This window comes from Ruegeria sp. YTSA105, from assembly GCF_059610225.1.
The window spans coordinates 1-223,101 of record NZ_JBXWNE010000005.1 but is presented as its reverse complement, the minus strand read 5'-3'; the positions used below and the strand labels follow the sequence as shown (position 1 = coordinate 223,101).

General features: G+C 57.5%; 228 protein-coding genes, 4 tRNA genes, 1 other RNA gene and 1 pseudogene (1 of these 234 only partly in view). 107 read left to right on the top strand and 127 right to left on the bottom strand.

Going from position 1 to position 223,101, the window contains the following annotated elements:
- A protein-coding gene (locus AC2FH2_RS09395; RefSeq protein ID WP_496823381.1) for a pyruvate carboxylase crosses the window boundary here: on the top strand, positions 1-3,401 show its 3' portion. The gene continues 37 nt to the left of window position 1, outside the view; only the last 3,401 of its 3,438 coding nucleotides appear in the window; the start codon falls outside the window, past its left edge; it ends in the stop codon at positions 3,399-3,401.
- 53 nt (positions 3,402-3,454) lie between these two features.
- On the opposite strand, the gene AC2FH2_RS09390 is transcribed toward AC2FH2_RS09395, so the two are convergent.
- Positions 3,455-4,384 (bottom strand): hypothetical protein, encoded by a 930-nt coding sequence (locus AC2FH2_RS09390; RefSeq protein WP_496712841.1) that lies wholly within the window; start codon positions 4,382-4,384, stop codon positions 3,455-3,457.
- A gap of 134 nt (positions 4,385-4,518) precedes the next feature.
- Positions 4,519-4,902 carry an MAPEG family protein gene (locus tag AC2FH2_RS09385; RefSeq protein WP_142636882.1) on the bottom strand — a complete coding sequence of 128 codons (384 nt, stop codon included), beginning with the start codon at positions 4,900-4,902 and terminating at the stop codon, positions 4,519-4,521.
- Positions 4,903-5,103: 201 nt separating this feature from the next.
- On the opposite strand from AC2FH2_RS09385, the gene AC2FH2_RS09380 reads away from it, so the two are divergent.
- The 3 genes from AC2FH2_RS09380 (at position 5,104) to AC2FH2_RS09370 (ending at position 5,498) form a co-directional block, all read left to right on the top strand.
- Positions 5,104-5,178, top strand: a tRNA-Gly gene (locus tag AC2FH2_RS09380).
- A 33-nt stretch (positions 5,179-5,211) separates the two neighbouring features.
- Positions 5,212-5,286, top strand: a tRNA-Gly gene (locus AC2FH2_RS09375).
- A gap of 56 nt (positions 5,287-5,342) precedes the next feature.
- Entirely contained in the window at positions 5,343-5,498 is a 156-nt protein-coding gene (locus tag AC2FH2_RS09370) for a hypothetical protein (protein ID WP_185956685.1), read from the top strand.
- Here AC2FH2_RS09370 and AC2FH2_RS09365 read toward each other — a convergent pair.
- Positions 5,495-5,734 (bottom strand): Lrp/AsnC family transcriptional regulator, encoded by a 240-nt coding sequence (locus AC2FH2_RS09365; RefSeq protein ID WP_142636899.1) that lies wholly within the window; start codon positions 5,732-5,734, stop codon positions 5,495-5,497. The two genes, AC2FH2_RS09370 and AC2FH2_RS09365, sit on opposite strands and share 4 nt — an antisense overlap.
- 154 nt (positions 5,735-5,888) lie before the next feature.
- Between AC2FH2_RS09365 and hisB the strand changes: the two genes are divergently transcribed.
- Complete coding sequence (gene hisB, locus AC2FH2_RS09360; protein WP_496823380.1) at positions 5,889-6,476, top strand: imidazoleglycerol-phosphate dehydratase HisB; 588 nt, start codon at positions 5,889-5,891, stop codon at positions 6,474-6,476.
- Positions 6,477-7,115 carry an imidazole glycerol phosphate synthase subunit HisH gene (hisH, locus tag AC2FH2_RS09355; RefSeq protein ID WP_271949515.1) on the top strand — a complete coding sequence of 213 codons (639 nt, stop codon included), beginning with the start codon at positions 6,477-6,479 and terminating at the stop codon, positions 7,113-7,115.
- A gap of 4 nt (positions 7,116-7,119) precedes the next feature.
- On the opposite strand, the gene AC2FH2_RS09350 is transcribed toward hisH, so the two are convergent.
- The gene (locus tag AC2FH2_RS09350) at positions 7,120-7,527 is read right to left on the bottom strand and encodes a DUF2147 domain-containing protein (protein ID WP_271949514.1); all 408 of its coding nucleotides are present in this window, start codon (positions 7,525-7,527) and stop codon (positions 7,120-7,122) included.
- Positions 7,528-7,661: 134 nt separating this feature from the next.
- Here AC2FH2_RS09350 and hisA point away from each other — a divergent pair, with 134 nt between their 5' ends.
- Positions 7,662-8,381 carry a 1-(5-phosphoribosyl)-5-[(5-phosphoribosylamino)methylideneamino]imidazole-4-carboxamide isomerase gene (gene hisA / locus AC2FH2_RS09345; RefSeq protein WP_496823379.1) on the top strand — a complete coding sequence of 240 codons (720 nt, stop codon included), beginning with the start codon at positions 7,662-7,664 and terminating at the stop codon, positions 8,379-8,381.
- Position 8,382: 1 nt separating this feature from the next.
- Here the strand turns inward: hisA and AC2FH2_RS09340 are convergent, their stop codons facing one another.
- Complete coding sequence (locus tag AC2FH2_RS09340) at positions 8,383-8,775, bottom strand: DUF302 domain-containing protein (protein ID WP_271949511.1); 393 nt, start codon at positions 8,773-8,775, stop codon at positions 8,383-8,385.
- Positions 8,776-8,945: 170 nt separating this feature from the next.
- Here AC2FH2_RS09340 and hisF point away from each other — a divergent pair, with 170 nt between their 5' ends.
- The 3 genes from hisF (at position 8,946) to AC2FH2_RS09325 (ending at position 10,649) form a co-directional block, all read left to right on the top strand.
- Positions 8,946-9,707: an imidazole glycerol phosphate synthase subunit HisF gene (gene hisF, locus AC2FH2_RS09335; protein WP_281994914.1), complete on the top strand. Its 762-nt coding sequence runs from the start codon at positions 8,946-8,948 to the stop codon at positions 9,705-9,707.
- Entirely contained in the window at positions 9,704-10,021 is a 318-nt protein-coding gene (locus AC2FH2_RS09330) for a phosphoribosyl-ATP diphosphatase (RefSeq protein WP_496823378.1), read from the top strand. Before hisF ends, AC2FH2_RS09330 begins: the two co-directional genes overlap by 4 nt.
- Positions 10,022-10,082: 61 nt before the next feature.
- Positions 10,083-10,649: a hypothetical protein gene (locus tag AC2FH2_RS09325; RefSeq protein WP_142636866.1), complete on the top strand. Its 567-nt coding sequence runs from the start codon at positions 10,083-10,085 to the stop codon at positions 10,647-10,649.
- 4 nt (positions 10,650-10,653) lie between these two features.
- On the opposite strand, the gene AC2FH2_RS09320 is transcribed toward AC2FH2_RS09325, so the two are convergent.
- The 4 genes from AC2FH2_RS09320 to rlmB form a co-directional block, all read right to left on the bottom strand.
- The gene (locus tag AC2FH2_RS09320; RefSeq protein ID WP_496823377.1) at positions 10,654-11,124 is read right to left on the bottom strand and encodes a CoA-binding protein; all 471 of its coding nucleotides are present in this window, start codon (positions 11,122-11,124) and stop codon (positions 10,654-10,656) included.
- Between the two features lie 201 nt (positions 11,125-11,325).
- The gene (locus AC2FH2_RS09315; RefSeq protein ID WP_271949503.1) at positions 11,326-11,772 is read right to left on the bottom strand and encodes a YHS domain-containing (seleno)protein; all 447 of its coding nucleotides are present in this window, start codon (positions 11,770-11,772) and stop codon (positions 11,326-11,328) included.
- 108 nt (positions 11,773-11,880) lie between these two features.
- The gene (locus tag AC2FH2_RS09310) at positions 11,881-12,159 is read right to left on the bottom strand and encodes a hypothetical protein (protein ID WP_496823383.1); all 279 of its coding nucleotides are present in this window, start codon (positions 12,157-12,159) and stop codon (positions 11,881-11,883) included.
- Between the two features lie 15 nt (positions 12,160-12,174).
- Entirely contained in the window at positions 12,175-12,948 is a 774-nt protein-coding gene (gene rlmB / locus AC2FH2_RS09305) for a 23S rRNA (guanosine(2251)-2'-O)-methyltransferase RlmB (protein ID WP_496823376.1), read from the bottom strand.
- Between the two features lie 116 nt (positions 12,949-13,064).
- Between rlmB and AC2FH2_RS09300 the strand changes: the two genes are divergently transcribed.
- A tRNA-Tyr gene (locus tag AC2FH2_RS09300) sits at positions 13,065-13,148 on the top strand.
- A gap of 110 nt (positions 13,149-13,258) precedes the next feature.
- Here the strand turns inward: AC2FH2_RS09300 and AC2FH2_RS09295 are convergent.
- The 5 genes from AC2FH2_RS09295 to AC2FH2_RS09275 all read right to left on the bottom strand — a co-directional run bounded on the left by AC2FH2_RS09295 (position 13,259) and on the right by AC2FH2_RS09275 (position 18,692).
- The gene (locus AC2FH2_RS09295) at positions 13,259-13,780 is read right to left on the bottom strand and encodes a DUF2478 domain-containing protein (RefSeq protein ID WP_271949499.1); all 522 of its coding nucleotides are present in this window, start codon (positions 13,778-13,780) and stop codon (positions 13,259-13,261) included.
- Between the two features lie 70 nt (positions 13,781-13,850).
- Positions 13,851-14,516: an NnrU family protein gene (locus tag AC2FH2_RS09290; RefSeq protein ID WP_496823375.1), complete on the bottom strand. Its 666-nt coding sequence runs from the start codon at positions 14,514-14,516 to the stop codon at positions 13,851-13,853.
- A 105-nt stretch (positions 14,517-14,621) separates the two neighbouring features.
- A complete protein-coding gene (locus tag AC2FH2_RS09285) occupies positions 14,622-16,685 on the bottom strand; it encodes an ABC transporter permease (RefSeq protein ID WP_496793247.1) in 2,064 nt (687 codons plus the stop codon).
- Positions 16,682-17,731 carry a quaternary amine ABC transporter ATP-binding protein gene (locus AC2FH2_RS09280; protein ID WP_496823374.1) on the bottom strand — a complete coding sequence of 350 codons (1,050 nt, stop codon included), beginning with the start codon at positions 17,729-17,731 and terminating at the stop codon, positions 16,682-16,684. The genes AC2FH2_RS09285 and AC2FH2_RS09280 overlap by 4 nt, the downstream gene beginning before the upstream one ends.
- Positions 17,732-17,741: 10 nt before the next feature.
- Positions 17,742-18,692 (bottom strand): ABC transporter substrate-binding protein, encoded by a 951-nt coding sequence (locus AC2FH2_RS09275; protein ID WP_142636848.1) that lies wholly within the window; start codon positions 18,690-18,692, stop codon positions 17,742-17,744.
- Between the two features lie 386 nt (positions 18,693-19,078).
- Here AC2FH2_RS09275 and AC2FH2_RS09270 point away from each other — a divergent pair, with 386 nt between their 5' ends.
- Positions 19,079-19,741, top strand: coding sequence for a DNA-3-methyladenine glycosylase I (locus AC2FH2_RS09270; protein WP_496823373.1), 663 nt, complete (start codon positions 19,079-19,081; stop codon positions 19,739-19,741).
- 44 nt (positions 19,742-19,785) lie between these two features.
- On the top strand, positions 19,786-20,472 hold the full coding sequence (locus tag AC2FH2_RS09265) for a hypothetical protein (protein WP_496823372.1): 687 nt from the start codon (positions 19,786-19,788) through the stop codon (positions 20,470-20,472).
- A gap of 3 nt (positions 20,473-20,475) precedes the next feature.
- Here the strand turns inward: AC2FH2_RS09265 and AC2FH2_RS09260 are convergent, their stop codons facing one another.
- Positions 20,476-20,880: a c-type cytochrome gene (locus AC2FH2_RS09260; RefSeq protein ID WP_496706570.1), complete on the bottom strand. Its 405-nt coding sequence runs from the start codon at positions 20,878-20,880 to the stop codon at positions 20,476-20,478.
- A 91-nt stretch (positions 20,881-20,971) separates the two neighbouring features.
- Here AC2FH2_RS09260 and AC2FH2_RS09255 point away from each other — a divergent pair, with 91 nt between their 5' ends.
- On the top strand, positions 20,972-21,409 hold the full coding sequence (locus AC2FH2_RS09255; protein WP_496823371.1) for a DMT family transporter: 438 nt from the start codon (positions 20,972-20,974) through the stop codon (positions 21,407-21,409).
- Here the strand turns inward: AC2FH2_RS09255 and AC2FH2_RS09250 are convergent.
- The 3 genes from AC2FH2_RS09250 to AC2FH2_RS09240 all read right to left on the bottom strand — a co-directional run bounded on the left by AC2FH2_RS09250 (position 21,393) and on the right by AC2FH2_RS09240 (position 24,513).
- Positions 21,393-22,079, bottom strand: coding sequence for an ABC transporter ATP-binding protein (locus AC2FH2_RS09250; RefSeq protein ID WP_496823370.1), 687 nt, complete (start codon positions 22,077-22,079; stop codon positions 21,393-21,395). The two genes, AC2FH2_RS09255 and AC2FH2_RS09250, sit on opposite strands and share 17 nt — an antisense overlap.
- Positions 22,072-23,367 (bottom strand): lipoprotein-releasing ABC transporter permease subunit, encoded by a 1,296-nt coding sequence (locus AC2FH2_RS09245; RefSeq protein WP_142636836.1) that lies wholly within the window; start codon positions 23,365-23,367, stop codon positions 22,072-22,074. Before AC2FH2_RS09245 ends, AC2FH2_RS09250 begins: the two co-directional genes overlap by 8 nt.
- A gap of 63 nt (positions 23,368-23,430) precedes the next feature.
- The gene (locus AC2FH2_RS09240; RefSeq protein WP_281972746.1) at positions 23,431-24,513 is read right to left on the bottom strand and encodes a DUF6492 family protein; all 1,083 of its coding nucleotides are present in this window, start codon (positions 24,511-24,513) and stop codon (positions 23,431-23,433) included.
- Positions 24,514-24,760: 247 nt separating this feature from the next.
- On the opposite strand from AC2FH2_RS09240, the gene AC2FH2_RS09235 reads away from it, so the two are divergent.
- On the top strand, positions 24,761-25,120 hold the full coding sequence (locus AC2FH2_RS09235) for a hypothetical protein (RefSeq protein ID WP_496712824.1): 360 nt from the start codon (positions 24,761-24,763) through the stop codon (positions 25,118-25,120).
- Here AC2FH2_RS09235 and AC2FH2_RS09230 read toward each other — a convergent pair.
- Together AC2FH2_RS09230 and proS are read right to left on the bottom strand one after the other, a co-directional pair.
- Entirely contained in the window at positions 25,117-26,007 is an 891-nt protein-coding gene (locus tag AC2FH2_RS09230; RefSeq protein WP_496823369.1) for a glycosyltransferase family 2 protein, read from the bottom strand. The two genes, AC2FH2_RS09235 and AC2FH2_RS09230, sit on opposite strands and share 4 nt — an antisense overlap.
- The gene (gene proS, locus AC2FH2_RS09225; RefSeq protein ID WP_271949474.1) at positions 25,991-27,331 is read right to left on the bottom strand and encodes a proline--tRNA ligase; all 1,341 of its coding nucleotides are present in this window, start codon (positions 27,329-27,331) and stop codon (positions 25,991-25,993) included. Before proS ends, AC2FH2_RS09230 begins: the two co-directional genes overlap by 17 nt.
- A 167-nt stretch (positions 27,332-27,498) precedes the next feature.
- Between proS and AC2FH2_RS09220 the strand changes: the two genes are divergently transcribed.
- The 5 genes from AC2FH2_RS09220 to AC2FH2_RS09200 all read left to right on the top strand — a co-directional run bounded on the left by AC2FH2_RS09220 (position 27,499) and on the right by AC2FH2_RS09200 (position 33,286).
- A complete protein-coding gene (locus AC2FH2_RS09220; RefSeq protein WP_496823368.1) occupies positions 27,499-28,863 on the top strand; it encodes an FAD-dependent oxidoreductase in 1,365 nt (454 codons plus the stop codon).
- Positions 28,863-29,837, top strand: a complete 975-nt coding sequence (locus AC2FH2_RS09215; protein WP_496823367.1) for an isopenicillin N synthase family dioxygenase — start codon at positions 28,863-28,865, stop codon at positions 29,835-29,837. The genes AC2FH2_RS09220 and AC2FH2_RS09215 overlap by 1 nt, the downstream gene beginning before the upstream one ends.
- 91 nt (positions 29,838-29,928) lie before the next feature.
- Complete coding sequence (locus AC2FH2_RS09210) at positions 29,929-31,002, top strand: AI-2E family transporter (protein WP_142636822.1); 1,074 nt, start codon at positions 29,929-29,931, stop codon at positions 31,000-31,002.
- Positions 31,003-31,692 (top strand): P-loop NTPase family protein, encoded by a 690-nt coding sequence (locus AC2FH2_RS09205; RefSeq protein WP_271949468.1) that lies wholly within the window; start codon positions 31,003-31,005, stop codon positions 31,690-31,692. It abuts the gene before it with no gap.
- 49 nt (positions 31,693-31,741) lie between these two features.
- Positions 31,742-33,286 (top strand): Ppx/GppA family phosphatase, encoded by a 1,545-nt coding sequence (locus tag AC2FH2_RS09200; protein WP_496693826.1) that lies wholly within the window; start codon positions 31,742-31,744, stop codon positions 33,284-33,286.
- 3 nt (positions 33,287-33,289) lie between these two features.
- Here AC2FH2_RS09200 and AC2FH2_RS09195 read toward each other — a convergent pair whose 3' ends face one another.
- The 6 genes from AC2FH2_RS09195 to scpA all read right to left on the bottom strand — a co-directional run bounded on the left by AC2FH2_RS09195 (position 33,290) and on the right by scpA (position 38,755).
- Positions 33,290-33,661 carry a hypothetical protein gene (locus tag AC2FH2_RS09195; protein WP_496823366.1) on the bottom strand — a complete coding sequence of 124 codons (372 nt, stop codon included), beginning with the start codon at positions 33,659-33,661 and terminating at the stop codon, positions 33,290-33,292.
- 37 nt (positions 33,662-33,698) lie between these two features.
- A complete protein-coding gene (locus AC2FH2_RS09190) occupies positions 33,699-34,703 on the bottom strand; it encodes an endonuclease/exonuclease/phosphatase family protein (protein ID WP_496823365.1) in 1,005 nt (334 codons plus the stop codon).
- 4 nt (positions 34,704-34,707) lie between these two features.
- The gene (locus AC2FH2_RS09185; RefSeq protein ID WP_142636813.1) at positions 34,708-35,388 is read right to left on the bottom strand and encodes a molecular chaperone DjiA; all 681 of its coding nucleotides are present in this window, start codon (positions 35,386-35,388) and stop codon (positions 34,708-34,710) included.
- Between the two features lie 45 nt (positions 35,389-35,433).
- Positions 35,434-35,922, bottom strand: a complete 489-nt coding sequence (locus AC2FH2_RS09180; RefSeq protein ID WP_271949461.1) for a GNAT family N-acetyltransferase — start codon at positions 35,920-35,922, stop codon at positions 35,434-35,436.
- Positions 35,919-36,521, bottom strand: a complete 603-nt coding sequence (locus AC2FH2_RS09175; RefSeq protein WP_281972738.1) for a VOC family protein — start codon at positions 36,519-36,521, stop codon at positions 35,919-35,921. Before AC2FH2_RS09175 ends, AC2FH2_RS09180 begins: the two co-directional genes overlap by 4 nt.
- 107 nt (positions 36,522-36,628) lie before the next feature.
- Positions 36,629-38,755: a methylmalonyl-CoA mutase gene (gene scpA / locus AC2FH2_RS09170; protein WP_496712814.1), complete on the bottom strand. Its 2,127-nt coding sequence runs from the start codon at positions 38,753-38,755 to the stop codon at positions 36,629-36,631.
- Between the two features lie 168 nt (positions 38,756-38,923).
- On the opposite strand from scpA, the gene AC2FH2_RS09165 reads away from it, so the two are divergent.
- Positions 38,924-39,370: a DUF4174 domain-containing protein gene (locus AC2FH2_RS09165; protein WP_271949456.1), complete on the top strand. Its 447-nt coding sequence runs from the start codon at positions 38,924-38,926 to the stop codon at positions 39,368-39,370.
- A 76-nt stretch (positions 39,371-39,446) separates the two neighbouring features.
- Here AC2FH2_RS09165 and AC2FH2_RS09160 read toward each other — a convergent pair whose 3' ends face one another.
- The 5 genes from AC2FH2_RS09160 to AC2FH2_RS09140 all read right to left on the bottom strand — a co-directional run bounded on the left by AC2FH2_RS09160 (position 39,447) and on the right by AC2FH2_RS09140 (position 45,059).
- Positions 39,447-41,492: an ATP-binding protein gene (locus AC2FH2_RS09160; protein WP_496823364.1), complete on the bottom strand. Its 2,046-nt coding sequence runs from the start codon at positions 41,490-41,492 to the stop codon at positions 39,447-39,449.
- A 114-nt stretch (positions 41,493-41,606) separates the two neighbouring features.
- Positions 41,607-41,810 (bottom strand): hypothetical protein, encoded by a 204-nt coding sequence (locus tag AC2FH2_RS09155; RefSeq protein WP_142636801.1) that lies wholly within the window; start codon positions 41,808-41,810, stop codon positions 41,607-41,609.
- 706 nt (positions 41,811-42,516) lie between these two features.
- Positions 42,517-42,870 (bottom strand): hypothetical protein, encoded by a 354-nt coding sequence (locus tag AC2FH2_RS09150; protein WP_142636799.1) that lies wholly within the window; start codon positions 42,868-42,870, stop codon positions 42,517-42,519.
- 73 nt (positions 42,871-42,943) lie between these two features.
- Entirely contained in the window at positions 42,944-43,270 is a 327-nt protein-coding gene (locus AC2FH2_RS09145) for a DUF6497 family protein (RefSeq protein ID WP_496689677.1), read from the bottom strand.
- 256 nt (positions 43,271-43,526) lie between these two features.
- The gene (locus AC2FH2_RS09140) at positions 43,527-45,059 is read right to left on the bottom strand and encodes an acyl-CoA carboxylase subunit beta (RefSeq protein WP_142636795.1); all 1,533 of its coding nucleotides are present in this window, start codon (positions 45,057-45,059) and stop codon (positions 43,527-43,529) included.
- Between the two features lie 183 nt (positions 45,060-45,242).
- Here AC2FH2_RS09140 and AC2FH2_RS09135 point away from each other — a divergent pair, with 183 nt between their 5' ends.
- Entirely contained in the window at positions 45,243-46,448 is a 1,206-nt protein-coding gene (locus tag AC2FH2_RS09135; protein ID WP_142636794.1) for a multidrug effflux MFS transporter, read from the top strand.
- 65 nt (positions 46,449-46,513) lie between these two features.
- Entirely contained in the window at positions 46,514-47,914 is a 1,401-nt protein-coding gene (locus AC2FH2_RS09130) for a helix-turn-helix domain-containing protein (protein ID WP_142636792.1), read from the top strand.
- 59 nt (positions 47,915-47,973) lie between these two features.
- Here AC2FH2_RS09130 and AC2FH2_RS09125 read toward each other — a convergent pair whose 3' ends face one another.
- From AC2FH2_RS09125 to AC2FH2_RS09100, 6 genes are all read right to left on the bottom strand, one after another.
- Positions 47,974-48,213 (bottom strand): HP1242/YdcH family protein, encoded by a 240-nt coding sequence (locus tag AC2FH2_RS09125; RefSeq protein ID WP_142636790.1) that lies wholly within the window; start codon positions 48,211-48,213, stop codon positions 47,974-47,976.
- Between the two features lie 78 nt (positions 48,214-48,291).
- Positions 48,292-49,950 carry a choline dehydrogenase gene (gene betA / locus AC2FH2_RS09120; protein ID WP_496823363.1) on the bottom strand — a complete coding sequence of 553 codons (1,659 nt, stop codon included), beginning with the start codon at positions 49,948-49,950 and terminating at the stop codon, positions 48,292-48,294.
- 86 nt (positions 49,951-50,036) lie between these two features.
- Positions 50,037-51,545 carry a choline-sulfatase gene (gene betC, locus AC2FH2_RS09115; protein ID WP_281994927.1) on the bottom strand — a complete coding sequence of 503 codons (1,509 nt, stop codon included), beginning with the start codon at positions 51,543-51,545 and terminating at the stop codon, positions 50,037-50,039.
- Positions 51,542-52,114: a choline-binding transcriptional repressor BetI gene (gene betI, locus AC2FH2_RS09110; RefSeq protein ID WP_271949443.1), complete on the bottom strand. Its 573-nt coding sequence runs from the start codon at positions 52,112-52,114 to the stop codon at positions 51,542-51,544. The genes betC and betI overlap by 4 nt, the downstream gene beginning before the upstream one ends.
- Before the next feature lie 87 nt (positions 52,115-52,201).
- Complete coding sequence (locus tag AC2FH2_RS09105; protein WP_496823362.1) at positions 52,202-53,110, bottom strand: DMT family transporter; 909 nt, start codon at positions 53,108-53,110, stop codon at positions 52,202-52,204.
- A gap of 40 nt (positions 53,111-53,150) precedes the next feature.
- A complete protein-coding gene (locus AC2FH2_RS09100; protein ID WP_142636781.1) occupies positions 53,151-53,750 on the bottom strand; it encodes a LysE/ArgO family amino acid transporter in 600 nt (199 codons plus the stop codon).
- A gap of 86 nt (positions 53,751-53,836) precedes the next feature.
- Between AC2FH2_RS09100 and AC2FH2_RS09095 the strand changes: the two genes are divergently transcribed.
- Positions 53,837-54,721, top strand: coding sequence for a LysR family transcriptional regulator ArgP (locus AC2FH2_RS09095; protein WP_496823361.1), 885 nt, complete (start codon positions 53,837-53,839; stop codon positions 54,719-54,721).
- A gap of 14 nt (positions 54,722-54,735) precedes the next feature.
- Here AC2FH2_RS09095 and AC2FH2_RS09090 read toward each other — a convergent pair whose 3' ends face one another.
- Both AC2FH2_RS09090 and AC2FH2_RS09085 read right to left on the bottom strand, forming a co-directional pair.
- Positions 54,736-56,007 (bottom strand): permease, encoded by a 1,272-nt coding sequence (locus AC2FH2_RS09090; RefSeq protein ID WP_496823360.1) that lies wholly within the window; start codon positions 56,005-56,007, stop codon positions 54,736-54,738.
- A 136-nt stretch (positions 56,008-56,143) separates the two neighbouring features.
- Positions 56,144-56,884 (bottom strand): YebC/PmpR family DNA-binding transcriptional regulator, encoded by a 741-nt coding sequence (locus AC2FH2_RS09085; protein ID WP_142636775.1) that lies wholly within the window; start codon positions 56,882-56,884, stop codon positions 56,144-56,146.
- A gap of 110 nt (positions 56,885-56,994) precedes the next feature.
- Between AC2FH2_RS09085 and AC2FH2_RS09080 the strand changes: the two genes are divergently transcribed.
- The 4 genes from AC2FH2_RS09080 to AC2FH2_RS09065 all read left to right on the top strand — a co-directional run bounded on the left by AC2FH2_RS09080 (position 56,995) and on the right by AC2FH2_RS09065 (position 62,122).
- The gene (locus AC2FH2_RS09080) at positions 56,995-58,767 is read left to right on the top strand and encodes an SLC13 family permease (RefSeq protein WP_271949431.1); all 1,773 of its coding nucleotides are present in this window, start codon (positions 56,995-56,997) and stop codon (positions 58,765-58,767) included.
- A 17-nt stretch (positions 58,768-58,784) separates the two neighbouring features.
- Positions 58,785-59,519: a glutamine amidotransferase gene (locus tag AC2FH2_RS09075; protein ID WP_496823359.1), complete on the top strand. Its 735-nt coding sequence runs from the start codon at positions 58,785-58,787 to the stop codon at positions 59,517-59,519.
- Positions 59,520-59,591: 72 nt separating this feature from the next.
- Entirely contained in the window at positions 59,592-60,449 is an 858-nt protein-coding gene (locus tag AC2FH2_RS09070; protein ID WP_496823358.1) for a bile acid:sodium symporter family protein, read from the top strand.
- A gap of 11 nt (positions 60,450-60,460) precedes the next feature.
- The gene (locus tag AC2FH2_RS09065; RefSeq protein ID WP_281994930.1) at positions 60,461-62,122 is read left to right on the top strand and encodes an FAD-binding dehydrogenase; all 1,662 of its coding nucleotides are present in this window, start codon (positions 60,461-60,463) and stop codon (positions 62,120-62,122) included.
- Here the strand turns inward: AC2FH2_RS09065 and AC2FH2_RS09060 are convergent, their stop codons facing one another.
- From AC2FH2_RS09060 to AC2FH2_RS09050, 3 genes are all read right to left on the bottom strand, one after another.
- Positions 62,123-62,869 (bottom strand): YbaY family lipoprotein, encoded by a 747-nt coding sequence (locus AC2FH2_RS09060; RefSeq protein ID WP_496823357.1) that lies wholly within the window; start codon positions 62,867-62,869, stop codon positions 62,123-62,125. It lies immediately after the preceding gene.
- A 96-nt stretch (positions 62,870-62,965) separates the two neighbouring features.
- Complete coding sequence (locus AC2FH2_RS09055) at positions 62,966-64,744, bottom strand: SLC13 family permease (RefSeq protein WP_496823356.1); 1,779 nt, start codon at positions 64,742-64,744, stop codon at positions 62,966-62,968.
- Positions 64,745-64,834: 90 nt separating this feature from the next.
- Positions 64,835-65,650, bottom strand: coding sequence for a TIGR00282 family metallophosphoesterase (locus AC2FH2_RS09050; protein WP_142636761.1), 816 nt, complete (start codon positions 65,648-65,650; stop codon positions 64,835-64,837).
- A gap of 87 nt (positions 65,651-65,737) precedes the next feature.
- Between AC2FH2_RS09050 and AC2FH2_RS09045 the strand changes: the two genes are divergently transcribed.
- On the top strand, positions 65,738-65,971 hold the full coding sequence (locus AC2FH2_RS09045; RefSeq protein ID WP_142636759.1) for a putative hemolysin: 234 nt from the start codon (positions 65,738-65,740) through the stop codon (positions 65,969-65,971).
- An 8-nt stretch (positions 65,972-65,979) separates the two neighbouring features.
- Here AC2FH2_RS09045 and AC2FH2_RS09040 read toward each other — a convergent pair whose 3' ends face one another.
- Positions 65,980-66,537, bottom strand: a complete 558-nt coding sequence (locus tag AC2FH2_RS09040; protein WP_142636757.1) for a 5-formyltetrahydrofolate cyclo-ligase — start codon at positions 66,535-66,537, stop codon at positions 65,980-65,982.
- A complete protein-coding gene (mgtE, locus tag AC2FH2_RS09035; RefSeq protein WP_496823355.1) occupies positions 66,534-67,928 on the bottom strand; it encodes a magnesium transporter in 1,395 nt (464 codons plus the stop codon). Before mgtE ends, AC2FH2_RS09040 begins: the two co-directional genes overlap by 4 nt.
- Before the next feature lie 140 nt (positions 67,929-68,068).
- Here mgtE and guaD point away from each other — a divergent pair, with 140 nt between their 5' ends.
- A complete protein-coding gene (gene guaD / locus AC2FH2_RS09030; RefSeq protein ID WP_496712847.1) occupies positions 68,069-69,358 on the top strand; it encodes a guanine deaminase in 1,290 nt (429 codons plus the stop codon).
- Here the strand turns inward: guaD and AC2FH2_RS09025 are convergent.
- From AC2FH2_RS09025 to AC2FH2_RS09015, 3 genes are all read right to left on the bottom strand, one after another.
- Positions 69,355-70,689: an 8-oxoguanine deaminase gene (locus tag AC2FH2_RS09025; protein ID WP_142636753.1), complete on the bottom strand. Its 1,335-nt coding sequence runs from the start codon at positions 70,687-70,689 to the stop codon at positions 69,355-69,357. The two genes, guaD and AC2FH2_RS09025, sit on opposite strands and share 4 nt — an antisense overlap.
- A gap of 114 nt (positions 70,690-70,803) precedes the next feature.
- A complete protein-coding gene (hisN, locus tag AC2FH2_RS09020) occupies positions 70,804-71,595 on the bottom strand; it encodes a histidinol-phosphatase (protein ID WP_496823354.1) in 792 nt (263 codons plus the stop codon).
- A 44-nt stretch (positions 71,596-71,639) separates the two neighbouring features.
- Positions 71,640-72,011, bottom strand: a complete 372-nt coding sequence (locus tag AC2FH2_RS09015; protein WP_142636749.1) for a helix-turn-helix domain-containing protein — start codon at positions 72,009-72,011, stop codon at positions 71,640-71,642.
- Between the two features lie 339 nt (positions 72,012-72,350).
- Between AC2FH2_RS09015 and AC2FH2_RS09010 the strand changes: the two genes are divergently transcribed.
- Entirely contained in the window at positions 72,351-73,307 is a 957-nt protein-coding gene (locus AC2FH2_RS09010; RefSeq protein ID WP_496823353.1) for an NADPH:quinone oxidoreductase family protein, read from the top strand.
- Between the two features lie 7 nt (positions 73,308-73,314).
- On the opposite strand, the gene AC2FH2_RS09005 is transcribed toward AC2FH2_RS09010, so the two are convergent.
- A complete protein-coding gene (locus AC2FH2_RS09005) occupies positions 73,315-74,196 on the bottom strand; it encodes a LysR family transcriptional regulator (protein ID WP_142636745.1) in 882 nt (293 codons plus the stop codon).
- Between the two features lie 125 nt (positions 74,197-74,321).
- Between AC2FH2_RS09005 and AC2FH2_RS09000 the strand changes: the two genes are divergently transcribed.
- The gene (locus tag AC2FH2_RS09000; RefSeq protein WP_496823352.1) at positions 74,322-74,531 is read left to right on the top strand and encodes a DUF1127 domain-containing protein; all 210 of its coding nucleotides are present in this window, start codon (positions 74,322-74,324) and stop codon (positions 74,529-74,531) included.
- 181 nt (positions 74,532-74,712) lie between these two features.
- Entirely contained in the window at positions 74,713-75,492 is a 780-nt protein-coding gene (locus AC2FH2_RS08995; RefSeq protein WP_142636741.1) for a Bax inhibitor-1/YccA family protein, read from the top strand.
- A 166-nt stretch (positions 75,493-75,658) separates the two neighbouring features.
- On the opposite strand, the gene AC2FH2_RS08990 is transcribed toward AC2FH2_RS08995, so the two are convergent.
- From AC2FH2_RS08990 to gatC, 7 genes are all read right to left on the bottom strand, one after another.
- On the bottom strand, positions 75,659-76,165 hold the full coding sequence (locus tag AC2FH2_RS08990; RefSeq protein ID WP_185956682.1) for a hypothetical protein: 507 nt from the start codon (positions 76,163-76,165) through the stop codon (positions 75,659-75,661).
- A gap of 228 nt (positions 76,166-76,393) precedes the next feature.
- Positions 76,394-76,561: a 50S ribosomal protein L33 gene (rpmG, locus tag AC2FH2_RS08985; RefSeq protein ID WP_007799108.1), complete on the bottom strand. Its 168-nt coding sequence runs from the start codon at positions 76,559-76,561 to the stop codon at positions 76,394-76,396.
- A 281-nt stretch (positions 76,562-76,842) separates the two neighbouring features.
- An RNA gene (gene rnpB, locus AC2FH2_RS08980) (RNase P RNA component class A) lies at positions 76,843-77,258 on the bottom strand.
- Between the two features lie 124 nt (positions 77,259-77,382).
- Positions 77,383-78,099, bottom strand: coding sequence for an N-acetylmuramoyl-L-alanine amidase (locus AC2FH2_RS08975; RefSeq protein ID WP_496823382.1), 717 nt, complete (start codon positions 78,097-78,099; stop codon positions 77,383-77,385).
- The gene (locus AC2FH2_RS08970; protein WP_496823351.1) at positions 78,050-78,742 is read right to left on the bottom strand and encodes a hypothetical protein; all 693 of its coding nucleotides are present in this window, start codon (positions 78,740-78,742) and stop codon (positions 78,050-78,052) included. The genes AC2FH2_RS08975 and AC2FH2_RS08970 overlap by 50 nt, the downstream gene beginning before the upstream one ends.
- Positions 78,743-78,781: 39 nt before the next feature.
- A complete protein-coding gene (gene gatA / locus AC2FH2_RS08965; RefSeq protein WP_496823350.1) occupies positions 78,782-80,269 on the bottom strand; it encodes an Asp-tRNA(Asn)/Glu-tRNA(Gln) amidotransferase subunit GatA in 1,488 nt (495 codons plus the stop codon).
- Between the two features lie 3 nt (positions 80,270-80,272).
- A complete protein-coding gene (gene gatC, locus AC2FH2_RS08960) occupies positions 80,273-80,560 on the bottom strand; it encodes an Asp-tRNA(Asn)/Glu-tRNA(Gln) amidotransferase subunit GatC (RefSeq protein ID WP_039536649.1) in 288 nt (95 codons plus the stop codon).
- Positions 80,561-80,787: 227 nt separating this feature from the next.
- Between gatC and AC2FH2_RS08955 the strand changes: the two genes are divergently transcribed.
- Complete coding sequence (locus tag AC2FH2_RS08955) at positions 80,788-80,946, top strand: hypothetical protein (protein ID WP_496823349.1); 159 nt, start codon at positions 80,788-80,790, stop codon at positions 80,944-80,946.
- Positions 80,947-81,082: 136 nt separating this feature from the next.
- A complete protein-coding gene (locus AC2FH2_RS08950) occupies positions 81,083-81,646 on the top strand; it encodes a DUF4202 domain-containing protein (protein WP_496823348.1) in 564 nt (187 codons plus the stop codon).
- Here AC2FH2_RS08950 and AC2FH2_RS08945 read toward each other — a convergent pair.
- Complete coding sequence (locus AC2FH2_RS08945; RefSeq protein WP_496823347.1) at positions 81,637-82,293, bottom strand: ceramidase domain-containing protein; 657 nt, start codon at positions 82,291-82,293, stop codon at positions 81,637-81,639. The genes AC2FH2_RS08950 and AC2FH2_RS08945 overlap by 10 nt on opposite strands.
- A 58-nt stretch (positions 82,294-82,351) precedes the next feature.
- On the opposite strand from AC2FH2_RS08945, the gene AC2FH2_RS08940 reads away from it, so the two are divergent.
- Together AC2FH2_RS08940 and AC2FH2_RS08935 are read left to right on the top strand one after the other, a co-directional pair.
- A complete protein-coding gene (locus AC2FH2_RS08940; protein ID WP_496823346.1) occupies positions 82,352-83,044 on the top strand; it encodes a metal-dependent hydrolase in 693 nt (230 codons plus the stop codon).
- A gap of 7 nt (positions 83,045-83,051) precedes the next feature.
- Entirely contained in the window at positions 83,052-84,029 is a 978-nt protein-coding gene (locus AC2FH2_RS08935; RefSeq protein ID WP_496823345.1) for a nuclear transport factor 2 family protein, read from the top strand.
- 25 nt (positions 84,030-84,054) lie between these two features.
- Here AC2FH2_RS08935 and AC2FH2_RS08930 read toward each other — a convergent pair whose 3' ends face one another.
- Positions 84,055-84,510 (bottom strand): nucleoside deaminase, encoded by a 456-nt coding sequence (locus AC2FH2_RS08930; RefSeq protein ID WP_496823344.1) that lies wholly within the window; start codon positions 84,508-84,510, stop codon positions 84,055-84,057.
- A gap of 61 nt (positions 84,511-84,571) precedes the next feature.
- On the opposite strand from AC2FH2_RS08930, the pseudogene AC2FH2_RS08925 reads away from it, so the two are divergent.
- From AC2FH2_RS08925 to AC2FH2_RS08850, 16 genes and pseudogenes are all read left to right on the top strand, one after another.
- Positions 84,572-85,378 (top strand): annotated as a pseudogene (locus AC2FH2_RS08925) (pseudouridine synthase); the annotation flags it as partial.
- Between the two features lie 177 nt (positions 85,379-85,555).
- Positions 85,556-86,470: a 5-bromo-4-chloroindolyl phosphate hydrolysis family protein gene (locus AC2FH2_RS08920; RefSeq protein WP_271949379.1), complete on the top strand. Its 915-nt coding sequence runs from the start codon at positions 85,556-85,558 to the stop codon at positions 86,468-86,470.
- Between the two features lie 31 nt (positions 86,471-86,501).
- Positions 86,502-87,692, top strand: a complete 1,191-nt coding sequence (locus AC2FH2_RS08915; RefSeq protein WP_271949377.1) for a toxic anion resistance protein — start codon at positions 86,502-86,504, stop codon at positions 87,690-87,692.
- The gene (locus tag AC2FH2_RS08910; protein ID WP_271949375.1) at positions 87,661-88,665 is read left to right on the top strand and encodes a DUF2927 domain-containing protein; all 1,005 of its coding nucleotides are present in this window, start codon (positions 87,661-87,663) and stop codon (positions 88,663-88,665) included. The genes AC2FH2_RS08915 and AC2FH2_RS08910 overlap by 32 nt, the downstream gene beginning before the upstream one ends.
- 22 nt (positions 88,666-88,687) lie before the next feature.
- Entirely contained in the window at positions 88,688-89,836 is a 1,149-nt protein-coding gene (locus tag AC2FH2_RS08905) for an SPFH domain-containing protein (protein WP_496823343.1), read from the top strand.
- A 65-nt stretch (positions 89,837-89,901) separates the two neighbouring features.
- Complete coding sequence (locus AC2FH2_RS08900) at positions 89,902-90,393, top strand: cytochrome b (RefSeq protein ID WP_496823342.1); 492 nt, start codon at positions 89,902-89,904, stop codon at positions 90,391-90,393.
- 18 nt (positions 90,394-90,411) lie between these two features.
- Positions 90,412-91,521: a TFIIB-type zinc finger domain-containing protein gene (locus AC2FH2_RS08895; protein ID WP_496823341.1), complete on the top strand. Its 1,110-nt coding sequence runs from the start codon at positions 90,412-90,414 to the stop codon at positions 91,519-91,521.
- An 85-nt stretch (positions 91,522-91,606) separates the two neighbouring features.
- Positions 91,607-92,275: a nitroreductase gene (locus AC2FH2_RS08890; protein ID WP_496823340.1), complete on the top strand. Its 669-nt coding sequence runs from the start codon at positions 91,607-91,609 to the stop codon at positions 92,273-92,275.
- Between the two features lie 20 nt (positions 92,276-92,295).
- Complete coding sequence (gene dtd / locus AC2FH2_RS08885) at positions 92,296-92,733, top strand: D-aminoacyl-tRNA deacylase (protein WP_271949362.1); 438 nt, start codon at positions 92,296-92,298, stop codon at positions 92,731-92,733.
- Positions 92,733-93,836, top strand: a complete 1,104-nt coding sequence (locus tag AC2FH2_RS08880) for a DUF4147 domain-containing protein (protein ID WP_496689652.1) — start codon at positions 92,733-92,735, stop codon at positions 93,834-93,836. The genes dtd and AC2FH2_RS08880 overlap by 1 nt, the downstream gene beginning before the upstream one ends.
- Before the next feature lie 51 nt (positions 93,837-93,887).
- Positions 93,888-95,879 carry a CocE/NonD family hydrolase gene (locus AC2FH2_RS08875; RefSeq protein ID WP_496823339.1) on the top strand — a complete coding sequence of 664 codons (1,992 nt, stop codon included), beginning with the start codon at positions 93,888-93,890 and terminating at the stop codon, positions 95,877-95,879.
- 125 nt (positions 95,880-96,004) lie between these two features.
- Positions 96,005-97,588, top strand: a complete 1,584-nt coding sequence (locus tag AC2FH2_RS08870) for an ABC transporter substrate-binding protein (protein ID WP_142636703.1) — start codon at positions 96,005-96,007, stop codon at positions 97,586-97,588.
- Positions 97,589-97,603: 15 nt separating this feature from the next.
- Positions 97,604-98,560, top strand: a complete 957-nt coding sequence (locus AC2FH2_RS08865; protein WP_142636701.1) for an ABC transporter permease — start codon at positions 97,604-97,606, stop codon at positions 98,558-98,560.
- The gene (locus AC2FH2_RS08860; protein ID WP_142636698.1) at positions 98,560-99,375 is read left to right on the top strand and encodes an ABC transporter permease; all 816 of its coding nucleotides are present in this window, start codon (positions 98,560-98,562) and stop codon (positions 99,373-99,375) included. Before AC2FH2_RS08865 ends, AC2FH2_RS08860 begins: the two co-directional genes overlap by 1 nt.
- Positions 99,372-101,009 carry an ABC transporter ATP-binding protein gene (locus AC2FH2_RS08855; RefSeq protein ID WP_142636696.1) on the top strand — a complete coding sequence of 546 codons (1,638 nt, stop codon included), beginning with the start codon at positions 99,372-99,374 and terminating at the stop codon, positions 101,007-101,009. The genes AC2FH2_RS08860 and AC2FH2_RS08855 overlap by 4 nt, the downstream gene beginning before the upstream one ends.
- Positions 101,010-101,152: 143 nt before the next feature.
- Positions 101,153-101,989 (top strand): alkaline phosphatase family protein, encoded by an 837-nt coding sequence (locus AC2FH2_RS08850; RefSeq protein ID WP_142636694.1) that lies wholly within the window; start codon positions 101,153-101,155, stop codon positions 101,987-101,989.
- A gap of 4 nt (positions 101,990-101,993) precedes the next feature.
- Here the strand turns inward: AC2FH2_RS08850 and AC2FH2_RS08845 are convergent, their stop codons facing one another.
- From AC2FH2_RS08845 to AC2FH2_RS08810, 8 genes are all read right to left on the bottom strand, one after another.
- A complete protein-coding gene (locus tag AC2FH2_RS08845; RefSeq protein ID WP_496823338.1) occupies positions 101,994-102,917 on the bottom strand; it encodes an alpha/beta hydrolase in 924 nt (307 codons plus the stop codon).
- Positions 102,918-102,930: 13 nt separating this feature from the next.
- Positions 102,931-104,820, bottom strand: a complete 1,890-nt coding sequence (locus tag AC2FH2_RS08840; RefSeq protein WP_496823337.1) for an acyl-CoA synthetase — start codon at positions 104,818-104,820, stop codon at positions 102,931-102,933.
- Between the two features lie 151 nt (positions 104,821-104,971).
- Positions 104,972-106,792 carry an ABC transporter transmembrane domain-containing protein gene (locus AC2FH2_RS08835; protein WP_271949350.1) on the bottom strand — a complete coding sequence of 607 codons (1,821 nt, stop codon included), beginning with the start codon at positions 106,790-106,792 and terminating at the stop codon, positions 104,972-104,974.
- 127 nt (positions 106,793-106,919) lie between these two features.
- A tRNA-Gly gene (locus tag AC2FH2_RS08830) sits at positions 106,920-106,994 on the bottom strand.
- Between the two features lie 138 nt (positions 106,995-107,132).
- Positions 107,133-108,269: an N-acetylglucosamine-6-phosphate deacetylase gene (nagA, locus tag AC2FH2_RS08825; RefSeq protein ID WP_496823336.1), complete on the bottom strand. Its 1,137-nt coding sequence runs from the start codon at positions 108,267-108,269 to the stop codon at positions 107,133-107,135.
- Positions 108,266-109,294: an SIS domain-containing protein gene (locus AC2FH2_RS08820; RefSeq protein ID WP_281972699.1), complete on the bottom strand. Its 1,029-nt coding sequence runs from the start codon at positions 109,292-109,294 to the stop codon at positions 108,266-108,268. The genes nagA and AC2FH2_RS08820 overlap by 4 nt, the downstream gene beginning before the upstream one ends.
- Before the next feature lie 19 nt (positions 109,295-109,313).
- A complete protein-coding gene (locus AC2FH2_RS08815) occupies positions 109,314-110,063 on the bottom strand; it encodes a GntR family transcriptional regulator (RefSeq protein WP_281972698.1) in 750 nt (249 codons plus the stop codon).
- On the bottom strand, positions 110,050-110,925 hold the full coding sequence (locus AC2FH2_RS08810; RefSeq protein WP_281972697.1) for a glucosamine kinase nucleotide-binding domain-containing protein: 876 nt from the start codon (positions 110,923-110,925) through the stop codon (positions 110,050-110,052). The genes AC2FH2_RS08815 and AC2FH2_RS08810 overlap by 14 nt, the downstream gene beginning before the upstream one ends.
- Before the next feature lie 171 nt (positions 110,926-111,096).
- Here AC2FH2_RS08810 and AC2FH2_RS08805 point away from each other — a divergent pair, with 171 nt between their 5' ends.
- From AC2FH2_RS08805 to AC2FH2_RS08775, 7 genes are all read left to right on the top strand, one after another.
- Entirely contained in the window at positions 111,097-111,981 is an 885-nt protein-coding gene (locus tag AC2FH2_RS08805; RefSeq protein WP_496823335.1) for an N-acetylmuramic acid 6-phosphate etherase, read from the top strand.
- A gap of 24 nt (positions 111,982-112,005) precedes the next feature.
- Positions 112,006-113,259, top strand: coding sequence for an ABC transporter substrate-binding protein (locus tag AC2FH2_RS08800; protein ID WP_281994953.1), 1,254 nt, complete (start codon positions 112,006-112,008; stop codon positions 113,257-113,259).
- 65 nt (positions 113,260-113,324) lie between these two features.
- Entirely contained in the window at positions 113,325-114,239 is a 915-nt protein-coding gene (locus tag AC2FH2_RS08795) for a carbohydrate ABC transporter permease (RefSeq protein ID WP_142636674.1), read from the top strand.
- Between the two features lie 10 nt (positions 114,240-114,249).
- Entirely contained in the window at positions 114,250-115,089 is an 840-nt protein-coding gene (locus tag AC2FH2_RS08790) for a carbohydrate ABC transporter permease (protein WP_271949335.1), read from the top strand.
- On the top strand, positions 115,086-116,120 hold the full coding sequence (locus tag AC2FH2_RS08785; protein ID WP_496823334.1) for a Gfo/Idh/MocA family protein: 1,035 nt from the start codon (positions 115,086-115,088) through the stop codon (positions 116,118-116,120). The genes AC2FH2_RS08790 and AC2FH2_RS08785 overlap by 4 nt, the downstream gene beginning before the upstream one ends.
- Positions 116,117-117,112, top strand: a complete 996-nt coding sequence (locus AC2FH2_RS08780) for an ABC transporter ATP-binding protein (protein ID WP_281972695.1) — start codon at positions 116,117-116,119, stop codon at positions 117,110-117,112. The genes AC2FH2_RS08785 and AC2FH2_RS08780 overlap by 4 nt, the downstream gene beginning before the upstream one ends.
- 206 nt (positions 117,113-117,318) lie before the next feature.
- The gene (locus AC2FH2_RS08775; protein ID WP_496823333.1) at positions 117,319-119,208 is read left to right on the top strand and encodes a PhoX family protein; all 1,890 of its coding nucleotides are present in this window, start codon (positions 117,319-117,321) and stop codon (positions 119,206-119,208) included.
- 47 nt (positions 119,209-119,255) lie between these two features.
- Here AC2FH2_RS08775 and AC2FH2_RS08770 read toward each other — a convergent pair whose 3' ends face one another.
- Positions 119,256-119,822, bottom strand: a complete 567-nt coding sequence (locus tag AC2FH2_RS08770; RefSeq protein WP_496690981.1) for a tetratricopeptide repeat protein — start codon at positions 119,820-119,822, stop codon at positions 119,256-119,258.
- A gap of 30 nt (positions 119,823-119,852) precedes the next feature.
- Positions 119,853-120,335 carry an Lrp/AsnC family transcriptional regulator gene (locus tag AC2FH2_RS08765; RefSeq protein ID WP_496691044.1) on the bottom strand — a complete coding sequence of 161 codons (483 nt, stop codon included), beginning with the start codon at positions 120,333-120,335 and terminating at the stop codon, positions 119,853-119,855.
- A gap of 108 nt (positions 120,336-120,443) precedes the next feature.
- Here AC2FH2_RS08765 and putA point away from each other — a divergent pair, with 108 nt between their 5' ends.
- Positions 120,444-123,845 (top strand): bifunctional proline dehydrogenase/L-glutamate gamma-semialdehyde dehydrogenase PutA, encoded by a 3,402-nt coding sequence (gene putA / locus AC2FH2_RS08760; RefSeq protein ID WP_496823332.1) that lies wholly within the window; start codon positions 120,444-120,446, stop codon positions 123,843-123,845.
- 42 nt (positions 123,846-123,887) lie between these two features.
- Complete coding sequence (locus tag AC2FH2_RS08755) at positions 123,888-124,631, top strand: rhomboid family intramembrane serine protease (protein WP_496823331.1); 744 nt, start codon at positions 123,888-123,890, stop codon at positions 124,629-124,631.
- Here the strand turns inward: AC2FH2_RS08755 and AC2FH2_RS08750 are convergent.
- A complete protein-coding gene (locus tag AC2FH2_RS08750; protein ID WP_281972691.1) occupies positions 124,596-125,438 on the bottom strand; it encodes an IclR family transcriptional regulator in 843 nt (280 codons plus the stop codon). The two genes, AC2FH2_RS08755 and AC2FH2_RS08750, sit on opposite strands and share 36 nt — an antisense overlap.
- 189 nt (positions 125,439-125,627) lie before the next feature.
- On the opposite strand from AC2FH2_RS08750, the gene bhcA reads away from it, so the two are divergent.
- The 4 genes from bhcA to bhcD are packed head-to-tail and all read left to right on the top strand — an operon-like array spanning position 125,628 to position 129,970.
- Entirely contained in the window at positions 125,628-126,818 is a 1,191-nt protein-coding gene (gene bhcA / locus AC2FH2_RS08745; protein WP_496823330.1) for an L-aspartate--glyoxylate aminotransferase BhcA, read from the top strand.
- Positions 126,819-126,829: 11 nt separating this feature from the next.
- Positions 126,830-127,801 carry a beta-hydroxyaspartate dehydratase BhcB gene (gene bhcB / locus AC2FH2_RS08740; protein WP_496701949.1) on the top strand — a complete coding sequence of 324 codons (972 nt, stop codon included), beginning with the start codon at positions 126,830-126,832 and terminating at the stop codon, positions 127,799-127,801.
- An 11-nt stretch (positions 127,802-127,812) separates the two neighbouring features.
- Positions 127,813-128,976, top strand: coding sequence for a 3-hydroxy-D-aspartate aldolase BhcC (gene bhcC / locus AC2FH2_RS08735; protein WP_281994958.1), 1,164 nt, complete (start codon positions 127,813-127,815; stop codon positions 128,974-128,976).
- A 13-nt stretch (positions 128,977-128,989) separates the two neighbouring features.
- Positions 128,990-129,970: an iminosuccinate reductase BhcD gene (gene bhcD, locus AC2FH2_RS08730; protein ID WP_496743175.1), complete on the top strand. Its 981-nt coding sequence runs from the start codon at positions 128,990-128,992 to the stop codon at positions 129,968-129,970.
- Positions 129,971-130,024: 54 nt separating this feature from the next.
- Here the strand turns inward: bhcD and AC2FH2_RS08725 are convergent, their stop codons facing one another.
- Together AC2FH2_RS08725 and AC2FH2_RS08720 are read right to left on the bottom strand one after the other, a co-directional pair.
- Positions 130,025-130,810, bottom strand: coding sequence for an inositol monophosphatase family protein (locus tag AC2FH2_RS08725; protein WP_142636646.1), 786 nt, complete (start codon positions 130,808-130,810; stop codon positions 130,025-130,027).
- A 96-nt stretch (positions 130,811-130,906) separates the two neighbouring features.
- Positions 130,907-131,812, bottom strand: coding sequence for a LysR family transcriptional regulator (locus AC2FH2_RS08720; protein ID WP_142636644.1), 906 nt, complete (start codon positions 131,810-131,812; stop codon positions 130,907-130,909).
- Between the two features lie 93 nt (positions 131,813-131,905).
- Between AC2FH2_RS08720 and metF the strand changes: the two genes are divergently transcribed.
- Positions 131,906-132,772 (top strand): methylenetetrahydrofolate reductase [NAD(P)H], encoded by an 867-nt coding sequence (gene metF / locus AC2FH2_RS08715; RefSeq protein WP_496694733.1) that lies wholly within the window; start codon positions 131,906-131,908, stop codon positions 132,770-132,772.
- 213 nt (positions 132,773-132,985) lie between these two features.
- Positions 132,986-133,648: a J domain-containing protein gene (locus tag AC2FH2_RS08710; protein ID WP_496823329.1), complete on the top strand. Its 663-nt coding sequence runs from the start codon at positions 132,986-132,988 to the stop codon at positions 133,646-133,648.
- Between the two features lie 53 nt (positions 133,649-133,701).
- Here AC2FH2_RS08710 and AC2FH2_RS08705 read toward each other — a convergent pair whose 3' ends face one another.
- Positions 133,702-134,220, bottom strand: a complete 519-nt coding sequence (locus AC2FH2_RS08705) for a YHS domain-containing (seleno)protein (RefSeq protein ID WP_496689615.1) — start codon at positions 134,218-134,220, stop codon at positions 133,702-133,704.
- A 246-nt stretch (positions 134,221-134,466) separates the two neighbouring features.
- Between AC2FH2_RS08705 and yghU the strand changes: the two genes are divergently transcribed.
- Positions 134,467-135,345 (top strand): glutathione-dependent disulfide-bond oxidoreductase, encoded by an 879-nt coding sequence (gene yghU / locus AC2FH2_RS08700; protein WP_496823328.1) that lies wholly within the window; start codon positions 134,467-134,469, stop codon positions 135,343-135,345.
- A 45-nt stretch (positions 135,346-135,390) separates the two neighbouring features.
- On the opposite strand, the gene AC2FH2_RS08695 is transcribed toward yghU, so the two are convergent.
- Positions 135,391-136,179 (bottom strand): SseB family protein, encoded by a 789-nt coding sequence (locus AC2FH2_RS08695; protein WP_496823327.1) that lies wholly within the window; start codon positions 136,177-136,179, stop codon positions 135,391-135,393.
- Positions 136,172-136,759: a uracil-DNA glycosylase family protein gene (locus tag AC2FH2_RS08690; RefSeq protein ID WP_496823326.1), complete on the bottom strand. Its 588-nt coding sequence runs from the start codon at positions 136,757-136,759 to the stop codon at positions 136,172-136,174. Before AC2FH2_RS08690 ends, AC2FH2_RS08695 begins: the two co-directional genes overlap by 8 nt.
- Positions 136,760-136,987: 228 nt before the next feature.
- Here AC2FH2_RS08690 and AC2FH2_RS08685 point away from each other — a divergent pair, with 228 nt between their 5' ends.
- From AC2FH2_RS08685 to AC2FH2_RS08670, 4 genes are read left to right on the top strand one after another with little or no spacing between them, the layout of a single operon-like run.
- Complete coding sequence (locus AC2FH2_RS08685) at positions 136,988-137,647, top strand: ABC transporter ATP-binding protein (RefSeq protein WP_142636630.1); 660 nt, start codon at positions 136,988-136,990, stop codon at positions 137,645-137,647.
- Positions 137,625-139,199 (top strand): KpsE/RkpR family capsule polysaccharide export protein, encoded by a 1,575-nt coding sequence (locus AC2FH2_RS08680; RefSeq protein WP_271949292.1) that lies wholly within the window; start codon positions 137,625-137,627, stop codon positions 139,197-139,199. Before AC2FH2_RS08685 ends, AC2FH2_RS08680 begins: the two co-directional genes overlap by 23 nt.
- A 5-nt stretch (positions 139,200-139,204) precedes the next feature.
- Complete coding sequence (kdsA, locus tag AC2FH2_RS08675; RefSeq protein ID WP_142636626.1) at positions 139,205-140,038, top strand: 3-deoxy-8-phosphooctulonate synthase; 834 nt, start codon at positions 139,205-139,207, stop codon at positions 140,036-140,038.
- Between the two features lie 14 nt (positions 140,039-140,052).
- Entirely contained in the window at positions 140,053-141,549 is a 1,497-nt protein-coding gene (locus AC2FH2_RS08670) for a phosphomannomutase/phosphoglucomutase (RefSeq protein ID WP_496823325.1), read from the top strand.
- 31 nt (positions 141,550-141,580) lie between these two features.
- Here AC2FH2_RS08670 and AC2FH2_RS08665 read toward each other — a convergent pair whose 3' ends face one another.
- The gene (locus AC2FH2_RS08665; protein WP_496823324.1) at positions 141,581-143,539 is read right to left on the bottom strand and encodes an AsmA family protein; all 1,959 of its coding nucleotides are present in this window, start codon (positions 143,537-143,539) and stop codon (positions 141,581-141,583) included.
- 96 nt (positions 143,540-143,635) lie between these two features.
- Here AC2FH2_RS08665 and rimO point away from each other — a divergent pair, with 96 nt between their 5' ends.
- A complete protein-coding gene (gene rimO / locus AC2FH2_RS08660; RefSeq protein ID WP_496823323.1) occupies positions 143,636-145,024 on the top strand; it encodes a 30S ribosomal protein S12 methylthiotransferase RimO in 1,389 nt (462 codons plus the stop codon).
- 34 nt (positions 145,025-145,058) lie between these two features.
- On the opposite strand, the gene AC2FH2_RS08655 is transcribed toward rimO, so the two are convergent.
- Entirely contained in the window at positions 145,059-145,415 is a 357-nt protein-coding gene (locus tag AC2FH2_RS08655) for a diacylglycerol kinase (RefSeq protein WP_496823322.1), read from the bottom strand.
- A gap of 131 nt (positions 145,416-145,546) precedes the next feature.
- Positions 145,547-145,735 (bottom strand): hypothetical protein, encoded by a 189-nt coding sequence (locus AC2FH2_RS08650; RefSeq protein ID WP_142636616.1) that lies wholly within the window; start codon positions 145,733-145,735, stop codon positions 145,547-145,549.
- A 226-nt stretch (positions 145,736-145,961) separates the two neighbouring features.
- Here AC2FH2_RS08650 and AC2FH2_RS08645 point away from each other — a divergent pair, with 226 nt between their 5' ends.
- The gene (locus AC2FH2_RS08645) at positions 145,962-146,204 is read left to right on the top strand and encodes a CDGSH iron-sulfur domain-containing protein (protein ID WP_142636614.1); all 243 of its coding nucleotides are present in this window, start codon (positions 145,962-145,964) and stop codon (positions 146,202-146,204) included.
- Here the strand turns inward: AC2FH2_RS08645 and AC2FH2_RS08640 are convergent, their stop codons facing one another.
- The 5 genes from AC2FH2_RS08640 to AC2FH2_RS08620 all read right to left on the bottom strand — a co-directional run bounded on the left by AC2FH2_RS08640 (position 146,205) and on the right by AC2FH2_RS08620 (position 148,136).
- Positions 146,205-146,462, bottom strand: coding sequence for a DUF6455 family protein (locus AC2FH2_RS08640; protein ID WP_271949278.1), 258 nt, complete (start codon positions 146,460-146,462; stop codon positions 146,205-146,207).
- Positions 146,459-146,731, bottom strand: a complete 273-nt coding sequence (locus AC2FH2_RS08635) for a DUF6455 family protein (protein WP_271949276.1) — start codon at positions 146,729-146,731, stop codon at positions 146,459-146,461. The genes AC2FH2_RS08640 and AC2FH2_RS08635 overlap by 4 nt, the downstream gene beginning before the upstream one ends.
- Before the next feature lie 10 nt (positions 146,732-146,741).
- On the bottom strand, positions 146,742-146,945 hold the full coding sequence (locus tag AC2FH2_RS08630) for a DUF6455 family protein (RefSeq protein WP_246097229.1): 204 nt from the start codon (positions 146,943-146,945) through the stop codon (positions 146,742-146,744).
- A gap of 118 nt (positions 146,946-147,063) precedes the next feature.
- A complete protein-coding gene (locus AC2FH2_RS08625) occupies positions 147,064-147,432 on the bottom strand; it encodes a YigZ family protein (protein ID WP_496823321.1) in 369 nt (122 codons plus the stop codon).
- Positions 147,429-148,136 carry a M48 family metallopeptidase gene (locus AC2FH2_RS08620; protein ID WP_496823320.1) on the bottom strand — a complete coding sequence of 236 codons (708 nt, stop codon included), beginning with the start codon at positions 148,134-148,136 and terminating at the stop codon, positions 147,429-147,431. Before AC2FH2_RS08620 ends, AC2FH2_RS08625 begins: the two co-directional genes overlap by 4 nt.
- A 122-nt stretch (positions 148,137-148,258) precedes the next feature.
- Here AC2FH2_RS08620 and AC2FH2_RS08615 point away from each other — a divergent pair, with 122 nt between their 5' ends.
- A complete protein-coding gene (locus tag AC2FH2_RS08615) occupies positions 148,259-148,504 on the top strand; it encodes a DUF8831 family protein (RefSeq protein WP_271949269.1) in 246 nt (81 codons plus the stop codon).
- On the opposite strand, the gene AC2FH2_RS08610 is transcribed toward AC2FH2_RS08615, so the two are convergent.
- Positions 148,495-148,770 carry a DUF167 domain-containing protein gene (locus tag AC2FH2_RS08610; protein WP_281994966.1) on the bottom strand — a complete coding sequence of 92 codons (276 nt, stop codon included), beginning with the start codon at positions 148,768-148,770 and terminating at the stop codon, positions 148,495-148,497. The two genes, AC2FH2_RS08615 and AC2FH2_RS08610, sit on opposite strands and share 10 nt — an antisense overlap.
- 136 nt (positions 148,771-148,906) lie before the next feature.
- On the opposite strand from AC2FH2_RS08610, the gene AC2FH2_RS08605 reads away from it, so the two are divergent.
- Both AC2FH2_RS08605 and AC2FH2_RS08600 read left to right on the top strand, forming a co-directional pair.
- On the top strand, positions 148,907-149,485 hold the full coding sequence (locus tag AC2FH2_RS08605) for a nitroreductase family protein (protein ID WP_281972678.1): 579 nt from the start codon (positions 148,907-148,909) through the stop codon (positions 149,483-149,485).
- Positions 149,482-150,180: an EI24 domain-containing protein gene (locus AC2FH2_RS08600; protein ID WP_496823319.1), complete on the top strand. Its 699-nt coding sequence runs from the start codon at positions 149,482-149,484 to the stop codon at positions 150,178-150,180. Before AC2FH2_RS08605 ends, AC2FH2_RS08600 begins: the two co-directional genes overlap by 4 nt.
- Before the next feature lie 3 nt (positions 150,181-150,183).
- On the opposite strand, the gene AC2FH2_RS08595 is transcribed toward AC2FH2_RS08600, so the two are convergent.
- Positions 150,184-150,459 carry a DUF1467 family protein gene (locus AC2FH2_RS08595; RefSeq protein ID WP_142636598.1) on the bottom strand — a complete coding sequence of 92 codons (276 nt, stop codon included), beginning with the start codon at positions 150,457-150,459 and terminating at the stop codon, positions 150,184-150,186.
- A gap of 17 nt (positions 150,460-150,476) precedes the next feature.
- A complete protein-coding gene (gene mce / locus AC2FH2_RS08590; RefSeq protein WP_142636596.1) occupies positions 150,477-150,881 on the bottom strand; it encodes a methylmalonyl-CoA epimerase in 405 nt (134 codons plus the stop codon).
- Between the two features lie 134 nt (positions 150,882-151,015).
- Here mce and AC2FH2_RS08585 point away from each other — a divergent pair, with 134 nt between their 5' ends.
- On the top strand, positions 151,016-151,732 hold the full coding sequence (locus AC2FH2_RS08585; RefSeq protein WP_281972676.1) for a response regulator: 717 nt from the start codon (positions 151,016-151,018) through the stop codon (positions 151,730-151,732).
- Between the two features lie 194 nt (positions 151,733-151,926).
- Here AC2FH2_RS08585 and aspS read toward each other — a convergent pair whose 3' ends face one another.
- From aspS to AC2FH2_RS08565, 4 genes are all read right to left on the bottom strand, one after another.
- A complete protein-coding gene (aspS, locus tag AC2FH2_RS08580; protein ID WP_496823318.1) occupies positions 151,927-153,702 on the bottom strand; it encodes an aspartate--tRNA ligase in 1,776 nt (591 codons plus the stop codon).
- 79 nt (positions 153,703-153,781) lie between these two features.
- Positions 153,782-154,453 carry a CPBP family intramembrane glutamic endopeptidase gene (locus AC2FH2_RS08575; protein WP_496823317.1) on the bottom strand — a complete coding sequence of 224 codons (672 nt, stop codon included), beginning with the start codon at positions 154,451-154,453 and terminating at the stop codon, positions 153,782-153,784.
- Entirely contained in the window at positions 154,450-155,097 is a 648-nt protein-coding gene (locus AC2FH2_RS08570; RefSeq protein WP_496821918.1) for an aminotransferase class IV family protein, read from the bottom strand. The genes AC2FH2_RS08575 and AC2FH2_RS08570 overlap by 4 nt, the downstream gene beginning before the upstream one ends.
- Positions 155,052-156,179, bottom strand: coding sequence for an aminodeoxychorismate synthase component I (locus tag AC2FH2_RS08565; RefSeq protein WP_496823316.1), 1,128 nt, complete (start codon positions 156,177-156,179; stop codon positions 155,052-155,054). Before AC2FH2_RS08565 ends, AC2FH2_RS08570 begins: the two co-directional genes overlap by 46 nt.
- A gap of 177 nt (positions 156,180-156,356) precedes the next feature.
- Here AC2FH2_RS08565 and carB point away from each other — a divergent pair, with 177 nt between their 5' ends.
- Positions 156,357-159,701 carry a carbamoyl-phosphate synthase large subunit gene (gene carB / locus AC2FH2_RS08560; protein ID WP_496823315.1) on the top strand — a complete coding sequence of 1,115 codons (3,345 nt, stop codon included), beginning with the start codon at positions 156,357-156,359 and terminating at the stop codon, positions 159,699-159,701.
- Positions 159,702-159,761: 60 nt separating this feature from the next.
- Here the strand turns inward: carB and AC2FH2_RS08555 are convergent, their stop codons facing one another.
- From AC2FH2_RS08555 to AC2FH2_RS08545, 3 genes are read right to left on the bottom strand one after another with little or no spacing between them, the layout of a single operon-like run.
- Positions 159,762-162,812, bottom strand: a complete 3,051-nt coding sequence (locus AC2FH2_RS08555) for an efflux RND transporter permease subunit (protein WP_142636582.1) — start codon at positions 162,810-162,812, stop codon at positions 159,762-159,764.
- 11 nt (positions 162,813-162,823) lie between these two features.
- Entirely contained in the window at positions 162,824-163,861 is a 1,038-nt protein-coding gene (locus tag AC2FH2_RS08550) for an efflux RND transporter periplasmic adaptor subunit (protein ID WP_496823314.1), read from the bottom strand.
- Complete coding sequence (locus AC2FH2_RS08545; RefSeq protein WP_185956678.1) at positions 163,858-164,325, bottom strand: MarR family winged helix-turn-helix transcriptional regulator; 468 nt, start codon at positions 164,323-164,325, stop codon at positions 163,858-163,860. The genes AC2FH2_RS08550 and AC2FH2_RS08545 overlap by 4 nt, the downstream gene beginning before the upstream one ends.
- A 166-nt stretch (positions 164,326-164,491) precedes the next feature.
- Between AC2FH2_RS08545 and AC2FH2_RS08540 the strand changes: the two genes are divergently transcribed.
- A complete protein-coding gene (locus AC2FH2_RS08540; protein ID WP_496823313.1) occupies positions 164,492-165,616 on the top strand; it encodes a beta-ketoacyl-ACP synthase III in 1,125 nt (374 codons plus the stop codon).
- A 220-nt stretch (positions 165,617-165,836) separates the two neighbouring features.
- On the opposite strand, the gene AC2FH2_RS08535 is transcribed toward AC2FH2_RS08540, so the two are convergent.
- The gene (locus tag AC2FH2_RS08535) at positions 165,837-166,298 is read right to left on the bottom strand and encodes a hypothetical protein (RefSeq protein WP_142636888.1); all 462 of its coding nucleotides are present in this window, start codon (positions 166,296-166,298) and stop codon (positions 165,837-165,839) included.
- A gap of 353 nt (positions 166,299-166,651) precedes the next feature.
- Between AC2FH2_RS08535 and AC2FH2_RS08530 the strand changes: the two genes are divergently transcribed.
- Positions 166,652-167,230: a thymidine kinase gene (locus tag AC2FH2_RS08530; RefSeq protein ID WP_142636576.1), complete on the top strand. Its 579-nt coding sequence runs from the start codon at positions 166,652-166,654 to the stop codon at positions 167,228-167,230.
- On the opposite strand, the gene AC2FH2_RS08525 is transcribed toward AC2FH2_RS08530, so the two are convergent.
- The 5 genes from AC2FH2_RS08525 to AC2FH2_RS08505 all read right to left on the bottom strand — a co-directional run bounded on the left by AC2FH2_RS08525 (position 167,227) and on the right by AC2FH2_RS08505 (position 170,414).
- The gene (locus tag AC2FH2_RS08525) at positions 167,227-168,177 is read right to left on the bottom strand and encodes a 2-hydroxyacid dehydrogenase (protein WP_271949234.1); all 951 of its coding nucleotides are present in this window, start codon (positions 168,175-168,177) and stop codon (positions 167,227-167,229) included. The genes AC2FH2_RS08530 and AC2FH2_RS08525 overlap by 4 nt on opposite strands.
- Positions 168,177-168,515 carry a tRNA-binding protein gene (locus AC2FH2_RS08520; protein WP_271949232.1) on the bottom strand — a complete coding sequence of 113 codons (339 nt, stop codon included), beginning with the start codon at positions 168,513-168,515 and terminating at the stop codon, positions 168,177-168,179. The genes AC2FH2_RS08525 and AC2FH2_RS08520 overlap by 1 nt, the downstream gene beginning before the upstream one ends.
- On the bottom strand, positions 168,508-169,323 hold the full coding sequence (gene proC, locus AC2FH2_RS08515; protein ID WP_496823312.1) for a pyrroline-5-carboxylate reductase: 816 nt from the start codon (positions 169,321-169,323) through the stop codon (positions 168,508-168,510). The genes AC2FH2_RS08520 and proC overlap by 8 nt, the downstream gene beginning before the upstream one ends.
- Positions 169,324-169,357: 34 nt before the next feature.
- Positions 169,358-169,858, bottom strand: a complete 501-nt coding sequence (locus AC2FH2_RS08510) for a type III secretion system chaperone family protein (protein ID WP_299659238.1) — start codon at positions 169,856-169,858, stop codon at positions 169,358-169,360.
- A gap of 307 nt (positions 169,859-170,165) precedes the next feature.
- Positions 170,166-170,414, bottom strand: a complete 249-nt coding sequence (locus tag AC2FH2_RS08505; RefSeq protein WP_142636566.1) for an accessory factor UbiK family protein — start codon at positions 170,412-170,414, stop codon at positions 170,166-170,168.
- Positions 170,415-170,511: 97 nt separating this feature from the next.
- Between AC2FH2_RS08505 and lgt the strand changes: the two genes are divergently transcribed.
- From lgt to AC2FH2_RS08485, 4 genes are all read left to right on the top strand, one after another.
- On the top strand, positions 170,512-171,393 hold the full coding sequence (gene lgt / locus AC2FH2_RS08500) for a prolipoprotein diacylglyceryl transferase (RefSeq protein ID WP_496823311.1): 882 nt from the start codon (positions 170,512-170,514) through the stop codon (positions 171,391-171,393).
- On the top strand, positions 171,393-172,460 hold the full coding sequence (locus AC2FH2_RS08495) for a class I SAM-dependent methyltransferase (protein ID WP_496823310.1): 1,068 nt from the start codon (positions 171,393-171,395) through the stop codon (positions 172,458-172,460). The genes lgt and AC2FH2_RS08495 overlap by 1 nt, the downstream gene beginning before the upstream one ends.
- Positions 172,457-173,215, top strand: coding sequence for a peptidoglycan editing factor PgeF (gene pgeF / locus AC2FH2_RS08490; RefSeq protein WP_496823309.1), 759 nt, complete (start codon positions 172,457-172,459; stop codon positions 173,213-173,215). The genes AC2FH2_RS08495 and pgeF overlap by 4 nt, the downstream gene beginning before the upstream one ends.
- A 726-nt stretch (positions 173,216-173,941) precedes the next feature.
- Positions 173,942-174,724, top strand: a complete 783-nt coding sequence (locus tag AC2FH2_RS08485; protein WP_271949219.1) for a Hint domain-containing protein — start codon at positions 173,942-173,944, stop codon at positions 174,722-174,724.
- Between the two features lie 116 nt (positions 174,725-174,840).
- Here AC2FH2_RS08485 and AC2FH2_RS08480 read toward each other — a convergent pair whose 3' ends face one another.
- A complete protein-coding gene (locus tag AC2FH2_RS08480; RefSeq protein WP_142636556.1) occupies positions 174,841-175,341 on the bottom strand; it encodes an Lrp/AsnC family transcriptional regulator in 501 nt (166 codons plus the stop codon).
- Between the two features lie 225 nt (positions 175,342-175,566).
- On the opposite strand from AC2FH2_RS08480, the gene trxB reads away from it, so the two are divergent.
- From trxB to AC2FH2_RS08460, 4 genes are all read left to right on the top strand, one after another.
- Positions 175,567-176,508, top strand: a complete 942-nt coding sequence (gene trxB / locus AC2FH2_RS08475; protein ID WP_282021515.1) for a thioredoxin-disulfide reductase — start codon at positions 175,567-175,569, stop codon at positions 176,506-176,508.
- A gap of 4 nt (positions 176,509-176,512) precedes the next feature.
- On the top strand, positions 176,513-176,980 hold the full coding sequence (locus AC2FH2_RS08470; protein WP_496823308.1) for an RES family NAD+ phosphorylase: 468 nt from the start codon (positions 176,513-176,515) through the stop codon (positions 176,978-176,980).
- A 108-nt stretch (positions 176,981-177,088) separates the two neighbouring features.
- Positions 177,089-178,711, top strand: a complete 1,623-nt coding sequence (locus AC2FH2_RS08465; protein ID WP_496823307.1) for an adenylate/guanylate cyclase domain-containing protein — start codon at positions 177,089-177,091, stop codon at positions 178,709-178,711.
- 217 nt (positions 178,712-178,928) lie between these two features.
- Positions 178,929-180,647, top strand: coding sequence for a bifunctional sulfate adenylyltransferase/adenylylsulfate kinase (locus AC2FH2_RS08460; protein WP_282021518.1), 1,719 nt, complete (start codon positions 178,929-178,931; stop codon positions 180,645-180,647).
- A 57-nt stretch (positions 180,648-180,704) separates the two neighbouring features.
- Here the strand turns inward: AC2FH2_RS08460 and AC2FH2_RS08455 are convergent, their stop codons facing one another.
- From AC2FH2_RS08455 to AC2FH2_RS08440, 4 genes are all read right to left on the bottom strand, one after another.
- Positions 180,705-181,565 (bottom strand): hypothetical protein, encoded by an 861-nt coding sequence (locus AC2FH2_RS08455; protein WP_496823306.1) that lies wholly within the window; start codon positions 181,563-181,565, stop codon positions 180,705-180,707.
- Positions 181,565-182,449, bottom strand: a complete 885-nt coding sequence (locus AC2FH2_RS08450; protein WP_142636545.1) for a PhzF family phenazine biosynthesis protein — start codon at positions 182,447-182,449, stop codon at positions 181,565-181,567. The genes AC2FH2_RS08455 and AC2FH2_RS08450 overlap by 1 nt, the downstream gene beginning before the upstream one ends.
- A 92-nt stretch (positions 182,450-182,541) precedes the next feature.
- Positions 182,542-182,766 carry a DUF1150 family protein gene (locus AC2FH2_RS08445; protein WP_142636543.1) on the bottom strand — a complete coding sequence of 75 codons (225 nt, stop codon included), beginning with the start codon at positions 182,764-182,766 and terminating at the stop codon, positions 182,542-182,544.
- A 5-nt stretch (positions 182,767-182,771) separates the two neighbouring features.
- Complete coding sequence (locus AC2FH2_RS08440; RefSeq protein WP_142636541.1) at positions 182,772-183,185, bottom strand: Hsp20 family protein; 414 nt, start codon at positions 183,183-183,185, stop codon at positions 182,772-182,774.
- A 163-nt stretch (positions 183,186-183,348) separates the two neighbouring features.
- Here AC2FH2_RS08440 and AC2FH2_RS08435 point away from each other — a divergent pair, with 163 nt between their 5' ends.
- From AC2FH2_RS08435 to AC2FH2_RS08420, 4 genes are all read left to right on the top strand, one after another.
- The gene (locus AC2FH2_RS08435; RefSeq protein ID WP_037308505.1) at positions 183,349-183,573 is read left to right on the top strand and encodes a YdcH family protein; all 225 of its coding nucleotides are present in this window, start codon (positions 183,349-183,351) and stop codon (positions 183,571-183,573) included.
- Between the two features lie 76 nt (positions 183,574-183,649).
- Complete coding sequence (gene purE / locus AC2FH2_RS08430; protein WP_271949196.1) at positions 183,650-184,135, top strand: 5-(carboxyamino)imidazole ribonucleotide mutase; 486 nt, start codon at positions 183,650-183,652, stop codon at positions 184,133-184,135.
- Complete coding sequence (locus tag AC2FH2_RS08425; RefSeq protein WP_496677633.1) at positions 184,132-184,887, top strand: NAD(P)-binding domain-containing protein; 756 nt, start codon at positions 184,132-184,134, stop codon at positions 184,885-184,887. The genes purE and AC2FH2_RS08425 overlap by 4 nt, the downstream gene beginning before the upstream one ends.
- Positions 184,888-184,889: 2 nt before the next feature.
- A complete protein-coding gene (locus AC2FH2_RS08420; protein ID WP_271949191.1) occupies positions 184,890-185,957 on the top strand; it encodes a 5-(carboxyamino)imidazole ribonucleotide synthase in 1,068 nt (355 codons plus the stop codon).
- Between the two features lies 1 nt (position 185,958).
- On the opposite strand, the gene AC2FH2_RS08415 is transcribed toward AC2FH2_RS08420, so the two are convergent.
- From AC2FH2_RS08415 to AC2FH2_RS08390, 6 genes are all read right to left on the bottom strand, one after another.
- A complete protein-coding gene (locus AC2FH2_RS08415; protein ID WP_496823305.1) occupies positions 185,959-187,110 on the bottom strand; it encodes an alpha-D-ribose 1-methylphosphonate 5-triphosphate diphosphatase in 1,152 nt (383 codons plus the stop codon).
- Positions 187,107-187,880, bottom strand: a complete 774-nt coding sequence (locus tag AC2FH2_RS08410) for an alpha/beta fold hydrolase (RefSeq protein WP_496750298.1) — start codon at positions 187,878-187,880, stop codon at positions 187,107-187,109. The genes AC2FH2_RS08415 and AC2FH2_RS08410 overlap by 4 nt, the downstream gene beginning before the upstream one ends.
- Positions 187,881-187,918: 38 nt before the next feature.
- On the bottom strand, positions 187,919-188,761 hold the full coding sequence (locus AC2FH2_RS08405; RefSeq protein ID WP_496677628.1) for a DMT family transporter: 843 nt from the start codon (positions 188,759-188,761) through the stop codon (positions 187,919-187,921).
- Between the two features lie 239 nt (positions 188,762-189,000).
- The gene (groL, locus tag AC2FH2_RS08400) at positions 189,001-190,641 is read right to left on the bottom strand and encodes a chaperonin GroEL (protein WP_142636527.1); all 1,641 of its coding nucleotides are present in this window, start codon (positions 190,639-190,641) and stop codon (positions 189,001-189,003) included.
- 55 nt (positions 190,642-190,696) lie between these two features.
- Entirely contained in the window at positions 190,697-190,984 is a 288-nt protein-coding gene (locus tag AC2FH2_RS08395; RefSeq protein ID WP_120632017.1) for a co-chaperone GroES, read from the bottom strand.
- Positions 190,985-191,135: 151 nt separating this feature from the next.
- Positions 191,136-191,810 carry a DUF2161 domain-containing phosphodiesterase gene (locus AC2FH2_RS08390; protein ID WP_282021525.1) on the bottom strand — a complete coding sequence of 225 codons (675 nt, stop codon included), beginning with the start codon at positions 191,808-191,810 and terminating at the stop codon, positions 191,136-191,138.
- Positions 191,811-191,946: 136 nt separating this feature from the next.
- On the opposite strand from AC2FH2_RS08390, the gene AC2FH2_RS08385 reads away from it, so the two are divergent.
- The 7 genes from AC2FH2_RS08385 to AC2FH2_RS08355 all read left to right on the top strand — a co-directional run bounded on the left by AC2FH2_RS08385 (position 191,947) and on the right by AC2FH2_RS08355 (position 197,989).
- Positions 191,947-192,927 carry a TraB/GumN family protein gene (locus tag AC2FH2_RS08385; protein ID WP_271949178.1) on the top strand — a complete coding sequence of 327 codons (981 nt, stop codon included), beginning with the start codon at positions 191,947-191,949 and terminating at the stop codon, positions 192,925-192,927.
- Positions 192,928-193,027: 100 nt separating this feature from the next.
- Positions 193,028-193,948: a manganese-dependent inorganic pyrophosphatase gene (locus AC2FH2_RS08380; RefSeq protein ID WP_271949176.1), complete on the top strand. Its 921-nt coding sequence runs from the start codon at positions 193,028-193,030 to the stop codon at positions 193,946-193,948.
- A gap of 126 nt (positions 193,949-194,074) precedes the next feature.
- Positions 194,075-194,950 (top strand): HAD family hydrolase, encoded by an 876-nt coding sequence (locus AC2FH2_RS08375; RefSeq protein WP_142636518.1) that lies wholly within the window; start codon positions 194,075-194,077, stop codon positions 194,948-194,950.
- Positions 194,951-195,050: 100 nt separating this feature from the next.
- Positions 195,051-195,494 carry a MaoC family dehydratase gene (locus tag AC2FH2_RS08370; RefSeq protein ID WP_142636516.1) on the top strand — a complete coding sequence of 148 codons (444 nt, stop codon included), beginning with the start codon at positions 195,051-195,053 and terminating at the stop codon, positions 195,492-195,494.
- 58 nt (positions 195,495-195,552) lie between these two features.
- Positions 195,553-196,485 carry a bifunctional riboflavin kinase/FAD synthetase gene (locus AC2FH2_RS08365; protein WP_496823304.1) on the top strand — a complete coding sequence of 311 codons (933 nt, stop codon included), beginning with the start codon at positions 195,553-195,555 and terminating at the stop codon, positions 196,483-196,485.
- Positions 196,482-196,955 carry a YcgN family cysteine cluster protein gene (locus AC2FH2_RS08360; protein ID WP_282021529.1) on the top strand — a complete coding sequence of 158 codons (474 nt, stop codon included), beginning with the start codon at positions 196,482-196,484 and terminating at the stop codon, positions 196,953-196,955. Before AC2FH2_RS08365 ends, AC2FH2_RS08360 begins: the two co-directional genes overlap by 4 nt.
- Positions 196,955-197,989, top strand: a complete 1,035-nt coding sequence (locus AC2FH2_RS08355; protein WP_496823303.1) for a threonine aldolase family protein — start codon at positions 196,955-196,957, stop codon at positions 197,987-197,989. Before AC2FH2_RS08360 ends, AC2FH2_RS08355 begins: the two co-directional genes overlap by 1 nt.
- Before the next feature lie 16 nt (positions 197,990-198,005).
- On the opposite strand, the gene AC2FH2_RS08350 is transcribed toward AC2FH2_RS08355, so the two are convergent.
- Entirely contained in the window at positions 198,006-198,818 is an 813-nt protein-coding gene (locus AC2FH2_RS08350) for an alpha/beta fold hydrolase (RefSeq protein WP_496823302.1), read from the bottom strand.
- 9 nt (positions 198,819-198,827) lie between these two features.
- Positions 198,828-199,430, bottom strand: coding sequence for a 2-hydroxychromene-2-carboxylate isomerase (locus AC2FH2_RS08345; protein ID WP_496712665.1), 603 nt, complete (start codon positions 199,428-199,430; stop codon positions 198,828-198,830).
- Between the two features lie 108 nt (positions 199,431-199,538).
- Here AC2FH2_RS08345 and AC2FH2_RS08340 point away from each other — a divergent pair, with 108 nt between their 5' ends.
- Together AC2FH2_RS08340 and rpiB are read left to right on the top strand one after the other, a co-directional pair.
- Positions 199,539-200,558 carry a ribose-phosphate pyrophosphokinase gene (locus AC2FH2_RS08340; RefSeq protein WP_142636504.1) on the top strand — a complete coding sequence of 340 codons (1,020 nt, stop codon included), beginning with the start codon at positions 199,539-199,541 and terminating at the stop codon, positions 200,556-200,558.
- Between the two features lie 60 nt (positions 200,559-200,618).
- Positions 200,619-201,071, top strand: coding sequence for a ribose 5-phosphate isomerase B (gene rpiB, locus AC2FH2_RS08335; protein ID WP_142636502.1), 453 nt, complete (start codon positions 200,619-200,621; stop codon positions 201,069-201,071).
- A gap of 14 nt (positions 201,072-201,085) precedes the next feature.
- Here the strand turns inward: rpiB and AC2FH2_RS08330 are convergent, their stop codons facing one another.
- The 7 genes from AC2FH2_RS08330 to AC2FH2_RS08300 all read right to left on the bottom strand — a co-directional run bounded on the left by AC2FH2_RS08330 (position 201,086) and on the right by AC2FH2_RS08300 (position 207,454).
- Positions 201,086-201,436 (bottom strand): H-type lectin domain-containing protein, encoded by a 351-nt coding sequence (locus AC2FH2_RS08330; protein ID WP_142636499.1) that lies wholly within the window; start codon positions 201,434-201,436, stop codon positions 201,086-201,088.
- A gap of 114 nt (positions 201,437-201,550) precedes the next feature.
- Positions 201,551-201,961, bottom strand: coding sequence for a F0F1 ATP synthase subunit epsilon (locus tag AC2FH2_RS08325; RefSeq protein WP_142636498.1), 411 nt, complete (start codon positions 201,959-201,961; stop codon positions 201,551-201,553).
- 12 nt (positions 201,962-201,973) lie between these two features.
- A complete protein-coding gene (gene atpD, locus AC2FH2_RS08320) occupies positions 201,974-203,398 on the bottom strand; it encodes a F0F1 ATP synthase subunit beta (protein WP_142636495.1) in 1,425 nt (474 codons plus the stop codon).
- 20 nt (positions 203,399-203,418) lie between these two features.
- Complete coding sequence (locus AC2FH2_RS08315; protein WP_281994983.1) at positions 203,419-204,294, bottom strand: F0F1 ATP synthase subunit gamma; 876 nt, start codon at positions 204,292-204,294, stop codon at positions 203,419-203,421.
- 15 nt (positions 204,295-204,309) lie between these two features.
- On the bottom strand, positions 204,310-205,848 hold the full coding sequence (atpA, locus tag AC2FH2_RS08310) for a F0F1 ATP synthase subunit alpha (RefSeq protein ID WP_142636491.1): 1,539 nt from the start codon (positions 205,846-205,848) through the stop codon (positions 204,310-204,312).
- The gene (locus AC2FH2_RS08305; protein ID WP_142636489.1) at positions 205,849-206,409 is read right to left on the bottom strand and encodes a F0F1 ATP synthase subunit delta; all 561 of its coding nucleotides are present in this window, start codon (positions 206,407-206,409) and stop codon (positions 205,849-205,851) included.
- A gap of 310 nt (positions 206,410-206,719) precedes the next feature.
- The gene (locus AC2FH2_RS08300) at positions 206,720-207,454 is read right to left on the bottom strand and encodes a class I SAM-dependent methyltransferase (protein ID WP_142636487.1); all 735 of its coding nucleotides are present in this window, start codon (positions 207,452-207,454) and stop codon (positions 206,720-206,722) included.
- Between the two features lie 61 nt (positions 207,455-207,515).
- On the opposite strand from AC2FH2_RS08300, the gene gloB reads away from it, so the two are divergent.
- Entirely contained in the window at positions 207,516-208,283 is a 768-nt protein-coding gene (gloB, locus tag AC2FH2_RS08295) for a hydroxyacylglutathione hydrolase (protein WP_496712657.1), read from the top strand.
- A 174-nt stretch (positions 208,284-208,457) separates the two neighbouring features.
- The gene (clpA, locus tag AC2FH2_RS08290; protein ID WP_496693892.1) at positions 208,458-210,782 is read left to right on the top strand and encodes an ATP-dependent Clp protease ATP-binding subunit ClpA; all 2,325 of its coding nucleotides are present in this window, start codon (positions 208,458-208,460) and stop codon (positions 210,780-210,782) included.
- 137 nt (positions 210,783-210,919) lie between these two features.
- Here the strand turns inward: clpA and AC2FH2_RS08285 are convergent, their stop codons facing one another.
- The 3 genes from AC2FH2_RS08285 to AC2FH2_RS08275 all read right to left on the bottom strand — a co-directional run bounded on the left by AC2FH2_RS08285 (position 210,920) and on the right by AC2FH2_RS08275 (position 214,384).
- Entirely contained in the window at positions 210,920-212,599 is a 1,680-nt protein-coding gene (locus tag AC2FH2_RS08285) for a peptidoglycan -binding protein (RefSeq protein ID WP_496689524.1), read from the bottom strand.
- Between the two features lie 3 nt (positions 212,600-212,602).
- Entirely contained in the window at positions 212,603-213,784 is a 1,182-nt protein-coding gene (locus AC2FH2_RS08280) for a biopolymer transporter ExbB (protein ID WP_282021534.1), read from the bottom strand.
- Positions 213,785-213,853: 69 nt separating this feature from the next.
- The gene (locus AC2FH2_RS08275) at positions 213,854-214,384 is read right to left on the bottom strand and encodes a gamma-glutamylcyclotransferase (protein WP_142636477.1); all 531 of its coding nucleotides are present in this window, start codon (positions 214,382-214,384) and stop codon (positions 213,854-213,856) included.
- 67 nt (positions 214,385-214,451) lie between these two features.
- On the opposite strand from AC2FH2_RS08275, the gene AC2FH2_RS08270 reads away from it, so the two are divergent.
- Positions 214,452-215,453, top strand: a complete 1,002-nt coding sequence (locus AC2FH2_RS08270) for a DUF2125 domain-containing protein (protein ID WP_496823301.1) — start codon at positions 214,452-214,454, stop codon at positions 215,451-215,453.
- On the opposite strand, the gene AC2FH2_RS08265 is transcribed toward AC2FH2_RS08270, so the two are convergent.
- The 4 genes from AC2FH2_RS08265 to AC2FH2_RS08250 form a co-directional block, all read right to left on the bottom strand.
- Positions 215,450-216,169 carry an extensin-like domain-containing protein gene (locus AC2FH2_RS08265; RefSeq protein ID WP_496823300.1) on the bottom strand — a complete coding sequence of 240 codons (720 nt, stop codon included), beginning with the start codon at positions 216,167-216,169 and terminating at the stop codon, positions 215,450-215,452. The genes AC2FH2_RS08270 and AC2FH2_RS08265 overlap by 4 nt on opposite strands.
- On the bottom strand, positions 216,166-217,086 hold the full coding sequence (locus AC2FH2_RS08260) for a prephenate/arogenate dehydrogenase family protein (RefSeq protein ID WP_271949152.1): 921 nt from the start codon (positions 217,084-217,086) through the stop codon (positions 216,166-216,168). Before AC2FH2_RS08260 ends, AC2FH2_RS08265 begins: the two co-directional genes overlap by 4 nt.
- Positions 217,083-218,168: a histidinol-phosphate transaminase gene (gene hisC / locus AC2FH2_RS08255; protein WP_496677614.1), complete on the bottom strand. Its 1,086-nt coding sequence runs from the start codon at positions 218,166-218,168 to the stop codon at positions 217,083-217,085. The genes AC2FH2_RS08260 and hisC overlap by 4 nt, the downstream gene beginning before the upstream one ends.
- A gap of 65 nt (positions 218,169-218,233) precedes the next feature.
- Complete coding sequence (locus AC2FH2_RS08250) at positions 218,234-219,649, bottom strand: aminotransferase class V-fold PLP-dependent enzyme (protein ID WP_282027584.1); 1,416 nt, start codon at positions 219,647-219,649, stop codon at positions 218,234-218,236.
- 103 nt (positions 219,650-219,752) lie between these two features.
- Here AC2FH2_RS08250 and AC2FH2_RS08245 point away from each other — a divergent pair, with 103 nt between their 5' ends.
- A complete protein-coding gene (locus AC2FH2_RS08245; protein WP_142636466.1) occupies positions 219,753-220,214 on the top strand; it encodes an Lrp/AsnC family transcriptional regulator in 462 nt (153 codons plus the stop codon).
- A gap of 129 nt (positions 220,215-220,343) precedes the next feature.
- On the opposite strand, the gene rpsD is transcribed toward AC2FH2_RS08245, so the two are convergent.
- The 3 genes from rpsD to AC2FH2_RS08230 all read right to left on the bottom strand — a co-directional run bounded on the left by rpsD (position 220,344) and on the right by AC2FH2_RS08230 (position 222,971).
- Complete coding sequence (gene rpsD / locus AC2FH2_RS08240) at positions 220,344-220,964, bottom strand: 30S ribosomal protein S4 (RefSeq protein ID WP_058279997.1); 621 nt, start codon at positions 220,962-220,964, stop codon at positions 220,344-220,346.
- A gap of 213 nt (positions 220,965-221,177) precedes the next feature.
- The gene (locus AC2FH2_RS08235; protein WP_496823299.1) at positions 221,178-221,681 is read right to left on the bottom strand and encodes a hypothetical protein; all 504 of its coding nucleotides are present in this window, start codon (positions 221,679-221,681) and stop codon (positions 221,178-221,180) included.
- A 282-nt stretch (positions 221,682-221,963) separates the two neighbouring features.
- Entirely contained in the window at positions 221,964-222,971 is a 1,008-nt protein-coding gene (locus AC2FH2_RS08230) for a helix-turn-helix domain-containing protein (RefSeq protein WP_496823298.1), read from the bottom strand.
- Positions 222,972-223,101 lie beyond the last annotated feature (130 nt).

Sequence of the window (223,101 nt, the reverse complement as noted above, 5' to 3'; positions counted from 1 at the left end):
GCGAGATTGCCATTCGCGTGATGCGCGCAGCGAATGAGATGGGCAAACGCACAGTCGCCGTATATGCGGAAGAGGACAAGCTTGGCTTGCACCGTTTCAAGGCGGACGAGGCCTATCGCATCGGCGAGGGGTTGGGGCCGGTTGCCGCTTACCTCAGCATTGACGAGATTATTCGCGTGGCCAAGGAATGTGGTGCGGATGCCATCCACCCGGGCTATGGCTTGTTGTCGGAAAACCCAGATTTCGTGGATGCCTGCGTCCAGAACGGGATCACCTTCATCGGACCAAAGGCCGAAACCATGCGCGCCTTGGGCGACAAGGCCAGCGCCCGCCGCGTGGCCATCGCCGCCGGAGTTCCGGTAATCCCTGCGACCGAAGTGCTGGGCGACGATATGGGCGCGATCCGGTCACAAGCCAAAGAGATCGGATATCCCCTGATGCTCAAAGCATCCTGGGGCGGAGGTGGCCGCGGCATGCGCCCAATCGAATCCGAGGACGAATTGGAAGAAAAAGTCCTGGAAGGCCGCCGCGAAGCCGAGGCTGCCTTTGGCAATGGCGAGGGCTATTTGGAAAAGATGATTATCCGCGCCCGCCATGTCGAGGTGCAGATTCTGGGCGACAAACATGGCGAAATTTACCACCTGTATGAGCGCGACTGCTCGGTCCAGCGCCGTAATCAGAAAGTCGTGGAACGCGCGCCTGCCCCGTATCTCAGCGAAGAACAACGCGCGGAAATCTGCGAACTGGGCCGCAAGATTTGCGCCCATGTAAATTATGAATGCGCAGGCACCGTCGAGTTCCTGATGGATATGGAAACCAGCAAGTTCTACTTCATCGAGGTGAACCCGCGCGTTCAGGTGGAACATACCGTCACCGAGGAAGTCACAGGTATCGACATTGTGCAGGCACAGATCCTGATCGCCGAGGGCAAATCGTTGGCCGAAGCCACCGGCGCCGCCAGCCAAGCGGATGTGCACCTGAACGGTCATGCCCTTCAGACCCGGATCACAACCGAAGACCCACAGAACAACTTTATTCCCGACTACGGTCGCATCACCGCATACCGCTCGGCTACTGGCATGGGTATTCGCCTAGATGGCGGCACGGCCTATGCGGGTGGTGTAATCACGCGGTACTACGACTCGCTGCTGACCAAGGTCACGGCCTGGGCCCCGACGCCACAGGCCGCGATTTCGCGAATGGACCGAGCGCTGCGCGAGTTCCGTATTCGTGGCGTCAGCACCAATATCGACTTTGTCATCAACCTGCTGAAACACCCGACCTTCCTGTCGAATGAATACACCACCAAGTTCATCGACACTACGCCCGAGCTGTTCACCTTTAAACGACGCCGTGACAGGGGCACCAAGGTTCTGACCTATATTGCGGATATCACCGTGAATGGGCATCCTGAGACCAAGGATCGTCCCGAACCGCGTACCGATCTGAAAGAGGCCAAGGCCCCGGCTCTGAAAAGTGAGCCGCAGATGGGCACCCGCAATCTGCTAGAACAAAAGGGCCCGCAGGCGGTGGCCGATTGGATGAAGGCTCAGCGCCAGTTGCTGATCACCGACACCACGATGCGCGACGGGCACCAGTCGCTGCTGGCGACGCGGATGCGGTCGATCGACATGATCAAAGTGGCCCCGAGCTATGCGGCCAACCTGCCGCAGCTGTTCAGCGTCGAATGCTGGGGCGGCGCCACTTTCGATGTGGCTTATCGGTTCTTGCAGGAATGTCCGTGGCAACGTCTGCGTGACCTGCGCGAGGTGATGCCGAACCTGATGACCCAGATGCTTTTGCGCGGTGCAAACGGGGTTGGATACACCAATTACCCCGACAACGTGGTGCAGGAATTCGTTCGTCAGGCGTCAGAAAATATCGACGTGTTTCGCGTCTTCGACTCTCTCAACTGGGTCGAAAATATGCGTGTCGCGATGGATGCGGTGGTCGAGAACGGTAAAATCTGTGAAGGCACCGTTTGCTATACTGGCGATATTCTGGACCCGAACCGTGCCAAATATGACCTAAAATACTATGTTGGCATGGCGAAAGAGTTGCGCGATGCCGGAGCTCATATTCTGGGCCTGAAAGACATGGCCGGCCTGCTGAAACCAGCCTCGGCCAAGATTTTGATCCGTGCGCTGAAAGAAGAGGTCGGGTTGCCAATCCACTTCCACACGCACGACACTGCCGGTATCGCCAGCGCCACCATTCTGGCCGCCTCCGAGGCGGGTGTGGACGCAGTGGATTGCGCGATGGACAGCTTCAGTGGCAACACTTCTCAGGCGACATTGGGCACTGTGGTCGAAGCGCTGCGCCATACGGAACGCGACACCGGTCTGGACATCAAAGCCATCCGCGAAATCAGCGACTATTTCGAGGTGGTCCGAGGCCAGTATGCGGCCTTTGAATCCAGCCTGCAGGCCCCTGCATCCGAGGTATATCTGCACGAGATGCCCGGTGGCCAGTTCACTAACCTCAAGGCTCAGGCGCGCAGCCTTGGCCTGGAAGAGCGTTGGCATGAAGTGGCGCAGATGTATGCGGACGTGAACCAGATGTTCGGCGATATCGTCAAAGTCACGCCTTCGTCAAAAGTGGTTGGCGACATGGCGCTGATGATGGTCAGCCAAGGGCTGACGCGCGCCGATGTCGAAAACCCGGACTCGGACGTGGCCTTCCCGGATTCGGTCATCGACATGATGCGCGGCAATCTGGGGCAGCCTCCGGGCGGGTTCCCTGATGCGATCATCAGCAAGGCGCTTAAGGGCGAAAGCCCCAACACTGACCGCCCCGGCAAAGACGTACCCCCGGTCGATCTGGAGGAAACGCGCGCCGAGCTATCCAAACAACTGGACGGCAAAGAGGTCGACGACGAGGATCTGAACGGATTCCTGATGTATCCCAAGGTGTTCCTTGATTACATGGGTCGCCATCGGATCTATGGCCCCGTCCGCACCCTGCCCACGCGCACATTCTTCTATGGAATGGAGCCCGGCGAAGAGATCGCCGCGGAAATCGATCCCGGCAAGACTCTGGAAATTCGCTGTCAGGCCATCGGTGAAACCGATGAAAATGGTGAGGTCAAAGTGTTCTTTGAACTGAACGGTCAGCCCCGTGTGATCCGGGTGCCAAACCGTCTGGTGACGTCAACCACGCAGGCCCGACCCAAAGCGGAAATCGGCAACCTCGCACATATCGGCGCACCGATGCCGGGTGTCGTGGCAACCGTTGCGGTTACTGCGGGACAAGAGGTCAAAGAAGGCGATATGCTTTTGACCATCGAGGCCATGAAGATGGAGACTGGCATTCACGCCGAAAGGGACGCCGTAGTCAAAGCCATCCACGTTCAGCCAGGCGGCCAAATTGACGCCAAGGACCTGCTGATCGAGCTGGAATAGCAAAAAAAGGCGCGCCTCTGGGGCGCGCCTTTTCCATTTCATTGGGTTAAGGTTCAGCCGTCTACGGTTTCTCCTTCAACCTCATCTTCGACCAATGCCTTTTCTGTTTCATCACCAGAAACATCATAATCCGCAAGCGCCGGCAGACCCAGCAGGTCGTGCAGCTCGTTCAGGGCGTCGTCAGACAACTCGCGACCGCCGGTCAGAGTATCCAGAGCCTCTTGCGGGTCAGAAGATCCGGCCAGGTTTGTCTCGGCCTCCTCTACTGCCAGCGCAGCCTCTTCGACCGCGTCGTCGTACTTGTCCTGAGCGGTGATGCCCTCGGCAAGCTCGTCTTCGGTCGGCTCATAGGCCTCTTCGATCTCTTCTGCGGTCAGTTCCTGCAGGTCTTCCAGTTCGTCGTTCTTATCCTGCAGATCTGTCGCCGCATCGGTATGACCAAGAATGCTCTGCTGATAAGAGTACAGTTTTCCTGGCATACTGTTCGGAGACGCATTCATAAGAGCCGTTTGGCTGGCATGGGCTGCGTTCAGACCTTTAAGCTCCGATGCAATTTTGCCGTGCTTGTTGGGGTGAACCGGCTCCTCATCAACGACAGCAGTGGTAACTTTGGTCATCTTGGCAGGTTTCTTATTGCCCTTGACCAGATTACCAATCGAAGCGACCAGCCCGTTTTTCTTTTGAGTCGTAGCGCCCGTTTTGGCAGTTTTTTGCTTTTTCAGGCCAAGACTGGCGAGCAACCCTTTGCCAGTCCCCTTTTTACCCAAGGACTTGCCACCTTTCACCTGTGAGGACTTGTCGCCAGACTTATCCGCGCCGTTCCCATTTCCACCACCATTGCCTTTGCCACCGCCATTACCTTTGCCGCCACCATTTTTGGCGATGGCCATATCAGGTACGGCAACAACTGCCACAAAGCTTACAGCGCCAAGCAGCAGAAATGAGGTCGCAATTACACGCGAAAGTAACAAGAACCGTTTCATATTATTCACCTGTCCTTCTTGAGCAGTGGCAGCAGATACCACAAAATCAAGCACCTGAGTTAACGTTGACAGTTAGTTAATAATTGAATTTGGGTAAAATGGTGGCTTTTTTCGGCGTGTGCGACCCACCGCGCTCACACCGCCAGCACAATATTGGCTATTGCAGCTACGAAGATTGAACCAAATGTCAGCAGCATTCCGATTTGCCTGAGGATAACGATCTGCGGAGACCTGCCAAACCCATATGCATGAAGCAGGCGACCACCCAGCAAGGCCAATCCCAACAGGTTCAACAGCAACCCGCTGGCGCCCTGCAATTCAACCATCGCCATCAATAACAGCGCAAACGGCGCGTATTCCGCGAAATTGCCATGAGTTCGGATCGCCTTGATCATTTGCCCCTTGCCACCATCCCCGTAGGAAACCTTTTCGCCCCGTCGGTGGCCAATGACCCGAAGGCTCAGCGCCAGATACAAAAAGGCGGCTAATGCCGCATAAACCGGTGTAATTGTCAGCATGGGTGGCTCCGTCTATTAATATTCCTAAGCTCTGGGCAAAGCTTAACGCGGAATCTCGACCGGTCCAGTTGAACCGGGCTGCTGCTACGCGAGGTCAAGTCTGTCTGGATTTCCTCCGCACGAGAAGATTTTTTGCAAAAGTCGCGTTTTTCCCCTTGCAGCTTTCCGCCAGAATTAATACTTCACGCCTCACTCAACGGCGCGGGCGTAGCTCAGGGGTAGAGCATAACCTTGCCAAGGTTAGGGTCGGGCGTTCGAATCGCCTCGCCCGCTCCATTGAGAGGTCTCCGGACCAAATATGTATCTGATGCGGGCGTAGCTCAGGGGTAGAGCATAACCTTGCCAAGGTTAGGGTCGGGCGTTCGAATCGCCTCGCCCGCTCCAGATACAAACCCTCTCACTCAACGCTGTTTTCTTATGGCGCGGCCTGCTGAAAAAGCATGACCCGCGTATATGTTCATATGCCGCAACCGAACAAAGCCACCTTCACATTGGCCGCGCGGACGGCGCATAAGAACGTCTTTGACACCGCGCCGAAGTACTCCGATCACGACCCGGACCGAATCTTCCGCGTGACAACGTTTGAGCAGGGCTAGAACGCCTTGAACGTCATTGTGGTCAGCGAGCGTTCTATACCCGAGATCACCAGCAGATTTTCATTGATGAAATGTCCCACATCCTCGGCCTCGGGGATGTAAAGCTTCAGCAGCAGGTCATATTCGCCGCTGGTAGAGTAGAGCTCCGAGTGGATTTCGCGCAACGCGATCTCTTCAGCCACCTTGTAAGTGGTGCCAGGTTTGCAGCGGATCTGGATGAAAACACAGGTGGACATGGGCCGAGCCTTGTTGGTTGAGTTGGCCGCAGGCTGACATGGGCTGCGCCCGGGCGCAATCCCCTGCAACAGTTTGCGGCGATTGCGACGGATGGTCTGGATCAACCCGCCCTACCCCGTCTATAAGCACGCCTGTAGTAAAAGGAATTCGCCCATGCGCAGCGCAAAGATCAGCCGTCAGACCGCCGAAACCGATATCACGGTCGAGTTCAATCTGGATGGGACCGGCCAGTATGACAACCAGACCGGCGTCGGTTTCTTTGACCACATGCTGGATCAGTTAGCGCGCCATTCTCTGATCGACATGACGATCCGCGCCAAGGGCGATTACCACATCGACGACCACCACACGGTCGAGGACACCGGAATCGCACTGGGGCAAGCGTTGACACAGGCCTTGGGCGACAAAAAGGGCATCCGGCGGTATGGCGAATGTCACCTGCCGATGGACGATGCACAGGTGCGCTGTGCGCTGGATCTGTCAGGGCGACCGTTTCTGATCTGGAACGTAGACCTGCCGACACCCAAGATTGGCACCTTCGACACTGAACTGGTGCGCGAGTTCTTTCAGGCGCTGGCCACTCATGGCGGCATCACGCTGCATATCGACCAGTTGCACGGGTTCAACAGCCACCACATCGCAGAAGCGGCGTTCAAAGCTGTCGCGCGCGCATTGCGCGACGCGGTTGAGACCGATGCGCGCAAAGCAGATGCGATTCCGTCGACCAAGGGCGCGTTGTAAATGCTCACCGCCATTATCGACTATGAAAGCGGCAATCTGCATTCCGCTGAAAAGGCGTTTCAGCGCATGGCGCGGGAACTGGACGCCGGCGAGGTCGTGGTCACATCCGACGCGGATGTCGTGGCGCGCGCCGACCGGCTGGTGCTGCCCGGCGACGGCGCTTTCCCTGCCTGCGCGGCCGAGCTGCGCGGGCACAAGGGTATCTATGACGCGATGGTCGAAGCCGTCGAGCAGAAAGCCCGCCCATTTCTGGGTATCTGCGTGGGTATGCAGCTGATGGCCTCGAAAGGTCATGAGTACACTGACACCGATGGGTTGGACTGGATTGCTGGGGATGTGGTGCAGATTGCGCCGTCAGACCGATCGCTGAAAGTGCCCCATATGGGCTGGAACGATCTGGTGTTGGAAAGCGACCACCCGGTTTTTGCCGGGGTCAAGTCAGGCGATCACGCCTATTTCGTCCACTCATACCATTTCCGGGTCAGCGATCCGGCACAACGTCTGGCCTATGTGGATTACGGTCAGGACGTCACGGCCGTAATTGGCCGTGACACTATGGTCGGGATGCAGTTCCATCCTGAGAAAAGCCAGGATGTGGGCCTGCGCATGATCGGGAATTTCCTGACCTGGACGCCCTGAGCGGTTACTGAACCCGTGTCCAGTCCTGCCCGCGACACACCAATCCACCCGCAACACAACCTTTGACGGTCAGCTTGTTCTGGCTGTCCAGGGTCATTTTCGAGCTGTAGGTCTTGTCTCTGTCCGGAGCCCAGATCTTGCCTCCGCCATAGGTGCCGTCGCCATCGGACACCATATCCCAGATGATCTGCTTGCCGAGGTTTTCATATTCCAACTGTTCATTCCCGTCTTTGTCAAAAGCGGTATCGATGGTACCGCAAATCGCGCTGCCGCATTCGGCGATCGAAACATGCAGATATCCGCCGGTGTCTCCGGGCTGGGTTTTCCAAAGACCGTCAACCGGGTCGGCCATCGCCGCTCCCGAAATCAGTGATGCCAGCCCCAAGGCTGCTACAAAAGTTGTTTTCTTCATAAAATCCTCCCTATTTGACCAGCAGTCTGGCGCGCTGGTGGACGTGGGGCAAGATTGACTTTGCGTCGCGTTGCATCCCCTGCCCTGCCTGTGCGATATCCCGCCGGGAAAACAGCGATTCAAGGCCTGACAACATGATCCTCTATCCTGCCATCGACCTCAAAGACGGACAGGCCGTGCGCCTGCTGCGCGGAGAAATGGACAAAGCGACCGTGTTCAATGAAGACCCCGCCGCCCAGGCCCGTGCCTTTGTCGACGCGGGGTGCGAATGGCTACATCTGGTTGACCTGAACGGTGCCTTTGCCGGTGAGCCGGTCAACGCCGCCCCAGTCGAGGCAATTCTGAAGGAATGCAACGTTCCCGCCCAGCTTGGCGGCGGTATCCGCGAGATGGCCACCATTGAAACCTGGATCGACAAAGGTCTGGCCCGAGTGATTCTGGGCACAATCGCGGTCGAGAACCCGGATCTGGTGCGCAAGGCGGCCAAAGCCTTTCCCGGCAAAGTTGCCGTTGGCATTGATGCCCGCAACGGCATGGTCGCGACCAAAGGCTGGGCTGAAGAGACGAATGTGCAGGTCACTGATCTGGCGCGCAGCTTCGAGGATGCCGGCGTTGCTGCAATCATCTATACCGATATCAACCGCGATGGCGCGATGCAGGGCCCTAACATTGAGGCCACCGCGGACTTGGCCCGTGCCGTATCGATCCCGGTGATCGCTTCAGGCGGCGTCAGCTCATTGGATGATCTGATCGCTCTGCGTGATTGCGGTGTGGAATTGAACGGCGCGATTTCCGGCCGGGCGCTGTATGACGGCGCGATTGACCTGGCAGAGGCCATTCGCGCCCTGTCCTGATTTACTGCGCTGCAGCCGCAGTCAGCTTTGCCAGCGCCCCGCGCATTTTCTCGATGATGGGAGAGTTTTCGACCGCGTCGAACTCATCCATCGTCTCTTTTGGATCTTCATAGATCAGCCAAACCTGACCGTCGGCATCTTCATACGCTTGCACCTTGAGCGGCAGGAACAGTCCGGCACGCGGGTCGATCTGCATTGCAGGCGTACCCAGCGCAGGATTGCCGAAAATCAGCACCTGATTGGGCGGGATCGGCGTTCCGACTTTTTCGGCCCCGGCCGCGTGGTCAACCCGCGCAAAAACCGTTGCACCAGCGTTGCCAATCGCCGTCTCAAGCGCGTCCAGCGCCTGGGTCACCGATTTGTCGGTCTTCATCTTGATGATATCGTCAGCCATTGCGGCAGCTGCTCCTGCGAAAATGAAAGTGGTTGCTAAAAAGAGTCTACGCATCTCATTGATCTCCTGATGAATTGGGGACAGTTTTCACACGTTCCAGAGTTGTGACAATCACAAGTCTGGCATCGGCGGGGCTTTGCCGTTAGAGGTGCGCCAACAAAGGACGAGAGATGCTGAAAACCCGTATCATACCCTGTCTGGATGTCGCCGATGGCCGCGTTGTCAAAGGCGTTAACTTTGTTGGCCTGCGCGATGCGGGTGACCCGGTGGAATCCGCCAAGGCCTATGACGCGGCAGGCGCTGACGAGATTTGCTTTCTGGACATCCATGCCACCCATGAAAACCGCGGGACCATGTTCGATGTGGTGCAGCGCACAGCGGAACAGTGCTTTGTACCCCTGACCGTTGGCGGCGGCGTGCGGACCAAGGAAGACGTGCGCGCTCTGTTGCTGGCCGGTGCAGACAAGGTCAGCTTCAACTCGGCGGCAGTGGCAAACCCGGATGTGATCGCCCAAGCCGCCGATCAATTCGGCAGCCAGTGCATTGTCTGTGCCATCGACGCCAAGACTGTCAGTCCCGGCAAGTGGGAAATTTTTACTCATGGCGGACGCAAGCCCACTGGCATCGACGCGGTTGAGTTCGCCAAAACCGTCGTCGCCAAGGGCGCGGGTGAAATTCTGCTGACCTCGATGGATCGCGATGGTACCAAAGCCGGGTTCAACTTGCCGCTGACACGCGCCATTTCGGATGCTGTGAATGTGCCAGTGATCGCCTCGGGCGGGGTTGGAACTCTGGATCATCTGGTCGAAGGCGTCACCGAAGGCGGTGCCAGCGCTGTCCTTGCCGCATCGATCTTTCACTTCGGCGAATACACCATCCGCGAGGCCAAGGAACACATGGCCGCCGCTGGCATCCCGATGAGGCTGACATGAGCATTCTCCACGACCTGGCCCAAACGATTGAGGCCCGCAAAGGGACGGATCCTGAAGGCAGCTGGACCGCCAAGCTGTTGGCCAAAGGCCCCGAGAAATGCGCCGAGAAATTCGGCGAAGAGGCGGTTGAGGCCATCATTGAGGCGGTCAAGGGCGACCAGGCCAAGCTGACCTCAGAGGCGGCGGATGTACTGTATCACCTGCTGGTCATGCTGGCCGCGCGCGATGTGGCGCTGGATGATGTGTTGGCCGAACTGGTCCGGCGTCGGGGCACCAGCGGCATCGCGGAAAAGGCCGCGCGACCCAAGGGGTGACGCAGGTGTTGTCGATCCATTATTCTGATCCTGACAGGTTCGCAGGTCAAAGGGCGCGCAGATGATCAGAGCTTTGGTATTTGGACTGGCGCTAGCCGTTCTGGGGTCCTGCGCAATTGCCCCGCCGTCCACCAGTGATGAAGTTCAGCGCCTGGCGTCTGAAATCCGCAACCTCGGGCCTGACATCGACCCTGAAGAGGCCAACCGCGCCGCGCGCATTGCCTATGCCTACACCGATCAACTGGCTCAGGAATATCAGATCACCGACCCGCCACTGATCCACAATGCCAAAGTCAACAAGGGCCTGAAGCCGCGCGGACTGTGTTGGCACTGGGCCGAGGATATCGAACGGCGGCTGGATCAGGAAAACTTCCAGACGCTGGAAATGCACCGCGCCATCGCTAATGCCGACAACCCGTTCCGGATCGACCACAGCACGGCAATCATCAGCCGCAAAGGCGAGACAATGTATGACGGTGTTGTGCTGGACCCCTGGCGCTATGGCGGCGTGCTGTACTGGACGCCCTTACCACAAGACACGCGCTATGACTGGGTTCCGCGCGAAGTGGTTCTGGAAAAGCGGCGTTTGGAACAATTCGGCGAACTGCAACCATATCTCGGTGAATAACCGCTCAGAGTTTCGACGAAATCATTCCGGTGGCAAAACCACCCATGCGCAATTCGCCATACAAACGCTGATATTCGATCTTCGGGCAGCGGTTCATCACGACATCCACCCCGCGCGCCTGCGCTGTGGCCGCAGCCGTGGTATGTTCTATTCCAATCTGCATCCAGATTGTGCGCAGATTGGGAAACGCCTCAAGCGCCTCGTCCACTATGGGTGGTACAGCTTCGGATCGGCGAAAGATATCGACCATGTCTACCGGTTCGGAAATCTCGGATAGCGACGTACGGATTGTCTGGCCAAACAGCATCTTGCCCGCATGGCCGGGGTTAACAGGGATCACTTTGTATCCCCTGAGTGACAAATACCGCGCCACATAATAGCTGGGTCGCACCGGATTCATCGACACGCCCGCCACCGCAATGGTTTTGGTACGCTTTAGAATCTGGGTCAGGAAATCATCGGAATATTCAGTCATTTGCGCACCCTAGTCGCCCTTTCCAAAAGAAAAAAGCGCCCAGGAATACCTGAGCGCCAGTTGTTGGAACGAGGGACAGTGAAATGACCCGCGGCAGTTCCGTTCCGCGGTCACTGTGACATTTAAGCATGAGTTCAGAGAAAAAAAGAGGTAGCGCGCAATTTTGTGATGACAGATCAGAAAAAAACGACCGCCGCCCTGTTATTCATACAGAACGCTTGGCCAATGCGCCTCGGCCTCGCGGATATAAGCTGCGGTATCGCGTTGCCAGATGCGCTCGATTTCTGGCGAGTGGGTCAGATATAGCCGACCGTCAATCACCTGCCAAATAGTCGGATCGGTGCTGACAAGCTCTCCTTGCGCCATTGCGAAGGCGCAGTATCCGCCGAACTGAGGTGCATAGGCACGCGGATTCATCTCAAACGCGTCCCGATTCTCAGCGGTGGCAAAGTGCCATTCGGCGCCTTTCCACATAACCGCATATTCAGGCTGACCCCGAACAGGCGTTTCGCCATTGAAATAGGACACCGCATCATATCCGGCCATAGCTGCACCGTCCGTACGATAGAAGACGGGCAGATCCTGCGCAAACGCAGGAAGAGCAATCACACAGGCGGCAATCGCGCCAAAAAGGAAACGTCTGTTCATGGTCATCGGATCACAAATAGAAACTCAGGGTATCAAGATGCAATTTATTATCGCAACTGAAACCCCTTTTAACGCGCTTGTGAACATTCGAACCGTCAACGCCAGCCTTTAGTCGAAAATGTCCTCGATCAAATCCCAGGCTTCATCCAGCACCCGTGAGAAAACGCCTTTTTTCTTCTTCTTTTTGCCTTTGTAGGGACGATCCTGCTTGGCTGTTTGACGGTTCGCCTTGGCATCGTCCAGTTTGCGCTTTGGCATCATCTTGAGGTTATGCAACGGGGCACCGCAGCTTGAACAACTGAGCTCTTGGCGCTGCGTGCCTTTTAGAACAAGCGCTGCCCGGGTCCCACAATAACAGCAGGTCGCAATTTTGGATGGCGTGGAAATGGCGTTCTCCTGTCGTTATCTTTGCCTAGTAGCATATAGGGCAATCGCCGCCGCATTTGAGACATTGAGGGAACCAAACCCGCCCACAGCGTCAATTTTGACCAACTTGTCGACGGTTTCTTTGGTTTTTTGCCTCAGGCCCGGTCCCTCTGCGCCTAACACCAATGCCACTGGCTGGTCCGGGTTACCTCCCAAGGCGGCCTCGATCGTGTCGTCCGCCTCGCCGTCCAGTCCTAGGACCAGAAACCCCATTCCCTGCAACTCGACAATGGCATCAGCCAGGTTACGCACCCGCAGATAGGGTTGACGTTCCAGTGCGCCGCTGGCGGTCTTGGCCAGCGCGCCAGTTTCCGGCGCCGCGTGATGGCGCATACCGACTACAGCGCTGGCTCCAAGAACCTCAGCTGATCGTAGAATCGCTCCGACATTATGGGGGTCGGTCACGCGGTCTAACAAAATGACGCGCGGGTGTTCGCGCCCGATGCAGTTTTCCGCCAGACCACCCCATTCCAAAGGCTTAACCTCAAGGGCCGCGCCTTGATGAACCGACCCCGGGTCGATCGGAGCGGTAAATTTGCGTGGATCAACCATCTCGGGCTCAATACCTGCAAATTCAATGGCTTCCACCAGCTTGTCCCGCGCATTCCGTGTCACAATCAGGTGCAATTTTGTGCGGTTTGGGTTCATCAGCGCATCCCGCACTGCATGCAGACCAAACAGCCAAACAGTTTCGGATGCGGCAGCTTTGCGCGCCTGTTCTTTTTCGACGACCCACTTGGGTTTCTTCATTTCTTTGGCCTCCGGGCCGCGAATTCGGTTTCCTGCGTCAAAGCAGTATTTTCCTGTTGACGCTCCTTTAGAGCGCTAGTAATCACGCCTCCACGTCAGGTGCAACGCCTGACAGTGGGCGACAGGCCGCAAGGTGTGGCAGGGGACTGTAACTCCCTCGCGGAGACGCACGCCTGGTTCGATTCCAGGGTCGCCCACCATTTTCTTCCAGACATCCAGCAAGCTTTGCCAGCGCGGGTGATGGATGGCTGATCACACCGCACCATGCAGAAATTGGCAGGACCAATGGCCCCGCCTTATGACCGTTCTGTCAGGCGGCAGCTTCACGTTGCGCAGTGACCCGGTCAAACCAGGCCAAGATCGCCTCAAGGTCGGGCTCAATCTGCTCGGCACCGCCGCCCGTAAATTCTTCGAATTTGGCCGTGTTCAAACCGTTCACCCCGACAAGAACCGGAATGTCCTGCGCCAGTGCTTCAGCGATGACCGGGCGAAAACCGCGCCCATCCGCCTCGTGCTTGCCGAACTTGTTAACGATCAGCAAATGGGGATTCTCTGCCAGCGATGCCGTCACATATCCAACTGCCCGCTCAAGTGCCGCAGGGTCGAGACGGCAGCCGCGCGACTGAGTACCCAAAGACTGCGAAATCCGGATGGTCTCGCCCTCGGGCAGGACACGGACGTCCATGTCGCACTTGCTGCTGTCGGCGCATTCGGTGTTGGTTTGCACCACACCCGCCAACTGCGCATCTACCGCCAAAAGGCGATCCGCAGCCGCGCTCAGCAGACGGTCGGTTGCACCGCGGTCGGTGGTCGTAACATAGGCGAGGTACATGCAAATCCCCTTGTCGCAACAATTCGAAACATCAAATAGCACGCACGACCCGCCCCGACCACCACTCAGCTTATTGCAGCGGAGACAATCCGATCACCGGTTCGTGTAGGTGAAGCAGGATTGCAAATGCCGCCAGCGCTACAAACCCGATCCAAACAGGCGGCCAAGGGCGTGGCGCACGCAAAGAAAACCTTGCAGTGTTGCGCGACAGCCGACCCCATTCAGCACCCATCTGACGGGATTTGCGTCGATCAATCAGCGGCGGCCCCATCGCAGCAAATACCGCAAACAAACCGAACAAAATCACGTGGGACAGGCTGCCATTGGCCAGCAGATGAGCGACGGCCCACACCAACAGCGCCACCAAAACCGGGTGGCGCGTGGTGCGCAGAATGCCGGGCTTTTCCGGATCGAACGGGCGCTGGCCTAAACCACCAAATGAAAACGGGTTCTGGATCGTCAAGCCCGCAACCGCGAGCCAGCACACAACGGGCATCATCAGAACGGGAATCCAGCGGAATATCCAAATGGGTGGGATCACCTCGACATACGGGGCTTGCGCTGCAGCGATGATCAACCAACCCAGAACCAGCAGAGACAAGATGGAATAAGCCACGAAATACCCGCGCCGTCCGAACGTAGTGATCAGACGATCGCGCACAGCGGGGCGCGCTGGTATCGCATGGGTCGCCAGAAACGCTATCAGTGCAGCAAAGAATAGGGGCCAGCCTGCCATGGTAGTCTCCGATCATTTGCGCCAGGTTTAATCACCGGCGCCGGAACGTCCTTGCCCGAAATCAAATGAGGCAGAGAGGCGGTTGTTCCGCCTTTCTGCCGATGTTTACAGGCCCAGCGCCTTGCGACGTTCCTCGGCAAAGCCCTGCACGATGCGGTCAGCTATCAGCGCAAGGATAGCCATCGCCGCCCCTGCTGAAATCCCCAACCCCACATCCGCCTGGCCCAGCGCAAGGTAGATCGACTGGCCCAGACCGGTGGTTCCGATCAGCGCAGCGATCACCAGCATGGCAAAGGCGTAAAGGATGGTCTGGTTCAGACCCAGTAAGATAGTCGGCGCAGCATAAGGCGCGCGCACGTCACGCATGATCTGCCACTCGGTCGCGCCACTAGAGATGGCGGCCTCCATCATCTCATCCGGTGTATTGACCAGCCCGTGCCGAGTGTAGCGGATCATCGGAACAACGGCATAGGCGCAGATTGCCAGAAAGGCCGAAAACTCGCCGATCTGAAACACCATCAGCACAGGAATCAGGAACACGAACAGTGGGATCGTCTGCAACATGTCACAGACGGGGCGGACCACCTTCCAAACAGGCAACCAGACTGCACTGGCAAGACCAATCACACCACCGACTACGGCACAAGAAAACACCGCAGCACCGCTCAGATACAGCGATAACAGCGCGCGTTCCCACAGGCCCGAGACAAGAATGGTACAGAGCAATCCGACCGAAAGCGCCGCCAATCGCCAGCCCCCTGCCACCCACCCCAACGCGGCGGCGGCAGTCAGAACGAAAGGCCAGGGCAGATTGGCAATGCCGGTTTCGAGCATCCCGATCAGGATCAGCATCACAAGCCCGCCGGTCAGGTGTCCGCGCCATGCCATTAGCACAGCAATCGCTGCGGCGGCGGCGAACAGGCCATAGCTCATCACGGGCGTCCACTGAAAACCCCATGTGAACGGCAGCACGGCCTGGTCCAAACCAATCCGAAGCGGCAGCAGCACATAGAACAAAGAGTTGTTCTTGAGCGCGTCAAGCCACGGCCCATTAGCCTGGGTAAACGCCGTCAGCCCGCCGTCAATCACCCCGGCCAGCGGGTCGAGAATGGTCAGTTCGGACGGGTTCGGCAGCCTGGTCCAAAAGGCAGCGGTGAACAGCACGGCAACGCCAATTACTGCCCAGGCGACACGCTGGTCATAGCGTTTACGTTCGGTCGCCAGCGTCCCGCTCATCCGGTCGATGACGACGGCAAAGACCACGATCACCAGACCGGCCATCAAGGCTTCGCCGAACTGTGCCTTGCGCATGGTCAGAAGAACCTCCCAACCGATATCGTTGAAGCCGCCAATGACGGCTGCGATGATAACCATCGACAGCGCAGCCATTAGGCACTGGTTCACACCGACCATGATCTGCGTGGCTGCAGCCGGGATCTCGACCTGAAACAGCTGTTGAAACCGCGTGCCGCCGGACATGATGGCAGCCTCTTTGATTTCCGGTTCTACCCGCTCCAGCCCCAACATCACGTTGCGCGCCATCGGAGGGGCCGCATAGATGGCCGAGGCGATCAGCCCAACCACAGGACCGAAACCAAACAGCAGCAGCAGCGGTGTCAGATAAGCGAATGTCGGCACGGTCTGCATCACGTCCAGCACGGCCTGCACAAATGACTTCACGCGCGGAACTTCGTTGGCAAGGATACCGATAGCTCCGCCCATGATCAGCGCAACCGGCACGGAAACGGCCACTAACGCTAGGGTGTTCATACTTTCGGCCCAATAGCCCGATGCCAACACAAAGCTAAGGCCCACAAAGCCCAGCGCCGCCATCGGCAAGCCGCCCAGATACCAACCCAGCGCAGTCACCAGACCGATCAGGATGGGCCATGGCGTATTGCCGAGCACAAAGTTGGCCCAGTTCATGGGATAGGCCATGAGATCGGAAAACAGCCGCGCCGCCGGTTTGATCCCGTTCAGGAACCAGTCCAGAAACGTGCCTACCCATTGCGTTGCAGGCAGTTCCCAGCCTGCGGGCCATTTGACCAGCCAGGGCGCGACGCCTTCCAGCGCCAGACACAACGCACCGACGATGACTGTGATCAGTGCGGCGCGCGCGCCAATGCTCAGGCGCGCCTGCGGCACAGAAACTTCCGTCGCTACAGTCATGTTTCATCAACCTGCAGGGCGGCGGCCAGATCGGACGGATGAACCGTTCCGACGATGTTACCATCGGCATCCCTGACGGGCACCGGTTCGTATAACTCCATGCAATGCGCCAATGCAGCGTTCAATGTCATCGAGGTTGTCAGGCCAGGGTCATCTGGTCCCCGCTCTCCGTCTTGGCGCATGACCGATGCGACCTTGGCATGCTGACCCTTGGCGACATCCTTTGAAAACTCTCGCACGTAATCGTCCACCGGGCGCAGTACGATATCGGTGGGTGTACCGATCTGGACTATCTTGCCGTCGCGCATGATGGCAATCCGGTCGGCCAGTTTCAGCGCCTCTTGAATATCGTGGGTGATGAAGACGATGGATTTCTGCAACGTCGCCTGAATGCGCAGGAATTCATCCTGCAACTGACGGCGGATCAAGGGATCGAGGGCCGAGAATGGTTCGTCCAAAAACCAGATATCGGGGTTCACGGCCAGAGACCGGGCAATCCCGACGCGCTGCCGCTGACCACCCGAAAGCTGACGCGGGAAGCTGTCTTCGCGCCCTTCCAGCCCGACCAACGAGATCACCTCCTGCGCGCGGGCCTGCCGCTCTTTGCGGCTAACACCCTGAACACGCAGCGGATAGGCGACGTTTTCGGCAACGGTCATATGCGGGAACAGGCCGAAATGCTGAAATACCATGCCCAGTTTTTTGCGGCGCAGCTCGGTCATGACTTTCTTTGACGCGCCGATGACGTTCTCGCCATCCACACGGATTTCGCCACCCGTTCCCGGCAAAAGCTGCGAGATACAGCGGATCAAAGTGGACTTGCCCGATCCGGACAGGCCCATGATCACAAACAGCTCGCCCTCCTTGACCTCGAAATTGGCATCCTGAACGGCGGGGATGAACCCGTTTTCCCGCAGATCGGCAGCGGCTTTGTCAGCGTCATTCCCTGACCGAGACAGCGCGTCGGTCAGGGCTTTGTCAGCGCCGGGGCCAAACACCTGCCAGAGATTCTGGCAGGCGATGGCTGGCGAATTTACGTCAGTCACTGATGTCAGCTCACTGCGTTGCCGCGTCAACAACAGGGCGCCATTTGCCTTCGTTTTCAGCCATCCAAGCGGCGACGACCTCTTCGACGGAACCACCATCAACGTCGATCGCACCCATCATCGGCTGCTGATCTTCGACCGCCAGCTGATAGTTGGTCAGGATTTCATAGGCGGCGGGCCATTTGTCTTCCATGCCGCTCCAACCCGCCTTGAAGATGCGCGACGGCGAGAAATCGCAATCGTTCACAGCGTTCGGGTTCGGGCCCCAAGCGGGATCGGTGAAACAGGCGTCTTCCCCGGCTGGCAGTTCGACGAATTGCACATCATAGGCCGACATGGCCCAATGCGGCTGCCAGAAGGTGATCAGCAGCGGCGAGTTGCGCTCGGTCGAGGCCCGAAGCTCGGCTATCAAAGCCCCCTCGGAACCTGCGGGAACCGCTTTGAACGGCAGATCCAGGCCCACCATACGGTCAGCGCCGGGCGTACCCCAATCAGCCGGGTAATCGACCAGACGGCCCCCGGGCAGCGTTTCGGCCGTCGCAAATACCTGCGCGCAGTCCTTCAGCGCTTCCCATGCGGGCAGGCCGGGACACAGATCAGCCACATGCGCGGGATAGGCGATGCCTTCTTTGGCGTCGAGGCCCAGATCGCCGATTTCAACGACGGTGCCTTCGTCAATCTTCTTGGCATATTCATCCGATACGTTGGACGACCAGATTTCCAGGGTCGCGTCGATGTCACCATCGGCCAGCGCCTGGAACTGATTCATCATGCCTGCGGTCACATATTCCACATTGTATCCGGCAGCTTTCAGCATCTCACCCGCGACATGGGTGGTCACGTGCTGGCCAGTCCATTCGTTGATCGCCAGTTTGATCGGCTGATCCACGGCCCCCATCTCGGCGGCATAGGCAGAGCCTGCAACGGTCAGCGCCATCAGGCTTACACTCAGTTTTTTCATTGATTTTCTCCCTGCAATATTCGTTTTGCCCGGTCCGGCGCGTTGTTACGCGCCAGTCGGCTTGTCATGTGACAAATCCATGTCGCAACATGCACAAAAACTGGCGAAGAAGGGAAGCAGACAGTTCGGCGCGGCACGGAATAACTCGCCCCTTTGCCCAAGTGTTTCCCCTCTTTCAGCATCATGCTAGGCGCCCGCGCCCACTGCATTTCCCCAGCATTGCGGTGCGGATATTGATTGACGAGTCAATCACAAACCAGAATCACCCACTTTGTCGAGCATTTCTTTTGGGCTTGGGATGTTTTTTTACCTTGGCAGGCATGTGTCCCGGGCCACCTTGCAACACCGACCGCAAAACGCGACGCTAGGTTTGGAGGATTCTGCAGATGCGCCATTTCGACGAGATTTTCGCCATAGCCGCCAGCCGTCACGGCGGGACAGATGCCCTGAGCAACAAGCTTTCCAAACCCAAAAGCCCTGCGGAACTGGCTGAAATGCCCGAAGATCGCTGGCTGTCGATTATCACGAAATGCATCTTTCAGGCCGGGTTTAACTGGAAGGTCATCGAAAACAAATGGGACGGGTTCGAAACCGCTTTTGACGGGTTCGACATTGGACGCTGCGCCTTTATGGATGACGAAAAGTTCGATGCTCTGCTGCAGGACACTCGAATCGTGCGCAATGGCACCAAGATCGCCACGGTCCGCGACAATGCTGCCTTTTTGCTGGAACTGCGCCAAGAAGGTGGCGTCGGAAAGATTCTGGGAGGGTGGCCTTCGGATGACTATGTCGGTTTGCTGAACATGCTGAGCAAGCGAGGGTCGCGTCTGGGTGGCGCATCGGTGCAATATGCAATGCGATTTGCGGGGCGTGACAGTTTCATCCTGTCACAGGATGTGACCGCACGGCTGGTGGCCGAGGGCGTGGTCGATAAGCCGCCGACATCGAAAAAGGCCATGGCCTCGGTTCAAGCGGCATTCAACACATGGATGGAACAGTCCGGGCGATCTCTGACGGAAATCAGCCGCGTCCTGGCAATGAGCCTGTAAAAAAACCATTTGCACACGAGTGCTGCCAGAATAGATTTTTTGTCATGTTGCGCCTCATTTTGATGACGTCCCTTTTGGTACTCACCGCTTGCGGTCGCCCCCTGACTGATCAGGAGGCTGCTTTTACCCGCACACTTCAGGGTGATACGCTGAAACTCAACAAAGTGCGGTTGGTCGAAGGCGCACCAGTTGCGCCAATAACTTTCTATCGTAAAGATCGGTCACGCCTTGCCTGCCGCGAGCGCATTTTTCCCGCCCCGAAAGAAGGTGTCGTCACCGCAAAACCCGCGGCAGTGGCCCTGTTCAACAAGGTCTATTTCACCCGGGACTGGTATCTGGACGATTACATGTCCGAATTCCCGGATCGGATGAACCTGATCGCGGCGATGTTGCTGGGTCATGAACTGACCCATGTGTGGCAATGGCAAAACCGCAAGAAGACCGGCTATCATCCGCTGCGCGCCGCAGCCGAGCATGGCGGGAATAACGACCCCTATCAATTCGATCTGGAGAGCTCGCCTGATTTCCTGTCCTACGGGTACGAACAGCAGGGGGCCATTGTCGAGGAATACATTTGTTGCCGGGCGCTGGATCCTTCGGCACCCCGCACCAGGCGTCTGCACGAGATGCTGGGCGCACATTTCGATCTGGCTCCGCTACGTGGTGACAAGCGTGAAAGCGCAGTGGTCATCCCCTGGGCCGATGCCGAGATCAAAGGAATCTGTCGGTAACGTTCAGTTGACCTGCAGCGTCTGCAGATAAGCCACCAGATCCACGATCGGCTGGCTGGTTAGGATCGGCTGCCCATCTGGTGTTTTCATCGCCGTATCCTGCCCTTCGAAATACGGTCCATAGACTGGCATCGGGCTGCCATGGCTGACCAGCGGGTCTCGTCCATCTATGCGCGCCACAACACGAGCGGTCGGGAAAACCCCTTCGCTGCTTGCAAGCCGCGTCAGGTCAGTTGGCTGAATAACAAGGACGCCTGCCATTGGACCATAGCCCGTCGCGTCGATCCCGTGGCAGGTTGCACAATAATGCTGGTACAGCTCGGCGCCGGTATCTGCATCCTGCGCGCTGACCTGAGACGCCGTCACAAACGCCGCTATCGATAGCGCCCCCATTGCCTGTCTGATCATCACATCCTCCTGTCAGATTTGACATTTTCAGGCTTGCCCGTGCCTGGGCTTGGCGCAATGATCCAGATCAACGAGGCAATAGGAAAACCACATGACACAATATGCTGCTATAATGCTTGTGGCTGGAATTGGGGTTCCGATCCTTGCCGCGTTGAATGCCGCATTGGGCAAATTGATCGGGTCGCCAACAACAGCGGCTGTGGTCCTGTTTGCGATAGCCTTTGCATCAAGTGCAGCGTTGATGGTGGTTTTTCCCGGCTTTGGAGCCCTTTCAAAAATGGCCGATGCCCCCAAGCACCTGCTTCTGGCCGGTGTGCTTGTCGCCTTTTACGTTCTGTCGATCACCCATGTTGCGCCACATTTCGGGGTCGGCAACGCGGTGTTCTTTGTCATTCTTGGGCAACTCGTCAGCACTGCAGCCATCGACCACTTCGGCTTGTTTGGCGCTCAGGTCACCCCGCTGACATGGGTTCGCGCAAGCGGTATCGCAGTGATGGCTGCAGGCGTTGCCATCACTCAACTGGCCTAAGCGCGCCTCCGTCCAGCCTCAGTGTTCGGTCCATCCGGGCGGCAAGCTGCATGTTATGTGTCGCGATCAGAGCCGAGAGCCCCTCGTCCCGCACCAAAGCCATCAATGCGTCAAAAACCTGATCCGAGGTTTCAGGGTCCAAATTGCCTGTCGGCTCATCCGCAAGAAGAACCCGAGGTTTGTTGGCCAATGCGCGGCAGAAAGCCACGCGTTGCTGCTCACCGCCAGACAGGGCGGCCGGCCGGTGATCGGCGCGCGCGGCGACGCCGACATGATCCAGAAGGGACATCGCCCGTTCCTGGGCTGCCCTTTCGGACACGCCATTGGCCAGCTGCGGGAGGGTAATATTCTCCAACGCGCTGAATTCTGGCAACAGATGGTGGAACTGGTAGACAAAGCCGACATCCTGCCGCCGCAAGGCAGTACGTGTGCGATCACCTTTCCCCGTCACGTTCTGGCCCACGACCTCAACCGATCCTGTGTCGGGTGTGTCCAACAATCCGGCAATATGCAACAGCGTCGACTTACCGGCACCAGAGGGCGCCACAAGAGCCACGGCCTCGCCCGCACGCAGGTCCAAATCGACACCGCGCAATACCTGAACCTCACCCGGCTTACCTTTGAGATAAGTCTTGGTCAGACCGGCCAATCGCATCATTACATCACTCATAGCGCAGCGCCTCAACAGGGTTCAGCCGCGCCGCGCGACGGGCGGGGAAATAGGTGACCAGAAATGACAGGCCCAGAGATAGGCCAACAGCCTTGAGCACATCCGACAGATGCAGTTCAGCTGGAAGCGCATAAATACCGCGGATGGACGGATCCCAAACACCGCCCCCCATTACAAAGTTCACAAAGCTGAAGATCGGGTCGATATAGATCGCAAAGAGACAGCCCAGCACCACGCCCAACCCAGTGCCGATGATCCCGGTAAACGCGCCGCAGATAAAGAACACGCGCAGGATCGAGCCTTCGCTCAGCCCGATGGTGCGTAAGATGCCGATGTCTCGGCCCTTGTTTTTCACCAGCATGATCAGACCCGAAACGATGTTCATCGCGGCGATCAGAACCAGGATCGACAGAATGATGAACATGACATTGTCTTCCACCTCAAGCGCACGCAGGAACCCGCCCGAGGCATCCTGCCATGTCCAGATCTGACTGCGCTCACCTGCGGCCTCAAGGATGGGGATCAGGATCGGCGTCAACTCTTCGGGGCGGTCGACCATGACCTCGATCTCATCGGCCACGCCCTCGCGGTTGAAAAATCCCTGCGCCTGTTCGAAGGGCATATAGACCCGCGTCCGGTCGATGTCATAACGCCCGGCCGAAAACACATAAACCACCTGATAGGCATTCACCCGGGGAGAGGTGCCAAACGCGGTCTTCACCCCATTGGGCGAGGTCAGCTTGATGGTATCGCCCACCGTCGCCCCGATGCTGCGCGCGACACCTGAACCTATGGCAATGACGTCCTGGCCGTTCTGAAACATCGACAGATCACCAACCGCCTGTTCGCTTTCGGCGACACCTGGCAGTTCCAGCAAATCTTCGGGCTGGATGCCAAATACCTCAACCCCGCTGCTGCGGTCGCGATTGGTGATCAGAACCTGACCTTTCACCAAAGGTGCTGCACGCTGAACGCCTGGAACCTGAGCGATCCGGTCGGCCATGTCCGTATAATCCGCAATAGTGCGATCTACCTGCCCCTGCGCAGTGAACTCACCCGATGAATACACGGTCACATGGGCGTTAGCCCCCAGAATGGTTCCGACAAATTCGGACCGGAAACCGGACCTGACGGCCAATGTGGCGATCAGCGCAAACACTGCCAGGGTAATCCCGATCAGCGAAATCCATGTCATCACGCTGACGCCACCTTCAGCACGGCGCGCACGCAGGTATCGCCAAGCGATTTTCCACTCAAAAAGCGCAAATGGCGGTGGTGTCTTGGCCATGTCTGCTCCGCTGGTTTTGTTTTGTGGCGACCCTCTCGGCAATTCGACCGGGGGTCAAGCCGGTTATCCGCCCACTTCGACTTGCCCGGTCAAAGCAGCGGTTCTGTTCAAGGCGGCCTCGGCGATGGAACGATCGCAGATACCGCGGCTTTCCAGCTCGTGAAACACCCGGTTTCGAATGTCGGCGGGCAGCTTGTAAAGCGCTCTGTTATGCAAGCCTAGGGTCAGAGTTTCCGGATCGTCCAGCCGGGAAAGCTCATCAGTCAGTTTCTGCGCCGAAAAGGATGGCCACAGCCCTATGCTAGTGTTTCCCGAGGGTTCGAACCAAGGCGCAAAACCGGCTTCGGATTTCAGACAAAATGCATTCAACAACATAAACTCAGACGGGCGCCTGCGAGAGGCAAATAGCGACTGAACCGATCCGTGGCGCGCATTTATCTCTTGCAGCAGATCCAGGATCAGCGACCGGCGCACAGGATAAGGCGTTGCGAAATTTGTTGTCTGTATACCGTCCGTTTCCGGGATCGACGCGCCCAGCGCATCAAAGCTCTGTTCCAGCCAGCGTCTGTGATAATCGCTGTTCACACCGATAAACGGAATCCGCGCCGCACCACTGTCCGAGAAAAACTCGGCCTCCTGAAAGGGGCGCAGAAACAGGTTCTTGGTGTCCAGTATTACAATGTTTTCTGTCGAGGCAGCCCGAGCAGATCCCAATTTCAAAACCTGCTGTGTCCGGTATCCGTTGTTGCCACGCCATCCACCCTTGCGCGCGCCCGGAATGCGGTATCGGTTTTCGACCAATATCCTGTCCGAGATCGACCGGCGCGCGCATTGCCCAGGAGCCAGCAAAACGTCATCGCCGCTCAGGACTTCAACTTTGGGTCGCAACGGGCCGTAAGAAGCCAAAATCGGTTCCACCATCGCGCGCAGTGCCGGTTCGTCCACATCGTTCATGATCACCCGGATCGAGCCGACCTGATCAGGGTCAACAAATCGGGCAAAAGACAATGCCTGCAATTCAAGCAAGGGGAAGTCTTTGGAATAGACGACGGTTGTGAAGCTCAGCAAACCGTGGATCCTTTTGTGATTTTCGGCCCGTGTATCAGCAAATTCCAGGTGATCCAATTCCGCAAGAAATTCAACCATCGGCGAATCAGGTCGGGGTTTTTCAAAATACGGATGATTTCCACATGCCGCATTATACCCTTGGTTGTGAAGCCCTTCACAGACAGCACCGCATTGTTTCAGCTATGAAGTCAATGTGAGCATTCAGGGTGAAACTGCACTCATAATGCAACATTTTAGGCGCAATATTATTTCGCTTTTTGATTATTTAAAGAAACTTTGTCACCCTACTTTGTGGGGGAATTCATTTCCAGAGCGGGGGTCGCTCATGAATATTCGTACTGAAACAGAACAACCGGGCGCAATTTCGGCCCGGAAACTATCTACAGAAATTGATTGCGAGACCGCAGCACTGCTGCGCGCGGCGATACGCCCGATATTTTCCGGTGCCGCAAGCTGGGGCAATCTGACGGATATCCTGAAAGATAAAGGGTACCATTTGGCGTTTCGACAGGGGCGGTTATGTATCACCGATCGCATGACTGGCGACCGTGTTTGCGGAATACGCTTTCTGGGGTTCGAATTTAAGGACCTGGTCAATCGCTTGGGCCGTCCGATCGTTGTTTCACGCGGATCCGAGGCTGATGGTGATCTGCTATCCGTCCGACCGACTGCGGCAGGCCACTAATAGCGCCGCCAAAACTGTACGGATCGGCGGGCCGTTTTCCATAGGCTATGGCGTGCCGCCAGTTTGATCCCGTCTGGGGTATCTGGGCGCCGCAGTAATTCGATCATCAGATTGGCAGGCATGTGTCCGCGGCGGTAGAACCGGAAGAAATCCTGTTGGGTCAGGGTCCGCGCTGCATTGAAACCTGAATAGAATTGAACCCAGACGCGGGCATAATCCTCGGCGGTTTTGACAATGTCGCTGGTTATGCCCCTGCCCCAGAACATGGAAACAGGCTCATCCGTGCGCTCTCCCTGATATCTGGCAGCGACAAGCCTCAGCATCAGGTCATAATCCGCAGCCACCCGAAACTGCGTGTCATGCCCGCCAAGCGCCTGAAACACATCCCGCCGCAGCAACACCGAATTGTGGCAGAACGGCATCCGCTGCAGGATCGCTTTGAGCGACATGCGCTTTTCCCGACTTTCCGAACCGTCCTCGTATTTGCGCAGGGTCGAGCCATACAGGAAATCCGGTCGAGATTCCGCAAGCCGGTCGGCAACGGTGTTCAAAATGCCATCCGATGCCAACGAGTCATCCGAGTTCAGGAACAGCAGATATTCACCCTGTGCAGCCTCGGCGCCTTTGTTCATGGCATCATACAGGCCAGTATCAGGCGCGCTGATCACGCGCGTTCGTGGTGCACCTGCCGTCAGCTCTTCCAGAAACGCCACCGTGCCGTCATTCGATGCGCCATCCTGAATGATATGTTCGGCCCGGTCGCAACTCTGCCGGGCCATACAGGCTATGACTTCGCGGAAACTGTCCTGCCGCCCTTGGGACAGAAGGTTATATGTCGCCGTGATGACCGAGATCAGCGGCGTGTCGGTTTCAGGCAATGCGCTCATAGATCTCGGCGATCTTGGTGACGGCGGCTTCGGGGCTCAACTCTTCGCTTTCGCCTGTGCGGCGGCAAGTCAGTTCCACCACACCGTTCTTCAGGCCGCGCGGGCCGACCGTGATCCGCCAAGGCAGGCCGATCAAATCCATCGTGGCGAATTTACCGCCTGCCCGTTCGTTACGGTCATCATAAAGTGGCTCCAACCCCAGCACGGTCAGCGCGGCATAGAGTTTTTCACAGGCTGCGTCCGCTTCGTCATCGCCTTGTTTCAGGTTCACGATACCGCAATGGAACGGGGTCACGCCCTCTGGCCAGATGATGCCCTTGTCGTCATGGCTGGCTTCAATGATCGCGCCAACCAAGCGGCTGACACCGATGCCGTGGCTACCCATATGGACCGGAACCGGTTTGCCATCGGGGCCTTGAACGGTTGCCCCAAGGGGTTCGGAATATTTTGTGCCGAAATAGAAGATCTGGCCAACTTCGATCCCGCGCGCCACACGGCGCCGATCTTCCGGCACCTGATTGAACAGCGCCTCGTCATGCGTCTCGTCGGTGCGGGCGTATTTTGAAGTGAACTCTTCCAGAATGGACTGACATTGACCACGGTCGTCATAGTCAATCTGACGGTCGCCAAAAGTCAGGTCGGTGACGGCGCTGTCATAGAATACCTCAGACTCGCCGGTTTCAGCCAAAACCAGGAATTCATGCGTATCGTCGCCACCGATTGGGCCGGAATCGGCGCGCATCGGGATCGCCTGCAAGCCCATGCGCTCATAGGTGCGCAGATATGTAACCAGGTGGCGGTTATAGGCGTGCAGCGCATCCTCTTTGGTCAAGTCGAAATTATAACCGTCCTTCATATAGAACTCGCGGCCCCGCATCACGCCGAAACGCGGACGGATTTCATCGCGGAATTTCCACTGGATCTGATAGAGCGTCAGCGGCAGGTCCTTGTAGCTACTGACATGACCCCGAAAAATGTCGGTCACCAGTTCCTCGGCAGTCGGGGTAAAAAGCATGTCCCGGTCATGCCGGTCTTTCATGCGCAACATTTCCTGGCCGTAGTCGTCATAACGTCCGGATTCGCGCCACAGATCTGCCGATTGCATGACAGGCATCTGAATGGCGATGTGACCCGCCCGCGCCTGTTCTTCGTGCACGATGTTTTCCAGCTTGCGCAGAACTTTGAACCCCAGCGGGAGCCAGGAATAGATCCCAGCAGCGGCCTGCTTGATCATGCCCGCGCGCAGCATCAGCCGGTGGCTGACGATCTGAGCCTCGGAGGGGTTTTCCTTGAGAACGGGCAGAAAGTAACGGCTGAGGCGCATGGCTTGACCTTTAGAGGTAAAATTCGACTTCAAAGGTGATTATGCCAAAGCCCCGCCGGGGGCAATCACGCATTGGGGTTTTACGACCACGGGCCTGTCGGTTTTTTGATTGACCCGCCAGTTAGCTGTGTCAAATGTGGCGGCAATGTAAAGTCACCGAGGCGCCCATGCAGACCATTCAAGAACCCGCCCGTCAGATCCCCGTTGTCCATTCCACGGACGTTCTGGTTGTTGGCTCCGGGCCTGCAGGTCTGGCCGCAGCGCTGGCGGCCGCACGGGCCGGAGCCGAAGTGTCTCTGGTCGACCGCTTCGGCTGCATGGGCGGCAATATCACTGCTGTCGGCGTTGAAGGCTTTGCCTGGTATCGCCACGAGCAAACGGTCGAGGCTGGCGGCATCGGCATGGAGTTCGAAACCCGCGCCAAAGAAATGGGTGCGGCGGTGCCAGAAAGCCAGTCGCTGAGTTATGAGCTGGACAGCGAAGGGTTCAAATTGGTCGCCGACAAACTGATTGAAGAGGCCGGTGTGCATCCGATGCTGCATCGGCAATTCGTGGCTCCGATCATGGACGGCGACCGGATCACCGGCATCATCACCGAATCCAAAGCCGGGCGCGAGGCGATACTGGCGAAGGTTGTCATTGACGCTACCGGGGACGCAGATGTCGCCCATCGCGCCGGTGCGCCCACGCACAAGACCGCACGAGAAGACATGATGGCGGCCTCGGTCATGTTCCATCTGGCGGGCGTCGACAAGCGCGCCTTTATCGAAGGCGTAAAGGCCGACCCCCAGACCTATAAGGACTGGGGCGGTGGTGGCGAATGGAACATTGAGACCAGCGGTAAAGAGGACGACATGTACTCGCCCTTTGTGCACAAACCGTTCCAGCAGGCGATTGATCAGGGGCTGATCCCAGCACATCTGAACACCATCGCGGGCACTTGGGGCGCGATGCATGACACCGGTGAGCTGACCTATATGAACCTTATTCATCTGGCCGAGATCGATGGCACCGATCCCGACAGCATGACCCGCGGTGAGATCGAAGGGCGACGTCAGTCAATGCTCGCCATCGAGGCGCTGCGCCGGTTCATGCCCGGGTGTGAGAACGCCCGGCTGCGGAATTTCGGGATGACCATCGGCATTCGCGACACCCGCAAGATCGACGCGGTGTACAACATGACCGAGGATGATGCCCGCCATCAGGGCCGGTTCGAAGACACCATCGGCATCTATCCCGAATTCATCGACGGCTATGGCATTTTGATCCTGCCCACGACTGGTCGGTACATGCATATCCCCTATCGGTCGATGCTGCCCAAAGGGATCAAGGGCCTGCTGGTCGCGGGCCGGTCACATGGGGCGGACCGGGTTGCCCATGCGGCGACGCGCAACATGGCTTGCTGTGCGGTCATGGGTCAGGGCGCGGGGATTGCTGCGGCGCTTTCACTCAAAAGCAACCAAGACCTCGATAAATTGAACCTTGCCCCGGTGCATAAAGAACTGGCACGGCAAGGCGTGAGGATACGCTGATGGACCACATCCCAACAATCGACATTGCTCCGCTGGGTGATGCCAGCCACACCGATTTCAACGCAACCGTTCAGGCAGTCATGGTTGCCTGCACCCGGATTGGGTTCCTGTCGATTACCGGCACCGGCGTTTCGCGGGACACCGTCAACAACATGCGCACTTGCGTCCGGGCGATTTTCGACATCGACGATGATGCGAAATGGGATCAGGCGATCACACGCGAGAATTATCGCGGTTTTATCCCGATGGGGTTTTTCACCCCGAATGACGGGTCGGGCAAAGCGGATAAATACGAAGGCTACAAGCTGCATTATCAGGTGGACCTGGATGCGCCCATCCGCCGAGATTGTGCCCTCTATGGCCCCAATATCTGGCCCCGTCATGTCCCACGGGCACAGGCAGTGATTCTGGATTACTGGTCAAAGCTGGACGGTGTCGCGCATATGCTGCTGGGCGCCCTGGAGGTGGGGTTGAAGCTACCTGCGAACCAGCTGCGAGACGCGTTTCATGAGCCTATGACCAATATGTCCCTGCTGCACTATCCCCCTCAGGCCCCGGACGATACCGGCTATGGCATCCACCCGCATAAGGACACAGATGCGCTGACCATCATCGCCCCTGACCCGGTCGGCGGGCTTGAAGTTCGGACCCGCGATGGCGGCTGGATCACACCCGACTGCCCGCCGGGTGGATTTGTCGTCAATATCGGCGACATGCTAGAGCTTTGGTCGGGTGGTCGGTTAAAATCCACCCCTCACAGAGTGGTCAACCGATCGGGTCAAGAACGCTATTCCTTCCCGTATTTCGCGGTGCCGCGGCATGATGTGGTTGTCGAACCGCTTTTGACGCCTCTGCCCGGCTTTGACCGTCCATCCGTTCATTGCGGCCATTGGTCTGCCGAAATCTGGCGCACCAACTGGCCCGACGAAACAGCCCATGACGCCACCCCTGAACTGGGCACGTTAAGCGACTAGCCCCGCGCGATTCTGGCGGGTCATGAAGCGCTTGCATCGTGGGGCCGCATACGCCAAGAACATTTGCACGTGCCGAAACAAGGGGACAACCATGGCTTTGCCGGTAAGAGATCAACTCAGGTACTGGGGCATCGCCGCAGTGGTTATTGTACTGCTGTTGTGGGCACTTGGCGATGTATTGCTGCCCTTTGTAATCGGTGGCGCGATTGCCTATTTCCTTGATCCTGTTGCGGATAGGCTTGAAAAGCTGGGCCTGTCCCGCATGGCCGCTACGGGGGTAATCACGGTTGTCGGCGTTTTGGGTTTCGTACTGCTTATCCTGATGGTCGTTCCGGCGCTGATCACCCAGTTGATCGACCTGGTCGAGGTTATGCCCAGCCTTCTCAAGCAGCTAAGAGGGTTTATCGAACAGCAATTCCCGTCGCTTTTGGACCGCGAATCCAACACGCACCAATTTCTGGTGTCCTTGGGAGAGACGCTTCAGTCCAAAACTGGTGATGTCCTGCAATCTGTCGCTGCGTCGCTTGGATCAGCCATCAACGTGGTGGTTCTGCTGGTGATTGTCCCAGTGGTCACCGTTTACATGCTGTTGGACTGGGACCGCATGATTGCTCGTATCGCAGAGCTTTTGCCCCGCGACCACGCCCCCACCATCAAGCGGCTGGCTGGTGAGATTGACAGCGTTCTGGCCTCATTTGTACGTGGAATGGGCACGGTCTGCCTGATCCTGGGCACCTATTACGCCGTCGCGCTGATGGCCGTCGGACTGCAGTTCGGGCTGGTCGTTGGGTTCATCGCCGGCTTGGTCACGTTTATCCCTTATCTGGGCGCCCTGATCGGGGGCTCACTGGCCATTGGTTTGGCACTTTTCCAGTTCTGGGGAGACTGGACGCAAATTGGGCTGGTCGCAGCGGTCTTTGCATTGGGTCAGGTGGCCGAGGGCAATTTTCTGACGCCAAAGCTCGTCGGCAGCTCGGTCGGGTTGCACCCGGTCTGGCTGTTGCTGGCATTGTCGGTCTTTGGCGCCCTGTTCGGATTTGTCGGGATGCTGATCGCCGTCCCGGTCGCCGCAGCACTTGGCGTTCTGGCGCGCTTTGCCACGTCGATCTATTTGGATAGCCGTCTGTATACTGGCCTTGTGGGTTTGGACCAGGAAGACGATTGAATGGCCCTACAGCTGAGCTTTGATCTACCGGCCAAGACTGCGCTGGGGCGCGAGGATTTTTTCGTCTCGCCTGCAAATGCGCTGGCCGTGGCCATGATCTCGGCTACCTCATGGCCGGGGAATAAACTGGTGCTCAGCGGTCCTGCAGGCGCGGGCAAGACACATCTGGCCCATGTGTGGGCGGCCGAGACCGGTGGTCGCATTGTGCAAGCCTCGCAGATTAAGCACGACGAGGTTCCTGACCTCGCCCAAACACCGATCGCAGTGGAAGATGTCCCCATGATTGCTGGCGATATCGACCAGCAGAAAACCCTATTCCATTTGCACAATCTTGTGTTGGCAGAAGGCCACGCCCTGTTGATGACCGGGCGCCTGGCGCCAAATTTCTGGCAGTTGCCCTTGCCTGACCTGCAAAGCAGGATCGAAGGCGCACATCACGTTGCGCTGGACCCGCCCGATGACGCGCTACTGGGCGCCGTGCTGGCCAAACTGTTCGTAGACCGACAGCTGAACCCCGGACCCGAGGTCATCGCTTACCTCGTCAAACATATGGATCGCCGTTTCGAAACCGCCGCCAGCGCTGTGGCGCTGCTGGATCAACTGGCGCTGTCTGAGAAACGAGACATCACGCGGGCTCTGGCCGTACGGGTACTGAGTGCGGAACTGGAAGATGCCGAAACCAGCGATTGACCCGTCCCCGGTGATTTCGCATCTTAAGCCTGGAATATCTGGAAGAGATATGGATCAAGCCGTAGATACCAACATTCCCGACTGGGGACCTTTCGGAAAGCCGTTGTTTGACAACCCCGAGGCCCGCGCCCTGTCGCGCGTCGGCGTTGTTGATGTAGGGTCGAACTCGGTCAGGATGGTGATCTTTGATGGTGCGGCGCGATCGCCTGCCTATTTCTACAATGAAAAAGTCATGTGCGAGCTTGGCGCGGGCCTGTCCGAGACCGGCCGCCTGAACCCGCTTGGCAGGATACGTGCCCTGGCTGCGTTGAAGCGTTTTTCCCGGCTGTCAGACGATCTGGGTCTGCCGGGGCTGCACGTCGTGGCCACCGCCGCCGTGCGAGAGGCCAAGGATGGCCCGGATTTTTGCGCCGAAGTTCAAGCGCTAACCGGGTTGACGGTCTCGGTCATCGACGGCGGGGAAGAGGCACGCCTGTCCGCTCAGGGCGTTTTACTGGGCTGGCCCGGTGCATATGGTCTGATCTGTGATATCGGCGGGTCCTCGATGGAGCTGGCCGAGATCGGTGGCGGAGACGTTGGTCGTCGCCTGTCGTCGGCCCTAGGTCCGCTGAAGCTGCGGGATATCAAGGGCGGTCGTCGCGCGCGCAAGGCGCAAATCAAGGAGACGATGGAAAACCTGCGCGACCAGATGGGCCCTCAGCGCGATCGTCTGTTTCTGGTGGGCGGAAGCTGGCGGGCCTTTGCAAGGCTCGACATGCTGCGCCGGGGATATCCCCTGAACGTGCTGCATGAATATCGGATGACGACGAAGCAGGTGCATCAAACCATCAAATTCATCGAAAAGGGTGACCCGGAAAAACTGCGCAGTCTGGCAGGCGTCTCGGGTTCTCGGATGGCGCTGATCCCTTATGCGATGGATGTGCTTGCGCGACTGGTGCGAACGTTCAAACCCAAGGACATTGCCGTTTCCAGCTATGGCATCCGCGAAGGCCTGCTTTACGAACAGATGCCACAAATCCTGCGCGATCGTGACCCTCTGATCGAAGCCAGCTATTTTTCCGAAGCCAAAGATGCCCGCCTGCCCGGGTTTGGCAAACATCTGTTCGAATTCGTCATGCCTCTGTTCAAATCCGCGCCGGCCGCGCGGGTCAGGCTGATCAAGGCTGCGTGTCTTTTGCACGATGTCAGTTGGCGCGCCCATCCGGATTACCGGGCTGAAACCTGCTTTGATTACGTAACTCGCGCCAACTTGGGCGGATTAAAGCATTCCGAACGGGTCTATATCGGGCTGGCCCTGCAGCACAGGTATCGCAACAAGCGTGAGGGCAACCGGTTTACCCCTCTCTATGACTTGTTGGGCGAAAAAGATCAGGAACAGGCCGAGATTCTGGGCAAAGCCATGCGCTTTGGTGCAATGCTGTGGATGCAGAACGAAGCCACGATGGGCACGCTTCGGCTGTACCCTAAAAAACGTCAGCTAGAGCTGATTTTGCCAGAAGCCGCAGCCCCTCTCTTTAGCGAAGTGGCCGAAGCACGACTGAACTCATTGGCAAGCACGCTGAAATCCGAACCCCGCTTGATCATCAAAGGCTGACCCTCAGATATCAATCTCGCCTTCGGGCTCATTTTCGGGTTTTTCCGGCCCAACCTCGGGCTCGGGCGGCTTTTTGCGGATAATGATATCCCCGTTCGGCATGATTTCCGGAGCCTCGTAAACGCTCCAGTCCTGCACTTCGGCGGCCAGTTCCGCCAGGGCCGGTCCCATTTCCTCAAAAAACGACTGCATCGCGGGGCCGAATTGATCTGCCAGCCCCAACAAATCCTCAAGCGCGGGTTCCATTTCCTGACGCAGCCCTTCAAAGAACAACTCAGCCCCTTGTTCCATCAAGGATTTGCCTGTGTCGTCCTCTGCCTGTGCCGGAACGCCCATGGCCGCTGTGACCACGCATATTGAAATGAACTTTTTCATGCTTCAGATATAAGTCGCCCACGCCGGCGATGAAAGGTCACAGATCAATATCCAGCGTGACAGGGAAGTGATCCGAGGCTGTCAGCAGCGCCTCGTGCAGGTCCCGCGAGGCATAGCATGCAGGGTCCTGGAAAGGATGCCATATGCGCCATTTCGGGCGCTTAACACGCAGCCCTTCGCTGATCATGACATAATCCAACAGCGCCTCAAGATGATCAGCCCTGTCGCGGCGCACAAAGCGCGCGGACGAGGGTAAGATTTCGGATTCAGCCTCATTTGCCATCACCGCATGCGGATCGAACAGACCGGTCTGCAACAGGATTTCAACAGATGAGCGCCCGAACAGGTTTTCAAACTCATCCAAGCCCGGCCCGTCGTTGAGATCGCCCAAAAGGATGACATGCTCGTCAGCCGCAATATGCGTCTGTACTCGCCGCCCCAACCAGACAGCCTGTGCAAGCTGTTTGCGTCGATTGGCGATGGATATCCGGATCGCCTCATCGCGGCTTTCTGCCCCATGCGGGGCTTTGGATTTCAGATGCGCTCCGATCAGGCGGAACGTCGCCCCGCCTGACGTCTGCGCTGACAACTCCATTGGCGGCTTGGAAAAGCGCACATGATCCTCGGTTGCATCAATATCCAGGTCGATCTTGAACACGCCATCAAAACGAGGGGCAGCCCCTTTTCCTTCCTTGTTTCCTTTGGGATCATGGCGCAATGACAGGATCTGAGGATCGAAAAGAAACGCAAGTTCCTGATGGGTATCGTTCGGAAACCCCATGATCGCGTTTCCTATGCGGAGATCGAACGCTTCGGCAAACCCTTGCAACGCACGCACCGTGTTCTGCGTCTTACCAGTATTCGGAGCTTCAACAATCAGCACGGCATCCGCATCAATCGCCGTCAGCACTTTTGCGATGGCCTCGATCTGTTCAGCTTTGGTGACATTGTATCTGCCGGACCAGCTGTCATCTACGATCAAACGGTCTTGCCGGTCGAAGAGATTGGCGAACCATTCAATATTGTAGGTTGCCAATCGCATCGGTTCAGGCCTGCGCGCCTTTGATTTCATCCCAGGCGCGATTGATGTCGATCATCTTTTTTTCCGCCAGACGAATGGCCTCTTCCGGAACGCCTCGTGACATCATGGCGTCGGGATGAGTGTCGCGTACAAGTTGTCGCCAGACCTTACGAATGTCGGGCAGAGGCATATTCCGCGGCACACCCAGCACCGTATAGGGATCCTTTGGTGCATCCGGTACAAACCGTGCGCGTAAGGCCAGAAACTGAGCATCGGTCTGACCGAATATCCGGCTGACATCTTCCAGAAACTTATTTTCGTTGGGATGATAAAACCCGTCGGCCATTGCGATATGAAACAACCCCTCCATCAGGTCGCACAAGGTGGTGCTGTCTTCTGCGAACATATAGGCAATTTTGCTGGCATATTCCTGATACCCGGCGACATCGGTGCGCGCCATGTCAAAGACACGGGCTGCACCGGCCTCATCTTCGCGCGCGATCTGGAATACATCCCGAAAGGCAGTAACCTCGTCTCGCGTGACCTGCCCGTCGGCCTTGGCCATCTTAGCCCCCAGGGCGATGACCGCAATCGCAAAGGCGACCGAGCGTTCCGGCGGCGTGCGCAGTTTCTCGAACACGGCTGTCAGGCTTTCGCCCTGTGCAAGCGCGCTTAGCGCATCGGATATACGGGTCCAAATCGACATGAGCGCACCCTAACCCGCTCTGTCGCGACTGTCAGGTGCGACAGATCACTGCGGGGCAAGAATTTTCTGCATCAGCACAAGATCTAACCACTGACCGCATTTAAACCCCACCTCGGGCATCAGGCCCACTTGTGTAAATCCGGCAGCCGTATGGAAAGCGATGGCCGCAGGGTTGGCCGAGGAAATGCCCGCAATCAGAACATGAACATTGTCCATCTGTGCGCGGGCTTCCAAGGCCTGCAACAATGCGCGGCCTATCCCCTGGCCCCGCGCCTGCGGTGCCAACAGGATCGAGTGTTCACGCGTATGGGCATAGCCCGGCCCTGACCGAAACGCACCATAGGTTGCGAAGCCCAGAACAACGCCGTCACGCTCGGCCACCAGAAACGCCGCCCCCCTGGAGACGATATCCAAGGCAACGGCGTCATCGTTGCGCAAGTCAGTGGTGAATGTGATCAGCGTATCGCGGATGATCGCATTCCAGATCGCCGCAACAGCGGGTGCATCTTCTGGCTGGGCTTGCCGGATGTTCATTCCAATACCCGTACCCCGTGCGGTGTGTCGATTTCGGCACGCAACGCCGCCGGACCGCTGTCGAACTCAACTTGCCCCAACGGCCCCACCGCTTTGGCGAGATCCAGCGCATCAGGGTGATAGACGACTAGGCGGCGCAGCTGGCAGCCACTGTCGTTCAGCATGTTTGCCGGGTGAAGGTCACCCTGCCACTGGATCAGCGCCGGGAAAAGATTATCAAACGGCAGGCGCCCATTGGGAGGCACCGCCATGCGCCAACGCAGCGCGCCACGGTTTAGGTCGATCGGTTGGCCGACTCCGTCAGGAAAGACCATCAGTGAGGTCTCGATATCCGGAACCTGGCAAATCCAGTTGGTCAGGCGGGGAGCGCCCTGAAACCGATCTAGATCGAACCAGCGGGTTATTTGCGGATTGGGTGCATCGGGGTCAATCGCGATGGCTTCCAGATACAAACCGTCCCGAAGGCCCAACAACCGGTTATGAGTTCCGAATTTCTCGTGCTTGCCGCCGTCCTGCAAGGGTACGCCCAGCGCCTGTTCGACATGAGCCGAAGCCTGTTCAAGCGTTTCGCCAGCAACCGCCAAGTGATCAAGTAACACGGATGAGCCCCCCAGATGACATACGGCCAGACCGCAAGGGTCTGGCCGTATGTTTTCCTCAAAGGCGCTGGATCACAAGATTTTTCGACGAAAAACTTGGCGCCGGGTCAATCTTTGGCTTCGCCGATCAAACTCAGGATATCTTGTGCCGCCTCTGGGATGTTCGTACCCGGACCAAAGATCGCCTTAACCCCGTGATCATAGAGGAACTTATAATCCTGTTGTGGGATGACACCTCCGCAGATGACGATGATATCCTCAGCCCCGGCCTTTTTCAGTTCTTCGACCAGCTGCGGGGCCAGCGTCTTGTGCCCGGCTGCCTGAGACGAAATGCCGACGACATGGACGTCATTGTCCACCGCGTCTTGTGCTGCTTCGGCTGGCGTTTGGAACAGCGGGCCAACGTCCACGTCAAAGCCGATATCGGCAAAGGCTGTGGCGATCACCTTGGCTCCCCGGTCATGCCCGTCCTGCCCCATCTTGACGACCAGCAGGCGCGGGCGACGGCCTTCGGCCTCAGCAAAATCCTCAATGGACTTCTGGATGGCGGCAAAGCCTTCGTCGCCCTCATAGGCGGCCCCATAAACACCGGCCAGCGTTTTAACCTCGGCGCGGTGGCGACCAAATTCCTTTTCCATTGCCATGCTGATCTCTCCTACGGATGCGCGGGCACGGGCGGCTTCGACAGCAGCGGCCAGCAGGTTGCCGCCATCGCGGGCGGTAGTCGTCAGGGTGTCCAGCGCCTTTTGGCAGGCAGCCTCATCGCGCGTGGCACGGATGCGTTCCAGACGTGCCACCTGCGCCTCGCGGACAGCCACATTGTCGACATCCAGAATGTCTATCGGGTCTTCCCGTTCCTTGCGGTACTTGTTGACGCCGACGATTACCTCGTCACCCCGGTCGATCATCGCCTGCCGTCGGGCGGCGCTTTCTTCTATCCGAAGCTTTGGCATGCCGGATGCAACGGCCTTGGTCATGCCGCCCATTTCCTCGACCTCTTCCATAAGAGCCCAGGCTTTTTCGACCAGCTCATTAGTCAGGCTTTCGACGTAGTAAGACCCGGCCAGCGGATCGACCACATCGGTCACCCCGGTTTCCTCTTGCAGCACCAACTGAGTGTTCCGTGCAATGCGAGCAGAGAAATCGGTGGGCAGCGCAATCGCCTCGTCCAAGGCGTTAGTATGCAGCGATTGGGTGCCGCCCAGAACCGCGCTCATCGCCTCATAGGCCGTGCGGATCACGTTGTTATAGGGGTCTTGTTCTTGCAGCGACACGCCTGAGGTCTGGCAATGGGTCCGCAGCATCTTAGAGCGCTCGGATTTCGCGCCGAAATCGGTCATTACCCGATGCCAAAGGGTACGGGCCGCACGCAGCTTGGCAATTTCCATGAAGAAATTCATGCCAATGGCAAAAAAGAACGACAAGCGACCAGCGAATTTGTCGACATCCATTCCGGCCTGTGTCGCTGCACGAACGTATTCGCGCCCGTCAGCCAGCGTATAGGCCAGCTCCTGCACCAGGTTCGCCCCGGCCTCTTGCATGTGATAGCCCGAGATTGAGATCGAGTTGAATTTGGGCATATCATTCGACGTATATTCGATGATGTCCGAGATGATCTTCATCGAAGGCTCAGGCGGGTAGATATAGGTGTTACGCACCATGAATTCTTTCAGAATGTCATTCTGAATAGTGCCGGACAGGACGGATTTGTCGTGGCCCTGTTCCTCACCCGCTACAATGAAACTTGCCAGGATAGGAACCACGGCACCGTTCATGGTCATCGAGACCGAGACCTTGTCCAACGGGATGCCGTCGAACAGAATCTTCATGTCCTCTACGCTGTCGATGGCCACACCGGCCTTGCCCACATCGCCGACAACGCGTGGGTGGTCGCTGTCATATCCGCGGTGCGTGGCCAGATCGAAAGCAACCGAGACCCCCTGCTGACCCGCCGCCAGATTGCGACGGTAGAAGGCATTCGATTCCTCGGCGGTGGAAAACCCCGCATATTGGCGGATCGTCCAGGGACGACCGGCATACATTGTCGCCTTTACCCCGCGCGTGAACGGCCCAAACCCGGGCATGGAGCCCATATGCGGCAGATCAGCCGTATCTTCCTGCGTATAGAGTGGCTTGACGGCGATGCCTTCCAGCGTCTCTTTGGTCAGGTCGTCCAACGGGCGACCGCGCAGCTCTTTCTCGGCCAGCGCCTGCCAGTCTTTCCTATTGGTCATTGCGATATCCTTTTCTCAATTCGGGTCGCGCAAGGGCGTGGCCCGCGCGTTATCATCCGTGGTTGCGCCCATTCGAATTGGATGGGACGCAATATTTTATGGGCTGCGTGCATTTCGCTGGTCGCATTCGTGCGCACAGGGACTATATTCAATCCAACAGGAGGCCCAATGACACGAACGCTAGCCTTTGTTTTTTCGGCGCTATTTCCACTGGCGGCCCTTGCAGCTGACGGGGTAGCCCCGGTTGACGATGAATTTGTCCGCCCTGTGGGGGATAGCGAGCTCAGCGAATATCTGTGGATCAAGCGGCCCATTGTTGTCTTTGCCGATACACCTGCTGACCCGCGATTCCAGCAGCAGGTCGACATGCTTTTGGAAGGGGAGGACGTCATGCGCGACCGCGATGTGGTCGTTCTGATCGACACTGACCCTGACGCCCGCTCGCCCATCCGGTCAAAACTGCGCCCGCGTGGGTTCCAGATGGTGTTTGTCGACAAGGACGGCGTGGTCAAACTGCGCAAACCCTCCCCTTGGAGCGTGCGTGAAATCGGTCGCTCCATCGACAAGACCCCCCTGCGCCAACGCGAAATCCGTGAACGGCGCGAGGGCGGCTGAACGCGTTTCCCATACCCGACGGCCCCGGCGGCGACCGCCGGTTCCCTTGCAGGATATGACAAACGCACGGTCATGATCATTCAAACTCGATGATCACATCATCCACGGCGAGGCTGTCGCCGGGGCCTGCGTTGATCTTGGCAACGGTGCCTTTTTTCTCGGCGCGCAGAATGTTTTCCATCTTCATCGCCTCGATGGTGCACAGCGCCTGACCTTCCTGCACTTCTTGGCCCACTTCGACATCGACCTTTACGATCAGGCCAGGCATCGGGCAGAGCAGCAGCTTCGAGGTATCAGGCGGCAGTTTCTCGGGCATCAGCTTCGCCAGTTCCGCCTGACGCGGACGGCGCACATGCACCTTCATATCCGCGCCCCGGTTGCGGATCCGGAACCCGCCCGAGATTTTGTCGGCCTTCAGAACCAGCGGGCTACCGTCTACGTCCAGCACCGCCAGTTGGTCGCCCGGCGTCCACTCCGAGGCCACGCGCAATGTCGCGCCGTCTTCGAATTTGACCGTCGCGCCCTCTTTATCGGCATTCACCTGAACTGCGTATTCCTGGCCCTGCAGGGTCACGACCCAGCGTTTGCCGACCTTGCGTTCATGGTTGTCCATCCGGCCCGATACACGGGTGCGGCGAATCTCGGCCACCCGGTGCATGGCGGCGCAGGAGGCTGCGATCTGGCGCAGGTCAGCCGCGGGCAGCTCTACGCCCTGGAACCCATCGGGGTACTGTTCTTCGATGAACGCGGTAGTCATCGCGCCCTTGATGAAGATCGGGTGATCCATCACTGCCGACAGGAACGGCAGATTGTGCCCGATGCCTTCGACCTCGAAACTGTCCAGCGCCACCCGCATCGCCTCAATCGCTTGATCACGGGTCGGGGCCCAGGTGCACAATTTGGCGATCATCGGATCGTAATACATACTGATCTCGCCGCCTTCATAGACGCCGGTATCGTTGCGAACGGCGGCCTCTCCGCTGGGGGCCTCACCCTGCCATTTGTCATTAACCAACAGCGGACCAGCGGCAGTTTCCTGAGGCGGGCGGTAGCGCGTCAAACGACCAATGGACGGCAAGAAGCCACGATAAGGATCTTCGGCATACAAACGGTTTTCAATCGCCCAGCCGGTCAGTGTGACATCGTCCTGCGAGATCGACAGCTTCTCACCGGCCGCGACGCGGATCATCTGTTCGACCAGATCGACACCGGTGATCAGTTCGGTCACCGGGTGTTCCACCTGCAGGCGTGTGTTCATTTCTAGAAAGTAGAAGTTCTTGTCACCATCAACGATAAACTCGACCGTGCCAGCGCTGGCATAATCCACAGCCTTGGCCAGGGCCACCGCCTGCTCGCCCATCGCCTTGCGGGTCGCCTCATCCAGGAAAGGCGATGGTGCCTCTTCCACAACCTTCTGGTTCCGACGCTGGATCGAGCATTCGCGTTCGCCCAGATAAACCCCGTTGCCGTGGCTGTCGCACAGAACCTGAATCTCGATGTGGCGGGGCTGGGTCACGAATTTCTCGATGAAAATCCGGTCATCGCCAAAGGAATTCGCGGCCTCGTTCTTGGACGACTGGAACCCTTCGCGCGCCTCGTCGTCATTCCACGCGATCCGCATGCCTTTACCACCGCCGCCAGCACTGGCCTTGATCATGACCGGATATCCGATCTCATTCGAAATCTTGACGGCCTCGTCGGCGTCTTCGATCAGGCCCATATAGCCCGGAACCGTAGAGACGCCGGCCTCTTGCGCGATCTTTTTAGAGGTGATCTTGTCACCCATGCTTTCAATCGCACCGACCGGAGGGCCGATAAAGGCCACGCCTTCGGCATCCAGAGCTTGGGCGAATCTCGAGTTTTCCGACAGAAAACCATACCCCGGGTGAACCGCCTGCGCGCCGCTCTGACGGATCGCATCCATGACCTTGTCGATCACGATATAGGACTGGTTCGCAGGTGGCGGGCCGATATGCACGGCCTCATCTGCCATCGACACATGCAGGGCGTTCTTGTCCGCGTCCGAATAGATGGCGACCGTGCCGATACCCATCTTGCGGGCGGTTTTGATAACCCGGCAGGCGATCTCGCCCCGGTTGGCGATCAGGATCTTGTTGAACATGGAACGTCCTCTGTCTTGAAGTTCTGGAAACGCAAAACGCCGCCGCGGGGCAATGGCCCCACGACGGCGTGTCGCGCGATGACGGTCGGGGCGACGGGGGCCCCGAAGATTTCGTTATCTACAGTTGTTCTGGGTCTTGCAGTAAAGCACGTTGCCTGCCGCGCCGACCACGGCACCCAACAGCGGGTCGGCACTGACGACTGCCGCGCCAACGGCGCCGGCTCCGCCGCCAAGCAACGCCTGCTCGCCGGTCGAGTCTCCGCACGCCGCGAGCCCTGCACAGGTCGCCATTGCAAGAATGACTTTCGAGATTCGCATGATGTCTGCCCTTTTTGGTTTTTTAACAATTTCAGAGCCAGATGCGGGAAATCGCCACTGTTATTCAATAACGAGCCTACCGAAATGCCCATTTGCGCAGTTTTATGCCATCCAATGACTGAAGTTTGCACAAAGAAAAACGCGGGCAGGACATTGTGAGAACCACAAGCCTGCCCGCGGAAGGAAGGGGTACGGAATAGTAGGTGCGCGTACGGCGCAGGCAAAGTAGAGCCGCACGACCCGCTCACCATGCACGGCCCGGTTGCACCTGCAAACCGGGATTGGCCAGTGGTGAAATTTCCGGCCAGAATCTGCCCATTCAGCGAAATATCGCGCAGAAACGCGCCGATTCCGCTCGCGTGAACTTTGGTTGGGCAGGGCGAAATTCGCACCCCGACAGTCACGCAAACCTTTGTTTTATCAACGCTACCTGAGATCACATGACCTGAAGAATTCGATCCTAAGTCGCCGCGGCCAACCCCCGCCGACCGGCCTTTTTCCTGCCCGAGCCTTGATGGTTTTCCCGCCACCAAGCCACGGGTTATACAGGCCATAGAATCAGTGGTTTGCGCCCTTTCCCTCAGGTATTTTGCGCGATTGTCACGCGCCCGATCTGCACAGCGCACATATCCTTCTTGACCCAACCGGGGCAAAGAAACCCTGTTGGAATTTCCAAGGCGTTTATGTGCGACGACGTCGATCACCTTCAGCTATCCCCGCCGAAAATGTCCGGAAACGAGGCTCTGGCCACGCTCGGATCAATGACCAGCAGGGCATCATAGCTGGCGGGGTCAAACGGATCCTCCGCCGGAATGACCTCACGCCCGAAAAACCAGCTCAGGCGACCGGCATCCAGATTGCCACGTTCGAATGGCTGGTCGCCGAAATGCTCCCACAGGGCCTCGATAAAGGCTGCATCCGCGCGACGATCAGCAGGTTTACGATCCCGGAACCGTTCACGCGTTGTCAGTGGGGTAACACCCTTTGGGTTGGCCCGTCTGATAGTGAATTGATAATCCGTCCCGGTCAGACGGCCGGGAAATCCGCGATGTTTCAACATTTCAGCGCCTCTTCGCTAAGGTCCTTTGAGGCGAAGGGGAATGCACAGAAATTGTGGTAATTGACAACCATTCTCAAATCCCTCCGTCCCAGATACATTGGGAATCCTGCAGAAGATACGCTTCGAAGAACTGCGTGGCATCCGGCGCGGTATGGCCAAAATCTATCGGCTTGTTCGAAAGGGAAATCACAACCCTGGCTGGTTCCAGCTTGTGGTGCGCGACATAGGCCACGGCCAGCGTCTGACACAGGTGCTCCATGTCGATCGTGGCGACATCATATCCAATGCGTCCCACATCCGAGCCTATCTTTGGCGCGATGAAGCGAAAGCGCAGCCATAACTCGCCCGGATTGTTGTCCAGCAGGACATCGTTCAGATGTACAGGCTGCCCAGAGGGCACCGGCACCAATGCTTCTGCGAATGTAGGCGAACCAAGACAGAGAATTGCCAGACATAAGGCGCGATCCCAGACCCACCAAAGGCGAGCTCCTCTCTCCGGGATCGCGCGCGCATGCCTACTGGCCCGCGCTTTTCTATGTCCAATAAGGCATTTCATTTAGCAGCTTTGCTCTCAAAGTCAAATTCGCCGTTTGGGGGTCTTTCACCAACGTGCCCAGAGGCAGGCAAACCAGAGCGCCTGCCCCGCGACCGTCAGCTTACAGCGGAATGTTATCGTGCTTTTTCCAGGGGTTTTTCAGTTGCTTGTTACGCAAGCTGGCAAAAGCTCGCGATACGCGGCGGCGGGTCGAATGCGGCATGATCACCTCATCAATGAATCCACGTTCCGCAGCCACAAACGGGTTGGCAAACCGGTCCTCATAGTCCTGAGCGTGCTGTGCGATTTTCTCGGCATCGCCCAGATCCGCACGGTGGATGATTTCGGTCGCGCCCTTGGCCCCCATCACCGCGATCTCGGCGGTTGGCCAAGCATAGTTGAAATCGCCACGCAGATGTTTGGATGCCATCACGTCATAGGCACCGCCATAGGCCTTTCGGGTGATCACTGTGACCTTCGGAACGGTCGCCTCGCCATAGGCAAACAGCAGTTTTGCGCCATGTTTGATCACGCCGCCATATTCCTGCGAGGTTCCCGGCAAAAAGCCCGGCACATCAACCAGTGTCAAAATCGGAATTTCAAAGCAATCACAGAACCGGACGAAGCGCGCGGCTTTGCGGCTGCTGTCGATATCCAGACAGCCGGCCAGCACCATCGGCTGGTTGGCTACAACACCTACGGTCTGACCTTCGAGACGGATAAAGCCCGTGATGATGTTCTTGGCGTAATCTTCTTGAATTTCGTAAAAATCACCCTCGTCCGCCACTTTGGCAATGAGTTCTTTCATATCATAAGGCGTGTTCGGGTTGTCCGGGATCAACGTATCCAGCGAAGCCTCAATCCGGCCCGGTTCGTCAAAGAAGGGACGAACGGGCGGTTTTTCCTTGTTGTTCAACGGTAGGAAATCGACAAGACGGCGCACTTCGGCCAGTGCTTCGACATCGTTTTCGAATGCACCGTCGGCAACCGAGGATTTCTTGGTATGGGTCGATGCACCACCCAGCTCTTCGGCGGTTACAACCTCATTGGTGACTGTCTTGACGACATCGGGGCCCGTCACAAACATGTACGAGGTGTCTTTGACCATAAAGATAAAGTCGGTCATCGCCGGACTGTAGACGGCGCCACCGGCGCAGGGCCCCATGATCACACTGATCTGCGGAACCACGCCCGAGGCCATGATGTTACGCTGGAACACCTCGGCATAACCCGCAAGCGAGGCCACACCTTCCTGGATTCGCGCACCACCCGAATCGTTGATGCCGATCACCGGGGCACCATTCTGGATTGCCATGTCCATGATCTTGCAGATTTTCTGCGCGTGGGTTTCCGACAGAGACCCGCCGAAAACGGTGAAGTCCTGGCTGAAGACATAGACCATACGACCATTGATTGTGCCCCATCCGGTGACGACACCATCGCCCGCAGGCTTTTGATTTTCCATCCCGAAATCCGTGCAGCGATGGCTGACAAACATGTCGAATTCTTCGAAACTGCCTTCATCCACCAACAGCTCTATGCGTTCGCGTGCGGTCAGCTTGCCCCGCGCATGCTGCGCATCAATACGTTTTTGCCCACCCCCCAGCCGTGCATCGTTGCGGCGGCCTTCAAGCTCGGAAAGGATGTCTTTCATAACGATGATCCCCTTTGAAATTTGGCGCGACACTATACTTAGTTTCGTTCAGACCAAAGCCTCATTCGGCAAATTTGCAAATCTTTGAAAATACAGTTCCGGGTAATTGTAAACATGCAAAGTTTCGCACTGAGACACGGTCACGGATGGCAATCCCAAAAACCGTCACTATACATGTGAACCATGCAGTTTACTTCTTCGCCAGCGCGTCGTTCGCCCCCAACCATTGCCACACTTGTGATGCTATCCGGGCTGTCAGCGCTGAGCTTGAATCTTTTCCTTCCCAGCCTGCCCAATATGGCCGCGTATTTTGACGCAGACTACAAAGTCATGCAGCTGTCGATCGCTCTGTATCTGATGATCAGCGCAGTAATCCAAATTCTGATCGGCCCCATCGCAGATAAGGTTGGCCGCAGGCCAGTTATTCTCTGGGGATTGGTTCTGTTTCTGATTGCGACACTGGGTTGCATCTACTCCCCGAACGCCGAAGTATTTCTGGCCTTCAGGATGTTTCAAGCGGTCGTCGCAGTTGGAATGGTCCTTAGCCGTGCAGCGGTGCGAGACCTTTACGAAGCAGATCAGGCCGCTTCGATGATCGGCTATGTCACCATGGGAATGGCCATTGTTCCAATGATTGGCCCTGCCATCGGCGGCTTTCTGGAAGAGAGCTTTGGCTGGAAGGCAAATTTCTGGCTTCCTTTCGGGCTGGGTCTACTGGCGCTAATGCTGACCTATTCCGACTTCGGAGAAACATCCCGCAAAAGCGGGCTGACCTTGCTGCAGCAGTTTCGTGAATACCCGGAATTGCTCAGATCCCCTCGGTTCTGGGGCTATTCCATGGCCTCAGCCCTGTCGTCGGGCGCTTTTTTCGCCTATCTGGGCGGCGCGCCTTTCGTCGGGACTGAACTGTTCGGCCTAACAGCGTCAGAACTGGGCATTTACTTCGGCGCCCCTGCGGTGGGTTATTTCTTCGGCAACTTCTTCAGCGGCAGGTTCTCTGTCCGCTTTGGCGTGAACCGGATGGTTCTTTGGGGGTGCTGGATGAACGCAACCGGCGTTGCACTGTCGACTATCGTGTTCCTTACGGGCTTCGGCTCGGTTCTCAGCTTCTTTGGGTTCATGACCATTGTTGGTGTGGGCAATGGTATGACCATTCCAAACGCAACTTCAGGCGCACTGTCCGTCCGCCCGCACCTGGCCGCGACAGCATCTGGGCTGAGCGGGGCCATCATGCTGGGCGGCGGAGCTGGCCTGAGCGCGCTCACGGGCGCAATACTAACCCATGAAACAGGCGCGATGCCGCTGCTGTGGCTGATGTTGGCCTCTGCAACATTTGCCATCGTTGCTATTGCCATCGTGATCCGGCGCGAACGGTATTTGGGCCTGTAACACGCCTTGCGCAGGACGGTTTGCAAAGCTAGCGTTCAAGATTAGAAAAGTTGCAAAGGCACGCCATGGCGACCCAAAAGCTCTATGCTGGTGCAAAACTGCGTGAAATGCGCACGCGCCTGACGCTGACACAAAAGGAATTCGCAGCCAAACTGGGGGTTTCGCTTCCCTATCTGAACCAGATGGAGAATAACAACCGCCCGATCTCGACCACGGTTGTTCTGGCTCTGGCGCAGGAATTCGGCATGGACGTGACCGAACTTAGCACTGGTGACAGCGAACGTCTGGTCTCAGACCTGCGCGAGGCGCTGGCGGACCCCGTGTTTGATGACGCCATGCCACCGCTCGCTGATCTGCGCCTGACAGCTTCAAACGCCCCCGCAATGGCCCGAGCGTTTATCGCCCTGCACCGCACGTATCGCCAGACGCATGAAAGGCTGGCCTCGCTGGACGAGGCCCTGGGACGTGAAGACGCACAGATTCAGGCCAGCCCCTGGGAAGAAGTGCGAGACTTTTTCCATTATTGCGACAACTACATTGACGCGGTTGACCGGGCTGCGGAACGATTTTCTGGCCGCGCCCAGGACAAAGGCGGAATTCGCGCCGCCGCAATCGAAAGCTTGGGTGAAAATGGTATTCGCGTTCAGTTCCCGGATATCGAAGAAACCCGGAAATACGATGCGGATAGCAAAACATTGCTGCTGTCATCACGGATTGCACCGCAAACACAAGTGTTTCAGCTGCTCTTGCAGGTATCCCTAATCAATCAGGACAAGCTGCTTGAAGCGACACTGGATTTCGCCAAATTTCACAGTGATGAGGCGCGCGCGATTGCGAAGATCGGCTTGGCGAATTATTTCGCTGGCGCCTCTCTGATGCCCTATGGCGAATTTCTCAGTGCAGCCCAGCTTTACCGCCATGATTTGGAATTGCTCAGCAATCGTTTTGGAGCATCCATCGAACAGGTGGCCCACAGGCTTTCGACGCTGCAGCGCCCCGGTGCAAAGGGGATACCATTCTTCTTTGTTCGGGTGGATCAGGCCGGAACGATCACAAAACGCCACTCCGCCACGCGCCTGCAATTTGCGCGCTTTGGCGGTGCCTGCCCGTTGTGGAATGTGCATCGCGCCTTTGAAACTCCGGGTCACTTCCTGCGGCAGCTTGCCGAAACCCCGGACGGGGTCCGCTATATCTCGCTGGCGCGGGATGTTTCGAAATCGGGCGGTTCGTACGGAGCGCCTGTCCGGCGCTATGCGATTGCGCTTGGATGCGAGGTCCGCCACGCCGAAGCGTTGGTTTATGCCGACAATCTGGATATCTCAAACGCCAGTGCCTACGAGCCCATAGGTATCTCGTGCCGGATCTGCGAACGCCAGAACTGCCACCAACGGTCAGTTCCTCCGCTGGAACGTCGCCTGTCCATCGACACTCATACCCGCGGAACCTTACCCTATGAAGTCACCTGAGCTTTACCCGGCCTAAAACCGCGGCCAGCCGAAACGGGGGCAATGCCCCCGCCCAACCCTTAAGCGTTCGACAAAATCGCCCAGATCTCATCCTTCAATGCGGCGCGTTTCTTGCGCAGCTCGCCTTCGGCAAGGTCCTCCATCGGCTCGACGTTGGTTTCCGCGCGGTGCACGATACGATTGACCTCATGATACTCTTCGGCCAGACGAGAAAAATGCGCATCGGACTGTTTAAGCTGACTGATCAATTCGACCTTGTCGGGAAACTCTTCGGCCAATTCGTGCGGGGTGTGGGACATTCCTGTTCGCTCCTTAGAAAATGCGTTGCGATTCAGGTCTATATTGGTCCCACTCCCCCCGCTTTGACGCGGATCAAATCAGCGCTGCGCCGAGGCCCATTGCGGATGAATCCAAGGTTGATCATTGGCTTTGGGCAACGGATCTTTGCCCAGCAGATGATCCGAGACTTTCTCGCCCACCATGATCGACGGCGCATTAAGGTTGCCGTTGGTGATTTGCGGAAAGATCGAACTGTCCGCCACACGCAGCCGATCCACGCCGATCACCCGGCCTTCGGAGTCGACAACCGCGTTCTGGTCATCCGCCCGTCCCATCCTGCAGGTGCCGCAGGGATGATAGGCACTTTCGGCATGCTCAGCGATAAAGGCATTCAACTCTTCATCTGTTTGTACCGCAGCACCGGGCTGAATCTCTTTCCCGGCAAAGGGTCTGAACGCCTCTTGCCCGAAAATCTCTCGCGTCAGGCGGATACAGGTGCGGAACTCCTCCCAGTCTTTTTCCTGGCTCATGTAATTGAACCGGATGACAGGTGCGTCCTCGGGTCGAGCCGAGCGCAATGTCACAGCACCCCGTGATTCCGATCGCATCGGACCCACATGTGCTTGGAACCCGTGCCCCTCGGCCGCAGCCTGCCCGTCATAGCGCACCGCCATCGGCAGGAAGTGGTACTGAATGTCGGGGTATTCGACACCCGGCCTTGATCGGATGAAGGCCGCGCTTTCGAACTGGTTCGAGGCACCAAGGCCGGTCTTGGTGAACAGCCATTGCGCCCCGATCAGGCCTTTGCTGACCAGGTTCCAGTGTTTGTAGAGCGTGATCGGCTGAAGCGAGGCTTGCTGGATATACAGCTCCAAATGGTCCTGTAGATTTGCGCCAACCCCCGGACGGTCTGCAACAACTCCGATCCCCTGCTCAGCCAAATGCGCAGCCGGGCCGATTCCAGACAGCATCAAAAGTTTCGGCGAATTGATGGACGAGGCTGCGATGACCACTTCGCGGCGCGCGCGGATCACCTCTGTCTTGCCGCCACGGATCAGTTCAACACCAACAGCACTTCCGTTTTCCAGAACAATCCGGGTCGCAAGACCGCGCACGATATCACAGTTCTCGCGCTTGAGCGCAGGCCGCAGATAGGCATTTGCCGCCGACCAGCGCCGCCCTTTCCAGACGGTCTGCTCCATCGGGCCGAAGCCTTCTTGCTTTTCACCGTTATAGTCGCCCGTGACTTCATACCCGGCTTGCTGGCCCGCATCGACAAAGGCCTGGAACAGCGGGTTCGCACGCGGGCCCCGCGACACATGCAGCGGCCCGTCAGTGCCCCGCCAAGTGGAATCCCCACCATGACCGCCGTCATGCCAGGTCTCCATCCGTTTGTAATACGGCAGCACATCCGCATAAGACCAACCATCCGCGCCCATCTCGGCCCAGGTATCGAAGTCCCGGGCGTGGCCGCGCACATAAACCATTCCGTTGATCGAAGAGGATCCGCCGATCACCTTCCCTCGCGGGCAGGCCAGGCGGCGGTTGTTCAGATGCGGCTCAGGCTCGGATTGATAGCCCCAGTCATAGCGCGACATGTTCATCGGATAGCTTAGCGCGGCGGGCATCTGGATAAACGGGCCCATGTCGGTACCGCCATGCTCGATCACCAGAACCGAGGCACCGGCCTCACTCAAACGATATGCCATCGCGCAGCCTGCGGAACCTGCGCCGACGATGACGAAATCTGCTTCCATTTTCGGGTCTCCATTCTCAACCGGAGCCAAGATTTTTCATCGAAAAATCTCTGCCTGACCGGAGAGGGTCTTGTTAATTCGGGTTGTTACTCTCCGCGTGGAAAGCGTTGGCTTTCCTCGACGATATTCAGATCCATGTGGTTACGCATGTACCGCTCAGATGCTTTCTGCAGGGGCTGGTAGTCCCAAGGATAATACCCGCCCTGGCGCAACGCCTCGTACACGACCCAGCGACGCGCCTGGCTGGCGCGAACTTCGGCGTCGAACCGATCCAGATCCCAGCGAGCATCGGACTTGGCACGCAAGGTCTGCAACGTTCCTGCATGCTCTGGCCGGTCTGCGAGGTTCTCCAACTCGGAAGGGTCCGTCTCGAGGTCGAACAGTTGATCAGGGTCTAGCGCACATCGGTTGTATTTCCATTTGCCATAGCGCAAGGACACCAGTGGCGCATAAGAGGCCTCGGCCGCATATTCCATCGCGACCGGCGCGCTGCGCTCGTGACCCATGGCCAGCGGCACTAGGTTTTCGCCATCTGTCCACGGCGCGATCTCTGCCATATCGACACCGGCAAGAGCACCCAAGGTCGGCGTCACATCTATGGTCGAAACCGGAGCGTCGATCCGGCCCGCTGGCAGATCGGGCGCACAGATCATCAGCGGGACGCGGGATGACCCTTCATAGAAGGTCATCTTGAACCACAATCCGCGTTCACCAAGCATATCGCCATGATCCGAAACGAACAGGATGATCGCCTCTTGCCGCGTGGTCTCTAACACCTCGAGGATTTCTCCGACCTTGTCGTCCAGATAAGAGATATTGGCGAAATAGGCGCGGCGTGATTTGCGGGTATCTTCTTGAGTGATGTCAAAGCTGCGCCAGTCATTGGCGTCAAAAATCCGTTTCGAATGCGGGTCCTGATTATCATAACCAAGGTCGGCAATCTCGGGCAGAAGGTGCTCGCAATCTTCGTACAGGTCCCAGTATTTGCGACGTGCAACATAGGGATCATGCGGGTGGGTAAAGCTTACAGTCAGGCACCATGGACGGTCGTCCTTGCCACGGGCCAGATCGTATAGCTTGGACTTGGCGTTATAGGCCACCTCGTCGTCATATTCCATTTGGTTGGAAATCTCGGCTACACCTGCGCCCGTGACCGAACCCATATTGTGATACCACCAGTCAATCCGCTCGCCTGGTTTACGGTAGTCCGGGGTCCAGCCGAAATCGGCGGGGTAGATGTCGGTGGTTAGGCGATCTTCAAACCCGTGCAACTGATCAGGCCCGACGAAATGCATCTTGCCCGACAGACAGGTATAGTACCCTGCACGGCGCAGATGGTGGGCATATGTCGGAATATCACTGCCAAACTCGGCGGCATTGTCATAGACACCAGTGCGCGACGGCAACTGACCGGACATAAAACTGGCCCGACCCGGCGCACACAGGGGCGACGCCGTATAGGCATTCGCAAATCGCGTGGATCGTTCGGCCAGCTTTTTCAGGTTTGGCGCATGCAGCCAGTCGACAGGACCGTCAGGAAAAAGGGTCCCGTTCAACTGATCCACCATCAGGATCAGAATATTAGGTTTTGTCATTTCTCGGCCTCGAGCAAGGTGCTGAGCACGCGCATCGCGTGGTTTACAGCCAGTTGCGGTTCTTCCGGGGCGCTCAGCGCGGCGTGGATATAAAGTCCGTCGATCAAGGCGATCATGTTCCCGGCCGCCTCAACCGGATCGGCCAAATGCGGGCGCAGCGCATAAACCAGGTTCGACCGGATACGGGCCTGATAAATCTGCCACAATCGCAGGGCGTCGTCATTGGTCTGCGCAAGAACGTAGAACGTCATCCACGCTGCCGTCACATCCGGCGTGAAACAGGATGGGGCAAAGCATGCCCGGATGATCGCCTGCGCGCGTCCACTTGGCGTGGCTGCTTTCAGTTCTGACCGGACCTCTGCCCCGAAATCCGACAGGATGCGGCGCATCGCTGCCAGAAAAATCTGATCTTTACCGCCGAAATAGTGATGTGCCAGCGCGCTGGACATGCCAGCCCGCTTAGCGATCTGGCTGACGGTTACATCGAGGGATTTTTTCGACCCGAGCTCAGCAATCGTTGCCTTAACGATCGCATCACGGCGGATTGGCTCCATTCCGAGTTTCGGCATCCGTACCCCTCAACTGCTTTTGATAGAAAAACGCTAGGAGATTTTTATTGACTCGTCAATTAATAACGTTTTTCCGGCAGAAATCGGCTAGAGTTTAGGTGCAATACTGGGGGTCGTCAGGCTGCTGCGGTTCAACACGGCCTCGCGCCAGGCAATAAAACTGACTGCCAACAGAATCAGCGTGCCCCCGGCGACCACCCACAAATCTACGCTTTCGTGGAAAACCAACGCCCCAACCAGCGTGGCCCAGATCAGCTGTAAGAATGTGACGGGCTGCGTCACTGCTACGGGGGCGGCCTGCAGGGCCAAGGTCATCAGATAGTGTCCAAGTGTGGCAAAACAGGCAACCAGGAACAGCACACCCAAATCATGGAGACTTGGAGGGGACCACACGGCAATGGCAAAAGGTATCAGCGCCATCGTCACCCATATGGACATATGTGCAACCACGACCGAGGGCGGCAGATCTAGCACCAGCATTTTGGCCAGCAGGTAGGATGCACCAAGCGTCAACGAAGTGCCCAACATGGTCACGTGACCAACCGAGATATCCCGAAACCCAGGTCGGAGAATAATTGCTACACCGATCAATGCGACACCAATGGCGGCAATCCGGCGGAAGGCTAGCTTCTCGCCTAGAAACAGCACAGCACCCAATGTGACATAGACCGGCGTCATGTAGTTCATGGCCGTGACTTCGGCCAACGGAATTCGGGTCATGGAAAAGAACCACAGCATCACGGCAATGGCGTGAACCACCCCGCGGATGCCGAACAGTGTCAAATGCCTACGTGTCAGAGGTGTCGTAACGATCAGCCGTAACGCTGGCAGTAGGAACACCAACCCAAAGACAAAGCGCAGAAATGCGGCCTGTATCGGGTCCATGGAGGTGCCCAGAGATTTGACGAGCGCAGTCATGACAACAAAGGACAGACCGGCGGAAAACATCCAGAACATTCCCGCCAATGGCCGATAGGTGTTAGGTTGAGTTGTCATGTTAACGGTTCAACACCGAAACACAGGCGGGAACAAGACCTCAGATCGCCACCAGCTTGGCCGCAATCGCCAGCATGACAAAACCGATAACAATATCCAGCACCTGCCATGCCCTTGGGCGGGCAAAGACCGGCGACAGAATCCTTGCCCCGTAGCCCAACGAGAAGAAGAAGACAAAGCTGGACAGCATCGCTCCAATAGCAAAGGCCAACCGGTCATCATATTGTGCAGATATCGACCCGATCAGAACCACCGTGTCCAGATAGACATGCGGATTCAACCAGGTGAATGCCAGCACGGTCAGCAGGACAGACCTCAGACTTGAACGTGTCCCTTCACTGACATCCATGGAAGACCCGCCGCGCCAGGCCGATAGCAGGCTGCGCAACCCGTACCAGGTCAGAAACACAGCCCCGCCATAGCGCATGACCGGCTCGAACCAAGGAGCGGTCTGAGCAAGCGTTCCGAACCCGGCAACCCCTGCCGCAATCAGAATGGCATCCGATACGGCGCAGGTCAGGCATAGGGCAAAAACATGTTCGCGGCGCAGCCCTTGACGCAGGACAAAGGCGTTCTGCGCACCAATGGCCAAAATCAGACTAAAGCCCAGAGCGAATCCGGAAATCAGAGATGCGGACATGAAACCTCCTGTGTTCGATTTGATTGACTAGAGCCAGTCAGTCGATTTATCAAATTAAAGAAGTTACACCTGGTTAAGCTCTGCTAATGTTGCTGGATCCCAATCACCTTGCCGCACTTTCGGCCATTCTACGCCACGGAAGCTTTGACGCCGCCGCCACAGAGCTGTCGGTGACGCCTTCGGCGATATCGCAGCGGATCAAGTCATTAGAGGATCGGATAGGCGCCGCTCTGATCACTCGTGGTTCGCCCTGCACAGCGACACCCGCCGGCTTGCGCATTGCCAGATACGCCGAGGATATCGGGCTGCTTGAGGCACAGCTGGCCCGTGAACTTGCGTTGGAGGGAACCTCTGGCCCGACCCAGGTGCGCATTGCAATTCCTGCAGACAGTTTGGCCACATGGTTCATCGCTGCGATGGCCCAAACAGATGAGTTGCTGTTCGATCTGGTAATTGATGATCAGGACCATTCGGCCGATTGGTTGCGCCGCGGTGAGGTCAGCGCGGCTGTTACCACCGGAGGGCAACCGGTCTCTGGCTGCGATGCCCATCCACTTGGGGATTTCAGGTATATTCCAACGGCCAGCCCAGGTTTTATGCATAAATGGTTCCGGGACGGTGTAACCAAAAGCAGCCTTGCCTTGGCACCGTGCCTGACCTTCAATCAAAAGGACGGTCTTCAGAAAGCCTGGTTTGCGAGAGAGTTCGGGCACCACATTTCCCCGCCATCGCATTTCCTGCCATCCTCACACGGGTTTGTGGATGCAGCGATCGCCGGCATCGGGTGGGGAATGAACCCGATTGAGTTGGTACAAAAGCCTTTGGCAGATGGCCTGTTGTGCCCCTTGATACCAGACAAGCCCCTTGATGTTCCGCTGACCTGGCAGGTCGGGCGTGTCTTATCCTCGGCCCTTTCGCCGCTGACCGCCGCTGTAAAGCGCGCGGCTGTCGACGCGCTTATTCAACGATAGACAGGATTGGCCGATCAGGATGGCTCGGGCGCTTTAGGAATTGGCGTCACCACCCGGTAACAGGCAAAAGCTGCGATCAGGCTGACCAAGACAACGATCAAAACCGCCGCAGAGACCTCGTGCATATGCGCCAGCCCAGCCAGCGCCGCCGACACGATGACCGCAACAATCCGCGAGATGCTTTTCACCGCTGCCGCCCCTTTGACCCGCTGATCAAACGGGGCGATATCCAGAAAATACAACTTTCGGGCACTGCTGATGCCTGTTACCGCCACGGTCACCACAAACAGGGCAACCGCATGAGTGTGCACCTGATGACCGATATGGAGGTAATGGACCGTCAGCAGCCCTGCTCCGGTCAAGGCCACCATCAGAGTTCCGGATACCATGACCGCCCGGTGGGATTTCAGGTTAACAAACTGCCACAAAGGCGCAGAGACCAGATATCCAGAGGCCGACGAAATGATCATTGCGGTAAGACCTTTGGCCGAACTGTGATGTGCCTCGGCCGCCATCAGGGCAAAGAACGGAACCGATAGACTGACAACCACAATCGGAAGGCGCATGACCATATAGCGCCGGAACCAGGTCTGGTTGAACATCGCCAGAATATCGGTGAAATACTCGGACCAATGTCTTTTGCTTTCGTCCTCAGGCGCTGTGGAAATTTTCTGATGCGGAACTTCGGACATCGCCAGGATTGATAGGCCAGACAACAGAAAAAACACCACTGCAACTCCGATCACAACCGAATGGCGCGCAAACGGAGGGTTGCCCAGCGTGATTTGATGGACCAAGAGAACAAGACCGATTGCGCCCAATCCGCCGGCGCCTAACTGCAGATATCGCATGATCATCCGTGACCTGGACTGAACGTGCGCGCCCAGCAGGTCAGTAAGCAGCAATGTCTGGATCTCACCCACGAGACCGATCAAAAAAAATGCGGTGATAAAGGCTGTGGCCGTGAACACGAGACTGCCCGTCGCGGCCGCCGCCAGAGCCATGACAAGGCAGGCCCCGATCAATACTTCGGTCATCGCGATGCTGCGTTTCTTCTGTTCGCGCAGCGCAATGACCTGGGCCAGAAACACGTCGGCGATCATGCTGCCGACCATGCGGATTGAAACCAGCGCGCCGGCGATGAACATCGGAAGTTCCAGCGAAACGGCAAGAAACGGCAAGACAATGGACGGGCTGCCAAGGGTCCAGGCGACCTGGGACAGAATACTCTGCCCGGTCAAAACAGGCACATTGCGTTTGGCCAAATCAAATTGAGGTTCGGTCATCTGCTCTTTGACTCACTGCTTCAGCTATTCGACCCAGCCTATGGGTTCGAACCTGATCGGCCAATAGCCCTATCCTCCAACCAACAAAAAACCCGGCCTGACGGCCGGGTTTCCAAATCTCAAGATGCGGGGCAGATCAAAGCTGCGCCATCACCTCATCCGAGGCTTCGAAATTGGTTGTGACGCGCTGAACGTCATCATCATCTTCCAGCGCATCGACCAACTTCATCAGCTTTTGCATATCCTCAAGCCCCAGCTCGGTCGTGGTGCTTGGCTTCCAAACCAGTTTGGTGGATTCCGTTTCACCCAGCGCGGCCTCGAGCGCGTTCGAGACGTCGTTCAGATCGGTGTCGGCGCACCAGATGATATGACCTTCGTCCGAGCTTTCAACATCTTCCGCGCCTGCCTCAATGGCCGCTTCGAACACGGTGTCGGCATCTCCAACCGTATCCGGATAGACCACTTCACCCTTGCGTTCGAACATAAATCCGACGGAACCGGTCTCGCCAAGATTGCCGCCATTCTTGGAAAAGGTCGAGCGCACGGTCGATGCGGTCCGGTTCCGGTTGTCGGTCATCGTCTCGACGATGACGGCCACGCCGTTGGGGCCATAGCCTTCATACCGGATTTCTTCGTATTCGTCGCCGTCGCCTGCCTGCGATTTCTTGATCGCCCGGTCGATCACGTCTTTGGGGACCGAGTTTGACTTGGCCTCTTTCACCGCCAAACGCAGACGCGGGTTCTTGTCGGGGTCGGGGTCGCCCATCTTAGCGGCAACAGTGATCTCTTTTGACAGCTTGGAAAACAGTTTGGACCGCGCGGCGTCCTGACGTCCCTTGCGGTGCTGGATATTGGCCCATTTGGAGTGGCCTGCCATGGTGCGTCCTCGTGATAGTGATTGCGTATTTGGCGCCCATATAGACGTTTGCGGGCCATGGGATCAAGAGACCGGCTTGCGACGACTTCTTCTGCGAGTATGTTGGCGGTATGACGACAGATCAGATCATACTTTTCGCTCTCTTTGCCACTGTATTCGGAATGCTGCTTTGGGGGCGGTTTCGCTATGATCTTGTCGCGTTTTCCGCGCTTCTGATCGGAGTGGTGTTGGGTGTAGTACCCGTCGATGACGCTTTTGCCGGTTTTGGTCACTCGGCGACCATCATCGTCGCGCTGGTTCTGGTCGTTTCGGCCGGACTGGTCCGGTCCGGTGCGGTATTCCTGATCACGCGATCCTTGGTTGACGCGTCACGCGGCCTTGGGGCCCATATCGCCTTGATGGGCGGTATCGGGGCGGTTCTGTCCGCCTTCATGAATAACGTCGCTGCCTTGGCCCTGTTGATGCCGGTCGACATTCAGACCGCACGAAAAGCCGGACGAGCCGTCGGCCTGACCCTTATGCCGCTCAGCTTTGCAACAATTCTGGGAGGGATGGCGACCCTGATTGGCACGCCACCGAACATCATCATCGCCTCAATCCGCGCAGAAACTCTGGGCGAGCCCTTTCGTATGTTCGATTTCGCCCCTGTGGGTGGCATTGCTGCGATTGCCGGGCTAGCCTTTGTCTCACTGGTGGGCTGGCGATTGATCCCGAACCGGGGACCGCAAACCGAAACCTCTGAGGCGCTGGCCGAATATATCGCAGAACTGACCGTCCCACCGGAATCGCCGTTGATCGGCAAACGGGTCAGCGAGCTTTATGAAGATGCCGAGAAATCCGACGTCGCCATCATCGGCATGATCCGTGACGGCAAGCGCCGCTATGGCCGGTCGGCCCATGCAACACTGAATCAGGGTGACGCGCTGGTGCTTGAAGCCCGCCCCGAGGCGCTGGATGAATTCCGCGCGGCGCTGAAGCTGGATTTTTCGGACACACGTCGACAGGAGCTTCTGACCGCTGAAGGCGACGGGCTGGAAGTCGTCGAGGTTGTCGTGACCGAAAACGCCCGCATCACCGGGCGTACGGCGCAGGGGTTGGGATTGGCATGGCGGCAGAGCACCGTTTTGATGGGCATTTCGCGCCAGGGCCGCAGCATCACCGAACAGGTCCGCAAAACCGAGGTTGAGGCTGGCGACATCCTGTTGTTGCTGTGCCCGCGTGATCGCAGCGCCGATGTGACCGAATGGCTGGGATGCCTACCGCTGGCCCAACGCGGTCTGAACGTCACCGCCAATGAAAAGGCCTGGCTTGCGATTGGCCTGTTTGCCACCGCGGTACTGGCAGCCAGTGTTGGGCTGATCTACCTGCCGGTCGCATTGGGGCTGGTTGTGGTTGCCTATGTGCTGACCAAGATCATGCCAATCGCAGATCTCTATACTCACATCGAATGGCCGGTGGTCGTTTTGCTGGGCTCGATGATCCCCCTGGGCAGCGCACTGGAAACCTCGGGCGGCACCGAACTGATCGCCAATGCGCTGATCCAGTTAACTAACGGCCTGCCTGCATGGGCTATTCTGACCGTTCTGATGGTGGTCACCATGACCCTGTCGGACGTGTTGAACAACACCGCCACGGCGATTGTGGCGGCCCCGGTCGGCATTCAGATGGCCCGCACGCTTGAGGTTTCCCCCGACCCGTTTCTGATGACGGTCGCCGTTGCAGCCTCGGCTGCGTTCCTGACGCCTATCGGGCATAAGAACAACACGCTGGTTCTGGGTCCGGGTGGCTATCGGTTCGGAGACTACTGGCGCATGGGCCTGCCGCTGGAAATCCTGATCATTGCGGTTTCGATACCCGCCATCCTTGTGTTCTGGCCGCTGTGACGGGTAAGAGCCGTTCCATGAAACAATTTCTGATCCTGCAGTTACGCCCGGAAACCGATGCGTCCGATGCCGAATATGCCTCGATTTTGGACAAGACCGCCCTGAGTTCTGAACAGACCCATCGCATCCGGTTGGATTGTGAAGACCTGCCCGGCGGCTTGGACGTGACCGACTATGCTGGAGTGATCGTCGGCGGCGGCCCCGGCTGTGTCAGCGACGATCCGGCGACAAAATCGCCGACGGATGCCCGCACCGAAGCCGCCATCATGGGCCTGATGCCGCAGATCACCGCGCGCGATCATCCGTTCATGGGGTGCTGCTATGGGCTGGGTATTCTTACCGCGCATCTGGGTGGCGATGTCAGTAAAGACCAGTTCGGAGAGCCCGTCGGCCCCTCAACCTGCCACGTGACAGAGGACGGTGCGACCGATCCACTGATCTCGGGGCTGGGTCAGAGTTTTGATGCTTTTGTGGGCCATAAAGAGGCTGTGCAATCCCTGCCAGAAGGGTGCGTGCATCTGCTTGCCTCGGACCCTTGCCCGTTCCAGATGATCCGCTGGGGCCAGAATGTCTATGCCACACAGTTCCACCCCGAGGCTGATGCCCGCGACTTTGAAGAACGTATCACAATCTACAAACACCACGGCTATTTCCCGCCCGAAGATGCGCAGCGTCTGATCGACATTTGCCACGCCGCCAATGTCACTCTGCCCGGTGAAATCCTGCGCAGGTTCGCCCAACGCTACGGCTGACCCTACGGCGCGGTTGCCTGCGGCTTTGACCCTCGCTTACGCTGGTCCGAACGGCTTTGGGAGGAGTTGTAGTTGGATCTGCTTATTAATGTCGGCCTGCCACTATCGTTGGCAATAATCATGCTGTCCTTGGGTGTCGGGCTTGAGATCGCCGATTTCCGCCGGGTTGTCGGCAGACGATACCCTTTTGCGATAGGGGCGTTCTGCCAGGTGATCTTGCTTCCCATTGCGGCATTTACGACGGTCAAACTCTTTGCACTGCCACCGGAAATAGCAGTCGGTGTTATGCTCCTCAGCTTTTGCCCCGGCGGTGTTACCAGCAATATCCTGACTAAACTGGCCAAGGGTGATGTCGCTCTTTCCGTCAGCCTGACAGCCATCATCAGCTTGCTGTCGATGGTGACGGTACCCGTATTGGCCGCCTGGTCGATCAATCACTTCATGGGCGAGGACGCACCCGAGGTTTCGATCACCGGCCTCGCCATAGCGATGTTCCTGATAACCACCCTGCCCGTCGCTATCGGCGTCAGTATACGGCATTTCGCAAAAGGATTCGCAGAACGGGTCGATGCCCCTCTGTCCAAACTGGCTTCGATTCTTTTCGTCCTGATCGTTCTCGCCGCGCTGGCCGGGAACTGGGAAATGTTCGTCGAAAATTTGGGGCTGATGGGGTCGGCGTTGATCACCCTGAACATTGCGCTGCTGCTGATCGGGCTGGGACTGGCCCGCGCCGTGAACCTGTCATGGAACGAGAGCAAGACGATCTCGATCGAAACTGGCATCCAAAACTCGACTCTTGGCATCACATTGGCAGCGCTGATTACCAGCACGGAAAACGGGCTAAGCCCTCTTGCTCTGCCATCGGCCGTCTATGGTATCTTGATGTATGTCGTCGCCCTGCCATTTATCGCCTGGCTGCGCCGCAGCTGAGAGGAAAAAACATGTCCAATAACACCGCAGATGCCATTGTCGTTGGGGCTGGGCTGGCTGGGCTTGCGGCCGCGGCCGAGCTAGGCGACCGCGGAAAAAAGGTGATCATACTGGATCAGGAACCCGGTCATTTCCTCGGCGGTCAGGCGTTCTGGAGCCTCGGTGGATTGTTCATGGTCGACACGCCGGAACAGCGCCGGATGGGCATCAGGGACAGCCACGAACTGGCCTTGCGTGACTGGCAGGGCAGCGCGCAGTTTGACCGCGAAGAAGACGCTTGGCCCCGCAAATGGGCCGAGGCTTATGTCGAATTCGCCGCCGGTGAAATGCGGCCCTGGCTGCACGATATGGGGCTGCGATGGTTTCCTGTGGTTGGATGGGCCGAACGTGGCGGTTCTTATGCCGATGGACATGGCAATTCGGTACCTCGGTTCCACATCACATGGGGCACCGGCCCTGGTATTCTGGAACATTTCATCCGTCGCGTGCGCGAACATGTCAGCACAGGCCTGATCCAGCTGAAGTTCCGCCACCAAGTCAGCCATATCATTATGCAAAACGGCTGTGCCAAAGGCGTCTCGGGAGAGGTCTTGGCTGAGGACGCAGCCGCGCATGGCGCCAAGACCAACCGGGAAGAGGTCGGGGAATTCGAGGTCTATGCTCCTTCGGTCATCGTCAGTTCGGGCGGTATTGGTGGCAATTTCGAAATGGTGCGCAAGAACTGGCCGCGCGACCGCCTGGGCGAACCACCCAAAGACATGATCGCGGGCGTGCCGTTCCACGTTGACGGTCGGATGATCCCTATCAGCGAAAAGGCCGGTGGGCATGTGATCAACGGCGACCGGATGTGGCATTACACCGAGGGCGTCAAAAACTGGAACCCGATCTGGCCATCGCACGGAATTCGTATCCTGCCCGGCCCAAGCTCTATGTGGTTTGACGCGCGCGGCAATCGTCTGTTGCCCCCTTGTTTGCCGGGGTTCGACACGTTGGGCACGCTGAAAGAGATCCTGAAAACCGGTTATGAATACAGCTGGTTTGTGCTGACCCAAAAGGTAATCAAAAAGGAATTTGCGCTCTCCGGGTCGGAACAGAACCCGGATTTCACCTCGGGCAGCTGGAAAGAGGTTATCCGTCAGCGCATTTTGTCAGGATCGCAAGCCACCGCGCCGGTCGAGGCCTTCAAACAACACGGGGAAGATTTCATCGTTGCCAACACTCTGACCGAACTGGTCAGCGGCATGAACCAACTGGGTGGCGATCTGATCAATGAGGCGCATTTGCGCGCCCAGATCGAAGCGCGGGACTCACAGGTCGACAACCCTTTTACCAAGGACGCGCAGATGGCGGCTATTCTGGCGGCCCGCAACTATCGGGGTGACAGGTTGATCCGCACCGCCAAACCACACAAGTTCCTTGATCCTGCGAATGGGCCGCTAATCGCGGTCAAACTTCACATGCTGACGCGCAAAACGCTGGGCGGATTGCAGACCAACCTCGACAGTCAGATGATCGGTGCAAACGGTCAGGTCGTTCCCGGGTTGTTCGCCGCAGGAGAGGTCGCCGGTTTCGGCGGCGGCGGCTATCACGGATACAACGCACTGGAAGGCACATTTCTGGGCGGCTGCATCTTTTCCGGGCGCAACGCAGGACGGTCGCGCGCTGTGGCCTGATTAATGCGTGCGTATGAATTTCAGAACCGGGTCGCCTGCGCTGTCCAGCAGCGCAAGGCTATCGCCCGCCACCGCATAGGACACCACGTTTTGCAGCGCGGCAAAGAACTGATCCTCGACCTGCTCCATCTCGGGTGGGCAGGCCATCAAAGTGGCCGCAATATTGTCTGGAAACGTCAGCGAAGTGCCCGAAATCTCGGCCTGCCCGGTGAACCGGTTGCAACCGCCTGAGCCGCTAAAGGCACCGCCTTGCGCAAACTCAAGCTGCGGGGCGCGTTCGCTGTTCAGCACGGCCCCCTCCACACCAATCGCCGTCCAGCTTGTGTTTTCCAGCCCCGCCGACGTGGGGCCGTCCGTCTTGACCAACAAAATGTCGGCCGTATCCGGCGCACCATTGGTCAGGACCGGATACACCGTGTCGGTCGTAAACAGCAGTTGTGACCCACGATATATTGCCCCCCGCACCGCATAGGTCATCCCGTCACGGATCAGAGCATCATCATAGGTCAGTTCAAACTCGGCAGGCACCCCGCTCAGCACGTAGCGCTGCGCAGCCAGCGTTACCGCTGGCGCATCCGCAAGCGATATATTCTGCAGCTCGATATAAAGCGTCGCGTCTTCAGGTACGGCAATCCGTTCGCGATAGGAGGCGGTACCGGTCACCGAACCAGCCGATACATCGCTGCCAATCAGCGCCACCATAATCGCACCCATTACGATCAACTGACCAAATTTTGGAAAAGGCATAATCCCGTCCTTTCGTCCAAGTTCTAGAGGAAAAGATTGTGTCTGGATCAGCCTTTACAAGACCGTCAGCGCAAAACCGGCGGGTTCGCGCCGGTGTCACAACGGCCAGATGATCGGAATAAGCAACGAAGCAAGCAGCCCTACCGTCAGGTTCAAGGGGATGCCAACCTTCATGAAATCGACAAACCGATATCCCCCCGGACCATAGACCATCATGTTGGTCTGATATCCGATTGGTGTCGCAAAGGATGCAGATGCCGCCAACATCACCGCAACTACCAGCGGCCTTGGGTCTACGCCGACGGCCTGCGCCAACCCGATTGCGATCGGCGTGACCACTACCGCAACGGCGTTGTTGGAGACGAGTTCGGTAAGCGCTGAGGTCAAAACATAGATGGCCCAAACGATCAGGAACGGTGGCAGCGCACTAAGCCCAGGTGCGATTGCATCGACGATCAGGGAAACCGCCCCGGACTTATCAAGCGCGGCCCCGATGGCCAGCATCGAGAATATCAATGCCAGAAGTCGCCCTTCGATAAAGGAAAACGCCTCATCCGCGTCTATGCAGCGGGTGACCAGAACCAGAGCGACCGCAAGAATGGACAGCAGCAGAATTGGCGCCACACCCAATGCAGCCAATACAACGATCCCGATCAATGCCCCAATCGCCACCGGAGCGTGATTGCGGCGGAACGCCCGCGCCGAGGGCTGTGTCACGTCGACCATATCCATATCAGCGGCAAGCTTCTGGATATCGGCAGGTGATCCCTCCAACAGCAGAGTATCCCCGACCCGCACCACGAGGTCGTCTAGTTGACGACCGATATTCTGGTTCCGCCGATGTACCGCCAGAACGTAGACACCATAGCGGCGGCGCAGGCGCATCACGCCCAGCGTTCGCCCAACCATACGGCACCCCGGTGTGATCAGCACTTCGACCGTTTTGGTCTCGACCGCAGAAACCTGATCAACACGCTTTAACTCTTTGTTGCTTTGCAGGCTCAGCAACTCGGTCATCTCGGTCCGCAGGACCACGCGATCCCCAACCTCAAGCGTCACCCCTTTGAGGTTGCGCCGCAAAGACTCGTCCCCGCGGACCACGTCAATCAGGCGTACGCCGGGGCGTTTGAACAGTTGCACCCCTGTCACCTCGCGCCCGATCAGGTTGCTGTCGGGCGGAATGACGGCCTCGGTGAAGAACTTCATCTTAGAGCGATCACTGAGAAGCGAGGCCATGCTGTCGCGTTCCGGCAGCAGGCGCGGCGCAACAAAGCGCAGATAGATCATGCCGTAGATCACTACTGCGATGCCCAAGGGCGTGACTTCGAAAATCGTGAATGCAGCCAGACCCTGAGATCGCGCGACACCATCCACAAGCAGGTTGGTCGAGGTGCCGATCAGTGTCAGCGTCCCCCCCATGATGGCAGCATAGCTGAGCGGGATCAGCAATTTCGAGGCCGGCACGTTCAACGTGCGGGCAATCTGTACAAAAACCGGGATCATCACAACGACCACGGGTGTGTTTGACACCACCGCCGAGGCCAGAACCACAAACCCCATCAGCATGGCAATCGCGATACGCGGGTTAACCTGTGCCTGTTTCTGCGCAGTTGCGGTAAAGGAATCCAATGCCCCGGTTCTGACCAGAGCCCCCATGACGATGAACATCGCCGCAATCGTCCATGGCGCAGGATTGGACAGAACTGCCAACGCGCTTTGATAGGGCAGGATACCGGTCACCAGCATCAGGGCAACGCCCGCGATGGCGACAACCTCGGTCGGGTAAGCCTCGCGCAGGAACATGACAAACATGCCTGCGACAACCAATAGCGCCACGATCGCGCTGCCCGTTTCTGTCAGTTGAAGAAATTGCATTCGTGGTATTCAGTCCGAACCCTAGCCCAGCTTGCGCGCCCGTCGGGCAGTTTCCCGTATTGCGGGCAGCAGGGCAAGCCCAACGTCGCGCTATTGCGGCCCGGCTTGTTGCAAGCGACCCCCAACGCGCACCATTTGCACGGATTTTGCCTGACCATTGCGATCATCGGTTTCCACGAACACACCGCTTAGCGTTGCTTCGCCATTTGCAGGCGTAAACCGCGCCTTGGGCATGCCGGTGATGAACCGGCGCATCGGTTCCAGCTTTTCCATACCAATGACAGAATCGTAATCCCCGCACATCCCGGCATCGGTCAGATAGGCTGTTCCCCCCGGAAGGATCTGAGCATCTGCGGTCGGCACATGCGTATGCGTTCCAACCACGAGGCTGGCGCGCTTGTCACAGTAATGCCCCATCGCCATCTTCTCGGATGTGGCTTCGCAATGCATGTCAACGATGATCGCCTGGGCCTGACCGCCGCGCGGGTGCGACTTCAGAATTGGCTCGATCGCCGAAAACGGATCATCGAAGGGCCGCTTCATAAAGACCTGCCCCAGCACCTGTACAACCAGAACCTTGCGCCCGCCCGGCGCGGTGTACAGACGGTGCCCGCGTCCCGGAGCACCCTTAGCAAAGTTAACAGGGCGCACAATGCGCGGTTCGCTCTCGATGAATTGCAACATGTCCTTCTGGTCGAAAGCGTGGTCGCCCAGCGTCAGGCAATCCGCCCCTGCATCTAACAGCAGCTTGGCATGATCCCCGGTCAAACCCATTCCGTTCGAGGCGTTCTCACCATTGATCACCACGAAATCCAGCCGCCATTCGTCGCGCAGACGTGGCAGATGTTGCTGAACAGCCGCGCGTCCAGCGCGGCCCATAACGTCACCCAGAAAAAGTATCCTCATAGAAACCGTCTAAGTGTGGCAATTCGCAAGTACAAGCCGTTAAGCTGACCCAATGAACGGCAAAACTCTTTATTTAGGAGATTCTTTATGTTTCGGATCGGTCTGACCTTTGGTGTCTGTGCCACCCTTGCTGCCTGCTCGGAAGAGCAAGCGGTCAACTCAAACCCACAGCTACCAAACCCCTCGGCCATCTATTGCATCGACAGCGGTGGGCGGTATGAAATTCGGGACGGAGAGAATGGTCAGACCGGCGTGTGCATATTGCCTGATGGCACCGAAAAAAATGCCTGGGAATATTTTCGCGCTAAAAACCAGGGCTGATACCTTCGTTAAAAGGTCAACACACGGCTTTCAGTTACTACCATATCAAGCGGCTGATCCGTCGATTCCAGCGGCAGCCCGTCTGCTTCTTGCGCATCGAAGGCAAAACCGATGGCCAGAGTCGGGCGTTTCGCGCGCAGCCCTTCCAATGTCCGGTCATAGAACCCACCCCCATAACCCAGACGCCCCCCATTTGCATCGAATGCCACCAGCGGAACGATCAGAATTTCGGGATCGAAATAGTCATCGACCTCGGGCACTTTGGCGCCAAACGGACCATCCTTCAGCCTGCCTTCGGGCGTCCAGCGAGAGAATTTCAACGGCTGCCCGGCCGCCTGAATAACCGGCACACCAACCGGGCCATAAGCGGACGCCTCGGCCATGGCGGGCAGCGGGTCACTCTCGGTCCGGATGGGCATATAACCCGACAGGGGTACTCCGCGGTGCCCGGCCAGAATTTCAGACAGTCGCCCGGCGGCACCGGGCGGATTTGCATCAAACGCAGATTTGCGCCGGGCAAAGGCCGCCTTGCGCGCGGCAGCTTTGATTTCGGTCAGATCGGTCACAATAGCACCACGCTGGCAAGCCCAAGAAAGATAAAGAATCCCATGACATCCGTCGTTGTCGTCACAAAGGTCCCTGACGCCAGCGCCGGGTCAACACCCATCCGGTCCAGCACGACCGGTACTACCGTACCTGCAAAGCCTGCGATCACCATGTTCACGACCAGAGCGGAGCCAATCACGACACCCAGCAACGGCGAGCCGAACCAATACATTCCCACCACGCCCAGAACGGTGGCAAAACACAGCCCGTTCAACATGCCCACCAGCAGTTCCCGTCGGATCACCCGCATTACGTTCGCACCTGTCAGGTCGCGCGTTGCCAGGGCTCGCACTGCGACGGTCAGCGATTGTGTCCCCGCATTGCCCCCCATCGAGGCCACAATCGGCATCAGAATGGCCAATGCCACCAACTGATCAATCGCCGCCTCGAATTGGGAAATCACCAGCGAGGCGCAGATCGAAGTACACAGGTTGACCGCCAACCACGGCAGGCGTCGCCTGCTGGTCGCGGCCACACTGTCGGACAGCGAGCTTTCGTTGCTGACACCGGCTAGGCGCAACATATCCTCTTCGTATTCCTCATCCAGCACCACCATCGCGTCATCAATGGTGATCACACCAACAAGCCGTCCGTCACCATCCACCACTGGGGCCGAGATCAGGTGGTACTGATTGAACGCATAGGCCACGTCCTCTTCATCCTGATCGACGGGAATGGTATAGAACTCTTCTTCGGCAATTTCGTGCAGAGGCACCTCGCGCCGGGTGGCCATGAGTTTGCCCAGTGTTACCTGTGCTGTTGGCTTCAACCGCGGATCAACAAGAACCAAATGGTAGAATTGTTCTGGCAGTCCGTCATTGGCACGCATAAAGTCAATGGCCTGCCCAACTGTCCAATGCTCGGGCGCCATGACGACTTCGCGTTGCATAAGCCGTCCGGCCGAGTTTTCCGGGTAGGATAACGCCTGTTCGGCCGCGATCCGTTCGGAATCCTCCAGCGCACCCAGGATGGCTTCTTGCTGCGGCTCTTCAAGGTCTTCCAGCAGATCGACGACATCGTCGCTTTCCATGTCGCGTACGGCATCCGCCAGAACATCGGGACGCAGGACTTCAATAACTTCTTCCCTGACACCTTCGTCCAGTTCAGACAGAATATCGCCGTCGAACTCTTTGTCATACAGACGGATCAACCGGGTGCGGTCATAGGGGTTGATCTGTTCCAGAAGGTCGGCGATGTCGGCAGCGTGCAGCGGGTCCATCAATTCGACCAGCTTATCGCGGTCATCAACATCAACTGCATACAGAATGGATGCTACCGTTCGACGATCCAGTGCATAAGCGTCATCATCAGAAGTCGGGTCACTTACGGGTTCGTTAATACCTGTTGTCATATCTGCCCCCGCTCTGTTCGCCCATTGGCCCCTAAATAGAAGAAGCAGCTACCGGAAAACAATGACAATGCGCCGATTTACCGACAACTTTCCTGCCCCTATGCTGTTTCGCAGTCCCAGACAGGCGGAGATGAATGAGTATGGCGCAAAAAACGCTGCTGAAAGGGCGTGTCCTGAGTTTCACTGGCACCCCGTTCGAGGGCGAACCGACCGAGGCTGTCAAAATCAGCGAAGCGGTTCTGATCGAAAACGGTCGGATTTCCAGCGTATCGGATGCCGACAGTCTGAACAACGCCCACCCCGAGGCAAAAGTCGTGGATCATGGTCAGCACGTGATCCTTGCAGGATTTGTTGATGCGCATGTGCATTATCCGCAGACCGCCATGATCGCCAGTTGGGGCAAACGCCTGATCGACTGGCTGAACACCTATACCTTCCCCGAAGAGATGAAATTCGGCGATGCAGCCTATGCCTCTGAGATTGCCAACCGGTATCTGGACCTGACAGCGGCACATGGCACCACCACGATGTGCAGCTATTGCACCATCCATCCCGAGAGTGTTGATGCCTTTTTCCTTGCGGCCAAACAACGCGGTCAACGGGTGGTTGCGGGCAAAACCTGCATGGACCGTAACGCGCCCGATGGTCTGAGGGATACGGCGCAAACCGCCTATGACCAGTCCCAGGCCTTGCTTGAGAAATGGCACGGGATCGACCGCCTGTCCTATGCGATTACGCCGCGTTTCTCACCCACCTCCACACCCGAACAGCTAGAGGCCATGGGCGCATTATGGGCAGAGCATCCCCATTGCCTGATGCAAACCCATCTCAGCGAACAGACTGATGAAATTGCCTGGGTACGCGAGCTGTTTCCCGACGCCCGCGATTATCTGGACACCTATGAAAAGTTCGGCCTGCTGGGCCCCAACGGCCTGTATGGCCACGTCATCCACCTTGAGGCACGTGAACGCGACCGACTGCGTGAGGTCGACGCTGCGTTGATCCATTGTCCGACCTCAAACACCTTTATCGGGTCAGGACTGTTCGACATGGCAGGGTTGATGCGCGACGGACACCGGGTTGGTCTGGCAACGGATACTGGTGGCGGTTCAAGTTTCTCGATGCTGCGCACGATGGCATCGGCCTATGAGATCGGACAGCTGCGCGGAACCCCGCTGCACGCCGCGCAACTGCTGTGGCTGGGCACCGTAGGGTCGGCCCGAACGCTGAGGCTGGATGACAGCATCGGCAATATCGCCCCGGGAATGGAGGCCGACCTGATCGTGCTCGATCTCGCCTCAACCCCGGCCATCGCGCAACGCGAGGCCTGCGCCGATGATTTGTGGGAGGCCATCTTTCCCACCATCATGATGGGCGATGACAGGGCGATTGCCGAGGTTTGGATCGCAGGTCAACCTGTCAGGACCTAGGATTGCAAGGCAAGGGCCAATCGGTTCTGCCGTTCAATCACCCGGGGCAGATCCAGCGTTGCGATCTGCCCGTCCCGCACGATCTGACGGCCTTCGACAAACAGGTGCTTTACCCTCGTCGGACCGGCAAGCAACAGGGCTGCCGGATCCCAACTGCCCGCGCTTTCGATGCCGCGCGTATCCCAAATGGCTATATCGGCACGCTTACCGATAGCCAGACGGCCGCAATCAGGTCGGTTCAAGACATCCGCCCCACCCCGCGTGGCAATTTCAAGCGCCTCGCGAGAGGACATGGCATCGGCACCGCTTGCGACGCGCTGCAACAACATAGCCTGCCGCGCCTCGAGGATCAGATTGCCGCTGTCATTGCTGGCCGACCCATCGACGCCAAGACCCACAGGCACGCCGCGATCTCGCATCGACCGTACAGGGGCAATCCCCGAGCCCAACCGGCAGTTCGAACAGGGACAGTGCGCCACGCCTGTACGGGACCGTGCAAACAGATCAATCTCTGCCCCGTCCAGTTTCACGCAATGGGCGTGCCAGACATCTGAGCCGGTCCAGCCCAAATCCTCGGCATATTGACCGGGGCGGCAGCCGAATTGTTCCTGCGAATAGGCGATATCCTCGTCATTCTCGGCCAGATGGGTATGCAGCATGACGCCCTTGTCGCGGGCCAGAATGGCCGTGTCCCGCATCAAATCGCGACTGACCGAGAACGGCGAACACGGGGCCAGCCCGACCCGACACATTGCACCCTCTGACGGGTCATGAAAGGCGTCGACCACACGCATCATGTCTTCGAGAATAGCTGCTTCGGCCTCGACCAGTGAATCCGGCGGCAAGCCACCATCGCTTTCACCAATACTCATAGCGCCACGTGTTGGGTGGAACCGCAGGCCAACCTCGGCAGCCGCAGCAATGGTGTCATCCAGACGCGCACCGTTCGGATATAGATACAAGTGGTCGGAACTGAGCGTGCATCCCGTCAACGCCAGCTCGGCTAAACCGATCTGGGCGGATACGAACATCTCTTCGGGGCCAAATCGCGACCAGATCGGATAGAGCGTTTTCAGCCATCCGAACAAAAGCGCATCCTGTCCGCCAGGAACGGCGCGGGTCAGGGTCTGGTACAGATGGTGGTGCGTGTTCACGAGGCCGGGCGTAACCACACATCCGCTTGCATCATGGATCTCAGCGCTCGCCTGCAACCCATGGCCGATCTGTTCAATCTGTCCATCTCGGATCAGAATATCCGCGCCAGAAAGTTCTCGGCGCTGGTCATCCATGGTCAGGATCGTGTCTACATTTTTGATGAGGATATCAGTCATCTTGCTCTCCTTGCATCGCCCGTTTCATGCATGGAGTGCAAAAGCTGGCGGAAAACGGGCACAAGAACCAGCCGGATTAAGGCTAATCGGCCCGCCAGTCCGCCGCAACAGTTTTTAGAAGTTGCGCAGGATTTCCAGCGCCGCCGCGTGGATCTGCGGGTTTGCCGCCGCCAGAGCCCGACCGCCATTATGGGCGGGGCCGCCTTGCCAGTCTGTGACGATACCGCCAGCCGCATGAATCACGGCGATTGGCGCCTGAATGTCATAGGCGTTCAGACCTGCTTCGATCACCAAATCCACCTGACCCGCTGCAAGCAGAGCATAAGCATAGCAATCCATTCCATAGCGGGCCAGGCGTACGTGCTGTGACACAGCCTCAAACCCGGCACGATCTTCCGACGCGCCGACCTCGGGGAAGGTCGTGAACAGAATCGCCTGGTCCAGAGAAGGTGTTGAACGGGTCTTCAGGGACATATCGCCCGTAGGACCATGGCTTCGCGCGATATCCGCCGAGCCGATGAAGCGTTCCCCGATATACGGCTGGTCGATGATCCCCATGATTGGCCCGTCCTGCGTGCTAAGCGCAATCAGAACCCCCCATGTCGGTGTCCCGCTGATAAACCCTCGGGTGCCGTCGATCGGATCCAGAACCCAGGTTCGGCCACTTTGCCCCTCGTGCTGCCCATATTCCTCGCCAAAGATTCCATCTTGGGGCCGATGTCGGGCCAAAACCGCGCGCATAGCTTTTTCAGCTGCGCGGTCGGCGACAGTGACCGGATCAAATCCCTGATCCAGCTTATTTGAAGTCTCAAGATTAGACTGCCTGAAAAAAGGAAGAATGGCCGCACGCGCCGCGTCGGCCATTTCTTCAGCTACTTCAAGATCACTCAGCGACATCTTATCCATACGCTACCCGTGCGTTTCGTCAGGATCAGAGTCAACCCGTGAAATCAGGCAACATCACTCAGAACGCGCGCAAGCTCGAACAGGCGGCGACGCTGGTTTTCCGGTATGGCATAGTAAGAGCGGACGAGATCCAGGGCTTCTTTGTCGCCCATAAGGTCTGCAGGAACCGATTTCTTATCCGAGCTTCCTTTCTCGACCTCTTCCAGGCCTTCAAAGAAGAAACTGACCGGAACATCCAATGCCTCGGCAATGTCCCAAAGACGAGACGCGCTGATTCGATTGGCACCGGTTTCATATTTCTGGATTTGCTGAAACTTGATACCAACTTGCTGTGCCAACTGCTGTTGGGTCATGCCAATCAGCCAGCGGCGATGCCTGACGCGTTTGCCCACATGGACATCGACGTGATGGGTCATTGGTACTATCCTCCCTTACACACACAACTGAAACGGGTGCGCAACATGCTTTGTTACCGCAACATTAGCGAGCCCTACTTAACCACTCCCTAATTTGGAACATGCCCCCCAAATCAGCACCATAGCGCACTATTACGTTTTTTGGCGCTTTTTTCAAGAAGGTTGAATCTGATTCCACAAACAATGGTTTATAGTTGTGTTGTGAATACCGCGCACACGTTGATTCCGATCTGAAAACAATCACCTGATCAACACCGGATTAACGGGGTCTTCAGCAGGGTAACAGATTGACAAGACCACGACAGCACTGACCTATGCCCGAAAAGACGGAGCCAAATCATGCTGGCGTTTCATATCCAGACCAACGGGGCCAAGGCCCAGCTTTGCAATATTGACCTGCCAGAACCCGGCGACAGCCAGGTCTGCATTCAAATCAAAGCCTGCGGTTTGAATTTTGCGGATCTCCTTATGCAGAAGGGGACGTATCAGGACACCCCGGTGGCGCCCTTTTCCTTGGGCATGGAAGTCGCAGGGATTGTTCGCGAAATTGGAAACAATGTACGCCACCTGAACCCGGGTGACCGTGTCGCTGTCTATTCCGGCCAGGGTGGCCTCGCTGAATTCGGAGTGTTCGACGCCGATCGTGCAATCGCAATCCCTGACTCTATGAGCTTTGAAGACGCCGCCGCAATTCAGATCACATATGGCACCAGTCATATTGCCTTGGATCATCGTGCGCGGCTCAGGCCCGGCGAAACCCTTTTGGTGACCGGTGCGGCAGGTGGCGTCGGCCTGACGGCGGTAGAGATCGGCAAGCTTATGGGCGCCACGGTTATTGCGCAGGCGCGCGGCAGTGAGAAACTCGAGGTGGCACAGAAGGCCGGGGCCGATCATCTGATCGACGCATCCGAAGATCTCCGCGCCCGTGTCCAGGCATTGGGAGGCGCGGATGTCGTATATGACGCGATCGGTGGCGATGTGTTTAAAGCCGCCTTTCGCGCGACCAACCCCGAAGGTCGCATCCTGCCCATTGGCTTTGCGGGCGGTGAGGTGCCGCAAATTCCGGCCAACCACCTACTGGTCAAGAACCTGACAGTCATCGGGCTCTACATCGGCGGCTACTTGAAGTTTCGACCTCAGATTGTGACGGACAGCTTTGAAACGCTGTTTCGCTGGCATAGCGAGGGCCGCATCAAACCGCATATCAGCCATGTCCTGCCCCTGTCCGAAGCCGAACGCGGACTGGCCATGCTGCGCGACAGGACGGCCACCGGGAAAGTTGTCATAACCCCTTAAGGGATGATCAACCGACAACGGCTTTGAGCGGCACCCCCCCAAGCAAACGAAAGTTCTGGCGCACCAGCGTCGCCAACGCCTCAACCACGGCCCCGCGGCCAGTTTCGCCGCCATACAGATTTATCATATGCGCAGGAAGCTCGGGCAGGACGCCACCCGAATCGATCTGGGCAAGATGTGCGGCCTCTGTCCCTTCGAGCATGGCATGAACCGCCAAATCGGCGCTGACGGTTGCCTCGATAGTACGGTCATTTTCGGTTTCCACCGAAAGCTCCCAGGGAATTCCAGCCGCATCCAGCGCAGCAATGACCTGCGGCCTGAACAGACACCGACGCCCAAGCGCTAGCGGAATGGGGCGTTTTCGCCAGGCAGACCCGCCCGGCGCACCAATCCAGCGCAAAGGAAGCTCGGCAATCGTCTCGGCCCCCTGCCCCACTGTCGCCTCGGTCGTTAGGATCAAATCGCAGTCTCCGCGCTTAAACATATCCTTCAGTTGCAGCGAATAGGAGGAGATAAGCTGCACACGGACGCGTGGGAAATCCGCGTTGAATCTCTGCAGCACCCGGGGGATCGCCGGATAGACGATATCATGCGGCACACCAAGAACGACCTCGCCCTCATAGGCCTGATCCGTCAGCTTGGACATCACCTCGTCATTCAACGAGATCATGCGTCTGGCATAGGCCAAAAGCTGTTCGCCCGACGCTGTCAGCGCGATGGTTCTGCCACTTCGGTCCAGCAGCTCCAGACCTAAAAGCTCCTCCAACCGCTTTAGCTGCATCGATACGGCAGATTGTGTTAGGTGCAGGAAACCGGCTGCCCGCGTCACGCCACCCTGATCGGCAACTGCCACAAAGGAGCGGAGAGTGGTGATGTCCAGATTTCGCATCTTCACGATTCCTTATGGATGTGTTCAATAATATTCATTTTCAAAATGTGTCACAGCCCTCCATATAAATCAAGGAAGTTGATGCAATAGGCACAACACATCAGCAAAACCGAAAGGACAAGGCTATGACGCAAATCACAGCTTCAACATATTGCAAGCCACGGCAGCGCTTTAAGCTCACTTCTGTTCTGGATGCGCTATCGCTACGGCGCCAACGCTGTCAGCTCGCCAGATTGGACGACCGCGCCCTTCTCGATATCGGCATTACCCGTGAAGAGGCCGAAGCCGAAGCAAAACGCCGCATATGGGAAGCTCCGGAATTCTGGCAAAAATGAACCTAATCCACTACTTTTACCACTGAATGGCGGCTGACACCTCGAAGCCGCCATTTTTGTTGCGTGTTTTAGCCTGTTTCCCACGTTAAACCCTTGAAACACAGCCCGCACTTGACGATATTTGCGAGGAGCGCGGCCTGACATCGGGACGCAAAAAGAATATGTGGAGGGAGACCTTTTAATGGCACAATTTGACACGATCCGGACGGCGACCGGTACGCGCGCTGCCCAGATTGACGAGGGCCTGCGCGCCCATATGAACAAAGTCTACGGCACAATGTCCGTGGGCATGCTGATTACGGCACTCGCGGCCTGGGCTATTGCTGGCCTTGCCGTGACCTCAGATCCAAGCAACGCAGTTGCTCAGATCGGCGCTGATCGTTATCTGACCAGCCTGGGCGGCACCCTGTTCCTGTCGCCGCTGAAATGGATAGTGATGTTCTCACCGCTGGCATTCCTGATCTTTGGCTGGGGCGCGCTGATGCGGCGCGGGTCGGCTGCGGCGGTGCAACTGGGTTTCTTCGTATTCGCGGCCGTTATGGGCGTTTCGATGAGCTCGGTGTTCATGATCTACACTCCTTACTCGATCGCGCAGACGTTCATTGTGACCTCGATTGCCTTTGCTGGTCTGAGCCTGTTTGGCTACACCACCAAGCGCAATCTAAGCGGCATGGGCACATTCCTGATTATGGGTGTGATCGGCCTGCTGGTGGCGATGGTCATAAATATGTTCCTGCAATCGCCTGCGATGATGTTCGCGATCTCGGCAATCGGAGTGATTATCTTTGCTGGCCTGACGGCGTTCTACACACAGGACATCAAAAACACCTACGTTGCGCATGCTACACATGGTGACCAGGAATGGCTGAACAAAGCGGCTATAGACGGCGCGCTGAGCCTCTATATCTCGTTCCTGAACATGTTCCAGTTCTTGCTGATGTTCATGGGGCAACAAGAGTAGCACACCGCATTACAGCAGCAAATAAACAGGGCGGGTCCGAAACGACCCGCCCTTTTCTTTTGCGGCCTGCAGCAGGTCGCCCTGCGGTCAGCTCCTCGCCACGTGCTCCCAAAAAGAAAGGCCCCGTCCTGATGACGAGGCCTTGGAATTGAAAGCGAACGAAACTTTAGCTGCAGTTCAACTGAACAGCAAATCCGGAACTGCGCTTTTCTGAACCTTTGCGATAAACGTCGCCGACAGGCAAGCAGCCAGTGAATTGTTCGGCGCCAGTACCAAAGTTTGCACCAATCGTATTCGGAACCCTGGTGCGGCTATTTTCGGTACGCACGACGCCGAAAAGCGTTCCGTTCACTTCAACAGTGCTCAGGAACAGGTTTGTATCTGAGCCAGAAACGACTACTGCGCTGGTATCGCTGCGCGCGCCATTTTCTATTGCAACACGTGCAATTTTACCCGGATCGGTCTCGTCCGTTGAAACTCGGACCGGGGGCAGCTCTGCCAACTCTGCCGGAACATTGGTGGACTCTGGAACAAACGCCGCCGCACCCGGCACTTCGCTGATGCTCCGCGGCTCACCATCAATGCCCGTAAAGCCAACACCCTCGCGGTTATAGGGGTCTTCACAGGCTGCGAGAGCCAGAATAGTTGCTGTGGATAACAAGATTTTTTTCATGACGGCCAACATTTTGGAACGGTTAGCTCAAGCGTAGTTGCAATACATTCCAAAAAGCAACCCAGCGGGCAAACGAATGCCTCGGCTGCTGATGCTTAGCTGCAACGGCCTCCAAGCGCGCTCCGGCTGCCTTGAGCCGATAGATTCAGGTATGAAACATCGTCGCGCAAACGAAAAAGGCCCTGTCGAAACAGGACCCTTGTCATTCTGTCCAAGCAGGACGGCAGATTACTTGATCTTGCCTTCCTTGTACTCGACATGCTTCCGAACGACCGGGTCGTATTTACGAACGGTCATTTTCTCGGTCATGGTGCGCGCGTTCTTTTTGGTCACATAGAAGTGGCCCGTGCCCGCGGTCGAGTTCAGACGGATCTTGATTGTCGTCGGCTTCGCCATGGTTATCTCCTGCGTCCGAAAAGGCAGGGGCCTTTCGGTTGAATTCCTATGAGCGTGCGCTTTTACCCGGTCATGCAGCCGAGTCAACCTGAATTCGGGTAGATCGGCGCAGATTTCATCAAAACACAAGATCGTCCCTGCCCCCAGCTTATCGCAGACCTTTACGCGGCCATTTCGGCCACAAGGGATGCCAGCTCAGCAGCCACAGCAAGACCTGTATCAAAGGATGACTCCAGCCGTGACCCACCTGTGGAACAACGCGATTCGTCTTAGCAATATTAACGCGCGGAGGGCCTGTAAGCCGGATCTTGTTCCAGGGTTGCCCCCTTCGATGACCATTCCTCTAGGCCGTGCATTGCTGCACGGCTCAAGCTGCCAACCCGGTCCCTCTCGGCCAAGACGCACTTAGCGGCGGTATCGGCGGACGCCGACCTGCCCGCGTGGGGACCCTATTTGGCATTGCTCCCGGTGGGGCTTGCCGTGCCACCCCTGTTGCCAGGGGCGCGGTGGGCTCTTACCCCACCGTTTCACCCTTACCACGTTTTGCCGGAGGCGAACCTTCGACACGTCGTGGCGGTCTGATTTCTGTGGCGCTTTCCGTCGGGTTGCCCCGCCCGGGAGTTACCCGGCACCGTTGTCTTGTGGAGTCCGGACTTTCCTCTCGGGCTTGCACCCCAGCGGCCATCCGGCCCTCCGCGCGGAGACGTGGGTATGCGCAGTGTCAGGCCGCGTCAAGGGTCGATAGGGCGTTAAGGGGCAGCCCCTTCTTGGCCTGCGGTCAATTCAGCCCCGAGATATTTTTGGGCCTGATGAAAAGCCGATCAGGTCCAGAGCGCCGCATGGCCGAGCGGGGTGAAATCCGCAGGTTCCAACGGGCCTTTGGCCCAAGGGCGGTATCTGAGACGCACGGTGGCAAGCAGCGTGTCGTCGTCCGTTTCGGGCGAAAAGCCCATCTGTTGCGCCAACGCACGGAACAGCGGCATCGAGGCCTCTTGCGGGCCGTCATCCTGGCCACGTTGGCCAGCAAGATTGAGATGTTCGAGCCGTTGCCAGGGAAAGCGCGGGCCGGGGTCGACCTTGCGCCCCGGAGCCATGTCGGAATGGCCGATAACCCCGTCCGGTGCAATCGCCCATCGGGCCATGATACGGGCCAGAAGCCACTCAAGCGTGGTCATCTGAGGTTCGGGAAAAGGATGGGTGCCAAGATTGTCCAGTTCTATCCCAATCGAACGCGAATTGATATCGGTTCGCCCGCGCCACTCTCCTGCCCCGGCGTGCCAGGCCCGGTCCTCTTCGCGCACCATTTGCCAAAGCGTGCCATCGGAACCGATCAGGTAATGCGCAGAGACTTCGAAGGCCGGGTCACACAAGCGATCCAGCGCAGCCTGTGCACTGTCCATTGCGGTGTAGTGCAAAACGATCAATGACGGCGTCAGCCCATCCCGGCGATCTCCGAAATTGGGGGATGGGTGCCAGATGGGCTTTGGATCAGTTTTTGACGGCACTGCGGAACGGGCTGGGATCCCAGCCGCAAGCATATCCGTCGCCATCAGGGTCCAGCCCCTTGCGGTCCTTCTGGGGACCGCCATTTGACAGGAACTCGATCTGCGCCTGGTCCGCCGATGGGAATTTCGCGCAATTCCGCTGTGCCTTGGCCTGCAGGTTGAACCCTGCACGGCTGTAAAGCTGGGCACCGACCGGATTGGATGTGCTCAGCGCGTATTGGACGATGTTTGGCTGACCATCCGCTCCGCGTTGCGGAACCGCGGTTGGGGCGACAACCTCATAAGTTTGGCTGTTCTGTTCGATTCGAGCAGCATCGGTTTCGATACTGCGACGTTCAGAAACCGCAGCAAAATCCTGTTCGTCAGAGATGCCGCTGTTGCTCGCAGTCCGCACCGATGCTGAAGCGGCGGTCGCCTGCGTCGAGGTGCTTGCAAGCGCTGCAGCAGTGGCCGTGGCCAGGTCAGCACCATCCGCGCCCGATGTGGGCGACCCCAGAGGTTGTTGCGAGACCTCATAGGGTTCCGGCAGAGGGCTTCCGGTGCCGCCCTGCCCTGCCAGCTCAGCTTCTCTTTGCGCCTGATAAGTCGGGGTGTTGAACCCTGCACCCTGAACCGGGGCCACCGTGTTACAGGCGGCCATCAACCCGATTGCAGAGATCAGAATCGAAAAGCGCATCCAGCTGCTCCGTTCTACGTTGTCTTGTTGATCAGAGGATTACCACCATTTCCCCGGCTTGGCCACAAAGCCCGCAGCGCTTTCCAGCGCATAGGCCGTGTTCAGCAAATCGCCTTCGTCCCATGGACGGCCAATCAGCTGCAGACCAAGCGGCAAACCCTGAGAATCAAGACCTGCAGGAACCGATATGCCCGGCAAACCAGCAAGGTTGACCGTCACGGTAAAGACGTCGTTCAGATACATCTGAACCGGATCCGCCTCGGTCATTTCACCCAGACCGAACGACGCCGAAGGCGTGGCCGGGGTCAGGATGGCGTCAACACCGGCGGCGAAAACGTCCTCGAAATCTTTCTTGATCAACGTGCGGACCTTGCGGGCGCGGTTGTAATAGGCGTCATAGAAACCCGCCGACAGAACATATGTCCCGACCATCACCCGGCGCTGCACCTCGTGACCAAAGCCCTCGGCGCGGGTCTTTTCGTACATCTCGGTGATGCCGTCGCCCTGCCCCAACTGCGCGCGGCGGCCATAGCGGACACCATCATAGCGCGCCAGGTTCGAGGACGCCTCGGCAGGCGCAATCACGTAATAGGCGGGCAGCGCGTATTTGGTATGCGGCAGCGAAATGTCGACGATCTCGGCCCCTGCGTCCTTCAGCATCGCCGCGCCATCTGCCCAGAGTTTTTCGATCTCGGCGGGCATGCCGTCCATCCGGTATTCCTTGGGGATACCGATCTTCTTGCCCTTGATGTCGCCGGTCAGCATGGCCTCGAAATTCGGGACGGCCAACTCGGCGCTGGTGGAATCCTTGGGGTCATGACCGCACATGGTTTCCAGCATGATCGCCGCGTCGCGGACATTCTTGGTCATCGGCCCGGCCTGATCCAGTGAGGATGCAAAGGCCACGATGCCCCAGCGCGAACACCGGCCATAGGTCGGCTTGATGCCAGTAATCCCGACAAAAGCCGCTGGTTGGCGGATCGAGCCGCCAGTATCGGTGCCAGTGGCGGCCAGACACAGATCAGCTGACACCGCCGAAGCCGATCCGCCGGAGGACCCGCCCGGTGTCAGCTGTGCGTCGTCATTGCCACGGCGCCACGGGCTGACCGCATTGCCATAGACCGAAGTTTCGTTGCTGCTGCCCATGGCAAACTCGTCCATGTTCAGCTTGCCCAGCATCACGGCACCCGCGTCGGCCAGTTGCTGCGAAACGGTAGATTCGTATTCAGGTTTGAAGCCTTCAAGAATCTTTGAGGCTGCCTGCGAGGGCACGCCCTTGGTGCAGAATAGGTCCTTGATGCCGATCGGCAGGCCACACATCGACGGCGCATCACCCGCTTTGATGCGCGCGTCCGCTGCCTTGGCACGTTCAATCGCGATCTCGGGGGTTTTATGAACAAAAGCGTTCAGCGCATCTGCTGCATCAATGGCGGTCAAGCAGGCTTCGGTCAGCTCGACCGAGGTGACATCACCGGCACGCAGGGCGTCGCGGGCTTCGGCCAGGCCCAGTTTGTTCAGATCGCTCATGTCTTACTCCACCACTTTGGGGACTGCGAAAAAACCTTCGCGTGCGTCGGGGGCATTGGCCAGAACCTTGTCCTGCTGGTTGCCGTCGGTGACCACATCCTCGCGGCGCTTCAGGCGCATCGGTTCGACCGAAACCATCGGCTCTACACCGTCGACATCCACTTCATTCAACTGTTCGATGAACCCAAGAATGGTGTTGAACTCGGATGCCAGCGCAGGCAGCGCGTCATCCTCGACCTTGATCCGGGCCAGTTTGGCCACCTTTGCGGCGGTGCTTTGGTCAATCGACATCGGAAAACCTCATATGCGTCAGGGGGCATTTACCTGTCTGATGCCTCGGTCGCAAGGGTAGCAGGCGGTTGTTCTGCCCCTTCTATGCAAGGAGGTGGCTTAGCCATACAAAAATGCATAGCGCCTATGCACAAAAGTAAACCAATTAGTTCAGAATTCGCCTTGAAAAAGTGAACTGCGCCGTTCACTTCTTACAGCATGGCACAGCCACTAACTGGAGTAAGATGATGAAAACGCTCATGACCGCATTTGTGTTGGCCACTACTGTTCTTGCTACGCAAGCTCAGGCATTCGGACCCTCCATGGGTTCGCTAACCCGCGACCTGTCTTTCCCCGATCAGGTTTCCGAACCAGTTACACAGGACAAAACGAAGCTGGGTAACTGACGCCACAACTTCGTCCGGGTCGGATCCCCCCTCTCCGACCCGGAATTTCGCATTTGACTGCTGCGTTTGATTTGCCGACTCGCTACGATGCGTCCGAACACACCGCCGGATTTCCGGCAAGGCCACGGAGCATAGAATGAGCGCGCGAAAACAGGCAGTCCTGGACGCAATCGACGCAGCCAACACCCAAGATCCAACCTTAGAGAACGGCCAACCCGCAGCGTTGCTTTACGGACAACGCATGAGCGCTGAACTGGCCAGGCTTTTTCCCGATGCATCGAACTCGCTTGAGATCGCCGCACGCGGGCAACATGTTGAACGCTGGAAGCTGGCCCGAAGTGAATATCCCGAAGGGCGCGCCGGGTATCTGGCTTGGCGCAAGGCGCAGGGCGAACACCATGCGCAAACCGTCATGACCTTGATGAAGCAGTGCGGATTTGAAGAAAACGAAATCCAAGACGCCGGACGCATGGTGCGCAAGCAGGGTATCAAACGTGACATCGAGGTGCAGGCGCTGGAAGATGTGGCCTGTTTTGTGTTCCTCAAATGGTATTTCGCTCCCTTCGCCGCAAAGCACTCGCAGGAAAAAATCCTCAGCATTGTCGAGAAAACCGCGCGTAAGATGTCATCCGATGCACGCACCAGGGTTCTGGCCGAATTTGACCTGCCGGCAGAACTGGCTGCTGCGTTTCAGGCCTGAGACGCACGGCTTAGGTGCCTGCGGTAGACCTCGATCATCCAGCCCAACATCGTGGCGTTCAGGATGTGCCACAGAAAATGCGTGCCAGTCGGGAACTGCGTGCAAATCGGTGCGTCCAAAGCGCGAAAGGTAATTGACACGATCAGGATCACTGCGCCGGTCGCCAGCCCGCGGGCGATATCAGGCAGGCATTTCGACAACAGGACGGCGTAAATCAGGATCAATAGCGGCACCGGAGCATAGGCGGCCGATCCGCCCAGACCCGGAATCAGTTGGAACACCGGAATCGTCAAAGCGGCATATGGCACAAACAGGGCCGCGCCGATCCCCGCGTAAAGCGGCCGCAACTGCCAGACGTCGCGATTCATTGCAAAAATATAGGTCAGGATAAAAAGCAGGATGGGTGCTGTATCCGCCAACGCGGACCAGACCTGTGCATGGGTGTGAAACAAATAACTGCCAATTCCGATGCCGACCAGGATAACCACAAGCATTTTTGCCAATGGCATCCCCGGCCCGCGCACCCGCCGCCACATAATGAAAGCCGCAATCAAAAAGGCGGCATTCGTAACCGCATTTATCGGCTCTGCCCAATAGGCAGGCGATAAGCGCTCGCAATAACTGTCAATTTCCCGAAACCAATCCATGAAATTTCACATACCCGATGCTAGTCTGCTGCCAACAGTTCATTTGGGAGTGCTTTTCATGAATATCATCTGGCTTGGGCATGGCAGCTTTCGCATTGAAACAGCAGGACAGGTTCTTCTGATCGACCCTTGGCTGACCGGCAACCCCGTTTTGCCTGAAGATCAGCATGACGCTGCTTTGGAAGGCGCGACACATATCCTGCTGACACACACGCATTTCGATCATGTTGTTGACGTTGTCTCATTGGCCAAACATCTGAACGTCCCCGTGGTCGGTCAGTATGACCTAATGGGGTACTGGAGCGAAGCCGAGGGTCTGGAAACAGTCGGCTTCAACAAAGGCGGCACGGTCAACCTGAACGGTGTTATGGTCTCGATGGTACCCGCCTCGCACAGCTCGACATTTTCGACCCCAGACGGGCTGCGAACCGGCGGCAGCGAGGTCGGTTTCATGATCTCATCCGAGGGGCACATGCTCTATGTTTCGGGCGACACCGATATCATGGCCGATATGGACTGGATGGGGGATTACTATAATCCCGATATTGGTATCCTGTCCGCAGGGGGCCACTTTACCATGGACATGAGAGGCGCCGCCTATGCTGCAAAGCGCTATTTCAATTTCAAAACCGTGATTCCCTGCCATTACAAGACCTTCCCGATTCTGGAACAATCCGCGCAGGTGCTGGCGGACGGTTTGCCGGGTGTCGAGGTGATCGAACCGCAGCTGATGCAAGCCATCAAGCTGTAGCCGCTTGATGAGTAACGCGGTAACACCCTCTCCAGAACTGGTCGCCGTCATACGGCGCTGGAATGATGCGGTTCGCCTCAAGGATCGCGCCGCGCTGATGAACCTGCTCTCGTCATCTGAACATCTGCGGTATCAGGGGTCGGCAGATGGCGAAAGCTGGTCCGGACAGGTGTTCCGCCAGGGCTTTGCCGACCACACCCGCGAAATTCCGGATTTCAGCTGGGACGAACATTCGCTCGAGGCGTTTGAATGCGGTGACATAGGATGGGCCCATTGCGAAGCAACACTTGCATTCACATCAAACGGCAAAGCCACGCTCCATAGGTTCACCTTTGTATTGCATCTGGAAAACGGTGTCTGGAAGATGATCCAGATGCATGTCTCCAACCCGACTTCGAACATGGAGAAAATCGGGATCGAGCATGAAGCGCTGAACGCATTGATCGCGGCAGCTCGGCAGGAATTCACTCAGGATCAACAAGAGGGCGCGGCTTCGGTCATGTTTACTGATATCGCGGGTTCTTCTGAAATCACGCGTCAGGTCGGAGATCACAAATGGACCGCGCTCATATCCAGCCATTTCGATCTGGCTGAAAACCTGATTCACACCCATGGCGGCCGACTGGTCAAATCACTTGGGGATGGCACGATGTCGATCTTCTCCTCTGTCCACGACGCGATCCAAGCGGCGACCGAATTCCAAAGGGAAAATGCGGCCCTACAGTCGGATATACCCTTGGGTCTTCGGGTTGGCATTCATACCGGCGATGTCATTCAGCGGGACGAGGATTTCTTTGGATCGGTGGTCAATAAGGCCGCACGGGTGACTGGCCTTTGTGGCGCGAATGAAATTCTTGTCACCGACGTTACCCGATTGCTGCTGGGCGCGACCGCCGGGCTGCAGTTCAGCGCTCCGATTTCGGCTCAACTAAAGGGGTTCGGTGGGCCACAGACGGTCTATCGCGTGGTCTGGGCCGAACCCTAGCACCGCAGGCCGGTCCCAACCCAGATTATTTACTGGCCCTCTTTTTGGTGAAGAATTCGCGCAGCAGGGCTTCGCAATCCTTGGCGGCAATACCGTCAAACACTTCGGGTTTATGGTGCGACTGTGGATGGGAAAACACACGCGCCCCGTGAGCTACCCCACCCGATTTGGGATCAGAGGCCCCGAAATAGATCCGCCGAACACGAGCCGCGGCCAAAGCCGCGGCGCACATCGCGCAGGGTTCCAGTGTGACATAGATGTCGTGGTCAATCAGGCGTTCCGATCCGGTCGCAGCACAGGCGGCGCGCAGGGCCAGTATCTCGGCATGTGCGGTTGGGTCGTTCAACTCGCGTGTCTGATTGCCTGCCACGGCGACAACCCGGTCGCCCAGCACGATAGCAGCCCCTACCGGAACTTCGCCGCGTTCACCGGCTTCGCGCGCCTGCTCAAGCGCGATATCCATGTACGATCTGAACTCCATGCCTCTGACTGCATCAGAAACCTGCCTTTCGCAAGGCGGCGGGATGCGCTATGGGCTGCAAATGACTAATACCCCTCCTCCAGGCGACCGGATCGCCAAAGTCCTTGCCCGCGCTGGCGTCGCCTCGCGCCGGGAAGCGGAACGCATGATCGAAGCAGGTCGTGTGGTTGTGAACGGCAAGACCATCGACAGCCCCGCGCTGAACGTTACCGCCAAAGACAAGATCACCGTCGACGGCAAGCCGGTGTCCGAGCCGGAACCGTCACGTCTTTGGCTGTACCACAAGCCACCCGGTCTGGTTACGACGACGAAGGACGAAAAAGGCCGCGCGACGATCTTCGACAAGTTGCCCGAGGACATGCCCCGCGTCATGAGCGTCGGGCGGCTTGACCTGAACTCGGAAGGGTTGCTGTTGCTGACAAATGATGGCGGCATCAAGCGCAAGCTGGAACTGCCTGCCACCGGATGGCTGCGCAGATACCGCGTCCGTGTAAACGGGCGTCCAAAAGACGAGGATTTCGCGCCGCTCCGAAAGGGGCTGGTGATCGAGGGTGAACGGTTCCAACCGATGGACGTAACACTCGATCGGCAACAGGGCGCAAACGCCTGGCTGACCATTGGCCTGCGCGAAGGTAAAAACCGCGAAATCCGCCGCGCGATCGAAGATATCGGCTTTGCCGTGAACCGGTTGCTGCGCGTCTCGTACGGCCCGTTTCAGTTGGGCAAACTGAAACCCGGAGAGGTCGAGGAAATTCGCCGCCGGGTCATGCGTGATCAGCTTGGTCTTGAGGCTGAGCCCGAGGCTCCGGCCAAACGCCCTGCACGGCCACAGCGCAAACGGCCTCCGATCGGCAAGAAATCTCGCAAATGATAAGGGTTAGGTAACCTTCCCCCTAGCGCCGGGGCCGCGCATCCCCTAAGTTTTCCGCAAAGAGAAACTCAGGGAGCATCATGTCAGGGTCCGGAGTACAAAAACTGGCTTACGTGGCCTTATTGGTTCTGTTGTTCGGCGTCTGCACCGGGTTACTGGGAGGGCTGTAAGCACATGGCCAAACGCTTTGGCGGCAAATACAGCCCAAACGACTCAGATTCGTCGACAGATCAACCGGCGCGCGGTCAGTTTGATGGCGCGCGCGTAGAACCAGCTGGAGCACGGGCTAATATCCTGTTTATCCCGGCTGTTCCATTGGTGTTTCTGTCGCTGAACGACGGTGCAATCGGGATGACCATTGGCCTGATTGCCGCTGGTTTGCTGACCGGGGCGGCCTTTCTGCTGCGCGAAGGGTTGCGGGCCGAAGCGGCCTATAACGCGCGGCGCACAGCCCGGCGCCCGGCAATTCCCCGCAAGATATTTTCCAGCGTTCTGACCGGCCTTGGGGCTGGATTGGCCTCATACCGATCCGAGTTTCTCGATGCGGCAACCGTGTCTGACGCCAGCCTCATCGCCCCAGTTTTATTCGGCACCGCCGCTGCTGTGTTGCATTCCGTTTCCTTCGGCCTGGACCCTATGTCAGACAAAGGCATGGAAGGCATCGATACCTTTCAGCAGGACCGTGTCGCACGGGTAGTCGAAGACGCTGAGGCGCATCTGACCGAAATGACCGACGCCATCAAACGTGCTGGGGACCGCCGGATCGAAGCGCGGGTCGAGCGATTTCAGGAAACTGCCCGCGATTTGTTTCGCACCGTCGAAGAAGACCCGCGCGATCTGGCCGGAGCAAGAAAATACCTGACCGTCTATCTGCAGGGTGCCCGTGACGCGACGGTCAAATTCTCGGATGTTTATGCCAGAACACGTGATGCACAGTCGCTGCAGAATTACTCGTCTCTACTGGATGACCTGGAACAGAATTTCTCTGCCAGGACCCGTAAGATGCTATTGGATGACCGCAGCGATCTGACGGTTGAAATTGACGTGCTGCGCGAACGGTTGCAGCGCGAAGGCGTTCGGTTGGACTGACCGGCCCAAAGTATACAGAGAGGATTACCCCATGTCCGAGGAAGTAAAGAACAAGGCAGTCGAAGCCGAAACGCTGGTACAGGAAGTGACCGCCGTAGCCCTGCCCGACCCCACGGCGGAAGTTGTCCTTCTGAAAGAGGCCGACGAGCCTGTAGGTGCTGAAATTCGTAAACGCATGGGCGAGATCGACATGGGGAACACGAATTCCATCGTGTCCTTCGGCTCGGGTGCGCAGGCCGAGTTGCAGGAAATCAGCCAGGCGATGCTGGCGGATGTCCGCAACAAGGATGTCGGTCCGGCAGGTGACAGCCTGCGTAATATCGTGACCACGATCCGTGGATTCTCGGTCAGCGAACTCGACGTGCGGCGCGAGCGTAGCTGGTGGGAAAAACTGTTGGGCAAGGCCGCCCCGTTCGCCAAGTTCACCGCCCAATACGAACAGGTTCAAGGCCAGATCGACCGGATCACGGATGACTTGCTTTCGCATGAACATACGCTGTTGAAGGACATCAAGTCCCTGGACATCCTGTATGAAAAGACGCTGGGCTTTTATGATGAGCTGGCGCTTTACATCGCGGCCGGCGAAGAGAAGCTGAACGAACTGGACAGTCAGGACATTCCTCAGAAAGAGGCCGAGGTTCAGGCCGCTCCCGAAGAGGATCAGGTGATGAAAGCGCAGGAGCTGCGCGATTTGCGTGCTGCCCGCGATGATCTGGAACGCCGGGTGCATGATCTGAAGCTGACGCGGCAGGTCACCATGCAGTCGCTGCCCTCGATCCGTCTGGTTCAGGAAAATGACAAATCCCTGGTGACCAAGATCAACTCGACCCTGGTGAACACCGTGCCACTCTGGGAAACCCAGCTGGCACAAGCCGTCACCATTCAGCGCAGCGCCGAGGCCGCCGCCGCCGTGCGCGATGCGAATGACCTAACCAACGACCTTCTGACTGCGAATGCCGCCAACCTGCGCGAGTCGAACAAGGTGATCCGTCAGGAAATGGAGCGCGGTGTCTTTGATATCGAGGCCGTAAAACAGGCCAATGCCGATCTGATCGGAACCATTAATGAAAGCCTGGAGATTGCGGATGAAGGCAAGGCCAAACGCGCCGCTGCCGAGCAAGAGCTGCAGAAGATGGAAACCGAACTGCGCGACACTTTGGCCGCAGCCAAAGCGCGCAAGGACGGTATCGGTGACAACGCCGGAACAGCTGTTCCGGGCTAATGGTGGATTGAAGGTGCGGTCACAGGGATATCTGAAGCCTGTATTGGGTCTGGTCGCATTGCTGGCGCTGGCCAACTGCGACGAGGCCCTGACGTCTTCGGTTGCCCCTCAACCGCGCCCCGTAGCCCCCCCAGCGCCTGCCCCTAATGCCTATGTACCTCCATCTGCGGCCAGTCAGGATCTTGCGCGGTTCTATCAGCGGGTAGAACGTGACCTGCTGACGCGTGGTATGCTGCGCAGCGATGGCGGCGGGCCGGACACACCCTATGATGCCAGCGATCTGGAGCGCAATTTCGAGACGATTGCCTTTTTCAACGAGTATCCAGATCACGCCGTCACCGCGACCACATACTCGACCGAGGGCCAGCTTAGCCGATGGTCCGCCCCCATCCGTGTTCAGACAGAATTCGCCCCGTCCGTGTCCCCCGAAATGCGGGCAAAGGATGCCAAACAGGTCGAGACCTTTACCGCGCGGCTGTCCAAAGTGACCGGTCATCCGATGTCTGTCGTTACCCGCAAGGCAAATTTCCATGTCTTTTTCGCGGGAAAGGATGACAGTGCATACGTGGTCTCCCGCCTGAAACAGCTTGTGCCGGGTATCGATCAGCCATTACTTGACCTGGTTGCAAACCCGCGTTCAAATATTGACTGTTTTGTCATCGCCTCTCCGACCAACCGGTCCCTGCACCGGTTTGTTCGGGCGGTGGTGCTGATCCGTGCTGAATTGCCTGATATGCTGCGGCGCAGTTGCATCCACGAAGAAATGGCGCAGGGGCTGGGACTCTCCAATGACAGCAACGCTGCGCGACCATCCATCTTTAATGATGACGATGAATTTGCGCTCCTGACCAGCCATGACGAGAAATTACTGACAATGCTCTATGACCCGCGTCTTGAGCCTGGCGTGGCTGTCGAAGACGCGCGTCCCGTGGTGCGGATCATTGCGCGCGAACTGATGGGCCAGCAGCTGTGAGCCCAAGATAAGGAGACCCCAAATGGGTATTTTCGATTTTCTGACCGGCGAGTTCATCGACGTCATCCACTGGGTCGACGACACCCGCGATACGATGGTCTGGCGGTTCGAACGCGAGGGCCATGCGATCAAATACGGCGCCAAACTGACCGTGCGCGAAGGCCAGGCGGCCGTTTTCGTGCATGAGGGGCAGCTGGCGGATGTCTTCACCCCCGGTCTCTATATGCTCGAGACCAACAATATGCCGATCCTGACGACACTGCAGCATTGGGACCATGGCTTTCAGTCTCCGTTCAAATCCGAGATTTATTTCGTCAACACGACTCGCTTCAATGACCTGAAATGGGGCACCAAGAATCCGATCATGCTGCGCGATCCGGAATTCGGACCGACCCGCATTCGCGCTTTCGGTACTTATACAACCCGGGTCAAAGACCCAGCAAAATTCATGATCGAAATCGTCGGCACCGATGGTGAGTTCACGATGGACGAGATCAGCTTTCAGGTGCGCAATATCATCGTTCAGGAATTCAGCCGGGTCATCGCAGGATCAGGCATTCCGGTTCTGGACATGGCCGCCAATACCGCCGATCTGGGCAAGTTGATCGCGGCAGAAGTGACCCCGGTGTTGGACGGGTACGGGCTGGAGATGCCTGAATTTTATATCGAGAACATCTCACTGCCACCCGCAGTTGAAGCGGCGCTGGACAAGCGGACATCGATGGGGCTGGCTGGTGATCTGGGTAAATTCACCCAGTATTCAGCCGCTGAGGCGATGACAGCCGCGGCCAACAATCCCGGTCAGGGCGGTGGCATGGGCGCTGGCCTTGGCATGGGAATGGGCATGGCCATGGCACAGCAGATGTCGAACATGGCAGCGGGTCAGCCGAGCGGTCCGTGGGTCGGCTCCGCCCCCGCTGCCCAGCAATCTGCGGCGCATACAGCGCCTCCGCCGCCACCGCCAGTGGAACATGTCTGGCATATCGCCGTTGACGGGCAAACCAGCGGGCCATTTTCCAAGGCCAAGATGGGCCGCATGGCGACAGAGGGAGAGATCACCCGTGACACCCATGTCTGGACCGCGGGTCAGGACGGCTGGAAAAAGGCGGGTGAGGTACAGGAACTGGCACAGTTGTTCACGATCCTCCCGCCACCCCCGCCCGGAGCCTGAAGTGACGGAAAGCTTAGGCAGCAACGTTTAACGCGTATCCGCAACCTCTCTGAAAGAGCAAACGAATGTCTACTTTGGACCGCTACTCAATGCCCCAAATCGTATTGCACTGGCTGATCGCTGTGATCATCATCGGCGAATGGATCAGCAGCGATGGCATGGGACGGGCCCTGCATACCCGGCTTGAGGGCAACACGGTCTGGACAGAAGGGGCCACCCCTCATGTCTGGCTTGGCTGCATCGTCTTTGCGCTGATCCTGGTCCGCATCCTTCTTCGGTGGCGACAGGGCGCGCCTGCCCCGGTTGAGGAGAGCTCGGACCTGATGGCGAGCGCAGCAAAGTTGGGACATCTGTTGCTTTATGCGCTGATGGTCGCGGTGCCAATCTTCGGCATGTTGGCCTGGTTCGGGGGTATCCATGTTGCTGGTGAGGTCCACGAAACCGTGGGCAATGCCCTGTTGTTCGTCGCATTAGGTCACGCTGCTTTTGCCATCTGGCATCATTTCATCAAACGGGACGGGGTGCTGAACCGGATGCGCCTGTCCTCTGGCCGATAACGCAAATTCGAGACTTCAATGGCCCCTACCGACCCTAACATTTTAGACGAACACCGCTTTCCCTGCGATCAATGCGGGGCGGATTATCGGTTCAATCCCGGTGATGGTACGCTCACCTGTGACCATTGCGGTCACTCCGAGGCAATTGGCGCCGGACCGTGGGGCGGTTCCAGCCTGAAAGAGCTGGATTTCAACAGTGCGCTTTCGGATCAGCTGCCTGACGATGAGATCGAGGAAACGCGTGTTCTGACCTGCCCCAACTGTGCGGCTCAAGTTGAATTTGACCCGGCCACGCACGCAGCCGAATGCCCCTTTTGCGCAACCCCAGTAGTGACGGATACCGGCATCAGCCGTCACATCAAACCCCGCGGCGTGCTGCCCTTTGCGCTGGATGAACGCACTGCGCATAAGGCGATGGGAGACTGGCTGGGACGGTTATGGTTCGCCCCAAACGGGTTGAAGGATTATGCCCGCAAAGGGCGCAAGATGCAGGGTATCTATGTTCCATACTGGACCTTCGATGCGGATACGAAATCCACATATCGGGGCGAGCGCGGCATAGTTTACTATGAAACACGCAGCGTCATGCGCGATGGCAAGCGTGTACAGCAAAGGGTCGCCAAGGTGAGATGGTCCCCGAAATCGGGCCGGGTCGCACGGTTCTTTGATGACGTTCTGGTTTTGGCATCCCAGTCTTTGCCCAAGAAGTACACCGACGCGCTGGAACCCTGGGATTTACCCGCGTTGGAACCGTATCAGCCTGAGTACCTCGCCGGTTTTCGGGCCGAGGCCTATACAGTCGAATTGAATGACGGCTACACCGAAGCCCGCACACATATGTCCCGCGTGATAGAACGGGATGTACGCTTTGATATTGGTGGCGATCGGCAGCGCGTTCATGCGGTTGAGACCGATGTGCGGGATGTGACCTTCAAGCATGTCCTCCTGCCGATCTGGATGGCCGCCTACAAATATCGGGGGCAGACGTACAGGTTTGTAGTAAACGGCCGCACCGGGCGCGTTCAGGGGGAACGTCCCTGGTCAGCGCTCAAGATCTCTGTCGCCGTGTGCCTTGGCCTTTTGGTAGCTGCCGGTGTTGGTTACATGGTGGCAACCGGTCAGCAATGACGTGACCGGCTAACCGCATCAGCACTTGAACATCCGCCAGTCTGACCTCATCCTGCGCCCTGTCAACGCCGATGGGGAGGCCTGTGTGACACTATCCGCTCTGAACAGTCTACTGGATCAACGGCATTCCTGCCGCGCCTTCCTGTCTGACCCGGTGCCAAAGGATCAGATTAATCAGATCCTGACCAGCGCAGCCCGCGTTCCAAGCTGGTGCAATGCGCAGCCCTGGAACGTGACCATCACCAGCGGGCCAGAGACCGATAAGTTTCGGAAGGCTCTGCAGGATGAGGTAACCGCGGACACGCCATCCCCGGACCTGCCCATTCCTGCCTCCTATTCGGGCATCTACCAGGAACGCCGCCGTGAATGCGGCTGGGCCCTTTACGAAGCCGTTGGCGTTGAACGCGGAGATCGCGCCGGGTCCACCCGGCAGATGATGGAGAATTTCGCCCTTTTCGGAGCGCCCCATTGTGCAATCATATCCAGCCCAACGGAACTCGGCGCTTATGGCGCGATGGATTGTGGTGGCTTTGTTACGGCCTTCACCCTAGCGGCGCAGGCTCTGGGCATAGCGACAATTCCGCAGGCCGCAGTGGCCAGCTATGGCCCTTTTCTGCACCGATATTTCAACATCCCGGATGACCGTCTGATCCTATGTGCGATCTCTTTCGGCTATGCAGACAAAGACCACCCGGCCAACAGGTTTAGAACCAGTCGCGCCGCGCCCGACGCGTTTGTCGAGTGGGTCGACTGACCATCAAATGGAGGAACCAAATGCGTGCGCTGTTGCAGAGGGTCTCGCTGGCAAAAGTCTCGGTCGAGGGTACGGTGATCGGACAAACCGGTCCGGGCCTGCTGATACTGGTTTGCGCGATGCAGGGGGATGACGACCAAAAGGCCGAACAGCTTGCTGCCAAGGTCTCAAAGCTGCGGATATTCAAGGATGAGGCCGGCAAGATGAACAGGTCGGTTCTGGATACGGGCGGCTCGGCCCTAGTAATCAGCCAGTTCACACTTGCCGCTGATACCTCGCGCGGGAACCGCCCGGGGTTTTCTGAAGCGGCACCGCCAGAGGTTGGAAAACGCTTGTATGAGGTTTTCGCGCATCGGCTAAGTGGTCTTGGCGTCCCTGTCGAAACCGGTCAATTCGGGGCGGATATGGCCGTCGAACTGGTCAATGACGGCCCGGTCACGATCTGGGTCGAAAGCTGATGGAGCAAAGGCAAAAGGCAACCCGAATATGGCAGGCCGGGGTTGACGCGGTTGGTGGATATGCGGCGACGTTATCCGCCTTGAACGATGTAGAGCAACCCAACCAAATTCTGGCTGTCGGCAAAGCTGCGGCGGCGATGACCCGCGCAGCGCTGGACCATTTCGGCCCCCTCCCCGCGCTAGTTGTCACCAAGGATGGCCACGGGGACGCCCTGCCTGACCATGTCAGGGTGATCGAGGCCTCTCATCCCGTTCCTGATATCCGCAGTCTGCAAGCGGGCCGCGCACTGCGTGAGATGGTCCAGTCGATGGGATCATCTTCGCATTTGCTGCTGCTGGCTTCGGGCGGGGCCTCGTCTTTGGCTGAGGACCTTGTACCCGGCAATACGCTGGCGAATCTGGAGCAGTTGAACCGAAAACTGCTGTCGGAAGGGTTGAATATCTCTGAAATGAACGCCGAACGGCGCAAACTGTCCCAAATCAAAGGGTCTGGCCTGTTGGCACAGTTCAAAGGAGCGAAGGCGACTGTTCTGGCGATTTCCGATGTGCCCGGCGATGACCTGAACGTTATCGGATCGGGCATTGGCGCACTTCCTGAGCCGCGCGATTTTCAGGGAGTTGCGCGCATCGTTGCATCGAACAAGCATGCCCGTGCTGCCGCCGCCCGACTGGCCATGGCCGAGGGCGCACCCGTTTTAGCGAATGAGGAATGCCTGCACGATGACCTGAAAAGCATAGCAGCCCGTTTGGGGCCACGGCTGCGCAATATGCCCGAAGGCGTCATGGTTTTCGGTGGAGAGCCAACTGTCGTGCTGCCCAGAAATCCAGGCAAGGGTGGGCGCAATCAGGCCCTCGCTTTAGCGTTGGCCAGAGAAATCGCGGGTATTGCTGGGCTGACGCTGCTTGTCGGGGGCACCGACGGCACCGACGGGCCGACCCAGGCCGCGGGGGCGATTGTTGACGGGACCATTTGGGGCGATGGTGCGGAAAAGGCGCTGCGGGATGCTGACAGCGGCAGCTATCTGGAACGCGCAAATGCTCTTTTCGTCACCGGGCCGACCGGAACCAACGTAATGGACCTTATTGTCGCAATCCGAAGCTGATTTGACGATTTTCACCTGCACCAAAACCCTTTTGGCCCCGAGACTGACTGAATGAATCCAGCCGACAATTCGCTACTCGACATCGAAGACCTGCCAGATGTCGGCATTCACATGCCGGATGGGTGCCGGCTTTCAGCCCGGATATGGAAGCCGTCGCATGCAGAAAGCCACCCTGTACCTGCCATTCTAGAGTTCCTGCCCTATCGCAAACGCGACGGCACTGCGACACGAGACGCCCTGACCCATCCATGGTTTGCCAAGCGCGGCTACGCCTGCATCCGCGTGGACATGCGCGGCAATGGTGACAGCGAAGGGCTGATGGAGGATGAGTATACCCAGCAGGAACTGGACGATGCAGTAGCAACTATCGAGTGGCTGGCGCAGCAACCGTGGTGCTCTGGTTCTGTAGGAATGATGGGGATCAGTTGGGGCGGTTTCAATGCTTTGCAGGTGGCGGCACTACAGCCAGAGGCGCTGAAGGCGATTATCACGCTATGCTCGACCGCCGACCGGTATGCGGACGACATCCACTACAAGGGTGGCTGCCTGCTGAACGAAAATCTCGGCTGGGGCGCGACCATGTGGTCTTATTCATCGCGCGCTCCCGATCCGGCCCTGCGTCCGAACTGGCGCGAGCTGTGGCTGGACCGCCTTGAGAACGAGCCCTTTCTGCCCTCTGTCTGGTTGCGCCATCAGACTCGGGATGCCTATTGGCGTCACGGGTCAGTCTGCGAGGATTTCAGCGCTATCCGGGCGGCGACTTTGGCTGTTGGCGGCTGGGGCGATGCCTATAAGAATACGGTGCCTTTATTGGTTGAACAGCTTGATTCTCCGGTCAAGGGGATCGTCGGACCATGGGTTCACAAGTATCCGCATTTTGCTGTTCCGGAGCCCCGAATCGGATTTCTGCAAGAGGCCTTGCGTTGGTGGGACCATTGGTTGAAAGGCCAGGATACTGGCGTCGACCAGGAACCCGACTATCGCGCCTATCTTATGGATGGGGTACGCCCCCAGCGCTGGTACAAGGAACGGCCCGGTTGCTGGATAACCGAGGATAAAGGCGCGACCTCGCATCTTCCTATTCAAACTCTGAATATTTCTAATGTTGGGCTGGACCAACCCGGACCGCTGGACACGTGCATCCGATCCCCCCAGACCTGCGGGATGGAAGGCGGAGAATACTGCGCCATCTGGTTGGGGCCGGATATGCCGGGCGATCAGCGTGTGGATGATGCATTTTCGGCCTGTTTCGACAGCGCCCCACTGGCCAATGATCTGAACATCGTGGGCGCGCCGCAAATATGCCTGCACATCAGTGCCGACCGTCCCCATGCCCAGATGGCAGTGCGCTTGAATCACGTCCATCCCGATGGGGCAACAACACGCATAACATACGGTGTCCTTAACCTGTGCCATCGCGATACCCATTCGCAACCGACCGAATTGGTCCCAGGCAAGGTATACGAGGTCACGCTGAATCTGGACCATATCGCTTATCGGGTGCCAAGGGGACACCGCATGCGGATTGCGGTATCCAGCGCCTATTGGCCGCTGATCTGGCCTTCGCCCGAGTCTGCAGAACTGCATCTGACCGAGGGCCAAATCAAGCTGCCCATCCGTCACGCGGCTAGCGAGGCATATGTATTCCCCCCCCCGGATGCCGAGGCCGCACACGACATCACGACTGTCCGAGACAGCCGGAACTCTCGACAGGTCGAAACTGACATGAACTCGGGGGAAACTCATCTGATTATCGAAGATGACTTTGGCCTTGTTACGGACAACCACCACGGCCTGACACATGGCGGAACAGCCTTTGAACGTTGGTCGATTCGCCCTGATGACCCCTTATCTGCGCGCGGATATTGCCATTGGACACAAGAGATAATCCGTGACGGCACAGAGCTGCGTACAGAAACATCTTGCGAAATGTGGTCAGACGCCGGAAACTTCTACCTCTGTGCTGAACTCAAGGCATTTGAAAACGGCAGTTTGGTATTTTCAAAGACTAAGGAGGATACCGTACCGCGTAATCATATGTGAAATTCAAGCAGGTCTGAGCCGGACTTTTTTCTTGCTCGACCAACCGAATTGCGCCTAACTTGACTGGCGCGTCAATAAAAAAACCCGTCAGGGGCTGACGAGATAAATCACTGGGAGATATCTGAATGAACGAACAAATCACTCACATGGCCAAGCAGGTTACAGCTGGCAAGCTGACCCGCCGCGAATTTATGGGGAAAGCTGCAGCACTTGGTGTGTCTGCTGCGATGGCCAGCACAATGTTTGCCGATGCTGCACGCGCGGCTGGCCCGAAAAAGGGCGGTGATCTGAAATTTGGCCTGCAGGGCGGGGAATCCACCAACTCGCTTGACCCGGCCACCTATGCCAGCTCGGTTCCGTTCCAGAACGGCAAGCAGTTCGGCGACCAACTGGTCGAGGTTGCGCCCGATGGATCGATCGAACCGCGCCTTGCAGAAAGCGTCGAAGGCAGCGCGGATGCCAGGGTCTGGACCTTCAAACTGCGTCAGGGCGTGGAATTCCACAACGGCAAGACCATGACCAGCGAAGACGTGCTGAAAACCATGGAGCGTCACTCGAACGAGGATTCCCAGTCCGGTGCTCTGGGCATCATGCGCGGCATCGAATCGATGAAGGCTGATGGCGACAATTTCCAGGTTACGCTGAATGAACCAAATGCCGACCTGCCCTATCTGATGGCGGACTATCACCTGATCATCCAGCCGGATGGCGGCATGGAAGATCCGGGCGCAGGGGTTGGCACCGGCCCTTACCAAGTGGAAGTCAACGAACCCGGCGTGCGCCACGTGTTCAAGAAATTCGCCAACCACTGGAGCGATTACGGCAATTTCGACAGCGTCGAAGTGGTTGTTATCAATGACGCTACCGCCCGGACCGCCGCGCTGCAATCCGGTCAGGTCCACGCGATCAACCGGGTTGAGCCCAAGATTGCTGATCTGCTGGGTCGCGCACCGAACCTGACTGTGCATTCAACCGCAGGCCGTGGCCACTATGTGTTTATCATGCATTGCGACACGGCACCGTTTGATAACAATGAACTGCGTTTGGCCCTGAAACACGCGATTAACCGTCAGGATCTGGTCGACAAGGTTCTGCGTGGCTATGGCTCGATTGGGAATGACATGCCGATCAACGCGGCCTACCCGCTGTTTGACGGTTCGATCCCGCAGCGTGAATTCAGCATCGAAAAAGCAGCTGAGCATTACAAGAAGTCGGGTCATGACGGCTCACCAATCATTCTGCAGGTCGCTGATGGCGCCTTCCCTGGTGCGGTGGACGCGGCCGCCCTGTTCCAGCAGACCGCGGCTCAGGCTGGTATCCCGCTGGAAATCAAGCGTGAACCCAACGATGGTTACTGGTCCGAGGTTTGGAACGTACAGCCGTTCTGCGCCTCGTACTGGGGTGGCCGTCCGGTGCAGGACCAGATGTATTCGACCGCGTATCTGTCGACCGCAGACTGGAACGACACGCGGTTCAAGGTTCCTGCCTTTGACGAGATGCTGTTTGCAGCCCGCGCCGAGCTGGACAATGACAAGCGCAAAGACATCTACAAACAGATGGGCATGATGGTCCGCGACGAAGGCGGCGTAATCTGCCCGATGTTCAATGATTTCGTCGAAGGTGTCAGCAATCAGCTGGAAGGTTGGGAAAGCGACCCGACCCAAGAGATGATGAACGGCAACATGTCCCGCAAGATGTGGTTCTCCTGATTAGGACCACGGATCATGCATCCTATCATCAAATTGGTTTCCCAGCGCCTTGCGCTGGGACTCCTATTGCTGTTTGGCGCTTCGGCCCTGATTTTTGGCCTGACCGAAGCCCTGCCCGGAGACGCCGCGCAAGCCGTCCTGGGACAGTCCGCAACTCCTGAGGCTCTTGCTAACTTACGTGAGGAAATGGGGCTGAACCGCCCTGCCCTGACCCGATACGCCGAATGGCTGGGCGGGATCGTTCAAGGCGATCTGGGCCAATCGATGACCAACAAACTGGATATCGCTGAAAGCATCGGCAAGCGCCTGGGCAACACGCTGTTCCTGGCTTGTGCCGCCGCCGTCGTCTCCGTACCACTCGCTATCTTCCTTGGCTTGTTGGCCGTCCGCTATCGCAACCGCATGCCGGACAAATTGATCTCGGCTGTGACCTTGACCACGGTTTCGATCCCCGAATTCCTGATCGGCTACGTGATTATCTATTTCGTTTCCGTAAAACTGGGCTGGTTTTCCTCGCTTGCGATGATCAACGATTCGATGTCCTTCGGTGAAAAGCTCTATGCAATCGCCTTGCCGGCCTTTGTGCTGACGCTGGTGGTATTGGCACAGATGATGCGGATGACCCGCGCCGCAATCCTAAACCTGATGCAGTCGGCCTATATCGAAACGGCTGAGCTGAAAGGTTTGTCCAGTTTTCAGGTCATCGCGCGACATGCCTTCCCCAACGCGATTTCGCCCATTGTCAACGTTGTTATGCTGAACCTGGCCTATCTGGTCGTGGGCGTCGTCGTGGTCGAAGTGGTGTTCGTTTACCCTGGCATGGGGCAATATCTTGTGGACTCGGTGACCAAGCGTGACGTGCCTGTGGTTCTGGCCTGCGGCGTTGTCTTCGCTGCGGTCTATATCGGGCTGAACATGGTTGCCGATATCGTGTCCATCCTTGCCAATCCAAGACTGAGGCACCCGAAATGATGAAGAATCTTCCTATTTCGGCCATGATCGGTCTGTTTTTCACCGGGCTGTACTTTTTCGTGGCGCTCGCCGCACCTCTGATCGCTCCTTACGGCATGGCCGAGGTGGTCGGTGATGTCTGGGAACCGTCCAGTGCCAAACACCTGTTGGGTACGGACAATATCGGGCGCGATCTGCTAACTCGCATGATCTATGGCGGGCGCACGACCATCTTTATCGCTGCTGCTGCCACAATCCTCAGCTTTGCCACCGGCACCACGCTGGGATTGCTGGCCGCTGTTCTTGGTGGCTGGGCCGATCAGGTCCTCAGCCGAGCGGTTGACCTGGTCATGTCGATCCCGACACTGATCCTGGCGCTGGTCATTCTGGCGATTGTCCCGGTGACTGTCCCGATCCTGATCCTGGTGATGGGCCTGCTGGATGCCACACGCCCCTATCGCCTGTCGCGATCTGTCGCTGTGGATATCAATGTGATGGACTATGTTGAGGCTGCCAAGCTGCGCGGTGAGGGTCGTATCTGGATCATCTTCCGGGAAATCCTGCCCAATGCTCTGTCGCCTCTGGTGGCCGAGTTCGGATTGCGGTTCATCTTTATGGTTCTGTTTATCTCGACCCTCTCGTTCCTGGGTCTGGGCGTCCAACCGCCGCTGGCGGATTGGGGTGGAATCGTGAAGGAAAACAAAGACGGTATCGTCTATGGCATCGGCGCGGCGCTATATCCGGCTGTTGCCATCGCGACCCTCGCCATCTCGGTCAACCTTGTTGCTGACTGGGTCCTGAACCGTACCACATCGCTGAAAGGAGGCCGGGGATGAGTGATACCCTTCTCAAGGTCCGCGACCTCAAAATCGGCGCGACCGTTTACCCGCCGGGAGAAAAACCCCATGATATCGAAATCGTGCACGGGGTCAGCTTTGACCTTGAACGCGGCAAGGTGCTGGGTTTGATCGGTGAATCCGGGGCCGGTAAATCCACCATTGGTCTGGCCTCAATGGCCTATGGCCGTGGTGGTGTTGAACTCACCGGCGGAGAAGTTTGGGTTAACGGGCGCGATATCCTGAAAACCCCGCATAGCGATATCCGTAATCTGCGCGGAGGCGAAGTAGCATATGTTTCGCAATCCGCCGCAGCATCGTTCAACCCAGCCAAGAAGATCATGGATCAGGTGATCGAAGCCGCGGTGGAGCACAAGAAGTTCTCTCGTAAAGAGGCCGAAGCCCGCGCGCGGGAACTGTTCGCCAAACTGGGGCTTCCCGATCCGGACAATATTGGTGATCGCTATCCGCACCAAGTTTCGGGCGGTCAGCTACAGCGGTGTATGACAGCACTGGCGCTTTGTCCTGAGCCTGATCTGGTGGTGTTCGACGAACCGACAACTGCGCTGGATGTGACCACCCAGATCGATGTTCTGATGGCCATTAAGGAAGCCATTCGTGATACCGGCGTTGCCGCGCTCTATATCACCCACGATCTGGCCGTCGTTGCACAAGTCAGCGACGACATCATGGTTCTGCGCATGGGTAACACGGTCGAGTACGGCAACACCGATCAGATCATCAACAACCCGCAGGAAGAGTATACCAAGGCGCTGGTCTCGGTCCGCTCCATCGAACATGAAGAAAAGAAGCCAACATCCGAACCAGTGCTGACAGTTGACGGGATCACTGCGCGCTATAAGGGGCTAAATTTCGACGTCCTGCACAACGTCAATGTCGAGCTCCATCCAGGTCAAACATTAGCGGTTGTGGGCGAATCCGGTTCTGGCAAGTCCACGCTGGCACGGGTGATCACCGGTCTGCTTCCGCCGCGCGATGGCGAGATCAATTTCGCCGGACGCAAGCTCAGTGGCGACCTGAAGGGCCGCAGCCGTGAAGACCTGCGCGAATTGCAGATGATCTATCAGATGGCAGACGTGGCAATGAACCCGCGTCAAACCGTTGGAACGATCATCGGGCGCCCGCTGGAGTTCTACTTCAACATGCGCGGCGCCGAAAAGCGCAAGCGGATCGTGGAACTGCTGGATGAGATCGAGCTGGGCGAGAAGTACATGGATCGCTATCCGGCGGAACTTTCTGGCGGCCAGAAACAGCGTGTTTGCATAGCGCGTTCATTGGCGGCCAAGCCTAAGATGATCATCTGTGATGAGGTCACCTCGGCGCTCGATCCGCTGGTGGCGGATGGTATCCTCAAACTGCTGCTGGACCTGCAGAAGATCGAGGATGTGGCCTATCTGTTCATCACCCACGATCTGGCAACGGTGCGCGCGATCAGCGACAGTATTGCGGTGATGTATCAGGGCCGAGTCGTCCGCTACGGCCCCAAGTCGCAGGTGCTGAGCCCACCGTTTGATGACTATACCGACCTACTGCTCAGCTCTGTCCCCGAAATGCATCTGGGCTGGCTGGAAGAGGTCGTCGCCCACCGCAAAATGGAAAGCGCCGGGAACTGATCCCGGCCCTTCCCGTAAGTTTATGAAATCCCGGCGCCATTCGATCAAGGTGTCGGGATTTTGCCATTCGGGGCGGGATCAGGCAGCCAGACCGCACCGAATCTTTTAGGGTCGGCTGAAGCAATCTGAAAAAGGGTCAGAGCATGGACCGCAAACTTCTCCTCATCATTCTGGACGGTGTTCCATGGCGCAATTTCCGTCGCTTGTTCGGCAATCTGGAAGGCTGGGTCGACACCGGCGAGGCGCGCGTTTGGAAGAAGCGCGCTGTGCTACCGTCAATCTCGGCAAGCTGCTATGCCTCGATCCATACCGGTGTAACACCGCAGGAGCATGGCTGTACCGGCAATGGCAACGTGTTCCGCCTGAGTCAGAAGGACATCTTCAGCCAAGTGCGCGAAGCCGGCGGCGTGACTGGGGCTGTGGCCCACAGCTTCTGGTCGCAATTCTTTAATCGCCATCCATTCGACTATGTCCGCGATGTTGAATATGACGAGCCCAACAGCAAAACGATCAATCATGGTCGGTTCCACACGATGACAGGCTATGGCAAAGCCAACCAGATGACGCCCTGTGACGTCGATCTGTTCGCAACGCTGACCAATCTCTGCCTACGCCATGGCTTGGACTATGGATTGCTGCATACCAGCACTTTGGACAGCATGGGTCATAGGTTCTTTCATGAATGTGAAGAGATGGACCATGCCTGTTTCGTGATGGACGAAATGCTGGCCCCGTTTATCCCGCGCTGGCGGCAGTTGGGTTACGACGTCATCGTCACCGCAGATCACGGCCAGGACGATCGTGGCCATCACGGTGGGCGTGGCGCATTGCAGCAGGAAACCGCGCTGTATTACTTCGGTGACGCCGAAGGCCCCGATGCGAATGCTGTGATCGACCAGCTACAGCTGGCGCCCACGATTCTGGGCCGTTTGGGTGCCCCGGTTGCCGAAACCATGAAGGGTCAGCCCTTCTTGAAGTAGGGGATCAGTCGTAAGGCCAGATCTGCTGGCCCAACGCCTCTATCGCCACCGAGATCCTCTCGAAGCTGTCCGCCGCACGTTTGACCATGGTGCGCGCCCGCAGATAGCCGTGCACAAGGCCGGATTCATTGATGCAATGAGCCTGCCCACCTGCAGCCCTGATCTGTTCGCAATAGATCGCACCATCATCACGTAAGGGATCACAATCTGCAGTTACCACCACGGTTGGGGGCAGCCCCGAGAAATCCGTGTCATGCAATGGAGCGAATGTCGGGTCGTTTTCCGGCACATCTCCACCACAGCGCACCTTCTCGTAAAAACTTACATCCTCCAGCGTCAGCAAAGGCGCATGGGCATGTTCCTTATAGGAACCACGGGACGAATCTCCGCCCAAGCCTGGATAGATGAGGACCTGACCAAGAAGATTGTCAAACTGCGTCCGTCCGTGCTGTGAAACTGCGGCGGCCAGATTTCCACCAGCGCTGTCGCCCGCCAGAACGAAAGGGTCCTGGAACTCTTGCACCGCCCAGTTGGTTGCCGCCCAACTATCGTTAAACTGGGCAGGATGAATATGTTCGGGGCTCAGGCGGTAATCCACGGCAATCACCCGATACCCAGTTTGTGCACAAAGTTCGGCACAGACATCGTCGTGACTGTCCAGCCCGCCGACGACAAACCCGCCTCCGTGGAAATAGATCACCGTCCGGCTTGGATTGCCTGCGGTGTAAATGCGAACAGGCACGCCATCGGCGCGCCTGTCTTCTGTTTCAACACCCATTGGGCGAGGTTGGCGAAAATCCTTGCACATTACGTCATAGACGCCGCGCTGATCTTCGATCGACAATTCGACCGCGTCATCAGGATAGCTTTCAGCCGTTCGTCTTATGAACGCCCAAGTTTCTTCATCAATCAGACGTTCATAGTCCATAGCCCCTCCGCGATCAGGCAGCCCACTCCCATGGCCGGGTGAACGATCCCAGCACTTTGCTGACATCGTCGTCCGAGGAACCGTTGGCGTCAAGCTGCGCGACAAGCCCGCGCTTTTTATCATCCAGAACCGAAACCACACGCGCAGCAACGCCTGCGTCTTCAAGCGCACCATTGTAGATGCGTGTGATCGCCTGCTTACGTAGCTCGGGCTTAAAGACTTTGCCCACTGCCGTCTTGGGCAGTTCGTCCAGAATAGTCATGTGCTTAGGTTGCGCGGCACGCTCGTGAACGTGAACTCTGCAGTATTCCATCAGCTCCTGCTCTGTCACACTGGCCCCAGAGACCAGTTCGACAAAGGCACAGGGCACTTCGCCCGCATGGGCGTCTGGTTGACCGATCGCACCGGCAAATGCCACGGCTTCATGCCCCAACAGCGCCTCTTCGATCTCGGCCGGGTCGATATTGTGCCCGCCGCGAATGATCAAATCCTTGGCACGACCGGTGATCCACAAATAGCCATCATCGTCAAACCGGCCCAAATCACCGGTGCGCAGATATTTGTCATAGTGGAACAGGCCCACGTTCTTTTCGACCTCTGTATACGTGTTGCCCGCAAATACGCCGGGGTTCGAGATACAGATCTCGCCAATCTGATCAGTTCCACATTCGGTCGGACCGTCGGGCCCATCCTGCAGGATTTTCACATCCGTATAAGGGAACGGAACGCCAATCGAACCGATCTTCTTTTCGCCATCCACCGGGTTGCACGACACAAGGCAGGTGGCTTCGGTCAGGCCATAGCCTTCGACTATAGTGACGCCGGTGGCCTCTTCAAAGCGACGGAACAGTTCAACCGGCAAAGGAGCCGAGCCTGAGAAGGCCGTTTTCACTGACGAGATATCAGCGTCGACAGGGCGCTGCATTTTGGCAGAGATCGCTGTCGGAACCGTGATGATAAAGCTGACTTTCCAACGCTCGATCAGTTTCCAGAAATTGTCGAAAACGCCATCCCCGCGATATCCTTGAGGCGTCGGGAAGACCACATGCGCACCCGAACTCACCGCAGCCATGACGATCACATGCACAGCAAAGACGTGGAACATGGGCAGTGGGCACATGACCACATCGTTTTCGTCGAACAACAAGGTGCCACCACACCAGCCATTATAGATCAGGCCGGAATATTTGTGTTGTGCAACCTTGGGCATGCCGGTTGTACCACCAGTATGGAAATAGCACGCAACACGGTCTGATTTACTGTCTTCGAATGTCAGTGTCTTGGGCTGTTTCGCCAGCTCTTTGCTGAAATTCAAATAGTCCGCATGAGCCAATTTAGCCTTGTCGCCCATTTTGGGACGCACAAGGGGCACGATCCACGATTTCGGAGGCGTCAGATAGCGATTCAGGTCGATTTCCAGAATTGTGTTCACACCGGGCGCGTGGCGTACGGCCTCTTCCACCTTCTGTGCAACATCGGCTTTGGGAAATGACTTTAGCGTCACAACAACCTTGGCTTTCGTCTCGCGCAAAATTGCTGCGATTTGCTCGGGCTCCAACAACGGGTTGATCGGGTTCACGATCCCTGCGACGGCCCCTCCCATGAGGGTCACCAGAGTTTCGTTGCAGTTGGGCAGCACATAGGCCACCACATCGTTTTCACCGATACCCAGAGATCTGAAAAGATTGGCGGCCTGATTGACCTTACCCAGCAGATCAGACCACGTCAGTGTCTCGGCCTTATCGGTTGGGCCGGAAAACAGCTGAAAGCTAATGGCCTTGTGGTCGGGGAACTTGCCCGCCGTTCGAGAAAGTAACTGATGAAAGGTTACCGGTACGTCTCGATCCTCCCACGGCATTTCATTTTCTATTCTTGCCTTATCGTCTAATCCCGCGAATGCCATTAGTTCCTCCCTGTACTTTTACTGCGTCACGCGCAGGCTCTCATCTAGGATGAAAGTAAAACCCGCTCATGTGCAAGTAAGGGCTTAACGGCAGAACAACCCAGAATGTAGAATGACGCTGGGGCGCAAAACAAAATATCTCGCCATCAGGTTACTCTGCTGCAACACCATCGGTAAATTGCAACCGTGCCAAACGCGCGTACAGCCCATCCTGCGATACCAGATCGTCATGCGTTCCCTGCGCAACGATCTGCCCGTTCTCCAGGACGATGATGCGGTCGGCTTTTTTCACGGTTGCCAATCTGTGCGCAACAATCAGCGTCGTCCGCCCTGCACGCAACCTGTCGACAGCCCCTTGCACAGCGCGCTCGCTTTCAGCGTCCAATGCCGATGTCGCCTCATCCAACAACAGGATCGGAGCATCGCGCAAAATGGCGCGGGCGATGGCGATCCGCTGTTTTTGTCCCCCGGACAGCATGACGCCTCGCTCTCCTACAAAGCTGTCATAGCCTTCGGGCAGCGTCGAGATGAATTCGTGGGCCGCAGCTGCGCGGGCTGCGTCTTCAACCTCGGCATCCGTCGCATCGAGCCGCCCAAATCGGATATTTTCGCGCGCCGATGCTGCGAATATCGTGGGATCCTGAGGCACAAGTGCCATATGACGGCGGAAATTGGAACGATCCAAATCTCGCAGGTCAATACCATCCAAACAAACGCGTCCCGAGTCAGGATCATAGAATCGCTGAATCATCTGGATCACGGTTGTTTTTCCGGCCCCCGAGGGGCCGACAAATGCGACGGTTTCCCCGGGGTTGACTGTCAGCGACAGTTCATTCAACGCCACGACATCCGGACGCGCCGGGTAGCGGAAAGTCACATCGTCGAACCGAATCTCGCCGCGCACGGGCGCGGGGAAAGCTTGCGCCTGGCCGGGATCGTTCACGGTGTCCTGAGCATTCAACAGCTCGACCAACCGCTCGGTCGCACCGGCCGCACGCTGCAATTCGCTCCAGATTTCGGACAGGGCCGCAACCGAACCGGCCATGATGATCGAATAGATCACGAACTGGATCAGAACGCCCTCGGTCATGACACCGTTGCGGACATCATTCGCCCCCATCCACAACACGCCCACGATTCCGGAAAACACCAGGAATATAACGATGACGGTCAGCACGGCCCGGGTCTGAATTCGGCGCAGCGAGACAGTATAGGACGTTTCGGTCATCTCACCGAACTGATTTCGGCTGGCCTGCTCATGGGTAAAGGCCTGAACGGTTTGAACTGCGCTCAGCGCTTCACCGGCGTTGCCCGATGAGGCTGCGATCCAGTCTTGGTTTTCCCGGCTAATAACCCGCAGGCGCCGCCCCAATACCAGTATCGGAACTACAACCAGCGGAATCAGCAGCAAGACCATCCCGGTCAGCTTGGCCGAGGTCAGCAGCATCAGCACAAGCCCGCCCAGAAACATCAACATATTGCGTAGAGCGATCGAGACTGACGAGCCCAGCACGGATTGAATCAGCGTGGTGTCGGTCGTGATCCGGCTCAGCACCTCACCCGTCATGATACGTTCATAGAATTCGGGGCTCATCCCGATGACGCGATCAAAAACGGCTTTGCGGATATCGGCGACAACGCGTTCGCCCAGGCGCGTAACAAGCGCGTAGCGGATACCTGTTCCGACGGCCAGAATCGCGGCGATGCCCAGCGCCGCCAGAAAGTACCAATCCAGTAGCTCTCCGTCTTCGATCCGAAAGTTGTCGACCACACGGCGGACAGCCAAAGGCAATGTCAGCGTCATGCTGGCGGTCAGAACCAAGGCCAAAGAGGCCCCAATCATTTGCAATCGATAAGGCTTCATGAATGGCCAGAGCGAAGCCAGAACACCGATCTTCCTGGACCTGGCCCGTTCCTCAGCCGCACCGGGTGCGGGTTTTGCTGCTGGACTGGCTGAGACGGGTTTTGCCATGTCAGGCCCTTACATCGTGTTCGAATTCCGGTATCCCGCTTCTTGGCGTCTACAACCCGCCGGGTCAAGCGGTGCAGCCGAATGGCCCAAACGAAAGGCTATTTGACGCAGACTTTTGGGGCTGATTTGGAGCGGGCGGCGGGAATCGAACCCGCTTCATCAGCTTGGAAGGCTGAGGTAATAGCCAGTATACGACGCCCGCTCAGCGGTGGCTGGTTTATGCCATGCCCAAGGTGTCGTCAAGCACAGTTCGCACGCGAAATTCAAAATCATATGACACCCGGGGACGGACCCCGGCGCATCGGTAATCCCGGGGTCGTTTCGGCAGCGCGCGGCATATTCAACGCGCGGCATTCGCCCATTCGCAAGTTTCAAGATCCGCCGAAATACGGATCATGGATGCCAGATTCTTACTGGAAGATTCGGCCAAGCCAATCAACTTCGCAGGATAGGTCGTTGCGGCGCTCAGCGCATCCTTCAGCGGGACACCGACATTTTTGACAAGGATGCGAACAGCCGTCGTCAGATCCAGGTCAGCCCCTGCCAGCGTTCCATTTTCAAGCGTCAGGCGGCCATCCGTTCTGGTAATACGGCGCCCTTCAAGGTTGAATTCGGCATCCTCTGTTCCGGCAACAGCCATGGCATCGCTGACCAGAAATATCCGGGCCGGGCCGGTCTTTGCCGCCCATGCCGCCCGCATGACCTCAGGGTGTACGTGTATACTGTCGGCAATCAGACCCGCAGACAAACCCGCATTGGCCAGCGCCGCCCCCACAAGACCAGGCTCGCGGTTTCCAAGCTGGCTCATGGCGTTGAACAGATGTGTGACACAGCGCGCGCCCGCCGCAGCATAACGTTGACAGGTCGCAAAATCCGCATCGCTATGACCCAGAGACACCAGAATTCCGGCCTCAGCCAAAGAGGTAACCTGTCGCTCAGACACAGCTTCTGGCGCCAGGGTTACTTTAAGGCAAGGCAATCGGCTGGCCGCGGCTATCAGGGTGGTCAGATCCTCTTCATCCATCGGGCGGATCAGCGCGGCGTCATGCGCCCCTTTTCGCGCCAACGAAAGATGCGGTCCCTCCAGATGCAGTCCAGCGACACCGGGAACACCGACATCCACAGCCTTGATCGCGGCCTCTATTGCCTGCTGGGTCTTGGCCGCAGTGTCGGTAATCAGGGTGGGCAAAAAGGATGCGACGCCAAGCTTTCTATGCGCTTGAGAAATGCGCTGGATAGTCTCGACAGAAGGATCATCGTTGAACATGACACTACCGCCGCCATTGACCTGTAGGTCCACAAATCCGGGGCAGAGAATATCACCGTTCAGATCGACCTGCTGCCCGGCGATTTTGGTTCCGTCTGCCGGGGTGATCTCGGACAAATTACCTTGGCGAAACACAACCGCCTGCCCCTCCAGCAGGTGTGTGCCGTCGAAATAGGCGCCGTTTCTGAATACAACCGTCTGAGAGGTCATACAGTTTCCGTAACTTTCTTAAGGTGACGCGGGGCATCAGGGTCAATTCCGCGATTGCAGGCGACCGATTCAACCATGCTGTAGAACGATGTGATGGTGCTGATGGGATCGGTCAGCCAATGGTCCGTTCTGACGACCGGCAGAGGCTGCGCCTGTTTCACCGCCGAGGTTGCGGCAAAAACGGTAGCCCCTTTTGCCGCCAACGCATCAGCCGCTTCTGCCGTTGTTTGTTCAGCGGCATCACCGGCGGCGAACACAATGGTTGGAAACCCTTCTTCAACGATTGAGACCGGCCCGTGCAGAACTTCGGCAGTCGAATAGCTCTCGGCGTGAATCTGGCAGGTCTCTTTGATCTTCAGCGCCGCTTCATTCGAGATCGCCAGCGACGGACCGCGACCTAAGGTAAACAGGGACCGGCCGGAAATCGCATTGGCGGCCGGGGTCCAGTCGCATTGGGCAGCCTTCCCAAGATACCCGGGCAGTGACCATATGGCCTGCTTCAGCTCTGCCTCATCCGCGATTTCCGCCAGCAACCACAGCCCCGCCACCAGAGACGTCACAAAGGTCTTGGTTGCTGCCACACTCAATTCCGGTCCCGCATGAAGAGGCAGGACGGCATCCGTGGCATCTGCAAGGTGGGATTCCGTATTGTTCGTAATGGCGACCGTCACGGCACCAGATCGTTTCAGCGCGCGCGTCATGCCAACGATGTCCGGGCTTTGTCCAGATTGCGACACCGATATGCTCAATGCACCCTGCGCCCGAAGCTCGGCACCATAGATCGAGTTGACCGAAGGCCCGACCGAGGCAACAGGAAGATTCAGCAACAGTTCGCATGCATATTTCAGATAGGTGCAGGCGTGATCCGAAGATCCTCGCGCCACCGAGACCAGAAAACGCGGGTCTGCGTCGCGCGCCAACTGGGCAGCGTGGCGGATATTGTCAGCCCCATTGCTTAGCAATCGGTCTACGGCATCAGGAATTTCCAGTATTTCCTGACGCATCTTAGAGAGTTCTACGGACATCTAGTTCCGTCCTTTCCGGTTACAACCGCAATTCAGCAACAAAATCATACGCATCGCCGCGATAAAGCGAGCGTGTCAGTTCGGCGACGCGTCCGTTTCTGAGAAAAGAAACACGTTCAATATTCAGCCCAGCGGCTCCCTCGGGAACATCAAGCAGTTCAGCCTCACGCGCGGCCAAATTCAGGGCCGAGATCTTCTGAACCGCCCGAACAGGACGGCGGCCCAGCCGATCCAAGACCTCGTACAGAGAGGTGGTCACTTCGATCGGGTTGGGCAAGATATCCAAAGGCAACGCCGCTTTTTCCAGCGCCAGCGGGCGGCCATCGGCTTCGCGCAATCGGTAGATACGAGAGATTTGCTCACCCTCGGACAAGCTCAAGGCGGCAATCTCTTCTTGGGTCGGCGCAAAGACCCCCCGCTCCAGCCATTTCGACGCGGTTTTCATTCCACGGCTGGACATGTCTTCGGTGAAGGATGTCAGATGCGTCAGCGATTGTTCGACCCGTGGCATGCGCTCGCGGATGAACGAGCCCGAGCCCTGACGCTGTTCGATCACGCCCTCCTGGACAAGCTCTTGAATCGCCTTTCGCACGGTGACGCGCGAAAGGTCCGTGATCTCGACAAGTTCTCTCTCGGAAGGAAGCGACGATTTGGGGGGCAGAACACCCGTATCAATGCCCTCCTGCAGCCTTCGCCGCAGTTGGACATATCTCGGCCCATTATCAGCGGTCAGCCAGGAATCCGAACGCAGAAAATCAGCAATGCTCATGTTCGACCTCCTTTGCCAAGGCGAGCGCCCCGTCGAGCGGTTCTCCTAACGGCGCGCGCAGGTCGGATTGCATGTTTTCGGGCAGATACGACGCGTATTGACCACCAATACCGCCCGTCAGGCACAGCGCGGTTCCCGGGTTCCACCCCAAATGCGTGGCGGTATCCGCCAGATAGGCAGCACCTGCCCGCATGATTTGTTGCGCAACCACGTCGTCATCTTGGGCAGCCATGGTCACTTTTGGTGCAATCGCACCAAACTGCGCAGGGTCTGCAGCCCCCGCAAAGCGAACGATCCCGGCAGGTCCGTCATGCTCGGACAGCAAAGTGGTCAAAAGGTCCGAACGGGCCTGCGTTCCATCAAACGCACGCAATGCCAAGGACAATGCCATCCTTCCAACCCACTGGGCCGAGGCTTCATCCCCCAAGACCGAGCCCCAGCCACCGGCAAAGCGCATGTCTCTACCAGTTTGTCTGGCCAGAAATGAGCCTGTACCACAATGGGCAATCAGCCCGTCCTGCGCACCCAGCGCCCCGCGCAAGGCTGCGGGACGATCATCCTCTATCCGGGCGTGCTTTAGACCAAGCGCATCCCTCAAACGAGTTGCGATCGCCTGATCCGTGACCCCAGCCAAACCAACAAAGGCAGGACTTGCCAACAAGCCCTCAACCCCGATGCCAAGCTTGCCAGACAGCCGGTCTAACCCCAGCTTTATCTGTGAAACGCCAGCCTGAAAATCAGTCGAGACGTTTGCAGCGCCAACTTCAACGCTGTGAGCGATTCCAGCAACTTCACAGGCCACACGACAGCGCGTTCCACCGCCATCAATGGCCAGCACAGCATTATTCAGGGACTCAGTCATGACAATACCAATACAATACCTATTTCGATTAGAAAAGCCTCGTTTTATGCTATTTTCGCCAATATCTCGATTTTTCCTTTAAAATCAGCACCCAAATAATACCGAAAAGAAAATGTTGGACAGGTGGTATTAAATAGGTATTGTAATCGGGAAACCTGGGAGGGGATTCTCTTGACGCTGCCGTCAACCGAACAACTGCACCGCGACGCCGCCAGCCTGAGCCGCGAAGACCTGACAGGGTCGGCGCTGTTGCTGGCCGAGGGGCAGATCGCTGCGGCAGCGGCGGTGCGCTCGGCCACACAGGCTATTGCATTGGGCGCCGCTGCGATGGCCAGGACGCTCCGGTCGGGCGGCATGTTGCACTATGTTGCGGCAGGCTCGTCCGGTTTGATGGCGGCGGCTGACGCGCAAGAGCTGGGCGGAACATTCTCGATCACGCCAGACCAGTTGCGAATCCATATGGCTGGTGGTCTTCCGACGGGTGTCGAGATGCCGGGTGATTCCGAAGACGCCGACGGTGACCTGCGTGAAGCGCTGAACAGTTTGTCAGCCCGGGACACGGTGATCGCCGTATCCGCAAGCGGGTCGACCCCCTACACGATGACAGCCGCAAGCATCGCCCGTGCAAAAGGCGCGACCTTGATCGGCATCGCCAATAACGCCAACAGTCCCCTGCTGACACAGACCAACATCCCGATCCTGCTAGCCACCCCGCCCGAACTGATTTCGGGATCAACGCGGATGGGCGCGGGAACGGCGCAAAAGATCGCTTTGAATATGCTGTCGTCGCTGATGGCGCTGGACCTTGGCCACGTACATGGCGGCATGATGGTCAACCTGCGCGCGGACAATGACAAACTGCGCGCCCGCGCGGCCGGAATCGTAACCCGCATTGCCGAGGTGGACACAGACGCAGCAAAGCGCGCACTGGAAGCAACACGCGGTGATGTGAAGCCCGCCGTGCTTGTCGCCGCAAAAGGTGTTTCGGCATCCGAAGCCACCGAACGCCTACGAACATCAGACGGAATCCTAACGGCCGCACTGGCCATAGAATAATAACCATCAATCGGGAGAATATGGATGACCAAGAATAGCTTGAAACTTGCTCTGCTGGGCACGACGCTGATGGCGTCGGCTGCCTATGCGGAAGATGTGACCCTGACCATCGAAAGCTGGCGAAATGACGACCTGACCCTATGGCAGGACCAGATCATCCCTGCGTTTGAGGCCAAACACCCCGGCATCAAAGTGCAATTCACACCCTCGGCCCCAGCGGAATACAACGCCGTACTGAATTCGAAACTGGATGCGGGTTCGGCGGGTGACCTGATCACCTGTCGCCCGTTCGACGCATCGCTGGCCCTGTATGAGGCCGGTCATCTGAGCGACCTGTCCGGTGTCGAAGCGATGAACAACTTCTCGGATGTCGCCAAGTCGGCCTGGCAAACGGATGACGGCTCGGCCAGTTTCTGCGTTCCGATGGCGTCGGTGATCCACGGGTTCATCTATAACAAGGACGCGTTTGCCGAACTGGGTATCGAAGTTCCCACAACCGAGGACGAGTTCTTTGCCGCCCTCGACAAGATCAAGGAAGACGGCACTTATATCCCGATGGCGATGGGCACCAACGACCAGTGGGAAGCCGCCACTATGGGTTATAACAACATCGGTCCGAACTATTGGAAAGGCGAAGAGGGCCGCCAGGCGCTGATCGCGGGCGAGCAAAAGCTGACCGATGAAGCCTGGACCGCCCCCTATGCCACCCTGGCCCGTTGGGGCGCTTATCTGGGTGACGGATATGAGGCGCAGACTTATCCCGACAGCCAGAACATCTTTACCCTGGGTCGCGCAGCCGTCTACCCTGCGGGATCCTGGGAAATTTCGGGCTTCAATGCGCAGGCCGATTTCGAAATGGGCGCCTTTAAGCCGCCAGTCCAGAATGCGGGCGATACCTGCTATATCTCGGACCACACCGACATTGGCATTGGTATGAATGCGGCCACCGCGAATCCCGAAGCTGCCGAGACGTTCCTGGCCTGGGTCGCAAGCCCGGAATTCGCCGAAATCTTCGGCAACGCCCTGCCTGGCTTCTTCCCGCTCTCGAACACTCCGGTCGAGCTGCAGGACCCGCTGGCCAAGGAAATCGTAGGCTGGCGCGAAGAGTGTGAATCGACCATCCGCTCGACCTATCAAATCCTGTCGCGTGGTACACCGAACCTTGAAAACGATACCTGGGGCGCTTCTGTTGCTGCCATCAAAGGTGCAAAATCCCCCGAGGAACTGGGTGTCGAACTGCAGGAAGGCCTGGCCTCCTGGTACGCTCCGCATCAATAAGCTGATCTATACCCGGGCGGTGCCGACCGCCCGGGTAACTCCGACACCCCTTTGAAAGCAATCCCATGACCCGCCCCCGCATCCGCTGGCATATCGTTGTATTTCTGGCACCTGCCGTACTCGTCTATACCGCTGTGATGATTTTCCCGCTGTTCAACACACTGCGCCTTGCACTGTATACAGAGGTTGATCAGGCTCGCGTGTTTGTCGGATTGCAGAATTTCCGGACCCTGTTTTTCGATCCCAACTGGTCGGATCAATTCTGGAATGCTCTGGGTAATAATTTTTGGTTCTTCCTGATCCATATGTTGGTTCAGAACCCGATCGGCATCGCGCTGGCCGCCCTTCTCAGCCACCCCCGCCTACGGTTTGCCGCCCTGTATCGCTCGGCGATCTTTATTCCTACGATCCTCAGCTTTGTGATCGTGGGCTTTGCCTGGAAACTGATCCTGTCGCCGATCTGGGGCATTGCGCCTTCGATGCTGGATGCTGTTGGGCTTAAGTCCCTCTTTGCACCGTGGCTGGGCAAAGAGGAATACGCACTGACCACGCTGGCGCTGATCTCGGTCTGGCAGTTCGTAGGCATCCCGATGATGCTGATCTATGCCGCCCTGCTGACCATCCCCGAAGAAATCCTTGAGGCCGGAGAGATCGACGGCATCACCGGGGCCTCGGCCTTCTGGAAGATCAAACTACCGCTGATCCTGCCCTCGATCGGGATCATCTCGATCCTGACCTTTGTGGGAAATTTCAACGCATTCGACCTGATCTATGCCTCACAAGGCGCGCTGGCGGGGCCGGATTTCTCAACCGATATTCTGGGCACCTTCATGTACCGCACCTTCTTTGGCTTCCAGTTGCAGCTGGGCGATCCGCATATGGGGTCCGCCATCGCCGGGGCCATGTTCGCAATCATCCTGGTGGGCGTCTGTATCTATCTGTTCGGCATCCAGACCCGGATGCGCCGGTATCAACTGTGAGGGCCAAGTGATGAACAAAGCACGCCATAACCCCCTCAACACCGTAGCGATGCACGCTGGGCTGATCCTGTATACGCTGATCGCTCTGTTCCCGGTCTTTGTGATCCTGATCAACAGCTTCAAAACCCGCCGGTCGATCTTTCGCGAACCGCTGGCCCTGCCCAACGCAGACAGTTTTTCGCTGATCGGCTATGAGACGGTGATGAAGCAGGGGGATTTCTTCCTTTACTTTCAGAACTCGATGATCGTCACCGTGGCGTCGTTGTTCTTTATCCTGCTGTTCGGTGCCATGGCGGCCTATGCGCTGTCCGAGTACCAGTTCAAAGGCAACCTGCTGATGGGCCTGTATCTGGCACTGGGGATCATGATTCCGATCCGCATAGGCACTGTCGCAATCCTCGAGATGATGGTGGCGACCGGGCTGGTCAACTCGCTCTGGGCACTGATCCTGGTCTATACGGCACAGGGTTTGCCGCTGGCAGTGTTCATCCTGTCCGAATTCATGCGGCAGGTCAGTGACGATCTGAAAAACGCCGGGCGCATCGACGGGCTGTCGGAATATACGATCTTCTTCCGACTGGTGCTGCCACTGGTGCGGCCCGCCATGGCGACGGTGGCGGTGTTCAACATGATCCCGATCTGGAACGACCTTTGGTTCCCGCTGATCCTAGCCCCCGCTGAGGAGACCAAGACCCTGACGCTGGGCAGCCAGGTCTTTATCGGTCAATTTGTCACCGACTGGAACGCGGTCCTGTCAGCCTTGTCGATGGCAATCCTGCCGGTCCTGGTTCTCTATGTCATATTCTCACGCCAGCTGATCCGCGGCATCACGTCAGGGGCCGTCAAATGACACGTGTTCTGATCGCAGGTCTTGGCAATATGGGGTTCAGCCACGCGCTGGCCCATCACCATCACCCCGACGCCCAAATCGTGGCGTTGGTGAACCGCTCGGGGCACGTTGAGTACCCTGATCTTGCCGAATACCCGGCCTATTCCGATTTCGAAACCGCGCTGGCCGAAACAAACCCGGATCTAGTCGTGATCGCCACCTATTCCGACAGCCATGCGGATTATGCCTGTGCGGCGATGGAAGCCGGGGCGCATGTCTTTGTAGAGAAACCGCTGGCCACCAATGTCGCTGATGCGCGGCGCGTGGTCGAAACCGCCATCCGACTGAACCGCAAGCTGGTTGTTGGCTACATCCTGCGCCACCACCCCTCGTGGGTGCGGCTGATTGCCGAGGCCCGCAACCTGGGTGGGCCTTATGTATTCCGCCTGAACCTGAACCAACAATCCAACGGTGCGGAATGGGAGACGCATAAAGCGTTGATGCAGACCACCTCGCCCATCGTGGATTGCGGCGTTCACTATGTCGATGTGATGTGCCAGATCACTGATGCCCGGCCCGTCCGTGTCCACGGAATGGGTCTGCGGCTGTCCGATGAGATCGCGCCCGACATGTACAATTACGGGCAGTTTCAGGTGGTTTTCAATGACGGCTCGGTCGGCTGGTATGAGGCCGGCTGGGGCCCGATGATGTCGGAAACCGCATTCTTCGTGAAAGATATAGTGTCGCCCAACGGTTCGGTCTCGATCACCGACGGGAACAAGGGCGCCTCGGCGGATATTGACGGCCACACAAAGGTTGGCGGTCTGCTAGTCCACACACCGCAAGCCGACCACACAATCGACATGCCCGGTGAACCCGGTCACCAGGAACTCTGCGATGCCGAACAGGGCTATATGCTGCGCGCCATCGCCGAAGACATAGACCTGACGCGTCATATGAATGACGCTGTCCAATCCCTTGCCATTTGCCTGGCCGCAGATGAAAGCATCCGCACTGGCCAGCCCGTTTCCTTTGAGGAGCAAGCGACATGACCGCCCTGACGCTGAACAAAATCAATAAATCCTTCGGCAATGTGCATGTTCTGAAGGACATCACGCTTGAGGTCGAAGACGGCGAGTTTGTCGTCTTTGTCGGCCCCTCAGGCTGCGGCAAATCCACCCTGTTGCGGGTGATTGCGGGGCTCGAGGATGCATCGTCCGGTGAGATCAACATTGGCGGGCAGCAGGTCAATCTGGTGCCGCCATCCAAGCGCGGCATTGCGATGGTATTCCAAAGCTATGCGCTCTATCCCCACCTCAGCGTTCGGGGCAATATGACCCTTGCACTGAAGCAGGAAAAGCAGCCCAAATCGGAAATCGAAGGCCGCGTGGCCAAAGCCAGCCGGATGCTGAACCTCGAGCCCTATCTGGATCGCTTCCCCTCGGAATTGTCGGGCGGTCAGCGTCAGCGGGTTGCCATTGGCCGCGCCATCGTGCGCGAACCCAAACTGTTCCTGTTTGATGAGCCTCTGTCCAATCTGGATGCCGCGCTGCGGATGAACACACGGATCGAGATCGCCAACCTGCACCGCGCGCTGGACGCCTCGATGATCTATGTCACCCATGACCAGACCGAGGCGATGACGCTCGCCGACAAGATCGTAGTCCTGCGCGACGGTCGGGTGGAACAGATCGGCAGCCCGATGGAGCTGTATAACAACCCCGCCAACCAGTTCGTGGCCGGGTTCCTCGGCTCACCGTCAATGAATTTCCTGCCGCAGGGGCTGCTGAACGAAAGTGGTCAGAACACGATCGGCATCCGGCCCGAGGACCTGTTTGTTGCAGATGACGGACCACTCACCGCGCGTGTCAGCCATGTCGAAAAGTTGGGCGGAGACACAAATGTCATCGCGCAGATCAATGAACACGCCATAACCGCCCGGCTGTTTGGCCAGCATGCGATATCCGAAGGGCAGGAATTGCGTTTCGCCTATTCTCCGGACAAGGCCTATCGGTTCACTGCGGACGGTGAGCGCCTTACCTGACCGCTTTTCCTGGCAAAAAACCAATAAAAACAAGATGTCATCAGCCCGTTTTGACGGACTGATCCAATCGGCGTATCCTAACGCATCCAAAGTTTATCTGTTTCCTGAGTATCCCGGCACCATTGTTAATGGTGCTGTTATTACCCTGTCACAAATGCCCCCTAAATCCGTTTCATCGACTTTTCACAGACAGCCAGGAGCAATCCATGAAAGACGTTGACCCTACCACACTTTCCGCCGACGATTGGGACGAGCTGCATTTCCCCCGCCCCGAAGAAAACGACTTTGACCGCGTTGTCGAAAGCGCAATTTCCCGCCGTGGATTTCTGGCGGGTGTCGTGGCCTTTGGCTCTGGCGCGGCTGCGATGGGTACTGGCCTACTTGGTTCGACCTCGGCGCAGGCACAGGCAGCATCCCGGTTCGCCTTCACCCCGATTGCCGCACAAACTGATGGCACCGTCCATGTGCCTGAAGGGTTTGAGTGGAAAATCTTGATGCGCTGGGGCGATCCGCTGTTTTCGGATGCCGATGGCTATGACATCGCCGAGGGAGGTCCGGTCGAGAGCTCGGACCGAATATTTGGCGAGAATACAGACGGGATGCATACATTCACGTTCCAGGGCCACCAGCTGATCGCGATCAATCACGAATATCCCAACGGCAAGATCAACCTGCCCGCTGCGCAGGAAGGTGTTCCGGCCAGTGCTGACGACGTGCGCAAACTGCAGAACCTGCAGGGTGTGACCGTGATGGAAATCACCGAAGGCCCCGAAGGTTGGTCCGTGGTCAAGGACAGCCCGTTCAACCGGCGCATCCACCACAACACTGAGATGAACATCGTCGGCCCCGCTGCCGGCCACGACCTGCTGAAGACCGAGGCCGACCCGACCGGCACAACCTCGCTGGGCACCATGAACAACTGTGGTGCAGGCAAGACGCCCTGGGGCACGTATCTGACCTGCGAAGAGAACTTTAACGGCTATTTCGGGTCCAGCGACGAAAACGCCAGCTATGATCAGAAGGTCGCGGACGGCTTCAAGCGCTATGGTGTCAAAGCCGAGAGCTGGAACGGCTACGAACTGTTCGATCCGCGGTTCGACACCTCTCAAAATCCCAATGAGCCGCACCGGGTAGGCTGGATCGTCGAAATCGACCCGACCAAACCGGACAGCACCCCGGTCAAACACACTGGTCTGGGTCGCTTCAAGCATGAGAATGCCGAGGTGACTCTGGCCGCTGATGGCCGCGTGGTTGTCTATATGGGTGATGATGAGCGGGGCGAGTATCTGTACAAATTCGTCTCGAACGGCACCTATCAGCCCGGCGGCGAAACCCAGAATCTGTTGAACGACGGCACGCTTTATGTGGCGAAATTCGATGACGACATGACAGGCACCTGGCTGCCGCTGACGCCGGATGCAACCGGCATGGATGCGGCGGATATTGTGATCTTCACCCGATTGGCGGCATCCAAGGCGGGTGGCACGACCATGGATCGCCCTGAATGGGTGGCGTCCAGCCCGGTAGCGGTCGAAGCCTATTGCTGCCTAACCAACAACAAGAACCGCGGCGTGAAACCAAATGCCGGGGGAGACGACACGTCGACCAATGGCCCCAACCCGCGTGAGGCCAATAAATATGGCCAGATCGTTCGCTGGAAACCGGACAACGACGACCACGCAGCCGACGCGTTCGTCTGGGATCTCTATGTCATGGCGGGTAATCCGACAGTGCATTCTGACGCCCGCGCCGGATCGGCCAATGTGAACGAGGGCAACCTGTTCAACTCACCCGACGGAATGACCATTGACTCGACTGGTCTGGTCTGGATCCAGACCGACGGCAACGACGACAACGAAGAAGACTTTGCAGGCCACGGCAACAACCAGATGCTGGTCGGCGATCCGGTCACGGGCGAAATCGCCCGCTTCATGACCGGTCCAAACGGGTGTGAGGTCACGGGGCTGGCTTGGTCCAGCGATCTGCGCACCATGTTTGTCGGCATTCAGCATCCCGGCAGCGAATGGCCGGATGGAGGCACACCGCGCTCGTCGGTGATCACGATCAAGCGCACCGACAACGGGCTGGTCGGTTAAGCTGTTCCAGATTGTCCCCGGTCCTATGGGTCGGGGACGTCTATTCCTCAGATATCCTTACCCGGCGGCTCCAACGGTCCGCCCGGAGCCATCAGGTGGCGCTCGGACAGCCAGGGGTTAAGCTCCAAAGCACGTGACAGTGCCGCACGGGCTTCATCAATCCGATTCAAGCCAAGCAGCGTCAGGGCGCGCCCGCTGATCGCAGCGACATGGTTCGGAGACAGCTCGATCGCCTTGTCCAGATCCGGCAACGCAGATGCGAAATCCTGGCTAAGATAATATGCAAAGGCGCGCTGATTGTACCCCTCGGCATAATGCGGGCAGTATTCGATGAGCTTGTCAAACTCCTCGATGGCGCCTCGAAGGTCCCAGCCACTGCGGCGGGTCATGCCCCGGTCCAGCACGGCCTGCGCAACAGCGTCGGGCGCATCGGTCCAGAACTCCCATAACTGATTGGAAAATGTCTGGGCTTCGGCCTCGTTTCCAACATCCTGAATTTGCGCGATTACGGCCGAGATGCTTTCAGTATGATCCGGCGAGGACGGGCATTCTTCAGACCAGGCGACACCTGGAAGGGCCGCCAACACTAGCAGAGGGAACACAAAACGCTTCATACGCGTATGGTGACGCGCTTGCGCAATTCGTCAACCCACCCTGTCCAAAGCGCCTGAAACAACGGTTTCCTTAACTGCCTCCATCGCCACAAAGGTCGAGGTATTCGCCACATGCGGAAGCGAGGATATCTTCTCAGCCAAAACGGCGCGGTATTCCGACATTGAACCAGTGCGGATTTTCAGCAGATAGTCGAAATTCGACGCGATCATATGGGCTTGCTCGATTTCGGGCACCTTGCGGACTGCGGCGTTAAACTCGGCCAGTGCCTTCTCTCTTGTGTCTGTCAGGCGCACCTCGACAAAAGCCACATGGTCCAGCCCCAGTCGGATCGGGTCCAGTAGAGCGCGATACCCGGTGATCACCCCGCTAACCTCAAGTCGCTTTAGACGCGCCTGGGTTGGGGATTTCGACAGCCCGATCCGCCGCGCAAGGTCGGCAACTGATATGCGCCCATCCTCTGAGAGAATCGCCAAGATCGCTCGATCAAACCGATCCAAATCCGGAAAGTTCATTTGCACGGCATTATCCCCTAAATACAGTCCATCCGACCAGATGAATTAAAAAATACGGCAATCGTCCTGAGAAATCGACATTATATTCAACAAAAGCCTGGAGGATTCATGTCACACAGCCTGAGCACCCATATCGACAGCCAAACCTACGCTGATCAAACCGCCGTTCTCGACAATCTTATCGATCATGCCGCGCTGTCTGAAACTGATCGAGCCCAAATCTGTGCGGCAGCCGCCCAGCTTGTGCGTGATATTCGATCCAGTACATCGCCGGGCATGATGGAGGTGTTTCTGGCCGAATATGGCCTGTCCACCGATGAGGGCGTGGCGCTGATGTGTCTGGCCGAAGCGCTGCTGCGCGTGCCGGATGCCGACACGATCGATGCTCTCATCGAAGACAAGATCGCGCCGTCCGACTGGGGCAAGCATCTTGGGCAATCCTCCTCGCCGCTGGTGAATGCCTCGACCTGGGCGCTGATGCTGACCGGTAAAGTTCTCGACGACGGCAAGCCCTCGCCTGTCAGTGCCCTGCGAGGTGCGATCAAAAGACTGGGTGAACCGGTTATCCGCACGGCCGTCGGGCGCGCAATGAAGGAAATGGGCCGTCAGTTCGTGCTGGGCGAGACCATCCAGTCGGCCATGGAACGTGCCAGCGGGATGGAGGCCAAGGGCTATACCTATTCCTACGATATGCTGGGTGAAGCCGCACGGACCGAGGCCGACGCGGCCCGATATCATTTGTCTTATTCCCGTGCCATCACCGCCATTGCAGAGGCCTGCACCCATGATGACATTCGGGCTAATCCGGGCATCTCGGTCAAGCTGTCGGCGCTGCACCCCCGGTATGAGCTGGCCCAAGAACAGCGTGTGATGGCCGAGCTTGTCCCCCGCCTGCGCGCCCTGTGCCTTTTGGCCAAAGCCGCTGGCATGGGCCTGAATATCGACGCCGAAGAGGCCGACCGCCTGTCGCTGTCCCTGCAGGTCATCGAAGCGGTGATGGCCGAGCCTGCACTCGCAGGATGGGACGGGTTCGGAATTGTGGTTCAGGCCTATGGTCCGCGTGCTGGAATCGCACTGGACGCGCTCTATGGAATGGCCGAGCGTTATGACCGCAAACTGATGGTGCGGCTGGTCAAAGGCGCCTATTGGGATACCGAGATCAAGCGCGCTCAGGTAGAAGGCGTCGAGGGTTTTCCGGTGTTTACCAGCAAGGCCGTGACCGATGTCTCCTATATCGCCAATGCGCGAAAATTGCTGGGTATGACCGACCGGATTTACCCGCAGTTCGCCACCCATAACGCCCATACGGTCAGCGCCATTCTTCAGATGGCCACTGATCAGCCTTTCGAATTCCAGCGCCTGCACGGCATGGGGGAAACCCTGCACCATCTGGTTAAGGACGCAAACAACACACGCTGCCGCATATACGCGCCTGTCGGGGCCCATCGTGACTTGCTGGCCTACCTGGTGCGGCGACTGCTTGAGAATGGTGCGAACTCTTCATTCGTGAACCAAATCGTGGATGATACTGTTCCCCCGGAGGAGGTTGCAGCCGATCCGTTTCTCACTCTCTTCGAACCGGCACGCGCCATTCCAACCGGACCCGAACTGTTTCAACCCGAGCGGCCCAATTCGCAGGGGTTTGACTTGCGGCACATTCCCACTTTGGACCGGGTCAATGCCGCGCGGGAGGCGTTTCGGACGCATCACTGGTATGCGCGCCCGTTGTTGTCCGGCGATGCGCGGCCCGATGACGATCAGCCCATCGTCAACCCAGCACAGTCGCGGGATCGCCCCGGTGCTGTTGCCCCGGCCAGCGCACAAGATGTCGAGCTTGCTTTGACTGCAGCCACCCCCTGGCAGGTAGTGGCAGATCAACGCTCGCAGGTTCTGAATGCCGCCGCCGACCTTTACGAGACCCATTTCGGTGAGCTTTTCGCCCTGCTGGCCCGTGAGGCTGGTAAGTCCCTGCCCGATGCAGTCGCCGAACTGCGCGAGGCGGTAGATTTCCTGCGCTATTATGCGGCGAATATACCCGACGCAGAACCAGCGGGTGTGTTCACCTGCATCAGCCCGTGGAACTTTCCGCTGGCCATTTTCACCGGTCAAATATCCGCCGCTTTGGCCACTGGGAATGCGGTATTGGCAAAGCCCGCACCGCAGACACCATTGATCGCGCATCGCGCCGTTGAATTGCTGCACGAGGCCGGAGTGCCACGCAGCGCGCTACAGTTGCTGCCGGGCGGTCCATCGGTGGGCGCAGCCCTGACCTCGGACCCGAGGGTGTCGGGAGTGGCCTTTACCGGCTCGACCGGGACCGCCCTGAAAATCCGTGCGGCCATGGCCGGAAACTTGCGACCGGGAACGCCTCTGATCGCGGAAACCGGTGGCTTGAATGCGATGATCGTGGACAGCACCGCCCTGCCCGAACAGGCGGTTCAGTCGATCATCGAAAGCGCATTCCAATCAGCGGGACAAAGGTGCTCGGCGTTGCGCTGTCTTTATGTCCAAGAAGACATTGCCGATGATCTTCTGACCATGCTGACAGGGGCCATGGACGCGCTGCTGGTTGGCGATCCCTGGTTGATTTCAACCGATTGCGGCCCCGTGATCGACGAAGATGCCCGCCTTGGAATCGCTGATCACATCGCATTGGCACGGTCCGAAGGGCGTGTCCTGAAAGAGATGTCCGTCCCTGGCGACGGCACGTTCATCGCCCCAACCCTTATCGAAATCCCCGGCATTGCCGAGTTGGAGCGCGAGGTGTTTGGCCCCGTCCTGCATGTAGTGCGGTTCAATTCCTCGGAGTTGGATCAGATCATCGCCGATATCAACGCCACAGGATATGGGCTGACCTTTGGCCTGCACACACGGATCGACGACCGCGTTCAGCACATCACCGAAGCTGTTCATGCCGGAAACATCTACGTCAATCGCAACCAGATCGGCGCCATAGTTGGATCGCAACCCTTTGGCGGCGAGGGTCTGTCGGGGACCGGCCCAAAGGCGGGCGGGCCGAACTACCTGACCCGTTTCTGCGCCCCGGACCGGCAGGTCAGTCCCGAGCAATGGTCCACCGATATGACCGATCTACCATTGCCAGAAGGAAAATCTGCTGAGATCAAGGCGCGGTTGCTGCCCGGTCCGACGGGTGAATCGAACCGCCTGAGTGAATTCTCACGCGCACCGCTATTGTGTATGGGTCCCGGAGTTGAAGCCGCACAAGCGCAGGCAAACGCGGTCAAAGCACTGGGCGGGCGGGCTATCACTGCTATCGGCGCGTTAAACCTGCACCGGCTTGAAATCCTGGCTGGCTTCTCGGGCGTATTGTGGTGGGGCGACGACGCAACCGGCCAGGATATCGAGCGTCATCTGTCCCGGCGTGCAGGCCCAATCATCCCTCTGATCCCCGGCCAGCCAGATCGCACCCGCGTTCTGGGAGAACGACATGTCTGTGTCGACACCACTGCTGCGGGTGGGAATGCCGCATTGCTGGGGGGTGCGGCCTAAACAGGCCTTGACGCTGGGCAGCCAACCGCCCAGCGTCGCACCATGTTTCCAATTCGTGACCATAACCCTTCGGGACGCACACCGTATGTCATCTATCTGTTGATGGCTGCAAATATCCTGATTTTCCTCAGCTATGTGGGAAGCATGGAGAACCAGCGGCTGATCACCCAGCTGTATACCGACTATGCGGTGGTGCCCGCCCGGATTACGGACGGCTATACGCTTGAGACCCTCGTGACCTCGATGTTCCTGCATGGCGGCTGGATGCATCTGGCAGGAAACATGCTGTTCCTGTGGATCTTCGGCGACAACCTCGAAGACGAAATGGGCCACCTGCCCTTTCTACTGTTCTATCTTGCCGCCGGTATCGGGGCCGGTCTGATCCACGTCGTCACAGCGCCACAATCTCTGGTCCCTACGATTGGTGCGTCTGGCGCAATAGCTGGCGTCATGGGTGGCTATTTGTTGATGTTCCCCAAAGCGCGCGTGGACATCCTGCTTGTTCTGGTGATCTATTTCCGTGTCTTCTCGATCCCGGCGTTTGTCATGCTAGGCGTGTGGCTGGGTATGCAGTTCATTGGGAGCCTGTCCAGCAACCCCGACGAGGGCGGCGTCGCCTATTGGGCCCATACCGGGGGCTTCCTTGTTGGTTTGCTCTTGTGCATACCCCTTTGGTTGCGGCGCGGTGCGAGTGACTATTGGAACCGCACCCATGGGCATCCGCCCCATCCAGAGCACGAATACAAGCTGTCACAATCCCGCATCCCCCGCATCCCGCGCCGGTAAGCGCCCACCGCTGAGCAAGGTAACCTCTTGCGCGGCGGCTTGTACCAATCGGCCCAATTCCGGCGCGCGTTCAGTGCTGAACCGGGCGGTAGGGCCAGATACGGAAATGCCCGCACAGGGTTCCCCCCGGTCGTTGAAGATGGCCGCACCGATGCATGACATCCCCTCGTATCGTTCCTCCCGATCATGCGACCACCCGCGGGCCCGGGTCTGATCCAGATCGCTTTGCAGTGCATCGCCGGGCACCAGTGTTTGAGGCGTAAAGACCTTTGTGTCCAACGTGCCCAGCGCTTTGATCAATGCAGCCTCGTTCAACGCGGCCAAGATCGCCTTACCGGTGCCCGAGGCATACATCGGTGTCCGCGCGCCCGGTGGAAAAAAGGCCCGGATCGGATTGGCCGTTTCGACCTGCCCCACAAACACCACTTCGGCCCCGTCCGGAACGGCCAGATTCGCCGTTTCGCCGCTATCCTGCATCAGCCGGCGTAAAATGGGCCTTCCGATTTCGATAACACCATTACGGCGTAGAAAGGACGCTCCGGTGCGATAGGTCTCGATCCCGATCATCCATTCTTGACGCTCTTCATCAAAGGCGACGAAACCGTGCTTCTGCAGCGTCACCAGAATTCGGTGTGTTGTGGCCGTGGGCACATCAACTTCGCGCGCCAAATCGCTGAGTGCTGCGCGTTCCAGACTGGCTACTGTGGTCAAAACGCTAAGCGCCCGATCCAGCGATTGCATGGTCCCGGCCGAGCTTTCCTTGAACAGCGATTTTGGTCTGCCGCGTGGCCTTTTCTGCGTTTCCATCCCAGGCATTTCCTTTCAGCTGTCCAAAGTTTCTCGCGTCCGGATTTCTTGTACGTAAAAATGAAAAACGGAAAAGTATAATATATCAGTAGCTTAATATTTACCTTCAATAAATGAAAATATTTTTCAAGAAAATTGCGTAATGCAGCTTTTTCCCGGACACTTATCTCCAAAGCAGAGGAACAAGCCATGTCGAACCAAAACCCGGTTTTCATTCCCGGCCCGACCAACATACCTGATAGATTGCGCCTGGCCATGCAGGTCCAGACGCAGGATCATCGCGCGCCGGACTTTGTCCAGACATTTGCACCCGTACTGGAAGACACCAAGAAGGTCTTTGATACCGCTGCGGCCCAGATCGTTACCTTTCCCGCTAGCGGCACAGGTGGATGGGAGGCTGCAATCACCAACACGCTCAGCCCCGGTGATAAGGTCCTGATAGCGCGCTATGGCGTTTTCAGCCACCGCTGGATTGATCTGTGCACACGTCACGGGCTTGACGTTCAGGTCATCGACTGCCCTTGGGGCAGCGGCGCTCCCGCTGACCAATTTCAGACGGTTCTGACTGGGGACAAAGAGCATGAAATTCGCGCCGTTCTGGTCACTCATAATGAAACGGCGACAGGGGTGCTTTCGGATATCGGGGCTGTAAGGCGGGCGATGGATGCCGCCAATCACCCGGCGCTTTTGATGGTGGACTGCGTCAGCTCTTTGGCCTCTGTACCGTTCGAGTTCGACCGCTGGGGCGTCGACATCGCGGTTTCGGGATCGCAGAAGGGATTCATGCTGGCCACTGGCATGGCCATCCTTTGCGTCAGCCAGAAAGCGCTGGACGCGATGGAAACCGCAGAGCTGCACCGGACCTTTTTCGATTTCCGGGATATGATGGCGGCCAATGCGACCGGAGGGTTTCCCTATACACCACCTCTGCAACTGATCTACGGGCTGCGTGAAAGCCTGAAGATGCTGTTTGAAGAAGGCTTACCGAATGTTTACGCCCGTCATCATCGGCTTGCCGAGGGCGTCCGACGCGCCGTCGATGCTTGGGGGCTGGAACTGGTTGCTCAATCGCCAGACCTTTACTCGGACACGGTCAGCGCAATCTACGTGCCCGAAGGGTTCGACAGCAACATTCTGACCGACCATGCCTTTAACACCTACGGGATGTCCTTTGGTGTTGGCTTGGGCCAGTTGCACGGCAAGGCGTTCCGTATTGGGCATCTGGGCAGTCTGACAGATGCGATGGTCCTGTCCGGACTCTGTACGATCGAGATGGCAATGGCCGATCTAAGCTATCCGATCACGTTGGGCTCTGGCGTCGCAGCAGCCCAGGAACACTTTCGCGCCACACCCGGCAACCGAACCGAGGCCGCGGCGTAAGGAGAATGACAATGTTGGATCACCCCTCTGCCGCGGATCTGACGATCGAGGACATGCGTGTCGCGCATGATCGGATCAAACCGCATATCCGCCGAACTCCGGTCATGGCTTCGGACCACCTGAATGACCTGACCGGCGCGCAGCTGTTCTTCAAATGCGAAAATTTCCAAGAAGCCGGGGCCTTTAAGGTGCGTGGGGCCTGCAACGCTGTATTCGGCCTTGCAGACCATTTGATGCCCAAGGGTGTCTGCACGCATTCCAGCGGCAACCACGCCTTGTCTTTGTCTTATGCGGCCGGTCGCCGCGGCATTCCGTGCAACGTGGTCATGCCGCGCACAGCACCGCAGGCCAAGAAGGATGCAGTTCGCCGATATGGCGGAACAATCACCGAATGTGACCCTTCGACAAGCTCGCGCGAAGCAACATTTGCCGAGGTTCAGGCCCGAACCGGTGGCGAATTTGTTCACCCCTATAACGACCCGCGTGTGATTACCGGTCAGGCCACCTGCTCCGCCGAACTGCTGGAACAGACTGGTGGTATGGACGCCGTTATCGCGCCCATCGGCGGTGGCGGCATGATTTCAGGCACCTGTCTGACGGTTTCGAACCTTGCGCCCGAGACCGCAATTTATGCAGCGGAACCGGAACAGGCGGATGACGCTTACCGGTCCTTCAAGGCCGGTCATATCATCGCAGATGACGCCCCCAAGACAGTCGCGGATGGGCTGCTGGTGCCCCTGAAAGAAAACACCTGGCATTTCGTATCCAACCACGTGACCGATATTTTTACCGCCTCGGAAGAGGAAATCATCGAAGCGATGAAACTGACCTGGAAGCACCTGCGCGTGGTGATGGAGCCGTCTTCGGCGGTTCCTCTGGCAACCATTTTGAAGAACCCAGAGGTTTTCCGAGGCAAGCGCATTGGCGTCATCGTGACCGGTGGCAATGTAGACCTGGACAAACTGCCCTGGCTGAAAGGGTAAGGAGAAACAACATGAACAAGACCGTAAATTTTGAAGACCTCGAAGTCGGCTTCGACATCCCCGCCGCGATCGGCATGGACGAAAGCGAGATACAGACGCCTTGCCTGATCCTTGATCTGGACGCGCTAGAGAGCAACATCCGAAAGATGGGCGATTTCGCAAAGGCCCATGGGATGCGCCATCGTGTTCATGGCAAGATGCACAAATCGGTCGATGTGGCCAAGCTGCAGGAACGGTTGGGCGGTTCGGTCGGCGTCTGCTGTCAGAAAGTGTCGGAAGCCGAGGTATTTGCCCGTGGCGGCATTACGGACATCCTTGTATCCAACCAGGTGCGCGACCCGGTCAAGATTGACCGACTGGCACGGCTGCCCAATTTCGGCGCACGTATCATTGTCTGCGTGGACGATATCGACAATATCTCCGACCTTTCGGCTGCCGCTTCGCGTCACGGTACAGAACTGGAAGTGTTCATCGAGATCGACTGCGGCGCAGGGCGCTGTGGTGTAACCACGACACCGGCGGTCATCGAGATTGCCAAAGCTGTGCAAGCAGCGCCAAATCTGAAATTCACCGGCATTCAGGCCTATCAGGGTGCGATGCAACATCTCGACACCTATGAGGCCCGTAAAGAGAAGCTGGATGTAGCCATTGCCATGGTCAAAGACGCTGTCGCCGGGTTGAAAACAGAAGGGATCGAGTGCGAACTGGTTTCGGGCGGCGGCACCGGTTCCTATTACTTCGAAAGTAACTCGGGCGTTTACAACGAATTGCAATGCGGCTCTTACGCCTTCATGGACGCGGATTATGGGCGGATTCTGGATCAGAACGGCCAGCGGATTGATCAGGGAGAATGGGAAAATGCGCTATTCATCCTGACCAGCGTCATGAGCCACGCCAAAGCAGACAAGGCCATCTGCGACGCCGGCCTCAAGGCGCAGTCGGTCGATAGCGGCCTGCCCTTTGTGTTCGGGCGTGATGATGTCGAATACCTCAAGTGCTCGGACGAGCATGGGGTTATCGGGGATCCAGACGGCGTACTGAAGGTCAATGACAAGCTGCGGTTGGTGCCGGGCCACTGTGACCCCACCTGCAATGTCCATGATTGGTATGTGGGCGTACGGGGCGGCAAAGTCGAAGCCCTGTGGCCGGTCTCGGCCCGCGGGAAAGCCTATTGAGATGAGGGATGTTATGAAAAGCGACGGCCTGCTGATTGTAGGCGAAGATCTGTGCGAGAAACTGGTAGGACGCCAGCAGGCCTTTGACGCTGTACAGGCTGTGTTCGGTGCGATGGCTAAAGGTGGCGCGTGGAACTTTCCCGTTATCCGCGAGGCTTTGGGCCATGCCGACGCTCTCTATGGGTTCAAATCGGGATTTGACCGCGACGGTCAGGTGCTGGGCCTCAAATCCGGTGGATACTGGCCGGGCAATGCGGCGAAGGGCCTGACCAACCACCAATCCACGGTGTTTCTGTTCGACCCCGATACCGGGCGATTGTCCGCGCTTGTCGGGGGCAATTACCTGACAGCGGTGCGCACAGCGGCCTCTTCGGCGGTTTCGATCGCGCATCTGGCGCGGCAAGACGCAAGAGTACTTGGTATGGTCGGGGCCGGACATCAGTCAACTTTCCAGCTGCGGGCGGCGGCGGAACAGCGCGACTTCGAAAAGGTCATTGCCTGGAACCCGCATCCCGACATGCTGCCCCGCCTTGCAGCTGTGGCCACTGAGGTTGGGTTGGAATTCGAGGCCGTCAGCCAACAGGAGCTTGGCGCACAGGCGGATGTGATCATCACCATCACCTCGGCTTTTGAGCCGCTCTTGATGAAAGACTGGATCAAGCCCGGCACGCATCTGGCTTGCATGGGCACCGACACCAAAGGCAAACAGGAGGTTGACGCGGATCTCGTCGCTGCGGCGACTGTCTTTACCGACGAGGTCGCCCAGTCCGTGACAATCGGCGAGGCCCAACATGCCATCAACCTTGGCGCCTTGACCGAGGATGCAATCGCGCCCATCGGCGCCGTCATCAATGGTGACCACCCCGGTCGGACAAGCGACGATCAGATCACTCTGTTTGATGGAACCGGGGTCGGGTTGCAGGATCTTGCAGTCGCCTCAGTCGCTGCACGATTGGCTGAAGAGGCGGATCTAGCCCAGCGCGCGACCCTCTGAAACGAAAAAGCGCGCCTCAATCGGGCGCGCTTGCTTGACCTGTCTGTTGCTGGCTCAGCCCCGGATGACCTTGGAAAACTGATCAAAGATGGGCTCGTTGGAACAGATGACCTCGCCGTCCTCCAGCACGTTACCTTCCGGGTTCAAAGCCTGCACAAAGCCACCGGCCTCTTTCACGATGATGATCCCGGCGGCAACATCCCAGGCATTCAGACGGCGTTCCCAAAAGCCTTCATACCGGCCAGCAGCAACATAAGCCATGTCCAGCGCTGCCGCGCCCCACCGACGTACACCGGCGCAGACTGGCATCAGACGTGCCAGATCCTGCAGGGTCGCTGGCAAGTCAGACCGTCCGCCAAAAGGCAGCCCGGTCGAAAAGATCGACTCGATCATGCGGTGACGACCCGAAACGCGGATACGGGTGTCGTTCATCCATGCGCCTTCGCCATTTTCTGCAAAGAACATCTCGTCCTTGGCGGCGTCATAGATCACACCGGCAACAATTTTGCCTTTATGTTCCAACGCGATCGAGATCGCCCAGTGCGGTAGGCCGTGCAGAAAATTCGTGGTGCCATCCAGCGGATCCACAATCCAGCGGCGGGTGGGATCTTCGCCGGCAATCTCGCCGCCCTCTTCGGCCAGCCAGCCATAGGTCGGGCGCGCGCCAAGCAGTTCCTCTTTCAGGATCGCCTCGGCTGCAATGTCTGCCTTGGACACAAAGTCCCCGGCGCCTTTCATCGACACCTGAAGGTTCTCGACTTCACGAAAATCCTTGACCAGTGAACGCCCCGCTTTGCGCGCGGCTTTGATCATGATGTTGAGGTTTGCACTGCCAACCATTGTCCAAAGGCTCCTGTCCGGTCAAACCGCGCGTATACTGGGGCAATGCGCCCTTGCCAAGAGGAATGATACGCATAGCAGACCCGCGTTTTGTGCCTATTGCTCCTGCAGCTTGCGCGCCTCGGTTTTGGCCAGCTTGATCAGCTCTTGCACAAAGGGTTTCTCAAGGTCCTCGGTGCGCACTGCAGCATAAAGGCGACGGGTAATGCCCGCCTTAGTCAGCGGGCGGGTAACATAGTCGGAATTATACTTCACCTCACGCACGACCCAGTCCGGCAGCACAGATATCCCCCGGTTCGACGCGACCAGCAAAAGGATCACTGCGGTCAGCTCAACCTGCCGGATCGCAGCCGGTTCAACCCGCGCAGGGATCAGCAGCTGGCTGAATACATCCAACCGTGTCCGTTCGACCGGATAGGTAATCAGGGTCTGGCCGCGAAAATCTTCGGCCTCAATGAACTCTTTCTGGGCAAGCGGGTGTGTCGAAGCCGCGACAAACACCGCGTCATAGTCAAAGAGTTCGATGAATTCGACACCGGGCAGATCTTCTGGGTCCGAGGAAACGACCAGATCGACCTCTTCTTTTTGCAAAGCCGGCAAGGCATCAAAGGCCAGGCCGGGGCGGATATCGACATCCACATCGCCCCAGGATTTACGAAAGGATTCCAGCACCGGGAACAGCCACTCAAAACAGGCGTGGCATTCAATGGCGATATGCATACGGCCCGTGCGCCCGTCGCGCAAAGAAGAGAACTCCTGCTGTGTCGCCTCGACCTGCGGCAGGATCTGCTCGGCCAGGCGTAACAGCCGCAAACCGGCCGCCGAAAGTTTCATCGGTTTGGACCGGCGCAAGAACAATTCGACCCCGGCCTGATCCTCTAGGCCTTTGATTTGATGGCTCAACGCGGATTGAGTGATGTTCAGTTGATCTGCGGCACGGGCAAGCCCGCCACATTCATGGATCGCCTTGATCGTACGCAGGTGGCGGAATTCGATATGCATTGCGTGGAACTCATGTTGTTCTTGAATAATATGAGTTTGTCTCACAATGCGTAAGCTGGCACAAGGGTCAGAGATTTCACCCGTGAGGCCGAGATGACAAGACCAGAAGTTTCATTTGAATTTTTCCCGCCACAGACGCTTGAGGCTTCATTCCGCCTTTGGGATACGGTGCAAACACTGGCACCGCTTGAACCGCGCTTTGTTTCTGTCACCTATGGCGCGGGGGGCACCACGCGCGAGCTGACGCGCGATGCGGTGGCCACATTGCACAAGTCCTCTGGCCTGCCTGTTGCTGCACATCTGACTTGTGTGGATGCGTCACGTCAGGAAACACTGGAAATCGCAGATACCTTTGCTCGGGCGGGCGTGGAGAACATCGTCGCATTGCGCGGCGATCCACCCAAGGGTCAGGATCGGTTCGCGCCGCACCCGGATGGGTTCGCGGACTCGGTCGAATTGATCGAAGCGCTGGCAGAAACCGAGATGTTCAGCATCCGTGTTGGCGCCTATCCGGACAAACACCCGGAAGCACAGGATTTTGCCGCTGATATCGACTGGCTAAAGGCCAAGCTGGACGCGGGTGCCGACGAAGCGCTGACACAGTTCTTCTTTGAGGCCGAGACCTTTTTCCGTTTCCGCGATGCCTGTGAAAAGGCAGGGATCGACAAGCCCATCGTTCCGGGCATCCTGCCGATCGAAAACTGGAAAGGGGCGCGCAACTTTGCCCGCAGATGCGGGACACATATTCCGGATTGGATCGAGAATGCCTTTGAGAAGGCCATTCGTGACGACCGCGAAGACCTGCTGGCCACCGCATTGTGCACAGAACTTTGTTCAGACCTGATCGAGGGCGGGGTGGACAAGCTCCACTTTTACACCCTGAACCGGCCGGAACTGACCCGGGATGTGTGCTTTGCCCTTGGCGTCACACCAAAGGCCGAGCTTCAGAACGTCGCTTGATATCCGCTTGTTTCAGACTGTGCACCCGAGGCCAAAACCCCGGGTGTTTTTGCGGAATAAGTTGGGATTACCCTGTCTGACTGGGCCACTTGAACAATCCAGCTGCAGCCTTAATCATTGTCGCGATAAACCGTTCAATTCTGTTACAAATTTGACTTTAGCAACCGCCCATTCATTGTGGGGCCGTATAGTTTGTTTATGAGTGAATTTAGTATGGAACCTTTTGACAAGGTTAGTGCCCGCGCCAATGCCTTCGGCACACTTGGTCTGGCTCAAAGCGCCAGTTCAGATGACATTCGAGAAGCCTGGCGCAACATCGCATTCGAAGCCCACCCCGACAAGAATGGCGGAGACGGTGCGGCCTTGGCCAACGCCAAGGCGGCCTATGATTTGCTGCGCAGCGAGGGGCTGGCCAGGAAAGGTCTGGCGGGCTCGGCGGCGGGGAAACCACGCCGCCCCCGATTGCGCAAACGCGTTATTCAGCTGGAAACCCAAGATATTGATGCCTGTCGTGCAATGTTGAATACGGCGCTGCCCCACTTGCAGGACACCCCGGTGGACAGTCAAGATGCGGATCGCCTGCAAGATGCTGACCACATTCCGGACGCTGTCGGCTTGCATGGCCGCAACCTGACTTATTTCATTTCCGCACCTGTCTGCGAAGGTGCTAACCGCGTCGCATTGCCGACGAGTGTTCTCGCTGGCTCCAAGCGCGTCAAGACAGAGATTCTGAGCTTTCAGTCCAAAGATGCGGGCACTGGCGAAGTTGTCGTACCCGTTGCGCTTGCGACCAAGAAATTTCCGGGCGCCCGCAGCGTGCGGATCAGATTCAACGCCGACCAGCAAACGCAGGATGAGTACTGGTTGGCCGGATGACAAACAAAAAGCCCGGCAAATCAATGCCGGGCTTTGCATCCGTTGCAGAACTCTCAGTTTGCGACCGGGCCTTCGGAGGTAAACTTCGGGATCACGCTGCTGGAGGCCCCGTCGGCCTCGATGCCCGGCCAGTTTCCTTCAGCCAGATTGATATTGCCGGGAATATCTTCTTCAAAGAACCCGACAACCACATCGGTAATGTTCAGATACAGCTTGTCATCAACAATCCGCCACAGGTTCGGGTTCGCAGGCACCTTGCCACCGCGTGACACGCCATAGGCGCAGTGACCGTCATATTGCGGCGCATAATAAGCAGGGTTTTCCAAGAACTTGTCCCGGTTCTCTTCGGTCGAGAATGCCCAGGTAACGCCGTTGTATTCGGCCGTAATATCTGACCTTCCGCGGACGGCTTCGGGCTGTGATTGACCGACAGCAACCTGATCCAGACTGCGATAGGCAACCACGTCATATCCCGACACCGCATAGCCGGTGCCGTCCACATACTGATCACCTGCAAGGGCAGGCATGGCAAATGCCAAGGTCGCAGCTAAGGTCCAGGCAAGTCGTTTCATAAGGGCGGTCCTTTTTTATTGGATGGGTGATCGGCCCGGAATACGGGGCTGTGCAGAGAATAGGTGATTCCTCGATCGAACGCAGTCCCGCTCGCGTCGCTGTGACATCGAATGAGAAAACGTGAAGTCTTTTGCACTGAATGTTACAAAATCTTCCCAACGGGCAGGGTTGGACTTTGCCCTTTGCAATATTAGCTGTTGAAGCGAACGGATAATTCACCCGAACTTTGCTGAGAAAGGCAAGAAATGAGCGAGCAATCGACCTATACGCCCCCGATGGTCTGGACATGGGATAGCCAAAACGGCGGACAATTCGCTAATATCAATCGCCCGATTGCGGGGGCAACTCATGACAAGGATTTGCCTGCTGGGCGCCATCCTCTGCAGCTCTATTCGCTTGCCACTCCGAACGGGGTAAAAGTAACAGTCATGCTGGAAGAGCTTCTGGCGCTAGGCCATGAAGAGGCCGAGTATAACGCTTGGCTGATCAACATCGGCGAGGGAGATCAGTTTAGTTCGGGCTTTGTAGAGGCCAACCCGAACTCGAAGATCCCTGCCCTGTGGGATCGGTCCGGTGAAAAACCTGTGCGCGTGTTCGAAAGTGCCTCGATTCTGTTTCACCTGGCTGAAAGGTTCAACGCTTTCCTACCCGAATCCGGGCCCGAACGGACAGAGGTGATGAACTGGGTTTTCTGGCAAATGGGCAGTGCACCATATCTGGGTGGTGGGTTTGGCCATTTCTACGCCTATGCGCCCGAGAAATGGGAATATCCCATCAACCGCTTTGCCATGGAAACCAAGCGGCAGCTGGATGTTCTGGATCGGGAGCTGTCCGAGAAAACCTATATCGCAGGCGAGGATTACTCTATCGCCGATATCGCGATCTGGTCCTGGTACGGACAACTGGTTCTTGGGCGCCTGTACAGCGCAGCCGAGTTCCTGGACGTCGAATCCTACAAGAACGTCATGCGCTGGGCCAAGGAGATTGACGGCCGTCCCGCCGTGAAACGCGGTCGCATGGTCAATCGTGCCTTCGGCGAAAAGCATACACAGCTTCACGAACGCCACGAGGCCGGCGACTTTGAAACGCGTACACAGGACAAGCTGGAGCCGGCAGCCGAGTAAACAAACCGGGCTTCGCGGATCAATCTGCGAAGCCCCATTCCGCCATTACTTAAGCAAAGGCGGTTTGTCCGGATCGCGCCCAGGAGCGATATGCGCATTCACACGTGCCTCAGGCTGCGGCAGATCGTACCGCAAACCCACCCGCGCCAAAGACGCTGCGGCCGTGTCACTTGATTTGAAAAAACCTACGTCCATTGCCCCAGCTTCGACCCCGGAAAAGGTAAGCGCTTCAGACGCGGCCTTAGCCAGAGCTGCCTCTGCCCCTTCGACGGCATCGACAAATCCCAGCAAATGCCCGAAACCACCTTCAGCCGTTTTGGTGCTGACCAGATAGGCGGCTCGCGCCAACCCAATGGCCGTAGCCAGCTTGGCGTCCAAAGCTGTCAGCAGTTCGTCGGGCAAACCCGATGGAGCCAGGAACTCGGACAGGTGCTGTTGCACCTCTTCGGGACCATGCTGCAAAGTTTCCACCAACCAGCCCAATGCCTCGGGCGGGATCAACATCGAGGACGGGGCAACTTCAAGGTTCAACCCCAGCCCGATCCCCTGCCCCGACAACATAGACGATAAAACCCGCCCCGACAGCGCAACATAGGGCACCGGGCGGTCTGCGAAGCGGGCCAGCCGGTCTTCACGATCGAAAGCCAGCACAAAACGCCCGTCTGCCACGTCGAACAATTCGGGCGAAATATTCTCGTTCTTTGCCTCTTCCGTCAGCATCAGGAACAGCTCACTGTCAGCCAGCCGTTCAAAGAAACGCAGACGGGCGGCATCATCCTGCGGAGCGGCCTCAGCCGCGGCATGGGCGGCGTCCAGAGCCGAAATCTCAGTCATTCAGAACCTCTTGCACCCGTGCGCGCAAAACCGGCAACAGATCGGCTTCGAACCACGGGTTTTTCTTCATCCATGCCGTATTCCGCCAGGACGGATGAGGCAAGGCAAAGACCCGCGGCGCATAGTCCCGCCAGTTGCGCACGGTTTCGGTGACTGACCCACGTGACTTCAGGTGATATCTATGGGCGTGCCCCCCGACAAGAATGGTCAACGGCACAGGCCCAAGATCCGCCATGACCCGAACATGCCAAGTCTGACCGCATACTGGCGGAGGAGGCAAATCTGCCTTGCGCGCATCATAGCCGGGAAAGCAAAACGCCATTGGAACGATCGAGACACGTGAACGGTCATAAAACAGCTCCTCATCAACACCCAACCACGCCCGAAGTCGATCACCGGAAGGGTCGGTAAAAGGGCGACCCGACGCATGCACTCGTGCCCCCGGAGCCTGACCACAGACTAAAATGGGCGTGTCTTTGCGGAACCAGACAATGGGTCTTGGTTCATGCGCGGTTTCAGTTGCCGCAAATCGGTCAGCACAAATACGGCAGGCCTCTATTTCTTTTTCGAGTGGGTTCATGAGATCGCAATCAGTGCCGCATCAGATGGTTGGTGTTCTGAAAGCAAGATAGGTAACACACATCCAGACGCCAACAGATGCAAAAGTCACATTACCAAAAACGACCCCCGGAACGCATTGATCATTTGTTTCATAATTCGACATAATGTGGCCTATATGGCGCCGTAGAGGTACCGTTCTTTCGCCGATCCGAACGGCGCAACAACAAGATAAACCCGCAGGCCTTGGATGCTTGAGTTTGAAAATGTCAGCAAGTCCTTTTGGACCGGGACGCGCCGAAAGGTGATTCTGGACAGAGTGTCTTTTCGCGTCGAACTTGGCACATCCATCGGTATTCTGGCCCCGAACGGTACCGGGAAAACCACCCTGATCAACATGATGGCCGGACTAGAGAAACCCGACGAAGGGGTCATTCGCAAATCCTGCCGCGTCTCTTTTCCGATGGGATTTACCGGCGGAGTTTCAAACAAGCTGTCGGCTCTGGAGAACTCGCGCTATATCGCCAAGATCTATGGTATGGACCCGGACTATGTCGAGGCATATTGCAGTTGGCTGTGTGGCCTGGGTGAATATTTCAATCAACCGCTGGCGACCTATTCATCCGGTATGCGGTCGCGGTTCACATTCGCGTTGATGCTGGCTCTGGATTTCGACATGTACCTCATCGACGAAGGGATGCCGGCCACAACGGATGTTGAATTCAACAAAAAGGCAGGCGACATTCTGCAGGAACGGCTGCGCACAACAACACTGGTCATCGTCTCTCACAACCCGGCCCTGCTTGAAAAATTCGCGCGTCAGGCGGCGGTATTAGTGGATGGTCAGCTTCACTTGTTCGAAACCTTGGAAGAGGCAAAGCAGTTATATGACTACCAAACCCAGGGCTGATAAATACAACTGGCGCCGCAAACGGCGGTCTGCGGGAAATGCCGAAACGCGCGAAGACGCGATCTCGCGTATTCGCCAGGCCACAAAGGCGCCCGGCCCAGAAAATGAACCGCCAGTAGGGACCGAGATCGACGCTATCAAACGCGAAGGACTGACCGGCCGCCAACTGCGGGTGGCACGTCGTCTTGCCCAGAAAAACGGTCTTGCGGCGACTTCGGACTATGATGCAGTTCGGTTGTTGCGCAAAAAGGGAATTGATCCGTTTGAACGCTCCAGTCTGCTGAACCTTGCCTCGGAAAAGAAAACTTCGGACGAGCAGACGAATGATCGCATCACGATCCACCTGCCCCAGACCGTGAAAGATGCACCAGAGAACTTGCCCGGGCCCGAGATGAGCCCGGCCGAGCGGCGTGAACGTGAAATCGGACAGATTCAGAGGGACATCGCCCGCCGCCGCCGTCGCAAACTGTTCGCTCTGTTTGCACGGCTTGCGGCCTTTGTCCTGCTACCTACCTTTGTCGTGGGTCTCTATTTCTATCGGATCGCGACCCCAATGTACGCCAGCAACTCTGCCTTTCTGATCCTTCAGGCGGATGGGGGCGCAGGCTCTATCGGAGGGCTTCTGGCAGGGACCCAATTTGCGACCACGCAGGATTCGGTTGCCACCCAGGAGTTTCTGGAATCGAAAGATGCGCTTGAACTTTTGGACACAGAGGCCGGTTTCGCTGATGTGTTCAAACAGGACTGGATCGACCCCATTCAGCGATTATCCCCGGACGCCAGTCTCGAAGAGGCTTACAAGCTGTACAAACGCATGATCACGGTCGGATATGACCCGACCGATGGCCTGATCCGGATGGAGGTGGCGACACCTGACCCCCAGACTTCGGCCGCGTTTTCACGAGAACTGATTTCCTATGCCGAGCAACGGGTAAACGCGCTGACCGAAAAGAAACGCGAAGACCAGATGAAAGATGCCCGGGAAGGGTTTGTAAGCGCTCAGGAAGAACGCAAGAAAGCTCAGGAAGACCTGATCGAGCTTCAGCTGCAAGGCGCAATCCTTGACCCTGAAAGCGTCATTGCCGGGTTGCGGGGCCGCATAAACGAAATCGAGACGCTTATTCAGGACAAAGAACTGCAGCTTGCAGCCTTGTTGGACAATCGCCGCCCAAACAAAGCCAAGGTGGATGGCGCACAGGCCGATATCGCACGGCTTACGGTTGTGCTGGAGGAATTGAACGCCGAAATGCTGGATGTCTCTGCCGGCGAGAATTCGCTGGCCAGGCTGAGTGTTCGGATTCAGATGGCACAGGCCGATCTGGCCGCTCGGGATATGATCCTGCAATCAGCTATGCAGCATATGGAGACAACCAGGACCGAAGCCAATCGTCAGGTTCGGTATCTGACGGTTTCCGTCAATCCTGTTCCCAGTCAGGAACCCAGCTATCCGCGCAAGTTCGAAAATACGATTTTGGCTTTCCTGTTGTTTGCTGGTATCTACCTGATGATCTCGCTTACCGCGTCGGTCCTTCGTGAACAGGTATCCTCGTAAGACACATGAAACATGTAAAAATCTCCGATCTCACGGTCGGCAATGATCTTCCGCTGACGATCATCGCCGGTCCCTGCCAACTGGAAACTGCCGATCATGCCCAAATGATCGCAGGAAAAATGAAAGAGGCCTGCGACGCCGCCGGGGCGCAGTACGTCTTTAAAGCCTCGTACGACAAGGCGAACCGAACTTCGCTGTCGGGTGCGCGTGGTATGGGAATAGACACAGGGCTCAAGGTTCTGGATGACATCCGCAAAACCTTGGGCATTCCAGTGCTGACTGACGTACATACCGAAGCCCAGTGCGCGATTGCGGCCGAGGCTGTGGACGTGCTGCAAATCCCTGCCTTTCTATGCCGACAAACAGATATGCTGCTCGCAGCTGGCGAAACCGGCAAGGCGGTTAATGTCAAAAAAGGACAGTTTTTGGCCCCATGGGAGATGGGCAACATCGTGAGCAAGGTCGAAAGCACTGGGAACACAAACATCCTGCTGACAGAACGCGGAACTTCGTTTGGATATAATACGTTGGTCGCTGACATGCGCGGCCTGCCGCAGATGGCCAAAACGGGATACCCGGTCGTAATGGATGCCACACACTCGGTACAGCAGCCTGGCGGCAAAGGTGGTTCTACTGGTGGGCAGCGAGAATTCGCGCCTGTGATGGCCCGCGCTGCGGTTTCGCTTGGCATCGGTGCGGTTTTTATCGAAACCCATCAGGACCCTGATACTGCACCTTCCGACGGTCCTAATATGATCCCATTGGACCAGATGCCGCAGCTCATCGATACATTGATGCGTTTTGATGCGTTGGCCAAGGCCAACCCTATCCAGATCTGAACAAGAGTATTCCCATGACCAAACCCAACCCCGAGGTGACTCCGAACACCTGGAGCTTTCTGCGCGACGCAATGATCAAGCCAACCGGCTTTCGCGAATATGATGCCCGCTGGAAATATCCAGAAGAGATCAACCTGCCGGGCATGACCGCACTGGGGTTGGGTCTGGGCACACAGATGCGCAAGCGTGGGATTGAACCCGTGATTGCTGTAGCCAATGATTATCGTGACTATTCTCTGGCCATCAAAAATGCCCTGATCCTGGGCCTGATGCAGGCGGGAATTCAGGTAAAGGATATCGGTCCGGCGCTTAGCCCGATGGCCTATTTCGCTCAGTTCCATCTGGACGTTCCAGCCGTGGCCATGGTCACGGCCAGCCACAATCCAAATGGCTGGACCGGGGTCAAGATGGGGTTCGAACGTCCCCTGACCCATGGCCCGGACGAGATGTCAGAGCTGCGAGACATTGTTCTGAATGGCGAAGGGCAGACCCACCCTGGCGGGTCCTACGAATTCGTTGATGGCGTGAAAGAGGCCTATATCGACGATCTGGTCGGCGATTTCAGAATATCCCGACCTCTCAAAGTGGTCTGTGCCACAGGGAACGGCACCGCATCCGCCTTTGCCCCGGAAATCTTTGAACGCATGGGGGTAGAAGTCGTGCCCAGCCATAACCAGCTGGACTATACTTTCCCGCATTACAACCCGAACCCAGAAGCGATGGAAATGCTGCACGACATGTCCGATACCGTGAAAGCCAGCGGTGCCGACATGGCGCTGGGGTTCGATGGTGACGGTGACCGCTGTGGCGTTGTGGATGACGAGGGGGAGGAGATTTTTGCTGATAAGGTCGGCGTGATCATGGCCCGCGATCTGGCCAAGATTTACCCCAATGCCACCTTTGTCGCCGACGTGAAATCAACCGGCCTTTTTGCCAGCGACCCCGAGTTGAAGGCCCGCGGGGTCAAGGCAGATTATTGGAAAACCGGCCACAGCCACATGAAGCGGCGAGTCAAAGAGATCAACGCGCTGGCTGGGTTCGAAAAGTCGGGGCATTACTTTTTGGCCGAACCGATTGGCCGTGGCTATGATTGCGGCATGCGCGTCGCGGTTGAGATCTGTAAACTGATGGACCGCAACCCGGACCAAAGCATGTCCGACCTGCGAAAGGCACTACCGAAAACATGGTCGACACCGACCATGTCCCCCTATGCAGCGGATATCGAAAAATACGACATACTCGACCGTTTGGTCGCAAAGCTGGTCGCCAAATCCGAGGCCGGAGAGACGCTAGCAGGTCGCCCGATCAAAGAAGTGGTCACTGTCAACGGTGCCCGAGTCATTCTGGACAATGGCAGCTGGGGGTTGGTCCGCGCCTCGTCGAATACGCCCAATCTGGTGGTCGTCTGCGAAAGCAGCGAAAGCGAAGAAGAGATGCGTACCATTTTTGCGGATATCGACGCGGTTATCCGAACCGAACCGGGTGTCGGAGATTACGACCAGACCATCTGAGCGTTGGTGTCGGGGCGCTGGCCCCGACACTTCAATTTCCGCCAAACAGCTTAAGCAGTCCTTTCTTGGCCTCGTCCTCAAGCTTGTTCTTCAGCGCATCCTCGACGCTGTCCCCGTCAGTCCCGGCCGTACCGGTATCGCCGCCTATCTTGTCGATGACTTTCTTTTTGACATCATCCTCAAGCTCTTTGACCTTTCCTCCGGCGGCCGCTTCGATCACCTTGGTCAGGTCCGGCTTGATCGACGGATTGCTCCATGGTCCAACGATACGCACCGGAACCGACAGGCCCTCTCCCGAATTCGCACGCAGAGCGACCGGCGTGAACAGATAGTCGATATTGCGCGCTCCGATCCCGACTTTTCCTTTGCCATCCGCGCGGAAATTGTCCAGCGACATCAACAAATCGTTGTTCTGCAAAACGCCCTGATCAATGGTGAAGCTACCCGTCAGGCTGTTGAACACGGTGGTGCCACCCGATCCTTTGCCTCGTCCCATCAGACGATCAAGGTCAAAGCCCGATATCAGCCCCTTTCCTACATCCAAGCGGCCCTTACCGCTGAGAGAACGCATGATCTGATTCTCATTCTGGCCAACGCCCAGAAACTCGAATGATCCTGACCCGGTCCCGGACAGCCGCTCGACCCCGACCAAGGCTGTCAGAGCTTGTTTGAGGTCAATGCCCTTGGCCTTTATCTTGCCGCCAACGGACAACCCATTCCGATTATTGGCCACCACCTGCCCGTTCAGCGTTCCGGAAAACAAGGTTGCCGGGTTCATCTCCAATGCAGCCCGAGACCGGTCCAGCCGCATTGTCAGGTCGCTGGGGCCAAGCGTCAGCTCGGGCAGCGCGATAGATTTGGCTGTCAGTCGAATTTCACCATTGGCCAAAGCCAGCGCCGAGGCGTCGATCGGTTCCCTTGACCACCCCTCCGAGGCAGCACCCGCGCCGGAACCGCCGGAACTGGACGAGACCGTCTGACCACTTTGATTATAGCGAGAAAGATCAAGATCACTGGCATCCAACCGAGCAGTGATCTGTGGCGGGTTGGAAACTACAATATCAACTTCGCCTGTAAAACGGTTACTGTCGAGTGAAGCCACCAGATCGCGCACAGATATGCGGCCATCTCTGGTATAAGTCATCTGCCCTGACACGTTCGCAGCGCGGCCCAACCCGTGCGGCACTCCAACGCCCTCCTGACCGAACGCGGCCAGCATTTTTTCCGTGTCTTTGGTTTTCAACTGCAGCTTGCCGTCCATCTCTCCGGCAAGGTTGACGCGCCCGTCAAATCCGATGTCACCACCAGGGGCCGCAAGTGCAAGTTCAATCTCGGATGCCGCGCCCGTAGCATAAGCCGGCAAGTCGGGTATCTTGATATCCACGCGGGCCTCACCGCCCGGAACCGGCATTTGTGCATCCAGAACCATGGGGGCCGAGACTGCTGGCCAACTGGCAGACAAATCCACATCTGCGACATCAAATCGGGCCAATCCATTTTCAACAAAGATCAGACGCGCCTGAGTCAGTTTCAGATGCTCCAGTGTCACCGCACGCGATGCATCGGCCGGTTTTGATCCACCCGAGCCGCTGGCTGTCGGGGCGACGGCCGTGTCAAACTCCCAGTTTCCGCGCCCGTCTGACAGTTCAAGTCTGAGGGTCGGATTCTCGGCAATAATCCGTTTGATCAGCACATCGCCGGACAAAATGGCCAAGGTATCGACCCCAACCGCCAGGCTTTCGGCGCTCAGCATCGGCTCAGATCCCGCCCACGAGGCATTTCCGAAGGAAACCGCCCCGGTTTCCATGCCCAGCACAGGCCAGAAGGACAGCTTAACGCCCCCCGACAGTTTCAGATCACGCCCGGTTTGTGCCTTGACCTGCTCGGCCAGAATGGTCGCCAACTTGTCGCCCGGCATCAGCAGCAATGCGCCGATGACAAGACCGACCACAGCCACCAAAAGGAACAGGATGCGCATTAGCCATTTCATTTTCTGCTCTCCGACTTATTTGGCACGCTATAAAAAGATCATTCAAAGACGGCAGCGCATTTGCAAGGGGAAGCTTTCCCCACTATATGCCGCGCCATGACCACAAACCCGCCAAACCTCCGCCCCGACCTGGCACCTGCTGCCCGGATCACTGATACACCACGTCCGAACCAGCCGACCATCGGCATGGTATCGCTGGGTTGCCCCAAGGCTTTGGTCGACAGCGAGCGGATTCTGACGCGCCTGAGGGCCGAAGGATACGGCATCTCGCCGGACTATTCAGGCGCGGATGCCGTGATTGTGAATACCTGCGGATTTCTGGACAGCGCCAAGGCGGAGTCTCTCGATGCCATCGGCGAGGCTTTGGTAGAAAACGGCAAGGTTATCGTAACCGGATGTCTAGGGGCCGAACCCGACTACATCCGCGAACATCACCCCCGTATCATGGCCGTCACCGGACCACATCAGTACGAGCAGGTGCTGGATGCGGTACACAAGGCCGTGCCACCTGATCCCGACCCCTTTGTGGATCTGCTGCCTGCGGCCAACGTTCAACTGACGCCGCGCCACTACAGCTATCTCAAGATATCCGAGGGCTGTAACCACAAATGCAAGTTCTGCATCATCCCGGACATGCGCGGCAAACTGGCCAGCCGTCCGGCGCATGCTGTTCTGCGCGAGGCGGAAAAGCTGGTCGATAACGGTGTGCGCGAATTGCTGGTGATTTCGCAGGACACCTCGGCCTATGGGTTGGACCGGAAATACGATGAGAACCCCTGGAAAGACCGTGAGGTCCGCAGCCATATCACCGATCTTGCGCGCGAATTGGGACAGCTGGATGCGTGGATTCGCCTGCACTATGTCTATCCCTACCCGCATGTGCGTGAGCTGATCCCCCTGATGGCGGATGCGGGCAGTAACGTCCTGCCCTATCTGGACATTCCCTTCCAGCACGCACACCCGGATGTTTTGAAACGCATGGCCCGCCCTGCTGCGGCCGCCAGAACACTGGACGAGATTGCCGCCTGGCGCGCGACCTGTCCTGATATCACGCTTCGTTCCACCTTTATCGTGGGCTACCCCGGCGAGACCGAGGCCGAGTTCCAGACCCTGCTGGACTGGATGGATGAGGCGCAGTTGGATCGCGTCGGTTGTTTTCAGTACGAAAACGTCGACGGAGCCCGCTCTAACGATCTTCCTGACCATGTGCCCGCCGAGGTCAAACAGGATCGCTGGGAGAGGTTCATGGAAAAGGCTCAGGCGATTTCCGAGGCCAAACTGGCCGCAAAGGTCGGCCAGACCCTGCAGGTCATCGTGGATGAGATCGATGATGAGGCCGCGACCTGCCGCACCACCGCCGACGCGCCCGAGATCGACGGCAACCTGTTCATCGACGAAGGGTATGAGGCCCTGAAACCGGGCGACATTGTCTCGGTCGAGGTGGACGAGGCCGGGGAATATGATCTATGGGGCAAGCTTCGCTAACCACATCTAACTGAATTGACCGACGCAGCGGCAGTCAGAAAAGGCTCAACAGCCCGATTACCCAGGCCAATCCGCCAGCCAAAGCAGTCAGTGCCACCGCAGCGCTGGCGGCGTCTTTGGCTTGCCCGGCCAATAGATTGTGTTCGGTCGAAGTATGATCCACCGCCCGTTCGATCGCCGTGTTGAACAGTTCGGCCACCAGAACCAACAGACCGATCACCAGTATCAGAGCCCGAACGCCATCGCTCAGGGGCAGCCACAGGGCCAGACCCGCAGAAACAAGATTAGCGCAGACCCAAGCGCGGAACGAGTATTCACCGTGCCAAGTGGCAGCCAATCCCTGCCAGCTCCAGCGGATGCGGTCCTTTAGATGGGCGACAAGTTTTCTCATGCGACCTCGGTAATTCAATAGGTCAAACAGAAACCCGAACACCGTATGACAGGCAATAAAAAAGCCACCCATAGGGCGGCTTTTTTGTTCGATTGTGCGGGCGGCTATGTCGGAATCCGCCCGCGAAAATCTTATTGAGCAGTCGGATTACATACGGTCTGACCTGCTTCGGTCGTCGCCAGATCTGTCCCTGCCGGGCAGCTCGGCGTGCCGTATTTGTCATAATCTGGGGTAATGTATACCGGTGTCGGCTCTTCCTGTTGCGAGCAAGCAGCCAGAACCAGGGCAAACGCACTAACGGCAGCAAATTTGAGTTTCATGTCCGTCATTCCTCTAGTTAATTTCTGTTATTGCCCTGAACATGGGGCCGACTTCACAATACGGTGTGGTTGGTAATTTTGCAATAAAATCAACAGCGCGTTTGCGAAAGCAGGCAAAACCATGCCGGGGGGATTGCCTATGGAATGGGTGCCGCGTGGCAGCTACTGCTTTCGGCACATCTGTTCAGGCGATAGACTGGGGAAAGTCAGCGAACGGAGAAACCAGATGCCAGAAGGTCCAGTCATTGCGCAAAAAGCGCCCTATCCAATCGAAGTAACCGAAGGAAAAAGCTATTTCTGGTGCTCGTGCGGCCGGTCCAATCGGCAGCCATTTTGTGATGGATCTCACAAAGGAACCGGCTTTGAACCGGTCAAGTTCACGGCTGATACCAGCAAGAAACTGTTCTTCTGCGGCTGTAAAAACTGCGCTAACCCACCGTTTTGCGACGGGACACATTCCAAGATCTGATCACTTCAGCCGGTTGAAAACCTGGCTATTTACGCAGAACCCGGGTGCTGAACGGGGATCAGATTGCTGCGCCGCCAGCCATATCGTGCATTTCTCGTGACAGTCCGAGGCCCGGCAACGCGTTACCATCTCGGCGTATTCATCCGGGCTCAACCGCCCGTCGGACATGGCTTCGGTCAACGAGATCTTAAGGCATCGGGCAACGGATCGAGTTAGCCAAAAGTGCTTTTCCACGTCGCCCAGTACAGCGTGTTTCATCCCAATTCCTGCATTTGTATTACTTTCAACGCGGCGAATTGATGTTTGTTCGGGCAGGTTTGCGGTGCTCCTGCAACATCTGGATGTCTTTCCATCCAATCCGGGCAGGCAGCCGCCCAGCCACATCCCTGACACAGGCGGATCATTTCAGCCCAGTCTTCCTGACTTAGCCGACCTTTATTGTGGGCCCGCACAATATCCGTACCCGTCGCTTGCCCCATCCTCAACACAAGACGCAAATGGGTCATGAGGTGTCCAAGGCGCGGCATTGCGGCCCCCCTAAGGGATCAACTTGCTTAACAAATCCTGGTTCCGGCAATATTCGGGTGTCTGCGTTGCCAGAACCGGTTGATTCAAAAATGATTGGCAATGGCCCGGGTTCGGGCAATCGGTGCATCGCAGAACCGCATCGGTAATCTGATCCACCGATATATGTCCAGCGATTGCAGATTCCTGCAGATCCACCCCCAGCTTGCCAGCCATACGGTCAACAAGACCAGCATGATGCCTAAGCGTTTCGCGATCGGGCATTGGCATTCCTTTCCGTTTCGCTTTGTCCGATCAGACTAGCAATACGAAACAGCCCAAGCCTTGACGCAGGTCAAAGTCCCAATTCCAGTTCGTCCAGATAAGCCCGTGTTGCATCCTGAACCCGGCGAAATCGATCACCGCCCAGCTTTTTTCCGCCATACCATCGAGTGACAATGACGATATGACCGCTCAGTTCGGCCCTTTCCAGCATGCGCAGAATCACCATTCCGGCACCGCTTTCCCCGTCATCCGCCTTGAGCACACCAGTAGGCAGGATTGCGGCCCAGGTATTGTGCGTGGCCTTGGCATAGCTTTTGTCAGATTTCAGGTCCTGCAGGACAGCTGCCACCTCGTCACGGGAACTGACCAAAGCGCCGGACACCGCATATTTCGATCCGCGGTCCGTCAAGACAACCCCCAACCGTTTCAGTCCCGTCATTGTGTCAGCCCAAGCTGCCGCGAGGTTTCCAAAACAATTTCGACGCGCTGAGCATTCGGTGGATGGGTGCCTAGAAAACGATCGCCCGGGTCAGGAATTCGGGCAAAATAGCGGGCTCCTAACAAGGGATTATAACCTGCCCGGTGCGTGATGATCGTTCCCAACCGGTCCGCTTCCAGTTCAAAGTCCTTGACATATATCTGGGCACCCACCTGCGCGCCCAGCTTCTGCGCCTGTTCAAGATCGGCGTCATTTGCCCCCGCTATGCGTGCAAGCTCGCCAAAAATCGCGGCACTTTCTCGTGAGTTTTCGGACTGGCGGGGAATATGGCGCAGGATGTGATGAGCAGATTCATGCCCCATCACAAAGGCCAGTTCATCGGGGTTTTCCACCGATTGAATCATCGCGCGGGTGAAGATTATGACTGGTTGATTGTCGTCATCCAAGGTTTGAAAAGCATTTGCTGGTGCGCGAGGGTTCAGATCAACCACGATCGAAAAATCGCAGTTGCTGACATTACTGCGCCGCTTGCACTCTGCGCGCGCCACATCCCCGACCCTTTGACTGATTTCGCGAAAGGTCAGCACATCGACCTGAAAATCAGTTGAAGGTTGTTGCCATTCCTCTACCGGCTGAACGCGTAACGAACCGGTGTCACAGGCCGACAGAACCAGACCAAATATCATCAAGATCAGGCGACGCATACTATTTCCTTTGGTCCGGTCATGCCTTTTCGTCGAACATAGCCCGACACAAGGCGGTTCGCCACCGGACGATTTCCCAAGAACGGGTTGCATTGCAATGTTCCGCCCGGCAAGCTGGACACATGTTTTCGATTGAGCATGAATTCGACTCGACGGTCATAACCCTGGTGGACGAAGGCGAAAAGCCTTTGAACGAGGATGTGGTTATTAACAATTTTGCAGAATGCGTAACGCTGGAACAACTGGATCCGCGCACTGACCAGGTTCAGAAGATTACGCTTTCGCCCGAACAGGTTCGTGATCTGGCTGCGGCACTGGATCTGCCCGAAGGTGTTTACCAAATTCGCGAAACCCCCGATCAGGCCTGACACACAAAGACTTTCTCGCGCGATGTCTGGCCGCGCTTCAGGATCAGTGCGGACGGAGCAACCCCCAGCGCCACCGCCAGAAGCTCACGTGTGGCTTCATTTGCCCTGCCGTTTTCGGGCGGTGCAGTGATATATATTCTGATCGTTCCGTCCCGAACCAAAATCCTGTCTGCTGCGGCTTTCGGGGTAACCCTGACCGCAATCTCAGCATTCGGTGCAACACGGTCGCTCAGGTCTGGAAGATTTCTTAGTTTCGGTTTTCCCATTGGCACCTTCTGTTAACAAAGACCCTTGCACGGTTGGGCGGGGAATGAAATTGATCCAACTGGTCCAGCCGATTGCACTTGAAACTCGCCAGACGTTCAACCAGATACAGACAGCCTATGTAAAGGAAGTTAACATATGTCCTTGAAGAATCCGGCCGCTTTTGAGTTTCTGCAGACCCGTCGATCGCGCCCAGCCAAAACGTTGATTGAACCAGCCCCCGACCGTGAGCAGCTGATGCCCCTGCTGACCGCAGCAGCCCGCAGCCCGGATCACGGAAAACTGGAACCCTGGCGGTTCATCGTGCTTGAAAAAGGCGCAATGGGGCGCCTGTCAGGGCTAACGCAGGAATGCGGTGAGGCGCTTGGCAAATCCCCTCAAGACATTGAAAAAGCGCGCGGGCAGTTCGATTTAGGCCATCTCGCCGTCGCTGTGATCGAGGTTCAGAAGCCTTCGGAAAAGATTCCAGCCATCGAGCAGACCTATTCAGCTGGGGCTGTTTGCCTTGCTTTGCTGAACGCTGCTTTGACCGCAGGATGGGGCGCGAATTGGTTGTCTGGCTGGCAAACCCACGATCCGGAATTCTGTCGCAAGGCATTTGAATTGCAGGATAACGAACGGGTTGCCGGTCTGATTCATATCGCGACCGAGGGCTCGACCCCGCCCGAACGCCCCCGCCCGGATGTTGATGCCCTGACCGAATGGGTCACAGAATGATCATCCTCAACGCCTTTTTTTCAGCGCTTGGTCAGATCGGAGACCCGAAATTCCGCGGGGTTCTGCTGCGAGGTATCGGCCTGACCATCCTGATGCTGATCGCAGCCTGCGCCGGTGCAATTTGGCTGATCAACCGGCTGTCAGGGGACGAGATATCGCTGCCATTCATTGGTGCAGTTCCCTGGCTGAATGACATCCTCAGCTATTCCGGCATTTTCCTGGTGCTGATCCTGCCAGTGTTTTTGATGATTCCCGTCGCCTCAGCCATCACGTCTGTGTTTCTGGACGATGTCGCGCAAGCTGTTGAGGACAGGCATTATCCGAGCCTGCCCGCGGTTCCACGCATCCCAATAGGCGATGCGATCACTGACGCGCTTGGTTTTATGGGTGTGCTGATTGTGGCCAACCTACTGGCGCTGATCCTTTATGCGATCTTCACGCCACTGGCCCCGTTTATCTTTTGGGCGATGAACGGATTTCTGCTGGGGCGTGAGTATTTTACGCTGGCAGCCATACGCCGTATCGGGCGTGAGGGCGCGCGAAAACTGCGGGCACAACATTCGTCAACAATTTGGCTTGCGGGCACGTTGATGGCCATCCCACTGTCTATTCCGCTGGTGAATCTTGTGATCCCGATTATCGGAGCTGCTACATTCACGCATATCTTTCATAAGCTGTCAGGGCCAACGCCCTGAAGCTTAGTTTCGCGGTTCCATTTGATTTAGCCAATCGAAATCCCGTACCGAAATCACGCCCGAAATAATGATCCCTGCAATGATAGCCCAGAGCACGACCGACACCCCGGTGGTGATCCATAGCTTTTTCTTCATGTGATGCACTTCCGGGGCCCCTGAATGGGTGCCGGGAACGACCTCGCCCAAATCACCCTGGGTCTTGATGCGGATCGGCAGAATCACCAAAAGCGTCATGAACCAGATGACGGCAAACAGAACCAGTCCTGCAGTGATCGTCATGTGTACACCTCCGGTGTTTATACTTGTTCCAACTCGACCAGACAGCCGTTGAAATCTTTGGGATGCAGGAAAAGAACCGGTTTCCCGTGCGCGCCGATCTTGGGTTCACCGCTACCCAACACCCGGGCGCCGGTTTCTTTCAGGTGATCACGCGCGGCAATGATATCCTCCACCTCATAGCAGACATGATGGATTCCGCCGGCGGGGTTCTTCTCTAGAAAACCATTGATCGGGCTGTCATCGCCCAGAGGATAAAGCAACTCGATCTTGGTGTTGGGCAATTCAATGAACACCACAGTAACGCCGTGATCAGGTTCATCCTGCGGCGCGCCAACCTTGGCACCTAAAGCGCTGCGGTACTGTTCAGACGCCGCCATAAGATCAGGGACGGCAATGGCAACGTGGTTTAAGCGGCCAATCATGGAACTCTCCTACCTTCTGCGTTGCAGCGGTTATGGGGACAGATCAGGCAAAGGACAAGTGCGCCAAATTGCCGTTAACCCCGTGTTAGCCAGAAGTTCCTAGCGTGAAGCATCTGCTGAATAGGAGTTCTCCCATGGACGATTCGAGCCCCTTCACCGCACCCGCACAGCCAACGGCCACGCGGCCGCTGCTGGGACAAACCATTTTGGTTGTTGAGGACAGCCGCTATGCCTGCGACGCCATCCGGTTAATGTGTTTGCATTCGGGTGCGCGGATCAGGCGAGCCGATTGCCTGAAATCCGCCCGACGCCATCTTCAGATCTATCGACCTTCGGTGATCTTGGTGGATATGGGGCTGCCAGATGGCTCTGGTGCTGATCTGATTGCCGAATTGGCCATGACTACGCCCCGGATCGGAGCGATCCTGGGCATGTCAGGAGACGACAATTCAGAAACCCTTGCGACAGAGGTTGGCGCGGACGGGTTTCTTGCCAAACCGCTTAACTCACTGTCCTATTTCCAGTCGTCTATTCTGAATTGTCTACCTGAAGACCGCCGCCCCTGCACACTCCACGCCGTTCAGGATGAGGTGATATGCCCCGATCCTATGGCCTATCAGGACGACATGGCACATATCGCAGATGTTCTGGCCGGACCGAATGACCATTGGTCACTGGACTATGCGGCCCAATTCCTGCGCGGCGTTGCCCGTGATGCTGAAGATACGGTTCTGGCCGAAGCCGCCCAGCAGTTGGCAGCCTCACGCGCCGCAGGTATGCCCATCACCGCTCTGACAGCCCAGGTTGCGGGAATAGTGCAGGCCCGTCTGGAACAGCGCGAGGCTATCTGAAGTGACAACCGCATATCTAATTACCGCATCGCTCCTTTGTCTGTGGGCATACAGACAGACACGCGTCAGCGCGCGTGACATTCGGAACAGCCGCGAGAGGAAAAAGGACCATTTCCTGTAAACCCGCTAACAGCGAATTGGGAATGGGTTGAAAACAGAAAAAACCGCCACAGGCGACTGTGGCGGGTTTTCTATCAGTCCTGAGGGATAATCCGCAGGCCCAACTCCATCAGCTGGTCCGAGGCCGGGTCGGACGGTGCCTGCATCATCAGATCCTCGGCACGCTGGTTCATCGGGAACATCATGACTTCGCGGATATTGGCTTCATCGGCCAAAAGCATCACGATCCGGTCGATACCAGCTGCACAGCCACCGTGCGGCGGGGCGCCATAGTGGAAGGCGTTGAACAGCGCGCCAAAGCGGGATTTCACCTCATCCGCGCCGTAGCCAGCCAGCTCAAAAGCCTTCAGCATGATCTCGGGCTTGTGGTTCCGGATCGCGCCCGAGACCAGCTCGTATCCGTTACAGGCCAGGTCATATTGATAACCGCGCACGTCAAGAGGATTACCCTGCAGCGCCTCCATCCCGCCCTGCGGCATCGAGAAGGGGTTGTGTTCAAAGTCGATCGCACCGGTTTCTTCGTCTTGCTCATAGATCGGGAAATCGACGATCCAGGCAAAGGCAAAGCGGTCTTTCTCGGTCAGGTTCAGTTCATCACCGATCACATCGCGCGCCCTGCCGGCCACCTTTTCAAAGGCTTTCGGTTTGCCGCCCAGGAAGAACGCAGCGTCTCCGACGCCCAGACCCAACTGCTGGCGGATCGCCTCGGTCCGTTCAGGGCCAATGTTTTTGGCCAGTGGACCGGCGGCCTCCATCCCTTCGCCCTGATCGCGCCAGAAGATATAGCCCATGCCGGGCAGACCCTCTTTCTGGGCAAATGCGTTCATGCGGTCGCAGAACTTGCGGCTGCCGCCTGTGGGCGCTGGTATGGCGCGGATTTCGGTGCCATCCTGCTCCAACAGCTTCGCGAAAATCGCGAACCCAGACCCGCGGAAGTGGTCGGAGACCACTTGCATTTTAATAGGATTCCGCAGGTCGGGCTTGTCGCTGCCATACCACAGTGCCGCGTCCTTGTAGGAAATCTGCGGCCAGTCCTGATCGACTTTACGGCCGCCGCCGAACTCTTCGAACACGCCGGTCAGAACGGGCTGAATCGTGTCGAATACGTCCTGCTGCTCGACAAACGACATCTCAAGGTCAAGCTGGTAGAAATCGGTGGGTGAGCGGTCGGCACGCGGATCTTCGTCGCGGAAACAGGGCGCAATCTGGAAATACTTGTCGAAGCCCGACACCATGATCAGCTGTTTGAACTGCTGTGGGGCCTGCGGCAGCGCGTAGAACTTGCCCGGGTGCAAACGCGACGGCACAAGGAAGTCACGCGCGCCTTCAGGCGAGGACGCCGTGATGATTGGCGTCTGATACTCGCGGAAGCCCTGATCCCACATCCGGCGGCGCATCGAGGCAACAACGTCCGAGCGCAAGGTCATATTCTGCTGCATCACTTCGCGGCGCAGGTCCAGATAGCGATAGCGCAGGCGCGTTTCCTCAGGGTATTCCTGATCGCCGAACACCATCAGGGGCAGCTCGTCAGCGGCGCCCAGTACTTCCAACTCGCGCACGTAAACTTCGATCTCGCCCGTGGGCAATTTCGCGTTCACCAGATCGGCGGCGCGCGCTTTGACTGTGCCATCAATACGGATACACCATTCCGAGCGGACTTTTTCCAGTTCGGCGAATGCCGCGCTGTCGCCGTCGCACAAAATCTGTGTGACGCCGAAATGATCGCGAAGGTCGATGAATAGAACGCCGCCGTGATCTCGGACCCGATGCACCCAGCCAGACAGGCGAACGGTTTCACCGACATTGGCGGCGGTCAGAGCGGCGCAGGTGTGGCTGCGATAGGCGTGCATGGATCATATCCCTTCGGGCGCAGAATTGGTCGGGCCGATACACCGCGTCAGACTGGGAAAGTCAAGGCAAGTCGCACCGTCAAAACGGCCTTTGCACGTTGCCTGAGTAGAAATAGATGCCCAGACCCACCGCAAAGATGATGTTCCCCGCGATGGCATGCAGCAGAACCGCATAGAAAAACGATCCGCGTTTGCGATAGGCCCAGGTGAACAGCAGCCCTCCGGCAAATGTCATCAGAGCTACGATCCAGCTCCAATACATCAGATGCGCAAGCGAGAAGAGCGATGCATTCAGCAGATAAGCTGTGCGTCCATTGGGCAGGATTGCGTGGTAGCGACGAAAGAACAGCGACCGGAACAGCAGCTCTTGCGGCAGGGCGGAAACGAATGGGTAAAACACCCAAATCATCGCCAGCAGCTCGGGTTGGTTGTGCAACAGGAAAAAGGCAGCTTCGGGACGGGTCAGTCGTACTAGCGCAACACAAAACAGTGTCATTCCCACAGCAAAGCCGGCGACTTCGGACCAGGACCAGTTGCGCCAGTTATATCGCAATTCAGCCCAAGCAAATCCGTGCGTGAAATGCAACAACACGATCCCGATGGCCGTAAAGGTAAACAGCGATGGAAACATCCAGTTTGGCGGGAAAAGTACGGCGATCAGCACAGGTATGGCGACGAAGAACAAACCGAATTCCAGTCGCAACCAACGGGAAGATGCTGCGGCTTCAGCCCAATCGGTTTGCCTGTTCACAGTACCGCCAATTCTGCCCAGATCAGGCCTCGCAAGGAATTGCCCATCCAGAACCTTTCCGCGCTTTGCAGGTTGGTCATGGTCAGCACCGCCTCGCTGACTTTATTATTTTCCAGCAAGTCTTCGCGCAAGATCCCGGGAAGCAAACCGGAGGACAAGGGCGGCGTCAGGCAACGACCATCGGGCATGTCCAGAAAGATGTTAGTGATGGTGCCCTCGCACACTTCGTCACGCTCATTCAGAAACAGCCACTCATCTACGCCCTCGGGCAGTGCCGCCCGGGCCCGGTCATAAACATCGCGCTGCGTCGTCTTGTGCTGCAACCAGATATCAGAGGCGGCAAGCCTCGTATTGGAAACTGCGACCCGCCAGACGGACGGGTTATCCGCCAGTGCACCAGTTGTCACGCCAAACCCGCCACTGATGTCCATCGTCAATCGACAGCGCAACGAGATTGAACCCGCAACTTGGTCAAGCGTTGCAATCGCGCGCCCTGCATCGAAAGGAAGCCCCAATGCCCGTGCCGAACGCTCCATCCGGGCCAGGTGTTTTCCAACGCGCACAAACCCGCTCTCTGGCCGGAATGCCAGCGTTTCGATCAGACGGAAGTCAGGGTCAGCTGGTGGGCGAAACGTGCCTTCCATAGCGCTTCCTCATATTCGGATGGGGCTGTGCTGTCCCAGACAACACCCCCACCCACATTCAGCGTGGCCTTGTTGCCCTCGACCATCAGCGTACGAATAGCCACGTTGAACTCGGATCGCCCGTCTGGCGCGGCCCAGCCGATAGCACCACAATAGATATCGCGTGGCCAGGGTTCGAGATCGGTCAAAATCTCCATCGCGCGAATTTTGGGCGCGCCTGTGATCGAGCCGCAGGGAAACAAAGCGTTTAGGATATCGGAAAGTTCTGCCCCAAGATGCAGCTGTGCCTGCACCAGCGAGATCATCTGATGCACGGTTGCATATGTTTCGACCTTGAAAAGCTCGGGTACCTTCACGGACCCCGGCAGCGCAACCCGGCTGATATCATTGCGCAGAAGGTCGACGATCATGAGGTTTTCGGCGCGGTTCTTGTCGTCAACCGACAGGAAATCGCGGCGGCGCGCATCCTCGGCCATGTCTTCGCTGCGCGGCTGCGTGCCCTTCATCGGGCGGGTTTCGATCGTCCGATCTGCACCGGTGCGAAAGAACAACTCTGGCGAGCGGCTGAGCAAATCGGGCAAATCATCCTGCTGAACCAGCGCTCCGTGACCGACCGGCTGGCCCACAGCCAACGCCGCATAAAGCGCGGCGCTATCCCCTTGCAATGTCAGGTCAATGGGGAACGTCAGGTTGGCCTGATAGATATCCCCTGCCCCGATCGCATCATGGACCTGCTGAAAGGCGCGTGCATATCTTGCCTCGTCCCAGCGCGGTGTGAATTCGGCAACACCGCCTAGAGGTGCGGGCAGATCGCACTGGCCTGGCGCATCATAGGCGCCGAAACACAGCAGTGGCAGGCGGCGGTCAGTAGGCATCCGGACCAACAGGCGGGGTTCCAACGCATATCCAAGCTCATAGCTTGCATAACCGGCCAGCCAGGCCCCATCCGCGCGTGCCTCATCCAGCGCCGCCAAAGCCTGTGGCACGTCATCCGCTTTGTCTGCGCGGATCACCCGGTCTGGCCGTTCGAAATAAGTTCCCGATCCGGCCGGCCCCTGATCAAAACGAATACGCACGTGCATCCTCATTTGTCGTGCTGCGCGGTATAGACAATACGGCGGTAAGGGAAAGAGGGGAAAGCGGCAATTTCGCCCCTGTTTCCGATACCTCTTGAACCTTTTGGCGCGGTCCCTATAACGCAGAACAATTTGGGCACGCGGGCGGTGCCCTGACTCGCAGTTAACCGAAGGAAACAGGCTATGCCGAGAAGAACCGACATCCAGTCGATCATGATCATCGGGGCGGGCCCCATTGTCATCGGTCAGGCCTGCGAATTCGACTATTCAGGCGCACAGGCCTGTAAAGCCCTGCGCGAAGAAGGATACCGGGTCATTCTGGTAAACTCAAACCCAGCTACAATCATGACCGATCCCGGTCTGGCCGATGCCACTTATATCGAGCCGATCACGCCCGAAGTTGTCGCCAAGATCATCGAGAAAGAACGCCCCGACGCCTTGTTGCCCACAATGGGTGGGCAGACCGGACTGAACACCTCACTTGCACTGGAAGAGATGGGCGTACTGGACGAGTTCGGTGTCGAGATGATCGGTGCGACCCGCGACGCCATCGAAATGGCCGAAGACCGCAAACTATTCCGCGAAGCGATGGATCGGCTGGGCATCGAAAACCCCAAGGCCACCATCGTTACCGCCCCCAAGCGCGACGACGGCTCCACCGATCTTGATGCTGGCGTCCAGATTGCCTTGGGCGATCTGGAAGACATCGGCCTGCCTGCCATCATTCGCCCCGCCTTTACCATGGGCGGCACCGGCGGCGGTGTGGCTTATAACCGCGAGGATTATATTCACTTCTGCCGCTCGGGCATGGATGCCTCGCCGGTAAACCAAATCCTCGTCGATGAGAGCCTGCTGGGTTGGAAAGAGTATGAGATGGAGGTGGTACGCGACACGGCCGACAACGCCATCATCGTCTGTTCCATTGAGAATATCGACCCGATGGGTGTGCATACCGGCGACTCGATCACTGTGGCCCCTGCCCTGACACTGACCGACAAAGAATACCAGATCATGCGCAACGGCTCCATCGCCGTTCTGCGCGAGATTGGGGTCGAGACTGGCGGTTCGAACGTACAATGGGCGATCAACCCCGAAGACGGCCGAATGGTCGTGATCGAGATGAACCCCCGCGTGTCGCGTTCGTCCGCGCTGGCGTCCAAGGCGACCGGGTTCCCGATTGCGAAGATCGCGGCCAAGCTGGCTGTTGGCTATACGCTGGACGAGCTGGACAATGACATCACCAAGGTCACGCCCGCCTCCTTCGAGCCAACCATCGACTATGTCGTGACAAAAATTCCGAAATTTGCGTTCGAAAAGTTCCCCGGCTCTGAACCTTACCTGACCACGGCGATGAAATCGGTGGGTGAGGCCATGTCCATTGGCCGCACGATCCACGAATCGATGCAAAAGGCGCTGGCCTCGATGGAATCCGGCCTGACTGGCTTTGATGAAGTAGAAATCCCCGGCCTGAACGTTGGTGTCTGGGACGAGGTCAGTGACAAAGTCGCGGTGATCAAAGCGATCAGCAAGCAAACCCCCGACCGTCTGCGCACCATCGCGCAGGCCATGCGTCACGGTTTGACCAATGATGAGATTTTTGGGGTCACCAAATTTGACCCTTGGTTCCTGGCCCGCATCCGCGAGATCATCGAGGCCGAGCGTCAGTTGCGCAAAGACGGCCTGCCGGTGACCGAAGAAGGCATCCGCAGGCTGAAAATGCTTGGCTTTACCGATGCGCGCCTGGGCAACCTGACAGGCCGTGACGAAGGCAATGTACGCCGCGCCCGCCGCAATCTGGGTGTTAACGCAGTATTCAAGCGCATCGACACTTGCGCTGCCGAGTTTGAGGCGCAGACGCCCTATATGTACTCAACCTACGAAGCCCCTATGATGGGTGATGTTGAGTGCGAGGCGCGCCCGAGTGACCGCAAGAAAGTTGTTATCCTGGGCGGCGGCCCCAACCGGATCGGTCAGGGGATCGAATTCGATTATTGCTGTTGTCACGCCTGCTTCGCACTGACCGATGCGGGCTATGAGACCATCATGATCAACTGTAACCCCGAAACGGTTTCAACCGATTATGACACCTCGGACCGGTTGTACTTTGAACCGCTGACATTCGAACACGTCATGGAAATCCTAACGAAAGAACAGGAAAACGGCACTCTGCACGGTGTGATCGTTCAGTTCGGCGGGCAGACCCCGTTGAAACTGGCCAATGCGCTGGAAGAAGAAGGCATTCCGATCCTCGGCACCACGCCCGACGCCATCGACCTGGCCGAAGACCGCGAGCGGTTCCAGGCGCTTGTCAATGATCTGGGCCTGAAACAGCCCAATAACGGCATCGCATCGACCGACGAGCAAGCGCTGAAAATCGCCGAGGATATCGGCTTTCCGCTGGTGATCCGTCCCTCCTATGTTCTGGGTGGCCGCGCGATGGAAATCGTGCGCGATATGGACCAGCTGCGGCGCTATATCAACGAGGCCGTGGTGGTCTCGGGCGACAGCCCTGTGCTGCTAGACAGCTATCTGGCGGGCGCGGTTGAACTGGATGTCGACGCGCTGTGCGACGGCACGGATGTTCATGTCGCAGGCATCATGCAGCATATCGAAGAGGCCGGCGTGCACTCGGGCGATAGCGCCTGTTCGCTGCCACCTTACTCGCTGTCGAAAGAAGTGATTGGCCGGGTCAAAGAGCAGACCTTCAAGCTGGCCAAGGCGCTGAACGTTGTCGGCTTGATGAACATTCAATTCGCGATCAAGGATGATGATATCTACTTGATCGAGGTCAACCCGCGCGCCTCGCGTACCGTGCCCTTCGTGGCCAAAGCGACGGACAGCGCCATCGCCTCAATCGCCGCGCGTGTGATGGCCGGCGAGAAGCTGGCGGATTTCCCGTTGCGCCCGGCTTACAAGACCGTGGACGACACCAAGATCGCCGACCAGATGACACTGGCAGACCCGGATATGCCGTGGTTCTCGGTGAAAGAGGCGGTGCTGCCCTTCGCCCGGTTCCCCGGCGTCGACACTATTCTGGGGCCTGAGATGCGCTCGACCGGAGAAGTCATGGGCTGGGACCGCGACTTCCCCCGCGCCTTCCTCAAAGCACAGATGGGTGCGGGAATGGTGCTGCCATCCTCGGGACGTGCGTTTATTTCGATCAAGGATGCCGACAAGACGCCTGCCATGCTTGAGGCTGCACAGGTTCTGGCCGCGCAGGGCTTTGCCCTTGTCGCCACCCGCGGAACGCAAAGCTGGCTGGCCGAGCACGGTATTGCCTGTGATCTGGTCAACAAGGTCTACGAAGGTCGCCCCGACGTGGCTGACATGCTTAAAGATGGTCAGGTACAGTTGGTGATGAATACCACCGAAGGTGCACAGGCGGTCGAGGACAGCAAGGCCATCCGATCCATCGCGCTTTATGACAAGATCCCATATTTCACCACCGCCGCCGCCAGCCACGCTGCCGCGTTGGCGATAAAGGCGCAGGCCGAAGGTGATGTCGAGGTCAGGTCCCTGCAAGGCTGACCTTCCCCCCACTACACCAGAATAAAGCAAAACCCCCGGTCCATGACCGGGGGTTTTCATTTAGACAACCGGCTGCGGTGGTTTCTTGCGCCGTTCCTCCGGCAGGAAGAACACCATGTAGAACACGGGGGCCGCCACCATGGTAAGGACCGTGGCAAAGGCCAGACCACCCATGATGGTCACCGCCATCGACCTGAAGAACGCATCCGTCAACAACGGAGCCATACCCAAAATCGTCGTGATCGCGGCCAGCATCACGGGGCGCAAACGCGAGACCGAAGCCTCGATGATCGATTCACGCAGCCCCTGCCCGGTTGCACGTACCAAATCGATCTCTTCGACCAAAACGATACCATTCTTGATCAGCATCCCCGATAGGCTAAGCAGTCCCAGTAGCGCCGTAAATGTGAACGGCAGACCCGTGCCCAGCAGACCGATCACCACTCCGTTTACCGACATCGGTACCAACAGCCAGATAATGATCGGCTGACGAATGGCGTTGAATATCAGCACCGAAATCAGAACCATGATCAACAGGCTCAACGGCAACTGACGACCCAGGCTTTTATTTGCATCGCCAGCATTCTCGAACTCTCCACCCCATTCCAGTCGATAGCCCGCTGGCAGCTCCATGCTTTCGATGGCTGTGCGGACTTCGGAATGAACCTGCGCAGCTGTCAAATCCGGCGGGATGTCGGCCCCTACCGTAATGGTCAGCACACGATCCCGGCGGTGAACCAGCGTATTGAGTGCCTTATATTCGAACCTGTCGACCATCTGCTCGATCGGTACGAATTTCTGCGACTGGTCCGAGAATACAACCTGATCCACGATCGAATAATCCCCGTCCACCGGGCGGCGCAAGATGATCGGAATCAGGCGGTCGCGCTCGCGGAACACACCACCGGTGATCCCATCGGTCGAGAATTGCAGAGTCGCCGCGATATCTTCGCGCGACACCCCAGCGGTCTGCGCCCGTTCGGTCGCATAAATTGGCTGGACAGCCAGCCCTTGTTCGCGCCAGTCGTGATAGACGTTCAGCGCATTGGGCGAGGCCGCGCGCATCGTCTGCACAGCCTCATTCGCAAGTTGCCGAAGCACCGCCGGATCGCTTCCCGAGAAACGGGCCTGAATTGGATCACCGCCGCCAGGACCAAAGACCAGCCGCTTGGTGCGGAACTTGCCTTCGGGGAACTGCGCCGAGCCAAACGCCTCGAGATCCGCCCGCAAAGCCGGAATGTCATCCAATGTTTCCGTCCGGATGATCATGTGACCGTAGCTGGGGTTCGGTTTTTCCGAAGAGTAGGTCAACAAAAAACGAGTTGCTCCTTGCCCAACAAATGTCGTGACAGATACCACATCGTCCCGATCCGCCAGCCAGTTTTCGAAAACAGCCATATCCTCGGCGGTGCGCGCAATGGGTGTGCCCTGCGGCAGGTTGTAATGCACGAAAAACAGCGGTGTATTCGAGTCTGGAAAGAACTGTTGTTTGACCAAGCCAAATCCTGCGAAACAGACCACCGTAATGCCCACCAGCATTGCAATCACCATCCAACGGAACCGCAGCGCCCAGTTTAGGATCGCGCCATAAACACGGAACATGATCCCGCCATAGGCATCAATTTCACCTTCTTTGCCCTGCTTGAAGAAATAGTGCCCAAGCATCGGAGTCACCGTCAGTGCCAGGGTCCAGCTCAGCAGCAGCGATATCCCGATAACAGCAAATAGCGAAAACAAGAACTCACCCGTCGCATCAGGGCTAAGACCAATCCCGGCAAAAGCCATGATGCCAATCACCGTTGCTCCCAACAGCGGGATTTGCGTTTTGGCCGCAGCCTCATCCGCCGCATCGCGCGAATTCTTGCCGCGCAGCATTGCAATCTGCATTCCTTCGGCCACCACAATGGCGTTGTCCACCAACATACCCATCGCGATGATCAAAGCGCCCAACGAAATTCGTTCCATTTCGATCGAGAACAATGCCATGAACAACAACGTGCCAACCACGGTCAGCAACAGAGTTGTTCCCACAACCACAGCCGCGCGCCAACCCATGAACAGGGCCAAAACCGCAACAACAATAGAGACCGACAGCGCGAGGTTCACCAGAAAATCGTTCGATGCCTGCTCAACAACGACGTGCTGCTGGTAAATCGGCAGGATTTCGACACCATAGGGGATCTGAGAATCCAACTCGGCAAATTTCGCGTCAGCACGCTTGCCGACCTCAACGATATTATCAGTCGAAAGCCCAGCAATACCCAGAGTGAAGGCTTCGGTCCCGTTGAACCGGATGATGACATTAGGATCGGTTAGGCGACCACGATGTACATTCGACATATCGAACAGGTTGATAACCTGGCCCTGCGATCCAACAGAAAGGCCAGCAATGGCGGAAACCGTATCGGACCCTTCGGCGGTTAATATCGCGGTCCGGCCATCTTCTGATCGCAATGACCCCGACGAGTTTACCGAGTCCGCATTTGTAATCGCGTCGGTAAGCGCCTGCAGAGGCACGTTCTGGTTCACCGAAATAGACAGGTCGGGTTCGATAAAGATCGCCTCTTGCGGCAGGCCCATCACCTCGACATCAGCGACACCGTCAACCGTCAGTAGTTCGCGCCGAAGAAATGTGGAAAGCTCATGTTTTTCAGCGTCCGAGAAGCCCTCGGCCGTGACCGCATAAAACAAGCCAAACACATCGCCAAACCCGTCATTGACCAGCGGATCACCCACCCCCGATGGCAGCTCCCGTGAGGCGTCACGGACCTTGGCGCGCAATTTGGTCCAGATCTCCGGCAGCTCGGTCCCATCATAGGCTGAGTTAATCTCGACCTCGATCAGCGAAAAACCGGGCTGGTTCATTGATGTGATTGTCTTGACCTCGCCCATCTGCTGGATGGCGGATTCCAGTGGCTCTGAAACCTCCAGCGCCACTTGTTCAGCCGTTGCCCCCGGATACTGGGTAGCGATGACGGCGTTTTTGATTGTGAAGGCTGGATCTTCCAGACGGCCAAGCGACAGAAATCCCCAGATGCCGCCGAACAAGGCGATCAGGATGACCAGCCATGTATAGATAGGGCGATCAATGGATGCGCGTGCGATGTTCATCAATCCGCCCCTTAGTTGGCAAGACCGGTAAAGCGGCGCACCACCTGACCGTCAATCAAAACGTCGCCGCCGGCGACAACGATTTCTTCCCCGTCACTTAGGCCGTCCAGTACGTTGACATCACCAGTTTCCGTGGGCTCGATGGTAACGGGGACGCGGCGCAGTGTCCCTTGGTCAGCCCCAGTCGGAGAAAACACCATTACGCCCAGCGCCCCTTCGACATCGGCCACAATGGCTGTAGGCGGAACAAAGATCCCCCGTTTCTGGTCCTTGACCCGAACGGTCACAGTAGCCGACGAACCAGGCAGAATTTGCAGCCCTTCAGGCGGTGTCAGGCCAAATTGGATGCGGAAGGTTTGACCGACACTTGAAGATTCAGCATCGAATTCGCGGATCTGAAGCGGGAAGACTTCGTCGCTCACCGGAAATTTCGCGGTGATGGTGATGTCATCCTGCTGGCCCGACCGTTGAAACAAAATTTCGGGTACGTCGACCTCAATCCGAAGTTCGGACATATCATGGATGCGCACGATCGGGGTACCTGCGGAAACAGTGGTAAAGGCCTCGACCGCCCGGCTGGACACCAGCGCGTTAAACGGTGCCGTCAATGTCGCCTGTTCCAGGTCGTATAGCGCGTCACGCACAGCGATATCAGCCAGTTGCGCCGCAGTCTCAGAGTCGTCCACAGCCACTTGGCTGGCCGCAGTTCCCCGCAGCCGAGACAGGCGGGCCAGGGTCCGATCCGCCTGATCTTTCTGCAGAACGGCACGATCATAGCGGCGCTGGAACGGCTCGCGATCCAGCTCGGCGATCAGCTCACCCTTGGGGATGACAAATCCTTCAGCCACTGGCATTTCAACAATCTGTCCAGCCACCTGAAAGGCCAGATCAACCGTTTGCCGCGCAGCGACGCGACCAAAGAACTGACGTGTGAACCCAGGCGTGGTTTCCTTTACCACCATCAGCTTTACCGGCTTGGCAGCTTCTTCAGCCATGATTGAGCTGGAGAGAAAGATCAGGGCCACGCCCACAGCAGAGATCAGTTTCATTTCTTCAGTCCCTCGGGAATTCCAGTTTTCAGTATGTTTTCCCGGATCTTCCGGGCCAGTCTTGCGAATTCTGCGGTTTCATCTTTGTTCAGTCCGGACGCGCGCTGAAACAGGGCGCCCGCTTGGGCCACAAGCATCTGGCGTGTTTCTGTGCCTTTTTCGGTCAAAACCAAAAGCCATGCACGGCGATCCTCTGGATCGCGTTCACGTCTCAGATAGCCCGCTTTTTCCAAGGCATCGGCGGTCGAGGTGATTGTCGAAGGAACTGACAGCATGTCAGCCGCTAAAACGCCCATGCGCCTGGGCTGGTCCAATTTGATCACCATATGGCATTCCTGATGGCTCAGCTCTATTTCGATGGCATCGAAGCTCTCCTCGAGCTTCCAATAGAGCGCATACACACCCATCATCGCCTGCATCTCGGGGCTTAAGCGATGCAACAGAGTGTTATGATCATGGGCCATGGGATGATTCCTTGCAGAATTTGACGCGTATATACTTCGAAAAACGAACTATTCAAGAACTGAAGCTCAATTTCCAACCAAGCTTAACATTCCCTCGGGTCAATCTCTCTTGAACAATACCAATCATAACGGCATTTTGGGTGAATCCAGAAATCCAGGACCCAACATGTATACGCCAGCAATCACCGGCTCGGGTGTTTTCACGCCAGATAATGTCATTACGAATGCCGAGCTCGTTTCGGCCTTCAATGCATATGCCGACAAGATGAACACCCAGAACGCAGAGGCGATTGCCGCTGGTGACGTTGAGCCGATGCAGCATTCGTCTGAAGAGTTCATTCTGAAGGCCTCCGGAATCGAAAACCGCTATGTGATGGACAAAGCGGGCGTTCTGGATCCCGACGTGATGCACCCGCTGTTTCGTCAGCGCTCTGACGATGAACCTGGCATCATGACCGAAATGGCCGTTGACGCCTGCAAGAAAGCGCTGGCACAGGCCGGGCGCAACGGGGACGATGTTGATCTGGTAATCTGCGCGGCTTCGAACCATGAACGGGCTTATCCTGCAATCGCGATCGAGATCCAGCATGCGCTGGGTTGCAAAGGGTTCGGATTCGACATGAACGTTGCCTGTTCTTCGGCCACGTTCGGCATTCAGGCGGCAGCGGATATGGTCAGGTCCGGTTCGGTAAAATGTGCGCTTGTGGTAAACCCCGAGATTTGCACGGGCCACCTGGAATGGCGTGACCGAGATTGCCACTTTATTTTTGGTGACGTGGCAACGGCCACCGTGATCGAACGGATCGAGGATGCGACCGGACCGCATTTCGAGATTTTGTCGACCAGCTGCGCCACGGATTTTTCCAACAACATCCGAAACAATAATGGCTTCCTGCGTCGCACTCGGCCAGAGGGATTGACCGACCGCCGCGATATGCAGTTCATGCAAAACGGCCGTAGAGTGTTCAAAGAGGTTCTTCCAATGGTCAGCAAGCACATTGCCGATCACATGGACGCCGAAGGGATCAGCAACGCCGATCTCAAACGTCTTTGGCTGCATCAGGCGAACAAAACGATGAATGATTTTATCGGTAAAAAAGTCATGGGCCGCGAACCCGCCCCCGGAGAGCAGCCAAACATCCTGCAAGACTATGCGAACACGTCCTCGGCTGGGTCGATCATCGCATTTTCGAAATACTCTGACGATTTCACCGATGGCGAGATCGGCCTTATCTGTTCCTTCGGAGCAGGGTATTCCGTGGGTTCGGTAATCGTGAAACGGCACGGTTAAGACAACACTCCGCGCAACCACAAATTCGTACAAGAAAGCCGGGCTTATTCTACCCTGCTTGGTTGTTTGATCCTTGTTTCAGCACTGGCATCACCCCGTCCGGCGGCAAGCGGCAAAAGCCCCAGCATGCGAGCGTTCAGATCGGGTCAAGTTTGACCTAGCATGTCATGAGTATCGGTACGCACACCAAACTGGATCAAGACACGCAACTTCCCTTGCCTCAGCTCACGCTTTCTTCTTCCAGGTGCAGCTTCATCTCGATCAGAACATGCTGCAGCAGGCTGGTTTCCTTCAACAGGCGTTTGGCCTCGTTCACCGTGATGATACCGTCTTCGATAGCTGACTGATATTCGGTCATAAGCATGGCAAAGCGTTGGCTCAACGCGATGACATCCGAATTCACACCTCCGGTGCGAGGAGCGTCCGTGTTGCGGCCATCATATGACAGCGTAATGTTCTTGAGGTCGGCCAACGCCGACGTCACATGCGGAAAGTTGGCCACCGCTTCAAGGCGTGCAACCGCATCAACCGGCATGAACCGATCAGCATGCTCTGCATTATCTGAATAATATCGGCCAAGCGTGGCTTTGGATTTACCCGTGATCTCGCACGCGGACTCAATTCCAACGTCCTTGACCAACGCTTCGGTGTGCTTTTTGAGATAGGCCCCGATATCTGCCATGTTTTTACCTTTGCTACCTGCCTTCCCCACTACATCTGCCATTGCGGGGGAAAGGGAAATGAAATTTCCCATACCTGATTCATAATTGAAATGCGATATGTTGGCTATCCCTCAGATATGCGAGGGTTTTGTGAGTGAGTGGCGGCAATAATGCCGGTAGCGAGTGATAGCGGGGCACATATTAGCCCCGCTTCGTTTAGGCCGCTTATAGGCCGAAGGCGTCGCTGTTGTGAGTGCAGGGGCTCCATCCCCAAAGAGCGTGAGCTCATCCCCTAACTGGACAACGGCGGCGTCGCTCATTTCGCCACATGAGATGGCTTGCCCAGGCGGGGCTGGCGAATTAGACCCGAGCCATGGCAAAACTTTACTTCAACTACTCGACTATGAACGCGGGCAAATCGACCGTGTTGCTGCAGGCCTCGCATAATTATCGCGAGCGCGGCATGGATACTTACCTGATGACGGCTGCATTGGATGGGCGCGCCGGTGCTGGGAAAATTGCCTCGCGGATTGGGATATCATCCGAGGCTGACACTTTTGACACCGATGATGATGTTTTCGCCATGATCGAAGCCCGTCTGGCGCAAGGCAAAATTGCATGTGTCTTTATCGACGAAGCCCAGTTCCTGACCGAAGATCAGGTCTGGCAACTGGCCCGCGCCGTAGATGACCTGAACGTGCCGGTGCTGGCTTATGGGTTGCGGGTCGATTTTCAGGGCCGGCTGTTTCCCGGATCGGCCGCCTTGCTGGCGCTGGCGGATGAGATGCGTGAGGTTCGCACGATCTGCGAATGCGGCCGCAAGGCAACAATGGTGATTCGTCAGGACGAGAATGGAAATCCCATCACCCAAGGTGCTCAGGTCCAAATTGGTGGCAACGAAACCTATGTCTCGCTGTGCCGCAGGCATTGGCGCGAGGCCGTGGGCACCTAAACCGGATTTGGCAGCGGGCGCCCCTGAACAAAGGCCGCAACATTATCTAGCGCCATGTGCCCCATAGCGCTGCGGACCTCCTCAGTCGCGGTACCCAGGTGGGGCAACAGGGTCACGTTCTGCAAATCTATCAGAGCTTGCGGCACTGCGGGTTCGAATTCGTAGACATCCAGACCCGCACCCGCGATTTGCTTTTCTTGCAACGCCGAAATCAGGGCCGATTCATCCAATACCTCTCCCCGAGAAATATTGATCAGGATGGCAGCAGCGTTCATCGCCTGCAGCACCTGCGCGTTGATCAGATGCCGGGTTTCGGCACCGCCCGGCACAGCCAGGATCAGGAAATCGACACCGGCAGCCAAAGCTTTGAGGTCTGAGACATAATCCGCCGGAAACTCTAACTCCTTTGGACTGCGCGATTGATAGGCGACGTGCATACCAAACCCATAGTGGCAACGTCGCGCGATGGCTTGCCCAATGCGCCCCATGCCCACAATGCCGACCCGTTTGCCGGTCACGTGATGGCCCAACATCTGTGTCGGGTGCCAGCCCTGCCAAAGGTTTGAACGTACCAGCCGTTCGCCTTCTCCGGCGCGGCGGGCCGTGGACAGCAGCAATGTCATGGCAATATCGGCAGTCGCATCTGTGACAGCGCCCGGCGTATTGGTCACCGCGATTCCGGCCTGACGGGCCGCCTCCACATCTATGTGATTATACCCAACCCCAAAGTTTGCCAGCAGTTTGCACCGCGGTTCCGGCACCTCAGCAAAGATCTGGGCAGAAAACAGGTCGCCCAAGGTCGGCACCACCACATCGAATTCGGACAGCGCATGCCCCATTTCCTTGAGTGACATCGGCAAGGTTTCACTGCGCATCTCTGCGTCAAACTCTGCGCGTGCACGTGCTGCGACAGAGGCGGTCATCGGTCGGGCAATGAACACACGCATCAGTGCATCCGCCCACCGGTTGGAACCTTGCCATCCGGCCCGATCAGGACGATCTCACCAGTCTCATCGGGCAATCCTAAAACAAGCACTTCGGACAGGAACTTGCCGATCTGGCGCGGAGGGAAATTTACCACCGCCATCACCTGCTTGCCCACCAATGAGGCGGGATCATAATGCGCAGTGATCTGGGCCGAGGTTTTCCGCTCGCCGATATCTCGTCCAAAATCGATCCACATCTTGATCGCTGGCTTGCGCGCTTCGGGGAAGGGCTCGGCGCGGATAACCTCGCCGACGCGAATGTCGACCTTGAGAAAATCGTCGAATGTAATTTCACTCACGAGACAGCTCCTTGGATCGGTCGGTTGCGGCTTTGACCGCCCTGTGTAGCAAGGCCGGGAAACCCTCTTCTTCATGCATCAAAACCTCAAGCGCGGCCTGAGTGGTTCCGTTGGGAGAGGTGACGTTGACCCGCAATTGCGAAGGGTGATCATCCGCAGCCATTGCCAAGGCCCCTGCCCCGGCAACTGTGGATTTGGCCAGCTTCATCGCCAGTTCTGGTGGCAAGCCGTGCGCTTCGCCCGCTTGCGCCAGCGTTTCGATCAGATGGAATACATAGGCCGGGCCCGAACCGCTGACGCCGGTCACCGCATCAATCTGCGCCTCATCATCCAGCCGCACCGTCTGACCAATCGCCGAGAGCAGATCTTCGGCCAGCACGATATCTGCGTCCGAGGTCGCGGAATTCCCGATCAAGGCCGTGATCCCTTGCCGAACCGCAGCAGGCGTATTTGGCATTGCCCGGATGATTGGTGTGTCTGCCCCCAGAACATCTTCGAAAGTGGCCAGTGACGTGCCTGCCGCGACTGAAATAAATAGGCTGTCACCTCCGCCCAGCGCTTGAATGGCAGGCAGGGCTTTGCCCATCATTTGGGGTTTGACGGCCACCAGAACCACAGCCGGGGCCTCGGGAAGAGGTGTGTTGATGTTGACACCCTGCGCCTTCAGCCAATCCGAGGGATAAGGGTCTATCACCCAGACCGAGGCCGCTGGCAGGCCATGTTCCAACCAGCCCGCAAGCATCGCTGACCCCATCTTGCCGCACCCCAGAAGCACCAGCCCCTGTTCCGCAACGCGCGAGATATCCATGTTTGCCCCTCCCCATTTGGTTTGGGGCAAAGCTTTACGCGCGGCCGTAAGCCTCTGCAATGGCGACTTGCATTGCATCTTCGGGGTCACGGTTTCCCCATGTGACCAGTTGGATCGCAGGGTAATAGCGCTCGGCGCTCAGCACGGCGGCGGTGATCATGGTGTCAATCTGTTCCGGGCTGGCCGACTGCCCCCCGGTCAAAACCAGGCCATAACGATAAACCATCAGCTTCTGATTGGCCCAGTAGGTAAACGCCCCGGCCCAACACTGATCATTCATCTTGTTCAGCAGCTCATAAAGCTCTGGCTCCCGCTCGGACGGCGGTTCCATTTCGAACGAACACACCATACGCAGCGTTTCGTCGTAATTCGACCAGGCCAATGTGATCGAGTATGTGCGCCACTGCCCTTCGACAGCCATCGCAATCTGATCATCCCCGATGCGGTCAAAATCCCAATCGTGATGTTCGGCAAGATGTTCAACTATATCGATCGGATGAAGGTCTTCTTCGAGAAACTGTTCGGAAAGGGCCATAATGCCACCTCACTAATCTCTAGCATTTTGGGGCTGACAGCGCCCCAGCGCTAGTTGCCTGCTCTACAAGCCGGGCTTCCCCAGTCTGCCTGTACTAAATATGGTGCGCTGTGGGTGGTGGCCTGACAACCCCCATTTTTGGGGATAACAGCAATAAGTTGTGGATAGCTGGCAACGGGGATCAAAATATTGGCATCAGATGCAGCTTTGTCTTGCTTAATTCCCGCAAGACGGCATGATGCACAACACCGCACAACCCAGAACCGGATTGCGCGACGTTTGTCTTTTTCCAAAATTTCGCGGGGGATTATTCGCCCAGCTTGGCTTCCAACGCTGCAATGCGCGCCTCGAGCGCTGTGTTTTCCTCGCGCGCTTTCTGAGCCATGGCACGGACAGCGTCGAATTCTTCGCGTGTGACGAAATCGCGATCAGCCAGCCAACGGTCGATCATCGACTTCATGGCGTTCTCCGCCTCGTCCTTTGCGCCTTGGGCAACACCCATGGCGTTGGTCATGAGTTGGGAAACATCATCCAGAATCTTGTTGCGGGTTTGCATGGTTATCCTCCGATTTGGCGGTTGGTCTCTATATGGGGAATGATTGGCGCAGGCTCAAGGTTGACTTAACCCTCAAAGCCCGGGCAATGAGACGCACATGCAGGCTGTTCTGAATTTCCCCGATCTGTCGCCCGAACTTTTCTCGATCTCGCTGTTCGGGATGGATTTCGCACTTAGATGGTACGCCCTCGCCTATATCGCCGGGATTGTGATTGCATGGCGCCTGGGGGTGATCGCCCTAAAGCGCCCCGCCCTGTGGCCCGACAAGGCGCCACCTATGCAACCCGCCCAGCTTGAGGATCTGATCACCTGGATCATCCTGGGCGTGATTCTGGGCGGGCGACTTGGGTTCGTGCTGTTTTATCAACCAGCTTATTACCTTTCGAACCCGATCGAAATTCTGATGGTCTGGCAGGGCGGCATGGCCTTCCACGGTGGATTGCTAGGCGTCGTCGTGGCCTCATATATCTATGCAAGACGTCACCAAATTTCGATTTTGCCGCTTGCTGATCTGATCGCGCATACCGTGCCGCCTGGGCTGTTATTGGGTCGTGTCGCGAATTTCATCAACGCCGAACTGTGGGGAAGGCCCAGCGTCCTGCCCTGGGCCTTTGTATTCCCCGGTGCCGCCGCCCAAAACTGCCCGGAGGTTATTGGTCTTTGCGCCCGCCACCCCTCTCAGCTTTACGAAGCCGCGCTTGAGGGGTTGCTGCTGGGTGCCTTGCTCTTGTGGCTGGTCTATCGGCGCCACGCTTTCCAAAGACCTGGATTGGTCACGGGAGTGTTTCTGTCCGGCTATGGCGCATCGCGTTTCATTGTCGAGTTTTTCCGGCAGCCCGATGCGCAGTTTGTTTCACCCGGAAATCCGCTTGGACTTGCCTGGCAAATGGGCGGCTACGGCCTGACCATGGGCCAGTTACTGTCTTTGCCAATGATTGCCTTTGGCCTTTGGCTGGCATCACGCGCTAAGGCCAAGTGATGACCCTCGCCAACCTCTTACAGGCACGTATCGCACAAGACGGCCCGATGAGTGTAGCCGACTATATGACCGAATGCCTGCTGCACCCGACACTGGGATATTACTCCACCCGCGACCCCCTTGGCCCGCAGGGCGATTTCATCACCGCCCCGGAAATCAGCCAGATGTTTGGCGAACTAATCGGGCTCAGCCTTGCGCAATGGTGGATTGACCAGGGACGTCCGGGCCGTTTCACGCTAGCGGAGCTGGGTCCCGGGCGCGGAACGCTGATGGCTGACATGCTGCGTGCAACACAGGGCGTGGATGGCTTTCACCCGGCGGCAGATATTGTACTGCTTGAGGCCTCACCAACCCTGCGCGCCATTCAGGCAAAGACGCTGGATGCCTATGCTCCACGCTGGATTACATCGGTCACCGATCTACCCGATTCCCCGCTTTTTCTGGTGGCAAACGAGTTCTTTGACGCCCTGCCCATTCGCCAATTCATCCGCGATGACAGCGATTGGCGGGAACGTTTGATCGGGATGAAGGACGAATCACTGGCTTTTGGCCTGGGGCCGCGGTCGCCACAGATCGCTTTGAAGAACCGGCTTGAGGACACGCAGGATGGGGATCTGGTCGAGCTTTGCCCTTCGGCCATACCGATCATCACTGTGATCGCCGGACGGATCGCGACACATGGCGGGGCCGGACTGATCCTGGATTATGGCGACTGGCATTCGCTTGGGGATACTTTTCAGGCGCTACATGCCCACAAGCCGATAGACCCGCTTTCCAGCCCCGGACAAGCTGATCTGACCGCCCATGTGGACTTCGAACCTCTGGCGAGCGCAGCGCGAGCTGCGGGCTGCGCCCATTCGCGCCTGACACCCCAAGGCGTTTTTCTGGAACGGCTGGGCATCACTGCGCGGGCGCAAGCATTGGCGAAACCACTCAGCGGGTCCAAGCTTGAGGCGTTGATAGCCGCACATCGCCGGTTGACGCACCCAGAGGAAATGGGAAACCTGTTCAAAGTACTGGGCCTGTACCCATCTTATGCCGCATTACCACCGGGACTGGAATCATGACGCTGGAAATTCTGACTTCGGATCTCTTGTCATCCGTACGCCATGGTTTTTTCTGCCGCCGAGGCGGGGCCTCATCCGGGATATTTGCAGGGCTCAACTGCGGTCATGGATCATCTGACCAGACCGAGGCTGTCGCGTTAAACCGTAACCGCGTAGCGGATGCGATGGAGGTCGATCCCGGATCCCTTATCGGGGTGCATCAGGTGCATTCACCGACGGTCATAACTGTTGATGGTCCAATCGACGGGGAAAAGCCTAAAGCAGACGCGTTGGTTACGGCCTATCCCGGGCTGGCGCTGACCATCCTCACGGCGGATTGCCAACCTGTTCTTTTTGCCGACACCCACGCAAAAGTGATAGGAGCTGCACATGCGGGTTGGCGCGGCGCGCTAGACGGTGTGCTTGAGGCCACGTTGGACTCCATGGAGGCGCTGGGAGCACGGCGCGAGAATACAGTGGCTGTCATAGGGCCCACAATCTCTCAAACTGCGTATGAGGTCGGACCCGAGTTCCTAGAAGAATTTGCCACTGAATCATCAGAAAACCTGCGATTCTTCGCAAATGGAACGGGTGATCGGATGCAATTTGACCTCCCGTCCTATGGGCTGCACCGGTTACGTCAGGCTGGTGTCGGGCATGCAGAGTGGATTCGTCATTGCACCTATTCGGACCCGAACAGATTCTATTCGTACCGCCGATCGGTTCATGCAAAAGAAGCCGACTACGGCCGCCTGATTTCCGCAATCAAACTGTGACGCGCGTCCTGATTGTGGCGAAATCGCCGCTTTTTCGCCACATTTGTTGTGTCTATATGAGTCGCCAAAATTAGGTTTTATTGCCCTCTCTCAGATGGTTATCTGCATATTTCCGAATGTGAGCGCGGCTAGATTAAGAAAAGGAAACAACCAACTTTCTTTTGTCCCAGATTCAACCCGCGTCAGCCTTATGGCCGCCTCAATATGGCGACACGTTAGGCTCAGATTGGGTCGTTAGGCACTAAGCCTTGAACGAGTAGGACAACAGGATGAAACAAAGATCCCGCTTTCTCAGCGCTGTTCTGAAAGCGTCCAGAGAGCAAAAACTGGAGATGCCGTGGAAGCGGGTTTCCAGCCGTTCTGCCAGTGTGGCGCGCCGTTTGGCTTCGCGACGCTGATTAGACAGGCCTACCAAAGCCATTCTGCCGGCTTTGAGGGTCAAGACACACAGCGGGGGTGCTCCGATCCGGTGTGTGGCGCTTCACAGACGCTTTCTGTGAATGTGTTTAGGAGTTTGTGTGCGTAGACAATTTTCGTCTGCGAGTTGTGAGTTTGTCTGGGGGGTCAATGTGTTGACCAAGAGTTTGCGAAATTCCATCGCACCGCGCGGCCGTTACAGCCGACGTCTCGAAGTCGCCATAGCATTCAAGACAAAGAAAACCGATCGGGCGGGCCTGTACGGGGGTTCAGCCTTCCTGAGCGGATGTTTGAGGGGACGGAATTAGTATGACTATTCCACATTCTTTGGCCCGCGCCGCCAGAAACGCCGTCGATACGTCGACAATGCTGCGCGAGATTCCAAGAAATACAACAAAACAAAAAGCGCAGCTGCGGCGCTATGAGGTCAGTTCATTGTTGAGCAATGGCGAGGTATCCCAAACCCGCCACATCGCGCCAGCGCTGCCCATGTTCGAGGATGCGTTTTGTGCCTTTACGCGGGGTTCGCTTGTCGAAACCGAAAACGGGCCGATAGCGATCGAAGATCTTTTACCTGGCGATACGGTTTTGACCCAGAATGGAACTTCGGAAACCGTGGTCTGGAAGGGCTCGGTTACTTTGATCCCCGGTCGCGAAGACTCGCGTGGTCGCACGCGCCCGCTGACACGCATCATGGCGGATACCTTCGGAATGCAAAAACCGATGTCAGGCGTGACTGTCGGTCCGGCTGCGCGCCTGTTAGGCACCCCAGCACATCTGCGGCACTTGTATGGCGGATCTCCTGTTTTGACGCCCGCACACGAGTTCCAAGACGGGATGGGCGTCATCGAGATGCTACCGCCTACCCCAATCGAATTGTTTCACATCTGTCTGAAACGCCATTCGGTTATCAAGGTAGACGGATTACAGTTTGAATCATATCATCCAGGCGTAAATGCGGTTCGGATGATCAGCCATTCGCTTCGCTCAATCTATTTGAACTTGTTCGAGCATGTCGAATCGCTAAATGACTTTGGCCCGCTGCAGTTACCGCGTGCCGGAGATGGAGAGGTGGACGCAATCACTGCCTGAGTTTTAACCAGTACTGCAAAGTGGGGGCTTTATGCAGATTTTAATTAGTTGGGTTTTGTTTCTGGTTGTCACGGCGATTCTGCCGCCGTGCACCAGCCGTCACAAAAGGATGCGCTTTACGCCGTCCGGTTCATTCGTTCTTCCAGGACGTCAAACGGTACACCGGGCTCGTCCTTAGCGCCGCGTATCACAAGTGAGGTTTTAACGCTGGCTACGTTTGGCGTGGTCAGCAACTCGCCTGTTAAAAACTGCTGAAAGCTGCTGAGATCCGGAGCGACGCATTTCAGAATAAAATCCACTTCGCCGTTCAACATGTGGCATTCACGGACAAGTGGCCACTCGCGGCAGCGTTCCTCGAATGCGCTGAGTTCGGCTTCGGCTTGGCTTTCCAGTCCGACGCTTGCAAAGACCTGAACCTCAAAACCCAGCTCACGCGCATTCACTTCCGCGTGGTATCCGCGGATAAGGCCCGAGTCCTCCAATGTGCGCACGCGCCGCAGGCACGGAGGCGCGGAAATTCCCACACGTTTCGCGAGCTCTACATTGGTCATGCGACCGTCTGCCTGCAATTCTGCCAGAATCTTGCGGTCAATCTCGTCCAGCCGTGTCGCGACCATAAAAAGCTCCTGAATTTTCGGTTGTTATATCAGCACCCAAGGGATGCGCAATAATGTTTCGCGTTTGCGCAATATTCTTTGGTTTTCCAGGTATTTTTCTAGCGCGAGTTGTGAAACGGATTCTCCGATACGGCACGAAGGGGCTTTAAGCGCCTCAAGGGGGTCGCTATATCCATTCGCCAAGGGGCCGCAGGCCCGTATCAGGCAGATCGAGTCGGGGGTATCATGGCCGAAACAAAACACACCAGGGTTCTGATAATCGGATCAGGACCTGCCGGTTATACTGCGGGCGTCTATGCCAGCCGTGCGATGCTGGAACCAATCCTGGTTCAGGGCATCGAGCCGGGCGGACAGCTGACGACCACCACCGAGGTCGAGAACTATCCCGGTTTTACCGAAGTCCAGGGGCCTGATCTGATGATCAAGATGCAGGAGCACGCCGCCGCGATGGGGTGCGAAATCATCGGCGACATCATCAGCGATCTGGATGTCTCGAAACGCCCATTCACCGCCAAGGGCGACAGCGGCACCATCTACACTGCCGATGCGGTCATTCTGGCCACTGGCGCGCGCGCGAAATGGCTGGGATTGCCCTCGGAAGAGAAGTTCAAAGGCTTTGGCGTTTCCGCCTGCGCCACATGCGACGGGTTCTTCTATCGCGGGCAGGAGATCGTTGTAATCGGCGGCGGCAATACCGCCGTGGAAGAGGCGCTGTTTCTGACCAACTTTGCCAGCAAAGTCACCTTGATCCATCGCCGCGATGAATTGCGCGCCGAAAAGATTCTGCAGGATCGGCTGATGAAGAACGACAAGATCGAGCCCCTGTGGTTCCACGAACTGGACGAGGTCACCGGAACCGACGCGCCTTTGGGTGTCGAAGGCGTGCGCGTCAAGAATGTGAAAACCGGTGAGATTCGCGAAATCCCCTGCAAAGGTGTTTTCATCGCCATCGGCCACGCGCCCGCGAATGAGCTGGTCAAGGACTCGCTGGAAACCCATATGGGCGGCTATGTGATCACCAAACCGGGCTCCACAGAAACCTCCATTCCAGGTGTCTTTGCTGCCGGAGACCTGACAGATCACATCTACCGTCAAGCCGTTACCAGCGCCGGGATGGGCTGTATGGCCGCGCTGGATGCTGAACGGTTCCTGGCCGAGCAGGATTAATCAGGTGATCGAATTCTCCGGCCCGATCTGGAGAATTCTGTTCCTGTCACAGATAGACGCCCCTTTGGCCCCAGCACGGGCGCCAGAGGGGCGTTTTCATTATGCGGGCCAATTCGCGCTTTATTCTTCGCTGAGCGCTGAGGGTGCCGAAATAGCCATCAAACGCTATGTCTGCCCATCCGATCCACCACGCATTCTTCAAAAATGCCGGATCACCGGCGCTCGGCTGGTAGATCTGCGGGGGCGCAGCGAAGCCTCGGTCGTGTGGCAGGATATCCACGAAAAAGAAGGCGCCTCACCCACCTGGCTATTTTCGGATGACGCCCGCGCCAAAGGCGCCGACGGCTTGCTATACAGCTCGCGATCCCGCCCAGAACTCAGTCATGCGGTTTTGTTTAGCACCTCGCCAGAGGTAGTGTGCCTGGATGGGGATCCGCATCCCTGGTTGCCGGGGCATAGAGGCTTCGCTTGACCCCCGCTCTGCGCCGTTACAGACTCTGAGATGCGAGCAAAACGAACACAGGTGAACCGAGTGAAAAGCGTACTATGGCAAGGCGGGTGGGCTACCCGGCTGAGGATCATGAGCGGCCTGATCCTGTTCATCTTTGCCTTCTTTCACTTCATCAATATCGGTCTGGGACTGTTTCATACTGATTATCTCCACGGAATGCAGAAAGGCCGCCATGTCATTACGCGCAATAACATCGGCAGCGCGATTCTATATCTGGCCTTGCTCGTGCATTTTGGGCTGGCGCTGTATTCGTTAGCTCAGCGCAGAACCATGCGAATGCCTTTCAGTCTGGGGCTACAGGTGGTGCTTGGATTTGTGATTCCACTGCAACTGATCTCGCACCTTGTTCACACCCGATACGCACATTCAGTTTTCGGGGTTAATGATGAGATGGGTTATATCATCGCGCTAATGTGGCCCAGCTATGCAATCTGGACACAAAGCCTGCTTTTGCTGGTGGTTTGGGTCCACAGTTGCATCGGTCTTCACATGTGGCTGCGCCTGACATCCTGGTGGCAAAGGACGCTACCTTATTTGATCGGGCTCGCCGTGTTCATTCCGTCTTTCGCTCTGGCAGGTCTTTTGACAGAGGGCCGACGCATCTGGGCTGATTTCGCCGACCCGTTTCTGCGCGATCAGTATATCGAACATTACAACTGGCCATCGCCCGAGGCATTTCAGGCTCTGATGGGTGTGAGGCAAGATACGCTGCTTGCATTCGGGCTGGCGGTTGGCGCTACATTGCTTGTGTTTCTGGTGCGCAAAATTTTGCGACGCCGGCATTCGGTGCGCATCAAATATGTGGAAGGCCCCGAAATTGTGGCCGAAAAAGGCATGACTCTGCTTGAGATTTCTCAGGCCAACGGCATTCCCCACACTGCGCTATGTGGTGGCAAGGGGCGCTGCACCACCTGTCGCGTTATTGTCGAGAATGGTGCAGATCAGCTCCCCGTCCCCAGTGAGATCGAGGCCCGCAGCTTGGCTGCCGTAAAAGCACCCGAAGGCGCACGCCTGGCCTGTCAGATCCGCCCGACCGAGCCAATCACGGCCTTTCGGATGTACAATCCCGGTAGCGGTCGCAATCGCGCCCATGCCAGTCAGGGGCAGGAACGTAAACTGGCGGTGCTGTTTCTGGACATGCGCGGGTTCACGGCACTGACCACCGGGCAGTTGCCCTATGACATCGTTTTCCTGCTCAACCGGTTCTTTGACGCCATCGTACCAGCCATCACCTCGGATGGGGGTGTGGTCGACAAGTATATGGGTGACGGGCTGCTGGCAGTGTTTGAAACCGCCGATGCTGCAAGTTCAGCACGGGCCGGGATGAAAGCTGCAGCCAATGTCAGCCGCGCATTGCAACGGTTCAACGAACAACTCGAAACCGAGGGCAGCCCGCTTATCCGCATTGGAATGGGGTTACATCTGGGCGATCTGGTTCTGGGCGAAATCGGCGCCGTGGGCACTGCAAGCCGCACGATTATCGGCGACGCCGTGAATGTCGCCAGCCGATTGGAGGCCGAGACCAAGGGGTTGGGTGTCGAGCTTTTGGTTTCGGGCGATCTGCTGAAGGCAGCGGGGCATGAGAGTTGGCAGAACGATCTGCGCCCCTTCCAGTTGCGTGGGGTAACAAGGCCAATTTCTGCCCTGCCGGTCGAACGTGCATCCAACCTCACCCCCAAGATTGCCGCCTGAGAACACACTCATTCAAACCGGTCTATTTGGCCTTGATCCAAGGGATTGTCGTCGGGTTTCGCGTCAAAATGTGGAAAATCCTTCCAATCCGGAGAAAAACCGCGCATATCGTCCTTTGTTTCATAAATCCATCTGGACTTCACCCGACCGCCGGGGCACATGCCCGGCAAACGCCCCTGAATCACTGGCCAATCCATCCTTCGACAAGAGAATTCCCATGACGATGTTAAGCAATCTGGCGCCGATCTCTGAACTTTATGTTTCGTACGAGTCCGCACAGAAACTGAAAGTAGAAGCTGCAGACCTGACAAGCTGGGACCTGAGCCCTCGTCAGATCTGTGATCTGGAACTGCTGATGAATGGCGGGTTCAACCCGCTGAAAGGGTTCCTAAGCGAGGCCGATTACGACAATGTCGTCGAAAACATGCGCCTGGCCGACGGCACCCTTTGGCCGATGCCAATCACGTTGGATGTCAGCGAAGACTTCGCTGAGGGCATCGAACTGGGTCAGGACATTGCACTGCGCGACCAAGAAGGTGTCATTTTGGGCACCATGACTGTGACCGACCGCTGGACGCCGAACAAGGCGCGCGAGGCGGAAAAGGTCTTTGGCGCAGATGACGATGCTCACCCGGCGGTCAACTACCTGCACAACACTGCGGGCAAGGTTTACTTGGGCGGTCCTGTTGTTGGTATCCAACAGCCCGTTCACTATGACTTCCGCGCTCGCCGCGACACACCGAACGAGCTGCGCGCCTATTTCCGCAAGCTGGGTTGGCGCCGTATTGTTGCGTTCCAAACCCGCAACCCGCTGCACCGCGCGCATCAGGAACTGACCTTCCGCGCCGCCAAAGAGGCGCAGGCCAACCTGCTGATCCATCCGGTTGTTGGTATGACCAAGCCGGGCGACGTGGACCACTTTACCCGCGTACGTTGCTATGAGGCTGTTCTGGACAAGTACCCGGCCTCGACAACTTCGATGTCACTGCTGAACCTGGCGATGCGTATGGCAGGCCCGCGCGAGGCGGTGTGGCACGGGTTGATCCGCGCCAACCACGGCTGCACGCATTTCATTGTCGGCCGTGACCACGCAGGCCCCGGCAAGAACTCAGCCGGCGAAGATTTCTATGGCCCCTACGACGCACAGGATTTGTTCCGCCAGTTCCAGGATGAAATCGGCGTCGAAATGGTCGATTTCAAGCACATGGTCTTTGTGCAGGAACGCGCTCAATACGAACCGAATGACGAGATCGCAGACAAAGACAACGTCACGATCCTGAACATCTCCGGCACAGAACTGCGCCGCCGTCTGGCCGAAGGCCTGGAAATCCCCGAATGGTTCAGCTTCCCTGAGGTTGTGACCGAACTGCGCAAGACCAAACCGCCGCGCAGTCAGCAGGGTTTTACCGTATTCTTCACCGGTTTCTCCGGCTCGGGCAAATCGACCATCGCCAACGCGCTTATGGTAAAGCTGATGGAGATGGGCGGTCGTCCGGTGACCCTGCTGGATGGTGACATTGTTCGTAAGAACCTGTCATCGGAACTGGGCTTCTCGAAAGAGCACCGCGACCTGAACATCCGCCGCATCGGCTATGTGGCCAGCGAGATCACCAAGAACGGCGGCATCGCTATCTGTGCCCCAATCGCACCCTACGCCACGACCCGCCGCGCCGTCCGTGAAGATGTCGAAGCGTTCGGCGCTTTTTGCGAGGTTCACGTGGCCACCAGCATCGAAGAATGCGAACGCCGCGACCGCAAGGGCCTGTACAAGCTGGCGCGTGAAGGCAAGATCAAGGAATTCACCGGAATTTCCGATCCCTACGACGTACCTGCCAATCCTGAGCTGAGCGTCGAGACCGAGAATGTGGACGTAGACAACTGCGCCCACCAGGTTCTGCTCAAGCTGGAAAGCATGGGTTTGATCGCCGGATCGTAACCTGCGCAAAGAATCAAGCAAAAGGCCCTCGGTTTCCGGGGGCCTTTTTCTATTGGATTATAGTTCTGCCCGAATGGCGGCGACAGCGCGTCCTTCGAAATCACCAAATTCCACTGCTTTGGACTGGCTGGCCCGCAGGGCATCTAGACACGCGGCATAGTCATCGACCGAAGCGGCTTGAATCGCACTCCGAATGTCGGCCTCGGAATCGCACAGGACCATCCCGGATGTGTCGAAGAAATCACCAATATTGGGACAGCCCCAATAGATCGGCACAGTCGAGCACAAAATCGCGTCTGTCAGCTTTTCCGAAAAGTAATTCCGCTCCCGCACATTCTCGATCACCACCGAATAGCGATATGGGGCCAGCCCGTCAGACTTCAAGTCAAACGGAGTATAGCCACGCCCCATAATATCGACATCTGCCCCGGATTCACGAACCCAGTCGATCACGGAATGGCGCAGCTGATGTCCTTCGAGATCACGTTTGGCCGAGGCGATCAGAGAACAGGATTTAGATTTCTCAACCAAAAGTTCTTGCCAATCAGGCACCATCGTCACGCCATAAGGCAGAAACACGGCGTTTGGGATACCTTGCAACAAAACATCATGAAAGGTCAGCACCCGGAAGAACCGCCGCCACGTATAGCGCAACATGCGATCATGTTTAGCATGGATGGCCGAAGGTTCTCCCATCATCAAAGATATCCGCGCACGTGTTCCCCGACGAAGACGCAAATGTACGGTGGAATTGGGGTACATGATCAGATGGTCCGTGTGCGCAAGATCGCCCACTTTTTTTCCGATCAGACGATCCGGGCAACCTTCGGGCCAAGTCAGTTCCGACAAAGGAACCGTGGCCAGTTTCGGCCCCAACCGATGCCCATAGGGCAGTATGGCGATTGCAGGTTCTGTCATCATCCGGCATCTGGTAAATTAACCTGACCCCGCATAAGGATATGCCCGCGACCGGCGACCTTGATGCCTGTCATCGCATCCGATGGGCCAGCTCGGGTAACAGTCGCCTGACCGGGGCGCCCCATATCATGGCCTTGCTCGGCAATAAAAACGTCCTTTGGCATCAGCCCATGTTTCCAGAGATACGCCGCCATCGCACCAGTGGCAGATCCGGTAAACGGATCCTCGGGCGGGCTGGGCGGGGCCAACAGCAATCTCGAGAATGTATCGCCTGCTTTGGTCGCGCCTTTGAGCGTTACAAGAAAAGGTTCGGCCATATCGGAGCCGGAAAAGCCCGCCTTTTCGGCAATCTCGCGCAAAGGCCTTTCGACCAGTTTTGCCGCGCGCAGGGCGTCGTGATCACGAAGAACAGTGACACAGAAGGGCAGCCCGGTAGAAACAAATTGCGGCGGCGAGATGATCGCCTCTTTGGGCAGGCTGATGGCAGAGGCGACCAGCTCGGCGGGAACATAGGCGCCGAATTGTGGTGCAATCTGCGTCATCTCGATTTCATCACCGCTGATGCAGATCGAAACGATCCCCGCGCCGGTTTCAAGCGTCAGGGTATTGCCTTGCAGCATTCCTCTGGACTGCATTGCAGCTACGGTTGCGATCGTGGGATGCCCGGCAAAGGGGATTTCGCGACTGGCCAGAAAATAACGAACCCGGAAATCGGCCACATCGGACGGGCCAGTAAAGGTGCATTCAACCAAGGACGTCTCGCGCACATAGGCCATGCAGACGTCTTCGGACAGAGCTGCCCCACCATGAACAACAGCGCACCCATTGCCACCAAAGGCGCGATCGCTGAAGGCGTCTACCCAGTCAAAGTCGAACCAATTCATGTGTCGTGCACTCCGATATTCGAACCATCATAGGTTCGACTGTCTCGCCCGACAGGCCATGGATGTCACGAGGAAAACGTACGGAGGTCGCTTTAGTGCACGGCCACCGGCGAAAAATCATGCTCGCGCGCCAGGTTAAACGCCAGCTTGCGATCAGCAACCAGTGCCAGTTGCTGGCCATCGGCATCGTGTACCGCATATAGCAGGCTCAGATCTCCGGCCTGTTCGCGAACTTCCCGAGGTAGATCGGCGACTTCAACTGTTTTGACATAGACGATCCGATCACCTTCGGCGTTGATTTCAAACGGTGTATTCATTGCTCTTACCCCTTCCTTATGTTGATCGTTTGCACCACGGTTTCGGGCACGGCGCGGGTCAGATCCACATGCAGCAGACCATTTTCAATGATCGCCTCGCCAACCTCGACCCCATCGGCCAACACGAACATGCGCTGAAACTGACGTGCCGCGATCCCACGGTGTAGAAAGATACGTCCTTCGCTGTCGTCGCGCTGACGTCCCCGGATCACCAACTGTCGATCTTCGATGGTAATCGACAGGTCCTCTTCTGCAAACCCGGCCACGGCCAGGGTAATGCGGTAGGAAAAATTCGAGGTCTGTTCAATATTATAGGGCGGATACCCTTCATTTCCGGCCTTTGCAGACCGCTCCAGAAGGCGTTCCAACTGCTCGAACCCCAAAAGATGCGGGTATGAGCCCAGAGTAAGTTTAGACACGTATTTTCGTCCTTTATTGCCAAAGCGACGTGTTGTGCGGCCCCATTCTGGCAACCGCGTATAATAGAATATGGGAATATACAGCGATGTCCACAAGGTCTGGCCGGATCAAGCCTGACACACTATCTTGTGTGACAAGCACCACAACAACTCTGAGTCGCCAATGAACGCGCCCACCGATCTTTCGATGAAAACTGATGAGGTTCTGCGGGTAGAGCTGGAAGTTTTCCGCCGTCAACACCGTGATCTTGACGAAGCAATCGAGGCGCTTCAGGCCACTGGCACCTCGGATCAACTGACGATCAAACGGTTGAAAAAGCAGAAACTGCGCCTGAAAGACATCATTCGCCTGATCGAAGACCGCCTGACCCCGGATATCATCGCCTGAGACATCTGAACCGCATTGCCACAAAGGCGGATTTGGCTATAGTTCGCGCTCTTTCGGAAGGCAGGGACGCAAGCGGATGAGCGACGTTAAAGTGGGGATCATCATGGGAAGCCAGTCAGACTGGTCCACGATGAAAGAAGCCGCAGATATTCTGGATGAGTTGGGCGTGGCCTATGAAAAACGCATCGTTTCAGCGCACCGCACCCCAGATCGCTTGTGGGACTATGGCAAGACTGCTGTCTCGCGCGGATTGCAGGTGATCATTGCAGGGGCCGGCGGGGCCGCGCATTTACCGGGTATGATGGCCTCGAAAACACGCGTTCCTGTGATCGGCGTTCCGGTGCAGACGCGGGCACTGTCTGGCGTCGATTCGCTCTATTCCATTGTTCAGATGCCCAAAGGGTTCCCGGTTGCGACTATGGCGATCGGGTCGGCAGGCGGTGCCAATGCGGGATTGATGGCCGCTGGCATTCTGGCGCTGCAGGATAACGCTCTGGCCGACCGGCTGGATGCCTGGCGCGACGCGCTATCGGCCTCAATCCCCGAAGAACCCGAGGGATGAGCCGGATCGGATTCATCGGCACGGGCCATATTGCGGCCCCGATGGTGCGTTTTTTGGCCCGTAAAGGGCACGAGATCTCCGTGACAGAACGCAATGACCAGGTTTCAACCGCGCTAAAGGCTGAACTGGGTGTGTCTGTCACGACGCCACAGGCCGTGATTGATGCATCCGAGATCGTGTTCCTGTGCCTGCGCCCACATATCGCTGCGGACGTTCTGGCCGCCTTAACGTTTCGATCCGACCATCAGATCGTCTCGGTCATGGCAGCAGTTTCGAAAGATGAACTAACCGAGCTCTGCTCTCCGGCGCCGGCAATCGTGCAAACCATTCCGCTGGGATTTTTGGAAGCCGGTGGCTGCCCGCTGGTCGCTTTCGGCAACGATCAACTGCTGGCCGATTTGTTCGCACCGGAAAACCCGGTGATCAAGGTCGCAGATGAGGCGGCACTGAACGCCCATTTCGCCATTTGCGCCATGGTTCCCGGCCTTCTGGACCTGATGGCGACCGGAGCAACTTGGCTGGGAGACACAACCGGAGACGCAGCCGGGGCCGAATTCTACACCACCCAGTTGGTATCGGGCTTTCTGCACGCGATGGATAAGAAGGCCGCAGGCCGCCTAGAGGCCGAACGCGATGCGCTGGCCACTGACGGCACGCTGAGCCTGCAAATGACACAGACCCTGCAAGATCAGGGCGCGCACAAGGTATTGCACGCAGCACTTGGCGCTATTGGCAAACGTTTGGAGAGTTGAGAATGGTGGAAATGCTCGCCCCCGGCGCGACAATCGGGATTTTGGGCGGCGGTCAACTGGGCCGTATGCTGTCCGTTGCTGCAGCCCGGCTGGGTTTTGTGTCGCATATTTATGAACCCGGTGCGACCCCGCCTGCGGGTCATGTGGCGGATCGTGTGACCACCGCCTCTTATGATGATGCCGAGGCCCTCAAGGCCTTTGCCGAAGCAGTCGATGTCATCACCTATGAGTTCGAGAACATCCCCACCGAAGCACTGGACATTCTGGAAGTCCACCGCCCCATCCGCCCGGGGCGCGAGGCGCTGCGGGTCAGTCAGGATCGACTGAACGAAAAGGCTTTCTTGCAAGGTCAGGGCCTGAATACCGCACCCTTCGCCGATATCACGGATCTGGACAGCCTGAAGGCTGCGATTGACCAGATCGGCACCCCTGCCATCCTGAAGACCCGCCGATTTGGCTATGACGGCAAGGGACAGGCCCGGCTACTCAGCCCCGATGACGCTGAAACTGCTCTGGCAGACATGGCGGGTGCGCCTGCGATCCTGGAAGGCTTTGTCGATTTCAGCCATGAGGTTTCGATCATTGCCGCGCGCGGATTGGATGGTCAGGTCGCCTGTTTCGACCCCGGTGAGAACGTGCATCGCGATGGCATTTTGCATACCACCTCCGTCCCTGCCCGCCTGCCCGCAGCAAAGCGCACAGATGCGATCCTGTTGGCGGCAAATATCCTGAACGCCTTGGACTATGTCGGCGTCATGGGGGTCGAGTTGTTCGTGACCCCGCAGGGTCTGATCGTGAACGAGATCGCACCGCGCGTGCATAACTCGGGCCATTGGACACAGAATGGCTGCGCGGTGGATCAATTCGAGCAACATATCCGTGCCGTGGCAGGCTGGCCTCTGGGCGACGGGCAGCGTCATTCAGACGTGGTGATGGAGAACCTGATCGGCGACGATATGGACCGCGTACCTGAGCTCGCGACCGAACGTGATGTTGCGCTGCATCTTTATGGCAAGGCCGAGGTGAAGGCAGGCCGCAAGATGGGTCATTTTAACCGCATCACGCGGTAAATCAGCCGACAAACCGCGCGGCGATATCCCCGGCCATATAGCTGACGCGCCCGGCAGCCAGCGTTGCCGCGACACGGTTTGTATCTGCCTCCAGAATGACCAGATCGGCACGCTGCCCGGGGGTGAGCGTGCCGCGATCTTGCAACCCAAGTACGCGGGCTGGCCCTGACGACACCAGCGCCCATGCGCCCGCCATGTCCAGAAGGCCGGATTTGGCCAGCATCAAGGCTGCCCGGCGCGGGCTGGGATAGTGATAATCCGAGGCCAGTGCATCGCACAGCCCCATCGCAATCAGGTCCAGCGCGCTAACATTCCCTTTATGCGACCCGCCGCGCACCACATTGGGCGACCCCAGGATGATGTGATCTCCGGCGGTGCGGGCGGCCTCGGCGGCTTCCAGCGTTTCGGGGAACTCTGAAATCCGCGCGCCCCGCGCGCGCCAATCGGCGCGAGTTTGGGCAGTGGCGTCATCGTGGCTGCCCATCCGGACGCCCTGCTTTGTCAAATCAGCACAGAGTATATCCAGTGCGGTAGACACCTCATCGCGGCGAGCATGCATCGACAGCAGCATTTCGAAATGCACCTCGGGATTGCGACCGGCCTTGAGCGCCTGTCCGGTCAGACGCGGGGGCTTACGCCCCTCAGCCAGACGGTCATGCGGCAGGTGGTCGTTGAACACGACATAGGGCACCCGCCAAGCCGCAATCTTTTCTGCCAGTCCGGCGTAATCGTCCAGCATATGCGTTTCAAACCGAAGCTGGGGCATCAGATCGGTGACGGTGTGGTCCTTGACTGCCGCAATGGCATCAAACACCTGCCCTGCGAACTCAGGCCCGCGCACCCCACCTTCCCAACTGTAAAACTGGGCCAGAACGGCTGTGGTGATGCCATTGGCCGCCAGTTCAGCCTCGACTGAGAGGATCCCTTCGTTCATCTGCTTCATGGCACCGCGACGGGGCGCGATGTGCCGTTCAAACCCATCACCATGCAGGTCGATAATACCGGGCAGAACCAGATATCCTGACAGGTCGATCTGCTGCCCGGCAGGGCCTGTCTGAACCACGCCATCGGCAATGGTCAGATCGACATCCGTCAGCCCCTCGCCGGGCAGAAGAACCTCTGCACCGGTCAGTGTCAGGCTTAATGCGGTCATTGCGTGGACTCCGAGTCAGGTTCCGAGCAATCCTGTCCGATGCAGATCTCGTCAATAGCTTCCATCACACCGTCAAGCCAGGTGATCTGCGGGTCGAACTGGCCGAATTCGATGAAGTGCAGGGCCTGAGCCATGACCCGCGGATTGTTCATCATAAACGTGTGGGTCACCGGCAGAACCAGGTGATCAGTCATTCCTTCGACCTTGGTGCTTTCAACCGAAACCTTACCGTCATCAGGCCCATCAATCAGTGAAGAAAACACCGGGTTTAATGAGTTCTCGCCTGCGATAACACCCAGTTCAAAATCCACCGGCGGTAGACGACCCGGGATCCCTTCGGCGCCTGTGCCCAGTTGAAGGCCCGCAGGTCCGTTGAGATAGCCGAACACCTCCCACGCGCTAAGTTCATCGACCAGTTGGCTGCCCTGATTGGGCGGCCCCAGCATGACGACACGACCCAGGTTTTCCGGGCTATGATCCTTGAGCCAATAGCGCAACAAAATGCCGCCCATCGAATGTGCCACCACATTGACAGTGTCATCGCCACAAGACGCAAAGGCATCAGGAATGGTTTGTTCGGCCAGTTCGGGAATACCGATCTCGGTCGAGGGATAGCCCGGGCGCACAACCGAATAGTCATGTGACTTGAACAGCTGCTCCATCACGGTGAAAGAGGCCTCGGTCCGCGCAAGACCATGCAACAAGACCACGCATTTCGCGCTGGCCGCGGCGGGGAGCAGAAAGAAAAGCAGGGCGATCAGAATTTTCATAAGCGCCAGATAATGCCTTAGCGCCGCTGATGAAAGCCCTACCCCCGCTGACGTCGCAGCACCGCCAGCGCAATGCCGCCCAACACCAGCGCTGCGCCAATCAAAAGCCGGGCCTCTGCTGTTTCGCTCAGCAAGAGGACACCGCCCAGAATAGCAATCACGGGCACGCTCAACTGCACTACAGCTGCAACGGTCGGAGCCAGTTGGGGCAAAACACGATACCACAACGCATATCCCAGCCCCGAAGTGACCGCCCCGGATATCGCCGACAGCAACAAACCGGTGCCCGTCATCTGCCAACCTCCGCCGAGCAGCAGCAAAGCTCCGGCCGTCACCGGAAGGGCAATGACGAAATTCGCCGCCGTACCGGCAAGCGCATTTGGCTCGGACCGTCCCGCCAGAGAATATGCTGCCCAGCCAATCCCGGCAGCGCACATCAGGGCGGCTCCGACCGGGTCCACCTGAACCGTTCCCGACGGCCAAAGCACATAGGCGAGGCCACCCAATGCAATCGCCGCCCCCAGAAGTTGCTGTCGTGTCGGTGAATTTCCAGTCACGGCAGTGGCCACGAACATCGTGATTTGCACTATCCCAAATAGGATCAAGGCGCCCAGCCCGGCATCCAGTGTAAGATAGGCGATCGAGAACCCGATCATGTAAAGCGACAAGGCGCCAGCGCCAATGAACCGGCGAGGGCTGCGCAACGGCAGGCTGCCGCCACGTATCAAAACCAGCACCGCCAGCATCAGCGCCCCTGCCAGAACGCGCATAACCGCAAACCCCGCCGGGTCGCTATCGCCGCCTTCAACGGCCATCCGGTTCAGAATGGAGTTCGCTGCAAAGGCGCACATGGTGAGGGCGGTCAGAAGGAACAGTCGCATATCAACCCGATACCGGTTTCACACCGGTTTGGGTACTCACTTTCCTGAAGGGACCGGTTAGACCGTCGACCTCGGAACAGTTTGAGCCACAGTTTCAGTCATAAGCGGCGTGCCAAAACGAAACGGGGCCGCCCGAAGGCGACCCCGTTCCTTAGCTCTGAAGCTCCCCTCTGGGCAGTTTGGCTATACTGCCAAGCGCCTGTGGGGCCGCCAGAATTCGCCTAAGCGAATTCGACGTTTTACATCATGCCGCCCATGCCGCCCATGTCGGGCATGCCGCCGCCAGCAGGTCCATCTTTCTGCGGCTTGTCCGCAACCATTGCTTCGGTAGTGATCAGCAAGCCGGCAACCGACGCTGCATCTTCCAATGCGGTACGGACAACTTTGGCCGGGTCAATCACGCCGAATGCGAACATGTCACCATATTCTTCAGTCTGCGCATTGAAGCCAAATGCCACATCGTCGCTTTCGCGAACTTTGCCCGCAACAACCGCACCGTCGACACCTGCGTTTTCAGCGATCTGGCGCAGAGGCGCTTCGATTGCCTTACGAACGATGTTGATGCCTGCGTCCTGATCAGCGTTTGCGCCTTGCAGAGTGTCCAGTGCTTTACCGGCCTGAACCAGAGCAACACCACCGCCCACGACAACGCCTTCTTGAACAGCAGCGCGGGTCGCGTTCAGAGCATCGTCCACACGGTCCTTACGCTCTTTCACTTCAACTTCGGTCATGCCGCCGACGCGGATAACAGCAACACCGCCTGCCAGTTTGGCAACACGCTCTTGCAGCTTTTCACGGTCGTAGTCCGACGAGGTTTCTTCGATCTGGGTGCGGATCTGAGCAACACGCGCTTCGATCTCGGCTTTTTCGCCAGCACCGTCGACGATGGTAGTTTCGTCTTTGGTGATTTCGATTTTCTTGGCAGTGCCCAGCATGTCCATGGTCACGGACTCAAGCTTCATGCCCAGATCTTCGCTGATGACCTGACCGCCGGTCAGGATTGCGATGTCCTGGAGCATGGCCTTACGGCGATCGCCGAAGCCCGGTGCTTTGACAGCAGCAATTTTCAGGCCGCCGCGCAGTTTGTTAACAACCAGAGTTGCCAGCGCTTCGCCTTCAACGTCTTCTGCAATGATCAGCAGCGGCTTTTGCGACTGGATCACTTGCTCGAGCAGCGGAACCATCGGCTGAAGCGAGGACAGTTTCTTTTCGTGCAACAGGATCATGCAGTCTTCGAGGTCTGCAACCATCTTGTCAGCGTTGGTGACAAAGTAAGGCGACAGGTAGCCGCGGTCGAACTGCATGCCTTCGACAACATCGGTCTGGGTTTCCAGGCCTTTGTTTTCTTCGACGGTGATAACACCTTCGTTGCCGACCTTCTGCATCGCGTCTGCGATTTGCTGGCCGATCTCGGTTTCACCGTTGGAAGAAATGGTGCCAACCTGAGCAACTTCAGCCGAGTCCTTGACTTCACGCGAGGCGTTCTTGATGCCTTCAACAACCTTGGCAGTTGCCAGGTCGATGCCGCGCTTCAGGTCCATCGGGTTCAGGCCCGCTGCAACCTGCTTCAGACCTTCTTTGACGATGGACTGAGCCAGAACGGTTGCGGTGGTGGTGCCGTCGCCGGCTTCGTCATTGGTGCGGCTGGCGACTTCTTTCACCATCTGCGCGCCCATGTTTTCGAACTTGTCTTCCAGTTCGATTTCCTTGGCAACCGAAACACCGTCTTTGGTGATGCGCGGCGCGCCGAAAGATTTGTCCAGAACCACGTTGCGGCCTTTGGGGCCCAGGGTCACTTTGACAGCGTCGGCCAGGATGTTCACACCTGCCAGCATGCGGTTACGGGCATCGGTGTCGAACTTGACGTCCTTAGCAGCCATGTCGTTTCTCCTTGAGAAAATGTATTGGGATGAAGATCAGAGGAAGCGCGTGGGCTTACTCGATGATCCCCATGATGTCGCTTTCTTTCATCATCAGCAGCTCTTCGCCGTTGACCTGAACCTCAGTGCCCGACCATTTGCCGAACAGGATCTTGTCGCCAGCTTTTACAGCCATTGCGATCAGCTCGCCACTGTCCTTGCGTGCGCCTTCGCCGGTCGCAACAACTTCGCCTTCGCTGGGCTTTTCTTTTGCGCTGTCGGGAATGATCAGACCACCAGCGGTTTTCTCATCGCTTTCGGTACGGCGAACCAACACGCGGTCATGAAGCGGTTTCAATGCCATCTTTGCAGCTCCTTGGGCTCAAAGTTTATTTATCCTCCCCTCACCTTGCGGTGAGGCGTTAGCACTCGACCCTTGCGAGTGATAACGGCGTATAGCTAGGGGGTCGAAATCCCTGAGTCAACAAGCGTGAAGAATTTTTTATCCTTGGGACTCAGTCAGGCTGATCCCAGCTATAGGCCCAGTGCTTCAGACCCTCTTGTCCGGATTCCGACAAGGCGTAGACGCCTTTTTCAATTTTGTCGAACCAGCCATAATGGTTTTCGCGCATCAGCCGGGTCGCAATCGAAACACCGGTTGCCTTAGCAACATCTGCCCCTTTTGTGGCACCACATTCTGCAAGATGCGCCGCACAGCGCAAAGCATCCTGACGATAGGCGGTGACGAGGCCGTGGCGTGTGGCGCCGCCTGCGTTCGGATCACCTTCAAGCCTGTCAAACTCGCGCAGCAGCCGCGCTGTTTTGGCCTTGTCTTTTCGCGGGGCGTAGGGTCCAGGATCACAATGCACCTCGACAACGCCATCCGCCCGAACAGTTATCAGGCCAAGGCCCAACCTTCGACATAGCGCCGTGTTGTCCTTCAACGCCCGCCTGGCCGTGCGTCCGCGGGGCTTGAGAACACAGATATAGACATTTTCAGTAACCTTCAGTCGGGTGATTGCCTGGTGAAACAGCGCCAATGAGAAACGCAACTTCAACTCTACAATCACAGGCTCTTCACCCTCACGAACAGCCATGACATCGACCGCACCGACCTCGCCTTTGACGGTATAGCCCTGACGCTCTAACAGCGCCTTGATTGGGGGGTAGAGATCCTGCTCGCGGTCCATGTGGCTCATGCTATTCGAATTACTGTGGAATGCCAGACACAGATCAGGTCAGTGTCCATCCTGGCAGGTTGAACACCGGCCTTGGCCCCGGCAAGGTCGCACCCCATATAGGGATTGATCCAACCAGGATGGTACGATGCGTTTTTTGATCTTTTTGGCTTGTCTGCTGGTACCTTTCTCGGCCCAAGCGGCCTGCGAGGGGCGCGACCTGAGGTCTGACCTAAGTCCAGAGGCGCAAGCTGATTTGCAGCAGGCTTTGGCCGACTTCCCGTACCCGGAAGGCAATCACTGGATCGCGACAAAAGGCGATACAGTTCTGCATCTGATAGGAACGCTGCACACAAACGACCCGCGTATGGACGCCGTCACAGAAAGGCTGGAACCGACACTCAGCCAGGCGGATGCGTTCTATTTCGAAGTGACCCAGGACGAAATGACTGCATTTGAACAGGAACTGGCCAAAGACCTCAGCCCTGTTCTGATCACCTCAGGTCCCACCCTGATTGAGCTGATGCCGGAAGAAGACTGGGCCGCCCTGTCCAGCGGCCTGGCAGAGCGTGGCATCCCAAGTTGGATGGCTGCAAAAATGCGCCCCTGGTTTCTGAGCATGATGCTGGGTGTCCCCCCATGCATGACCGAGAATCCGGAAGCCAGCTATGGAATGGACGCGCGCCTGACCGACATGGCCGAAGCCCATGACATCCCCCAGTACTCTTTAGAGCAGATTGACGATCTGATGGCGATGTTTGACCAGCACCCGATCGAAAAGCAGGTGCAATCACTGATCCGCATGGCCAGTGCCTTTGAAAGCAGCGAGGATCAGCTGGCGACTATGGTCAATGCCTATCTGGAAGAAAAGCACGCAGAGATCATCCAATTTGCCAGACTACAGGGGCTTGAAACATCCGGTCTGTCGCAAGAGGTTTTCGACGAAGAGTGGTCCAGTTTCGAACAGCAACTTCTAGTCGGGCGCAACAACAACTGGATGCAGCACATATTGGCCATTCAGGACCAAACGGTGGTCATTGCTGTGGGCGCCGGACATTTGGGCGATGACCATGGTCTGTTGAACCAATTGGAACAGGCTGGATACACGCTGAAACGTGCCGCTTTCTAGGCCCGGCCTTACCCTTCGTCGCTGTTTACGCAGGGGCGGGTGACAAGTGTGCCAGACCACCCTATAAGGCGCCCAAATCTACTCTCCTCAGGACGCTGAAATGACAACTCTCGTATTTGGACATAAATCCCCCGACACTGATTCCACCGGTTCGCCGATCCTGTGGTCGTGGTACATGAACGAAATCAAAGGCGAACAGGCCGAGCCTGTCCTGCTGGGCGAACCCAACACTGAAGCAGCCTTTATGCTGCAGCACTGGGACCTGCCCAAGCCGCGCATCATCACAGACGTAGAGGCTGACGCACCGGTTGTTATTGTCGACACGAACAACCCCGCCGAGCTGCCCGCCAGTATCAACGGCGCCGATATCCGCGCCATTATCGACCACCATAAACTGGTCGGCGGTCTGGAAACCAAAGGCCCGATCGACATCACCGTGCGGCCGCTGGCCTGCACCGCCACTATCATGGTTGACATGATCGGCGACGATGCCGCCAAAATGCCCGATGCCATCAAAGGCGCGGCGCTGACTTGCATCCTGTCGGACACGTTGGAATTCCGCTCGCCCACCACAACCGCGCATGACCGCGCTGTGGCCGAAAAACTGGCCGCGGATCTGGGTCTGGACGTCTCGGCCTATGCTGCAGAAATGTTCGCGGCCAAATCAGATGTGTCCTCATTCTCGGACGCCGAGCTGATCCGGATGGACAGCAAGGAATACGAAGTCGACGGCACCAAATTCCGCGTTTCGGTTCTGGAAACCACAGCACCGGGTGTCGTGCTGGACCGCAAAGACAGCCTTGCGGGCTCGATGGCCGACGTAGCCAAAGAGGACGGTGTCGATCAGGTATTGTTGTTCGTGGTCGATATTCTGAACGAAGAAGCCACCCTGCTGGTTCCCAACGATCTGGTCAAAGCCGTGGCCGAGAAAAGCTTTGGCGCTTCGGTTGATGGCGACGCGGTCGTTCTGCCCGGGATCATGAGCCGTAAGAAACAGATCATTCCGAACCTCAAGGTCTGATCCCAAAATCACCAAAGGCGCCTTGATCGGGCGCCTTTTTTTGCTAGGCATTGCCCTTACTGGCCAAACACCACACGCACTGTCTTAGGCTCAAACGACACTCTTTCCAGATCAATGGGGCCCATCATGACGCAGATCATCCACGCATTGCCCGAGGTTTCCAGCCGGTATAAGGCCCTGTTCGTCGATCTTTGGGGCTGTGTTCACAATGGCATCACCGCTTACCCCGAAGCGGTTGCGGCCCTGCAGGCCTATCGCGCGCAGGGTGGCATTGTTGTCCTGGTGACAAACTCACCCAAACCGCGTGCTGGCGTCGCTACCCAGCTGGCGCAATTCAATGTCCCAGACGACGCCTATGACACGATTGCAACCAGCGGAGATTCGGCCCGGTCGGCCATGTTCCGGGGCGCAGTGGGCGAAAAGGTCTATTTCATGGGCGAATGGCAGCGGGACGCGGGATTCTTTGAACCACTGAAGCTGTTGGACCATCCGATTCATATCGAGCGCGTGCCGCTGGCCGAGGCAGAGGGCATTGCTTGTTGCGGCCCCTTCGATCCCATGGCCGACCCGTCCGTGAACCGCGCTGATTTCCTGTACGCCAAACAAAAGGGGCTGAAGCTGCTTTGTGCCAATCCCGATATTGTGGTGGACCGCGGCGAGGTTCGGGAGTGGTGCGCTGGTGCATTGGCCAGGCTTTATACGGAAATGGGTGGCGAAAGCCTATATTTCGGAAAGCCTCATCCGCCGATCTATGATCTTGCCCGCCGCAGGTTGCAGGAACTTGGCCACGACATCCCCGATGGGGACATTCTTGTCATCGGAGACGGTCCGCACACCGACATTCTGGGGGGAATGGGTGAAGGCATTGATTCTCTTTTCATCTCGGGCGGGCTAGCCGCGGCCGAGACAAAAACCGAGGCACATCCGCATCATGAATCCCTAACTGATTATATTCAAAAGGAAAAGATAAACCCGACCTATACGATCGGCCGCCTTAGGTAGTCAAAAAAGGCTTGATTTTCTGCAGTTGCAAAGTAATAAAGTTTCCCAACAGGGGTGACTTTGATTTTTTTGTTGCCCGATGAATTCGAGTGAGGGCAACATGTTGGATAATCTTCCACGCGGCACGATCTGTATTGAAGACATCGAGATGGGCATGTCCCGTCACCTTCGCAAAGTGGTGACGGACGAGGATATCGAAATGTTCGCTCAGGTGTCGACCGACAGAAACCCCGTACATCTGGACGACAATTACGCCCGCGACACGATCTTCGAGGGGCGCATTGCGCATGGGATGCTGACCGCGGGTCTGATCTCGGCCGTGATTGGCGAGCAGTTGCCGGGCCACGGCACAGTTTACATGGGGCAGTCGCTGAAGTTTCTCGCTCCTGTTCGCCCGGGTGACATGGTCTATGCCGAGGTCAAGGTGATCGACATTGATTTTGCCAAGCGTCGGGTCAAGCTCGATTGTCACTGCGCAGTGGATGGCAAGAAGGTGCTGGTGGGCGAAGCCATGGTGCTGGCCCCGTCGCGCAAATTCGACTGAGCGTTTCCGGGGGTCTCAGACCCTTGAACAAGCGCGCCTGTCCCGCTAGGCAGTCGCTATGCGCATCATTCGTGACCTCCAATTCATCGAACCCCAAGATCGCGGCGCCAGCGTGGCGATCGGGAATTTCGACGGCGTTCATATCGGCCACCAATCTGTGATCAAACTGGCCCTCAGCGCCGTGCCGAGTGCACCTTTGGGCGTACTTACATTCGAGCCGCATCCCAGAGAATACTTCGCCCCGGACACCCCGCCCTTTCGCCTGATGCGCGGCAATGCCCGCGCGCACCGGTTAGCAAAACTGGGGGTCGAAAAGCTGTATGAGCTGCCGTTCAATGCCGCATTGGCTGGCCTGACGCCCAGGGAATTCGCCCGCAACGTAATCTGCGACGGGCTCGGCCTGTCGCATGTCGTCGTCGGTGCCGATTTCTGTTTCGGCAAAGGCCGCAGCGGCACCGCTGATGACTTGGTGCTCTTTGGGCAAGAGATGGGGTTCGGTGTCACCATCGCTCCGTTGATGGAGCGGTCCGAAAATGTCGTTTCATCCACTGCGATCCGTACTGCACTGACCGAGGGCCGCCCGCAGGATGCCGCTACCATGCTGGGTCACTGGCACCGGATCGAAGGCGAGGTGATCGGAGGCGAACAACGGGGCCGTGAACTGGGATTTCCCACAGCAAACATGTCCATTGAGGGGCTGCATCCGCCAAGATTCGGCGTCTATGCCGTTCTGGTCGATGTTCTGGATGGACCTCATCTGGGCAGCTATCAGGGCGCAGCCTCGGTTGGGACGCGACCGATGTTCAATGGTGAGGTCCCCAATATCGAAACCTTCCTGTTCGACTTCTCGGGTGACCTTTATGGCGCGACCCTGTCGGTGGGTCTGGTAGAATACCTGCGCCCCGAGATGACCTTTGACGGTCTGGACGGCCTGATCGCGCAGATGGATGCCGATTGCGACAAGGCCCGCGGCCTGCTGGCGGACCGATGACAACGGATCCGATCGACCGCACCGGCCTGGCCCCCAGGTTCTGGGAACGAAAACCGCTAACCCGCATGAACCAAGCCGAATGGGAAGCTTTGTGCGATGGCTGCGGCAAATGTTGTCTGAACAAACTGGAAGATGAAGACACCGGTGAGGTTGCCCTGACCTGCGTCGCCTGCCGTCTGTTGGATGACGAAAGTTGCCGCTGCACCCAATACGATATCCGCCACCAATTTGTGCCGGAATGTATCGTGATGACGCCGGGCAATATCAACGATCACGCCTATTGGCTGCCACAGACCTGTGCCTATCGCCTGTTGTGGGAAGGCAAACCCCTACACAATTGGCACCCCTTGATTTCTGGCACACCGGACAGCGTTCATGCCGCCGGAGTCTCGGTTCAGGGTCGGACCGTGTCCGAATTCGAAACTCCGCTGGAGGAGTGGGAAGATCATATCATCGAGGAGCCCAGCTAATGTACTTTGCCTCTGACAATTCGGGGCCGGTTCACCCGGCGGTCATGGAAGCGCTGAATGCTGCCAATCAGGGCTATCAGATGGCCTATGGAACCGACACCCTGATGAATGAGGTCCGGGATCGCATTCGCGGGGTGTTCGAGGCACCTGGCGCCGCCGTGTATCTGGTGGCCACCGGGACGGCGGCGAATTCGCTGGCGCTGGCGACGCTGGCGCAGCCGTGGGAGACGGTGTTCTGCTCACCCGTAGCACATATCCACGAGGATGAGTGCAACGCGCCCGAGTTTTACAGCGGCGCCAAGCTGACGCTGGTTCCGGGCGCGGACAAGATGGCGCCGGACGCGCTGCGTCGCTCAATTTTGGCCGAAGAAACACGCGGTGTGCATGGCCCGCAGCGCGGACCTGTATCCATTACGCAGGTGACCGAACGAGGGTCTGTTTACACCCTGTCAGAATTGCAGGCGCTCTGCGCTGTGGCCAAAGAGTATGGGCTACCAGTCCATTTGGACGGTGCGCGTTTTTCCAACGCCCTTGTTGCGTTGAACTGCTCACCCGCCGAGATGACGTGGAAAGCAGGCGTGGATGCGGTCAGTTTTGGCGGGACCAAAAACGGGCTGATGGGCGTCGAAGCCGTTGTCTTCTTTGATGAAAGCAAAGCCTGGGAATTCGAATTGCGCCGCAAGCGCGGGGCGCACCTGTTCTCCAAGCACCGCTATCTGTCCGCCCAAATGGCGGCGTATCTGCAGGATGATCTGTGGCTGACACTGGCCCTTCAGGCCAATAACAACTGCGCCCGTCTGACCGAGGGGTTGCGAGCCAAAGGTGCCTCTTTCCTGCACGCGCCGCAGGCGAATATGATTTTTGCCCAGTTTTCACGCGCCCAACACAAGCAACTGCATGCCGCAGGTGCTGTTTACCACCTGTGGGGGGCAGAGCTGGACGGGGCAGATGACAGCGAAATTCTAGCCTGTCGGCTGGTTTGTGACTGGTCCATCGAGCCTGCGCAAATTGATCGGTTCATCGCGCTCTTGTAACGACGCGCCCGAAGCTTCAGGCAGTGGCAGGCAGTCTGTTCCAAAAAGCCTCGATCAGAGCGCCGGTCTCTGTCGGGTGAGAGATCGGGGCCATATGCCCTGCCCCTTCGATCACGGCGCTTTCGGCCATTGGAAGACGGGATTTCAATCCAGAGTTTATCGCGACCATCACTGGGTGGGTGAGCGCCCCATGCAGCAGCAATACCGGCATATTGGCGTGTGCGATCCGCACGGGCCGTAGCAAACCTTTGGAATCCATTATCAGTTCGTTTTCGACCTCGGATACCAGATGAATTCCACGCACCATCCCCGCCCGTGCAGTTTCGGGCATGTCTGACCAACGCGGTCCCCTATCTCCGGCCCACAACCGGTTGAACAGCCTTGCCGCCAGAGGTTCGTCGCCTGATGCAAGCGCGTCCATACAGGGTTGGGCAACATGCGCGTATTCCGCCACAAGGTCCGGGGCATCCTGCTGTGCCACGGCAAAATACACCGGTTCGATCAGTACGACACTGCGAACCAACGCGGGATGCTCGACTGCCAGCCGCAAGGCTATCGCCGCGCCAAAGGAATGCCCGATCAGATCCATCGGCTCGGTCAGATGTTCAAGTGTGGCTTCGGTCAGCCGGTCATACAGATCCCCCTGGCGATCCCAGTCCGGGCTGCGCCCATGGGACAGCATATCCGGTGCAATAAAACTTGCCTGCCCTTTCATCGCCGCGGCTAGGCCTGCCCAGACCCCGGAATGAGCAATGGTACAATGCAAGGCCAGCACAGGGCGACCACCCTGCCCCAACTGCGTGACATGCAGGTTCTGCGCAACGGCCATTATGTTGTCCTATCCCTTCAGCCCGGCCAGATGCCTGTCCAGATCGTCCAACCTGTCTTGGCCCCAGAACCGCTGATCGTCTTCCGTTATATAGAACGGAGCTCCAAAAACTCCGCGTTCCACGGCTTCTTCCAGATTGGCGGTATAGGTCTCAGCCCCGAGCAGCAAGCCGCTATCGGCCAGATCCGGGGAAAACCCAGCGTCAGCCAGGCAAGCGCGGATCACGTCGTCCTGCGCGATGTCCTTTTCCTCGGCCCAGCAGGCGCGCACAAAGGAATGCACCAGCTGCCCCACATTCCCCGACCCGTCCTGAATGGCCGCGATAATGGCATAGGAAGACGGCGCCGCATTGGTGGGCCAATGGGCCGGTTGCAGGTTGAACGCCATACCCAGCTTTTTTGACTGTCGCTGCATTTCTTGCGTCCGGTATTCGATGCGCGAGATATGGCGGTCCTTGGGCGGAACACCTCCCGTACGTCCGAACAGGGCGACGATATCAAGCGGCTTGTAGTTGATTGTCGCACCATGTTTGGCCGCAATCTCCTCCAGGCGCAGTCCCGCCAGGTAGGTGTATGGCGAGAGTGTCGCAAAATAGTAGTCAATTTGGGCCATGTTCACTTTCTCCGCAGCGTTATCTTTGCTGGACGGTAAGGCCATGCTAAGCGGTGTCAACATCACGAATCTGTCACATTTGCCATTGCTGCCCGGGGACCTCAGCCGATGCCGACACTTCACGAACCCAAGTTAATCGCTGGGAACGCTAATCTTCCGCTTGCCGAATCCATTGCACGCCGAATGAGCCTGTATCGCGGCGTCGATCAGGGTCTGGTCGATGCCCGGGTCGAACGGTTTAACGACGGTGAAATCTTTGTCGAAGTGTTCGAGAACGTGCGCGGCGAAGATATGTTCATCGTCCAGCCCACCTCGAACCCGGCCAATGACAATCTGATGGAGCTGCTCATCATTGCTGATGCGCTGCGCCGTTCGTCGGCCCAACGGATTACCGCCGTGATCCCCTATTTCGGCTATGCCCGCCAGGACCGCCGCACCAAGGCCCGCACACCGATCAGCGCCAAGCTGGTGGCCAACATGCTGACTGGCGCCGGGATCGAGCGCATCCTGACCATGGATCTGCACGCAGCGCAGATTCAGGGGTTCTTCGACATGCCTGTCGACAACCTTTATGCCTCGCCGATCTTTGCGCTGGATGTGAAACATCAGTTCAAGGACAGCCTCGACGAGATTATGGTCGTTTCGCCCGATGTGGGCGGCGTGGCCCGGGCGCGCGAGTTGGCCAAGCGGATCAACGCCCCGCTGTCGATCGTGGACAAACGCCGCGAAAAAGCCGGCGAAGTCGCTGAGATGACCGTAATTGGCGATGTCAGAGACAAGATCTGTTTGATCGTGGACGACATGTGCGACACGGCCGGTACTCTGTGCAAAGCGGCGCAAGTACTGCTGGATAATGGTGCGAAAGAAGTTCATTCCTACATCACACACGGCGTCATGAGCGGCCCTGCGGTCGAACGCGTGACCAATTCGGTGATGAAATCTCTGGTGCTGACCGACACGATCCAGCCGACAGAAGAAATAACCAAGGCCAAGAACATCCGCATCGTGCCCACAGCCCCGATCTTTACGCAGGCTATCCTGAATATCTGGAACGGCACCAGTGTATCGTCACTGTTCGAGGATAAGACCCTGACGCCGATCTACGAGTCGATGTATCATAGGGATTGATCGAACGCGGCGGCCCGGGGGCCGCCTCTTTTCTTTCTGCAATACAGGTCGGAGTTTACCGTGACAGCCTCAAAACGCATTGTTCTATCCAGCGACCACGCAGCTATCGAATTACGCCAGGCGGTTGCCTCTCATATTGCGGCCCAGGGATGGGACGTCGTCGATATCGGCCCCAAGACACCTGAGAGCACCCATTACCCTGTTCATGGCAAGGCCGCCGCCCAAGCAGTGGCTTCCGGGGATTGTCAGCTTGGCATCGTTCTGTGTGGAACGGGTCAAGGTATCATGATGGCGGCCAACAAGGTCCCCGGCATTCGCTGCGGTGTCTGCTCGGATGCCTTTTCCGCACGCATGATCCGCCAGCATAACGACGCCAACATGCTGTCTGTCGGCGCCCGGGTCGTGGGTGAGGGTCAGGCGCTGGATATAGTGGATGCGTTCCTGTCAGCCGAATTCGAAGGCGGACGGCATGCACACCGGGTCGCCATGATAGAGGCATCGGACGAGTCTTAAACCCAAGGCTGGCTTCACAGAATATCCCAGTCATCCTCATGTGGCACCTCGCCGAACGCTGTCCAAGATATTCGGATGCGCGCGATGCGGGTATCCGACCAGGTACGGAACACCGCAGCAAATCCCTCGGGCGTGATGTCCTCGGCCTTGACCTCGGCGCGCAATGCCGAAGATGTATCAACATCCCACAGTGACACGCTGATCTGTACAACAGGCGCGGAACGGAATGGCTGGCTGAATTCTATGTCCGAGCGTCGTTCGCGCGGCCCCTCGCCTGTCCACATGTCACCGCCATCTGCGAAGTCGGAGAACAGCACAACTTCGCCTTGGTCGATTCCAATCGGATGGGTACTAAAAGTCTGCATTTTGTCGTCTTTTATAAAGAATTACGGAACCTTAGACCGCCCTTCATCCAAAATCACCACAAAAAAACGGCCCCGCACAGGCAGGGCCGTTTCTAAATCTACATGTCCTGAAACTTACAGGCTCATATGTGTCCCAAGAGCTTCCATATCGGCCAGCAGCTTGGCCGCATCGTCGACGACTGATTGATCGTCGCCGCCTTTGGCCGCGTCATGCGACGCACGTGCCTCGGCGATCAGATCGTCCAGATGCGCGCGGGTCACTTCAGAGACCGGAATGGCCTTTTCGGCCAGAACCGACATGCTGTCGCCATTGATCTGGGCAAACCCGCCGGTGACCAGGTATTCGCTGGACCCTTCGGGTGCCTCGACCTTTAGCAGACCGGGGCGCAACGTGGTGATGGTGGGGGCATGATCGGGCATCGCCGTCATGTCCCCGTCCGCGCCGGGAAGCTGGACCGCAGTCACCGCGAGCGAAGCAAGGCTCCGCTCGGGGCTGACGAGGTCAAAGTGCATCGTGTTTGCCATCAGGTGTGCTCCTTAGGCGGCTTCTGCGGCCATCTTTTCCGCTTTGGCGATCACTTCATCGATGCCGCCAACCATCAGGAAGGCTGCCTCGGGCAGGTGATCGTATTCGCCGGCCACAACGGCCTTGAACGACGCGATGGTGACATCCAGAGGAACCTGAACACCAGGCGAGCCAGTGAAGACTTCGGCCACGTCAAACGGCTGCGACAGGAAGCGTTCAATCTTACGGGCACGGGCCACGGTCAGTTTGTCTTCTTCCGACAGTTCGTCCATGCCGAGGATCGCGATGATGTCCTGCAGCGACTTATAGCGCTGGAGGATCTGCTGAACGTCAGTCGCAACGGTATAATGCTCTTCACCGACGATGGCCGGGTCGAGAAGACGCGAGGTCGAGTCGAGCGGGTCAACGGCAGGGTAGATACCCTTTTCTGAAATCGCACGGTTCAGAACGGTGGTCGCATCCAAGTGTGCGAACGAGGTGGCCGGCGCAGGGTCGGTCAAGTCATCCGCAGGAACATATACGGCCTGAACCGAGGTGATCGACCCGGATTTGGTCGAGGTGATGCGTTCCTGCATCGCGCCCATGTCGGTCGCCAGTGTCGGCTGATAGCCCACCGCCGAAGGAATACGACCCAGCAGAGCCGAAACCTCGGAACCCGCCTGCGTAAAGCGGAAGATGTTGTCGACAAAGAACAGAACGTCGGCACCGGTTGCATCACGGAACTGTTCCGCCAGGGTCAGACCCGACAGAGCGATCCGCATACGGGCTCCCGGAGGCTCGTTCATCTGGCCGTAAACCAGCGCGATTTTCGAATCTTCCAGCTTGTCGGGAACGATAACGCCGGATTCAATCATCTCGTGATACAGGTCGTTGCCTTCACGGGTCCGCTCACCAACACCGGCGAACACGGACACGCCAGAGTGCACTTTGGCGATGTTGTTGATCAGTTCCATGATCAGAACAGTTTTGCCAACACCGGCGCCGCCGAACAGGCCGATCTTACCGCCTTTGGCGTAAGGGGCCAGCAGGTCAACAACCTTGATGCCGGTCACCAGAACTTCGGATTCAGTGGCCTGATCCGCGAAATCCGGCGCGTCCTGGTGGATGGAGCGCGTTTCGGTGGTTTCCACGGGACCTTTTTCGTCGATGGGCTCGCCCACAACGTTCAGGATACGGCCCAGGGTGGCGTTGCCGACCGGAACCGCGATGGGTGCGCCGGTGTCCGTGACTTCGGCACCACGTACAAGACCTTCTGTCGCGTCCATCGCAATGGTGCGGACAGTGTTTTCGCCCAGGTGCTGTGCCACTTCCAAAACCAGCTTCTTGCCGTTGTTGGTGGTGTCCAGCGCGTTCAGAATTTCAGGCAGTGCGTCATCGAACTGCACGTCGACGACGGCCCCGATAATCTGAGTGACTTTGCCTTTTGCATTCGCCATGTTTCGTCTCCGGTTTGTCTCTACAGCGCTTCGGCGCCGGAAATAATTTCAATCAGCTCGTTGGTGATCACGGCCTGACGCGAACGGTTGAACTGGATCGTCAGCTTGTCGATCATCTCACCCGCGTTGCGTGTCGCGTTGTCCATCGCAGACATCCGTGCACCCTGTTCCGAGGCCCCGTTTTCGAGCAGCCCCGAGAAGATCGCAGTCGCAACCGCCTTGGGCAGCAGATCGGCCAGGATGGCCTCTTCGCTGGGCTCGTAATCAAAGACCGCGCCGCTGTCGTCCCCTTCGACATCCTCAAACGAGGCAGGGATGATCTGCTGTGCCGTCGGGATCTGGCTTACGACGTTGACGAACTTCGAGTAGAAGATCGTGGCAACGTCAAACTCACCCGCGTCGAAACGGGACAGAACGTCCTTCGCAATGTCCTGCGCGTTGGTGTAACCCAGCCGCTTGACCTCGCTCAGGTCGACATGTCCAACGAACAGATCGCCATAGTCGCGCTTGATTGCGTCGCGACCTTTCTTGCCGACGGTCAGAATTTTGACCGTCTTGCCCTTGGCCTTCAGCTCATATGCTTTGGCGCGGGCCAGCTTGGCGATGTTCGAATTGAAGCCGCCACACAGGCCGCGTTCAGCTGTCATGACAACCAGCAGATGGACATCATCACTGCCCGTACCCCGGAGCAGCTTGGGGGCGCTGTCACTGCCCCCGACCGATGCCGCCAGCCCCGCCATCACGGCATTGAACCGTGCGGCATAGGGGCGCGAGGCTTCGGCAGATTCCTGGGCGCGGCGCAGTTTTGCGGCCGCGACCATCTGCATGGCCTTGGTGATCTTGCGGGTCGATTTGACCGACTCGATCCTGTTTTTTAGATCCTTAAGATTTGGCATGTGCCCGCCTCTCCCTTAAGCGAAGGTTGCGGCGTATTCGTCCAGCGCAGCCTTGATCTTGTCGGAAGCATCACCCTTGATCTTGGGATCTTCGTCCGTGATCCACTGAAGCAGATCCGCGTGCTTGCCACGCAGATGCGCCAGCAGGCCAGCTTCATAGCGGCCAACATCGGTGACGTCGATCTTGTCGAGGTAACCGTTGGTTCCGGCGAAGATGACGCAAACGATTTCAGCGTTGGTCAGCGGTGAGTACTGCGGCTGTTTCATCAGCTCGGTCAGACGCGCACCACGGTTCAGCAGCTGCTGGGTTGCGGCGTCAAGGTCGGAACCGAACTGCGCGAAGGCAGCCATTTCACGGTACTGAGCCAGTTCCAGCTTAACCGGGCCGGCAACCGACTTCATCGAGTTGGTTTGAGCCGAGGAGCCCACACGCGAAACCGACAGACCGGTGTTCACAGCAGGACGGATACCCTGATAGAACAGCTCGGTTTCCAGGAAGATCTGGCCGTCGGTGATCGAGATCACGTTGGTCGGAATAAACGCCGAAACGTCGCCACCCTGGGTTTCGATAACCGGCAGAGCCGTCAGCGAGCCCGCGCCAAAATCTTCGTTCAACTTCGCCGAACGCTCCAGCAGGCGGGAGTGGAGGTAGAAAACGTCGCCAGGATAGGCTTCACGTCCGGGCGGACGACGCAGCAGCAGCGACATCTGACGATAGGACACGGCCTGTTTCGACAGGTCATCATAGATGATCAGCGCGTGGCGGCCATTGTCACGGAAGAACTCAGCCATCGCGGTCGCGGCATAGGGTGCCAGGAACTGCATCGGCGCCGGATCGGACGCGGTTGCGGCCACAACGATCGAATATTCAATCGCACCGGATTCTTCCAGTTTCTTCACCAGCTGAGCAACGGTCGAACGCTTTTGGCCGATGGCCACATAAACGCAGTACAGCTTCTTGGACTCGTCGTCGCCTGCTGCTTCGTTGTACACTTTCTGGTTCAGGATCGCGTCTAGAGCAACGGCAGTTTTACCGGTCTGACGGTCACCAATGATCAACTCTCGCTGGCCACGGCCAATCGGGATCATCGCGTCGACCGATTTCAGGCCGGTTGCCATCGGCTCGTGAACCGATTTACGCGGGATGATGCCCGGCGCTTTGACGTCTGCAACGCCGCGCTCGGTGGATTCGATCGGGCCCTTGCCGTCCAGCGGGTTGCCCAGGCCGTCAACAACACGACCCAGCAGACCGTTGCCGATTGGCACGTCCACGATCGAGTTGGTGCGCTTAACAGTGTCACCTTCTTTGATGTCACGGTCAGAACCAAAGATAACAACACCGACGTTGTCGCTTTCCAGGTTCAGCGCCATGCCCATGATGCCACCGGGGAATTCGACCATCTCACCGGCTTGCACATTGTCCAGGCCGTATACACGGGCAATCCCGTCACCGACGCTCAGCACGCGACCGATTTCGGCCACTTCGGCTTCCTGACCAAAATTCTTGATCTGGTCCTTCAGGATTGCAGAAATCTCTGCAGCTTGGATTCCCATTTATCCGACCTCTTTCATTGCATTCTGTAGGGAGTTGAGCTTGGAGCGGATCGAGCTGTCGATCATCTTCGAGCCCACTTTAACGACAAGACCGCCGATGAGGCTTTCATCAACGGTCGCATTTATTGTCACGGTCTTGCCCACACGCTCGGACAGCGTTTTGGACAGTTTATCCATCTGTGTCTTAGTCAGCGCCTTGGCCGAGGCGACATCGGCGGTCACTTCGCCACGCTCTTCGGCCAGCATGTCGCGCAGAACCTGCACCAGTTGCGGCACAACGAACAGACGGCGTTTCTGCGCCATCAGACCCAGCGTGTTGCGCAGGATGGCGTTCAGACCCATCTTGTCGGCAATCGCTGTAATCGCGCCTTCTTGTTCAGCGCGCGAAACCAGAGGCGAGGCGATCAGGTCGCGCAGATCGGCACTGTCACCCAATGCTGCTGCCAGATCGTTGATTCCGGTTTCCAGACCTGCCAGGTCTTTATTCTCTTTAGCGATCTCAAAAATCGCTGTGGCATAGCGCTCGGCGATGCCTGTGGAAATCGAAGCTGGTTCGGACACGTCCACCCTTCCGATATTTTGGGCCCCGAATTCGCGTTGCGGCAGCTACCCGGGGGCGTGAAGAAACCCCGTCCATAAGGCCGGGGATCAAAATCAACGGGGATGTAGCAGAGGTAAACCCAGCTAGCAACATATTATCACCATGGGCGCCTTATCCACAAAGCGTTCTATTTCAGATACTTAGCTTGGGTGCGACCCTTTTATACGGCTGATGAGGGTGAAAAATGTTACCAAACCGCAAGGTTTTGCGATTCCTGCAGCCATTTTCGCGTGTTTCGGCCTTATGATGGAAGCTAGTACCGGCGTTGCGCTAGGCTGGCTTGAGCAGGCCATCCAGCGCCTTGATCTGACGGCGCCCTGTCGCTTTGGTGACGGTTCCGCTGGGCGGTCTGATTTGCTTTGTCGCCTCAACCATCAGAACGCCGCCTGCCATGATCGTCGGCAAACGCTGGCCAGTTTTCTCTATCAGGCTGCCGGATTTCAACCAGAACCGACGGAAGGACGGAGGCAAATACAAGGCGGAACAATAGTTATCCGTCATAAAGTGATGCGCCCTTAGCTGGCTTTCCAACTGCGAGGCAGAATAAGGGCGCCCGAATCCAAATGGCGTTCGATCGGTCCGTGACCACAGCCCCGCACGGTTCGGTACGATAAAAAGCGCCCGTCCACCGGGACCAAGCACACGCCAGCATTCCGCCAGCAATTCGGCGGGACGTTGTGACGTTTCAAGTCCATGCATCACCACCAGCTTGTCCACATGGCCCGTTTCAATCGGCCACAAGGTCTCTTCCGTCAAAACAGATACGTTGGGCATTCCCGCAGGCCAGGGCATCACCCCCTGCGGCCCGGGCATCAGCCCGATGACGCGGCGCGCATCTTTCAGGTATGGCCGCAACAACGGCACAGCAAAGCCAAACCCTACGACGGTTTGACCTTTGGCCTCGGGCCACAGATCAATCATTCGCCCACGAATGGCCGCCTGCGCTGCACGACCAAGAGTGCTGCGGTAGTAGAAATTCCTCAGATCCTGCACATCAAGATGCATTGCGGACACCTGGCCAATCGGATTAGCTGAGCGCAGTCTAGCAACGAAAGGGCAAAAGGCCATGCCTCTTGAGATCGTCACCATCCCATGTCTCAGTGATAACTACGCATTTCTGGCGCATGACGCGGTTAGCGGCAACACCGCATTAATCGACGCGCCCGAAAGCGAACCGATTCTGTCAGAACTGGAACGACGTGGCTGGGGCTTGTCTCATGTGTTGCTCACGCATCACCATTTCGACCACGTAGACGGGTTGCCGGCCATTTTGGAACAGCACCCGGCGACGGTGATCGGCGCGGCAGCCGACGCACATCGCCTGCCACCTTTGGATCAACAGGTCAATGACGGCGACAGTTTTGAAATCGGCGGGGAACCCGTCCTTGTTCTGGACGTTTCGGGGCATACTCTTGGTCACATCGCCTTTCACATGCCGCAAAGCGCGGTGGTCTTTACCGCCGACAGCCTGATGGCAATGGGTTGTGGACGCCTGTTTGAAGGCACCGCACCGCAGATGTGGGAATCGCTGTGTAAACTGAGCGCCTTGCCGGATGACACGCTGGTTTGTTCAGGGCACGAATACACGCAGTCCAACGCCAAATTCGCTCTCACCGTCGATCCAGGAAATTCTGCGCTGCAGAAACGCGTCGCAGAAATTGACAGCACCCGAGCCGCCCAACAGCCTACGGTTCCCTCCACTCTGGCGTTGGAAAAGGCCACTAACCCCTTCCTGCGCGCTGCTGACCCGGCGATTCAGGCGCATCTGGGTATGGCAGGCGCCGAACCAGCCAAAATTTTTGCTGAAATCAGGGCTAGAAAAGATCGGTTTTGATACCTATTTCACCTACTTCACAGCCACGGTCACAACAAATGTGACTGTCAAGAGCAAGAAAACCCTTGAAGCCGGGCTCCGATCAACCAAACTCTAATAGTATGAGGACATGGTTGGGATGGGGATCCGGCCTTCAGCCCGCCCCCTTCTGACCCAAGACAGAGGAGCACCCGCGTGCCTTCATTCTCGAGCACACTAGAACAAGCCATCCACGCGGCCCTGGCGGCTGCGAATGAACGGCGACATGAATTCGCAACGCTGGAGCATCTGCTTCTGGCATTGTTGGAAGAGCCCGATGCGATCCGCGTGATGAAAGCCTGCAGCGTCGATCTTGACGAGTTGCGCAGCACTCTGGTGGAATTCATCGACGAAGACCTTTCGAACCTTGTCACCGATATTGACGGGTCCGAGGCTGTACCGACAGCCGCTTTCCAACGTGTGATCCAGCGCGCTGCGATCCATGTTCAAAGTTCGGGCCGGACCGAAGTGACCGGGGCGAATGTTCTGGTCGCAATCTTTGCCGAACGCGAAAGCAACGCAGCCTATTTCCTGCAGGAACAGGATATGACCCGGTACGATGCGGTGAATTTCATCGCCCATGGTGTGGCCAAGGACCCGGCCTACGGCGAAAGCCGTTCGGTATCGGGCGCGGATCAGGCGGAAGAGGAATCTCCGGCCAGCACTGCCGATGGCGAGCAAAAAGAAAGCGCGCTGGGGAAATACTGCATCGACCTGAACGCGAAATCGCGCGCGGGCGATATCGACCCGCTGATCGGTCGTGCCGATGAGGTTGAGCGCTGCATTCAGGTGCTATGCCGCCGGCGCAAGAACAACCCGCTTCTGGTCGGTGATCCGGGCGTTGGCAAAACCGCAATCGCAGAGGGACTGGCATTTAAGATCATCTCTGGCGAGGCCCCCGATGTCCTGTCAGAAACCACCATCTATTCGCTGGATATGGGTGCATTGCTGGCGGGCACCCGCTATCGCGGTGATTTCGAAGAACGCCTGAAAGCGGTCGTGACCGAGCTTGAGGATCACCCAGACGCGGTTCTGTTCATTGATGAAATCCACACCGTCATCGGTGCCGGTGCCACCTCGGGCGGGGCAATGGATGCCTCGAACCTGCTGAAACCGGCCCTTCAGGGTGGAAAACTGCGCACTATGGGTTCGACCACCTACAAAGAGTTTCGCCAGCATTTCGAAAAGGATCGCGCGCTCAGCCGCCGGTTCCAGAAGATTGACGTGAACGAACCTTCGGTCGAGGACAGCGTAAAAATCCTGCGCGGTCTGAAGCCCTATTTCGAAAAGCATCACGAGATCAAATATACAGCCGACGCGATTAAAACCGCGGTCGAGTTGTCAGCACGCTACATCAATGACCGCAAGCTGCCCGACAAGGCGATCGACGTGATTGACGAAGCCGGTGCAGCCCAGCATCTAGTTGCTGAAAGCAAGCGCCGCAAGACCATCGGCGTCAAAGAGATTGAGGCCGTTGTTGCCAAGATCGCCCGCATTCCACCCAAGAACGTCACCAAGGACGATGCCGAGGTTCTGAAAGACCTTGAAAAGTCGCTCAAACGGGTGGTCTTCGGACAAGACGTGGCGATTGAGGCGCTGTCCAGCGCCATCAAACTGGCGCGCGCCGGTCTGCGCGAGCCGGAAAAGCCCATCGGCAACTATCTGTTTGCTGGCCCAACCGGTGTGGGAAAGACCGAAGTCGCGAAACAGCTGGCGGATACGCTGGGAGTGGAACTGCTGCGTTTTGATATGTCGGAATACATGGAGAAACACGCGGTCAGCCGCCTGATCGGTGCGCCTCCGGGCTATGTCGGGTTCGACCAAGGCGGTTTGCTGACTGATGGCGTCGACCAGCATCCGCATTGCGTTCTGCTGCTGGATGAGATTGAAAAAGCCCACCCGGACGTGTTCAACATCCTGCTGCAAGTGATGGACCACGGAGAGCTGACCGACCACAATGGTCGCACGGTGAACTTCCGCAACGTGGTGCTGATCATGACCTCGAATGCAGGGGCGCAAGAACAGGCAAAGGCGGCCATCGGCTTTGCCCGCGACCGCCGCGAAGGTGAGGATACCGCCGCGATCGAACGTATGTTCACACCGGAATTCCGCAACCGTCTGGATGCTGTCATTTCCTTCGCGCCGCTGCCGAAAGAGGTCATCCTGCAGGTGGTCGAGAAGTTCGTGCTGCAGCTTGAAGCACAGCTACTGGACCGCAATGTGACCATCGACCTGACGCCAAAAGCCGCCGAATGGCTGGCCGACAAAGGCTATGACGACAAGATGGGCGCACGCCCATTGGGACGCGTCATTCAGGAACACATCAAGAAACCTCTGGCCGAGGAGCTGCTGTTCGGCAAGCTGGCCAAGGGCGGTGTCGTTCGCGTCTCGGTCAAGAAGGGAGAGCTGGATCTGGACATTTTTGGCCCCGATCAACCGCGCATCCCTGGCGACAAACCCCCGCTTCTGACTGCAGATTAAAAGCAGCGCATCAAATCAAAGCCCGGCTTCTACGCCGGGCTTTTTTCTTGCCCGAGCCGAGTCACCTGTCTCAAAAGAAAATCTCAGGGGCGCCCGGAAAACCACCCAACTCTGACAATGGGCCTTCCTTGCTGCAATCAGCGCTCTGTCAGCTTCAATTCGATCCGGCGATTCTGAGCGCGCGCTTCTGGGGTGTTTGCGGGGTTGAAGGGTTGGAATTCACCAAAGCCATTGGCCGCCAGACGTTGCGGTGGAATATCCAACGCATCGACCATATAACGGACAACCGACAAGGCGCGTCCCTGGCTAAGCTCCCAGTTGTCCCGATAGCGGCCAGTTCCGGCCAGCGGGACATTGTCGGTATGGCCGTCAACGCGAATAACCCAGTTCAGGCCTTCGGGAATTTCAGCCGCGACACTGCGCAGTATATTGGCCACCTTGGCGATCTCAAGCTGACCCTTGGGCGACAGCACTGCTGATCCTGTATCGAACAGTACTTCGGACGAGAACACAAACCGATCGCCTTCGATCCGAACGCCTTCCTGATTACCCAGCACATCGCGCAACCGGCCGAAAAATTCAGAGCGATATCGCTGAAGATCCTCGGCCTGCGCCGTAAGTTCTTGGTTCTGGCCCGAAAGGGCTTCGGCCTCGGCCTCAAGCCGGGCACGCTCGGCCTCTTCCAACAAACGGCGGCGACGCTCTTCCGAAGCGGCGCGGGCGAGTGCGGCGTTCAGATCCTGACCCAATGTTTGAATACGAATATCAGCGGCGGCGTTGCGGTCTTCGTAATCGTCCAGCAAGGCCTGCAATCCACCCAACTGCTCGCGCAGGGCTGCCATCTGCTGGTTTAGCAAGGCAGTCTGACGCTGCGCCTTTGCTGAAACAGCTTTCTCGGCAGAGATTGCCTCACGCGCAACGGCCAGCAAGGCTGCGCGTTCTTCGGCCAATGTACGCTGTATCTGCTCCGCTGTCAGAGCGTCGGTTTGGGCGGCCAATGCCGCTTGCAGCTGGGCCTGCAACTCCTGACTATCAAGTTCACCAAATTGCCGCTCGAGCTCAGCCTTGGCAGCTTGCGCAGCGGCCAACAGGGTCAGGGTTTCTTCGGCTTGCTTGCGTTGCGCTTCCAGAGCCAGCGTCATAGCGGTCAGTTCCGCATCCGCGTCCTGCAGACGATTGCGCAGGTTTTCGGCAGCCGCAGCTTCGGCCAGGCGCGCGGCCTCTTCGGCGTCAAGTTGGCCTTCAAGCTCGGTGACCAATGCGGCCTGCGCGGCCTCATTTTGTTCCAGATCCGCCACCAACGCTTCAAGCGCTTCGCGGCGGGCAGCATCAAGCCGGGCGGCCTCGGCCTGGGCATCGACCTCGGCACGGCTTTGGGCAAGGGCCAGGTTCAGGGCCTCTTGTTCATTCAGCAATTCCGAACGCTCAGATTCCAGTGAGGCGATAACCCCCAGCGACCGCTCCTGATCGGCCAACAGAGATGCGACCTGTGCTTCGAATGACGTGATCCTGGTTTCCGCCTGCGCCAGATCTTCCTCGGCCTGCGTCAGGGTCGCATTCAGCGCCCCTAACCGGGCCTGAAGGCGGCTGTTTTCCCGTTCTTCCAACCCAAGCGCACCGGCAAGGGCCGCCACTTCGCCGGACAGGGCGGTCAGTTCATCCTCTTGCCCCGAAATCGTCTCGCGCAGCACGAATTGCACCACCATGAAGATGGTCAACACAAAGGTCAGCACCATCAACAGCCCGGTCATCGCATCCACGAAACCCGGCCAGACCGACCCCTGAAACCGCTGACCTGTGCGACGGGACAGAGCCATGGATTACTCTCCTTCCGGAGCGGTTCGAACGGCGCCTCGGGGCAATGTAAGAGCTTTGACCAAAAGTTCGATGTCCTTGCGCAGCTCGCTCATGCTTTCTTGGCGGCCTGCTGAAATTTCTTCGAGGATACGCAGCAACTGAACATCCATCGAGCGCAGGCGCATGCGGCTTTCTGCGTCTATTCCTTCGCTGGTCCCCTGTTCCCGCAGATGATCCAGCAGAGCGTCCTGCCCCAGTGCGACACGTTCCAGCGCAGCGGTGACATTCTCGGTCTCAGACTGACGCTGGTTCATATCTCCGATTGCGCCGACAAGATGCCCTAGCTTGCCCGACAGCTCGGCCCGGTCGGTTTCCTGCGCCGAAAACAAGTCCTGCAGGGCGTTCATCTGTTCGGACATTGCATCCAGAACCGGTGTCAGAACCGCCAGTTCGGTGCTGCTGCCGTCATCGCCTGCTGCAAAGCCGACACGGGTGATCGAGGACAACCATTCTTCGAGCTCTCGATAAAACCGGTTCTGCCCGTGGCCCGCGAACAGTTCCAGCAACCCCACAATCAGTGATCCGGCAAGGCCCAGCAACGAAGACCCAAAGGCCACGCCCATTCCCTGCAGTTGGGTTTCAAGGCCAACCATCAGGCGATTGAACACGGCCAGCCCTTCTTCGCCATCCTGCGGATTGAGACTGCGGATCGTGTCGACAATAGCGGGGACCGTCGTGGCCAAGCCAAAAAACGTTCCCAAAAGCCCAAGATAGATCAGAACATTGGTGATATAACGCGTGATCTCACGCTCTTCCTCGACCCGTTCGGCCACCGAATCCAAAATAGACCGGGTCGAACTGGAACTGATCTGCGACCGCGCACCCCGGTCCCGCAGCAGCGACGCCAGCGGTGCCAAAAGCTGAGGCGTGCGCGCGTCCTCATGAACAACGCCACCAACGAAGGACTCGATCCAGCGCACCGAACCGATCAACTGTGTCACCTGATAAAAACAGGCAATTACGCCGACGAAAAATACCAGAAGGATAAAACCGTTCAGATACGGGTTTGCATAGAAAACCGGCAAAACGTAAGGCAGCGCCATGAAGATGCCCATACCAGCCAGGCCGATCGCCACAAGCATCGTTACGATCTGACGAATGGGTTGCGAGAAATGCGGTCTCGCGCCCTGTTGTGCCTGCGCCATGCGCGTTTTTCCCGGTTCTTTTCTGCTCTGACGCGAATCTACCGAAAATCTGCCGGTGACGCCAAGGGTTTATGAGGTAATGCTTCGCACCCGTTGCGCTAACCACTCAAGATCGGGATCACGCAGACCAATCTCGGTCAGATGTTCAGCTGTGTTATAAAGGTATTCGGTATTTGGACCACGCCCGCCGACAGCATGGGCAATGATCTGCGCCTGGTCTTCCAACGGCATGCCCCCGCAATACTGCACGTGATCTGCGTCGATAACATAGGTGACTGCCGTTACGACCTCGTCCGTTTCCAAATGCACATCAAGCATCTTTTCGACATAGGCCGACGAGATCAGCTCGCGCTCGCGCAGTTCATGCAAGGTACGCTCTTCGTGGCCTGCTTCGACGGCGAGGGCCAGACCTTTGCACAGGGTGTCACGCTGTTCATCCAACGCCAGAACAAGGCCGGGCTTCTCTTCGGTTCCGCGGTGATGAATCGAACTCATGCAGAAAGACCGCGCGTATCCATTCAGGGTTGCGCGTTCGCTGCGGGACACGGGAAAGCCGGGATTCCACAGCAGCGACCCATATCCGAAAACCCACATCGTCATAGCACTGGTCCTTGCCCGTTTGCGCCTATAAACATCAATTTCAAGGCGGGAAAAAGGGCCATTAGTAATGCGCGGGCTGATACGAGTAGTCATTTTCATCACTGCGATCTGGAGCGCCTATTGGTTCGTCGCCGGATATGGATTGCGCAACGCGATCACAACATGGTTCGACAACCAACAAGAAAGAGGCTGGCTGGCCGATTTTTCGGATGTAGTAACAGCAGGCTATCCGTTCAACCACGTCACCCGACTGAACAGCCCCGCACTGGCCGACCCGGTCAACGGCACCGCCTGGAGCGCCGACTGGATCGAATTCCAAAGCCCCGCGATCTGGCCGGGTCGACAGGTTCTGCGTTTCGCGGAAACGCCGCAGCTGCTGTCCTATTTCGATCAAACGTCGACCATCGTTGCAGCTGACCTGCAGGCCGAGCTGCAGTTGCAACCTGGTGTCGCGCTGGTGCTAGAGAAAATGTCTCTGACTGCCGGACCATGGTCCGTTGCCAATGATGCTGATTTGCTAGCAGCGGGAACCACGCTTGGTCTGGTGATGGAGCAAACCGAAAATCCTCAAGCCTATGCGATCAGCGCGCGGATCGATGGCTTTTCCCCCGGCGATGATCTGCGCGCCATGATGCATTCCGCCACCACACTGCCCCAGACATTCGATGCGCTGGAAATGGATATGGTCGCCACCTTTGACAAACCGTGGGACCGATCTGCACTGGAACAAAGCCGACCTCAGCCCACCCGGATCGACCTGCGTCTGGCTGAGATGAAATGGGGTGCTTTGCGCCTGTTCGCTGCCGGAGAGCTGGACGTGGACGATCAGGGTATTCCTACCGGAGAGATTTCGATCAAGGCCGAAAATTGGCGTGAGATGGTTGCCATGGCCAACGCGGCAGGGGCCCTGCCCGATCAGGCGGTAGACCCTGTTACACGTGCCCTGAAATTCATGGCTGGCTTGGGGGGCAATCCCGATGCGCTGGATCTGCAGTTGAACTTCCGTGAGGGCTATGTGGCGCTTGGCCCGCTACCCCTTGGTCCGGCCCCGCGGTTGATCCTGCGTTAACGGCAGTACGGGCCACGTCGATACCGGGCTGTGTCCAAGTGAAAATGATCCCGGTGATACCGGTCCGCATTCGGGCCAAGTACCGTTCCGAACGGCCCGCAGGCGGCGCGCCAGATCTTGGTCAGTTGCTTCTTTGACGGGTTCTTGCGCCAACCGTTCAGAACGGTCACAACCTCGCCATTCGCCATCTTGAAACCTGATATGTCTATGGCCCGGCCCTTACCGTGTTCCGATATCCGCGCACCCTTGCGGTTGTTGCGCGTTCGGCATGCGTAGTGGGCCGCGACCTGCAGTTCGACAACGGGACCGCGCCTTTTGAAGGTGGGCTTCACGCTTTTCTCGACCCATTGGTTCAGCGCAATTGCTGTGCCGCAATCCATGGTGGACGGACGGCTAAGCGCCACACCAGAAACTGAGGTGATCTGTACCGCTTCCTTGATCCCGCAGGCTTTGATCTTGCCGGGAACATTACCCACCGGCTTGCCCTGAATTTCGATATTCCCGCAGACCGATGTTTTGCGCAGCTTACGCTTTTTGAACAGCACCTGCTGTACCAGCGTATTCGGTTGCAACTCTGGCTGCATCCCGACCAGAGCGGCAAAGGCCAGAACCGGTTGGTCATCGGGGGTCAACAGGTGTTCAGATGGCGTTGCATTCCCCATTGTGGCACCAAGTACCAACCACCCAATCGACAGAACGCTCCAGCCGCGCCTCATGGGTTGGTTTTCCCGCGACCAAAATCCGGCGCGTCCGTATCCTGCCCGGCATCAATGATCCCGCGCCGGATCGCACGTGTGCGGGTAAAATAATCGAACAGCTGATCGCCGTCACCTGTACGAATGGCCCGCTGCAGCGCAAACAGTTCTTCAGTGAAACGCCCCAATATCTCTAGCGTCGCATCCTTGTTGGTCAGAAACACATCGCGCCACATAGTCGGGTCCGAGGCCGCGATCCGGGTGAAATCCCGAAAGCCCGCGGCCGAGTATTTGATAACCTCGCTATCGGTCACACGGCGCAGATCATCCGCTACGCCGACCATCGTATAGGCGATAAGGTGTGGCGCATGGGATGTAACCGCCAGAACCAGATCATGGTGGTCGGCATCCATCTCATCAACATTCGACCCCAACCCCGTCCACAATGAGCGCAGGCGCGCGACGGCCTCCGGGTCCGAGCCCTCAACCGGCACCAAGAGGCACCACCGATTGTCGAACAGCTCGGCAAATCCGGATTCAGGGCCGGAATGCTCGGTCCCGGCCAGCGGATGCGCTGGGATAAAATGTACACCCTGCGGGATATGAGGCGAGACATCCTGAATGACATGCCGCTTGACCGAGCCCACGTCTGAGACGGTCGCGCCCGGTTTCAGGACAGGGGCAATCTCTTGCGCAACTGCGCCCATCGCTCCGACCGGCACGCATAGAACCACAAGGTCTGCGCCCTCAACGGCCTCTTGCGCGGTGTCGCAGATCCGGTCGCATAGGCCAATCTTGCGCGCGGTGTCGCGCGTGGCCTCGGACCGGGCATAGCCGGTTACTTCGGCGGCCAATCCAGCACGTTTAATCGCCCAGAACATCGACGATGCGATCAGGCCCAACCCGATCAGCGCAACGCGGTCATATACCTGGCTCATGCGGCGCCCCCTTTGAAAGCGGTTATGGCCGCAACGACACGGCGACAAGCCTCCTCGTCCCCAACCGTGATCCGAAGAGCATTTGGCAGGTTATATCCCGCCACGCGGCGCACGATCAAACCCTGTGTCTTGAGGTAATCGTCGCACGCTTCGGCCTCGGCCTGATCCTTAAAGCGGGCGAGAATAAAATTGGTGCTGGACGCATCCGAAGATACGCCGATTTTGGACAACTGGGCCGAAAGCCAAACCCGCAAGCGTGCGTTTTCGCTGTGGCAAAAGGTCAGGTACTCTTCGTCCTTTATGGCGGCTTCGGCAGCAGCCAACGCAGTCAGCGACAGGTTAAAGGGCTGGCGTACCCGGTTCAGCACATCAATGATCTCTTGCGCCGCATAGCCCCAACCGACCCGCATCCCGCCCAGTCCATAGATCTTGGAAAAGGTCCGCGTCATGATCACATTCTCGAACCGATCCACCAGAGCGCGGCCTCCGTCGAACCCTTCGACAAACTCGGCATAGGCGCCATCAATCACCATCAGACAAGTCTGCGGCAAGCTTTCGGCCAGTCGGATAAGATCAGCCTCGGGGATCATGGTCGATGTCGGATTGCCCGGATTGGTCACGAACACGATCCGGGTCTGGTCAGTCACAGCGGCAAGAATGTTGTCCACATCCACGTGACGATCGGTTTCAGGCACCATCACCGGAGTTGCCCCCGCCATCCGAGCGATGATCGGGTACATCGAAAATCCGTGTTCGGTATAGATAACCTCATCCCCCGAACCGGCATAAGCCTGTGCCACGAATTGCAGCACCTCGTCACTGCCCACGCCGCAGATAATGCGCGCTGGGTCCAGCCCGTGGCGTTCGCCAATGGCCTTACGCAGACTGGCGTGATCTGTACTGGGATACCGATTCAGGGTGGCCGCACTGTCCCGTACTGCCTCGATCGCTTTGGGGCTGGGGCCAAAGGGGTTTTCGTTCGAGCTCAACTTGATCACATGGTCGACCCCCGCCACCTTCGACTGGCCGCCCTGATAAAGCGCGATGTCCATAATGCCGGGTTGAGGGGTGATCTGGGTCATAAGAGGCTCCGTATTTAGAAGCCCCTCATACCCGTCTCAAAGCGTTGAGAAAAGCGGCAATTCCCTTATGCCGCCTTGAAGCGGGCTGTCGCCGGGTCGGCGTCGTAAAAGGGAGTAAACTCTTCGGTCCGCCGGGACAGGTCATTGACGCTGTCGATGATGAAGCGGACAGTCTCTTGGGACATCAGATATGAAAAGTTCAGACGCACCCAACCGGGTTTTTTCAACTCTTCTCCAGCACCAAGCGCCGCATGCAACTGCTCCGAGGCTGCACGATCAATACCCAGCAACCGATGGGCATAGGGCCCGGCACAAGCACACCCACCCCGGGCTTGAATGCCATAAACATCACTCAGCATCCGGGTGAATAACTGCTGGTGCACCGGCTGACCTTTACTGTCATGAACAAGAAAGGAAAAAATCGGCAACCGATGTGGATTGTCCGCGCCCAACAAGGTCAGACCTGGGTTATCTCCCCACCCTTCCAATGCCATCTGGTTGTAAAGCGCCTCGCGCCTTGCGATTTCGTCTGCGCCAACTGCATCTTTGACCATGAAAGCCAACGCGGCACGGATGTCGCCTATGACATTCGGCGTTCCCGCCTCTTCGCGCGTTGCAAGATCGGCGCTGTAGTCATGCCCCCAAGGGGACACGAAACTCACAGTGCCACCACCGGGCCAGCTGGGGCATGTGCGCTGCACAACGTTTTGATTGACGATCAATACACCAGACGCGCCGGGCCCACCGGCAAATTTATGAGGAGAGACCACGATCGCATCCTTGCGCGCATCCGCCGGGCCCATTTCCATTGGCAGATAAGGCCCACCGCCCGCATAATCCCAAACCGCTACAGCGCCATTAGCCTTGAGCAGCCGCGTAACCGGGTCGGGATCAGTGATTATGCCCGTCACATTCGAAGCGGCCGAAAATGATCCGACGATCAGATCCGCATCCGCGTTTTCAACCAAGGCACGCTCTAAAGCCGACAGATCGACACCCCCTTCGGGTGCTTCGGGGATTTCAATCACCAGCGCTTTGCTTTCCCGCCACGGCAGGATGTTCGAATGGTGCTCATATGGGCCGATCATTACCACTGGTCGTGCAGCAGCCTCGATCCCCAACAGATTGACCAGCCGGTTGAGACCCGCTGTAGCGCCCGATCCCGTAAAGATCACCGCATCATTTTCCCCGGCGCCAACAATCCGGGAGATTTCCGCACGGGCCTCGCGGCGCAGTCGGGTCATGTAGGCCCCGCAATAAGACGCCTCGGTGTGGCTGTTGGCATAAAACGGCAATACATGCGCGGCCACAAAATCCTCGACCTGCTTCAATGCGCGACCCGACGCGACATAATCCGCGTAAACCAAAGGTATGTCCCCGCGCAGCCCCGGGATCATAACATTCTCGCCGATTAAGCCATCGCGCAACGTGTCGCTACGAACAGCAGCTTCAATGTCAGAACGAAATTGGGAAAGTGTCATTATACGGACTCCGAAGTTTCCCAACAAATATGATTGATATGTGTTGTGTATATAATGCATATTTTTAGATGGTTTTCATAAATCTTGTGTCATATGATTTGGAATGTCCAAAAATTTAGATCATATTGACCACCGCCTGCTGCGTGAACTGCAAACCGACGCTACGCTGTCCCAACGTGAACTGGCCGACCGCATCGGGCTGTCGCAAAACGCCTGCTGGCGTCGGCTGAAGGCCCTGAATGATCAGGGCGTCATCATCGGATCGACAGCGCAAATCGCGCGCGAAAAACTAGGGCTGAGCCTTGTGGTGTTCGTCATGCTGCGTACGCGGCACCACTCGGCCGAGTGGTTACAGGCCTTTCGCAGGCATGTTCTGACGATACCAGAGGTCGTGGACTTCCACCGCATTGGCGGCGACTACGACTATCAGCTCAAGGTTGTTACGCAGGATATGGCTTCGTACGACAAGGTCTATCAGCGCCTCATCGAAAAAGTCGAGCTGGACAGCGTAACTTCATATTTCGCGATGGAGGCAATTGCAGAAGGACGACCCTTGCCAATCTGATCCGCTCTTTATTTGGCCAAAAAAATTGCTCGGGGGGCATCGCGGCTGGTCGTGATTGGGGGCAGAGCCCCCTAAAACGAAAAAGGCCGCGCAACCGCGCGGCCTTTCGAATTTCGATTTCGGCGAAGATTAGTTCTTCGCGTAGAATTCGACAACCAGGTTCGGTTCCATCATGACAGGGTAAGGCACATCGCCCAGACCCGGTGCGCGCACGAAAGTCGCGGTCATTTTCGAGTGGTCGGCGTCGATGTAATCAGGAACGTCACGCTCGGCCAGAGCAGCAGCTTCAAGAACAACGGCCAGTTGCTTGGACTTGTCACGTACTTCGATGACGTCGCCTTCTTTGACACGGTAGCTGGGGATGTTGACCCGCTTGCCGTTCACTGTGACGTGGCCGTGGTTCACGAACTGACGCGCGGCGAACACGGTCGCGACGAATTTGGCGCGATAGACGACGGCGTCCAGACGGCGTTCCAGCAGACCAATCAGGTTTTCACCGGTATCGCCGTTGACACGAACAGCTTCGGCATAGATGCGGCGGAACTGCTTTTCGGTCAGGTCGCCATAGTAGCCCTTCAGCTTCTGCTTGGCGCGCAGCTGCAGACCGAAGTCAGACAGTTTGCCTTTCCGGCGCTGACCGTGCTGACCAGGGCCGTATTCACGACGGTTGACCGGGGATTTCGGACGACCCCAGATGTTTTCGCCCATCCGGCGGTCGATTTTGTACTTGGCAGACGTGCGTTTGGTCACGGCTGATCTCCTTCTTAAGGTCGAGGCCCTGATAGGCCACTATGAAGGGCGTTGTCCTCTTGAGGTTTCCCTCATGACAGGCCTCCCCTTGCGGGGGCCACCAACACCAATGAAGCCGCGCTTATATCTGCAGCGCTGGCAGAGTCAACATGCCGAACGGACGGAACCGAAACTTTCTGGAATTCAATTCAAAGACGGCACCACTAACGGGATTTAGTCCGCTAAAGTGGCACCGTTTACAGTTGCGCGTAGGTTCGCGACACCAGTGTACTGGAACTGAGTGGCCTTGCGATGAAACGCGACGACAGTTCCGTCCTGCTCTGCAACTTCACCACTCTGATGCTTGATCTGAGTATATGCGCTGATCCAGAATTCCTGATCGCGTGAAGGACAGCCGCTTTCAAACACCAGCGACGGGCTTTCATCATCATCGGAAACGACCAGTAACGCTGAAAACCGTTGCGCCCCGTTCATAAGCTCGAGCGTTCCGACGACATTATCCGAAAAAGTCGTGGCAGAAATAACGCGCCCGATTGTACCTGATACAAATGCGTTTTTACGCCCGACAACTTCAGCGCTGCCTGCCAGCATCGATGCCTGACCGCGCCAGGACCAGGCCGACCCTACATTTAAAAATGTCAGAGGTGCCGCCTCTAGTCCATCAATCTCTGTCTGCGACCATGAAATGGCAACACGACCGTTTACCCCGGTATTCATTTTACCGCCCGTACCCCTCAACAAATCACTGCCCGATGGCCAAGGGTTTATCAGTGACGATTCCGGCAGAAAAGGGACGGAATTGCAGCAATCACGAGAATGTTGCAGAACAGAATCAGAATCCGGATGCAGAAACCCGCGTTTCAAAGACTTAAAGGATCATACTGAGCCCGAATGTCGGTCTGCCCTGCATTCGGTCTGATCAGGCTTTTTTCGATTCGCCTATCACAGCGGATTTAGATTTCAAATGCGTGCGCCCTAATCGGCACACTGCGCGAGCTGTCAGTTCACCAGCCCCCGATCCGCCATTCCACCGGTAAAGCGGAGGCTGCGGATATCTTCCGGCATTGTCTTGTACTGGTCTCGAAAAGCGCGTTTCAGTGACGTTGTAGACGAAAACCCTGTGGCGGTGGCAATCTCGATTTGCGGCAAATCCGTAAACCGCAGCAGGCTATGCGCACGTTCCAAACGCAATTCTCGGTATGTGGTCAATAGCTTTGCCCCCGTCTTGTTCAGAAACCGTCTCTGAAGCTGCCGGGTTGAAGTGCCGACCATGTTCGAAAGATCCGTGATCCTGAGTGGCTCTTCGACATGGTTCAGCATTGCCTCAACCGCTGACATAACCAGGTGATCCCCGCCCGCACGATGGATCAAGCGATTGGCAAGCTGGCTTTCGCAGTCCCGCTTGGGTTCGGACAGGCCGATAAACCCGCGCAGGTTATCTGCCATGTTCTCACCATGGTCCAACGAAACAAAATCCGCCAACAAACGCAGCGTACTCAGACGTGTCGTCGCGCTATGCGTGCGCCCGCGCGCCGCCAGATATGTGCCTGTACCACAGTTGGTCAAACCTGCTTCACGCGCTGCTGCATCGAAGTTGGGGTGAATGGCCGCGACTGTTTTTTCCGACAATCTAATCTGGGCCAGCACAAGCACGGCACCACCGACAAGAACGGTCCGTGGCGAAAGGTTCAGAACTTGTGAGACCCATGTTCTTTCGGCGTCGGACAACGTCCAACAATCCGAAAAATCGCCCCAGAAAACAGCCGCTCTTCCGGTCCAGTACTGCGGTCCTCCTACAGACCCCGCACCAGCCAAACGCAGATTAACGACATAGGAATGGTCGCCGGTCAGATCGCTCAGGGCATGATAAAATTCCCTGATCATCTCGGCCGAGGCAAATGCACTACTATCGCGCACGATCACATCGATGTTGTGGGTTCGCACGAACGCAGCAGAGGTTGGCTCAGCCAGATAGGCTAGGTCATTTTTGAAGATGCAATGCTTCATGTCTCCCCCGCTGAAAAGCCTGGGCCACAGGCAAAGGCATATGGCCCGGGATGGATCAGCCCCTGGCCATTGCGGGGGCTGATCTGGTTGTCGTCTGTTTACTCTGCGGCTTCTTCGTAAGCGTCCATTG

What these genes read in the sequence shown, in the direction of transcription:
- AC2FH2_RS09390 (WP_496712841.1), bottom strand. Translation starts at nt 4,384, where the DNA reads ATGAAACGGTTCTTGTTACTTTCGCGTGTAATTGCGACCTCATTTCTG.
- AC2FH2_RS09385 (WP_142636882.1), bottom strand. Translation starts at nt 4,902, where the DNA reads ATGCTGACAATTACACCGGTTTATGCGGCATTAGCCGCCTTTTTGTAT.
- AC2FH2_RS09370 (WP_185956685.1), top strand. Translation starts at nt 5,343, where the DNA reads ATGACCCGCGTATATGTTCATATGCCGCAACCGAACAAAGCCACCTTC.
- AC2FH2_RS09365 (WP_142636899.1), bottom strand. Translation starts at nt 5,734, where the DNA reads ATGTCCACCTGTGTTTTCATCCAGATCCGCTGCAAACCTGGCACCACT.
- hisB (WP_496823380.1), top strand. Translation starts at nt 5,889, where the DNA reads ATGCGCAGCGCAAAGATCAGCCGTCAGACCGCCGAAACCGATATCACG.
- hisH (WP_271949515.1), top strand. Translation starts at nt 6,477, where the DNA reads ATGCTCACCGCCATTATCGACTATGAAAGCGGCAATCTGCATTCCGCT.
- AC2FH2_RS09350 (WP_271949514.1), bottom strand. Translation starts at nt 7,527, where the DNA reads ATGAAGAAAACAACTTTTGTAGCAGCCTTGGGGCTGGCATCACTGATT.
- hisA (WP_496823379.1), top strand. Translation starts at nt 7,662, where the DNA reads ATGATCCTCTATCCTGCCATCGACCTCAAAGACGGACAGGCCGTGCGC.
- AC2FH2_RS09340 (WP_271949511.1), bottom strand. Translation starts at nt 8,775, where the DNA reads ATGGCTGACGATATCATCAAGATGAAGACCGACAAATCGGTGACCCAG.
- hisF (WP_281994914.1), top strand. Translation starts at nt 8,946, where the DNA reads ATGCTGAAAACCCGTATCATACCCTGTCTGGATGTCGCCGATGGCCGC.
- AC2FH2_RS09330 (WP_496823378.1), top strand. Translation starts at nt 9,704, where the DNA reads ATGAGCATTCTCCACGACCTGGCCCAAACGATTGAGGCCCGCAAAGGG.
- AC2FH2_RS09325 (WP_142636866.1), top strand. Translation starts at nt 10,083, where the DNA reads ATGATCAGAGCTTTGGTATTTGGACTGGCGCTAGCCGTTCTGGGGTCC.
- AC2FH2_RS09320 (WP_496823377.1), bottom strand. Translation starts at nt 11,124, where the DNA reads ATGACTGAATATTCCGATGATTTCCTGACCCAGATTCTAAAGCGTACC.
- AC2FH2_RS09315 (WP_271949503.1), bottom strand. Translation starts at nt 11,772, where the DNA reads ATGAACAGACGTTTCCTTTTTGGCGCGATTGCCGCCTGTGTGATTGCT.
- rlmB (WP_496823376.1), bottom strand. Translation starts at nt 12,948, where the DNA reads ATGAAGAAACCCAAGTGGGTCGTCGAAAAAGAACAGGCGCGCAAAGCT.
- AC2FH2_RS09295 (WP_271949499.1), bottom strand. Translation starts at nt 13,780, where the DNA reads ATGTACCTCGCCTATGTTACGACCACCGACCGCGGTGCAACCGACCGT.
- AC2FH2_RS09290 (WP_496823375.1), bottom strand. Translation starts at nt 14,516, where the DNA reads ATGGCAGGCTGGCCCCTATTCTTTGCTGCACTGATAGCGTTTCTGGCG.
- AC2FH2_RS09285 (WP_496793247.1), bottom strand. Translation starts at nt 16,685, where the DNA reads ATGACTGTAGCGACGGAAGTTTCTGTGCCGCAGGCGCGCCTGAGCATT.
- AC2FH2_RS09275 (WP_142636848.1), bottom strand. Translation starts at nt 18,692, where the DNA reads ATGAAAAAACTGAGTGTAAGCCTGATGGCGCTGACCGTTGCAGGCTCT.
- AC2FH2_RS09270 (WP_496823373.1), top strand. Translation starts at nt 19,079, where the DNA reads ATGCGCCATTTCGACGAGATTTTCGCCATAGCCGCCAGCCGTCACGGC.
- AC2FH2_RS09265 (WP_496823372.1), top strand. Translation starts at nt 19,786, where the DNA reads ATGTTGCGCCTCATTTTGATGACGTCCCTTTTGGTACTCACCGCTTGC.
- AC2FH2_RS09260 (WP_496706570.1), bottom strand. Translation starts at nt 20,880, where the DNA reads ATGATCAGACAGGCAATGGGGGCGCTATCGATAGCGGCGTTTGTGACG.
- AC2FH2_RS09255 (WP_496823371.1), top strand. Translation starts at nt 20,972, where the DNA reads ATGACACAATATGCTGCTATAATGCTTGTGGCTGGAATTGGGGTTCCG.
- AC2FH2_RS09250 (WP_496823370.1), bottom strand. Translation starts at nt 22,079, where the DNA reads ATGAGTGATGTAATGATGCGATTGGCCGGTCTGACCAAGACTTATCTC.
- AC2FH2_RS09245 (WP_142636836.1), bottom strand. Translation starts at nt 23,367, where the DNA reads ATGGCCAAGACACCACCGCCATTTGCGCTTTTTGAGTGGAAAATCGCT.
- AC2FH2_RS09240 (WP_281972746.1), bottom strand. Translation starts at nt 24,513, where the DNA reads ATGGTTGAATTTCTTGCGGAATTGGATCACCTGGAATTTGCTGATACA.
- AC2FH2_RS09235 (WP_496712824.1), top strand. Translation starts at nt 24,761, where the DNA reads ATGAATATTCGTACTGAAACAGAACAACCGGGCGCAATTTCGGCCCGG.
- AC2FH2_RS09230 (WP_496823369.1), bottom strand. Translation starts at nt 26,007, where the DNA reads ATGAGCGCATTGCCTGAAACCGACACGCCGCTGATCTCGGTCATCACG.
- proS (WP_271949474.1), bottom strand. Translation starts at nt 27,331, where the DNA reads ATGCGCCTCAGCCGTTACTTTCTGCCCGTTCTCAAGGAAAACCCCTCC.
- AC2FH2_RS09220 (WP_496823368.1), top strand. Translation starts at nt 27,499, where the DNA reads ATGCAGACCATTCAAGAACCCGCCCGTCAGATCCCCGTTGTCCATTCC.
- AC2FH2_RS09215 (WP_496823367.1), top strand. Translation starts at nt 28,863, where the DNA reads ATGGACCACATCCCAACAATCGACATTGCTCCGCTGGGTGATGCCAGC.
- AC2FH2_RS09210 (WP_142636822.1), top strand. Translation starts at nt 29,929, where the DNA reads ATGGCTTTGCCGGTAAGAGATCAACTCAGGTACTGGGGCATCGCCGCA.
- AC2FH2_RS09205 (WP_271949468.1), top strand. Translation starts at nt 31,003, where the DNA reads ATGGCCCTACAGCTGAGCTTTGATCTACCGGCCAAGACTGCGCTGGGG.
- AC2FH2_RS09200 (WP_496693826.1), top strand. Translation starts at nt 31,742, where the DNA reads ATGGATCAAGCCGTAGATACCAACATTCCCGACTGGGGACCTTTCGGA.
- AC2FH2_RS09195 (WP_496823366.1), bottom strand. Translation starts at nt 33,661, where the DNA reads ATGAAAAAGTTCATTTCAATATGCGTGGTCACAGCGGCCATGGGCGTT.
- AC2FH2_RS09190 (WP_496823365.1), bottom strand. Translation starts at nt 34,703, where the DNA reads ATGCGATTGGCAACCTACAATATTGAATGGTTCGCCAATCTCTTCGAC.
- AC2FH2_RS09185 (WP_142636813.1), bottom strand. Translation starts at nt 35,388, where the DNA reads ATGTCGATTTGGACCCGTATATCCGATGCGCTAAGCGCGCTTGCACAG.
- AC2FH2_RS09180 (WP_271949461.1), bottom strand. Translation starts at nt 35,922, where the DNA reads ATGAACATCCGGCAAGCCCAGCCAGAAGATGCACCCGCTGTTGCGGCG.
- scpA (WP_496712814.1), bottom strand. Translation starts at nt 38,755, where the DNA reads ATGACCAATAGGAAAGACTGGCAGGCGCTGGCCGAGAAAGAGCTGCGC.
- AC2FH2_RS09165 (WP_271949456.1), top strand. Translation starts at nt 38,924, where the DNA reads ATGACACGAACGCTAGCCTTTGTTTTTTCGGCGCTATTTCCACTGGCG.
- AC2FH2_RS09160 (WP_496823364.1), bottom strand. Translation starts at nt 41,492, where the DNA reads ATGTTCAACAAGATCCTGATCGCCAACCGGGGCGAGATCGCCTGCCGG.
- AC2FH2_RS09155 (WP_142636801.1), bottom strand. Translation starts at nt 41,810, where the DNA reads ATGCGAATCTCGAAAGTCATTCTTGCAATGGCGACCTGTGCAGGGCTC.
- AC2FH2_RS09150 (WP_142636799.1), bottom strand. Translation starts at nt 42,870, where the DNA reads ATGTTGAAACATCGCGGATTTCCCGGCCGTCTGACCGGGACGGATTAT.
- AC2FH2_RS09140 (WP_142636795.1), bottom strand. Translation starts at nt 45,059, where the DNA reads ATGAAAGACATCCTTTCCGAGCTTGAAGGCCGCCGCAACGATGCACGG.
- AC2FH2_RS09135 (WP_142636794.1), top strand. Translation starts at nt 45,243, where the DNA reads ATGCAGTTTACTTCTTCGCCAGCGCGTCGTTCGCCCCCAACCATTGCC.
- AC2FH2_RS09130 (WP_142636792.1), top strand. Translation starts at nt 46,514, where the DNA reads ATGGCGACCCAAAAGCTCTATGCTGGTGCAAAACTGCGTGAAATGCGC.
- AC2FH2_RS09125 (WP_142636790.1), bottom strand. Translation starts at nt 48,213, where the DNA reads ATGTCCCACACCCCGCACGAATTGGCCGAAGAGTTTCCCGACAAGGTC.
- betA (WP_496823363.1), bottom strand. Translation starts at nt 49,950, where the DNA reads ATGGAAGCAGATTTCGTCATCGTCGGCGCAGGTTCCGCAGGCTGCGCG.
- betC (WP_281994927.1), bottom strand. Translation starts at nt 51,545, where the DNA reads ATGACAAAACCTAATATTCTGATCCTGATGGTGGATCAGTTGAACGGG.
- betI (WP_271949443.1), bottom strand. Translation starts at nt 52,114, where the DNA reads ATGCCGAAACTCGGAATGGAGCCAATCCGCCGTGATGCGATCGTTAAG.
- AC2FH2_RS09105 (WP_496823362.1), bottom strand. Translation starts at nt 53,110, where the DNA reads ATGACAACTCAACCTAACACCTATCGGCCATTGGCGGGAATGTTCTGG.
- AC2FH2_RS09100 (WP_142636781.1), bottom strand. Translation starts at nt 53,750, where the DNA reads ATGTCCGCATCTCTGATTTCCGGATTCGCTCTGGGCTTTAGTCTGATT.
- AC2FH2_RS09095 (WP_496823361.1), top strand. Translation starts at nt 53,837, where the DNA reads ATGTTGCTGGATCCCAATCACCTTGCCGCACTTTCGGCCATTCTACGC.
- AC2FH2_RS09090 (WP_496823360.1), bottom strand. Translation starts at nt 56,007, where the DNA reads ATGACCGAACCTCAATTTGATTTGGCCAAACGCAATGTGCCTGTTTTG.
- AC2FH2_RS09085 (WP_142636775.1), bottom strand. Translation starts at nt 56,884, where the DNA reads ATGGCAGGCCACTCCAAATGGGCCAATATCCAGCACCGCAAGGGACGT.
- AC2FH2_RS09080 (WP_271949431.1), top strand. Translation starts at nt 56,995, where the DNA reads ATGACGACAGATCAGATCATACTTTTCGCTCTCTTTGCCACTGTATTC.
- AC2FH2_RS09075 (WP_496823359.1), top strand. Translation starts at nt 58,785, where the DNA reads ATGAAACAATTTCTGATCCTGCAGTTACGCCCGGAAACCGATGCGTCC.
- AC2FH2_RS09065 (WP_281994930.1), top strand. Translation starts at nt 60,461, where the DNA reads ATGTCCAATAACACCGCAGATGCCATTGTCGTTGGGGCTGGGCTGGCT.
- AC2FH2_RS09060 (WP_496823357.1), bottom strand. Translation starts at nt 62,869, where the DNA reads ATGCCTTTTCCAAAATTTGGTCAGTTGATCGTAATGGGTGCGATTATG.
- AC2FH2_RS09055 (WP_496823356.1), bottom strand. Translation starts at nt 64,744, where the DNA reads ATGCAATTTCTTCAACTGACAGAAACGGGCAGCGCGATCGTGGCGCTA.
- AC2FH2_RS09050 (WP_142636761.1), bottom strand. Translation starts at nt 65,650, where the DNA reads ATGAGGATACTTTTTCTGGGTGACGTTATGGGCCGCGCTGGACGCGCG.
- AC2FH2_RS09045 (WP_142636759.1), top strand. Translation starts at nt 65,738, where the DNA reads ATGTTTCGGATCGGTCTGACCTTTGGTGTCTGTGCCACCCTTGCTGCC.
- mgtE (WP_496823355.1), bottom strand. Translation starts at nt 67,928, where the DNA reads ATGACAACAGGTATTAACGAACCCGTAAGTGACCCGACTTCTGATGAT.
- guaD (WP_496712847.1), top strand. Translation starts at nt 68,069, where the DNA reads ATGGCGCAAAAAACGCTGCTGAAAGGGCGTGTCCTGAGTTTCACTGGC.
- AC2FH2_RS09025 (WP_142636753.1), bottom strand. Translation starts at nt 70,689, where the DNA reads ATGACTGATATCCTCATCAAAAATGTAGACACGATCCTGACCATGGAT.
- hisN (WP_496823354.1), bottom strand. Translation starts at nt 71,595, where the DNA reads ATGGATAAGATGTCGCTGAGTGATCTTGAAGTAGCTGAAGAAATGGCC.
- AC2FH2_RS09015 (WP_142636749.1), bottom strand. Translation starts at nt 72,011, where the DNA reads ATGACCCATCACGTCGATGTCCATGTGGGCAAACGCGTCAGGCATCGC.
- AC2FH2_RS09010 (WP_496823353.1), top strand. Translation starts at nt 72,351, where the DNA reads ATGCTGGCGTTTCATATCCAGACCAACGGGGCCAAGGCCCAGCTTTGC.
- AC2FH2_RS09005 (WP_142636745.1), bottom strand. Translation starts at nt 74,196, where the DNA reads ATGCGAAATCTGGACATCACCACTCTCCGCTCCTTTGTGGCAGTTGCC.
- AC2FH2_RS09000 (WP_496823352.1), top strand. Translation starts at nt 74,322, where the DNA reads ATGACGCAAATCACAGCTTCAACATATTGCAAGCCACGGCAGCGCTTT.
- AC2FH2_RS08995 (WP_142636741.1), top strand. Translation starts at nt 74,713, where the DNA reads ATGGCACAATTTGACACGATCCGGACGGCGACCGGTACGCGCGCTGCC.
- AC2FH2_RS08990 (WP_185956682.1), bottom strand. Translation starts at nt 76,165, where the DNA reads ATGAAAAAAATCTTGTTATCCACAGCAACTATTCTGGCTCTCGCAGCC.
- rpmG (WP_007799108.1), bottom strand. Translation starts at nt 76,561, where the DNA reads ATGGCGAAGCCGACGACAATCAAGATCCGTCTGAACTCGACCGCGGGC.
- AC2FH2_RS08975 (WP_496823382.1), bottom strand. Translation starts at nt 78,099, where the DNA reads ATGCTTGCGGCTGGGATCCCAGCCCGTTCCGCAGTGCCGTCAAAAACT.
- AC2FH2_RS08970 (WP_496823351.1), bottom strand. Translation starts at nt 78,742, where the DNA reads ATGCGCTTTTCGATTCTGATCTCTGCAATCGGGTTGATGGCCGCCTGT.
- gatA (WP_496823350.1), bottom strand. Translation starts at nt 80,269, where the DNA reads ATGAGCGATCTGAACAAACTGGGCCTGGCCGAAGCCCGCGACGCCCTG.
- gatC (WP_039536649.1), bottom strand. Translation starts at nt 80,560, where the DNA reads ATGTCGATTGACCAAAGCACCGCCGCAAAGGTGGCCAAACTGGCCCGG.
- AC2FH2_RS08955 (WP_496823349.1), top strand. Translation starts at nt 80,788, where the DNA reads ATGAAAACGCTCATGACCGCATTTGTGTTGGCCACTACTGTTCTTGCT.
- AC2FH2_RS08950 (WP_496823348.1), top strand. Translation starts at nt 81,083, where the DNA reads ATGAGCGCGCGAAAACAGGCAGTCCTGGACGCAATCGACGCAGCCAAC.
- AC2FH2_RS08945 (WP_496823347.1), bottom strand. Translation starts at nt 82,293, where the DNA reads ATGGATTGGTTTCGGGAAATTGACAGTTATTGCGAGCGCTTATCGCCT.
- AC2FH2_RS08940 (WP_496823346.1), top strand. Translation starts at nt 82,352, where the DNA reads ATGAATATCATCTGGCTTGGGCATGGCAGCTTTCGCATTGAAACAGCA.
- AC2FH2_RS08935 (WP_496823345.1), top strand. Translation starts at nt 83,052, where the DNA reads ATGAGTAACGCGGTAACACCCTCTCCAGAACTGGTCGCCGTCATACGG.
- AC2FH2_RS08930 (WP_496823344.1), bottom strand. Translation starts at nt 84,510, where the DNA reads ATGGAGTTCAGATCGTACATGGATATCGCGCTTGAGCAGGCGCGCGAA.
- AC2FH2_RS08920 (WP_271949379.1), top strand. Translation starts at nt 85,556, where the DNA reads ATGGCCAAACGCTTTGGCGGCAAATACAGCCCAAACGACTCAGATTCG.
- AC2FH2_RS08915 (WP_271949377.1), top strand. Translation starts at nt 86,502, where the DNA reads ATGTCCGAGGAAGTAAAGAACAAGGCAGTCGAAGCCGAAACGCTGGTA.
- AC2FH2_RS08905 (WP_496823343.1), top strand. Translation starts at nt 88,688, where the DNA reads ATGGGTATTTTCGATTTTCTGACCGGCGAGTTCATCGACGTCATCCAC.
- AC2FH2_RS08900 (WP_496823342.1), top strand. Translation starts at nt 89,902, where the DNA reads ATGTCTACTTTGGACCGCTACTCAATGCCCCAAATCGTATTGCACTGG.
- AC2FH2_RS08895 (WP_496823341.1), top strand. Translation starts at nt 90,412, where the DNA reads ATGGCCCCTACCGACCCTAACATTTTAGACGAACACCGCTTTCCCTGC.
- dtd (WP_271949362.1), top strand. Translation starts at nt 92,296, where the DNA reads ATGCGTGCGCTGTTGCAGAGGGTCTCGCTGGCAAAAGTCTCGGTCGAG.
- AC2FH2_RS08880 (WP_496689652.1), top strand. Translation starts at nt 92,733, where the DNA reads ATGGAGCAAAGGCAAAAGGCAACCCGAATATGGCAGGCCGGGGTTGAC.
- AC2FH2_RS08875 (WP_496823339.1), top strand. Translation starts at nt 93,888, where the DNA reads ATGAATCCAGCCGACAATTCGCTACTCGACATCGAAGACCTGCCAGAT.
- AC2FH2_RS08870 (WP_142636703.1), top strand. Translation starts at nt 96,005, where the DNA reads ATGAACGAACAAATCACTCACATGGCCAAGCAGGTTACAGCTGGCAAG.
- AC2FH2_RS08865 (WP_142636701.1), top strand. Translation starts at nt 97,604, where the DNA reads ATGCATCCTATCATCAAATTGGTTTCCCAGCGCCTTGCGCTGGGACTC.
- AC2FH2_RS08860 (WP_142636698.1), top strand. Translation starts at nt 98,560, where the DNA reads ATGAAGAATCTTCCTATTTCGGCCATGATCGGTCTGTTTTTCACCGGG.
- AC2FH2_RS08855 (WP_142636696.1), top strand. Translation starts at nt 99,372, where the DNA reads ATGAGTGATACCCTTCTCAAGGTCCGCGACCTCAAAATCGGCGCGACC.
- AC2FH2_RS08850 (WP_142636694.1), top strand. Translation starts at nt 101,153, where the DNA reads ATGGACCGCAAACTTCTCCTCATCATTCTGGACGGTGTTCCATGGCGC.
- AC2FH2_RS08845 (WP_496823338.1), bottom strand. Translation starts at nt 102,917, where the DNA reads ATGGACTATGAACGTCTGATTGATGAAGAAACTTGGGCGTTCATAAGA.
- AC2FH2_RS08840 (WP_496823337.1), bottom strand. Translation starts at nt 104,820, where the DNA reads ATGGCATTCGCGGGATTAGACGATAAGGCAAGAATAGAAAATGAAATG.
- AC2FH2_RS08835 (WP_271949350.1), bottom strand. Translation starts at nt 106,792, where the DNA reads ATGGCAAAACCCGTCTCAGCCAGTCCAGCAGCAAAACCCGCACCCGGT.
- nagA (WP_496823336.1), bottom strand. Translation starts at nt 108,269, where the DNA reads ATGACCTCTCAGACGGTTGTATTCAGAAACGGCGCCTATTTCGACGGC.
- AC2FH2_RS08820 (WP_281972699.1), bottom strand. Translation starts at nt 109,294, where the DNA reads ATGTCCGTAGAACTCTCTAAGATGCGTCAGGAAATACTGGAAATTCCT.
- AC2FH2_RS08815 (WP_281972698.1), bottom strand. Translation starts at nt 110,063, where the DNA reads ATGAGCATTGCTGATTTTCTGCGTTCGGATTCCTGGCTGACCGCTGAT.
- AC2FH2_RS08810 (WP_281972697.1), bottom strand. Translation starts at nt 110,925, where the DNA reads ATGACTGAGTCCCTGAATAATGCTGTGCTGGCCATTGATGGCGGTGGA.
- AC2FH2_RS08800 (WP_281994953.1), top strand. Translation starts at nt 112,006, where the DNA reads ATGACCAAGAATAGCTTGAAACTTGCTCTGCTGGGCACGACGCTGATG.
- AC2FH2_RS08795 (WP_142636674.1), top strand. Translation starts at nt 113,325, where the DNA reads ATGACCCGCCCCCGCATCCGCTGGCATATCGTTGTATTTCTGGCACCT.
- AC2FH2_RS08790 (WP_271949335.1), top strand. Translation starts at nt 114,250, where the DNA reads ATGAACAAAGCACGCCATAACCCCCTCAACACCGTAGCGATGCACGCT.
- AC2FH2_RS08785 (WP_496823334.1), top strand. Translation starts at nt 115,086, where the DNA reads ATGACACGTGTTCTGATCGCAGGTCTTGGCAATATGGGGTTCAGCCAC.
- AC2FH2_RS08780 (WP_281972695.1), top strand. Translation starts at nt 116,117, where the DNA reads ATGACCGCCCTGACGCTGAACAAAATCAATAAATCCTTCGGCAATGTG.
- AC2FH2_RS08775 (WP_496823333.1), top strand. Translation starts at nt 117,319, where the DNA reads ATGAAAGACGTTGACCCTACCACACTTTCCGCCGACGATTGGGACGAG.
- AC2FH2_RS08770 (WP_496690981.1), bottom strand. Translation starts at nt 119,822, where the DNA reads ATGAAGCGTTTTGTGTTCCCTCTGCTAGTGTTGGCGGCCCTTCCAGGT.
- AC2FH2_RS08765 (WP_496691044.1), bottom strand. Translation starts at nt 120,335, where the DNA reads ATGAACTTTCCGGATTTGGATCGGTTTGATCGAGCGATCTTGGCGATT.
- putA (WP_496823332.1), top strand. Translation starts at nt 120,444, where the DNA reads ATGTCACACAGCCTGAGCACCCATATCGACAGCCAAACCTACGCTGAT.
- AC2FH2_RS08755 (WP_496823331.1), top strand. Translation starts at nt 123,888, where the DNA reads ATGTTTCCAATTCGTGACCATAACCCTTCGGGACGCACACCGTATGTC.
- AC2FH2_RS08750 (WP_281972691.1), bottom strand. Translation starts at nt 125,438, where the DNA reads ATGGAAACGCAGAAAAGGCCACGCGGCAGACCAAAATCGCTGTTCAAG.
- bhcA (WP_496823330.1), top strand. Translation starts at nt 125,628, where the DNA reads ATGTCGAACCAAAACCCGGTTTTCATTCCCGGCCCGACCAACATACCT.
- bhcB (WP_496701949.1), top strand. Translation starts at nt 126,830, where the DNA reads ATGTTGGATCACCCCTCTGCCGCGGATCTGACGATCGAGGACATGCGT.
- bhcC (WP_281994958.1), top strand. Translation starts at nt 127,813, where the DNA reads ATGAACAAGACCGTAAATTTTGAAGACCTCGAAGTCGGCTTCGACATC.
- bhcD (WP_496743175.1), top strand. Translation starts at nt 128,990, where the DNA reads ATGAAAAGCGACGGCCTGCTGATTGTAGGCGAAGATCTGTGCGAGAAA.
- AC2FH2_RS08725 (WP_142636646.1), bottom strand. Translation starts at nt 130,810, where the DNA reads ATGGTTGGCAGTGCAAACCTCAACATCATGATCAAAGCCGCGCGCAAA.
- AC2FH2_RS08720 (WP_142636644.1), bottom strand. Translation starts at nt 131,812, where the DNA reads ATGCATATCGAATTCCGCCACCTGCGTACGATCAAGGCGATCCATGAA.
- metF (WP_496694733.1), top strand. Translation starts at nt 131,906, where the DNA reads ATGACAAGACCAGAAGTTTCATTTGAATTTTTCCCGCCACAGACGCTT.
- AC2FH2_RS08710 (WP_496823329.1), top strand. Translation starts at nt 132,986, where the DNA reads ATGGAACCTTTTGACAAGGTTAGTGCCCGCGCCAATGCCTTCGGCACA.
- AC2FH2_RS08705 (WP_496689615.1), bottom strand. Translation starts at nt 134,220, where the DNA reads ATGAAACGACTTGCCTGGACCTTAGCTGCGACCTTGGCATTTGCCATG.
- yghU (WP_496823328.1), top strand. Translation starts at nt 134,467, where the DNA reads ATGAGCGAGCAATCGACCTATACGCCCCCGATGGTCTGGACATGGGAT.
- AC2FH2_RS08695 (WP_496823327.1), bottom strand. Translation starts at nt 136,179, where the DNA reads ATGACTGAGATTTCGGCTCTGGACGCCGCCCATGCCGCGGCTGAGGCC.
- AC2FH2_RS08690 (WP_496823326.1), bottom strand. Translation starts at nt 136,759, where the DNA reads ATGAACCCACTCGAAAAAGAAATAGAGGCCTGCCGTATTTGTGCTGAC.
- AC2FH2_RS08685 (WP_142636630.1), top strand. Translation starts at nt 136,988, where the DNA reads ATGCTTGAGTTTGAAAATGTCAGCAAGTCCTTTTGGACCGGGACGCGC.
- AC2FH2_RS08680 (WP_271949292.1), top strand. Translation starts at nt 137,625, where the DNA reads ATGACTACCAAACCCAGGGCTGATAAATACAACTGGCGCCGCAAACGG.
- kdsA (WP_142636626.1), top strand. Translation starts at nt 139,205, where the DNA reads ATGAAACATGTAAAAATCTCCGATCTCACGGTCGGCAATGATCTTCCG.
- AC2FH2_RS08670 (WP_496823325.1), top strand. Translation starts at nt 140,053, where the DNA reads ATGACCAAACCCAACCCCGAGGTGACTCCGAACACCTGGAGCTTTCTG.
- AC2FH2_RS08665 (WP_496823324.1), bottom strand. Translation starts at nt 143,539, where the DNA reads ATGAAATGGCTAATGCGCATCCTGTTCCTTTTGGTGGCTGTGGTCGGT.
- rimO (WP_496823323.1), top strand. Translation starts at nt 143,636, where the DNA reads ATGACCACAAACCCGCCAAACCTCCGCCCCGACCTGGCACCTGCTGCC.
- AC2FH2_RS08655 (WP_496823322.1), bottom strand. Translation starts at nt 145,415, where the DNA reads ATGAGAAAACTTGTCGCCCATCTAAAGGACCGCATCCGCTGGAGCTGG.
- AC2FH2_RS08650 (WP_142636616.1), bottom strand. Translation starts at nt 145,735, where the DNA reads ATGAAACTCAAATTTGCTGCCGTTAGTGCGTTTGCCCTGGTTCTGGCT.
- AC2FH2_RS08645 (WP_142636614.1), top strand. Translation starts at nt 145,962, where the DNA reads ATGCCAGAAGGTCCAGTCATTGCGCAAAAAGCGCCCTATCCAATCGAA.
- AC2FH2_RS08640 (WP_271949278.1), bottom strand. Translation starts at nt 146,462, where the DNA reads ATGAAACACGCTGTACTGGGCGACGTGGAAAAGCACTTTTGGCTAACT.
- AC2FH2_RS08635 (WP_271949276.1), bottom strand. Translation starts at nt 146,731, where the DNA reads ATGCCGCGCCTTGGACACCTCATGACCCATTTGCGTCTTGTGTTGAGG.
- AC2FH2_RS08630 (WP_246097229.1), bottom strand. Translation starts at nt 146,945, where the DNA reads ATGGCTGGCAAGCTGGGGGTGGATCTGCAGGAATCTGCAATCGCTGGA.
- AC2FH2_RS08625 (WP_496823321.1), bottom strand. Translation starts at nt 147,432, where the DNA reads ATGACGGGACTGAAACGGTTGGGGGTTGTCTTGACGGACCGCGGATCG.
- AC2FH2_RS08620 (WP_496823320.1), bottom strand. Translation starts at nt 148,136, where the DNA reads ATGCGTCGCCTGATCTTGATGATATTTGGTCTGGTTCTGTCGGCCTGT.
- AC2FH2_RS08615 (WP_271949269.1), top strand. Translation starts at nt 148,259, where the DNA reads ATGTTTTCGATTGAGCATGAATTCGACTCGACGGTCATAACCCTGGTG.
- AC2FH2_RS08610 (WP_281994966.1), bottom strand. Translation starts at nt 148,770, where the DNA reads ATGGGAAAACCGAAACTAAGAAATCTTCCAGACCTGAGCGACCGTGTT.
- AC2FH2_RS08605 (WP_281972678.1), top strand. Translation starts at nt 148,907, where the DNA reads ATGTCCTTGAAGAATCCGGCCGCTTTTGAGTTTCTGCAGACCCGTCGA.
- AC2FH2_RS08600 (WP_496823319.1), top strand. Translation starts at nt 149,482, where the DNA reads ATGATCATCCTCAACGCCTTTTTTTCAGCGCTTGGTCAGATCGGAGAC.
- AC2FH2_RS08595 (WP_142636598.1), bottom strand. Translation starts at nt 150,459, where the DNA reads ATGACGATCACTGCAGGACTGGTTCTGTTTGCCGTCATCTGGTTCATG.
- mce (WP_142636596.1), bottom strand. Translation starts at nt 150,881, where the DNA reads ATGATTGGCCGCTTAAACCACGTTGCCATTGCCGTCCCTGATCTTATG.
- AC2FH2_RS08585 (WP_281972676.1), top strand. Translation starts at nt 151,016, where the DNA reads ATGGACGATTCGAGCCCCTTCACCGCACCCGCACAGCCAACGGCCACG.
- aspS (WP_496823318.1), bottom strand. Translation starts at nt 153,702, where the DNA reads ATGCACGCCTATCGCAGCCACACCTGCGCCGCTCTGACCGCCGCCAAT.
- AC2FH2_RS08570 (WP_496821918.1), bottom strand. Translation starts at nt 155,097, where the DNA reads ATGGAAGGCACGTTTCGCCCACCAGCTGACCCTGACTTCCGTCTGATC.
- AC2FH2_RS08565 (WP_496823316.1), bottom strand. Translation starts at nt 156,179, where the DNA reads ATGCACGTGCGTATTCGTTTTGATCAGGGGCCGGCCGGATCGGGAACT.
- carB (WP_496823315.1), top strand. Translation starts at nt 156,357, where the DNA reads ATGCCGAGAAGAACCGACATCCAGTCGATCATGATCATCGGGGCGGGC.
- AC2FH2_RS08555 (WP_142636582.1), bottom strand. Translation starts at nt 162,812, where the DNA reads ATGAACATCGCACGCGCATCCATTGATCGCCCTATCTATACATGGCTG.
- AC2FH2_RS08550 (WP_496823314.1), bottom strand. Translation starts at nt 163,861, where the DNA reads ATGAAACTGATCTCTGCTGTGGGCGTGGCCCTGATCTTTCTCTCCAGC.
- AC2FH2_RS08545 (WP_185956678.1), bottom strand. Translation starts at nt 164,325, where the DNA reads ATGGCCCATGATCATAACACTCTGTTGCATCGCTTAAGCCCCGAGATG.
- AC2FH2_RS08540 (WP_496823313.1), top strand. Translation starts at nt 164,492, where the DNA reads ATGTATACGCCAGCAATCACCGGCTCGGGTGTTTTCACGCCAGATAAT.
- AC2FH2_RS08535 (WP_142636888.1), bottom strand. Translation starts at nt 166,298, where the DNA reads ATGGCAGATATCGGGGCCTATCTCAAAAAGCACACCGAAGCGTTGGTC.
- AC2FH2_RS08530 (WP_142636576.1), top strand. Translation starts at nt 166,652, where the DNA reads ATGGCAAAACTTTACTTCAACTACTCGACTATGAACGCGGGCAAATCG.
- AC2FH2_RS08525 (WP_271949234.1), bottom strand. Translation starts at nt 168,177, where the DNA reads ATGCGTGTGTTCATTGCCCGACCGATGACCGCCTCTGTCGCAGCACGT.
- proC (WP_496823312.1), bottom strand. Translation starts at nt 169,323, where the DNA reads ATGGATATCTCGCGCGTTGCGGAACAGGGGCTGGTGCTTCTGGGGTGC.
- AC2FH2_RS08510 (WP_299659238.1), bottom strand. Translation starts at nt 169,858, where the DNA reads ATGGCCCTTTCCGAACAGTTTCTCGAAGAAGACCTTCATCCGATCGAT.
- AC2FH2_RS08505 (WP_142636566.1), bottom strand. Translation starts at nt 170,414, where the DNA reads ATGCAAACCCGCAACAAGATTCTGGATGATGTTTCCCAACTCATGACC.
- lgt (WP_496823311.1), top strand. Translation starts at nt 170,512, where the DNA reads ATGCAGGCTGTTCTGAATTTCCCCGATCTGTCGCCCGAACTTTTCTCG.
- AC2FH2_RS08495 (WP_496823310.1), top strand. Translation starts at nt 171,393, where the DNA reads ATGACCCTCGCCAACCTCTTACAGGCACGTATCGCACAAGACGGCCCG.
- pgeF (WP_496823309.1), top strand. Translation starts at nt 172,457, where the DNA reads ATGACGCTGGAAATTCTGACTTCGGATCTCTTGTCATCCGTACGCCAT.
- AC2FH2_RS08485 (WP_271949219.1), top strand. Translation starts at nt 173,942, where the DNA reads ATGACTATTCCACATTCTTTGGCCCGCGCCGCCAGAAACGCCGTCGAT.
- AC2FH2_RS08480 (WP_142636556.1), bottom strand. Translation starts at nt 175,341, where the DNA reads ATGGTCGCGACACGGCTGGACGAGATTGACCGCAAGATTCTGGCAGAA.
- trxB (WP_282021515.1), top strand. Translation starts at nt 175,567, where the DNA reads ATGGCCGAAACAAAACACACCAGGGTTCTGATAATCGGATCAGGACCT.
- AC2FH2_RS08465 (WP_496823307.1), top strand. Translation starts at nt 177,089, where the DNA reads ATGAGCGGCCTGATCCTGTTCATCTTTGCCTTCTTTCACTTCATCAAT.
- AC2FH2_RS08460 (WP_282021518.1), top strand. Translation starts at nt 178,929, where the DNA reads ATGACGATGTTAAGCAATCTGGCGCCGATCTCTGAACTTTATGTTTCG.
- AC2FH2_RS08455 (WP_496823306.1), bottom strand. Translation starts at nt 181,565, where the DNA reads ATGACAGAACCTGCAATCGCCATACTGCCCTATGGGCATCGGTTGGGG.
- AC2FH2_RS08450 (WP_142636545.1), bottom strand. Translation starts at nt 182,449, where the DNA reads ATGAATTGGTTCGACTTTGACTGGGTAGACGCCTTCAGCGATCGCGCC.
- AC2FH2_RS08445 (WP_142636543.1), bottom strand. Translation starts at nt 182,766, where the DNA reads ATGAATACACCGTTTGAAATCAACGCCGAAGGTGATCGGATCGTCTAT.
- AC2FH2_RS08435 (WP_037308505.1), top strand. Translation starts at nt 183,349, where the DNA reads ATGAACGCGCCCACCGATCTTTCGATGAAAACTGATGAGGTTCTGCGG.
- purE (WP_271949196.1), top strand. Translation starts at nt 183,650, where the DNA reads ATGAGCGACGTTAAAGTGGGGATCATCATGGGAAGCCAGTCAGACTGG.
- AC2FH2_RS08425 (WP_496677633.1), top strand. Translation starts at nt 184,132, where the DNA reads ATGAGCCGGATCGGATTCATCGGCACGGGCCATATTGCGGCCCCGATG.
- AC2FH2_RS08420 (WP_271949191.1), top strand. Translation starts at nt 184,890, where the DNA reads ATGGTGGAAATGCTCGCCCCCGGCGCGACAATCGGGATTTTGGGCGGC.
- AC2FH2_RS08415 (WP_496823305.1), bottom strand. Translation starts at nt 187,110, where the DNA reads ATGACCGCATTAAGCCTGACACTGACCGGTGCAGAGGTTCTTCTGCCC.
- AC2FH2_RS08410 (WP_496750298.1), bottom strand. Translation starts at nt 187,880, where the DNA reads ATGAAAATTCTGATCGCCCTGCTTTTCTTTCTGCTCCCCGCCGCGGCC.
- AC2FH2_RS08405 (WP_496677628.1), bottom strand. Translation starts at nt 188,761, where the DNA reads ATGCGACTGTTCCTTCTGACCGCCCTCACCATGTGCGCCTTTGCAGCG.
- groL (WP_142636527.1), bottom strand. Translation starts at nt 190,641, where the DNA reads ATGGCTGCTAAGGACGTCAAGTTCGACACCGATGCCCGTAACCGCATG.
- AC2FH2_RS08395 (WP_120632017.1), bottom strand. Translation starts at nt 190,984, where the DNA reads ATGGCATTGAAACCGCTTCATGACCGCGTGTTGGTTCGCCGTACCGAA.
- AC2FH2_RS08390 (WP_282021525.1), bottom strand. Translation starts at nt 191,810, where the DNA reads ATGGACCGCGAGCAGGATCTCTACCCCCCAATCAAGGCGCTGTTAGAG.
- AC2FH2_RS08385 (WP_271949178.1), top strand. Translation starts at nt 191,947, where the DNA reads ATGCGTTTTTTGATCTTTTTGGCTTGTCTGCTGGTACCTTTCTCGGCC.
- AC2FH2_RS08380 (WP_271949176.1), top strand. Translation starts at nt 193,028, where the DNA reads ATGACAACTCTCGTATTTGGACATAAATCCCCCGACACTGATTCCACC.
- AC2FH2_RS08375 (WP_142636518.1), top strand. Translation starts at nt 194,075, where the DNA reads ATGACGCAGATCATCCACGCATTGCCCGAGGTTTCCAGCCGGTATAAG.
- AC2FH2_RS08370 (WP_142636516.1), top strand. Translation starts at nt 195,051, where the DNA reads ATGTTGGATAATCTTCCACGCGGCACGATCTGTATTGAAGACATCGAG.
- AC2FH2_RS08365 (WP_496823304.1), top strand. Translation starts at nt 195,553, where the DNA reads ATGCGCATCATTCGTGACCTCCAATTCATCGAACCCCAAGATCGCGGC.
- AC2FH2_RS08360 (WP_282021529.1), top strand. Translation starts at nt 196,482, where the DNA reads ATGACAACGGATCCGATCGACCGCACCGGCCTGGCCCCCAGGTTCTGG.
- AC2FH2_RS08355 (WP_496823303.1), top strand. Translation starts at nt 196,955, where the DNA reads ATGTACTTTGCCTCTGACAATTCGGGGCCGGTTCACCCGGCGGTCATG.
- AC2FH2_RS08350 (WP_496823302.1), bottom strand. Translation starts at nt 198,818, where the DNA reads ATGGCCGTTGCGCAGAACCTGCATGTCACGCAGTTGGGGCAGGGTGGT.
- AC2FH2_RS08345 (WP_496712665.1), bottom strand. Translation starts at nt 199,430, where the DNA reads ATGGCCCAAATTGACTACTATTTTGCGACACTCTCGCCATACACCTAC.
- AC2FH2_RS08340 (WP_142636504.1), top strand. Translation starts at nt 199,539, where the DNA reads ATGCCGACACTTCACGAACCCAAGTTAATCGCTGGGAACGCTAATCTT.
- AC2FH2_RS08330 (WP_142636499.1), bottom strand. Translation starts at nt 201,436, where the DNA reads ATGCAGACTTTTAGTACCCATCCGATTGGAATCGACCAAGGCGAAGTT.
- AC2FH2_RS08325 (WP_142636498.1), bottom strand. Translation starts at nt 201,961, where the DNA reads ATGGCAAACACGATGCACTTTGACCTCGTCAGCCCCGAGCGGAGCCTT.
- atpD (WP_142636495.1), bottom strand. Translation starts at nt 203,398, where the DNA reads ATGGCGAATGCAAAAGGCAAAGTCACTCAGATTATCGGGGCCGTCGTC.
- AC2FH2_RS08315 (WP_281994983.1), bottom strand. Translation starts at nt 204,294, where the DNA reads ATGCCAAATCTTAAGGATCTAAAAAACAGGATCGAGTCGGTCAAATCG.
- atpA (WP_142636491.1), bottom strand. Translation starts at nt 205,848, where the DNA reads ATGGGAATCCAAGCTGCAGAGATTTCTGCAATCCTGAAGGACCAGATC.
- AC2FH2_RS08300 (WP_142636487.1), bottom strand. Translation starts at nt 207,454, where the DNA reads ATGCATCTTGATGTGCAGGATCTGAGGAATTTCTACTACCGCAGCACT.
- gloB (WP_496712657.1), top strand. Translation starts at nt 207,516, where the DNA reads ATGCCTCTTGAGATCGTCACCATCCCATGTCTCAGTGATAACTACGCA.
- AC2FH2_RS08285 (WP_496689524.1), bottom strand. Translation starts at nt 212,599, where the DNA reads ATGGCTCTGTCCCGTCGCACAGGTCAGCGGTTTCAGGGGTCGGTCTGG.
- AC2FH2_RS08280 (WP_282021534.1), bottom strand. Translation starts at nt 213,784, where the DNA reads ATGGCGCAGGCACAACAGGGCGCGAGACCGCATTTCTCGCAACCCATT.
- AC2FH2_RS08275 (WP_142636477.1), bottom strand. Translation starts at nt 214,384, where the DNA reads ATGACGATGTGGGTTTTCGGATATGGGTCGCTGCTGTGGAATCCCGGC.
- AC2FH2_RS08270 (WP_496823301.1), top strand. Translation starts at nt 214,452, where the DNA reads ATGCGCGGGCTGATACGAGTAGTCATTTTCATCACTGCGATCTGGAGC.
- AC2FH2_RS08265 (WP_496823300.1), bottom strand. Translation starts at nt 216,169, where the DNA reads ATGAGGCGCGGCTGGAGCGTTCTGTCGATTGGGTGGTTGGTACTTGGT.
- AC2FH2_RS08260 (WP_271949152.1), bottom strand. Translation starts at nt 217,086, where the DNA reads ATGAGCCAGGTATATGACCGCGTTGCGCTGATCGGGTTGGGCCTGATC.
- hisC (WP_496677614.1), bottom strand. Translation starts at nt 218,168, where the DNA reads ATGACCCAGATCACCCCTCAACCCGGCATTATGGACATCGCGCTTTAT.
- AC2FH2_RS08250 (WP_282027584.1), bottom strand. Translation starts at nt 219,649, where the DNA reads ATGACACTTTCCCAATTTCGTTCTGACATTGAAGCTGCTGTTCGTAGC.
- AC2FH2_RS08245 (WP_142636466.1), top strand. Translation starts at nt 219,753, where the DNA reads ATGTCCAAAAATTTAGATCATATTGACCACCGCCTGCTGCGTGAACTG.
- AC2FH2_RS08235 (WP_496823299.1), bottom strand. Translation starts at nt 221,681, where the DNA reads ATGAATACCGGGGTAAACGGTCGTGTTGCCATTTCATGGTCGCAGACA.
- AC2FH2_RS08230 (WP_496823298.1), bottom strand. Translation starts at nt 222,971, where the DNA reads ATGAAGCATTGCATCTTCAAAAATGACCTAGCCTATCTGGCTGAGCCA.